Below are 222498 nucleotides of genomic sequence, written 5' to 3'. Positions count from 1 at the left end.
CGCAGCCGGAGGGCAGCCTGCCGGAGCCGGCGCCGGAGTTCGTGGACTTCTTCCGGGCGATGATCGCCGCCCCGCCGCCGGCCGACCGGCGGGAGCGGATCGACGGCATGATCGCCGAGCAGCGCGTGCTGCACGGGACCGCGCTGCCGTTCGACGAGGACGCGGCCCGCCGCCTGCAGGAGCGGATCTACGACCGGGCCCGCGACCTGGACGCCGTGGCCAACCACCGCCTGGCCGCGATGGCGCGGCCCGACTTCGAGCCGGTGGGCGTGCTGCACCTGGTCAAGGCACCCACCCTGGTCATCGAGGGCACCCACGAGCCGGCCAAGCCCGGCCACGGCGCGCTCATCGCGGAGGCGATCCCGGGAGCGCGGCTGATGATGGTCGAGGGCATGGGGCACACGCTGCCGCCGGAGGTGCACGAGGAGCTGGCCGCGGCCGTCCTCGCGCACACCGCCGGCTGACGCCCTTAGAGCAGCTTCTCGATCGCCGAGACGACCGCGGGGTCGTCGGGGGTGGTGCGGGGGCGGAAGCGGGCCACGACCCGGCCCTCGCCGTCCACGAGGAACTTCTCGAAGTTCCACTGGACGTCGCCGGCCGCCCCCTCCCCGTCCGGGGCCTGCGTGAGCTCCGCGTAGAGCGGGTGGCGGCCGGGGCCGTTGACGTCGGCCTTCTCCAGCAGCGGGAAGTCCACGCCGTACGTGGCGGCGCAGAACTGCTGGATCTCTTCGGCCGTGCCGGGCTCCTGGCCGGCGAACTGGTTGCAGGGCATGCCGATCACCGTGAAGCCGCGCGGGCCGTACTGCCGGTGCAGCTCGACCAGCGCGGTGTACTGCGGCGTGAGGCCGCACCGGGAGGCCACGTTGACGATGAGGGCGGGCTTGCCGGCCGCCAGCTCGCCCAGGGTCGTGGGGGCGTCCGTGAGGGTGCGAAGCGGGATGTCGCTGAGGCTCATGTTCCGACCCTACAGAACGAGTCAGGCCAGAATTGTGACGCACCCCTCATTTTTCCGACATATCCCCAGAAGAAGGTATATATCGAGATCTTTACTGACGATCTACCTTTTCATGGTCAATTCGCTGTAAAGGGAACCCATCGGGCAGGGTGGCGCGGTCCACGAACCCCCTCGAAAGGGAACCCGCATGCCCATGCTCCGCCGTACCGGCGTCCTGGTCCTGACCGCCACACTCGTGGCGGCGGGCGGCGCCCCGGCCGCACAGGCGCAGAGCTCCCAGACCAGCGGCAGGAACAAGTCCATCGCCAAGGCCATGGTGGCCCAGCGAGGCTGGGACAAAGCCCACTTCAGGTGCCTGGTCCTGCTCTGGTCAAGAGAGAGCGGCTGGAACCACCGCGCCGGCAACCGCTCGGGCGCCTACGGAATCCCGCAGGCGCTCCCGGGGCACAAGATGGCCTCGTCGGGCCGCGACTGGCGGACCAACCCCCGCACCCAGATCAGGTGGGGCCTCGGCTACATCAAGCAGCGGTACAAGACGCCGTGTCGCGCCTGGGCGCACTTCCAATCCCACCATTGGTACTGAGCCAAACCCCAGGCTTGTCCGCGTTTTCCGGCAAGGCCCGCCCATTTGGGTGGCGGACCGCGCAATACCGGTCCAGCGAACGGACCCTTTATCCGCAACGATCACACAAACACCTGTCCTTCGCGTGTCTTGGTGTATGACCCGCGGTGACCGCGCGTAATAGGAATCGTGCTAGAGGACACGTCGCGGCGCCCTCCGGGCCGCCCAGCACGACCGGGCGGACGCAGGATCCCGGAGGGCCGCGCGGACCCTCCACGTCCGAGCCACGGACGCGGACCGGCAGGGCGCCCGTCGAGGGCGCCCGTCCGCACGCGACCCGACAGCGAGGATCACATTGGACGGCAAACGCGCGATAAGCGGCACCATTATCTCTTTCACCGCGGTCACCGCCTTCGGCGCCACCGCACCGGCCAGGGCCGAGAGCGTCGAGAGCGGACCACCGATCAAGACCCGGATCTGGACCACGTCAGCGCAACCCAAGATGTCGGCCGTGCGGCCGGCCAGCAGGAACAAGAAGATCGCCCTTGACCACGTCGTCCAGCGGGCCTGGAACTACCGGGAATTCCGCTGCCTGGACGCCCTGTGGACCCGGGAGAGCAACTGGAACCACCGGGCCCTCAACCACTCGTCGGGCGCGTACGGCATCCCGCAGGCCCTTCCGGCCGGCAAGATGCGCGGCGCGGGCCACGACTGGAAGTCCAATCCGGAGACGCAGATCCGGTGGGGCCTGGCCTACATCAAGGGGAGGTACGGCAGGCCGTGCGGCGCCTGGGGGCACTGGAGATCGCACAACTGGTACTAGCCGGCTCCGGAGGGCACCCGGGGCAGCTCACCGGGTGCCCTCCCGACGCCCCGCATGGGCCTCGATCGCCGTGATCAGCAACTCCAGCCCGAAGTCGAACTCGGCCTCGTGGTCGCACTCGGCGAGCAGGTCCGCCAGCGAGCTCACTTCGGGGAACAGCGCCGGATCGACCCCGTCGGCCTTGATCGTCCGGGTCTGGACGGGCGCGAACGTGGGCGTCACGCCGACCTCGCGCAGCAGCGAGCCCACGATGTAGGCGATGAACATGCGCAACATCCGCACCGCGTCCGCGCCGTCGAACCCGGCGCTGCGCAGCGTGGCCAGCGCCCGCTCGACGGGCAGCAGGCCGGCGGCCGAGTGGAGCTGGCGGCTGACCACGAGCATCGTGGAGCGCGGGTGGTGGTGGGCGATCTGCCGGAAGGCCCGCGCCTGCATGCGCACCCGGTCGGTCCAGTGCGCGTCGGGGTCGTCGGTGAACTCGATCTTGCTCAGCACCGCCTCGGCCACCCCGTTGAGCAGGGCGTCCTTGTTGGGCACGTGGTTGTAGAGCGACATCACGCCCACCCCGAGCTCGGCCGCGATGCGCCGCATGGAGACCGCGTCGGCGCCCTCCCGCTCGATCAGGTCGATGGCCGTGGCGACGATGCGTCCTCGGGAGAGAGGCTCGGATGGCATAGCTCATTCTATTGACTGACGTACGGCGTACCTGCAAGCTCGAAACACGGACGTACGGTGTACGTAACCCCCCTCGGAGGTCCCATGTCGACCCACGATCTCTACACCATCCCCCCGGAGCTCTCCACCTGGGACGTCGAGATGTCCGGAAGCAGCCGGTTCACCTGGGAGTACGACGACGGCCGGGACCGGATGCTGGCCTTGTACCAGAAGGGCAAGGACAAGCAGTGGGACTCCACCAAGCGCATCGACTGGGACCTGGAGGTGGACCCGTACAACGTGCTCGGGATCCCCGACCAGACCATCGCCATCTACGGCACCCCGCTCTGGGACCGGATGGACGACAAGATGCGCAGGGACGTGCGGCTGCACGGCGCGGCCTGGCAGTTCTCCCAGTTCCTGCACGGAGAGCAGGGCGCGATGATCTGCTCGGCCAAGATCGTTGAGTCGGTGCCCGACCTGGACTCGAAGTTCTACGCGGCCACGCAGACCATGGACGAGGCCCGCCACGCCGAGACCTACGCCCGGTTCCTGCAGGAGAAGGTGGGCCTGGCGTACCCGATCAACGAGCACCTGAAGGCGCTGCTCGACAGCACGCTGAGCGACTCGCGCTGGGACATGCCGTACCTGGGGATGCAGGTCCTCATCGAGGGGCTGGCGCTGGCGGCGTTCGGGGTCATGCGCGACATCACCACCAAGCCGCTGCCCAAGCAGATCCTCGCGTACGTGATGCAGGACGAGGCCAGGCACGTCGCGTTCGGGCGCATGGCGCTGCGCGACTACTACGGGAACCTGTCGGGGAGCGAGCTGCGCGAGCGCGAGGACTTCGTCATCGAGGGCTGCTACCTCATGCGCGACCGCCTGCGCGGCCGGGAGACCTGGGAGCACCTGGGCCTGTCGAAGGCCGAGGTCGCGGAGGCCATGGAGGCCACGGACAGGTCCGAGTACCTGCGGCTGTTCAGGTCGCTGCTGTTCAGCCGGATCGTGCCGTGCGTCAAGGACATCGGGCTGTGGAGCCCGCGGCTGCAGGCGGCGTACGCGGAGATGGGCGTGCTGGAGATGGCCGGGCAGTCGCTGGAGGCGCTGATGCGCCAGGACGAGGACATCGCCGAGCAGCTGGACGCGGCCCGCTTCGCCGAGGAGGAGGCCGAGCGGCACGCGGAGGTGGCCGAGACGATCGCGCTCGGCACCGAATCCTGAACGCGTCGCCGCGATCTTCGGCAGACTGGGTGGGATGCGGCAGATCCTCACCTATCGCGACGCCGTGGTGCTCCTCGGCGGCCCGAGCCGGCTCACGAACGTGCTGGACAAGGCGTCATCCATAGCGCTGTTCGGCACGGGCGGCATCGACCTGTTCGACGCCCGCGCCGAGGCGGTCCGGCTGGGCGACGCCTTCCTCCGCGGGCTGCGCGACAAGGTGAAGGGCCTGAGCCGCCACGACACGACGCAACGGCTGGCGGCGGCGCACACGGTCATCGTGATCGCCGCCTACCTCGAGGTGCTCGCCGAGGTGGACGTGCTGCGCGAGCTCACCCCCGAGGACCAGCGCAGGATCACCGGGATCGACGGTTTCGGGCAACTCCTGACCGTGGCCACCATGCCGATGCCCACCCCCGCGGTTCCGCACGAGAAGGTGCTGGACGAGCTCCTGCGCTCATACAGCGCACTGACCGGTTCGCTGGTCCGTTTCCTGTCCGGGCTCGCCCGCTGGGACGCCTGGGACGAGACCACGCGGGCCCGGCTGTCCGAGGACATACCCCCTCGGGCGGTGCGCCGCTACGAGGAGTCCTTCCGCCGGCTCGTCGCCGAGTTCCCCGAGGTGGCCTGCTGGTCCGACCTCGTCGGTCACCAGGCCACCCGGGAGGAGGTCAGGAGCCTGGCGCGGGGGCTGGCGGGAATCCAGGAGCAGCTGGCCAGGATCCCCCCGACCCGCGGCCCGTCCGACCGGCTGGCGGCGCTGATCCGGTCGAACCGGGCCGCCCTCCGGCGCCCGATCGTCACCTCGGCCAGGACCCCGGCCGGGATGACGATCCCCGTCCTGGACCAGGGCTACGTCAACCCGGGCTTCCGCCTGCTCGAACCTTTCTGGAACCGCCTGGTCACCTCGGAGGAGACCTGGGCGGCACTCCCCCGCCGCCACGACCTGGACGCCTTCCTGGCCGGGCATCTCACGCTCCCGCAGGCCACCGAGGCGCCGCTCCTGGTGCTCGGCCAGCCGGGCGCGGGCAAGTCCGTGCTGACACGCGTGCTCGCGGCCCGGCTGCCCGCGGAGGAGTTCCTCCCGCTCAGGGTCGAGCTGCGCGGCGTCCCCGCCGACGGCGACGTGCTGGCGCAGATCGAGCACGGCATCAGGGCCGCCCTGGACGAGGCGATGTCCTGGCCCGACTTCGTGCACGCGGCCGGGGGCGCGCTGCCGGTGGTCATGCTGGACGGGTTCGACGAGCTCCTCCAGGCGACCGGGGTCAACCAGACCGACTACCTGGAGCGGGTCGCCCAGTTCCAGCACGCCCAGGCGGAGCGGGGGCGGGCTCTGGCGGTCGTCGTCACGTCCAGGACCGTGGTCGCGGACCGGGCGCGGCTGCCCGAGGGCTCGTACGTGGTGCGGCTGGAGCCCTTCGACGACGACCAGGTCCACCTGTGGGTCACCACCTGGAACCACGCCAACTCCGGCTATTTCCGGGAACGCGGCCTGGAGCCGCTGCCGGTGGACCGGGTGCTGGCCGTCCCGGCGCTCGCCGAGCAGCCCCTGCTCCTGCTCATGCTGGCCCTGTACGACGCCGACGCGAACGCGCTGCGGCTCATGCGCGAGGACCTCCACGAGGCGGAACTGTACGAGCGGCTGCTGACCGGGTTCGCCGCCCGCCAGGTCCGCAAGTCCGACGAGCACCTCGCGGACGCGGAGCTGGAGCGCGCGGTGGAGGACGAGCTGCTGCGCCTGTCGATCACCGCGTTCGCGATGTTCAACCGCGGCCGGCAGTGGGTCATGGAGGACGACCTCGAGGCCGACCTCCGCGCGTTGCTGCCCGCGGCGCAGGAGGCCACGCCGCAGGCCCACGGTTTCCGCCGCCCGCTGACCAGGGCGGAAGGCGTCATCGGCGGCTTCTTCTTCGTCCACACGACCCAGGCCCTGCGGGATCAGCAGCGGCTCAAGACCTACGAGTTCCTGCACGCCACGTTCGGCGAGTACCTGGTCGCCCGCCTGGTCGTCAGGGAGCTGGCCGACCTGGCCGAGGAGCTGGCGGCCGCCGAGTCGCGCCGCCGCCCCACCAGGCCGGACGACGCCTACCTGCACGCGCTGCTGTCCTTCGCCGGCCTGACCGTCCGCGCCCCCACCGTGGACTTCCTCGAGTACGGCATCGAGCGCCTCATCCCCGCCGACCGCCGCGCGCTGCTGACGCGGCACCTGTGCGAGCTGTTCTCGCAGTCCCTCATGGCCCGTCCCGGGTCCGCCTACGACGCCTACCAGCCGGCGCGGATCGAGGTGACCGCCCGGTGCGCCGTCCACAGCGCCAACCTGCTGCTGCTGGCCCTGCTGTCGTCGGGCGAGCCGATCCCGGGGACCGAGCTGTTCCGCGTCGAGCAGCCGGAGCCGGCGAACGAGTTGTGGCGCCGGATCGCCCGGCTGTGGCACTCGCAGCTCGTGCGCGCGGAGTGGGACTCGCTCACCCGCGCGGTCAGGGTCCGTCATTTCCTGCGCGACGGGACGCGGATGATGATGATCGAGTTCACCCGGACCCCGGTCATCGACTCGGATGACCTGGTCTTCCACACCTGGCCCTTCGACGCCGCGCCGGAGCAGTTCTACCGCCTGGAATCGGCGAACTCCACCTGGATGCGCGAGATCTCCTTCCGTGACGACACCGCGCTGGGGCATCTCCACGCCGACCTGCTTCCGTACGTGGTGGAGATCGACCACGGACTGGCGGCATACCCGCACAGCCCGGTCGCCGACCTGCTGGCGGTCCTGCTGAGCCCGGCCCCGGCCTACCTCCGATACGAACGGGCTCTGCTCCATGGGCCGAGTTGGGCCTACGTGGACCGGGTGCTGCGGCAGCTGGAGCTGGACGCGCGAGAAATGCCGGGCGAGGACGTGCTGAAGCTGCTGCGCATCGCCTGCCATCGCTGGACCGGGCCGGATCGTCTGATGCGCGTCGTGCGCGTCCTGGAGGACCGCCGGGACCTCGACCCCAGGGTCTCCCAGCAGGCCGCCGAGCTAGTCCTGTGGAAGTCGAAGGATCAGCCGAGTTTCCGGCCCCTCTCCGATGCTGAGATCGCCGCCATGGGAGCGGGCGATGTCGCGGGCGATCGGGAGCCCTAGACCGCTTCCTCCGGCGTCCCTGGAGCGGGTCCGGTTGAGCCGGGTGAACCGCTCGAACACGCACTCCCGCAACTCCTCGGGGATCCCCGGCCCGTCGTCCACCACCTCCAGCACCGCGTCGTCCCCGCGGGCCAGCACGCTGACCCTGATGAAGGAGTCCCCGTACCGGTCGGCGTTGGACAGCAGGTTCCCGAACAGGCGGGCCAGCTGCAGCCGGTTGCCCTGGACGAACACGCGGGGCTCGGCCTCCACCGTCACCGGCAGCCGGCAGGTCCGCCGGGCGACCTCCTCCTCCACCAGCCGCCCCAGGTCGACCCGCTCCGCCGCCACCGGCGCCCCGGCGTCCAGCCGGGCCATCATCAGCAGGTCGTGCACGATGTCGGACAGCCGGCGCGCGTCGTCCAGCGCCGCCCGCCAGTCGGCCTCGGTACGATCCTCCAGCCCCGCCTCCAGCCGTACCATCAGGCCCGTGATCGGGGCGCGCAGCTCGTGGGAGGCGTCGGAGACGAAGCGCCGGTGCCGCTCGACGGCGTCCTCCAGCCGGGACAGCGTGTCGTTGACGGTGGTGGCGAGCTCGGCGACCTCGTCGCGGGTGGCGGGCACCTCGACGCGCCGGCTGAGGTCCTCGGCGCTGATCCGTTCGAGCCCCTGGCGGATGCGCTCCACGGGGGCCAGCACGCGGCCGACGCCGTACCAGGTGCCCCAGGCCATCAGCGCCAGGAGCAGCACCGCCGGGCCGAACAGGAGCGCCGGCAGGAAGGACGACCGCAGCAGGAACGGCTCCCGCACCGCCGCGTAGGCGACGATCGGACCGTACACGGTGGCGCGGTTGCTGGTGCCGACCACGAGCATGCACCCTTCGGGCTGGCAGACCCGGGCGTCGACCCGTGATTCGCCGCCGGTCGGCCGGGCCCTGGTGAGCGGTGGGCTGCCGGTGAGCCCGCGGCTGGCCGCCACGACGTTGCCGCTCGCGTCCACGATCTGCAGGAGCCCGATGCCCTGCTGCGGTGGGATCGGGCCGGGGAAGCGGTAGGTGTCGACGATCGTCGTGAGGCGCCGGCTGGCGGCGGCCGCCTGGTCCAGGAGGTCGGCGCGGGCTCGTGCGGGGTACACCGCCATGGTGATCGCCACTCCGGTCATGAGCAGGACCCCGAACAACGCCACCGTGGCGATCGTCATCCGGGCCCTGATGGAGCGGCAGTGCACCATGGATCGACTTTGCCACGCAGCGTACAAACCGCAGGTCAAACGGGTGTCGGTCGTCAGCCGTGGTAGCGGCGGTGCAGCTCGCGGACCTCCCCGACCAGCTCGGGCACCGGGCCCTCCACGACCACGCCGGGCGCGACCTCGTTGACCGGCAGCGTGCGCACGGGCGGCGCGGGCACGCCCAGCTCGGCCAGCCAGGCGGACAGCTGGGCCGAGGAGGCGACGTAGACGATCCGCCCCAGTCCCACCCACGCGTGCGCGGCCGCGCACATGGGGCAGTGCTCGCCGGAGGTGTAGACGGTGGCCGCGGCCCGCTCCTCGGGCGTCATGTGCTCGGCGGCCCAGCGGGCGAGCGCGAACTCCGGATGTTGCGTGCGGTCCCCGGCCGCGACCCGGTTGTGGTCCTCGGCCAGGACGGCGCCGTCGCCGGAGACCAGCACCGAGCCGAACGGCTCGTCGCCCACCTCCAGGGCCCGCGTGGCGAGCTCGACGCAACGCCGCAGGTGCGGAAGCTCTGCTTGGTCGATCACGGATTCCTCTTCGTCGCAAGGCCGGTTATGGTCTGCCAGAAATGCACGATCTTTCACGTTTCCCCATGTCACGTACAGGAAACCGACCCTGAGGCCACAGAAAATCGGTTGATCCCACGTATTAGCCTAGAAGGGATGCCTCCCGATACGCACACACCTCGCCGTCCCCTGCTGTCCTCCAACTCCTTGTGGCGGATGAAGTCCTACCTCCGCCCGTACGTCGTCAGATTGGTCATCATCTGGCTGTCCGCGATCGTCGGCATTGGCGTCGGCATCGCCCTGCCGCTCATCAGCGGTGAGATCATCGACGGCCCCGTGGCACACGGCGACTCCGACGCGCTGCTCCCGCTCGGGCTGCTCGCGATCGGCGTCGGCGTCCTCGAGGCCCTGCTGATCTTCTTCCGGCGGTGGCTCCAGGTCAAACCGGTGCTCGGCCTGGAGACCGCCATCCGCGACGACCTGTACGAGCACCTGCAGCGCCTGCCCATGGGCTTCCACGGAGACTGGCAGTCCGGGCAGCTGTTATCACGGGCCACGACGGACCTGTCGACGATCCGTCGTTTCCTCGGCTTCGGCATGCTCTTCCTGGTCATGAACATCCTTCAGCTCATCACGGTCACCGTGCTGCTGCTGAACATGTACTGGCCGCTCGGGCTGCTGGTGCTGGCCTCGTCCGTGCCGATCGTGTGGACGTCGCTGCGCTTCGAGAAGCGCTACATCAGGATCTCCCGCCAGGTCCAGGACCAGCAGGGCGACCTCGCCACGCTCGTCGAGGAGTCCGCGCTCGGGATCCGCACGATCAAGGCGTTCGGCCGCCGCCACCACGTCTACGACCGCTACGACGACGCCGCGCTCAAGGTGTACGGCACGTCGATGGACAAGGTGCGGCTGTCCGCCAAGTTCTTCTCCTTCCTGGAGTTCATCCCGAACATCACGCTGGCCCTGGTCCTGCTGCTCGGCGCGCTGGCGGTCGGCTCCGGCGCGCTGACGCTGGGCACCCTGGTGGCCTTCACCACGCTGATGCTGCAGCTCGTCTGGCCCATCGCGAGCCTCGGCTACATCCTGGCCATGGCCCAGGAGGCGATGACCTCCGCCGACCGCCTGATGGAGGTCATGGACACCGTCCCGGCCATCGAGGGCGGCAGCGACACCATCGAGCGGCCGCGCGGCCACCTGCGCTTCGAAGGCGTCGGCTTCGGCTTCGCCGACTCCGAGGAGCCGGTGCTGCGCGACGTCTGGCTGGAGGTCCGGCCGGGCGAGACGGTGGCCATCGTGGGCGCGACCGGGGCGGGCAAGACCACCCTGACCGCGCTGGTGCCCCGGCTGATCGACCCCACCTCGGGCCGGGTCACGATCGACGGGCACGACGTACGCGACCTCGACCTCAGGACGCTGCGCTCGGTGGTGGCGACGGCGTTCGAGGAGCCCACGCTGTTCTCGATGAGCGTGCGCGAGAACCTCACCCTCGGCCGGCTCGACGCCACCGAGGAGGAGCTGGCCGAGGCCATCCAGACGGCGCAGGCCATGTTCGTCTACGACCTGCCGTGGGGCCTCGACACCCGGATCGGCGAGCAGGGCCTGTCCCTGTCGGGCGGCCAGCGGCAGCGCCTCGCCCTGGCCAGGGCCGTGCTGAGCAAGCCGCGGATCCTGGTGCTCGACGACACGCTGTCCGCGCTCGACGTCGAGACCGAGGCCCTGGTGGAAGAGGCGCTGCGGCACGTGCTGCGCGAGGCGACCGGCATCGTGGTCGCCCACCGCGCCTCCACCGTGCTGCTGGCCGACAAGGTGGCGCTGCTGCGCGGCGGCACGATCACCCACGTCGGGCAGCACCAGGAGCTGCTGGCCCAGGTCCCCGAATACCGGGAGCTGCTGGCCCAGGACGCCGACTTCGACGACGCGTCGGAAGGGGCTCTGCGATGACGACCACGGCTCCGGAGACCAAGCCGGACGCGAGGTCCTGGCTCGGCGTCGCCTCCGAGGACCAGGACGAGCTGCCGGCCAAGGTGTCCGTGCTGCTGCGGGCCCGCTCGCGGCAACTGCTCGGCGCGCTGCTGCGCCCGTACCGCAAGAAGATCACGCTGCTCATCCTGATCATCGTGGTCTCCAACGCGGCGGGCCTGTCGATCCCCTTCCTGGTCTCGGTGGGCATCGACGATGGCATCCCGCCGATCACCCGCGGGTCGGGCGCCGGCGTCCTGCTCACCGTGGTCGGGGTGATCCTGGCCGCGGCGGTCACGCAGGCGCTGACCCGGCAGGCGTTCCTGCGGCTGTCGGGCACGATCGGCCAGAGCATCCTGCTGGAGCTGCGCAGGAGGGTGTTCGACCACTTCCAGCGGCTGTCGCTGAACTTCCACGAGAAGTACACCTCCGGGCGCGTCATCTCGCGGCTGACCTCGGACATCGAGGCCATCGCCGAGCTGCTCCAGTCGGGGTTCGACGCGCTGGTCAAGGCCGTGCTGACCATGGTCGGCACGGCGGTGCTGCTGCTGATCCTCGACGTGCACCTGGGCCTGGTGGCGCTGGTCCCGCTGCCCCTGCTGCTGCTGTTCACCAAGTGGTTCCGCCGGCAGTCGGCCATCGTCTACCGGCGTACCCGCGAGACGGTGGCCCTGGTGATCGTGCACTTCGTGGAGTCGATGACCGGCATCCGCGCGGTGCAGGCCTTCCGCAGGGAGCCGCGCAACCAGGAGATCTTCGAGCAGCTCAACGACGACTACCGGGACGCGAACGCGCGCGGCATGCAGCTCGGCGCCACGTTCATGACCGGCATCAAGCTGATCGGCAACCTGACGATCGGCGGGGTGCTGCTCTACGGCGGCTGGCTGGCCCTGCACGGTGACGTCAAGGTCGGCGTGCTGACGGCTTTCCTGCTGTATCTCCGGCAGTTCTACGAGCCGATGCAGGAGGTCAGCCAGTTCTACAACACGCTGCAGTCGGCCGGCGCGGCGCTGGAGAAGCTGTCGGGCGTGCTGGAGGAGGAGCCCGGCGTCCCCGAGCCGCGCGAGCCGGCGGCGCTGCCCGGCGGCCGGGCGCGCGGCAAGGTGCGCTTCGAGGCCGTCGAGTTCTCCTACGTCAAGGAGATGCCGATCCTGCCCCGCCTGGATCTGACGATCCCGGCGGGACAGAGCGTGGCGCTGGTCGGCGCGACGGGTGCGGGCAAGACGACGCTGGCCAAGCTCATCTCCCGCTTCTACGACCCGACCGAGGGCCGCGTGCTGCTCGACGGCGTCGATCTGCGCACGCTCGACGAGCCGACGCTGCGCCAGGCCGTGGTCATGGTGACGCAGGAGAACTTCCTGTTCAGCGGAACGGTCGCGGACAACATCCGGTTCGGCCGGCCCGACGCCACCGACCGGCAGGTACGCGAGGCGGCCAAGGCCATCGGCGCCCACGAGTTCATCGCGGGCCTGCCCGACGGCTACGAGACCGAGGTGGGCAAGCGCGGTGGGCGCATGTCCGCCGGGCAGCGGCAGCTCGTGGCGTTCGCCCGGGCGTTCCTCGCCGACCCGGCCGTGCTGATCCTGGACGAGGCCACCTCCAGCCTCGACGTGCCCAGCGAGCGGCTGGTGCAGCGCGCGCTGCGGACGATCCTCGCGGAGCGGACGGCTCTGATCATCGCGCACCGGTTGTCGACCGTCGAGATCGCCGACCGGGTGCTGGTCATGGAGCGCGGCCGGATCGTCGAGGACGGCCCGCCGGCCCAGCTCATCGCGGCCTCGGGCCGGTTCGCCGGGCTGCACCAGGCCTGGCTGGACAGCCTGAGCTAGTGGAGCGGGCGGGCCGCGGCCACGATGTTCGTGTACAGCTCATATCCCACGAACACGGCCAGCGGCACGCCCAGCGCCACCAGTAACCGGCCGGGCAGGTGTGCCCGCGCGGGAGCGGGCACACCTCTCCGCACCGGCACCGGCGCCGGTCCAGTGGCCGGGACCGGTGCCGGATCCGGCTCGGGCCCGGGAACGAGCTCGGGGTGGCGGGTCAGATACCCGGAGGGGAACCAGGTCACGTCGTATGCGCCGCAGTCGGGGCAACCGGTGCCCGACCAGGGCGGCGGCACGGGAACTCCCGAGCTGAGCCAGATGTCGACCCCGTTGCCGTACGCGTCGGAGAGATGTCTGACGACGAATTCCTCTTCCCACACGTGCAGGCAGCGAAGGCATTCGTAGGGCCACATCTCGCGGGTGTCGAACCCGTCGGTCATCAGGACCACCCCCGGCTGTTCGATCGCCGTTGCGTCCCGAGTGTCCGCCCGGCTCCGATCTCCCTGCAAGACGGGCTTTCTGCCACCGACCGCTACGAATTCCTTACCCACTGTCAGGGTTTGGAGTCAGTAAAGCGGCCTCGGCACCGGGCTGAGCAACGGCGTCGCGTCCGGGACGCCCGGCTCGACCGGTGGGATCAGCTCCGGATGGCGTGACAGGTAGCCGTCCGGGAACGTGGTGGCCTGCTGACAGCCGCACCGCGGGCAGATGGCGCCCGGCGAGGGCGGCGGGACGGGCAGCCCGGCGCGCAGCCAGATCTCGCCCGCGTTGCCGTGGTCGTCTTCGATCCGTCTGACGACGTAGTCTTCCTCCCATACGTGCCAGCAGCGCCGGCACTCGAAGGGCACTTTCCTGTGTTCCTCCTCCATGAGGTCACCCCCTTGGTTCGAGTCTCCGCCTCCTTCCCGAATTCCCGCAACCAGGCTCACCGAACGGTGAACACAAAGGTCAAAGCGCCCGCGACCACGCTCAACGTGCCAAGCCAGGCGAAAAACGCGTCGAGCCCGGCGTCCAGGGGCAGGCCGGCGTGCAGCGCCGCCTGCACCCGCCGGAACCGCAGCCTCGTCCTGATCAGCAGCACCCCGCCGCAGAGCGCGGCCATCGCGAAACCGGCGATCGCGATGGCGGGCAGGCCGCTCCTGGCGGCCACCCCGGCCGCGCCGAGCCCGCCGGTGGACAGCGCCACGGCCGTGCGCACCCAGGCCAGCCGGGTGCGCTCGCTCTGCAGGCCCCGGTCCCAGATCTCCTCTTCCCCCGTCATCTGTCAGGCGCCTGTCAGGCCGACAGGATGATGAGCACGAGGGCGACCACGGCCACGGCGGCGACGCCGTACCCGAAGACGGCCGCGAGGGCGGGCGGCGGCAGCGGCGCCTGCTGACGCAGCGCCCGCTGGATGTTGCGCCAGCGGGGGTAGGCCATGCCCGCCGCCAGCGCGGAGAGGGTGACCAGCACGACGGCCAGCGTCGTACGGATCCACGGCACGAACACGTCCGCGGGCACGGCCGCCATGGCGACCCCACCCGCGCTGAGCGCCAGCGCCGTGCTCAGCCACGTGAGGAAGGTGCGTTCGTTGGCCAAGGTGAAACGCGGGTCGGGTTCCATGGGAAAAACGGTAGTTCGTCCCTATTTCCCCTAGAGAAGCCGGGATTCTCCCTGGCTACTCAGCTGCAGGCCTGCGCGATCTTCTCCACGTAGGCGGCTCCGTCGGCGGTGACCTTCTGTGCCGCGTCCACGGCGTCGTTGACGTCGTTGACGGTGATGCCGGTCAGCGTGGCGGCCAGATCGTCGGAGGCCTCCTTGATCGTGGTGTTGGCGGCCTTGTCGGCCACACCGTTGAGTTTCGCGGCGGCGTCGTCGAGGGCCTTGTCCATGGCCTGCGGGTCGTTGGTCAGCTGGCTGATCTGCGCGCCCAGGTCGGCGATGATCTTCGGCGCCTCCAGGCAGGCCTGGGCCTTGTCGATGGTGCTGTTGACCTCGCTGCAACCGGCGACGAGGACACACGAGGCGAACAGGGCCAGGGGCACGAACCGGCTCTTGAAGTGAGGCATGTCTCGACCCTACCCAAGGGCCCGGCCACGTGCCGTGATCACGCGGCTCGCGGGAGCGAACTCAGCCAGCCGGCCAGCAGGTCGTTGACCTCGTCCGGGCGTTCCTGCTGCACCCAGTGCCCGCAGCCGTCCAGGATGTGGGCGCCGGCCAGGCCGGGCATGGTCTGCGGGAACGCCTCGATGGCGCCGGCCATCCAGGTCGTGCTGGCGTCGAGCGCGCCGCCCACGAACAGCGCCGGCTGCCTGATCGGCGCGCCGTCCCAGGCGGCCAGGTCCGCCCAGTCCCGGTCGACGTTGCGGTAGCGGTTGAGCGCCCCGGTCAGGCCGGTCCGCTCGAACTCGCCCGCGTAGACGTCCAGGTCGGCCTCGGTGAGCCAGGAGGGCAGGACGTCCTTGGGGAAACGGTCGCGCAGCCGGCCGCCCTCGGGCACGAAGTAGGCGCCCTCCCCCTCCGCGGACAGGGCGGCGTAGAAGCCGGCCAGCCAGCCGCGCACGTCGGGCTCGATTTCCGCCTCGGCCCGGCCGGGCTCCTGGAAGTAGCTGACGTAGAACTCCTCCTCCCCGCCGACCGCGGCGAAGCCGTCGGTGGGGCGGTGGGGGCCGCGCGGCGCGTACGGGACGCTCAGCAGGCCGGCCGCCCGGAAGAGGTCGGGCCTGAGCAGGGCGGAGTGGGCCGCGATCGACGAGCCCCAGTCGTGGCCGACGATCACCGCCGACCGCTCGCCGAGGGCCCGCACGACGGCCGCGTTGTCGGCCACGTGCGCCAGCATCCGGTAGTCCGCCGTGCGGGCGGGCTTGGACGAGCGGCCGTAGCCGCGTACGTCGAGGGCCGCCGCCCGGAACCCGGCCGCGGCGATCGCCGGGAGCTGGTGGCGCCACGAATACCACGACTCGGGAAAGCCGTGCACCAGCAGCACCAGCGGGCCGCTGCCCTGCTCCGCCACGTGGATCCGGCCCCCGGGCACCTCGACCAGCCGATGCGTGACACCTTCCGCCATGTCGGCCCCCCTCTTCTCGCTCTCCGGGAACTATGCGCCGCTGGCGTGCCGGAACGCGAACCACGTTGCCGTTCCGGCAAAGTGCGTGCATTCCAAAGGAATCCTTGACATCCTCGGGCTCTTCGCCCGAAGATTCCAAGCATGTCTTTGGAATCCACGCCCGGGCGGCCGCGGCGGGTGCTCGACGACCCGGCGGCGATGCGGGCGTTCGCCCATCCGGTCCGGCTGGCGCTGCACGAGCTGCTGCTGCGCGCGGGCGCGGCGACCGCCGCCGACGCCGCCCGCGAGGTCGGCATCAGCCAGGCGCTGGCCTCCTACCACCTGCGGCAACTCGCCAAATACGGCTTCGTCGAGCAGGCCGAGGCGCGGGACGAGCGGGAGCGGCCGTGGAAGGTGACCGAAACCGTCCAGGACTGGGCCGACGGCGACACCACGGCCGCCCGAGGGCTGCTGGAGCAGGTCCTCGCCGAGCGGGCGCTGTCGCGGCTGGTCGAGTGGCAGCAGCACCGCGCCGACGAGACCGGGGCGTGGCGGGCGGTCGGCGGGGTGGGGAACACCTACCTCTACGCGACGCCGGAGGAGATCGAGGCGATCGGTGCCGACCTGGCGAGCCTGCTGGAGCCGCTGATGGCCCGCGTCGCCGATCCGGCCGCCCGGCCCGAGGGGTCGCGCCCGGTCCTGCTGACCCAGATGCTCGTCCCCCTCCCCCCGACCGCCTCCGGTGACTGAGGTGCGGAGGTCTCCCTCACCGGGTCCGGCCGCCGAGGTCCGGCGGTCCTTGTCGCCGAGTCCGGCGGCCGAGGCGCGGGGGGCTTTCTCGCCGGTTCGGGGTGGCGCCGGTGAGTGAGGCAGGGGGCGGGATCCGGGGGTTGCTGGGCGGGAGCCGGGACTTCCGGCGGCTGCTGGCGGCCGGCCTGGTCTCCCAGACCGGCGACTGGGCGATCGGCACCGGCCTGGCCTTCCACGTCTACCAGCTGACCGGCTCCACGCTGTCCACCGCGATCATGCTGCTGGTCTCGCGGCTGCCCGACGTCGTGCTGGGCCCGCTGGCCGGGATGCTGGCCGACCGCTGGGACCGCCGCCGCCTGCTGGTGACCACGGACCTGCTCCTCGCCGCCGGGCTGCTGCCCCTGCTGGCGGTACGCGAGCCGGCCCAGGTGTGGATCGTCTACGCCGTCGCGCTGTGGACGGGCGTGCTCAGCACGCTGCTCGCCCCCGCCCAGAAGGCGCTCCTCCCCCAGCTCGTGGCCGAGTCGCAGCTCGTCCGGGCCAACGCCCTGCACGGGCAGAGCGGCCAGGCCGCCCGCCTGCTGGGGGCGATGGCCGGCGGGGTCGCGGTCGGCGCGGGCGGGCTGGCGGCCGTCGTGTGGATCGACGTGGCCTGCTTCGTGCTCTCGGCCCTGCTGCTGGCCGGCCTGCGGGCGCCGGGCCGGGCCGCCCCGACGTCGCGCCGGGCCGGCGGGCGGCCGGCGCCGGTGCGGGACGCGGGGGTCCGGCTGCTGGTGGCGTACATGGCGATCACGGGGCTGGGCGAGGGGATCTTCGCGACGCTGGCGGCGCCGTTCGTGGCGGACGTGCTGGGCGGTCGCGGGGAGGCGTACGGGCTGTTCCTGTCGGTGCAGGCCGTCGGCGGGATCGCCGGGGGGCTGGCCGTGGCGGCGTACCCGGGGAACGCCTCGCCCCGGGCGCTGCTGGGCTGGGGGACGGTCGTGTTCGGGGCGGTGGACCTGGCGCTGTTCGCGTACCCGCTGGCGTTACCCGCGCTGTGGCCCGCGCTCGTGCTGATCGTCGTGGCCGGCGTCCCTTCGGCGGCCGCGATGGCGGGATTCACCACCCTGGCCCAGACGCTCACCGGCGATGACCGCCGGGGTGCCGTCTTCGGCCTGCTCGGCAGCGCTCATGCGGCCACGGGGCTGCTGGGCATGGCGCTCGCGGGCGCGCTCGGCGACCGGATCGGCATCGTGGCGACGCTGTGCCTGCATGCCGGCGGGCTGGTCGCCGCGGGGGTGCTGGTCCTTCTACGGCGGCGCTGACCTGCTGTCATATGGGATTCGATATCGAACTTTTCCCGATATCGCTATTAGACATCGGCTGATCGCATCTGCTTTGCTCCTGCCCTCTGACCTGATGACGGACGACAGCAAGGACATGGCATGCGACACCTCCGCGCCCGCCGCTACCCGGCCGCGCTGCGGGCGACCGCTCTGACGATCTCCCTCCTGGCGGGCGGCACGCTGACATCGGGGACGGCCACGGCCGCCCCGGCGGCGAGCGCCGAGCGGTCGGCGCCCGTGGGATTCGCGACCGTCCAGCCCGCACCGGTGGCCGCGGCCCGCGTCAAGAAGGAGCTGCGCGCTCTGGAGGCGTCCTTCAAGGGCCGCATCGGCGCGTACGCCATCGACACCGCCACCGGCAGGACGGTCGCGTACCGGTCGGGCGAGCGGTTCGCGCTGCTGTCCACGTTCAAGGCGATGGCCTGCGCGGCGGCGCTGGACAGGGCCCGCACCTCCGAGCCCGGCCTGATGGACAAGGTCGTCAAGTGGACGGCCGCCGACCTGAAGCCCAACTCGCCGACCACCGAGAAGCACGTCAAGGACGGCCTGACGGTCGCGCAGCTCTGCCAGGCGACCATCACCCTGAGCGACAACACCGCGGGCAACATGGTGCTCAAGCAGATCGGCGGCCCGGCCGGGCTGACCAGGTACTTCCGCACGCTCAAGGACCCGGTCTCCCGCCTGGACCGCTGGGAGACCGAGCTGAACGACTGGACCCCCAAGGACAAGCGCGACACCACCACGCCCGCGGCCATCGCCCGTGACCTGCGCCTGGTCACCGCCGGCAACGCGCTCGACGCCAAGGACCGGGAGCGGCTCAACGCCTGGCTGGTGGCCACCGAGACCGGCGACGCGCGCATCCGCGCCGGCCTGCCCAAGACCTGGACGATCGGCGACAAGACGGGCACGAACTCGGAGATCGGCGCGGCCAACGACATCGCCGTGGCCTGGCCGTCCGGCAGGTCGGGTGCCCCGATCATCCTGGCCGTCTACACCAACCGCGAGGTCGCCGGCCTGCCCGCCGACGACACGGTCATCGCCCGGGCCGCCACGATCCTGGCCCGCGGGCTCGGCAGGCTCTGATGTCACGTCGGGGGACGAAGATCATACGCCTGGGCGCCGCGGGTGCGGCGGCGGGCGTGCTCGTGGCCGCCATCGCGATCCCGGCCGTCGGGGGCGCCGGGTTCGGGTTCGTGACGGCCGCCGGTGAGGTGAACCTCAAGCCCGCCGACCTCGCCGAGCCGCCGCCGGCCGAGGTCACGATCGTGCGGGACGCCAAGGGCGGCGAGATCGCCCGCTTCTACGAGGAGTACCGCGAGGTCGTCGGCTTCGACGAGATCTCCGAGACGATGAAGACGGCCATCGTGTCGATCGAGGACTTCCGGTTCTACGAGCACGGGGCGATCGACATCGAGGGCACGCTGCGGGCGTTCGCGACGAACCTGCAGTCGGGCCGGGTGAGCCAGGGCGGGTCGAGCATCACCCAGCAGTACGTCAAGCAGGTGCTGCTCAACTCGGCCGACACCGAGGCGGAGCGGAACGCGGCCCTGGAGGCGAGCTACGCGCGCAAGCTCAACGAGCTGCGGTACGCGATGGGGATCGAGGAGAAGTACACCAAGGACCAGATTCTCGAGAAATATCTGAACATCGCGTATTTCGGCGCCGGCGCGTACGGGGTGGAGGCGGCGGCCAAGCGCTTCTTCGGCGGGTCCGCGGCCAAGCTGACCCTGCCGCAGGCGGCCACGCTCGCGGGGGCCGTCCAGGACCCGAACGCCACCGACCCCAACCTGGGCAAGCAGCATCGCGAGCGCCTGCTGAAGCGCCGCAACGTGGTCCTGGACCGGATGGCCGAGCTCGGCAAGATCACCACCGCCGAGGCGGCCAAGGCGAAGGCCACCAAGCTCGGGTACAAGGGCACGCAGATCCCCGGCGGCTGCGAGTCCAGCAAGTATCCGTACTTCTGCCTGTATGTCCGGCACGAGATCCTCAGCAACCCCGACTTCGGCCGCACCGCCAAGGCCAGGCTGACGATGCTCAACCGCGGCGGCCTGACGATCAGGACGACGATCGACCCGGCCATGCAGGCCGCCGCCGACCGGGCCATCAAGCGGTACGTGCACGCCTCCGACGAGCCGGTCGCCTCCGAGGCCCTGGTGGAGCCCGGCACGGGGGCGATCAGGGCGATGGCCGCCAGCAGGCGGTACGGGAGGAGCGCGGCCCGGAACGAGATCTCGTACAACGTGGTCGCCGACGCCGCGCACGGGGGCGGCATCGGCTTCCAGCCCGGCTCCACGTTCAAGACGTTCACCCTGATCACGGCGCTGGAGGAGGGCATGAAGCTGGACGACGGCCTCACCGCCGGCGCCGGCTACCGGGCCCCGGCGTACTCGACGTTCAAGAACTGCGCGGACCAGAGCGTCGGCGACCCGACGCACACCGTCACCAACGACGAGGGCTCCCCCGGCTGGAAGACGCTGCGGAGCGGGACGTGGGACTCGGTGAACACGTTCTTCATGGAGCTGGAGGAGCGGGTCGGGCTCTGCGACACGGTCAAGACGGCCAAGTCGCTGGGCATCCGGCGGGCGGACGGGAAGAAGCTGCAGGAGTTCGAGACGTTCACGCTCGGCATCAACGAGGCGGACCCGGTGACGGTGGCGAGCGCGTACGCGGCGATCGCGGCGCGCGGCACGTACTGCGCCCCGATGGTGATCACCCACATCACGGACAGGAACGGCAAGACCACCCGCTACCGCCCGAAGTGCCGCGAGGCCCTGGAACCGGCGATCGCCGACGCGACCGCCGAGGTCCTGTCCGGGGTGTTCACGAAGGGCACGATGAGCGGGGTCGGGGGCATCGGCCGGGACGCCGCCGGCAAGACGGGCACCACGGACGACTACGCGTCGGCCTGGTTCGCCGGCTTCACCCCGGACCTGGCGGCCGCGGTCAGCCTCGGCGACCCCCGGGGATCCCAGCGTCACAAGCTGACGGGCGTGACGATCGGCGGCCGGTACTACGGGGCCGTCCAGGGGGCCAGCATCCCGGGTCCGATCTGGAAGGACACGATGATGTCGGCACTGAGGGGGGTGGAGCCGACGGCCTTCACACCGATCGACGCCGCGCGCTTCGAAGGGTGCGGCGAGGGCTGCCGCCAGGAGAAGCCGGAGGAGCCCGGCGAAGCGACCCCGGAGGTGACCCTCGGCCCGGACGACATCCTGGAATAGGTCTGCCGTCTGGGCGGCGCTCCACCGCCGGAGGCGCGAGCTCAGGCGGCGAAGCTGATGGTGGCGGGCACGCTTCGGCGGGTCATCTTCGCGTACGGGCACAGCGCGCTCGCCTGCGCGAGCAACGGGGCCGCCGTCTCGCGTTCGACTCCGGGCCAGGTCACGACGAGGTCGGCGCTCAGCTCGTAGTCGCCGTCGGCAGGGTCGCGGGCGAAGGCGACGGCTGCTTCCACGCTGATCGTCTCGGGGTCGAGGAGGTGCCGGCGGGCCAGCAGGGCGAGGACGCCGTGGAAGCAGGCGGCGTATCCGGCGGCGAAGAGCTGTTCGGGGTCCGGGCCGAGGTTGTCGTCACCCATCTCCTCGGGCATCCGCAGCTCCAGGGTGAGGCCGCGGTCGGCGGAGTCGGCCCGGGCGGAAGCTCCGGCGGTCACGGTGACACGCGTGGTGTAGAGCGGTCTGAACGTCGAGCCGCTGTAGTCGTGCTCCGGGGACAATGTCGGGTTGTTCATCGGTACACCTTTCAGTGGCACTCTGTTCTTGGGTTCCAGCAAATTAAGACCGGATGGCGCGGCGTGTTGTGACAGGCCGATCCGGCTTTCCGCCTGCGTGAGCGTTCGAACGGGTTGACGATCCCCATGAGGTCGCGCTCACGTGCCGTGAGTGCGACGACGGCGGTCGCGTACGCGTAGCAGGGCCTTGACGACCTCGCCGGTCCACAGGATGGCCGAGCCGACGGCCAAGCAGGTCATCCACTGCCCGAAGGTGAGATCGGTGGTGGTGAAGAAGCCGTGCAGGGCGTCCAGTTCGACGATGAGCAGCAGCAAGGCGACCACCGCCAGGGTGGCGAGCAGCGGGTTGACGTTGTGCAGGGTTTCGCGGTGGAACAGGCTGCGGGTGGGGTGGCGAACGGTGAGCAGGTTGAACGCCTGGAAGAAGACGAACGTGACGAGCGCCATCGTGCCCGCGACACTGGCCTGGCCCACGGCCGGGGCGGGCCCCGGGGCCCAGACGAGCACGGCGGCGGTGCCGGTCGCCATGATGGCGCTGGTCAGCAGGATGCGCATGAGACGCTCACGGGTGAGGATGGCTTCGCGCGCGGGGCGGGGTGGCCGCCTCATCGCGTCCGGGCTGACCGGGTCGACGCCGAGGGACATCGCGGGCGGGCCGTCCATGACGAGGTTGACGAAGAGGATCTGCAGGGCGGTGAACGGGGCGCCGCCGGCGATGCCGGTCAGCGAGGTGATCAGGAACGTCAGGACGAAGCCGAGCGCGGTGGAGAGCTGGAAACGGGTGAACTTGACGATGTTGTCGTAGACGCCGCGCCCCTCGCGTACGGCGCCCACGATGGTGGCGAAGTTGTCGTCGGTCAGGACCATGGTCGCCGCCTCCTTGGTCACCTCCGTCCCGGTCAGGCCCATGGCGACGCCGATGTCCGCCTTGCGTAGCGCGGGGGCGTCGTTGACGCCGTCGCCGGTCATCGCCACCACGTCGCCGCGGGCCTGCAGGGCACCGACGATGCGCAGCTTGTGCTCGGGTGAGACCCGGGCGATCACGCCGATGTCGTCCAGGCGGCGGGCCAGCTCGGTGTCGTCGGAGATCTGGTCGAGCTCGGCGCCGGTGACGGCTTGCCCGGGGATGTCCAGGTCTCGGGCGATGGCCGCGGCCGTCACCGCGTGATCACCGGTGATCATGCGGACCCGGATGCCCGCTTCGTGGCACTGCTCGATGGCCTGCCGTGCCTCCGGGCGGGGCGGGTCGACGATGCCGACCAGGGCGATCAGGACGATGCGGTCCAGCAGCTCCTTCGCGTCGTCGCCGGTGTCGAACCCGTCGGCGGGGAAGTCCTGGCGGCCCACGGCCAGCACCCGGCGGCCCTGTTCGGCGAGGGTCGCGTTCGCCTCGTCGTGGCGTCGCCGGGCCTGCGGGCCGAGCTCGGCGACGCCGTCCGGGCCCAGCTGGTGGGTGGCACGTGCGGCCAGGACGTCCGGCGCGCCTTTGACGAAGCAGCGCACGACCGGCCGGCCGTCGTCGTCCGTCCAGTGGTGGAACGTGGCCATGAACTTGTGATCGGCGTCGAAGGGGATCTCCGCCAGGCGCGGGTGCCGCCGGCGCAGGGCCGTGACGTCGATGTCGCCCTTCTCGGCGAGCACCACCAGGGCGGCTTCGGTGGGGTCGCCGACCACCTCTTCCCCGTCGCGGAGCACGGCGTCGGTACACAGCGCCATCGCGAGTAACGCCTGGTCCAGGGTAGGCGGTGGCGGGAGGCCGTCCGTGGAGCGGATCCGCCCGTCGACGGCGTAGCCGTGACCGGAGACGGTGAAGCGCCGCTGCGCGAGGACGAGCTCGCGGGCGGTCATCTGGTTGAGGGTCAGCGTGCCGGTCTTGTCGGTGCAGATCTGCGAGGTGCTGCCGAGGGTCTCCACCGAGGACAGCCGCTTGACGATGGCTCCGCGGCGGGCGAGCCGGTCGGTGCCCATGGCCAGCGTGAACGCCACCACCGCCGGCAGCCCCTCGGGGATGGCGGCCACCGCCAGCGAGACCGCGGTGACGAACAGCACGCCGAGCTCCTGTCCGCGCACCAGTCCGAGCACGACCACGATGACGACCACGACGGCGGAGATGAGGGCCAGGGTCCGGCTGAGCACGCTGATCTGCCGTTGGAGCGGGGTCGGGACCGGCTTGGCCGTGGCGAGCAGGCCCGCGATCCGGCCGGTCTCGGTCGCCATGCCGGTGGCGGTGACCAGCATCTCGCCCCGCCCGCGGGTGACCGAGGTGTTCATGAACAACGCGTTCGTCCGGTCACCCAGCGGCGCCCCCTCCTCGACCTGGCCGGCGGCGGACTTGGCGACCGGCTGGGCCTCCCCGGTCAGCGCCGCCTCCCGTACCTCCAGCGCGGACGACGACAACAGCCGCCCGTCCGCCGGCACCCGGTCTCCGGCCTCGACGACCACCACGTCACCGGGAACCAGCTCCTTGGCGTTCAGCCGGGCGAGCCGGCCGTCGCGCCGCACGGTGGCGGTGGTGGAGGTCATCCTCCGCAGCGCCTCCAGCGAGGCTTCGGCGCGCGACTCCTGAACGAAGCCGATGGTGGCGTTCAGCAGCACGACCACGGCGATCGCGAGCGGGGTCTCCCAGTCCCGCGAGATCACCAGGCTGACCGCGGCGGCGACCAGCAGGATCAGGATCATCAGGTCCTGGAATTGGCGCAGGAACGCCCGCCAGCGCGGCTCGCGGGCCGCCTCCCGCAGTTGGTTGGGGCCGTACCGCTCGAGCCGGTGTGCCGCTTCGCCGGTCGACAGACCGTCCTCCGGGGCCGCCTGAAGCCGCAAGGCGACATCGCCCGCCGGCAGCGCGTGCCACGGCACCTGATCCGGTTCGATCATGCGGTCATCCTCCGTTGCTGCGTGACCGTCTCCCGGCCGGCACCGCGTCTCCACCCTGGTGAAGTGCCGGAACAGCTGATGGGAACCCGACGACCATCGGCCGTCCCGCGCACCCGCCGGGATGGGGGGAACTCCGCCCCCTGCTATGACCGAACGACCGAGCCGGTTGTGACAGACAGATCCTTCCGTCCGAGTGACGTGCAGGCGCAGGCCGACGCTAGCCGGTCTCCGGGAAGTCGCCCGGCGGTGGCATGTAGATGTGACGGTGCGTGTAGAGCAGCCCGTCATCCGCCTCCCCGGCCACCGCGAACGGATCCACCGGGCAGTTGTGGTACTCGACCGGCATCGCCTCACCGACCTCCAGGAACCAGATCATCCCCGTGATCGGTCGTGCGCCTCGTCCTCGCCCGCGTCGGGCTCGATCGAACGGTACGCCCGCCGTCCCGCCGCGATGATCTCGTCGAAGTCGTCGACCAGGTAGTCGGTGCGGGTCAGGATCGAGAGCACACCACCGGCATCACCATCGGCATCACCATCGGCGCCGTCCTCTTCGACCTCCGAAACATCCGCAGAGGCCGGCGTGATCACGTTCTCGCCGGTGAGGTCGGCGTGAGCCTCGTCGTAGGCGCGCAACGCCTCCTTCAGGGCGTCGCCATCGGCCTCCTCACCTGAGGTCCCCGTCATCGCGGCACCATCCGATGCGCACCAGTCACTCACGTACGGCCAGGACCGTCTTCGGGGGCGCCGTGCGGGACTCCAGGGCCGCGTGGACGTCAGCGACCTGGCTCAACGGCACCACCGCCGGCACCGGTTCGTTCAGCACGCCGCGGTGGAGGAGGCCGATGACCGCCGCGCTCGCCGTGGCCACCGACCGCGGGACGAGATGGGCCACCCCGCCGACGCTCAGGCCGATGACCTGGCGGGAGTTCAGCCAGGCGCCGTCGCCGGGCAGTGCCGTGTCGTCGCCGCTGGCGTCGCCGACGATCAGCAGGCGGCCGAACGGTGCCAGGTGCTCGAACGCCCGGCGCCGCAGGTCCCCGCCCACCGGGTCGACCACCACGTCCACGCCGCGCCCGCCGCTCAGCCGCCTGAGGGCGTCGTCGAGGTCGGCGGCGAGGACGACGTCGGTGCACTCCGCGGGGGCCGCCGGGCGTTTGGCCTCGCTGCCGACGACGCCGATCACCTTGCGGGCCGGGTGGGCCGCGGCCATGCGGCACATGGTGCCTCCCAGGCCGCCGCCGGCGCCCAGCACCACGACGTCCTCGTCCGCCCGCAGGCGTGCCAGGTCGTGCAGCGCCATCCAGGCGGTGACGCCGTTCACCAGGGCGCCCGCGACGCGGGCCCGGTCGGCGGCCTCCGGGAGCGGCACGGCCATGGTGGCGTGCGCGACGGCGACCTCCGCGTACCCGCCGGCACGGGCGGCCCTGCCGAAGTCGTTCAGGCAGGCGCCCACGGGCCGGCCGGGCTCGAAACCGGTCACGCCGGGGCCGACCGAGCGTACGCGGCCGGTGACCTCGATGCCCGGCGTGAACGGGACCGGGAAGTCGAAGGCGCCGGCGCGGAACAGGGTGTCGACGAAGCCGACGCCGGCGTACTCCACGTCGATGGCGATCTCGCCCTCGCCCGGCGTGGGCTCCTGGACCTCCACGATCTCCAGAGCCTCGACAGGGCCGGGTTGCTTGACGACGACGGCGCGCATCATGCCCTCCGTTATCGGGATCGACATTACATTCCGACCCGCCTCAACGTACCAGCAGACGTGATCTTGAAAGGTGGCGGGCCGCCCGGCCGCCTCCCCGCCGCGGCGCCCCTGTTGGCATGATCGAGGCATGAAAGTGATCGTGATCGGAGCGACGGGGACCGTGGGCCGGGCCGTCGTCGGCGCGTTGCGACCGGCCCATCTCGTGGTGCCGGCCTCGCGGCGCGGTGAGGTGCGGGTGGATCTGGAGGACCCCGCCTCGCTCGACGCCCTCTTCGCCGCGGTACCCGACGCCGACGCGGTGGTGTGCTGCGCTGCCGGCGGGCCGCTGATCGACCTGGGTACGGCCAAGGACGAGGAGTTCGCGGCCGGGCTGCGCGGCAAGCTTCTGGGGCAGGTCGCCTTGGCCATGCGTGCCGCGCACCACCTGCGGGACGGTGGCTCGATCACGCTCACCGCGGGCACGTTCGCCGCCCCGCTGGCCGGTGGCTCGCTGGGGGCGCTGGTCAACTCGGGTCTGGAGGGCTTCGTCCGCAACGCGGCCGCCGAGCTTCCGCGCGGGCTGCGGATCAACGTGATCAGCCCGGGTTGGGTTCGGGAGACGCTGGAGGCCATGGGCACGGACGGATCCGCCGGAACGCCTGCCGCCGAGGTCGCGCGGGCGTATGTCGAAGCCGTCGAAGGCTCCGCGCGAGGACAGACGATCATTCCCTGACGGGGGTACGGGACGCCACCGCCCCGGCTCAGTCAGCGGCGATGCGGGCGAGAGCCTGCCGGATCTCGCCCGCGGAGCGGTCAGGCCGTGGCCGCCGCGCCGCCGAGCACCGTGCGGATCTGCTTGCGGGAGGAGATGCCGAGCTTGGCGAAGACCTTGCGCAGGTGCCATTCGACGGTGTGCGGGCTGATGAAGAGCTGCGCGCCGATCTCGGGGTTCGTCAGCCCGTCACCGGCCAGGCGCGCTATCTGCGTTTCCTGGGCGGTGAGCGCGGAGGAGCGCACCTCGGCGGCGCGCTTGCGGACGGTCTCGCCGGTGGCCTGCAGCTCGCGCCGGGCGCGGTCGGCGAACGCCTCGGCGCCCATCTGGCCGAGCATCTCGTAGGCGACGCCGAGTTGCTCGCGCGCGTCGACGCGGCGGTTCTCCCGGCGCAGCCACTCCCCGTAGAGCAGCCGGGTACGGGCGAGCGTCACCCGGACCTCGGTGCTGCCGAGCCGCTCGATCGCCTCGCGGTACAGGGCCTCGGCGGCCGGTCCGGTGCTCGCCTGGGCACGCGCGCTCGCCGACGTGCCGAGGGCCCAGTCGGTGCCACTGGCCTGTGCCAGCTCGTCGATCCGCACGGCGGCCTCGGCCGCCCGGGCCGCCCGACCGCTCCGGGCGGCGGCCTCGACGAGCTCGATCAGCGACCTGATGAACGGGCCTCCGAGTTCCTGCGGGTGCTCGCAGCCTCGCTCCGCCGCGACGTACGCCTCCTCGTAGCGAGCCAGGCCGTTGTACAGCACCGCGCTCGCCCACTGGGTGGCGGCCACCACCATGCCTTCCCGCTGCAGGACCGTGTCCTGCGTGAGCGCTTCGATCGCCTGGCGCGTCGCGGCCTCCCGGCCCTTCCAGGGCTCGAGCACCAGAGCGGCGTACTGGGCGAGGAAGCGGCTGCCCGTCGCCTCACCGATCGCCTCTGCCTCGGCGACCAGCGCGTCGGCGGCGGCGAGCTCGCCGGCGAGGGCCCGGTTCGACACGCGCATGTGGAGGGCCAGCGGCAGCACCGACAGCGTCCCCGTCTCGCGGGCCAGGTCCACCAGCCTGGCCGAGAGCACCGACCAGCTGTCGAAGTCCCAGACGTTGTGGGCCAGGCGGCAGGCGAACGGGAGCCAGCCCAGGCCCTCGTCCCTGGAGACCCCTCCGTCGCGGAAGTCCTCCAGGGCCCGCAGGATCATCGGCACGCCCGCCGGGAACCCCTCGGTGGCCACCACGGCCGCGCCGTCCAGGAGCAGATCGTTGCGCCCTGGTGGCGGACCCGGCGGTGCGGCCAGCACCGCCTTGGCGACGTCCACGACCTGAGCGCCGCTCGGCAGGTGGCCGGCCGTCATGGCCGCGTTCAGCGCGTCGCGGTAGGTCTCGCGGGCCAGACCGGTGTCCAGCGGCTCCAGGCGCTTGCCGGCTTTGAGCAGCAGCGGCAGGGCGGCGCCGGCACTGGTGGAGGCGCACACGATCTGACCGCGCAGCAGGTCGGCCTGGGCCCGTTCGCGCTCGTCCAGGGGGCTGAGCTCGGCCGCGTCCAGCAACTCGAGCGCGGCGTCGTACCCGCCGGCCTGATACTTGGCCCGCGCCGCCGCCAGCGCCCTGGCCCCGCGGCGGGCGGAATCGGGGGTCAGCTCGGCCGCCCGCTCCAGGAACGCGGCCGCCGCCGCGACCCCGCCGCGCGCCTGCGCCCGATCGGCCGAGCGCTCCAGCTCGGCGGCCACCGTCTCATCCGGGCCGGTCATCGAGTTGGCCAGATGCCACGCGCGGCGGTCGGGATCGGTCTGCGGATCGGTCGCGTCGGCCAGCGCGCGGTGCACGTGCTGCCGGTCCTGCGGGGCCGCCACCCGGTAGGCCGCCGAGCGTACGAGGGGATGGCGGAACCGGACGCGGGTTCCGATGGTGATCAGGCCCGCCGCCTCGGCCGGCGACGCGGCGGAGGCGTCGATGCCCAGCGACTCGGCCGCGCGGGTCAGCAGGGTCACATCGCCTATCGGTTCGGCCGCCGCGATGAGCAGAGCAGCAACTGCTGCGTCTCGGCCGGCAGCGACTCGACGCGGCGCAGGAAGCTCTGCTCGATCTGGCCGGCCAGCGGCCGCGCGTCCGGACGCCCGAACCCGCCGGCCAGCTCCGCCGGCGTCAGTCCCCGGGGCAGCTCCAGCAGGGCCAGCGGGTTGCCCTGCGTCTCGGCGACGATCCGGTCCCGGACCCGCTCGTCCAGCCGCCCGGGCGTCACGGAGTCCAGCAGCGCGCGGGCGTCGATGTCGCTCAACCGGCCCACCGCCAGCTGCGGCAGCCCCACCAGCTCGGTCTCGAGGCTGAAGTCGCGCACGGCGAGCACCAGCCCGATCGGCTCGGCGAGCAGCCGCCGCGCGACGAAGGCGAGCGTCTGCGCGGAGACCCGGTCCAGCCACTGGGCGTCGTCGATCAGGCAGACCAGCGGCTCCTTCTCCGACACCTCGGCGAGCAGGCTGAGCACGGCCAGCCCGACCAGGAAGCGGTCCGGCGGATGTCCCGCGCTCAGGCCGAACGCGGTTTGGAGCGCGTCGCGCTGCGGGCCGGGCAGGCGAGCGAGATGGTCCAGGAACGGGGCGCACAGCTGGTGCAGCCCGCCGAAGGCCAGCTCCATCTCCGACTCGACGCCGGCCGCCCGGGCGATGCGGCAGCCGGACGCGCTGCCGCGCGCGAATTCCAGCAGCGCCGTCTTGCCGATGCCGACCTCGCCGCGTACGACCATGACCGCGCTGCGGCCGGCCTGCACGGTCCCCACCAGCCGGTCCAGCGTCTCGCACTCGATCAGCCGGCCACGCAGCTGCGGCCTGGGATCCCTGCCGATCACCAGGACCGCCCGACCGGCACGCCGGCCGCGACAGGGGCGCTGTCGCGGCTCATGTGTTCATCCGTCCCGGTGTATCGCCGCTCGGCCGAGGACTCGGAGGAGATCATGGGCTTCCACATCTGTCAGGGTTCGACAAATCGACGCAGCGCACAGGTCGGTGCGCGAGTGGGAGCCGTGCCGACGACCGGGTCAGGCATCGTTCCCTCGAAAAGGTGCGCACGACAAATGGAAGCAGGCGCGGTGAGCTGCGGTCGAGGCAGAACCACAGGCAGAAGTACGCAACGGCTCCACCCCTCGCCCGGGGACGAGGGAGCGGCGAGGGGTCCGGAGCTATCGGCGGGCTACAGCTTGGTGTAGCAGGGCCCGTCGAACGTGTGCGCCTGCGCCGTGGGCCCCACGAAGAAGTCCTTCACCGTGGTGACCCCCGTGGTCGCCTTGTCGTCCACCTTGTTGATCAGGGTCTGCCGGAACACCGAGGCGCCCGTGGCGTCCGCGTAGTTGCCGGCCTCCGGGGGCAGCATGCCCTCGTAGTCGACCGTCTTCAGCGTCTTGACCGCCGCCAGCAGACCCTTCCGGCTGACGTCCCCGCCGGCCACCATCTGGTCCAGGGCCGCCTTCAGCGGGTACGCCCACGCCCAGCCCGACGTGTAGCCGTCGTTGGGGGTGACGCCGGGCAGCGCGTCGCGCATCGCCTTGTGGCCGGGCGTGTCGGCGTCCCAGGGACGGCCGGGGGCCGACTGCTCGTACAGGGCCTTCAGCGCCGGTGCCGCCGGCGACTGCAGGAGGGCGGGGTTCCAGGTGGGGCCGGTGCCGATGAAGCGGCCCTTGTAGCCGGCCGCGGCCGTCTGGCCGACGATCGTGGCGGCGTCCGCGGGGCCCGTCGTCAGGATGACCAGGTCCGGCTTGTTCTTGGTGATCTCCGTGATGGCCCGGCCCTGCTCGGTCGCGCCCGTCGGGGTCTCGACGCTGGTGAACTTCAGGCCGTTGCGCTCGGCGGCGAACTTGGCGCCGGCCGCGGCGTCGGCGCCGTAGTCGCCCGCCAGGTGGACGGCCATGACCGACTTCGGCTTGTACGTGTCCATCGCGTAGTCCACCGAGTTCATGGCCTCCACGCAGTAGTTGGAGCCGGTCTCGATGATGACGTCCTCGAACTCCCAGGCCGAGGTCCAGGAGGCGGGGGCCGCGACGATGTTGTTGGCCTTGAGGTCGCCGATGATGGCCGCCGTCGTCGGCGAGCCGAGCGTCTGGGCCAGCCCGAGCACCTGGTCCTTGATCTCGTTGTAGACCTGCCGGTGCACCTCCGGGTTGTACTTGTTGTCCTTGACGTACCTGGTGACGTCCACCTCGTACTTGCCGCCGATGCCGCCCGCCTTGTTGACGCGGGCCCAGAACGCCTTCTGGGCGTCGGTGATCGGTACGGCCAGCGCGGCGAAGGGGCCGGAGGTCAGGTCGGAGACCGTGCCGAGGTAGATGCAGCCCTTCTTGGTGTCGACGGCTGAGGGGCAGGGTTCGGCGGTGACGCCTGGAGCCTGCGCGGCGGCGCCCTCACCGCCCTGATCGTCCCCCCGGAAGACACCGCATGCGGACAGCAGGGCCATTATGGCGATAAATCCGGTTGCGGAGCGACTCTTCATCGCAACCCTCCTAGTACGAGAACGGCCAGGACTTCCAGTAGTTGCGAACCCGGATCCACAGGCCGAACAGGCCTCGGGGCTCGAAGATGAGGAACAGCACGATCAGCAGCCCGTACAGGACGGTCTCGACCTGGAACACGTTCGGCGTCTGCGTCGTGTCCCCGCTGATGAACGGCACCAGCGCGGGCAGCGACCGGGTCACCGGCTGCAGGAGCGAGATGAACAGCGCGCCCGCGATCGCCCCGGACACCGTCGCCACCCCGCCGATCAGCACCATCGCGATGAACTGCACCGACAGCAGCAGGTTGAACGACCCGGGCTCCACGTAGCCGGAGATCGTGTACAGCAGTCCGCCCGCGCACCCCGCGTAGAACGACGAGATGCCGAACGCCAGGACCTTGTAGCGCGTCAGCGGCACCCCGATCACCGCGGCCGCGATGTCCCGGTCGCGGATGGCGGCGAAGGCGCGGCCGATGCGGGAGCGGGCCAGGTTGCGGGCGGCCACGGCGAAGACGATGAGCAGCGCCAGCATGAGCGTGTAGAGCAGCTGCTCCTTGGTGCCGAGCGGGCCGTCCTGGTCCAGGCGCACGCCGAACAGCTGCGGGATCGCCGCCTCCCGGCCGACCCCGGGGCCGCCGGTGAGCTCCTGCCACTCCTTGAAGATGTGCTCGCCCAGGAAGACCAGGCCGAGCGTGACGACGGCCAGGTAGAGGCCGCGCAGCCGGGTGGCCAGCGGCGCGACCAGCACCCCGGCCGCCGCCGCGACGAGTCCGGCGGCGGGCAGCCAGATCCACAGCTCGGCGATGCCGTAGCCGAGGTTCTCGCCGTCCACGGGGCCGGACAGCGCGGCGGCCGTGTACGCGCCGATGGCGACGAAGAAGGCGTGCCCGAGCGAGACCTGCCCGGCGTACCCGGTGACGATGTTCAGCCCGATCGCGCCGATGGCCAGCACGTACGCCCCCGCCAGCACCTCCAGCGACCGGTCCTGCAACAGCACCGACAGCCCGAACGCCAGCACCACGAGGACCAGCGTCGACACCCGCTTGGCCCGGGTGTCGAGCAGCGCCATGTCCTGGGCGTAGGAGGTGTAGAGCAGCGGCCGCCCGCGCACCTTTCGTGACCGGCCGACCGGTATGTCGGGCGCGGCGGACGCCGCCGCGGAGCGCGTCTCGGTCATACCCGCTCGACCTCCCGGGTCCCGAACAGCCCGTACGGCCTGACCAGCAGGACGATCAGCATCACCACGTACGGCGACACGACCGCGAAGTTCTGCCCCAGCCACGGCGCGAACTCCCCCTGGTACGACTGGAACAGCGACTCCACCACCCCGACGACCAGCCCGCCCACCACGGCACCCCCGAGCGAGTCGAGCCCGCCCACGATGATCGCCGGCAGCGCCTTCAACGCGATCACCCAGGTCATCTGCTCGATCCCCTGCCCGGTGCCGACGAACATCCCGGCGATCGCCGCCAGGAACCCGGCCAGCCCCCACGACAGCGCGAACACCGCGCCCACCGAGACCCCCTGCGCGAGCGCGATCTCCTGGTCGAAGGCCGCCGCCCGCATGGCCAGGCCGTAGCGGGTGTAGCGGAAGAACGCGAACAGCAGCGCCACCAGCACGGCGGTGACCAGCATCATGGCCAGCCAGCGCGACTGCACGACCAGCGGCCCGAGCGAGACCTGCGTGAACCCCCACGGGTCACCGACCTGGCGCACGTCGCGGCCGATGAAGCCGTTCACCACCACCCGCACGACCACGTCGATGCCGAGCGTGATGATCGCCACGACGAAGACCGGCCGGCCCACCATCGGCCTGATCGCCACCCGCTCGACGACCAGCGCCACGCCGGCGATGAGCAGCGCCGACAGCAGGACGGCCGGGTAGAAGCCGGTCACCGCGGCCAGGTAGCTGACGGCGACCCCGCCGGCCAGCATGAGGGCGGGCTGCGCGAAGCTGATCACCCTCGTGGCCTTGTAGATGATCACGAAGCCGAGCGCGAGCAGCGCGTACACCGAGCCGTTGCCCAGGCCCCTGATCACCGACTCGAGCAGCCCCTTCACCGGCTGTACATCCCTTCGACCAGGTCCTCGAAGAGCTTGGCGATGGCCGAGCGCTTGACCTTCTGGGTGGCGGTCAGCTCGCCGTCCTCGTGGTCGAGCTCCTTCGGCAGGAACGCGAACCGCTTGACCTGCTCGACCCGGGCGAACCGCTCGTTCACCCCGGTCACGATCCCCTGGACGAGCTCGCGCACCTCCGGTTTCTCCGACAGGTCCCGGTAGGTGGTGTACGGCAGGCCGCGCCGCCGCGCCCAGTCCCCCACCGTGTCCAGCTCGATCCCGATCAGCGCCACCAGGTACGGCCGCTGGTCCCCGATCACCACGGCCTCCTTGACGTACGGCGAGGCCTTCAGCGCGTTCTCGATCTCGCTGGGCGCCAGGTTCTTGCCACCGGCCGTGATGATGATGTCCTTCATCCGGTCGGTGATCCGCACGTGCGTGCCCTCGACGAACTCGCCCACGTCGCCGGTGTGCAGCCAGCCGTCCTCGTCCAGGACGTCCTTCGTGGCGCGGGGGTTGCGCCAGTAGCCGGCGAAGTTCCCCGGGTGCCTGGTCATGATCTCGCCGGTGGCCTCGTCGATCTTCAGCTCGATGCCGGGGTGCGGCTCGCCGACCGTGCCCAGGCGGATCCGGCCGGGGCGGTTGGCGGTGGCGATCGCGGTGTTCTCGCTCATGCCGTACACCTCGTGCATGGGCACCCCGATGCCCATGTAGAACTTGAGCACGTCGGGCGCGATCGGCGCGGCCCCGGAGGCGGCGTAGCGCACCCGCCGCATGCCGAGCCGCTCGCGCAGCGAGCGGTAGCAGAACACCCAGCCCAGCGCGTACGCCATCCGCGTGCCGGACGTGTGCCGCCCGCCCGTGCGCACCAGCGTGTCGCCGATCCGGTCGGCCGCCCGCAGCCAGAACCTGGTGACCGCCCGCTTGACCGGCGACGCCGACTCCAGCCTGATGTTGACCTGGGCCAGGACCTTCTCCCAGATCCGCGGCACCCCGAACAGGATCGTCGGCTGCACCTCCCGCAGGTTGGCCTGGACGGTGTCGATGGACTCGGCGAAGTTCACCTGCACCCCGGCCGCCGCGTTGAACCACACCGTGAACGCGCGCTCGGCCACGTGGCACAGCGGCAGGTAGGACAGGGCGAGGTCGCGTTCGGCGGGCGGCGGCGAGGTGAAGCCGCCGCCTTCGACGAGCGTGCGCACGGCGAACTCGACGTTCCCGACGGTGAGCATCACGCCCTTGGGCGGCCCGGTGGTGCCGGAGGTGTAGATGAGCGTCATCACGTCGCCGGGCTCGACCTCGGCCATGCGGCGCTCCACGGTGCCGGGGTGCGCGGCGCGGTGCTCGGCACCCAGGGCGAGCAGCTCGGGCCAGGACATCAGGACGTCGTCGTCGTAGCGGCCGCGGATGCCGCGCGGCTCCAGGTAGACGATATGCCGCAGGTCGGGGCACTCGTCGAGGACGGCCAGGGCCTTGTCCACCTGCTCCTGGTCCTCGGCGATAAGGATCTTCGCGCCGGAGTCGCCCAGCAGGTAGGCGACCTCGGCGGGCGGGTTGGTGGGGTAGAGGCCGACCGTGATGCCGCGCACGGCGACCGTGCCGAGGTCGGCGTAGAGCCATTCGGGCCGGTTCTCCGAGTGCACGGCCACCCGGTCGCCGGGCTCGACGCCGAGCGCGAGCAGGGCGTGCGCGACCAGCTCGACCTGCGTCCAGTACGCGGCCCAGGTGACCTCCTGCCAGATCCCGAGGTCCTTGTGCCGCATCGCGACGGCCTCGGGGGCGGTCCTGGCCCGCTCACGCACCCTCGTGACGATCGTCGCCGTCGTCACGCCCTCGGTCCGCACGCTCATGCCGTCCCTCCCAGGTACGCCTCGATGACCGCCGGATCGCGCTGGACCTCGGCCGGGCTGCCGAGCGCGACCGGGCGTCCGAAGTCGAGCACGAGCACCCGGTCGGCCAGGTCCATGACCAGCGCCATGTCGTGGTCCACGAGCACGACGGGGATGCCCAGCTCGTCGCGGATGTCCATGACGAACCTGGCCATGTCCTCGGTCTCCTCCAGGTTCATGCCGGCCACGGGCTCGTCCAGCAGGAGCAGCCGGGGCTCCATGGCCAGCGCGCGGCCGAGCTCGACCCGCTTCTGCACCCCGTACGGCAGCAGCCGCACGGGATGGCGGCGCCACGCCTCCAGCTCCAGGAAGTCGATGATGTCCTCGACCTTCGCGCGGGCGGCCAGCTCGGCCCGCCTGGCGCGGCCGTACCAGAGCAGCGCGGACAGCGCGCCGTAGCGGAAGTGGTGGTGGCGGCCGAGCATCAGGTTGTCCAGCACCGTCAGGTTGTGGAACAGCTCCACGTTCTGGAACGTCCTGGCCAGGCCCATGGCGGCGATCTCGTGCGGGCGCCTGGTCAGCAGGTCCGCGCCGAGGAACGTGACCCGGCCGCTCTGGGGCCGGTAGACGCCGGACAGGACGTTGAAGATCGAGGTCTTGCCGGCGCCGTTCGGTCCGATGACGGCCAGCAGCTCCGCCTGGCGCACCTCGAAGGAGACTCCGTCGATGGCCTTCACCCCGGCGAAGCTCAAGTGCACGTCGTCAAATGTCAGGAGAGCCATCGTTTTCTCCGCTTGTAGTGCTTGACCTCGCGGAACGAGCGGACGGCCCCCAGGTAGAACTCCTTGATGTCCTCGTCGGCGAGCAGCTCGCGCGCCGGCTTGTCCATCACGATCTTTCCGGTCTCCATGACGTAGCCGTGGGAGGCGATGGACAGGGCCATCGTGGCGTTCTGCTCGACCAGCAGGACCGTGGTGCCCTGCCGGTTGATCTCGACGATGAGGTCGCGGACCTGGCCGACCAGCGACGGCGCCAGGCCCAGGCTGGGCTCGTCCAGCAGCAGGTATTTCGGGTCCGCCATGAGGGCGCGGCCGACGGCCAGCATCTGCTGCTCGCCGCCCGACAGGTAGCCGGACACGCTCCTGCGCCGCTCGCGCAGCACCGGGAACAGGTCGTAGACGCGCTGCAGCTGCGAGTCGCCCGCGGTGTGGCCGCCGACCCTGAGGTTCTCCTCGACGGTCAGCTCCGACAGGATGCGGCGGCCCTCCATCACCTGGCTCACCCCGCGCCGGACGATCTGGGCCGGCCTGAGGTGGTGGATGGGCTTGCCCTCCAGCGTGACGCCGCCCTTGGTGATCTCTCCGTCGTGCACGTCGAGCAGCCCCGACAGCGCCCGCAGCAGGGTCGTCTTGCCCGCGCCGTTCGCACCGAGCAGCGCCACGATCGACCCGGGCGGGACGCTGAGGCTGACGCCGCGCAGCACGAGCATCACGTCGTCGTAGACGACCTCGAGGTTGCGTACCTCAAGCACGCGCGGCTCCTCGGGATGGTGTGGCCTATGTCACTCCCCCGATGAGGCCAATGTCCACGCTTGCCCGGCGCGCCACAAGAGGCCCGGCCGAAATTCGAACGAGACTCTGGTCCTAGGATTTCTGGTATGGCAATTTGTGAGCATCTTTCCACGTCCGACGACCCGACCGCGAAGACTCCGGCCGGCTGCGAGGAGTGCCTGGCCTCCGGCGGCCGCTGGGTGCACCTGCGGCGCTGCCTGGAGTGCGGCCACATCGGCTGCTGCGACTCCTCGCCGTCCAAGCACGCCACCGGCCACTTCCACGCGACGGGCCACCCGGTCGTCCAATCCTTCGAGCCCGGCGAGAGCTGGCGGTGGTGCTTCGTGGACAGCCAGATGGCCTGACGCCGGCGGATCGCCTCATTGGACGAAGGGCCTAACGCTCGAGGATCGCTTCCTCGAAGTCGAGCTGGGCCATCACCTCGCGCAGCACCTCGTCCTCGAGCCGGCGCTCGTCGCGCAGCCGGACGAACACCTGACGCTCGGCCTGCAGCATGTCGCGGCGCAGGCGGCGGTAGAGCGAGCTGGGGGTCTCCGCGCCGCCGGCGCCGGTGCCGCCGCCCAGGCGCTCCCACGCGCTCAGGGAGCGCCGCCACGACTTCTCCTTGAGCTGGTCGACGACCTGTTTCTGGATCTCGTCGGGCTCGCTCCCGAGCTGGGCGACCAGCCGGTCCAGCTCCGCCAGCCCCGCCTCCAGCGCCGCCTGCTGGGCCGCCGCCTCGGCCAGGCGGTCTTCGTACCGCTCCTGCTCGCTCGACACGCGCAACCGCCTGATCAGCGCGGGGAACGTGGTGCCCTGGATGAGCAGCGTGCCGATCACGGTGGTGAACGTCAGGAACAGCAGCATCGCCCGATCGCGCTCGGGCACCTCCGGCGGGATGGCGAACGCGGCGGCCAGCGACACCACGCCCCGCATGCCCGCCCACCCCAGGATCACCGTCTGCGGCACCGTCGGCCGCCGGTCGCCCTTACCCAGCACCTTGATCAGGTAGGTCACCGAGAACACCCACACGAACCTGCTGACGATCGTCACCCCCAGCACCGCCGCCGCGTAGCCGGCGACGTGCCAGGGGCTGTAGCCGGTGATGCCCTCGACCACGGTCACGAGCTGCAGCCCGATCAGCGCGAACACGATCGCTTCGAGGAAGAAGTCGGTGACCCTCCACACCGCGTCGGACACCAGCCGCGTGCCGAACCCCCGCAGGTGCATGCGGTTGCCCAGGTAGAGCCCGACGATCACGACCGAGATGACGCCGGAGGCGTGCACGGACTCCGCCGTGAGGTAGGCGGCGAACGGGATCAGCAGCATCAGCGTGTTCTCGACCAGCGAGTCGCGGGTGCGCTGGAACAGCCAGGCGAAGACGAACGCCAGCGCCAGCCCGATCGCCACCCCGCCGGCGGCGGCGAGCACGAACTCGCCCAGCCCCTCCCACAGGCTCACGGCCCCGCCCACGGCCGCCCCGATGGCCACCCGGTAGAGCGTCAGCGCGGTGGCGTCGTTGAACAGGCTCTCGCCGATCAGGATGGTCAGCGACGTGCGCGGCAGGCCCAGCCGCCGCCCGACCGCCACGGCGGCCACCGCGTCGGGCGGGGCGATGATGGCGCCGAGCGCGAACGCGAGCGCGAGCGGCAGGTCGGGCAGCAGCAGGTGGACGACCAGCCCGACGACGGCCGTGGTGAACACCACCAGCCCGACCGACAGCAGCCCGACGGCCCGCTTGACGTCACGCAGGCGCAGGTAGGAGCTGTCGAGCGCGGCGGAGTAGAGCAGCGGCGGCAGGAAGACGTAGAGCACCAGCTCCGGGTCCAGCGGCACGGCCGGCACCAGCGGCGAGACCAGCAGCCCCGCCGCCACCAGCAGGAGCGGGGCCGGCCAGCCCTTGCGCCGTGCGACGGCCGTCACGCCGATCGCCCCACCGGCCATCAACAGCAGTTGCAGGCCCATGGTCGGATTCACCCACGCTCCTCCCGCCCGAGCCCCGTCCTGTCAGGGGCGATCGATCAGGTCCGGATCGATCGTCCCGCGGTGAGCGTACCGTCCGGGCGGAAGCGCGTGGTCACCACTCCCTGCGGTCGCTTCTCTCGTGGTAGTCGGGCTGCTCGGGGCGCAGGCGCTCGCCCGTGGAGAACATGGGGTCCCCGGCGTACGAACGCGGCAGGTTCGGGTCGGGCTGCTGTTGCTGGTACTGCTCCTGCCGGCCGAGGGCCAGCAGCGGGTCCACCGGGTTGGGCGGGGTCTGGTAGGGGCCGTAGTCGTCGTGGACGGGCTGCGGCGGCTGCTGGGGGGCCGAGCGGCGGCGGCCCGCGCCCGGGATGCCGTGCATGGGCGTGCCCAGGCCCGCCGCGCTCGCCTGCGGCTGGGGCTGGGGCTGAGGCTGGGGTTGCGACTGCGGCTGCGGCTGGTAGGCGTCGGGGCGCCGGCCGCCGTACGGGTCCGAGGGGTAGGGGTCGGGCGGGTACTGGTCGGGCCGCTGCTGGTACGGGTCGGCGGCCTGGGACGGGAAGCCGAGCGGGTCGGTGCTCAGCGGCGCCTGGCGGCGCTGGTCGCCGGGCATCTGGTAGACGGGCTCGCTGTCGACGTACTGGGGGCCGGTGAACGGCTCGGGCGGGGGCGGCTGGGTGTAGTGGGGGCCGCTGAGCGGGTCGGCGGTGTACTGCGGGCCGCTGAAGGGATCGCCGGTGTACTGGGGACCGCTGAAGGGGTCGCCGGTGTACTTCGGCTGGGGGCCGGTCGCGTCCACGTACTGGGGGCCGGTGAAGGGGGTCCGGGGCTCGCCGTACGCGGGGGTGGTGTCCCGGGGGGCCGCGGTCTCGCCGTACGCGGGGGCTGGGTCCCTTGGGGCAGTGGTCTCGCCGTACGAGGCCACCAGCTTGTCCTGGTGGGCGGGGGCGCCCCGGGCCACGAGGACGTCGCTGGGCGACAGGGCCGCCGTGGGCCGCTCGTCCAGCTGCGGCGGGGGCGGTTGCTGGGAGTGCTGGGCCGGCCGGTGATATTGGCCGGTGCCCGGGATGACCTCGGTGCCGGGATCGTGCGCGGGCACGGCGGGCTGCTCGCCCGTGGCCTCCGCGAACCCCTCGTCGAGCGTGTCGAGCAGCCGGCCGACGTCTTCCATCGGCATGCGGAAGCTCGCTGTGCACATCTCGCCGCGCCACAGGCTGAGGACCAGCGTTCCCTCATGCCACGTGACGCGGAGGCACCGCTCCTGACCTCGTGCATCGAAGAAGACTTCGCCGAACGACGGCAACGGGACAACTTCCGACATGGCAGACATACTGCTTTAACCAGCCTTTATTCGTCCACTCAACCCCGGAAAACCCTACTGAACCGGCCTTCCCATTCACACCGGGAACCCCTGCGGTCACGCCCGGTGAGGACAGGTTGGAGTTCCGATCGCCCAGTGTGCCACGCAACCCGCCGAGAGGGTCCGGGAACGCCGGGATGCGTCTGGCCGATCACACCGCGTTCGGCACGACGACCCTGGAATGCGGGTAGCGTTTACTGCCGTGCCGGACTCCCATCTCCCGCCAGTGGACGAACTGCTCAGCATCGCGGTCAACGCTCTCGGAGGGAGCGAACGGCAGGGCCAGGTCACCATGGTCCAGGCCGTGCAGAAGGCCATCGACGACGAGGAGCATCTGGCCGTCCAGGCGGGCACGGGGACCGGCAAGTCGCTGGCGTACCTCGTGCCCTCCATCCGCCACGCGATGGACAGCGACACCCCCGTCGTGATCTCCACGGCCACCATCGCGCTGCAGCGCCAGCTCGTCGACCGCGACCTGCCCCGGCTGTCCGAGGCGCTGGCCAAGGAGCTGCCGCACGAGCCGACGTTCGCGATACTCAAGGGCCGCCGCAACTACCTGTGCCGCTACAAGGCGACGGCGGGCTGGCCCGAGGAGGACGAGCAGGACCAGCTGTTCGACCCGCGCGAGGTGAGCGCGACCGGGCGCATGGTGCAGCGCATCCAGGAGTGGGCCGAGGAGACCGAGACCGGCGACCGCGACGAGCTGGTGCCCGGGGTGAGCGAGCAGGCGTGGCGGCAGTTCTCGGTGAGCGCCCAGGAGTGCCTGGGCGCCACGCGCTGCCCCAGCGGCGCCGAGTGCTTCGCCGAGCTGGCCAGGGCGCGGGCGGGCGAGGTCGACGTGGTGGTGACCAACCACGCGCTGCTGGCCATCGACGCCATGGGCGACCTGCCGGTGCTGCCCGAGCACGAGGTCGTGGTGGTCGACGAGGCCCACGAGCTGGTCGACCGGGTGACGTCGGTGGTGACCAGCGAGCTGTCGGAGGCGTCGGTCATGCTGGCCGTACGCCGGGTCGGCCGGCTGATCGACCAGCCCGTCGCCGACCAGCTCATGGAGGCCGGCGAAGACCTCAAGGCGCTGCTGGCCGCCGCGCCGCCCGGCCGCATCGACGAGCTGCCCCAGGTGCTCGGCCTGACCCTCCAGCTCATCCGCGACACGGCCTGGCGCTGCATCACGGCCATGGGCCCGCGCAACGCGGACAAGGACGACCCGGACAAGGCGGGGCAGCGCAAGGCGGCGTTCACGGCGCTGGACGAGGTGCACGACACGGCGGTGCGCATGCTCGACGCCTACGGGCACGCCTCCGAGGCCGACCGGGCCGAGGTGGTCTGGCTCGACGCGGGCACCGACCGGCGCCCGCCGATGTTGCGGGTGGCGCCGCTGAGCGTGAGCGGCATGCTGCGCGACAAGCTGTTCGGCGAGCGCACGGTGGTGCTCACCTCGGCCACGCTGGCGCTCGGCGGCACGTTCGACGCGCTGGCGGCGCAGTGGGGGCTCGGCGACGGCAAGTGGCAGGGCATCGACGTCGGCTCGCCGTTCGACCACCCGCGCGCCGGCATCCTCTACGTCGCCAAGCACCTGCCCCAGCCGGGGCGCGACGGGCTGCCGCAGCAGTACCTCGACGAGATCGCCGAGCTGATCGAGGCGGCCGGCGGGCGCACGCTGGGGCTGTTCTCCTCGATGCGCGCGGCCAAGGCGGCCACCGAGGCGCTGCGCGACCGGCTCGACGTGCCGCTGCTGTGCCAGGGTGACGACTCCACGATGCTGCTGGTCAAGCAGTTCGCCGAGGACGAGCCGACGTGCCTGTTCGGGACGCTGTCGCTGTGGCAGGGCGTGGACGTGCCGGGGCCGTCGCTGCGGCTGGTCATCATCGACCGGGTGCCGTTCCCGCGCCCGGACGACCCGCTGACCTCGGCCCGGCAACGGCACGTGGCGGCCAAGGGCGGCAACGGGTTCATGGCGATCGCGGCCAACCACGCCGCCCTGCTGCTGGCGCAGGGGGTCGGCCGGTTGCTGCGGTCCCAGGACGACAAGGGCGTGATCGCGGTCCTGGACCCCCGGCTGGCCACGGCCCGCTACAGCGGGTTCCTGCTGGGCTCGCTCCCGCCGTTCTGGCGCACCACGGACCCGGCCGTCCCGCGAGCCGCCCTGAAGCGCCTCGCCACCGACCCCACCTGACCCGCCCCACCGCCTCGACCCGACCGCCCGGGAATCCGCGGATCGGCCTCGCCACCCCGGTTCGACCGGGCACGCGGGCGCCTCCGGCCTGCCCACCGCACACGCGGCAGGCCCGTGCCGCGTCGGCGGCGCCGCGCCTCGCGCCCGCCGCACGGTCACGCCGAGCCCATGCGGGGGCCGGTGCGGCGAGCGCGGGAACGGCGCAGCTCGGCGAACGCGTGCGGCGGCCCTCTGTCACGGCAAGCGGCGCAACCGGCAGCACGGCATGGCGCGAGCGTGCGAGACGGGTTGGGCGGACGCCGGTGACGGGAAAACCCGAGAACCGGCGCAAGCCCCGTAAGCGGAAAGCCCTAAGACCAGGGAGCCAGGTCCGGGCGTTTCGGGGACACCCCGTCGCCCGACGACACCCCGCGCAGGCGGCGGGAGACCCAGGGCACCAGGTATTCGCGCATCCACTGCGCGTCCTCGCGCCGCCGGGCGCGCGGGTCCACCGACCGGTCCGGCCAGTCCTTGCGCCAGTCCTCGAACGGCACCCCCAGCACGTCCAGCACCCGGGCCGCGACCAGCCGGTGGCCGTCCTCGTTCATGTGCAGCCGGTCCGCGCTCCACGCCCGCCAGTCGCGCAGCCCCTGCATGGACCACTGGTCGACGAGGCGGCAGCCGTACAGGTCGGCGATGGAGCGCAGGTGCAGGTAGAAGATGGCGAAGCGGCCGCGCAGGCGGCGCATGAGCGGCGTGTCACGCGGGTCCACCCCCGTGAACAGCAGCACGTCGGCCCCGCCCGCCCGCAGGTCGCGTACGCCCCGCGCGAGCTGCTTGGCCATCACGTCCGGATCGCTGCCCGGCCGCAGCAGGTCGTTGCCTCCGGCGCAGAGGCTGACCAGGTCGGGGGCCATCTCGACGGCCACCGGCACCTGCTCGGCCACGATCTGGTCGAGCAGTTTGCCGCGGACGGCCAGGTTGGCGTAGCGGAAGGCGGGGTCGTCTGCGGCGAGCCGTTCGGCCACCCGGTCGGCCCATCCACGGTAGTGCCCGTCCGGACCGGGATCGTTCAGCCCTTCCGTGAAACTGTCGCCGAGGGCGACGAAGGACTTGTAGTGCCTCATGAGGTGGTGTTCATCTCCGCGATAGCTTGCAGCGCAAGGACGTATGACTGTAGCCCGAAGCCCGCGATGGTTCCCGTCGCCACCCCGGACACGACAGAGGTATGGCGAAACTCTTCCCTGGCCACGGGATTGGAGATGTGCACCTCTACGAGCGGGGCGGTGCGCTGGGCGATGGCGTCGCGCAGGGCGTAGGAGTAATGAGTGAAGGCGGCCGGGTTGAGCACGACCGGGATGCGGCCGTCGCACGCCTCGTGGATCCAGCCGAGCATCTCGGCCTCGTCGTCGGTCTGGCGCACCTCGACGTGGTGGCCGAGCTTTCTGCCGGTGTCGCGGCAGAGGTCGGCGAGGTCCTCGAACGTCTCGGCGCCGTAGACGTCGGGCTCGCGCGTGCCGAGCCGGCGCAGGTTGGGCCCGTTGAGCACGAGGATCATGCGGAGATCTCCTTGTAGGCGGCTTCGAGCAGCTCTTCCGTGGGGGCTTCGAGACGGCCCGGCTTCGCCAAATCGTCGAGGACGACGAAGCGCTGCTTGGCGCCGCGGTTCTTCTTGTCCAGGCGCATGTGGTCGCGCAGGTGCGGCCAGGCGTCGGCGCGGTAGGAGACGGGCAGGCCGACGCCGGTGAGGATGGCGCGGGTGCGGTCGACGACGTCGGCGCGGCCGGAGAGCCTGGACAGCTCGGCGGCGTAGACCATGCCGATGGCGACAGCCTCGCCGTGGCGGATGCCGTAGTGCTCCTCGCGCTCGATGGCGTGGGCGAGCGTGTGGCCGTAGTTGAGGATCTCGCGCAGGCCCGCCTCGCGCAGGTCGGCGCCCACGACGTCGGCCTTCACCCGGATCTTGCGCTCGATGAGCTCGCGGGTGTGGGGCCCGTCGGGACGGGTCGCCGCCTCGGGGTCGGCCTCGATGAGCCTGAGGATCTCCGGGTCGGCGATGAAGCCGCCCTTGATGATCTCGGCCAGGCCCGCCACGTAGTCGGCCCTGGGCATGCCGGCCAGCGTGGACAGCTCGCACAGCACGCCCGCGGGCGGCAGGAAGGTGCCCACGAGGTTTTTGCCCTCGGGGGTGTCGATGCCGTTCTTGCCGCCGACCGCCGCGTCCACCATGGCCAGCAGCGTCGTGGGCACGAGCACGACCTGTACGCCGCGCAGCCACGTGGCCGCCACGAACCCGGCCAGGTCGGTGGTCGCGCCCCCGCCCACGCCGACCACGGCGTCGGAGCGGGTCACGCCGTGGCGGCCGAGCGCGGACCACAGGCCCGCGGCCACCTCGACGGTCTTGGCCCGCTCGCCGTCGGGCACGGGCAGCTCGACCACCTCGTGGCCGGCGGCGGACAGCGCCTCGCGGACCGGCCGGGCGATCTCCGGCAGGGTCTCGGGGCAGATGACCGCGACGGTGCGCACGCCGGGCTTGAGCAGCGTGGTCAGCTCGGCCAGCACGCCGGTGCCGACCACCACGTCGTACGGGCTGTCCCCGCGTACGGTGATCCTCGTCGCCGTCATGCGGGCAGCCCCTTCACGATCTCGTCGGCGAGCTCCTCCGGCTCGCGCTTGTCGGTCACCACCGTCATCACGGCCAGCCGCTCGTAGACCGGCCGCCGCTCCTCCATGAGCTTCTTGAGCCGGCTGCGCGGGTTGAGCACCAGCAGCGGCCTGGCCGAGGCGAGCCCGACCCGCTGGACCGCGTCGGCCAGCCCGACCTCCAGGTAGACGACGTGGTGACCGGCGAGCAGGGCCTGCGTCTCCTCGTGCAGGACGGCGCCGCCGCCCAGGGACAGGATGCCCTCGTGCTCGGCCAGCGCGCGGCGCACGGCCTCGTGCTCCAGCTCGCGGAAGCGGGCCTCGCCGTCCTCGACGAAGATGTCGGCGACGGGCTTGCCCGCCACGGCCTCGATGTCGGCGTCCGTGTCGCGGAACCCGACGCCGAGCCGCTCGGCGAGCAGCCGCCCGAGCGTCGTCTTGCCGGACCCGGGCGGCCCGATGAGCACGGCCTTCGCTGTCATTTGATCACCATGGAAGAGAGGTAGCCGGACAGGTTGCGGGCGACTTCCTCCACGGAGTCGCCGCCGAACTTCTCGATCGCCGCGTCGGCCAGCACCAGCGCGACCATCGCCTCGGCCACGATGCCGGCCGCGGGCACGGCACACACGTCGGAGCGCTCGTGGTGGGCCTTGGCCGCCTCACCGGTCTTGACGTCGATCGTGGCCAGCGCCCTGGGCACCGTGGAGATCGGCTTCATCGCGGCGCTGACCCGCAGGATCTCGCCGTTGGTCATGCCGCCCTCGACCCCGCCGGCGCGGTTGGTGATGCGGCGCACGCCGTCTTCGGTGGTGTATTCGATCTCGTCGTGGGCGCGGGACCCCGGGCGCCTGGCGGTCTCGAAGCCGTCGCCGACCGCCACGCCCTTGATCGCCTGGATGCCCATCAGCGCCGCGGCGAGCCTGGAGTCGAGCCTGCGGTCCCAGTGCGTGTAGCTGCCCAGGCCCGGCGGCAGGCCGTAGGCGAGGACCTCGACGACGCCGCCGAGCGTGTCGCCGTCCTTGTGGGCCTTGTCGATCACGGCGACCATGGCGGCGCTGCCCTCGGCGTCGGAGCACCGGACCAGGTCATCGTCGATCCTGGCCAGGTCGTTCGGGCCGGGCAGGATCTCGGACGGGGTGCGGGCGCCGCCGATCTCGGTCACGTGGCTGAGGATGTCGACGCCGAGCGCCTGCTTGAGGAAGCGCCTGGCGACCTCGCCCAGCGTTACCCGGGCGGCGGTCTCGCGGGCGCTGGCCCGGTCGAGCACGTTGCGGGCGTCGTCGAAGCCGTATTTCTGCATGCCCGCCAGGTCTGCGTGGCCGGGGCGGGGCCGGGACCTGGGCGAGTTGCGGGCCAGGCCCTCCAGCTCGGCCGGGTCGACCGGGTCGGCCGACATGACCTTCTCCCACTTGGGCCACTCGGTGTTGCCCACGCGGATCGCGACCGGGCTGCCCATCGTGCGCCCGTGGCGGACGCCTCCGACGATCGTCACCTGGTCCTGCTCGAACTTCATCCGCGCGCCCCGGCCGTAGCCGAGCCTGCGGCGGCGCAGGGCCTCGTCGATGGCGGCCGTGCTCACCTCCACCCCGGCCGGCAGGCCTTCCAGGATGGCGACGAGTTCGGGCCCGTGGGACTCTCCAGCGGTCAACCAGCGCAACATGCGTACAAGTCTTCCATGTGCGGCCTAGTGAGATGTCCCTCGCTCACCAGGCGAGACAGAGTGTCGTGAGCGCGCCCAGGAGCATGAAGGGGCCGAAGGGGAACTGCGTGTGCCGGTTCCCGCGGCCGGTCAGCAGCAGGGCCACGCCGTAGACGGCGCCGAGGAGCTGGCCGCAGAAGGCCGCCGCCACCAGGGCCGGCCAGCCCAGGGCGGCGCTGGCCATGCCGATGAGCCCGGCCAGCTTGACGTCGCCGAACCCCAGCGCGTCCGGCCTGGCGAACCAGAGCAGGCCGTACACCCCTGCCAGCACCGCCCCGCCGGCCAGCGCCCTGGGCAGCTCTCCCGTCGGCAGCAGCGCCAGCGCCGCGACCGGGTACGCGGGCAGCGTGATCGCGTCGGGGAGCGTACTGGTACGCCAGTCGATGACGGCCAGGGCGACCCCGATCACGGCGAGGCACACGTACGGCGGCCCCACCCGCCAGGCGACCAGCGCGGCCACGGCGGCGGTCGCCAGTTCGACGGCCGCCGGGGGCAGGCCGCCGTCGTGGGAGTGGTAGGAGTCCGCCAGCGCCCTGATGCGGTTCCCGCAGATCAGCCCGATCAGCGCCATGAGTGCGACCACGCCGCAGACCATAGGCCCGCCGTCGCGGGAAGGGAGCTCGAACGCCGGATCCGGTATGGCTGCCCGCCGGCGGCTATTGCGGACAAGGGCTCGATCACGGAAACTGCCCGCGTGGACAGGGACCGGTTCGCCAGGGTCGCGGTGGTCATTGCGACGTTCGTCCTTGCCCCTGTGTTGCTCGAGATGCTCGCCTGGTACATCGAGGGCGAGGACTACAACGTCTCCCGCGCCGTCACCGTGCTGGCCGTGGTCGCCGCGCTCGCGCTGATCGCCGCCGTGGCGGGCCGGGTGCGCGGCAGGCTGCCCGTCATGCTGGTCACCGCCATGACGGTGGCCGCGGCAGGCGGGCTGGTGCTGGGGTTCGCGGCCGGGTTCGGGCCGGTGTTGTGGAACCGCGGCGTGCCCGGCGAGTTGCTCGGCCTGTCCATGATCGGGATTGCCGCGTTCACCGCGCTGACCGGCGGCTACCTGCTGTTCCTCTACCGCCGCGGCCTGTACGTGCCCCATCTGGAGACCACCGCGGGCCCCTCCCCGACCACCACGAAGCGCAAGGTGATCGGCGAGTCGGAGATCCTGATCCGCACCCTCCCCGAGATCAGCCACGCCCTGGAGAAGGCCCTGGGGAGCTGCGTGTCCGTGATCGACCAGGAGGACCTGCACTTCGTGGCGTTCTTCGGCCCGTCCGGCTGCGCCTTCTACACCGACGTGCTCGACGACGCCGATTTGCAGCACTTCTTCCACGAGACGACCCCCGAGGAGCGCCGGATCACCTATCTCAGGCTCGGCAGCCAGCTCCACTGGATCGGCGGCCGCCTGGACACGCACCTGCGCTCGATGGAGAGCGGCACGGTGATCAGGACCGTGCTGGACGTCGAGCGCGGCGCCCTGTTCCACTACTGGGTCGACCACGGCCGCTACATCATCGGCGTCACCCTCGACCAGCGCCGGGTCGGCGTGGCCGACGACAAGATGGCCCGGCTCGTGGACATGATCCGCGGCCACTTCACGCTGCCGCCGATCAACCAGCGGGTCAGGCAGCAGCCGGGCGCCAACGTACGCCCGATCAAGAAGGAGGACGCGTGGCCGGAATCGGGCTCCTGACCGCGGGCTTGGGCGTCCGGGGAGGCCGCCGCTCAGCCGTTGCCTGACCGGCCCCTGGAGAACCAGCGGCGCCTGCGCGGCGCGGGCTCCACCCGGGCCACGGTCACGCCGGTCAGCTCGTTCACAGTGCCGGACTCGACGGCGGCCAGCGCCTCCAGCACCTCCCCCTCGATCACGAACTGCACCGGCCCGGCCACGTCCACCACGACCGCCGCGGCCCGCTCCTGCACGGCGGCCCGGCACACCTGGAGCGCGGTGGCCTGGATCGGCCGGGCGTCGGGCCGCCACCGGGCCAGCGACTGCGTGCCGGTGAACGCGAGCACCGCCTGCCTGCCGTCCTGCCCGACGAGCTTGGGCAGGGCCATCTCGCTCTCCTTCTCCTGCCGCAGCCCGTGCGCGCCGACCTCGGTCTCGGTCAGCAGGGCCACCACGGGGACGAGCAGCCGGGCGCCGGAGAGGGCGTTGAGCACCTCGGCGGGGCCGGCCGTACCCGCCTCGTAGGAGGCCAGGGCGGCGGCCACGGCGGGGGCGGCGGAGCCGTCGTCGTGGGGGTCGAGGGGCTGCGGAATGCTGGGCACAGCCTCCGAGACTACCCGCGCCCCGAGCCCGCCCCCGCCTCCTGCCTCACCCACGCGGCCCGCGCCTTTGTCGGTCCCGGTTGATAGACAGGCCCGGTGAGACCCGCCGACCCTCCACCCGACGACCCTCCGCCCGCCGAGCAGCTCGCCGCCGTGCGGGCCGTGCTCGCCGCCAGCCCCGTCGTCACCTCCGTGCTGCACGGCGCCCGCGCGCTCGATCCGCCCGGCTGGTGGGTCGCGGCCGGCGCGGTCGCCCAGACGATCTGGAACCACGTGACCGGCCGCCACCCCGACCACGGCATCCGGGACTACGACCTGATCTACCACGACCCGTCGGACCTGTCCTGGGAGGCCGAGGACGCGGTGATCAGGGCGGGCCGGGAGGTGTTCGGCGACGTGCCGGTGGAGATCCGCAACGAGGCGCGCGTGCACCTCTGGTACGCGGAGCGCTTCGGCATCCCCTGCCCGCCCTACCGCAGCGCCGAGGACGCGATCGACTCCTTCCCGTCCACGACCTGCGGCCTCGGCGTGCGGATCGAGCCGTCGGGCGAGTGGCGGCTGTACGCCCCCTACGGCGTGTCGGACGCGTTCGACCTGGTCGTGCGGCCCAATCCGCGGCTGGCGCCCCGCCACGTCTACGAGGCCAAGGTGGCCCGCTGGACCGCCACGTGGCCCGAGCTGACCGCGCTTCCCTGGCCGGACGCGTGACGCCCACCGGCGGCGCCCTGCCCGGTGGCGGCTATCCGAGGTCGGCGATCGCCGCCACCGGACCGCCGCCGGAGGGGCCCTGGTGCACGGCGGCGACCGAGACGAACACCGCGGGATCGCCCGTGACCGAGGCCGCCACCCCGCCCACCGCGGCCTTGATCTGCCGGTGCCAGTGCACGTCGGAGTCGTCGAGCATGATGTTGCGCCGCCCGCGCACCCGCCCGGACGGGTCGGCCTCGCACTTCATGAACACGTTGACCAGCCGCCCCCCGAGGTCCGACGGGTGCGGGCGGTCGGGCAGGGCGAGCCCGGAGTCCCTGATGGCCTCCCAGATGCCGTCGGCGTCGAGGGCGTCCTTCATGACGCTGTGGCCGATGCGATAGCGCCCGCCGATCCCGCGCACGTTGCCCACCAGCACGATCTGCGCCCGGTCCAGCTCCACGCCCGACGAGCAGGAGGCCACCGACGAGTACAACGACAGGTCCTTGTGGATCTGGTCGGCGCTGGGCATCTCGATCTCGCCGAGCGCGACGGCGATGCCGAGCGCGGTGGTGGAGTTGGACAGGTCCATGGAGGGACCGGTCTCCTCGATGGCGGTGTCCTGGCCGCGGCTCTTGGCCTCGGTGATGGTGGCCAGGGTGAGCAGCGGCGTCTTGGTCTGTACGTAGTGCACGTCGCGCGGGTCGTCGATGCCGGCGATCTTCATGGCCTCCCGGACCCCGGCGGCGACCTTCTCCACCATGGCCGGGCGGCCGATGTCCTCGGGCAGGATGACCTCGCTCATCGCCACGCCAACCGACAGGCGAGGCTCCTCGGTGGCGGGGGCGTCGGCCGTGGTGGCGAAGATGGTGGCGTGCGGGCTGAGGATCCCGTCGGTGCCACCCGACCACACCAGCGGCACGCTCTCCGGCGCCGGATGCCCGTGCTCGGCCAGGACCTCGCGGAAGGCGCGGTCGGCGAGGATGCGGGTGTAGTCGTTCACGCCGCCGTTGCCCTCGGTCTTGCCGACGACGGCGAGCACCCGCTCCGCCTCGATCACCCCGTCGGCGATGAGCCGTGACAGCCCGGAGGCGTCGGTGACGCTCTCGATCGGCACCTTGCGCACTTCGATCGGGTCCGGCATGCGTTACCCCTCCTCCTGGCGTCATTCCCCGATGACGCTACCGAGCCGGTCAGCGGGGTTCATGGTCAATGTGTGCCCATGAACCCCGCGGGTGATGTCAAGGTGCGCTCAGCGCCGCCATGGGAGACAACCGGGCGGCGCGTGCCACCGGACAGAGCCCGGCCGCCGCCCGGACGAGCAGCATGGCGCTCAACGCGGGATAAGCGTCGTGCCCCGAGGGGGCTAGGGTCGCGAGTGTGATTCGCGAAGCACACGTCAACGGGATCAAGCTCGTCTACCGGGAGGAAGGCGATCCTTCCGCTCCCCCGCTCCTGCTGCTGCACGGCCGTACGGCGAACCACAACGACTGGAACGGCGTCACCCAGCACTTCGCGGCCCGCCACCACGTGTTCGCCCTCGACCTGCGCGGCCACGGGGCCAGCGGGTGGCCGGGCGAGTACCCGGTGCCCGCGATGGCCGAGGACGTCGTCGCGCTGCTCGACCACCTGGGCATCGAACGGGCCACGCTGGTGGGGCACTCGCTCGGCGGCGTGGTCGCCTATCACGCGGCCATGAACCATCCGGATCGGGTGGCGCGCCTGGTGCTGGAGGACCCGCCGCCACCGGTGCCGCTCACCGGCCGATCGCCGATCGTGGAGGACGGGTCCACCGGGTTCGACTGGCGGATGATGCACGACACGGAGCGGCAGATGCTCGACCCGGATCCTGCATGGGCGGAGGGTCTGGGGAAGATCACGGCGCCCACGCTGGTGTTGTCGGGAGGGGCGCAGAGCCCCTTCGACGCCGGGGAGGTGGCGGCCCGGATCCCGGGGGCGAAGCTGGTCACGATCGAGGCCGGGCACCTGATCCACGTCAGCGCCCGCGGGGAGTTCGTGCGGACGGTCGACGCGTTCCTCGACTCCTGACCGCAGCGGGTGGCCGACTCACCGGCAGAACCATCTGATGGCGGGGCCCCATCCGGCGGCCCCATCCGACCGTGCCCGGCCACAGCCGCCGTCCTTCTAGCCCATCGCGGTGGTGGTGGCGTGCATCGGCGTCGGGCTCGGGCAGCGGCCTGCGGCGGGTCGTCGAGCCGGTCGGCGGCGGCGCGGGCCGCGGTGGCGATCCTGGCAGCGGCCTCGCGGCGCGGGTCCGAGCGGCGGGGGCCCGAACGGTGAGGAGTTCTCGGGGCATGGGCACAACACCTGACGAAAAGGACTTAGCTGGGGCAAACGTGACCCCAATGTCATAAAGATCCGCCATCGTGGAAAGGTGCGAACCAGGCTCAGCGATCTCATGAAGGAACGGCTGGGCACGTTCGGCCTGATGGCGCCCTCCATCGCGCAGTGCGCGGTCGGTGCCGCGCTGGCCTGGGTCATCGCCATCGAGCTGCTCGGCCACCCACGCCCCTTCTTCGCCCCCATCTCCGTGCTGATCTGCGTGGGCGTCGGGCTCGGGCAGCGGCTGCGGCGGGTCGTCGAGCTGGTCGTCGGGGTCAGCCTGGGCGTCGGCGTGGGCGACCTGCTGGTGTACCGGATCGGCTCGGGCGCCTGGCAGCTCGCGCTGGTGGTCGGGCTGGCCATGGCGGTGGCGGTGCTGCTGAACAGCGGGGCGCTGTTCGTCGCGCAGGCGGGGTCGTCGGCCGTGCTGGTCGCCACGCTGGTGCCGGGTGAGGGGGCCGGGGGCCTGGATCGGATGGCCGACGCGCTGACGGGAGGCATCGTCGGGATCGCCGCGGTGGCGTTACTGCCCGCGAGCCCGTTCACGATCGCGGCCAAGCACCTGTCCGGGGTGCTCGACGCGCTGTCCACGGTGCTGGAACGGGCGGCGGAGGCGATCGAGAAGCGCGACGTGGACCTGGCGGCCGAGGCCCTGGAGGAGGCGCGTACGACGCAGGCGGCGGTGGAGGAGTTCGAGGCGGCGCTGGAGACCAGCAAGGAGATCACCATGATCTCGCCCCTGCACTGGCACCGGCGCGCCCGCCTGGCCCGCTACGAGACCGCCGCCGTGCCGGTGGACCTGGCGCTGCGCAACGCGCGGGTGCTGAGCAGGCGCACGCTGGCCTCGCTCGGAGAGGCCAGCCCTCCCCCGGCGGCCCTGGCCGAGGCGATGCGCGAGGTCTCGGAGGCGGCGCTGCTGCTGCAGTTGGAGCTCGGGGCCGGCCGGGAGCCGACCCTGGCCCGGCAGGCACTGCTGGCGGTGGCGGCCCGGGAGCGGCCCCAGGGGCTGGGGTTCTCGGCGCACGTCATCATCGCGCAGCTGCGTTCCGTGGTCGTCGATCTGCTGCAGGCCACGGGGATGGAGCACGAGGACGCCACGTCGGCGCTCACCCCGCTGGACGAACCGGCCACCAAGGACGAGCCCACCCGACGGACCTGAGCACCCGCACCGCCAGCCGATCGGCCTACCCCCACCCGGACGGCCACGTGACCGGCCTCCGCCAGCTCGAGCTTCCGGCGACACCTGCCTGGGTGTGGTGCTCCTAGGAAATCCTCGCCGCTTCTCCCCCGCCCGCGACCTGGTCAGACTCGGGAGCACCGCCAGCCGGACGGGGCACGGCCCGCCGGCGTGACCATGGAGGTTCAGCGAACATGATCGGAAGAGTGCTGCTCATCGTCGGCTTCCTCACCACGATGGCCGCCTGCGCCGACGGACGCGGCGGCCGTACGGCGGCGGCCGCCCCGTCGGCCGCACCGTCGGCCTCAGCCTCGACGTCCCCGTCGGCAGCGGCATCGGGGCGCGGGAGTGCCGATCCGCATCCGTACGTCGGCATGTGGGTGACCGCGGACGGGCGTATCCGGCAGGAGCTGCGGGCCGACGGCCGGTACGAGGAGGAGCGTGACGGCCGCCCCCGCGCCTACACCGGCCGGTACACCGTGACGGGCAACCATCTCGACTACTTCGACGACGCCGGGTTCACCGCCACCGGCGACGTCCGTGACGGCGTCCTCTACCACGAGCACCTCGTGCTGTATCGGGAGCGATGACCGCCGCCCCGCCCCACCCTCACGGCGCGCTCAGGGCTCGGCGGTGAGGTCGTCAGAGCGTCCGGCCTCCAGTCGCGACCACTGAGGGATGGGACGTCCGTCGGTGCGGAGCCGTTCGGCGGAGCCTGTCCACCCTTGGGGCCGGCCCGGGGGCGCGTCCTGCCACGGCTCCTGGCGTCCGTACACGGTGAGGTCCATGAGCGCGTAGCTGTAGTCCATGGCCTCCACACCGCGGCGCGTCGTCCAGTACGTCTCGAAGACGCGGTCGCCGTCGCGCAGGTAGCACACCAGGTGCATCATGCCGATGTGCCGCCCGACGAGGAGCTCGCCGAGCGAGGCGGCCGCCGAGTACCACGGCATGTCCCAGCCCATGAAGTCGTGGTAGCGGCGGCTCTCGTCGTAGGGCCCCTGGCAGAAGACCGCGTAGGTGATGTCGCGGGAATGGAGGTAGGACAGCTCCGCCACCGAGGTGGCGCACCACGTGCACCCTTCGCACTGCTCGGCCGCGGGCTGCCCGGGATACCACATGAAGTAGTACGCGATGAGCTGCCGGCGCCCTTCGAACGCGTCGAGCAGGGTGAGCGGTCCGCCGGGCCCGATCAGGGTGAGGCCGGCGTCCATCTCGACCATCGGCAGGCGCCGCCGGGCCGTGGCGATGGCGTCGCCCTCGCGGGTGTGCGCCTTCTCCCGTACCCGCAGCCGGTCCAGCTCGGCCTGGAAGGTGCTCCGGTCCACGGCCTCGGGCAGGCCGGTCGCGCCGGCGGCCCCGCCCGCCGGGCTGCCGAGGTTCGCTGGTTCATCGGTCATGGCTGTCTCCTCTTCCCTGTTGCGGCGGCTCTTCTCGTCGTGGTCGCGTCAGGCGGACCCGAGGACCCGGTCCCCCTCCTGCCCGCCCGTCCGCGTGACGGCCGATCCGGCCGCCGGCGGCTTGAGGAAGCCGGTGGCCCAGGCGACCACGGCCGCGACGACGGCGATGGCCAGGCCGGTGACCACCGTGGCGGAGGCGGTGAAGGCGCCGATCACCATGCCGCCGGCGGCCGAGCCGAACGCGATGCCGAGGTTGGCCGCCGAGACGGGCAGTGACTGAGCCAGCTGGCCGCCCGGCCCGGCCAGGCTCACCACGCGGTACTGCAGCGACGGCACCATCCCCATGCCGAACATGCCCAGCGCGAGCAGGACCGATGCCACGAGGAACGGCACCGCGCCGACCAGGTACAGCACCAGCAGGGAGACCACCACGCCGCTGGTCGCGACGATCAGGGTGCGCGTGGCGTTCCGGTCGGCGAACCGGCCGCCACCGAACGAGCCCACCGCCGTGGCCACGCCGTACGCCAGGAGGAACACGCTGATCAGCGCCCCCGAGACGCCCGTGACGCTCTCCAGGAACGGCACGATGTACGTCACCACGGCGAACAGCGAGGCGAACACCAGGAAGTTCAGGGCGAGCACGGCGAGCACCCGGGGAGCGAACGCGTGCCGGGCCTGGTCGCCGAAGCCGCCGCCGCCGGCGGGCACGGAGGGGATCAGCACCAGGACGGCGACGAGCGCGATCACGGTGAGCACCACGACCGCGGTGAACGACCCCCGCCAGCTCACCGCCTGGCCGGCCAGCGTGCCCACCGGCACACCCAGCGCGGCCGAAACCGTGACGCCGGAGATGACCACCGAGATCGCCCGCCCCATGCGCTCCGGCGGGACGAGCGAGATGCCGGCCGTGAATCCGGCGGCGATGAACAGCCCCTGCGCCGCGCCGGCGAGCGCACGCGCCGCGACGAACAGGCCGTAGTCGGCGGCCAGCACCAGGACCAGGTTGGCGAGGACGAACAGGACGAGTGTGGCGATCAGGACGACCCGCTTGTTCAGCCTGATCGTCAGCGCGGTCAGGATCGGGCCGCCGATGGCCAGGCCCAGCGCGTTCGCGGTCACCAGCGCGCCGGCTGCCGGGACCGGGACGTCCAGGTCGGCGGCGATCAGGTTCAGCACGCCGACCACCATCAGCTCGGCGGTGCCCGTCACGAACGCCCCGAGGAACAACGCGGCCAGGGCGAGATTGGCCCTGCCCTGGCTCAGCACGGCTCGGTGCATGCTCACGGGTGGAACCCTCCTTGTCGTCGCAAGTGCGGCCCGTCCCGTTAGGGAACGATCCCTAACACTCACTCCGGCTATCGTAGGGAACGACCCCTAACATGGCAATGGCGAGGACAGAGATGGCACGAACCGCTGCGGAGACCCGGGCCCAGCTGCTGCAGGTGGCCGGCGAGCTGTTCTACTGGAAGGGCGTCCGGGCCACCGGGGTCGACCTGGTGGCGGCCCAGGCCGGCGTCGCCCCGACCACCCTCTACCGCCTGTTCGGCTCCAAGGACGATCTGGTGGCCGCCTACGTCGAGCACGCCGACCAGGAAGGCCGGGAGCGGTGGGCCACCGCGATCGACGCCGCCGGCCCCGACCCGCGCGACCAGATCCTGGCCCTGTTCGACGCGGGCTTCGCCTACGTCGACTCCGAGCAGTTCCGCGGCTGCCCGATGATGATGACGCTGGCCGAGTTCCCCGACCCGGACCTGCCCGCGCACCGGATGGCCGTCGAGGGCAAGTCCGGGTTCCGCGAGCTCGTCGGCGAGCTCACCGGCCGGCTCGGCGTCGACGATCCGGCCGGCCTGGCCGACCAGCTCATGCTGGTCATGGAGGGCCTGTTCGCCTCCGGCCAGTCACTCGGCCCGGACGGCCCCGCCAAGCAGGCACGGCACCTGGTCGAGATGATCCTGTCGACGGCCACCGCCCGGCGGCGAAGCTCCTGATCGTCGCGCACGGTCACGGCAGCGACCGTGCGCAGCCCTCGCGACCGCCGGCAGAGGGGCGCCTCCCTGCCCACTTGACGGTGACCGGCCGGATCGGCTCCCGCCTGGCGGCGGGGGACGAGGTGGAAGAAGGAGCCGTCCATGGGGCCGAGGTCGACGCGGGAGATCTCGTCCAGCCGGGCCATGGCCCGCTCCGGCAGGTCCAGCTCGAAGGCCACCAGGTTCTCCCGAAACCGCGCCACCGTACGCGGCCCGAGCAGGATCGACGTCACCCCCGCCCGCCGCGCCACCCACGCCAGCGCCACCTCCGACGGCGTGGCGCCGAGTTCGGCGGCGACCTTGACGAGCTCCTCGGCGATGCCCAGGTTGTGCTCGTTGAGCAGCGACTCGGCCCACCGGTTCGCGCGGGGCATCGCGTGGCCGAGCAGCCTCCCCATCCGGCTGTCCGGGTCGGGGGCCGCGCCGGGCCGGTAGCGACCGGTCAGGATGCCGCCGCCGAGGGTGCCGAAGTCCATGGTGCCCAGGCGCCTGGCGGACAGGGCCGGCGAGCTGGCCTCGGCCGCCGACCCGGGGGCCGCCTTCTTCGCGTACTTCACCACGATCGTGGAGGACTCGACGGTCAAGAAGGTGCTGGTGGACGCGCCGGCGACGGCCGGCATCGATGCCAAGGCGGGCACTCCCGACATCAGGGGCGCGATCGAGGCGCTGCTGGTGCGGGCCCAGGAGGCGGGGGCGGTCCGGGCGGACGTGGGCATGGAGGAGCTGCTGGCGCTGCTCAGTGGCACCTGCCTGGCGGCACAGCAGAACAACTGGGACGAAGGACTCCGTACGCGGACCCTGGGGGTCGTCTTCGACGGCCTCCGCCCCAGCGGGCCCGTCAGGAGGACAGGCGCTTCAGGCGCGTGACGGCCTCGTCGATGACCTCTTCCTTCTTGCAGAAGGCGAACCGCACGAAATGCCGCCCCCGCTCGGCGTGGTCGTAGAAGACCTGGGTCGGGATGGCCACCACCCCGGCCAGCTCCGGGAGGCGGCGCGTGAGCTCGAGCCCGTCGGAGAACCCCAGCGGCCGGATGTCCGTCTGCACGAAGTACGTCCCCGAAGGCCGCAGCACCGAGAAGCCGGCCGCCGCCAGCCCCTCCATCAGCCGGTCCCGCTTGTCCTGCAGCCCGGCCCCGAGCGCCGCCACCCACTCCAGCTCGTGCCGCAGCCCGTAGGCCACCGCGAGCTGTTCCACGGCGCGCTCGCCGTGAACGTGAGGAACTGCTTGACCGTCTGCACCGCCGTGACCAGCGCCGGAGGGGCGCACACCCAGCCGGTCTTCCACCCGGTGACCGAGAAGGTCTTGCCCGCGGACGAGATCATCACGGTCCGCTCCCGCATCCCGGGCAGCGTGGCCAGCGGGATGTGCTCGACCCCGTCGAACGTCAGGTGCTCGTACACCTCGTCCGTGACGGCGGTCAGCCCGCGCTCCTGGCAGAGCTCCGCGATGACGGTCAGCTCGTCGCGGGTGAACACGGTGCCGGTCGGGTTGTGCGGCGAGTTGACCAGGATGGCCCGGGTGCGCGGGGTGACGGCGGCGCGCAGCTCGTCGGGGTCGAACGTGAAGCGGCCCTCGACCGGCCGCATCGTCACGGCCACCAGCCTGGCCTGGGCCAGAGCGATGGAGGCGGCGTAGGAGTCGTAGTAGGGCTCGAACGCGATCACCTCGTCGCCCGGTTCGCACAGCGCGAGCACGGCGGCCGTCACGGCCTCGGTGGCGCCCACCGTGACCAGGATCTCGCCCACCGGATCGTACGAGAGCCCGTAGCGCGCGGCCCGGTGCTCCGACACCGCCTGCCGCAGCTCCAGCACCCCCGGCCCCGGCGGGTACTGGTTAGCGCCGGTGCCGATGGCCTGGACGGCGCGGTCGAGCATGGCCGCCGGCCCGTCCGTGTCAGGGAAGCCCTGGCCGAGGTTGATCGATCCGGTCTGCACGGCGAGCGCGCTCATCTCCGCGAAAATCGTCGTGCCGAAGGCGCGCATCCTGGTAACAAGTGGTTCGGTCACGGCTCCACACTATTAGTCTCGTCCCCGTGATCATTCGGGTCGTGCTCGCCCTCGCCCTGTCCGCGCCTCCCGTCATGACCCCGAGCCAGGCCGCTCCCGGGCCCTGCCCGGTCCCCATGCCCGCCCGTACGAGCTGCGGTTTCCTCGAGGTTCCCGAGCGCAGGGACGCCCCGGAGCGGAAGATCAGGGTCGGGTACGCCGTGCGCCTCTCGACCGCCGCCAACCGCAAGCCGGACCCGGTCGTGTACATGAGCGGCGGCCCCGCCTCCGCCTCGATGCAGCTCACCGCGTTCCTGAGCCGGATGTTCCCCGACCGGGACGTGGTGACCGTCGAGCAGCGCGGGAGCAGGTACTCCCAGCCGGCGCTGGCCTGCCCCGAGACCGCCCAGGCCATGCTGGGCCGGTTGCGGCCGCGGCCCGCGGCCCCGGCCGACGGCCTGGCCGCCGCCGCCAACCGGTGCCGCGACCGGCTCCGGGAACAGGGCATCGACCTGCGGGGGTACAACACGAAGGAGATCGCGGCCGACGTGGTCGCCTTACGCGAGAAGCTCGGGTACGCGAAGTGGAACCTGTTCGGCGTCAGCTACTCCACCAGGGTCATGGTGGACGTGGCCGCGGCCGACCCGGAGGGGGTCCGGTCGGTGGTGCTGGACTCCTACCTGCCCGAGAGCGTGGGCTGGTACGACGACTTCGACCGGAACCTGGCCGACGCCATGGCGCGGCTGGGCGTGCGCGAGCCTTTCGAGGCCATGGTCGCGCGGCTGAACCGGACGCCCGCGCGTGTCGCCGTGCTGGATCCGCTGCTCGGCCGGGAGTTCACGGCCCGGATGAGCGGTGACGACGTGGCCACGATCCTGGCGGAGGCGCTGCAGGACGCGGAGGTGACCGCGGTGGCGCCCGCGCTGGTGAGCGCGCTGGCCAGGGGGAACGACGAGCTGCTGCGGCCGCTGGCGGACGCCGCGGGCGAGGGGCTGGCGTCGCACGAGTTCGGGCTGTATCACGCGGTGCAGTGCCAGGACGAGGTCCCGTTCAACACCTTCACCACCAAATCCCGACTTTTCACCATAAATGGGGATAAGGAGGTGTGTGACGCCTGGCAGCTCCCCAAGGCGAAGCCCGTGAACGCCACCACCAAGGCCCCCGTCTACGTGCTCGGCGGCCGGTACGACCCCACCACCCCCCTCAGGACCGCCGAACCGGCCGCCAAGGCCCTCCCGAGTGCCCGCTTCGACCAGTTCCGCACCTCCCACGCCGTCTTCCTGGCCAGTGACTGCGCCCGGCAGAAGATCGCCGCGTTCGTCGCCGATCCCGCCGCCACGTTCATCACCCCCTGCTCGACGAGCACCCTCCCCTCCCCCTTCCGCGCGGCCGACCTGCACGTGACGGCGGCGCCGTACGCGATCTCCCGGTCCCCGTGGCTGGCCGCGCCCTTCGCCCTGTTCGCGCTCGCCTCCCTGGCCCAGCTCGTCACGGCCGCGCTGAGGGGCCGCGCCCTGGCCGCGTACGGCGGGCTGGCCGGCGTGGCGTTCGCCGGCCTGATCGCCGAGTCCGTCAACACGATGGCGAGCCGGAACGAGACCGCCCTGGCCGTCGGCCTCCCGGGCACGACCGGGCTCTACACCTGGCTCGCGGTGGCCTCGGCCGTACTGACCGCCGCGGCGCTCTTCCACGAACGCAGATGGCCGCACATCGCAGCGGCCGTCATCAGCGGCGGATTCCTCGTATGGTGGTTCACCTGGCTCCTTTGACACGCATCCGTGAGCTCGACGCCCTACGCGGCTTCGCGGTGGGCGGCATCATGCTGGTCAACACCTGGCAGCACACCGACAAGGAGCCGCCGGTCGCGCTGGACCTGCCGATCGAGACGCTGTTCCAGAGCCGCTTCTATCCGATCTTCTCGATGCTGTTCGGCATCAGCTTCCTGCTGTTCCTGCGCGGCAACAGCCGCTGGGCGCTGCTGAGCAGGCTGTTCTGGCTGTTCTGCATCGGGAAGGTCCAGCACTCGTTCTACGAGGGTGAGGTGCTGACCGACTACGCCTTCTGGGGGGCGGTGGCGCTGCTGCCCGCCTCGTTCCTGCCCGGGGGCCTGCCGGTGCTGCTGCTGGGCCTGGTGGCGACGGCCTGGGCGCTGCTGCCGCAGGTGGGCGGCGGGGTGATGCTGATCCCCGGGCTGCTCCTCATCGGCATGGGGGTGTGGCGGTTGCGGCCGCCCAGGTCGCTGCTGCTGCCCGGGTTCGCGGTCGCCGCGCTGGCCACCGCGCTGCTGAGCGCCGCCTCGGCCAGCACGGGCAACTGGACCGTCTACAGTGTGGCCGCCCTGGCGGGCGCGGCGGCGTACTCGCTGGGCCTGGTGCTCCTCCTGCGGCCGGGCCTGTCGGCGGTGCTGGAGCCGCTGGGCAAGACGGCGCTGACCAACTACGTCTCCGGCACCGCGGTGATCGTCCTGGTCACCCCGCTGCTGAACGCCGACCCGACCCGGTGGTCCGTGGTCGCGGTGGCGGCGCTCACCCTGCTCGTGCAGTACCTGTTCAGCCGGTGGTGGCTGACGAGATACCGCTACGGTCCCCTTGAGTGGATCTGGCGGTGCCTGACCCGGTTTCGAGCGGTGCCCAACCGGCTAGAGTCGGTCCGTGACCAGAATCGCCCTCTGCCAGATCCCGGTGTCCCCTGACCCCTCGGTGAACCTCAAGAGGGTCAGGGAGGCGCTCGCCGCCTCCGCGGGAGCCGATCTGGCGATCTTCCCGGAGGCCACGCTCACCCGCTACGGCAGGCGCATCACGGGCCTGGCCGAGCCGCTGGACGGGCCGTTCGTGTCCGGGCTGGCCGAGGCCGCCCGCGAGCACGGGACGGCGGTGATCGCCGGGGTGTTCGAGCCCGGCGAGGATCGGGTGCACAACACCGCCGTGGCCATCGACGGTGAGGGCACGCTGAAGGCGGCGTACCGGAAGATCCACCTGTTCGACTCGTTCGGCGCGAAGGAGTCCGACCTGGTCGCGCCCGGCGCGGAGCCCACGGTGGTGGAGCTGGCCGGCGTCCGGGTCGGGCTGGTCACCTGCTACGACATCCGCTTCCCCGAGCTGACGAGGGCGCTGGTCGACAAGGGGGCGGAGCTGTTCGCGGTGATCGCCGCCTGGGGCTCGGGGCCGCTCAAGGAGGACCACTGGGTGACCCTGGTCAGGGCGCGGGCGCTGGAGAACACGATGTGGACCGCCGCCGTGGGCCAGGCGCCCAACCCGGCCGAGTCGTCGGACGGGTTCGGGGTGGGCCGCAGCATGCTGGTCGATCCGCTGGGCGTGGTCCGCAGCGACCTGGGCACCGGCCCCGGCGTGCGGGTCGTGGAGGTCGACGACGAGTGGACCGCCACGGCCAGGGCCACCCTGCCGTGCCTCGAACATCGCGTCCTGTAGTCTCGCACGGTCCATGCCGGGGTCAAGCGATCGTAAAGTAGAACCGTGAGCGGAACGCAGATGCAGAAGGTGGTCCCGCCGCGTCTGCTCGTGCCATACCTGTCGGGCAAGCGCACGGTCATCTCGGGCTACGTCTACCGGGTGCAGGACTGCGTCCGGTTGACCACGCCGGAGGCGCTCTACTACGGGCTCGACCTGTCCTTCGACGGGTCGGAGCTGTTCGCCGAGGTGCCCGAGGTCTACATGATGCGCTGGTATGCCCGTGACGTCGACACCTACGCGGTGCCGTACGGACCCCACATGGGGGGCGACTGGAGCGACGCGCCACCGTTCGCCGGCAACGGGTTCACCACGTCGTCGGAGCACGTCGTGCCGCAGTTCCACACCGTCCCGATGCCGATCCCGGCGGGGGCGGAGATCATCCACGTCACGGCCGACGGCGAGCGGTCCTTCGCCGACTACGACGGGCTGACCTGGCGGCCCGCCGCATGAACGACGAGATCGCGCCGGTCGCCTCCGGCTTCGTCGCCCGCTTCGGCGAGCACACCCTGCCCGCCGCCCTCGGCCCGGACAACGACCAGGTGGTGCTGTTCAGCGAGACGGAGCTGGAGGGGTTCGAGGCCGCCGCCGGCTACTGGCGGCGGATCGTGCCCAGGTCGCAGGTGGAGTGGCTGGTGCTGGTCCGCACGGTGGGCGCGTTCGGCGGCGAGCCGTGCATCGTGCTCGACGAGGACGACGACGGGCTGCACATCGCCTACACCGGCCACAGCGGGATGAAGGCCGAGGCGCTGGGCTACTGGATGGTCGACCACGGCGCCTACGAGGTCGTGGTGCCCCGCGAGGAGGTCTTCTCGATCCGCGTCGAACGGATTCCGGTTCCCTAGTCAACCGCGGGCGCCTCCGCGTGTCTCTAGGGACGTGACCGAAACAGCGACCATGGCGCAGCCGTCGTTCGCCGAGCTGTTCGCGGCCCAGTACCACTCCCTGGTACGCCTGGCCGGACTGCTCGGCGCGGACGACCCCGAGGACATCGCCCAGGAGGCGTTCGCCCGGCTGCACACCAGACGGTTGCGCGACGACGGGTCGGCGCTGGCCTACCTGCGCGCGACCGTCTGCAACCTCACCCGCAACCGCCTGCGCCACCTCAGGCTCGTACGACTGCGCCGCCCCGACCCCCCTGAGCCCGCCCGCAGCAGCGAGCACGCCGTCCTCGTCTCCGAGGAGCACCGCGAGCTGCTGGCGGCCGTGGACCGCCTGCCGCGCCGCCAGCGCGAGGCCCTCGTCCTGCGCTACTGGCTGGACCTGTCGGAACGCGAGATAGCCGAGGCCATGGGCGTCTCGCCCGGCTCGGTGAAGACCCACGCCAGCCGGGCCCTGGCGGCCCTGGGCAAGGCGCTGCAGGAGGAGGACCGGTGAACGACCTGGAAGAGCGCCTGCGGGCCGCGTTCGACGCCCGCGCGAGCACGTTCGAGGCGAGCCCGCACGCCTGGGCCCGCGTACGCGACCGCAGGCCGCGTGGCCGGACGGCCGCCCGCCTGGTGCTGGCCGCGCTGCCGGTGGCGCTGCTGGCCGTGTTCGTTCCCGTCCTGCTCGACGGGGGCCTGGGCCGGAACACCGCGAACGACCCCGACACGATCTACCAGGGGCTCATGCGGGACAGGACCGCCGCCGGCGAGCAGCTGACCGTGGACAACCCGACCGAGGGCAGGCCGCTGCGCCTCTGGTTCGCCAGGGCGCGGCTGGGCTATCCCGAGCTGTGCTTCGTGATGGAGCGGGCGGACGCGGAGTCGTACGGGGGGTGCACTCCCGTCCCGAACGAGCCGAACACCGATGCCTGGTTCACCGGCAGCACGCTGCGGGACGGGGCGGAGACCGCGATGGACTGGGGCGTGGCGGTGCAGGGCATCGGCGGGGTCACCGGCGTCGCGGCCGACGGGCGGACGTTCTCCGGCACGGTGCTGCGGCCGTCCGGGGCCCCGTACCGGATCTGGACCGTGACCTATCCGGCCCGGCACGCCATGTCCAGGATCGAGATCGCGGACGACCGGGGCAGGTCCCTCGGCCGGCGGTCGCGCGACCCGCTGATGCCGCCGGAGCGCAGCAAGGCCGCCGGCGCGGCCCTGGACCTGCCCGCGGGGGTCACCGCGCGACCGCACGCGACGAAGGAGGGCATGGAGGTGTCCTGGACCCGGCACGGCGCGGAGCTCAGCTCGACGCCGGCGGGCGCGCTGCGAGAGCCGGTGGATCTGCGCATGGAGGAGAACGTGATCATGGGGCTCGCCCGGGCGGACGTCGCCAGGATCGAGGTGGCCTTCGACGGCGGGGTCACGGCCGGCATCGAGACGCGGCCCGATCCGTGGGGCCTGGGCGTCGCGCTGTTCGCGGCCGAGCACCCGACCGGCGACCGGCAGGCCCGCCACGACATCGTCGCCTACGACGCCGCGGGCACGCAGGTCTGGCGCCAGGACGACGCGAACCGGGACCGGCTGGAGGACACCCCGCCGATCGGGGAGACGATGACGCTGCCGGGCACCGAGGGCCCCGGCGGCCCGGTGCGGGTCTGGTTCACCAGCTTCGGCGAGGACATGCTCACGCTCTGCCAGAGCGGGGGCGTGACGCCCTGGGGCGGCACGAGCTGCCAGGGCACCTCGGGAGGCTCGCTCTTCCCCCTCAAGGCGATCAGATACCTGCCGGAGCCCGGCTCCGTCACCTACGTCGGGGCGGTCCACGAGAGCTGGGAGTCGGTCGAGGCCGTCCTGTCGGACCGGCGCCGGATCCGGGCCGAGATCCTGCGCGGGACGGGCACCCCGGCCCCGATCTGGCACGTCACGATCCCGACCGGCGACGTGGTGCTCGGGGGCTTCTCCGTGCGGAAGAAGGACGGGCGGATCGAGCGGTTCCCGGAGACGGACAAGGGCTGCGGGCGCAAGGCCGTGACGACCGAGACCGGCCGCCAGGCCCTGCCCGCGGGCGTGACCGCCCTCGTGGTCGAGCCGAGCTGCATGGCCTTCTTCGAGAACGGCGAGCCGTCCGCGTCGCTCCCCGGGCCGCTGCCCGGCGAGCGGCTGAGCGACCTGCTCGGCCCCGACCGGCCGTTGTACTGGGCCCACGGCGCCGGCACCTGGTACGGCTACGCCAGGGCCGGCACGGCCACGATCAAGCTGGTCACCGCGAACGGCCTCACCACGACCGCCGAGGCCGTGCCCGACCAGTGGGGACAGGGCGTGGTGCTGTTCGCGGCCCCGGCGCCCAAGGGCGGCGACTTCTCGGCCGGAATGATCACCACGGGGTACGGCGCCGACGGCGAGAAGCTGTGGCAGGACGGCCCCGTCACGCGGAGGAAATAGACCCGAGGTTGCGGTAGCGGGCCTGGCGGGCCGCGAAACGGTCCGCCGGGCTCACCTCCAGCAGGTTGGCGATCTCGTGCTCCAGCGCGCGCCCCACCCGCTCGCAGAACTGCCTCGGCTCGTAGGCGGCGTCGGGCAGCTCGGGGATGACGCGGTCGACGATGCCGTCGCGCCGCAGGTCGGTGGCGCGGATGCGCTGCGCCTGGGCGATCTCGGGCGCGAAGTCGACCGACCGGTAGAGGATCGCGGAGGCGCCCTCCGGCGGCAGGGGCGACAACCAGGCGTGCTGCGCGCACAACACCCGGTCGGCGGGCAGCAGCGCCAGCGCCGCGCCGCCCGCGCCCTCGCCGAGCAGCAGGCAGACGGTCGGCGCGTCGAGCATGACCAGCTCGGCCAGGCAGCGGGCGATCTCGGCGGCCAGCCCGCCCTCCTCGGCCGCCTTCGACAGGTCCGCCCCGGCCGTGTCGACCACGGTGATCAGGGGCAGGCCGAGCTCGGCGGCCAGCCGCATGCCGCGCCTGGCCACCCGCAGCCCGGCCGGGCCGAGCGGGGAGTTGGTGCGCTGGAGCCGCCGGTCCTGGCCCAGCACCACGGCCGGCGCGGTGCCGAACCTGGCCAGCGCGAGCAGCAGCCCCGGCTCGTTCTCGCCCTCGCCGGTGCCGCTCAGCGGGGTCACGTCGGAGGCGGCGAGCTTGAGCAGCGTGCGTACGCCGGGCCGGTCGTCACGGCGCGAGCGGGTGATCGCCTCCCACGCCTCCACGGGCCGCAGGTCCTCCACGGGCGGCTCCCCGGCCACGATGCCGGACCGGTCGGCGGCCAGCACGGACAGCGCCCTGATCGCGACCTCCCGCGCCTGCTCGGCCGAGACCACCGCGTCGAGCAGGCCCTTGCGGTGCAGGTTCTCCGAGACCTGCACGCCTTCGGGGAAGGCGTAGCCGTGCAGCGACTCGAACACCCGCGGCCCCAGGAACCCGATGAGCGCCTCGGGCTCGGCCGCCGTGACGTGGCCGAGCGACCCCCACGACGCGAACACCCCGCCCGTCGTCGGATGCCGCAGGTAGACCAGGTAGGGCAGGCCGACCGCCCGGTGCGCCTGGATCGCGGCGGTGATCTTCACCATCTGGACGAACGCCAGCGCCCCCTCCTGCATCCGCGTCCCGCCCGACGCCGGCGCGGCCAGCAGCGGCAGCCGCTCGCGGGTGGCCCGCTCGACCGCGGCCACGAACCGCTCGGCCGCCGCGACCCCGATCGAGCCCGCCATGAACGAGAACTCGCACGCCGCGATGGCCACCCTGCGGCCGTCGAGCAGCCCCTCACCGGTGATCACGGCCTCGTCGTAGCCGGACTTGACGCGGGCCGCGGCCAGCTCGTCGGCGTAGGAGGAGCCGGGCTCGGCCGGATCCGCGGGCGGCGCGTCCCACGACTTCCACGACCCCCGGTCGAGGACCGTTTCGATCAGTGTGCGCGCGTCCGGACGGCTCACTATCGCTCCCTAGATGTCTGCCGACGATGCAATGTTGACGCACGAGCGCCCCGGCCGGTGCCACCTGTGAGCGATCATCGTTCGCGCTCCTCCAGCCAGGCGAGCACATCGTCGCCGTCCTGGCCGAGTGCGGGCGGCGCGGTGTGCTCGACCTCGGTGAGGCCGTCGAACCGCAGCGGCGGCCCGGGCAGCTCGATCTTCCCGAGCACCGGGTGCTCCACCTCGACGACCAGGCCCTGCGAGCGGGTCTGGTCCCAGGCGTAGACCTCGTCGAGCGATCTGATCGCGCCCGCGGGCACGCCGGCCTCGCCCAGCCGGGCCAGCCAGTGGGCGCGGTCGTGGGCGCCCAGGGCCTTCTCCATGTCGGCGATCAGCTCGTCGCGGTGGGCGAACCTGTCCCGGTTCGTGGCGTAGCGCGGCTGGCCGGGGTCGATGTCGAGGAGCGCGGCGACCTTGCGCCACTGGCCCTCGTTCGCGGCGGCGATCTGCAGCATGCCGTCGGCGCAGTGGAAGGCGCCGTAGGGGGCGATGGAGGCGTGGTGGTTGCCGCCCGCGGCGGGCACCTTGCCACCGACCGTCCAGGCGGTGCCGTGGTAGGAGTGCACGCCGGTGATCGCGGCCAGCAGCGAGGTGCGCACGACCCGGCCGCGGCCCGTGCGCTCGCGCTCGTAGAGGGCGCCGGCCACGCCGTAGGCGCCGTGGATGCCGGCCAGCAGGTCGGCGATGGAGGCGCCGACGCGGTAGGGCTCGTCGGGCGACGGGCCGGTCAGCGACATCAGGCCGCCCTCGCCCTGGGCGATCTGGTCGTAGCCCGGGCGGCCGCCTTCGGGCCCGTCGTGGCCGAAGCCGGTGATCGACAGGATGACCAGGCGGGGGTTGAGCTCGTGCAGGCGCTCGACGGAGAAGCCCAGGCGGTCGAGCACGCCGGTGCGGAAGTTCTCGATGAGGACGTCGCTCTGGCGTACGAGACGCTCGATGAGCTGCTTGCCCTCGCCGGACTTCAGGTCGACGGCGATGGACTGCTTGTTGCGGTTGGCCGCCAGGAAGTAAGTCGAAATATCGTGATCCGGCCCGACGAACGGCGGTCCCCAGCCGCGCGACTCGTCACCCCCGTCCGGATGCTCGACCTTGATCACCCGAGCACCCAGGTCACCGAGCATCTGAGCGGCGTGCGGCCCCGCCAGGGCCCTGGACAGATCGAGCACGACGATGTCACCGAGGGGTCCGAGCAAGATCCAACCTCCTGCTTGCGTTCGGGGCGAAAGGACATTCTCTCAGGCGTCCACCCTCCGTCATCTACCCTGGGTCCGGTGAATGACCTGCCCGTCCGCATCCGGGATCTGCCGCCGTCGTGCGGCCCGGTGCGGCTGGTGGCCGTGGACGGGCCCGCCGGGTCGGGCAAGACGACGTTCGCGCGGCGGCTGGCGGCGGAGCTGGGCTGCCAGGTGATCCACAGCGACGACTTCCCCGTGCCGTGGGAGGAGGGCCCGGGTGGCTGGTTCCACGCGCTGGAGTCGCAGGTGCTGCGGCCTCTCCAGGCGGGGCGGCCCGGAGGTTTCCGCAGGTACGACTGGGTGCGCGGGACGTACGCCGAGCAGGTGGCCGTGCCGCCGGCGCCGGTCCTGGTCATCGAGGGCGTCGGCACGGCGCGGGCCTCGGCGGCGGGGCTGCTGGCGTACACCGTGTGGGTGGAGGCCGCCGAGCCGGTGCGCCTGCGGCGCGTGCTGGAGCGCGACGGGCCCGAGCTGGCGCCCCGGTGGCGGGAGTGGTTCGCGGCGGAGCGGGCGTGGTTCGCGGCGGACCGCACGCGCGACCGGGCCGACCTGGTCATCACGACGTGAGGTGCGCGACGTCGTTGAACCGTACGAGCTCGAACCCCGCGCCGCCGGTGCGCCAGACGGAGACCGAGGCGTTGAGCACGGGCGCGAAGTCCAGCACGGCGGCCAGCTCCGCGTCCGGGCCGCCGGCGATGACGTGGCGCAGCCCGAGCACCACCGAGTCGTGGGCGACGATCAGCACCCGCCGCCCGTCCGCCCGCCCGTCCAGGTCGCGCAGGAAGTCGCGCAGGCGGGCCACGACGTCCGCGAGCGACTCGCCGCGCGGCGGCCGGTAGGCGTAGGCGCCCTCGGCCTCCCGGCGGGCCAGCTCCTCGGGGAAGCGCTCCGCGATCGCCGCCAGGTTGTGGCGGGCGAACTCGCCCGCCTCCTGGTCCCGCAGGCGCTCGTCCACGGTGACGTGACGGGCAGCGGGTCCACGCCCCACGTCTCGTGGGCGAGCTTCCACGTGTCGAGCGCGCGCAGGTAGGGCGAGCACCACACCAGCTCCGGCGCCTCGTCCCGGGGCAGGGCGGCCAGCAGCCGGCCGAGCGCCGCCGCCTGTGTCCTGCCCAGCTCCGTCAGCGTCACCTCGTCGTCGCCGCGCTCGTAGACGAGCGGGGTCGCGCCGGCCTCCCGGTAGGCGAGGTTGGACTCGCTCTCCCCGTGCCGTACCGCCATGATCCACGCAGGTCCCATGCGCCCATCCTCACACGCGCCCGGCCGCGTGCCCCCTGACGAGATCCTCGACGCGGGCGCGCAGGGCGAGGAACTCCGGGGTCCGCTTGAGCGCGAGCTCCCGGCGGCCGGGCAGCGGCACCGGCAGCTCGGCCGCCACCCGGCCCGGGTGCGAGGCCAGCACGATCACGCGGCGGCCGAGCAGGACCGCCTCCTCCACGTCGTGGGTGACCATGAGCACGGTGGCTCCGGTGTCCTGCCAGACCTGGTGCAGGAACACCTGCATGTCCTCCTTGGTCTGCACGTCGAGGGCGCCGAACGGCTCGTCGAGCAGCAGTACGGACGGCTCGCAGGCCAGGGCGCGGGCGATCGCCACCCGCTGCCGCTGCCCGCCCGACAGCTCCTTGGGCAGGGCGTTCGCGAGCGGCAGCAGGCCCACCTCCGACAGGTACCACTCGACGCGGCGGCGCCGCTCGGCGGCGGGCAGGGGCAGCAGGCGCAGCCCGAACCCGACGTTCTCGGCGACGGAGAGGAACGGGAACAGCGCCCCCGACTGGAACACCAGCCCCCGCTCCGGGCCGGGCCCGGTCACCGGGTCGCCGTCGAGCTCGATCGCTCCGCCGGTGCCCGGCTCCAGGCCGGCGATCAGGTTGAGCAGCGTCGACTTGCCCGAGCCGCTGGCCCCGACGATGCACAGGAAGTCGCCGCGGCCGACCTCCAGGCCGATGCCGTCGAGGACCCGGCGGCCCGCGTACTCCTTGACCACGTCACGCAGCACGAGCGTCACGCCGCCCACCTCCCGACCTTGGCCCTGGCCAGGCGCAGCCCGACGTCGATGGCCAGGCCGATGAGGCCGATCAGGACGAGCACGGCGAAGATGCGGTCGGTCTGGAGGAAGCGCTGGGCGCGGACGATCCGGTAGCCGAGCCCGGACTCGGCGGCGATGAGCTCGGCGACGACCACGAAGTTCCACGCGGCGGCGGCGTTGACGCGCATCGCGTCCAGCATGCCGGGCAGCGCGTACGGCCACACGACCTTCCGCAGCACCTCCCCGCCCGTCGCCCCGAGCGTGGCGGCGGCCTTGCGCAGCTCGCCCGGCACCGCGCGGACGGCGTCGGCGGTCATGAGCGTGTTGAAGAACACGACCCCGATGACCAGAATCGCGATCTTGGACGGCTCGCCGAGGCCCAGCCAGATGATGAGCAACGGGATGAACGCGGACGCCGGAAGGTATCTCAGCATCCCGATCACGGGTTCGAGCAGCGCCAGGGCGACCTGGGACGTGCCCATGGCCATCCCCAGCGGCACCGAGATCGCCACCGCCAGGCCGAACCCGGCAGCCACCCGGCCCAGGCTGGCGGCGGCGTCGGACAGGAGCTGCCCGCTCGCGGCCATCTCGGCGAACGCCCCGGCGACGGCCGCCGGGGACGGCAGGAACGTCGGATCGACGACGCCCAGGGAGCTGACCACCGCCCAGACGGCCAGGGGCACGACGACCGCCACCGCCCGCAACGCCCACCGAGCCCTCCCCGGCAAGTCCTTCCCCCGCCACCGCCCCGGCGCGGCGCCCGCCGAGCGGCGGCGCAGCAGGCGGGCCACCTGGACGGCCGCCTCCAGACGTCCCGGCAGCAGCCCGCCGCCGGAGCCGCCCCTGGAGCCGCCCCCGGAGCCGCCCCTGGAGCCGCCCCCGGAGCCGCCCCCGGAGCCGCCGCCGGCGCTTCCGCCGCGAGGAGCGCGCTTGGGCAGCGGCGGCCACGCCGCGCGCTCCCCGGACGCACCGCCGGGAACCCCGGCCGCAGCCGCGGGCCAGGGCGTGCCCTCCGGCAGGCCGGTCGCCGGTGCCGGGGTGGTGCGCGGGGGTGGGCCCGTCACGAGGACACTCCCTGGACGAAGCGCGGGTCGAGGAGCCCGTCCAGGGACGGCGCCGTGTCCGCCAGGCCCGACTCCGTGAGGAAGGCGGCGATCTCCTTGGCCTGCCGTTCCAGGCTGCCCGAGCCGAACGCCTCCCGGTTGTCCGCCAGCGAGAAGATCGTGGTCCCGGCGTCGTACTCGGCGTAGTCCTGCTCGCTCACCCCCGCCCGCCTGGCCATGATCGTACGAGCCTCGGCCTTGTTCGCGCCGATCCAGGCCACCGTGTCGAACCAGGTCTTCACCAGCCCCTGCACCACCTCGGGCCGCGAGGAGGCGAGCGCGCGCGACACCACGAGGTGGTCGGGGATGGCCCCGGGGAACTCCTTGGAGGTGGCGATCGCCGCGGACCCCGGCAGCTCCAGCGCGGTGGTCGTGAACGGCGCGAACACCCCGACCGCGTCCACCTGCCCCGCCTTGAAGGCGGCCGCCGCCGCGTCCGTGGGCAGCGGCTTGAACGTGACGTCGGCCGGCGTGAGCCCCGCCTCGCGCAGGGCGAGCAGCAGCAGGTAGTGGTCCACGGTGCCCTGCTCGGCCGCGACCGTCCGGCCCTTCAGCTGGGCCACCGACGTGATGCCGGGCCGGGCGATGATCTGGTCGTTTCCGGTGGAGTTGTCGTTCACCAGCACCACGGTCTGCCGCGCGCCACCGGAGACGGAGGCCAGCGTGTCGTTCAGGGTCTGGCTGTTGGCGTCGATGTTGCCGGTGGCCAGGGCGGTGAGGCTGTCGGTGTAGCTGTCGAAGTATTTCAGCTCGACCTGCACCCCGTTCCGGGCGAACAGCCCCTTCTCCTGGGCCACCTGCCACGGGAACCAGCCGGGCCAGGCGGAGAAGCCCAGGGTGACGGCCTTGTCCGAGGGGGCGGCGGAAGGCGTGGACGGCGCTCCGCCGCACGCTGCCGAACAGGTCAGCAGCAGGGCGGCGAGCACGGCGGCGAGCAGGGGCCGGCGGGTCATGAGGTGGCCTCCTTTCCCTTCTTCGGCAGGTGCCCGGAGCGGACCAGGCAGCCGAGCGTGTCGCAGATGACGCGGGTGGCGATGAGCGAGGTGATCTCGGCGTTGTCGTACGGCGGGCTGCACTCGACCACCTCGATCCCGGCCAGCGGCGCGGCGTCGGCGATGAGCTGGATGAACTTGAGCACCTCCCGCGGCAGGAACCCGCCCGGCTCCGGCCACCCCGTGCCCGGCACGAACGCGGCGTCCAGGCAGTCCACGTCGAACGACAGCCACACCGCCTCCGCACCGCGCCAGGCCACCTCCAGGGCCCGCTCGGCGGCGGCCTCGATGCCCATCTCGACGCAGTCGGTGACGGTCATGATCGTGGTGCCGCGCTCGCGCCCTACCCTCACGCCCGGCCTGGGGGCCTGCCAGCCGCCGATGCCGATCTGCACGAGGTTGGCCGGCGGCACGTTCGGCAGGTCGGTGGCGTGGAACCAGGGCGTGGTGTGCATGCGCTCGTCCAGGTCGGTCTCCTGGGTGTCCACGTGCCGGTCGAAGTGGATGATCCCCAGGTTGCCCGACAGGTGCTCGGCGACCCCGCGTACGGTCGGGTAGCCGATCGAGTGGTCGCCGCCGAGCACGACGGGGAAGGCGCCGCTGGCGTACACGTGGGAGACGGCCTTGGAGATCTGGTCGAAGGTCTTCTCGATGTTGGCCGGGATGGTGAAGACGTCGCCGAGGTCGGCGATGGTGATCGACTCGCGCAGATCCACGCCGAGCTCGAAGCTGTAGGGGCCGTACAGGGCGGAGATGCGGCGGATGCCCTGCGGCCCGAACCGGGTGCCCGGGCGGTAGGTGGTGCCGCCGTCGAACGGCGCCCCCAGCACGGCCACGTCGTAGTCGCCGCACGTGCGGACGTCCTCGACGTACGGGGCCTTGAGGAAGGTGTTGATCCCGGCGAAGTGCGGCAGCTCCCCGCGCGAGAAGGTGGGGATGCGCCGGTCCACGATGGAGTCGGCGCCGGGCAGGCCCAGCTCCAGACCCCGGGCCACTTCCCGGTCCCAGCCGGCGGTGGGCAGCTCGGCCTCGCGTTCGACGGCGAAGCGGGCCTCGGGTCCGTAGTCGTCGTGCGGCTTGCGGGGGTGCCAGTGCATTCGAGCTCCGAATGATCCAGGCCCGGCCGGAAGGCAGCCAGGCTGTGGCTGACCTCCCGGGCTTTTGTCCCGCCGTGGAGCGGCCCCGGGGTGGGTGCGGTGGGGCCGCCTGCACCTCTCGGACCAGACCCGTGACCGGCGGAACCCTAGGTGCGCCTCACGCTCTCGGTGAGTCCCCCTCAGTGGACTCCCGCGGTGTTTCCCCGGGGTTAACAGCCTGTTCCAGTCCGCTTACCCCGGCCGCCGCGCCCCGGTCCGGCGCACGTAGGGTCGTCTCATGAGTGCTGTCGCAGTTCTCGGAACCGGGCTCATGGGCGCGCCGATGGCGCGCAACCTCGTCAGGTCCGGCATGCAGGTCAAGGTGTGGAACCGCAGCAGGGACAAGGCCCAGCCCCTGGAGGCGGACGGCGCGGTGGTCGCGGGCTCCCCGGCCGAGGCGGTCGAGGGCGCGGACGTGATCGTCACGATGCTCAGCGACGGCGACGCCGTGCACGACGCGGTCTCCGGCGCCGCCGCCGGGCTACGGCCCGGCCAGGTGTGGGCGCAGATGAGCACGGTCGGCATCGAGGCGGTCGGGCGGCTGGCCGCGCTGGCGGACGATCACGGGCTGACGTTCGTGGACGCCCCGGTGCAGGGCACCCGCCAGCCCGCCGAGCAGGGCAAGCTGGTCATCCTCGCGGCCGGCCCGCAGGCGGCCAGGCAGGCGCTGGAGCCGGTCTTCGGCGCGCTCGGCCAGCGTACGCTCTGGCTCGGCGAGGACGGCGCGGACGGCGCCGGCACCAAGCTCAAGATGGCCACGGTGAGCCTCGGCATCTCGCTGACCGCCGTCGTGGCCGAGGCGCTCTCCCTGGCCCGGGGCCTCGGGCTGGACCCCGACCTGGTGCGGCAGGTGGTCACCGGCGGGCCGATGGACAACGCCTACTTCCAGGCCAAGTCGAAGGCCATCCTGGAGGGCGACTTCACGCCCAGCTTCACCGTGCGCAACGCCGAGAAGGACACCCGGCTGATCACGGCGGCGGCCGAGTCGGCCGGGGTCAGCCTGGACCTGGTGGCCGCCGCAGGTGAGCGCTTCCGCCGCGCCGAGGCCAAGGGCCACGGCGACGAGGACATGGCGGCCACCTATTTCGCGAGCTTCTAGAGCTGGTCGACCTCCGCGAAGGAGCGCCCGCCCGACAGCTTGGCGTAGCCGGGCCCCCGGTCGAAGAAGCGGTCGGCCGGGGGCCGCAGGCGGGCGCGCAGCTCGGCCGTGCCCTGCTCGTCGATGCGGTCCCCGTCGAGGACCACGCCGTAGTCGCCCAGCGCGCCGGCGATCGACACCTTCCCGTCGCGTACGTCGGCCGCCACCGCCCGGGGGTCGCGGTCGTACGGGGAGCCCCAGCCGCCGCCCCCGGTCGTGCGGATCCTGATCACCTCGCCGGCCTGCACCGGGTGGTCGTCCACCAGCCCTTCCATCTCCTTGCCCGCGATCTCGACGCGGAAGGGCCGCCCGGCCAGGCCGCCGTTGACGCCCCAGCAGGACAGGATCGAGCGGTCGGCGATCGACATGTACGACGCGTCGCGCAACATCCGGATGTGCTTGTCGTAGCCGAGCCCGCCCCGGTACATCCCCGGCCCGCCCGAGTCGCAGGCCAGCGCCAGCCGCTCCACCCGGAACGGCCAGCGCGCCTCGGCGAACTCCACCGGGATGTTGCGCGAGTCGGGCACCACGTGGATGGTGTCCTCGCCGTCGGCGTACCAGCGCCCGCCGGAGCCGCCGCCCAGGACCTCGCGCATCAGGTACGGCATCCCGTCGGCGTCGGTGCCGTGGACCCCGGTGTAGCGGATGGTCTCCTGGTCGGCGGGCATGCGGCCGCCGGTGGCCTTGGCCAGGACGCCCGCCAGGACGCCGAGCAGGCGCAGGATGACGAACGTGCGGGCGTTGGTGGGCGCGGGGAAGACCGGGGTGAGCAGGGTGCCCTTCTCCGGGAAGATCATCTTGATCAGCGGCACGACGCCCTCGTTGACGTCCAGCTCCGCCATGCGCTCCGGCGTGTCGGCCAGGTTGCGCAGCACCGGGGCCAGCCACTTCTTCAGGAACACCCCGTCGGAGTAGTCGCCCGCGTGGTTGATCGGCCCCTTGGCCTGCGGCGACGTGCCGGTGAAGTCGATCGTCAGCGGCATGTCCAGGGCGTGGTCCACGGTGAGCGTGATGCGCTGGGCGTGCAACCGGGGCTCGTCCACGCCGTCGTGCTCGGCGTAGTCCTCCCACACGTACGTCCCCTCGGGGATCTTCGCCAGCAGCTCCCTGCGGAACGTCTCGGTCGTCTTGTCGATGATCGCGTCGAAGCACTCCTCGACGGCCTGCTTGCCGTACCGCTCGAACAGCTCGCCCAGCCGCCGCGCCCCCATCAGGCAGGCCGAGCACTCGGCGTCGAGGTCGCCGGCCAGCGAGTCGGGCATGCGGGAGTTGCGGGTCATGATGCGCAGCGCGGCCTCGTTGGGCACGCCCTCGTCCCACAGCTTGATCGGCGGCACCATCAGGCCCTCCTCGAACACCGAGCGGGCGTGCGAGGGCATGGAGCCGGGAACGGCCCCGCCGATGTCGTCGTGGTGGCCGAACGCCTGGACGAAGGCCACCACGGAGCCCTCGTGGAAGACGGGCACGGTGACGCACAGGTCGGGCAGGTGGCCGATGCCGCCCTCCGACAGGTAGACGTCGTTGTGGAAGTAGACGTCGCCGGGCTTCATCGTCTCGACCGGGAAGTCGCGCACGACCGGCTGGACGAGCGCGCTGTAGGAGCGGCCGGTGAGCTTGCGCAGGCGTACGTCGTGGATGCCCGCGCGGAAGTCGTGCGCGTCGCGGATCATCGGCGAGCGGGCCGTGCGGGCGATGGCTGTCTCGACCTCCTTCTCGACGGAGGCCAGCGTCCCTTCGACGATCTCCACCAGGATGGGATCAGTCACGACTTATCTCCACATTTCCGTATTCGTCGACCTTGGCGGTGAAGCCGGGGTGGATGGGGATCGTCGAGCCGTACTCCTCGATCACCGCCGGGCCCTTCACCGTGGCTCCGGGGCCGAGCGCGGCCCGCTGGTGGACCGGCGTGTCGCGGGTCTCGTCGAAGTGCACGGGACGGACCGAGGTGGCGCCCTCCCCCGCCTTCTCCAGCCGCCGGATGGTGGGGCGCTTGATGGGTCCGATGCCGGAGACGCGCAGGTTCACCCATTCGACGCCGTGGCGGGGGTCGTCGCGGTAGGCGTAGCCGTACAGCTTCTCGTGGGCGTCGTGGAAGCGCGAGACCACCTCCGCCTGCCAGTCCTCGTCGATCTCGCCGGCGGGGGCGGAGACGCGGACCTCGTACGCCTGGCCGTAGTAACGCAGGTCGGCGCTGCGCTGGTAGACCGGGTCGTCGAAGCCCTCCCGGTCGAGGGCCTCGCCCGCCTGATGCTCCAGGTCGTGGAAGATCTCGACGGCCTTGCCCAGCGAGAGGTCGCGGGTGACGTACGTACGCACGTAGTCGTTCTTGACGTCCACCGTGAGCAGCCCGAACGCCGAGACGTTGCCCGGGTCGCGCGGGACGACGACGGCCGGCAGGCCGAGGATGTCGATCAGCCGGCACGCCAGCAGCGGCCCCGACCCGCCGAACGTCACCAGCGGGAAGTCCCGCACGTCGAGCCCTCGCTTGACGGTGAGCTGCCGGATCGCGTTGCTCTGGTTGAACGCGCTGATCTCCAGGATCCCGGTCGCCGTGCGCTCCGGGGTGAGGCCGAGCTTGTCGGCCAGCGCCTGGATGCCGGTGCGGGCCGCGTCGGCATCCAGCGGGATCTCCCCGCCGAGCAGGTGCGGCGGGATCCGGCCGAGGAACACGTGCGCGTCCGTCACCGTCACCTCGGTGCCGCCCTTGCCGTAGCAGAGGGGGCCGGGGTCGGCTCCGGCGGACCTGGGCCCGACCTTGAGCGTGCCCTCCGGCGAGATCCACGCGACGGAGCCGCCGCCCGCGCCGACCGTGATGATGTCGATCATCGGGATCTTGCAGGGGTAGCGGCCGATCTCGCCCTCGGTGGTGATGGAGGGCTCGCCCTCGATCACCACCGCCACGTCGGTCGAGGTGCCGCCGCCGTCCAGGGTGATCACCGACCGGTGGCCGGCCGTCGAGGCGATGAGGGCCGCGCCGAGCGCCCCCGCCGCCGGGCCGGACAGGACGGTGGTGATGGGCTGGTTGACCACCTCGCGGGCCGACAGGACGCCGCCGTTGGACTTCATGACGGAGAACGGCATGCCGAGCCGGTTGGTCAGGTTGGCGATGTAGCTGCGCATGGCGGGCTTGACGGCGGCGTCGACCAGGGTGGTGACCGAGCGCTCGTACTCGCGGTATTCGCGCAGCACGTCGCTCGACAGCGAGATCACCGCCTCCGGGTGCTCGCGCCACAGCACCTCGCGCATGCGGCGCTCGTGCTCCGGGTTGGCGTAGGAGTGCAGGAAGCAGACCCCGATCGCGGTGATCCCCTTGGCCCGGAACCAGCGGGCCACCTCCACCGCCTGCTCCTCCGAGAACGGCCGCACCTCCGCGCCCAGGTGGTCGAGCCGCCCTCCGACGGTCTTCACCTGGTGCACGGGCACGATCCTGGGCGGCTTGACCCAGAAGTAGGAGTTGCCGTAGCCGTCGGGCACGCTCTGCCTGGCGATCTCCAGAATGAACTCGAACCCCTCGGTCGTGATGAACCCGAGGTTCTGGATCCGGTCTTCCAGCAGCTGGTTCGTGGCCACCGTGGTGCCGTGCACGATGGAGCCGACGTCGAGCCGGCCCAGCTTCTCGATGCCCGCGAGGAACCCGTCCGCCGGGTTCGCGGGGGTCGAGGGGGTCTTCGTGGTGAGGATCTCACCGGTCTCCTCGTCCACCGCCACGACGTCGGTGAACGTTCCTCCGGTATCCACTCCGATACGGACGCTACGCATGGCTCCTCAACTTCGGCGACGGCCGAGCACTTCGTCGATGACTCGGGGCGCGTTGGTCGTGCCGACGTAAGCGGCCAGCCGCACCACCATCTCCTGCGATCTGGCCAGCTCGGCCTCGACCCTGGCCTTACCCGACTGCCCCGCCTGCACCCCGAAGTAAGCCCCGATAATGGTACCGATCACCCCCGCCACACCGGCGAACAGTGGGGCGAACTCCCCAGTGGCGAACACGGCGGCCCCGAACGCGACCAGCACCGCGACGATGCCCGCCACCACGACGAGAAAGCCGTAGCGCCACTGGGTGGCATCGGCCTGGGCCGCCGTGAGGTCGTCCTGCTTCATCATCGCGTCCAGCGCCGGCGGCGGGGACGTCGGTTTGTCGGTGACCACAGATTCCTCCTGTAACTCCAGGGGAGAAATGTCCCACGAGGTCATGGAACAAGCCAAGCCACTAAGCTGGCCCCCCGTGACCGAACTGTCTGCCTTGTCTGCCGTGCCGTCTGGTGCCAGGGATGCCGTACTGAAGTTCTATTTCGGCCCCATGGATTGCGGGAAGTCCACGCTGGCGCTCCAGATGAACTACAACCACGGACGGCAGGGCCGGCGGGGCCTGGTGCTCACCAAGCACGACCGCTCCGGCGGGCCGAAGATCACCAGCCGGATCGGGCTCGGGCTGGAGGCGATCGAGGTGGTGGACTCCCTCGACCTCGTCCGGCTGGTCACGGCGCACGACCGCATCGACTACCTGATCTGCGACGAGGCCTGCTTCTACACCGTCGAGCAGATCGAGCAGCTCGCCGACCTGGTGGACGAGCACGGCGTGGACGTCTACGCGTTCGGGCTGGCCTCGGACTTCAGGTCGGTCATGTTCCCGGCGGCGCAGCGGCTGTTCGAGCTGGCCGACGAGGTGTGCCGGCTGCAGGTCGAGGTGCTGTGCTGGTGCGGGCGGCCGGGGCAGCTCAACGCCCGGGTCGTGGGCGGGACGATGGCGCGTACGGGCGAGCAGGTGGTGATCGGCGACACCGACGCCGCGCACGTGCGCTATCAGGTGCTCTGCCGCCGCCACCACCGCTCGGGCAGCCTCGGCGAAGGCACGGCCGTCGCCCTGCGGCCGAACCCGTAGCCGAACCTGCAGCCGAACCTGTGACCAGCCCTGCGACCAGCCCTGTGGCCGGCGGCGGGCGTCCTCCAGCTCTAGCCGGCGGGGGCCCGCACCAGGCGCTCCAGGACGTCCTTGAGCAGCCGCGCGTCCTCGTCCGGCAGCACGGCCAGGAACGCCGCCTCGGCCGCGTCCACGGCGCGCGTGGCCTCCGCCAGCGTCTCGCGGCCGCGCCCGGTCGGCTCCACCATGTTCTTGCGCCGGTCGCCGGGGTGCGGCCGGCGCCCCACGAGCCCCTTCCGCTCCAGCGCGTCCACCAGGGCGACCATCGTCGTCCGGTCGATCCCCAGGCGCTGGGCCGCCTCGAGCTGGGACAGCGGCTCGGGCGTGCCCAGCACCGACAGCACCGCGAACTCGCGCCCGTCGATCCCGTACGGCTCCAGCGCCGGGCCCGTCAGGTCTGCCAGGCGCAGGTTGGCGTGCTTGAGCAGGTATCCAAGGCGGCGTTTCGACACCCTGCGATTCTCCCACCGGACCGGGATCAGACCGCGCAGTATCCGTCGTCGTCACACCCGTCCGCCGGGGCGGCGAGCTGGGTGATCGGCGTCTGCCCGGTCCGCTCGGCCACCTCGTCGATGGCGGCGGCGAAGGCGTCCTCCGGCTGCGCCCCCGACACGGCGTATTTCCCCTCGAACAGGAACAGCGGCACCCCGCTGACCCCGAGCGACCGCGCCCTGGCGAGCTGCTCGCGCACCTCCTCGGCGCCCTCTCCGGAGTCCCGCACGCCCACCTCGGCGGCCAGCTCGGCCAGCACCCCGGCGTCGGCCACGTTGCGCCCCTCGGTGAAGTACGCGCGGAACAGCCGCTCGGCCATCTCCAGCCCGAGCCCCTGCCCCGAGGCCACCTCGATGAGGCGGTGCGCCTCGAACGTGCCCGCGTTCACGGCCTTGTCGTAGTCCAGCTTCAGCCCCTCACCGGCGGCGGCGGAGACGACCCGCTCGACCATCTGCCGCGCGTTGGGCCCGAACTTGCGCTCCAGCTCCGGGATCAGCGACCCGCCGCCCTCGGCGGGCGCGTCGGGGTTGAGCTGGAACGGCCGCATCGTCACCTCGATCGTGCCGCCCTTGGCCCGGAACCGGTCGGCGGCCCTGGCGAACCTGGCATGCCCGATGTAGCACCAGGGGCATACGACGTCGGAGAAAATTTCCACCTTCATGTCCGGGGACAACCCATCCCGGCCGGCGGAGATTCCTAGCCGGCCGCCAGTTCCTCCAGCCGGTACGGCAGGTAGGCCGAGTCGTCCACCAACGCGGACGCTCCCCGCCACCACCCGAACCACTCGCCGCTGCGCCACATCCAGTCCACCCGCTCGATGGCGGCCACCACGTCGCCGACCGTCTCCCACCGCTCGCCGAGCTGCTCGCGGGAGGCGCCGTGGCGCATCGCCCACGCCCGCAGGATGCCGACGGCGGCGGACGGGACCTGGCGCGCGTAGGGGTCGGGGTTCTCCCCCGGCAGGCGGTGGGGGCCGAGCCCGGCCGCCACCCCCCAGCTCCACTGCGCCTCGGCGGGCCGCGAGTAGCGCAGGGACTGGAAGTCCAGGTTGGAGCCGAGATCCTCGTCGGGCCGCCGGGTGACGACCGCGTCGAGCCGCCCTCCGGCGTCGAAGTGCACGACGAGCCGCTGCCCGGGCTTGACGCCCGGCGGCAGCTCGAAGCGGTCCTCGGCCTGCCAGGAGTTGAGGTCGACCTGCGCGACGGCCGCGCCCCACAGCTGGTCGGCGGCGTCGTCGGAGATCCAGGCGGCCAGCATCTCCAGCGCGGTCAGGTCGGTCCACGGCTCGATCGCCACGGCCGTGCGCACCACCTCGTCGGGCGGGGGCAGCTTGCCGCCCCTGGACGTGGTCCACCAGCTCTCGCCCAGCTCGCGGGTGCCGACCAGGAGCGCGGCGATGGCGGCCAGCTCCGCCGACCGCCTGGTGAGCGAGGCCCCCAGGGCCAGCTCGAGCGTGCGGTCGGTGCGGTCGTCCCCGAGCACGGGGCGCACGTCGCCGATCAGCATCTCGGCGGTCGGGCGCTCCTCACCCAGGAGGTTGCGTACGACTCGTCTGGCCTCGGTTCGTGCGTCTTCAGCATGTGCCTGCCGCATACCGCCACGCTACGCCCGGAGATCCTTTTCCGCGAGAGTCCGTGCCGCCATCAACCTCAGGCGCTCCGGCGGCGCGACCCCCGCCCGAGCAGCCAGCCCACCGCCGCCCCGGCCAGCGCGACCCCCGCGCCCATGCCGAACGAGGCCAGCATGACCCACGGGCGCGTCTCCGTGGGCCGCTTGGCGGGCCGCTCGAACACCGCCTGGCCCTGCTCCGGGCGGGCCACCGCCGCGCCGGAGGACACGGGGGTCACCTCGGCGGGCGCCCGGAGGTGCTCGTCGACGGCCGAGAAGAACTCCCCCGCCGTCCGCTTGGCCACCGAGCCCAGCATCCGCTGCCCGACCCCGCCGATCATGCCCCCGATGACCGCCTCGGCGTCGTAGTCCACCCGCGTGCCGCCCTCGACCTCGCTCAGCCGCACGAGCACGGTGGCGTCCACGGTCCCCGGCGCGCCCTGTCCGCGCGCCTTGAGCGTGAAGCTCTCCGGCGCCAGCGGGTCCGTCAGCGCCACCTCCCCCTGGTAGACGCCCTTGACGGAGGCCACCCCCGCATTCACCGTCATGCGGTACGTGTCCGGCCCCGTCTCCTCCAGCCGCTCGCACCCGGGGATGGTGCGCACCAGCACCTCCGGATCCCGGAGCGCCGCCCACACCCGATCCCTGTCCACGCCGATCACCGCACTGCCCGCCACGTTCATGCCGACACTCTAGGCAGACGGGACCGGCCGGATAAGGGCAACACCTGCCAGAGGCGGGCGCGGTTCGCGGATCGGGTCCGCCCAACGGCGTACGGACCCATCAGCCCGGCGGGTGACGCGCCGGGCCGCGTTCCCGGGGCATTCTCGACATCCAGCAACCAGCAGCACGGGGATGTGACCAAGCTCGCACCCCATTGCTCTACAGGCTGTAGTACTACTACAGGTAGATGTACTACAGCGTGTAGAGCTGAGGAGTCGACGGGGAAGATGGACGCACTTGACCTTGCGCGGTGGCAGTTCGGGGTGACCACCGTGTACCACTTTCTGTTCGTGCCCTTGACCATCGGTCTCGGGATCTTCGTGGCCGGCCTGCAGACGGCCTGGCACCGCACGGGCAAGGAGCAGTACCTGAAGCTGACGAAGTTCTTCGGGAAGCTGTTCCTGATCAACTTCGCCATGGGCGTGGTCACCGGCATCGTGCAGGAGTTCCAGTTCGGGATGAACTGGAGCGAGTACTCCGTCTTCGTGGGCGACGTCTTCGGGGCGCCGCTGGCCATGGAGGCGCTGCTGGCCTTCTTCATGGAGTCCACGTTCCTGGGCTTGTGGATCTTCGGCTGGGACCGGTTGCCGAAGAAGGCGCACCTGGCGTGCATCTGGGCGGCGGCCATCGGGTCCAATCTGTCGGCCTATTTCATCCTTGCTGCGAACGCCTGGATGAAGCACCCGGTCGGCTACGAGGTCGTGGACGGCAAGGCCAGGATGACCGACCTGTGGGCGGTGCTGACCAACTCCACGGCGCTGGCGCAGGTCCCGCACGTGATCGGGGCCGCGTTCATCGTTGCGGGCGGGTTCGTGCTCGCGGTGTGCGGCTACTGGCTGCTGCGGACCCGCGTCGAGCGGGACCGGGCGATGTGGCGCGGCGCCGCCCGCGCCGCGCTGGTGATGACGGCGATCGCGGGGGCGGTCGTCGCCGGCACCGGCGACATGTCCGCCAAGCTCATGTACGAGCAGCAGCCCATGAAGCTGGCCTCGGCCGAGGGCCTGGAGCGCGACACGGCGGGCGCCCCGTTCAGCGTCGTCCCCGGCATCGAGATCCCGAACGTCCTGAGCTTCCTGTCCACCAACGACCTCAACGCCACCGTCCAGGGCACCGAGGACCTGCAGCGGCGCTTCGAGGAGCAGTTCGGCCCCGGCGACTACCGCCCCGACCAGACGATCGTCTTCTGGTCGTTCCGGGTGATGATCGTGTTCGGGCTGGCCACGGTGGGCCTGTCGGTGCTCGGCCTGTGGCTGACCCGGCGCAGGCGGCCCTTCCCCGCCTGGCTGTCGCGGGCGCTGCTGCTCGCGCTGCCCCTGCCCCTGATGGCGGTGATCGCCGGGTGGCTGCTGAGCGAGATCGGCCGCCAGCCGTGGACGGTCGCGGGCGAGCTGCTGACGGCCTCCAGCGTGTCGCCGGGCGTGAGCCTGGCCGAGGTGGCCACCTCGCTGACGATCTTCACGCTGCTGTACGGCGTGCTCGCCGTGGCCGAGGTCGTGCTGCTGGCCCGGCACGTCCGCAAGGGCGTCGAGGAGCCGGCGCCGGCCCCCGCGGCCGAGCGGCTCGAGCCGTCGCTGATGTACTGAGGAGCAGACAATGATCGAGTTGTGGTTCGCCATCATCGCCTTCCTCTGGACCGGCTACTTCGTCCTCGAGGGCTTCGACTTCGGCGTCGGCCTGCTGGCGCCGCTGGTGAGCAGGAACGCCGCCGAGCAGCGCGCCGGTCTGGAGACCATCGGCCCGGTGTGGGACGGCAACGAGGTGTGGCTGATCACCGCCGTCGGGGCCATGTTCGCCGCGTTCCCGGCCTGGTACGCGGGCGTGTTCAGCGCCTTCTACCTGCCCGTGACGCTGATCCTGGTGGGCCTGATCGTGCGCGGGGTCGGCCTGGAGTGGCGGGGCAAGGTGACCAACCCCGTCTGGTGCGACCTCGGCATCGTGGTGGGCAGCGCGCTCCCGGCGTTCCTGTGGGGCGCGGTCTTCGCCGACCTGCTCCACGACAGCGTGCCCGCGGCCCTGCTCGGCGGCGGGTTCACGCTGGCGGTGTGCATCCTGCACGGCGCGGTCTTCCTGTCGCTGAAGACCACCGGCCCGGTCCGCCGCCGCGCCAGGACCGTGGCCGTGGCGGCCGGCGCCGTGACCATCCCGGTGGCCGTGTTCGCCCTGTCGAGCCTCGGCACGGCCCCCGCGCTGGCCTCCATGGCGGCGCTGGCCGCGGCCACGGCGCTGATCTGGCGGCGCAGGGAGGGCTGGGCGTTCGCGGCCACGGCGGGCGCCATCGTGCTGGCCACGCTGGCGCTCTTCATGGAGCTGCGGGTGCGGCCGCTGTCCGGGCTCACCCTGGCGGAGGCGGCCTCCGGCCCGTACACGCTGACCGTGCTGAGCTGGATCGGGCTCATCGCGCTGCCGTTCGTCCTGGTCTACCAGGGGTGGACGTACTGGGTGTTCAGGAAGCGGGTCAGGGTGGGGGCCGTCAGCTAGCGGGCGCCCCGCCCAGGTAGAGGCGGCCCAGGCGGGGGTCCGCGGCCAGGTCGCGGGCGGGTCCGGAGATGTGCACCCGGCCGAGGTCGAGCACGCAGCCGATGTCGGCCATCTCCAGGGCCCGGCGCGCGTTCTGCTCCACCAGCAGCACCGCGACCCCCGTCCTGCGCATGAGGTCGATCCGGTCGAACACGACCTGCGTGTTGCGCGGGTCGAGCCCCATCGAGGGCTCGTCGAGCAGCACCACGGACGGCTCCAGCATGAGCGCGCGGGCGAACTCGACCTGCTTCTGCTGCCCGCCCGACAGCAGCCCGGCCATGCTCCCCCACCGCTCGGCCACGACCGGGAACAGCTCCTTGACCGCCTCGATCCGGGCGTTCAGCGTGGCCTGGTCGCGGACGGTGTAGCCGCCGAGCCGCACGTTCTCCGCCACCGTCATCTCGCGGAACACGCTGTGCCCCTGCAGCACGTGGGCCAGGCCCAGGCCGAGCAGCCGCTGCGGCGACAGGCCCGCCACGTCCCGCCCGGCCAGCACCACCCGGCCCGACCTGGGCGCGAGCAGGCCGCTGGCGACCTTGAGCGCGGTGGACTTGCCGGCCCCGTTCGGGCCGACGAGGCAGACGACCTCGCCGGCGCGGACGGTGACGCTCAGCCCGCGCAGCACCGGCGCGGCCCTGCCGTACCCGGCGACGACGTCCTCCAGAGACAGTACGACCTCAGACACCGAGATACGCCTCCAGCACCCGCGGATCCTCCCGCACCAGCGACGGCGGACCTTCGGCGATGGGCGCGCCGCGGTCGAAGACGATCACGTGGTCGCACATGCCCATCACCATGTCCATGTTGTGCTCGACGACGAGGAACGTGCGGCCCTCGGCGTTGAGATCGCGGACGAGGCCCACGATCCGGTCGATCAGCGCCGGGTTGACCCCGCCGGCCGGCTCGTCGAGCAGCACCAGGTCCGGCTCGGCCATCAGGACCGCGGCCAGTTCGAGCAGCTTCTGCTGGCCGTAGGACAGGTCGCGGGCCTCGGCCTCCTCCAGGTGCTCGATGCCCATGCGGCGCAGCCAGTGGCGGGCCCGCTCGACCTCGCCCGCGTCGCGCAGCCCGGCCAGCAGCTCGCGCAGCCGGGTACGGCGCACCGCGACCAGCATGTTCTCCAGCACGGTCAGCCGGGGGAAGATCCGGCAGAGCTGGAAGGTGCGGCCGATGCCCGCGTGCGCGATCCGGTGCGGCGAGTGCCGGGTGATCTCGCGGTCGCGGTAGAGCACCCGCCCCGAGTCGGGCCTGATCATGCCGGTGACGATGTTGAAGAACGTGGTCTTGCCCGAGCCGTTCGGCCCGATCAGCCCGTTGATCTTCCCGTCGCGCAGCTCGACGGTGGCGCCGCTCACGGCCAGCACGCCGCCGAACGACTTCGTCAGCCCCTCGGTCCGCAGCGAGCTCCCTGTGACCGTCACCGGGCCACCCCCTGCAGTCGCTGGTCGGCGCTCTCGTCCGGGATGGAGGGGCCCGTCCGTTTCCTGACGAGACGAGCGAGGATGCCGTCCGGCATGAACAGCACGACCAGCACGAGCACCAGGCCGGTCGCGGTCAGGTGGATCTGCGTCTCGCCCAGCGCGATCAGGAAGTACTCCCCCGCCGGCGCCACGATGAGCGCCCCCAGCAGCGGCCCGAACAGGTGCCTGACGCCACCGAGCAGGCTCATGAGCACCATGTACGAGCCGATCAGGATCGAGAAGACGAAGATCGGGTCCAGGCTGCCGAACCAGACCGCGTAGAGCCCGCCGGCCAGCGCCACGAACAGCGCGGACAGGGCGAACGCCGCCACCTTGTACGCCCCCGTGGGCACGCCCAGCGACTCGGCCTTGTCCTCGTCCTCCCTGATGGCCCGCAGGCCCGCGCCGAAGCGGGAGCGGGAGACGTACCACCAGGACAGCAGCGCGACTCCGAGCAGCGCCAGGAACAGGTAGAAGAACACCACGTGCGTCTGACCCCGGTGCAGGTCGGGGAAGGGCGAGGGCACCTGCAGCCCGGTGGAGCCGCCGGTCAGCGAGCGCCAGCCCTGCACGACGAGGTTCATCATGGACACGAGCGCGATGGAGACGATCACGAACGAGGCGCCGCGCACCCGTACCGCGGCGATGCCGACGCCGACCGCGAACAGCGTGACGAGCAGCGCCGAGACGAGCAGGGCCACCACCCACGGGACGCCCAGGCGCACGACGAGCAGGCCGGTGCCGTACGCGCCCAGGCCGAAGAACGCCGAGTGGCCGAGGGAGACGTAGCCGGTGAAACCGCCCAGGAGGTTCCAGGACGTGGACATGGCGGCGTACATGACGGTCAGCGCGCCCGCGTACACCAGGTAGTAGTTGGGCACCAGCCACGGATAGGCGATCGCCAGCGCGGCGACCAGCAGCGGGAGCCCCCTAGAAACGGTGCGCAAGCCGGCCTCCGAAGAGCCCCTGGGGGCGGACGAGCAGGGCCAGGAAGAGGAAGACGTAGAACATCATCGTGGCCCAGGTGGCGTCCACGGTGACCAGCACGACGCCCTCGACCACGCCGAGCAGGACGGCCGCCAGGGCCGCGCCCACCACGCTGCCGAGGCCGCCGACCACGATGATGGCCATGAGCTTGCCGATCCACACCCAGTGGGAGGCGGGGAAGAACGGCGTGATCAGCGCCAGCACCGTCCCGCCCACGGCGGCCGTGGCCAGACCCACGCCGAATCCGTACCCGGCCACGCGCTCGGTCTGGATGCCGACCAGCCGGGCCGCCTCGCGGTGCTGGATCGTGGCCCGCAGCGCCTGCCCGAACCTGCTCCTGATCAGCACCGCGAACAGCACCGCGAGGGTGAGCGCCGCCACCCCGAAAGCGATGATCTTGTCGTACGGGAGGTGCACGCCGCCGACGGTCAGCGACCTGGTGGCGTACTCCATGCTGACCGACTTGTAGGAGCCCGTGTAGAACGTCCCGAGCAGGCCCTCGATGGTGAGCGCGATCCCGAACGTCAGCAGCACCGACATCATTGCCAGGTTCTCCGGCGCGAGCCGGGCGATGAGCAGCCGCTGCACCGCCACGCCCAGCGCGAAGAACAGCGGCACGATCAGCGGCAGCGCCAGGAACGGGTCCACGCCGAGCGTGGCGTGCACGGTGTAGGTGAGATAGGCGGCCAGGAACAGGAACGCCGGGTGCGCCACCATGACCACCCGCATGACGCCGAAGTACAGCGACAGGCCCGAGGCCAGCAGCGCGTAGAGCCCGCCGGTCAGCACGCCCAGGGCCAGCCCCTGCAGGAGCAGGTTCACCATTCCTGCTTGGGATAGACGATGGAGGCGGTCTTGGCCTGCTCCGGCAGGACGATCTCGATCTTGCCCTTGACGTACTGCTGGATCATGTGCGCCTGCTCGGGGCGCCCCTGGTCGTCGAAGGACAGCGGCCCCACGACGGTGTCGAACGTGCCCTGCCTGATATGCGCGGCCAGCTTGTCCTGGCACTCCTTGGTGGGATCCACGCACTTGACCGCGGTCACGGCGGCCTCGACGATCTGGCCGACGGTGTAGCCGTTGGCCGCGTCCTCGTTGGCCTCGCCGCCGAACATCTCCTTGTAGCGCTTGACCATGTCCTGGTTGCCGGTGAACGAGGCGGTGGCCGACCAGCCCACGGGCGAGACGATGTGCTCGACCGCCCCCTTCACCGCGGTGGGGAACTCCGCCAGCGTCGGCCCCGTCGAGAACGCCGCCAGCTTGGGCTGCACCTTCAGCTCCTGCAGCGCGCGCACCAGGCCGACCGAGTCCTCGAACTGCGTGCCGCCCACGACCAGGTCCGGCTCGGCGGCGGCGATCTTGGCGGCGATGGGGGCGAAGTCGGTCGTCTCGGGCGGGTACACCTCGTCCACGACCGTCTTGATCCCGGCTGCGGCCAGCTTGTCCCGCAGCCCGTACGCGGTGCCCTGGGCGAACGGGTCGTCCAGGCTCGCGTACGCCGCCGTCTTGGGCCGCTGGTCGGCCGGCAGCTTGATGAGGTAGTCGGCCAGGTAGTTGTAGTGGTCGCCGGCGATGGCCGGGGCCGCGTAGAACAGCCGCTTGAAGCCCTGCTCGAAGACCTCGGCGGCGGCCCCCGCGGGCTCCACGAACAACATGCCGTACGACTCGGCGACCTTCGCCGCGGGGATCACCAGGCGCGAGGAGAACGGCCCGAAGACCAGGTTGACCTTGTCCTGGGTGATGAGGGACTCGTAGTCGGAGCTGACCCGGTTGGGGTCGGAGGCGTCGTCACGGAAGATCAGCTCGACCTTCCTGCCGAGCAGGCCGCCCTTGGCGTTCACCCGGTCGGCCCAGACCTGGTATCCCTCCTGGATGCCCTTGCCGGGCTCGGAGAAGTCGCCCGTGAGGGGGAGCGAGATGCCGATCTTCACCGGCCCCTGCTGCTGGCCCGGCGACTGCGCCGCGCCGGGTTCGTCGGTCTTCGCACACGCGGTCAGCCCTAAGGCGCAGACGGAGATGATCGCCAGGCTCTTGCGGACTCTTGCCATCGAGGAGACCCCCGTCAGAAGAGGTGGAACGAAAGCGCTTTCGTAAGCGCTTTCGGTTACGATTACACGGGATTCAGCCCCGTACAAGGGGGTGCGCACCGCATGGCAGAGCGACCTTCCCCGCACTCTCCGCCCCGCCTGGTCGACGTGGCCAGGGCCGCCGGCGTCTCGCTGGCCACGGCCTCGCGCGCCATGACGGGCAGCACGGGGGTGAGCGCCCAGGTCGCGGCGCACGTGCAGGCGATCGCGTCCGAGGTGGGCTACGTGCCCAACAGCCACGCGCGGGCGCTGGCCGGCGGGCAGGCGTCCATGGTCGGGCTGATCGTGCACGACGTCGGCGACCCCTATTTCGGGGAGATCGCCAGGGGCGTGCTGCGCGAGACCGAGAGCCGCGGCTACCTGGCGCTGATCAGCCAGACCGAGCGCGACCCGCGGGCCGAGCTGGCCAGGATCCGCGCCCTGCGGGCCCACCGGGTGACCTCGATCGTGCTGGCCGGCTCGGGTTACGTCGAGGCGGCCACCGAGGCCGACATCGCGGCCGAGGTGCGCTCGTTCACCACGGCCGGCGGCCGGGTCGCGGTGATCGGCCGGCACCACCTGCCGGTGGACGCGGTGCTGCCCGACAACGCCGCCGGCGGGGCCACGCTCATGCGCCACCTGCTCGACCTGGGCCACCGCCGCCTGGGCGTGCTCGGCGGCCCGCCCAACCTGACCACGGTGGAGGACCGGCTGGCCGGGCTGCGCACGGCGTTCGGCGCGGCCGGGCTCGACTGGGGGTCGGTCCCGGTGGTGCACGGGGACTTCACCAGGGAGGGCGGCGCGGCGGCGGCCGCCCGGCTGGTGCGGGCGCACCCGGAGCTGACCGCGGTGGTGGCGCTGAACGACCCGATGGCGGTGGGCGCGCTGTCGTGGCTGCTCAACCACGGGCACCGGGTGCCCGGGGAGATCTCGGTGGCCGGCTTCGACGACGTGCCGGTGGCGCGGGACGTCTATCCGGCGCTCACCACGGTCCGGCTGCCCATGGTGGGCATGGGCAGGCAGGCGCTGGAGCTGGTGCTCAAACCGCCCGCCGCGCGCCCGCGCCGCCGGCGTACCGGGCACGAGCTGGTGGTCAGGGCCTCCACCGCCGCGCCACGCCCCTGACCCGGGCCTCCTGACGCGCGCACCGGTTGCGGACGCGGGCCTCTGACGGCGCTCTTGACAGTCCTCCGCGCCGGGTTACGATCCGAAAGTCCCGAAAGCGCTTTCGCCCTCCGGGGCGCCCGCGAGAGGACCCCCCGATGCCCGCCTTTCGCATCCTCGCCGCCGCCCTCCTGACGATCGCGTTGTGCGCGCCCCCGGCCGCCGCCGCGGAGCCGGTCCCGATCGACGACCCCATCCCCGAGCAGCCCACCCCGTCGGCGCTCACGCTGACCCTGGAGGAGTTCGCCTCCTTCCCCAAGACCTGGACGATCCCGGAGCCGACCGACCCCCGGCTGGTGCGCTGGGCCAGGATCAACTACCTGGGCGAGCTGCCCGACGGCTCCCACCGCCGGTACGTCAACGACCTCAACGGCAAGCTCTACCTGCTCGGCCAGGACCGGCGGCCGAAGGAGTACCTGGACGTGGCCGCCGCGTTCGCGCCCGACTTCGTCTCCGGCCGGGGCCTGGGCAGCGGGTTCGGCTTCGCCGCCTTCCATCCCGAGTTCGGGTCGAACGGGCGGTTCTACACCGTCCACACCGAGTGGGGCGCCGCGCTCACCACGAAGACCCCCGACCTGCCGCCCCAGCCGGGCACCAGGTTCCACGGCGTGATCACCGAGTGGACGGCCGCCGACCCGGGCGCCGGCGTCTTCTCCGGCGCCCGCAGGGAGGTGCTCAGGCTCGGCTTCTCCGGCCAGATCCACGGCATCCAGCAGATCGACTTCAACCCGGCGGCCCGCCCGGGCGACCCGGACTACGGCCTGCTCTACGTCGCGGCGGGCGACGGCGGGCGGGGCGCCTCCAGCGACGACCCGCAGAACCTGGCCATCCCGCAGGGCAAGATCCTCAGGATCGACCCCGTCAGCCCCACCGGCAGGTACGGCGTCCCCGCCTCGAACCCGTTCGCCGGGCAGGAGGGCAAGCTGGGCGAGATCTACGCCTACGGCATGCGCGACCCGCACCGCTTCAGCTGGGACCGTGGCCAGCTGCTCCTCGGCCACATCGGCGAGCACGCCATCGAGGCCGTCTACGACGTGGGCCCCGGGGACAACCTGGGGTGGAGCGAGCGCGAGGGCGCCTTTGTCTTCGACAGGGCCGACCGCTGCCACCTCTACCCGCTGCCGGAGGACGACGCCCGGTACGGCTACACGTACCCGGTGGCCGCCTACGACCACGACCCGCCGCCCGGCCACCCCTGCAACGCCGACAGCGGCCACGCCGTCGTCGGCGGGTTCGTCTACCGGGGCGGGCGGCTGCCGCTCCTGTACGGCAAATACCTGTTCGGCGACATCGTGGACGGCCGGATCTTCTACACCGTCGCCGCCCACATGCGCGAGGACGCCGGCCGGGCCACGATCTACCAGCCGCGCCTGGTGGACGCCGCCGGCCAGCCCGTGACCATGCCCGACCTAGCCGGCAGCGCCCGGGTGGACCTGCGTTTCGGCCAGGACCGCGCGGGCGAGCTGTACGTGCTGTCCAAGGCCGACGGCAGGATCTGGAAGGTCACCGGGGCCGCCTACGCACCCTCCGGGGTGCTGCCCTCGTTCCGCCCGAACCTGGTGGCCGCGTACGACTTCGAGCACCCGCTGCCCGGCGACCCCGCCCGCGAGCAGGACCAGGGCCTGTCCGGCACCGCCATCGCCCTGGTCAACGGCGGCGCCGCGATGCGCGTCCCGGACGGCGCGTACCGGGGCAGCACGAACGCCCTGGAGACCCGGCAGGTCGATCCGGCCACGGCGGGCAACGACGACTGGAAGGCCGGCGTCCACACCGAGCCCGGCGTGCCCACCCTGCGCGCCTTCAACGCGGTCCGGGGCGCCACCGTCATGGGCTGGTTCAAGATGCTGGGCGCGGGCCCCGCGCCCAACTCCAACACCCCGGACCCCGCCGACCGCTACAACGCGATCGGCCTGGCGGGGGTGCTCAGCGGCAACTCGCAGGGCCACGACGTGCGGGCGCTGCTGGAGCTCATCACGGTCGAGGGCGAGCTCCGGGTGGTGGCGCTGGCCAGGAGGGTGGACGGGGCCGCCTCCCAGACGTTCGCCGCGAACCGGCCGTGGCAGGAGATCCTGCCGCGCGACCGGTGGGTGTTCCTCGCCGCGACGTTCGACTTCGACACCGGGACGATGCGCCTCTACCGCGACGGCCGCCCGCTCGACGGCTTCCGCACGGTGGCCGGCGACCCGTGGGGGCTGGAAGGCGATCCGGAGCCCGACGTCACCTCGGCGACCGACCCCAGAGGCATCAAGATCGGCGGCAGTTACCCGCAGAACACCAGGGAGCAGAACCCGTGCGACTGCCGCATGGACGGCCTGATGTTCCTGGACCGGGTGGCCACCGCCGGCGAGGTCAGGGCCCAGTACGAGCTCGTCCGCAGCCGATAGCCGGGCCTGCGGGCGTCAGCCGACGACCCGCATCTTCTTGGTCCGGTGGTCGGTGAGGTGCAGGTCGCCGCCGAGCCGCTCCTTGAGCAGATCGAGCACCTTGCGGCTGGACAGGACCGTCCAGAGGCTGCCGACCAGGTGCGGGTTGTACTCGGGGGCGGCGTCCATCCAGGCGTCCTTACCGGCCTGGCTCTGGAACGTCGTGACGAAGAACTCGCCGTCCGGGGTCTTGCAGTACCCGGTACGGAGTTCGGCGGCGTTGACCTGCATGCGTGGCGAGCAGCCGACCTTGGCGGAGAGCTGCTCGACGGTGAGGGGGGTGGGCCCGGCCTGTCCGCCTGCTGCGACGTGGTCGTGGCCGCTCCCGGAGGTGCAGCCGGCGACCAGTCCGGCCAGCAGCGCGAAAGCGGCCAGACGTGGAATTGTCGTCATGTGCGGAGGTACGCAGCACCCCGCGCGGCGGTTCAGACCCAGACCGGCTACTTAGGTGTCGGCGTCTGGGAGACCCGGTGGTCGGTCAGGTGCAGGTCGCCGTTGAGCGGCCCCCTGATCGCCTCCAGCACCTTCAGCGGCCCCAGCACGGTCCAGCGCGGGCCCACGAGGTGCGGGTTGTACTCCGGCGCCCGGTCCATCCACTCGTCCTTGAGCTTCTCGGTCGCGAACGTGTTGACGAAGAACTCGCCGTCCTGGGTCTTGCAGTACGCCGTGCGCACCTCCTCGGCGTCGACCTGCATCTTCGGCTGGCAACCGACCTTGGCGGAGAGCTGCTCGACGGTGAGGGGGGCGGCGTTGGCGGGCTGGGACTTGCCTGCTGCGACGTAGTCGCTCCAGCCGCCCCCGGAGGAGCAGCCGGCGACCAGTCCGGCCAGCAGCGCGAAAGCGGCCAGACGTGGAAATGTCGTCATGTGCGAGGGTACGCAGCCCCACCCGCCCCGGTTCACCGCGAGACCGGGTTCACCTCAGGACGACGCAGCCCCGCGCCGCCAGCCGGCGCAGCACCTCGGGCTCGCCGTCGAGCTTGTTCCACCGCAGATCCAGCTTCTCCAGGCCGGGCAGGGTCTCGGCCAGGCTCTCCGGCAGCTCCCGCAGCCGGTTTTCGCGCAGGTCGAGCTGCCTGAGGCCGGCGGGCAACGTCTCGGGCAGCCGGCGCAGCCGGTTGGCGCGCAGGTCCAGGTGCCGCAGCCCGGCGGGCAGCGTCTCCGGCAGCTCGCGCAGCCGGTTGCCCTGTAGGTGCAGCTCGCGCAGCCGGGTCAGGCCGCCGATCGTCCCCGGCAGCGCCTCCAGCCGGTTGTTGTAGAGCCGCAGCTCCACCAGCGCGGCCATGGAACCGATGGAGTCGGGCAGGCGGGCGATGCGATTGTCGGTCAGGTTGAGGTAGGCCAGCCGGTCCAGCCGCCCGATCGACTCGGGCACCTCGGTGAACAGGTTGTCGCTGAGGTAGAGGTAGTCGGTGAGCGGCAGGTCGCCGAGCTCCGGCGGGATCTCGGTGAGCCGGTTGTGGCCGAGGTCGAGCATGCGCAGCCGGGTCAGCCCGCCGATGGCGGCGGGGATCTCGGTGAGCGCGTTCTGGGCCACGTTGAGCGATTCGAGCCCGGTCAGCTTCCACAGCGAGGCGGGCAGCGCGGTCAGCCCGTTCGCGCCCGCCGCGAGGTGCCGGAGTGTGCCGGGGAGGCGGTCGGGGAGCTCCGCGAGGCGGTTGCCGTACAGGTAGAGGGTTTCCAGGTTCGGCGGGCAGCCGGGGAAGGACGTCAGCGCGTTGCCGTCGAGGTGCAGCGCGCGCAGCGCGGTGAGCCCGGACAGGTCGGGCAGCGCGCGCAGGCCGTTGCCGTCGAGCCGCAGCTCCTCCAGCGCGGCGAGCCCGGCCACCCGGCCGGGCACCTCGGCGATCGCGTTCCAGGCCAGGTCGATCAGCCGGACGTTGTCGGGGACGGCGGGGAAGGCGGTCAGGCCGGAGTCGGGCGCGCGCATGGCCCCATGATCCCACGCGGCCGGTCGCGATCACCGCGTACGGGCTATCCGGAGGTCGAAGAGCTCGGACGGGGAGATGGGCATGCGGTCGATCTCGAAGCCCTCGGCGTCCTCGATGGCGGAGGCGATGACGGCGGAGACGGGGATCACGCCGGCCTCGCCCGCGCCCTTGATGCCGAGCGGGTTGAGCGGCGACGGGGTCTCCAGGTGGCCGGTCTCGATGTGGGGGATCTCGGTGGCGTACGGCATGAGGAAGTCCATGAAGGAGGCGTTCACGAGCTGGCCGTGCTGGTCGTAGACCATGCGCTCGTAGAGGGCGCCGCCGATGCCCTGGGCCACGCCGCCGTGGATCTGACCCTCGACGATCATGGGATTGATCAGCCGGCCGCAGTCGTGCACGACCGCGTACCTGACGACCCTGATCTCGGCGGTGTCCGGGTCGGTCTCGACGATCGCCGCGTGCATGCCCGCCGCGAACGTGGACCTGATCGGCGAGTAGTAGTCCCGCCCCTCCAGCCCGGGCTCCTCGCCCTCGGCGATCGGCGGCCGGTCAGGGGAGGCCGCACCGGAGAACTGGGTGGCCTTGGCCGTCTCCTCGTCGAAGGCGTAGCGCAGCGGGTTGGCCAGCACCGCCACCGTGGACAGCGGGATGGAGGCGGACGGCGAGCCGGCCACGTGCACCAGGCCGTCGGCGATGTCCAGGTCCGCCGGGTTCGCCTCCAGTGCCTCGGCGGCGATGCGCAGGGCCTTCGCGCGCACCTTGCGGCAGGCCAGGGCGATGGCGTTGCCGCTGACGACGGCCGCCCTGGAGGCGAAGGTGCCCACCGCGTAGCCGAACCTGCGGGTGTCGCCGGTGACCACGCTGACCCGCTCGATGGGCACGCCCAGCTCGGTGGCCGCGATCTGCGCGAACGCGGTCTCGTGGCCCTGCCCCTGCGAGGTCAGGCCGGTCGAGACGTGCACCCGGCCGTCGGAGGTGATCTGCACGTGCCCGCCCTCGTACGGCCCCACGCCGGTGCCCTCGACGTAGCACCCGATCCCGATGCCCCGCCCGGGGCGCCGCTCGAAGGAGTCCCAGCCGATGAGCTCCTTGATCATGCGGAGCATCTCCGGGTAGTCCCCGCTGTCGTAGATGAGCGGCCGCCCGTCCTGGAACGTCATGCCCTGGTCGTACGGGAACTCGTCGGGCCGGATGAAGTTGACCTCCCGTACCTCCGTCCGGTCCTTGCCCAGGTAACGGGCGATCTTGTCCATCGTGCGTTCCATGCAGAACACGCCCTGCGGCCGCCCGGCCCCGCGATAGGGGGTGACCTGCACGGTGTTGGTGTAGACGGCGGTGAACTCGACCCGGTAGGAGCCCGGCTTGTACGGCCCCAGGAGCTGCGTGGAGGTGACGATCGGGACGATGATCCCGTAAGGGGTGTAGGCGCCGTGGTCGTGCAGGATCGTGACGTCCATCCCCAGCACGCGCCCGTCGTCGTCGAACCCCACCCGCACGTGCTGCACCTGCCCCCGCTCGTGCGCGGAGGAGATGAAGTGCTCGCGGCGGTCCTCGGCCCACTTGATCTCGCGGCCGAGCGTCATGGCCGCCCACGGGACGAGCACCTCCTCGGGCCACGGGTGCACGATCTTCACCCCGAAGCCGCCGCCCACGTCGGGCGCGATCACCTCGACCTGCGGCAGAGGCAGCCCGAGCGCCGCGGCCACGGCCATGCGGACGCTCGTGGAGGTCTGGGTGCTGGAGTAGACGCGCAGGTCGCGGCCGTCCCAGCGGGCGTACACGCCCCGGCCCTCCAGCGGCATGCTGGCGCTGCGCTCGATGTCGAGCCGGAAGGCGAGCGTGTGGGGGGAGGCCTCGATCGCCTCCCTGGCGCCGCGCCCGTCGGCCGCGGGGACCTCCTGGACGAGGTGGGCGCCGATGTTGCCCGGCACGTCCTCGTGCACCAGCTGGGCCCCCTGGACGGCCTCCTCCAGGCCGACGACGGGCTTGAGCACCTCGTAGTCGACCTCGATGAGCGCGCAAGCGTCCTCGGCGGCGTACCGGTCGGCGGCCACGACCATGACCACCGGCTCGCCGACGTGCCTGACCACCTCCCTGGCCAGCGGGTAGGCGGTGCGGCCGTGCGTGAGTGCCGGGTGCGGGATGAGCAGCGGCAGCGCCCGGCCGACCCGCTCGGGCAGGTCCTCCCAGGTGTAGACGGCGACCAGGCCCTCCACGTCGAGCGCCGCCGCGACGTCGATGTCCCGGATGCGGGCGTGGGCGTGCGGCGAGCGCACGAACGCCGCCGCGAGCGCGTCGCTGCCCAGGTCGTCGAGGTAGCGGCCCTGACCGGTGAGCAGCCGGGGGTCCTCCCGCCGTTGTACGGGCTCGCCGAACAGCCTCGTCGTCATGTCTCCTCCGCCAGCAGCTCGGCGGCCCGGTGGACGGCCTTGACGATGTTCTGGTAGCCGGTGCAGCGGCACAGGTTGCCGGAGATGCCCTCCAGGACCTCCTCCTCCGTGGGGGCCGGGTTCTCCCGCAGCAGGGCGGTCACCGTGCACAGGAAGCCCGGCGTGCAGAACCCGCACTGCAGCCCGTGGCACTCGGCGAACGCCCGCTGCACCGGCGACAGCAGGCCGGCTCCGGGGGCGAGCCCCTCCACGGTGGTGATCTCGGCGCCGTCCACGGTCACGGCGAACGTCAGGCAGGACCGTACCGGCTGCCCGTCGAGCAGCACCGTGCAGCAGCCGCAGACGCCGTGCTCGCAACCCACGTGGGTGCCGGTCAGGCCCAGGTCGTGGCGCAGGCAGTCGGACAGCAGCCGCCGCGCCGGGACGCGCACCCGTCTGGCCGTGCCGTTCACGACGAGCGTGATCTCATGCTCCACGGGCCGCCACCCCTTCCCGCGCCGCGTTCCGCAGCGCCCGCTCGGCCAGCACGCCCACCAGATGCCTGCGGTAGGCGGCTGAGGCGTGGATGTCGCCGTCCGGCTCGGTCGCCTCCCGCACGGCCTGGGCCGCCGCACCCCAGTCGGCCTCTTCCAGCTCCACGACGACGGGAACGGGCCCCACCCCGATGCACGCGAGCCTCGCCGGCCCGCCGGGCGTGACGACGGCGCAGACCCCGGCCAGCGCGTAGTCCCCGTGCCGGCGCGCGACTTCCTCGAACGCGATCCCGTCCCCTTCCCCCAATGCCGGGAAAAATGCTGACACGGCCAGCTCGCCCGGCCCGACCGCCGACTCCATGGGCCCGACGAAGAACTTGGCGGCCGGCACGTCCCGCGTGCGGACGCCGCCACCCGGTCCGGCGCCGTCCCAGCGCGCCACCCGCACGTTCCCGCCCAGCACCGCGAGCACGGCGGGCAGCTCGGCGGCCGGATCGGCGTGCACGAGGCTGCCCACCACGGTCCCCCGGTTGCGGATCACGGGATGGGCGACCAGCTTGAGCGCCCTGGTGAGCAGCGGGTGCGCCCCGGCCCGCTCGGCCTCGGAGTGCCGGACCAGCGCGCCGACCCGGACGCCCGCCGGCGTCACCTCGATCCCGGCCAGCTCGCGGATCCGGTTGATGTCGACGAGGTGCTCGGGCGCGGCCAGCCGCATGTTGAGCATCGGGATGAGGCTCTGCCCGCCGGCCAGCACCTTCCCGCGTACCTCGGCGAGCGTCCGCAGCGCCGCGCCGAGGTCGCGGGGAGCGTGGTACTCGAACGGCGGTGGCTTCACCCGGTCTGGCTCCTGACCTGTTCGGGGCTGCGCCCGGCGATGGCGCGCAGCAGGTGGTATCCGCCCAGCACCACGAGCGTGCCGAGCGCGATGCCCTCAAGGGTGAAGTCGCCGCCGATGAAGTGCTGCACAGGTCCGATGGCCAGGATGATGCCCGCGCCGATCGGAACCATGTTCACGGGATCGGCGAAGTTCACCCGGTTCTCGATCCAGATCTTCGCGCCCAGTAGCCCGATCATGCCGTACAGGATCACCGTCACGCCGCCGAGCACGCCGCCCGGCGTGGCCGCGACCAGCGCCCCGAACTTCGGGCAGAGCCCGAACGCGATCGCGATGACGCCCGCGATGTAGTAGGCGGCCGTCGAGTAGACCTTGGTGGCCGCCATCACCCCGATGTTCTCGGCGTAGGTCGTGGTGGGCGACCCGCCGACGGCGCTGGTGACCACGGTGCCGACGCCGTCGGCGAGCACGGCCCGGCCCACGTACGGGTCCACGTCCGTCCCGGTCATCTCGCCCACGGCCTTGACGTGCCCGATGTTCTCCGCGATCAGCGCGATGACCGCGGGCAGCACCAGCAGCACGGCCGAGGTCCTGAAGTCGGGCGCGTGGAAGCTGGGCAGCCCGAACCAGGGCGCGGAGGCCACCGATTCGAAGTTCACCCGGTCGTGCGGGAAGGCCGTCGCCACGCAGTACGTGCCCTCGACCGGGCAGCTCGCCCCCGCCGCGTCCCGCAGGTTGGCGCTCGGCAGCACGGACGTGATCTGCCCGGCCGTCCGGTCCAGCACCCACGACAGCAGGAACCCGGCGACGAGCCCGATCAGCACCCCGATCCGCCCGATGAACCCCTTGAACGCCACGATCACCACGAACGTGATCAGCATCGTGACGAGCGCCACCCAGTGGTCCTGCGGCCAGTAGACGTCCGCCACCACGAACGCCAGCCCGAACCCGATCAGCATCACGACCGCGCCGGTGACCACGGGCGGGAAGACGCGGTGGATGATGCCCACGCCGAGGAAGTGGATGGCGAGCCCGGCCAGCGCCAGCACGAACCCGGCGACCAGGATGGCGCCGGTCACGACGGCGTCCGCGCCGGCGGTGTCGCCGCCGACGGCCGCCCTGATGGCGAACACGCCGCCCACGAAGGACGCGCTGGTGCCCAGGTAGCTGGGCACCTTCCCCTTCACGATCAGCAGGAACAGGATCGTCGCGACGCCCGACATCATGATGGCGACGTTCGGGTCCAGCCCCATCACCAGGGGGAACACGAACGTCGCCCCGAACATCGCGACCACGTGCTGCGCCCCGAACCCCACCATGCGGGGCCAGGTCAGCCTCTCGTCGGGCCTGACCACCTCACCGGGTGCCAGGTGCTTCCCGTCACCGTGTTTGGTCCATCCCATAACCATGCGAGCCCCTCTTGCACTGGGCGCTGTGCCGGCGACACGTTCCGTTGCGGGCACATTAGGCCCGATGGGACGCTCCTACACGGGCATGATCTGCCAAATCTGCCCCGCCGACCAGAGAGAAGCTCGCGCACACGGGGGTCAGCTCACTTGTGCGGGCGACCTGCGGGTGACGCGCAGCAGGTGATAGCCGAGCAGCAGCACGATGGTGCCGAGCGCGATGCCGCTGAGCGCGAAGGTGCCGGTGATCGGGAACGCGACGGGCCCGATGGCGCAGATGATCCCCGCGCCGGTGGGGACGAGGTTGACCGGGTCGGACAGGTTCACCCGGTTCTCGATCCAGATCTTGGCGCCGAGCAGGCCGATCATGCCGTACAGGATGGTCGTCACCCCGCCCAGCACCCCGCCGGGCGTGGCCGCGATGAGCGCGCCGAACTTGGGGCAGAGCCCGAACAGGATCGCGATGGCCGCGGCGATGTAGTAGGCGGCGGTGGAGTAGACCTTGGTGGCCGCCATGACCCCGATGTTCTCGGCGTACGTGGTGGTGGCGGAGCCGCCCACGGACGTGGCGACCACGGTCCCGACCCCGTCGGCGAGCACGGCGCGGCCCATGTAGGCGTCGACGTCGGTCCCCGTCATCTCGCCCACGGCCTTCACGTGCCCCACGTTCTCGGCGATCAGCGCGATCACCACGGGCAGCACCAGCACGATCGCCGACACCTCGAACACGGGCCCGTGGAAGGAGGGCAGCCCCACCCAGTCGGCCTGCGCGACCGCGTCCAGGTTCACCCGGAAGTGCTCGGTCACCTTCCCGCTGTCGTCCGGCGCCAGGATCTTCCCCCCGACGAGGTCCCACACCCACGACAGCAGGAACCCGAACACCAGCCCCAGCAGCACCCCGATCCGCCCGAGGAACCCGCGGAACAGCCCGATGAAGACGAACGTCGCCGCCATCGTCAGCAGCGCCACCCACGGATCCTTCGGCCAGTAGACGTCCGCCGCCACGTACGCCATCCCGAACCCGATGAGCATCACCACCCCACCGGTCACGATGGGCGGGAACACCCGGTGGATGACGCCGACGCCCAGCCGGTGGATGGCGTACCCGCACAGGGCCAGCACGACCCCGACCACGAGCAGCGCCCCGGTGACGGTCGCGTCACCTCCCCCGGCCGCCCTGATCGCCACCACGGCCCCGACGAAGGAGGCGCTCGACCCCACGTAGCTCGGGATCCTCCCCTTCACGATCAGCAGGAAGAGGATCGTCGCGACCCCGGACATCATCACGGCCAGGTTGGCGTCCAGCCCCATGACGAGCGGGAACACGAACGTGGCGCCGAACATCGCGATGACGTGCTGCGCCCCGATCCCCACCATCCTGGGCCAGCTCAGCCGCTCGTCCGGCTTGACCACCTCACCTGGCGTCAGGCGCTTCCCATCGCCGTGCACCTTCCACCCGAATGCCACGCCCGTACCCTCTATCTCCCGCCTGACCAGCGGGTATGTCTCCTACCTGTGTCGGAGAGCACAATAGAGGGTGCCGATGGGTGCCGGTGCCGCCGGGCGCCGATCAACGGCCTACGCCACGTTGATCGAGAACCCCTCGCCGCTGACCACCTGCCCGGCCCGGATCTTGGCCCGCTTCCTCAGCTCCACCTCACCGTCCACCAGCACCATGCCCTCGGCGATGAGGTGCTTGGCCATGCCTCCCGTCTCCGTGATCCCGCAATATTTCAGCAGGTCACACAGCGGGATGAATTCAGAGCGCAGTTCGAAGTCCACGACCCCACACCTTAGATGCCCCGCATCCGCAGCACGTGCAGGGCCAGCGTCAGGTTGAGCCTCAGGTGGGGGTCGTCGGTGAAGTTGCCGAGCAGCCGCTCCAGCTTCCCGATCCGGTAGCGCAGCGTGTTGTAGTGGAAGTGCAGCCGCCGCGCCGTCTCCGCCACGTTCAGGTTGGTCTCCAGCAGCGCCTGCAGCGTGCGCCGCAGGTCGGCGTTCTCGGCGTCGTCGTCGGTGGCCAGCGGCCCGAGCGTCTCCCGTACGAACGCGTGCAGCTCCTCCGTGTCGTTGACCAGCGACAGCAGCCGGTAGACCCCGAGCTGGTCGAAGTGGGCCACCGCCCCGGGCCCGTGCAGCTGCCGCCCCACCCGCGCCGCCTTCAGCGCCTGCGAGTACGCCTCCGGCAGCGCCTCGGCCCCCGGGCTGGGCCGCGAGGTGCCGGTCGAGAACGTGGCGGGCGGCACGTCGGCGAAGGCCGAGGCGGCGTCCTTGGCCACCCGGGCGGCGTCGATCGAGGCGTCCACCACGGCCACCACCTCGTGCGAGAACCCCGCCACCGCCCCGCGCGGGTCGTGCCGCCTGATCGCCGCGGTCCAGCACGACACCAGCCGGTCCTGCGCGCTGCGCTCGTCGCCGTCCGGGTCGAGCTCGGCCACCAGCACCGTCACGGCACGCGCCAGGTCCCATCCGAACGCCCTGGCCCGTGCGGTGATCCGCTCCGCCGTGCCGGCCCGGCCGGTGAGCACGTCGCGCAGGAAGTCGGCGCGGTATTTGCTCTCGACGGCGTTGACCGCCTCCTGCCGGGTGACGACGAGCGCCGCCACGGTGGCGGCGCGCTCCAGGATGCCGACGTCGCTGTCCCTGATCGCCCCCGACGGGCTGTAGGCCACGATCCGGCCGTGGTGGTGCCCGCCGGCCAGCACGGGAACCGAGGCGAACGACCGGGCCCGGCCCGCGGGCGAGGTGGGCGGCCCCTCGCGGGAGATGGACTCGCGCAGGACCGTCACGTGGTCGTCGGGACCGGCGGTGGCCAGCACGCGGCCCGAGCCGTCCACGGCCGCCACCGACACGTCGAGGAGCTGCGCCACCTCGGCGGCGACCTCGTTGAGCCCGCCCCCGGCCAGCACCACCTGCACCAGCGCCCGGTGCGCCTCCTCGGCGCGGGCGAGCACGGCGGCCTGGCGGTTGAGGATGTCCGTCAGCACCTGGTTGAGAATGTCGTCGAAGCCGACGTCGTTCGGCAGCAGGATGAGCGGGAAGCCGAGCCGGTCGGCCTGCTCGACCATCTCGTCGGGCAGCTCGTCCACGTAGCGGCCGAGCTTGATCGCCAGCGCGGCCAGCCCGCGCTCGTCCAGGTCGGCCACCAGCCGCCCGAGCGACTGCGGCGTGTTGCGCAGCGGGTAGCCGGTGGTGAGCAGCAGCTCGTGCGGCTTGACCCAGGCCAGGATGTCGGGCACTTCCATGACGTTGAGCCGCTGGACGATGCGGCCGAGCCCGCTCTCACCCGCGATCAGCCTGGCCTCCGCGAGGGTGGACACGCCCAGCACCTCTCCGACGGACACGCCGTGGATGATCGTGCCGGTGCTGGCAAGACGGACGGGGGGCTCCATGTGGGAATTGTGACCCCGGAAGCCGTCTGTCAGGAAGAGCCAACCTTCCCGCTGACTGTTGGCAAATTTACCCGTACGGAGGGTTCACCGGCCGTTCTACGGTCAGGTCCAAGGTCGGTTGGGAGGTCCGGTGACGGTCAGTACTCATGCACGGCGCTCTCGCACCCACGTGACGGGCGCGGCCAGCACGGCGGTGCGGCCCGTGCTGGAGTCCCAGCGACGCCCGGCGCGCGTGCTCGCCGCGTTCCCCGAGGGCGTGTACCTGGAGGTCAGGACCGAGCTGGAGCCTTCGGTGATCGCCGTCATCACGGGCGAGGCCACCCGGCTGCCCAACTCGGTGCTGCTGGCGACCCCGCTGCCGAACGTCACGGTGGGTGACGACGCCTCGGTGGGCGACCGCGTGATCGACCTGGGCCCGCTGAGCCTGAGCGTGCGCCGCTGGTGGGATCCGTCCCCGCCGCTGGGCCGGCTCGATCCGGCCCGGCTGGCGCGGGCGGCGGCCCACCTGGGCGAGCCGCCGGGCGCCGGGCTGGCCGGCAACGGCGCCGTGGACATGCTCGCGAGCAGCTGCGCGAAGGGCTGGCTGCTGGGCGCGGTGACGGCGGCGGAGCAGCTCGTGGGGCTGGGGCCGGGGCTGACGCCCAGCGGCGACGACGTGCTGGCGGGGCTGCTCGTGGCGCTGCGGCACCTGGGCGCGGCGGCGGGGGTGGACCGCGCGGTCTGGCTGGCGGACTGGCTGGCGGCGACCGTCACGTTCGACGCGCGCACGCGTACGACGCCCATCTCGGCCACCCTCCTGCACTGCGCGGCCAGGGGCGAGGCCAGCCCGGAGGTGATCGCGGTGCTGCGCGGCGTGGCCGGCCGCCAGGCGCTCGACCCGGCGCTGCGCCGCCTGCACCGCCTCGGCCACACCTCGGGCGCGGACCTGGCCCAAGGCATCGCCATCGGCGTGCGCGCGGTGCACGCCCTGAGCGGGTCGCGATGAGCGGCCTCCCGCAGGCGGTGCTGGTACGGAGGGGTGCTTACCACGACTCCGTCACCCTCATGCGGGTCAGCCGCGCCCTGTCGGAGCTGCCCGGCGTGGAGGCGGCCATGGTCGCCATGGCGACGGAGCTCAACGTCTCGATCCTGCGGGACCTGGGCTTCGGCGTCCCGGAGGCCGACCCGGGCGACCTGCTGATCGCCGTACGCGCCCACGACACCGACGCGGCCGTCGCGGAGGCCGACCGCCGGCTCACCGAGTCGCACCGGACGCAGGCCGCGCCCGAGGACCAGCCGCCGCTGACCACCCGCTCGGCGGCCGCCCGGGCCCACGCGGACCTGGTCCTGATCTCGACGCCCGGCGAGTACGCCTTCTTCGAGGCCCTGGACGCCATCGAGGCCGGCCTGCCGGTCATGATCTTCAGCGACGGCGTCACCGTGGAGCACGAGCGCCGGCTCAAGGAGCTGGCGGAGGCCAAGGACCTCCTGGTCATGGGCCCCGACTGCGGCACCGCCGTGATCGGCGGCACCGGCCTCGGCTTCGCGAACGTCCTGACGCCCGGCCCGGTCGGCGTGGTGGCCGCCTCGGGCACCGGCGCGCAGCAGGTGACGTGCCTGCTCGACTGGGCCGGCACCGGGGTGAGCCACGTGCTGGGCGTCGGCGGCCGGGACCTGTCGGCCGAGGTGGGCGGCCTGTCCACGCGGCGCGCCCTGCGCATGCTGGACGACGACCCGGCCACCGAGCTGATCGTGCTCGTCTCCAAGCCGCCGTCCCCCGAGGTGGCGCGGGCCCTGGAGGCGGAGCCGCTGCGCACGCCGGTGGTGCGCGCCCTGCTGGCGGAGGGGGCCCCGGACCTCACGGAGGCGACCGAGCGCGCGCTGCGCGCCCTCGGCAGGCCCGTTCCCGAGTGGCCCGCCTGGCCGGCCTGGCGCGGCACCCGCCCGGCGGGCAAGCGGATCAGGGGCCTGTACGCGGGCGGCACGCTCAGCGCGGAGGCCGCCCTGGTGGCCGGGCAGGGCGACTTCGTGGACTACGGCGACGACGCCTACACCAGGGGAAGGGCACACCCGATGATCGACCCCACCCTGCGCGTGGAGGCCCTGGCCGGCGCGCGGGAGACGGACGTGGTGCTCATGGACGTCGTCCTGGGCCACGGCGCCGACCCCGACCCGGCCGCCTCGCTGGCCCACCCGGTCGCCCGCACCCCGGCCACCGTCGTGATCGCGCTGATCGGCACCGAGGGCGACCCGCAGGACCTGCACCGTCAGGCCGCCGCCTTCCGCGAGGCGGGCGCGGCCGTGTTCACCTCCAACGCCCAGGCCGCCCGCCACGCCAGGAGCCTGCTGTGACCACCCTGATCGACGCCCCGCCGCGGGTGATCACCGTCGGCGCCGGGCTGCTGGACGAGGCGCTGCGGGCGCAGGCGGTGCCGACGACCCCGGTGTCCTGGCGGCCGCCGCTGCCGGGCACCGCCGAGGCCCTGGCCAGGGTGCTGGCCGATCCGCGCCGGCAGGAGGCCAACGAGCTGGCCGTGGGCCGGCTGACCTCCGCCCGCCCGTACCTGGTGGGCGTGCGCCGGGCGTCGGAGGTCCTCGACGAGGGGACGTTCCTGCACGCGGGGCCGCCCATCTCGTGGGAGCGCGCGTCCGGCCCCATGCGCGGCGCGCTGATCGGCGCGATGTTGCTGGAGGAGCGCGCGGCCGACGAGCGCGACGCCGCCGACCGGCTCGCGGCGGGCGCCGTCGCGCTGCGGCCCTGCCACGAGCACGCCACCGTGGGCCCGATGGCGGGCGTGGTGAGCCCGTCCATGTGGTTGTTCGAGGTACGTGACGACGAGCACGGCGGCACCGCCTACTGCTCGCTGAACGAGGGACTGGGCAAGGTCCTGCGCTACGGCGCGTACGGCCCCGAGGTCCTCGACCGGCTGCGCTGGATGGACCGGGTGCTCGGCCCGGCCCTGGCGGGAGCGCTGGAGCGCACGGGCCCGATCGACCTGCGCTCGATGATGGCGCAGGCCCTGCAGATGGGCGACGAGCTGCACAACCGCAACCGCGCCGCCACCTCGCTCCTGCTGCGCGAGCTGGCCCCGGCCGTGGTCGAGGCGGCCCCCGGCGACGCGGCCGCGGTGCTGCGCTTCATCAACGGCAACGACCACTTCTTCCTCAACGCCGGCATGGCCGCGGCCAAGGTCAGCACGGACGCGGCCCGCGACGTCCCCGGCTCCTCCCTGGTCGTGGCCATGGCCAGGAACGGCACCGACTTCGGCGTCCAGGTGTCGGGGCTGGGCGGGCGCTGGTTCACCGGCCCCGCCGGGGTGCCCGACGGGCTCTACCTCGGCACGTACGGCCCCGCCGACGCCAACCCGGACATCGGCGACTCCACGATCACCGAGACGTCGGGGCTGGGCGGGTTCGCGATGGCGGCGTCACCGGCCATCGTGCGCTTCGTGGGCGGCGAGGTGGCCGACGCGGTGCGGGCCACGCGCTCCATGTACGAGATCACGCTCGCCGAGCACCCCGCCTACCAGATTCCCGGGCTCGGCTTCCGCGGCACTCCAGTGGGCATCGACGTCACGCTCGTGGCCCGAACGGGCCTGCTGCCCGTGGTCAACACCGGCATCGCAGGGCGCGTCCCAGGAACGGGACAAGTCGGTGCGGGCCTGGTCAAGCCACCTGTCGAGGCGTTCACCACGGCATTGCTCGCCTTGGCCGATTCGATTAAGTGATCCATTTGAATGGTGGCATATCCCCACGTCATTGCCGATGTAAGGCAACATCAGCTTCCCTTGGGCATTCCCCGCCGATATCGTAACGATCCTCACAATCTGCAAGTAGCGTTGAAGACGCACGTGACGGATGAGGCGAGATGGGGGCGGGAACATGGCAGCCGACCGCTTGCTCAGCGGGCCCGGCTCGGAGGGAGGAGCCGCAGGGGGCGCTCCGCAGGGCCAGGGTCGCCTGATCGGCAGGCGATACCGACTGATGTCGCCTGTCGGCAGGGGCGGCATGGGTATGGTGTGGCACGCTCACGACGTGCTGCTCGACCGCGACGTGGCGGTCAAGGAGCTGATCCTTCCGTACGGGCTGGACCACGCGGGCAAACAGGTGGCGCACCGGCGCATGTTGCGCGAGGCCAGGTCGGCCGCGCGGCTGACGCACCCCGGCATCGTGACCGTGCACGACGTGGTCGAGGAGGACGGCCGGCCCTGGATCGTGATGGAGCTGGTCCGGGCTTGGTCCCTGGAGCAGGCCGTCCGCCAGAGCGGGCCCCTCCCGGTGATCCAGGCCGCCGAGATCGGCATCCGCGTGCTCGACGCGGTCCGGCACGCCCACGCCGCGGGGATCCTGCACCGCGACATCAAGCCGGGCAACGTGCTGCTGACCTCCGACCGGGTGGTGCTGACCGACTTCGGGATAGCGGCCATCGAGGGCGACGTCACGATCACGCAGACCGGGCTGCTCATGGGGTCGCCCGCGTACATTCCGCCGGAGCGCCTGTCCGGGCAGCCGATCACCCAGGCGGCCGACCTGTGGTCGTTCGGCGCCACCCTGTACGCCGCGGTCGAGGGCCGCCCGCCCTACGAGGGGCCGGACCCGGTCGCGGTGCTCGGCGCGGTGCTCACCCAGGACCCGATCAGGCCGCAGCGGGCCGGCTCGCTGATGCCGGTGATCGAGGGCCTGCTGCGCAAGAACCCGGCCGAGCGGCTGACCTCGACTCAGGTCATCGACATGCTGGAAACGGTGCTGCGCGCGCACGGCGCGCCCAGGCCGCGCACGCCGGAGACGCTGCCCAGCCAGGCCGACCCCACTCCCGCCGGGCTGCTGCCGCCGCTGGAGACCCCGTCGGGGCCGATGCCGTCGCGGATCGTCGAGACGCCCTCCGGCCCGGTGCGCGTGCCGTACGACCCGCTGAACAGCCCGTCGGGCGGCTATTCGATGCCCTACGACGGGCTGACGAGCCCGTCCGGCAGCCACCGCACCGACCAGCTGCCGCCGCTGCCCCGCGCGTACGACTCCATGGCCGGCGCGTACGACTCCCTGGCCAGCCCGTCGGGCCCGCAACCCCGCGGGTACGACTCCCTGGCGAGCCAGTCGGGCCCGCAACCCCGGGGGTACGACTCCCTGGCCGGCCCGTCAGGCCCCCAGCAGCCCTTCGGCGCGCCCCCGGCCCCAGGGTCGGGCGCGACGCCGACGACGACCTCGACCTCGCGTCGGGCCCGCACCCCCAGCCGATCCTGCCGCTCACCACGGACAGCCGCACCTCCTCCGGCGCCACCCCCTGGCCGCTGGCCTCGGCCGACGACCTGCGCGAGCAGTCCCGCGACCTGTCGCGGGACATCGGCCGCAACCGCCTGGCCACCCTGCCCAGCGCCGGCCCGCGCACGGGCAAGAGCCGGCGCCGGCCGGAGGACGACGACGGCCCCTGGATGCGCGACGGGCGGCCCACGCCACTGACGATCATCAGCGCGCTGCTGACGGTGGCCGTCGTGGTGGGCGCCGTGATGATCATCATGACCGGCGGGTCTCCCGAGGTCGCGCCCACCGCCACGACAGCGGCCAGCGAGGGGGCCGGCGAGGAGGCCACGACCGGCCGGCAGGACACCAAGCCGTCCGCCGCGCCCGACGGCTACCAGGAGCACACCGGCTCCGGGTTCGTCGCCGCCGTGCCCGAGGACTGGAAGTTCGCGACCTCCGGCGGCGTGGCCACGTTCAGCGGGCCGAAGGACTCCGGCATGCGGATCCTGGTCGAGCGGGCGACCCCGCAGGCCGACGGCGGGCTGTCGGAGCTGGGCCGCCAGGAGGCCGACGGCGGCCTGGAGAGCTACATCCAGGTGCAGCTGCAGGCCGTGGACTACCGGAGCTGGCAGGCGGCCGACTGGGAGTACACCTACACCACCCCCAACGGCGTCCCGATGCATGCCCTGGCGAGGTACGTCTCCATCGGCGACACCGCGGCCTTCAAGATCACGTTCGACCTGCCCGAGCTGAAGTGGGACGACCAGGCGGACACCCGCAAGGTGTTCCTGGACACGTTCCGGCAGACCACCTGACGTATTGCACTAATCATTCCAAAACGTGTAGCGTGCCTGTCATGGCGCGACCGAGGATGTTCGAGGAGGAGCGGGCGGTCGAGGCGGCCATGCGCGCGTTCTGGACCGCGGGCTACGAGGCCACCTCGACACAGGACCTGTGCGCCGCCACGGGGCTCGGCCGCAGCAGCATCTACAACACCTTCGCGAGCAAGCACGACCTGTTCGAGAAGTCGCTGCGGCACTACATGGACGAGCGCAACGCCACGCTCGCCCGGCTGATGGACGGCGAGCTGCCGATCAAGGAGAAGATCCGGACGGTGCTGTGGTGGGCGGTCGAGCCCGACCCCGGCGACCCGAAGGGCTGCCTGGTGGTCAACACGCTGGTCGAGCTGGGCCCGCGCGACCCCGACATCGCCGAGCTGCTGCGGCGCGACACCGCGAAGCGGGTCGAGACCGTACGGGCCGCGATCGAGGCCGCCCGCGCCCGCGGCGAGATCGAGGTGGACCGCGACCCGCTCGCCCTGGCCAACTTCGTCTCGGCCACGGTCAGCGGCCTGCGCGTGGCGGCCCGCGGCGGGGCCGGCCGGGCCACGCTCGAATCGATCGCGAATGTCGCGCTGGGCGCGTTCTGACTTTTTCGTGCCCGCGTTTTGAACTGATCAATCTAAAACTGTTGAGGAGAGTCGCCATGCCGTTGGCGATCTACATACTGGGACTTTCGATCTTCGCTCAGGGCACCTCCGAGCTCATGCTCGCCGGGCTGCTGCCCGAGATGGCCGCCGACCTGGGCGTCTCCGTGCCGGACGCGGGGCTGCTGATCTCGGCGTTCGCGATCGGGATGCTGGTGGGCGCGCCGGTGCTGGCCGTGGCCACGTTGCGCCTGCCACGCCGTACGGTGCTGCTGGCGTTCACCGCGATCTTCGTCCTGTCGCACGTCGCGGGCGCGCTCACGTCCAGCTACGGCGTGCTGTTCGCGACCCGCGTCGTGGGCGCCTTCGTGTACGCGGGCTTCTGGGCCGTGGCGGCCGGCACCGCGATCGGCCTGGTGCCCGCCAACGCCCGGGCCAGGGCGATGAGCGTGCTGGCCGGCGGGCTCACCGTGGCCACGATCATCGGCCTGTCCGCCGGCACGGTGATCGGCCAGCACCTCGGCTGGCGGGCCGCGTTCTGGGCGGTGGCCGCGCTGTCCGCCCTGGCCGGCCTCGGCGTGCTCGCCACCATCCCCGGCGGCCGCCCGGACACCGCGTCCGCGCCGAGCCTGGCCGCCGAGCTGCGCGCGATGGCCCGGCCCCGGCTCTGGCTCGCCTACGGCACCACCGCCCTGACCACGGGCGCCCTGCTGGCCTCCTTCAGCTACCTGAGCGCCCTGCTGGTCGACACCACCGGCCTGGACTCGGCCTGGGTGCCCGCCGTCCTCGCCCTGTACGGCGTGGGCTCGCTGATCGGCATCACCCTCGGGGGCAGGATCGCCGACGCGCGCCCGTTCCCCCTCCTGTACGCCGGCGTCACCGGCCTCGTCCTGACCTCGGCGGCCCTGGCCATGTCCGCGACCGTCGCCCTGCTCGCCATCCCGCTGATCTTCCTGCTCGGCGCGTTCGGCTTCGGCACCAACCCCGCGCTGAACGCCCGCCCGTTCGCCCTCGCCAAGGGCGCCCCCACGCTGGCCGCCGCGGTGAACGTCGCCGCCTTCAACGCCGGCATCACCACGGGCCCCTGGCTGGGCGGCCTGGCCATCGCCGCCGGGCTCGGCTACGCGTCCGTCGCCTGGATCGGCGCCGCCATCGGCGTGGCCGCCCTGGCCTCGGTGGCGCTCGCCGCCGCCCTGCACCGCACGGATTCCGCCATCAGGGAACCGGCCGGAACGGGTGAGATACGGTCGGCCGTATGAAGCTGGCGAGCATCTCCTTCTACCCCGTCAAGTCCACCGCGGGACATGAGGTCGCCGAAGCCGAAGTGCGACCGTGGGGCCTCGCCGGCGACCGGCGCTACCTCGTCACCGACGAGGACGGCGACGTCCTCACCGCCCGCGCGGAGCCGCGCCTGCTGGCCTGCGTCGCCCGGCTCGACGGCGGCACGCTGACCTTGACCGGCCCGCACGCCGACCCGTTGCCGGTCGTACCCGGCTCCTCGATGTCCGCTGTGACCATCGGGAGCAGCGCCCCCGTGGACGTCACCGACTGCGGCGACCCCGCGGCGGCGTGGCTGACCGGGCTGGTGGGGCGGCCGGTCAGGCTCAAGTGGCTCGACGACCCGACCCGCCGCCCGGTCGATCCCGCGTACGGGCGGCCGGCCGACCGGGTGACCCTGGCCGACGGCTACCCGCTGCTGCTCACCACGACCGCCTCGCTCGCCCGGCTCGACGACTGGATCGTCGAGACCGCCCTCGAACACGGCGAGGAGCGGCCCGAGCCGCTGCCCATGAGCAGGTTCCGGCCCAACGTGGTGGTCGACGGGGTGGCGGAGCCGTTCGCCGAGGACGAGTGGAAGCGCCTGCGCATCGGCGAGGTGGAGTTCCGCGTCGCCAAAGGTTGCGATCGCTGCGTGCTGACCACGGTCGACCCGGCGACCTACGCCAAGGGCAAGGAGCCGATCAGGACGCTGGCCCGCCATCGCAGGCGCGACGGCAAGGTGTGGTTCGGCGTCAACCTGATCCCGGACGCGCCCGGCCGCATCGCGCAGGGCGATCCCGTCATCGTGCTCTGAAAATGATGCTGATAAGGCAACTTGCCCGGTAAAGAACGCTCACCGTCCCCTTTGGGGCGATGTTAGGGGATATGGGAGACTTCGGGGGTGACCAGTGCCCCCACAAAGCCCGCTGTCTCATCCTCTGACCGGATTCGGACCGTCCAGCGCCGCACCTTGGCGGTCCTCTCCGCGGCACAGATCGTGGGAGGCGTGGGGGTCGCCGTCGGGCTGGCGCTCAGCTCGGTCCTCGTGGACGAGCTGTCGGGGTCCACGGTGATCAGCGGCTTCGCCGGCACGGCCACCGTGCTCGGCGCGGCGCTGCTGGCCCTGCCCACCGCCAAGGCGTCGGGCAGCGGCGGGCGGCGGGCGGGCCTGTCCCTGGCGTACGCGGCGGCGCTGGCGGGCTGCGCGATCTCGGTGCTGGCGATCAGCCTGCGTACGTGGCCGCTGCTCCTGGCCGGCCTGGTGCTGGTGGGCGGCGGCAGCGCCGGCGGCCTGGCGGCCCGCTACTCGGCGACCGACCTGTCGCCCAAGGACCGCTCGGCCAGGCATCTGTCGCTGGTCGTCTGGGCCTCCACGATCGGCTCCGTGGCCGGGCCGAACCTGGCCAAGCCCGCCGACCAGATCGGCATGCGGCTCGGGCTGGTGGAGAAGGCGGGGCCGTTCGCGTTCGCGGCGCTGGCGTTCGCCCTGGCGCTGGTGGTCGTCATCGGCTTCCTCCGCCCCGACCCGCTCAAGCTGGCCCGCGAGCTCAACGGCGCGCGGGAGGAGGCCGGCGGCCGCAACCGTACGATCCGCACCGCCTGGCAGACCCTGCGCACGACCCCGATGGCCCGCCGGGCCCTGGTCATGATCGCGATCAGTCACACGGCGATGGTCTCCGTCATGTCGATGACCCCGGTCAAGCTGCACCACGACGGCTCGAGCCTGGACGTCATCGGCCTGGTGATCAGCCTGCACATCGCCGGCATGTACGTGCTGTCGCCGGTCGTCGGCTGGCTGGCCGACAAGGCGGGCAAGGTGCCGGTGCTGGTGCTCGGCATGGCGCTGCTGCTCAGCGCCTCCGCGCTGGCCGGCACGGCGGGGCACCGGGTGTGGCAGGTGACGGCGGCGCTGGTGCTGCTCGGGCTGGGCTGGTCCTGCGGCCTGGTGGCCGGCTCGGCGCTGGTCACGGAGTCGGTGCCGATCGAGCGCCGCCCGGCCGTCCAGGGGCTGTCGGACCTGCTGATGAACGTCTGCGGCGCCACGGGCACGATCGTCGCGGGCGCCATCGTGGGCCTGCTGGGCTATGGCGTGCTCGGCCTGGTCGTGGGGGTCATGGTGGCCGTGGCCGGCCTCTGGCTCGCCGCCGTCTGGCGCCGCGCCGCCCCCGGCTACGGGACCGCCGACCCCGCTCCCGTCACCGCGGGCCCCTGACCGGGGAGCCGCCTCACTTGGCGTCGGCGTAGGAGCCGACCGCCACCGCCTCCATCGGGAAGCGCACCGGAGTCTGCCCGAACAGCAGCCGGCTCGCCTCCGCCGCCGACTCCGTCACGGCCTCGATCACCTCCTGGGCCTGCGCCACCGGGCAGTGCACCATCACCTCGTCGTGCTGGAAGAACACCAGCCGGGCCGGCTCCGGCAGCCGCCCCCGCAGCACGGCCAGCAGCGCCAGCGCCCACTCCGCCGCCGTGCCCTGCACCACGAAGTTCCGGGTGAACCGCCCCCGGTCCCTGGCCGCCCGCGTGCCCTCCGGCCCCGACACCAGCTCCTTCCACCGCGCCGACGGGGGCGGGCTGGTGCGCCCCAGCCAGGACCGCACGATCCGGCCCTCCTCCCCCGCCTTGGCCGCGTCCTCGACGAACTGGTAGGCCTTCGGGAAGCGCTGCCGCATCACGGCCAGCAGCTTGGAGGCGTCGCCGCTGGTGCCGCCGTACATGGCGGACAGCATCGCGATCTTGGCGTTGCCGCGCTCGCCGCCGAACGACTGCGCCAGCGCCGAGTAGAGGTCGATCTCCCCCGCGGCCCTGGCCAGCCCCACGTCACCGGCCATCGCCGCCAGCACCCGCGGCTCCAGCTGCGCCGCGTCGGCGACGACCAGCACCCACCCGTCGTCGGCCATCACCACCCGCCGCATCACCTTGGGGATCTGCAGCGCGCCGCCCCCGTTGGTGGCCCACCGCCCCGACACGACGCCGCCCACCACGTATTCCGGCCGGAACCGCCCGCCGCGCACCCACTGGTCGGCCCACGTCCACCCGTGGGCGCTGAACAGCCGGGCCAGCTCCTTGTAGGCCAGCAGCGGCGCCACCGCCGGATGGTCGATCTGCTTCAGCTCCCACTGCCGGGTCGTCTTCAGCGCCACCCCCGCGCCCTTGAACGCCTTGACCAGCTGCTGCACCGAGTCGGGGTTGACCGCGTGCCCGAACGCCGCCGCCACCTCGTCGGCCAGTGCCTGCAGCTTGGCCGGGCGCATGCCGTGCACGGGCCGCGGCCCGAGCAGCTCGGTCAGCAGCGCGTCGTGCACGTCCCTGCGCCACGGCATGCCCTCGTGGGACATCTCGACCGCCACGAGCGCCCCGGCCGACTCGGCGGCGACCAGCAGCCGGAACCTGCCCGGCTCGGGCAGCGCGGCGATGCGCCGGAGCTGGTCGTCCAGCACCTCGGCGACGGCCTCCGCGCCGAGCGGCTCGGGCTCGAACAGCGTGCCGGGCGCGCTGGGCCGCTCCTCCGGCACCGGCAGGCCGCGCAGCCTGGCGTGCGCGGCCCTGACCGAGCGCGGCTCGCCGTAGCGGCCCGCGTGGGCCAGCAGCAGCCCCTCGGTCAGCGCGAGGTCGTGGCAGCGCGCGACCCGCACCCCCTGCTCCAGCAGCGGAGCGTACGCCTCGCGCGTGTCGGCCCACACCCACCGGGGCCGCTCGGCCGCCTCCAGCTCGCGCACCGCGCCCGCGAGATCGGCGGGACGGCGCGCGGAGCCCCCGACCGGCAGCACCGTCTCCCCTGCGACCACGACGTACACATGGCCAAGGGTGCCAAACGCTCCCGACAGAATCGCCCGTCAGGGTGCCAGGCTGATGCGCACCTCGTCCTCCATCGGAGGTTCCAGCTCCTGCCCCAGGCACCCGGTGGCCGCGAAACACCGCAGGACCAGCTCGCCGGGGGTCACCGTGGCGTGCAGGAACTGCTTGAAGAACGGCGGCGTGTCCCAGTCGGACAGCTCCGACAGGTAGCGGTGGAACACCCTGTCCACCGGCAGCCGCAGCGGCCACGGCCAGGCCCCCAGCAGTCGGGCCGCCCACCGCATCCGCCGGGTGATCGTCACCGGCCCCGTCGGTGTCCTGACCGGCTCGTTCCTGATGTGCTCCGACATGATGCACAGCGCCTCGGAGGGCGTCAGGTAGAGCCACTTCATCCGCAGCCGCCTGGAGTAGAGCTGGCTGTAGAACGACAGCGAGTCACCGCGCAGCGGGTAGCACTTGAAGGCGTCCTCGTGCACCCCCGCCACGTCCACCCGCTGGATGGTGTGCGTCGCGTGCATGAACGCCCCGCCGCCGCCCGACACGATGTACTGGATCACCCGGCCGTCGTCCAGCTCGACCGGATAACGCTGGTAGTTGTGCACGTCGCCGCCGATGGCCGCGACGTACCGGTGTGCCGGGTCGCGCACGATGTCGTCGATCGTCCCGCCGCCCTCCAGCGGCGACGGCTTGTACGTGTTGCCGGTGTAGATCGGCTTGCCGGTCACCAGGATCTTCGGCCGGGGATCGAGCGAGACCCGGCGCAGCCACGCGGTCTGGGCCCGGTCGATCACGTTCCTGATGCCGGTGTCCACGCCCACGACGAGCAGGCTGTCGCTCTCGATCACCCAGTACGGCCCCGGCTGCGTCGCCTGCTGGGACGGCTTGCCCCTGAGCTCCCGCGCCGTCGCCAGCCGAGCCTCGTCGATCGTCTCCGGCTTGCGCCACAGCAGCCCGCGCAGCCCCCGGTCCGGCTTCGGCTTGAGCGGCGGAGCGTCGCAGAAGACCCGCATGAACCCGCCGAGCCCGTCGTACCAGTCATGGTTGCCGGGGATGGCGTAGATCGGGGCGTCGTAGTCCTTGTACGGACGGAAGAACTTGTCCCCGTACTCGTTGCCCGATCCCGTCGGATAGATCACATCGCTCGCGATGATGGCAAAGGCCGTCTGCTCCCCTATTTTCAACAGGCCCGGAACAACGGCGTACTGGGAGGCATCTCCCTCTCCCGTATCGCCGAGCAGAAGGAAACTGAAATTCCCCCCAACAGGGGGCGTGATACGAAATTCCGGATCAATCCCGCGCGCTTCCTGCGCCTTCAGCCACCGCGCCCGGACCTCCCCCGAGGGATCGCCGAACAACCCCGCCAGGATCTCGTTGCGAGAGAGCCAGAGCGTGCGCAAATTCAACCAGCTGAAGCCATGCCCATTAGGTCTGAGCTGCGCGAATGTACCCGTCTGCGAGCAGGCCCACCCCGCCCCCTCCTCCGAGACCCGGGACGAAAGCTGCTTTCCCCGCTCAGCCGCGACATCCACCATGACCACATCTTTACCGCGATCTACCATTTGTGCATCCCGAACGCTCCGTACCGCTGGGAACACAGAAGGTGCGCAATGGTGTAACCTCACCCCCCAAGCAAGCGGTTGGGACCGCCAAGGGGAGGCTCCCATGCACCGTAACGACCCGGACGACGCGACACGCAAGGGGTCCGCCGACGTGGCGGCCATAGAGGGACTGCTCGCGTTCGCCCAGACCCGGCCGCGCTGGAGCGGCGGGGCGGCGCTCAGCAGTGCGAGCGAGGCGATCGCACGCAGCAGGGTGCTGGCCGGGAAGTCGCCGGAGGAGCACACGGAGCTGCTGTCGCGGTGCCTGCGCACGACCGCGAAGCTGCTGCTCAAGCGGGGCAAGGCCACCGAGGCGCTGCCTCTGGCGCAGGAGGCGGTGGCGCTGGACCGCTCGGTCGGCGGGGGACCGCTGGTCGTCTCGCTGATGTGCCTGGCCGGCGTGTTCGAGGCCCTGCACCGCTACAGCGAGGCCGCCGCGACGATGGCCGAGGCCGACCGGATCCCGCCCACCGACTGACCTTTCACCCCTCCGGGACGAGCACCCCAGGGTTGAGTATCCCGGCGGGGTCGAGCTCCGCCTTGACCGCCCGCAGGACGGCCGCGCCCACGGGCCCGATCTCGGCCGCGTAGGCGTCGCGGTGGTCGCGGCCCACGCCGTGGTGGTGGCTGATCGTGCCGCCCGCCTCGACGATGGTCGCGTTCACGGCCGCCTTGGCCCGCTCCCACTGGGCCACGGGGTCGGCGTCCTGCGGGGTCACGACGGTGAAGTAGAGCGAGGCGCCCGTCTCGTACACGTGCGAGACGTGGCACATGACGAGCGGGGAGCCGAGCGCGCCGAGCAGCGCCAGCCGCACGGCGTCGTAGAGCCGGGGCAGGTTCGCCCAGAACCCGGCCGTCTCCAGCGTCTCGACGGTGGCCCCGGCCGCGAGCAGGGAGTCGCGCAGGTAGGGGGCGGAGAAGCGGCCGTGCTCCCACGCCTGGCCCGGCTCCGGCCCGAGCGGCTCGCCGCCCGTCCGGGCCAGCACGGCGGAGGCGGCCGCGTGCCGGTCGCCCACCCTGGCCCCCTCGTAGCCGGCGATCAGCAGGCAGCCGGAGCCGCCGGACCCGCCGGAGCCGCCCGAGCCGATCGCGTCCGGCTTGGCCAGGCCGATCATCGTCTCGGTCTCGTCCGACAGCCTGAGCACGGTCGGCAGCGGCCCTTCCTGGGCGAGCGCTCGCATGGCGGCGGAACCCGCCGCGAACGACGCGAACCGCCACCCTTCGTACCGTCGCTCGGCGGGGGCCCGGCGGACCCGCAGCCGCAGCGAGGTGATGACGCCGAAGGCGCCCTCCGAGCCGAGCACGAGGTGTCGCAGGTCGGGCCCGGCCGCCGACTTGGGGGCGCGGCCGAGCTCCAGGGTGCCCGACGGGGTGACCAGGGTGAGGCCCACGACCATGTCGTCGAAGCGGCCGTAGCCGGCCGAGGCCTGGCCGCTGGAGCGGGCCGCGGCGAAGCCGCCCAGCGTGGCGTACTCGAAGGACTGGGGGAAGTGGCCCAGCGTCAGCCCGTGCGCGGCGAGCAGCCGCTCGGCGTCCGGAGCCCGCACTCCCGGCTCGAACTCGGCCACCATCGACTCGGCGTCCACCGACCGGAGCCGGTCGAGCCGGGCCAGGTCAAGCGCGATCACCCCGGCGAACCCCGCGCGGGCCGCGGCGAGCCCGCCCACCACCGAGGTGCCGCCGCCGAAGGGCACGACCGCGATCCGCTCCCGCGAGCACAGCCGCAGCAGCTCGGCCACCTCGTCGTGCGAGCCGGGCAGCACTACGGCGTCCGGCGCGTCGGAGCCGTCCCCCGCGCGCATGCGCAGCAGGTCGGGGGTGGACTTGCCGCGCGTGTGGCGGACGCGCGCCTCGTGGCCCGTCAGCACGTGCTCCGCGCCGACGACCTCGGCGAGCGCGTCGAGCCGGGGCCCGGACAGGGCGACGGGCGGGAGGCTCACGGACTCCAGCGAGGCGGCGGGGGTGCCGGGCGCGCGGACGCCGAGCAGGTCGCGCAGCAGATCGCGGATCTGCTCGGGCAGCTCGCGGGCCTTGGCGGGGTCGCCCCAGCCCGACCACAGCATGGGTTCTCCAGTCACGCTTACACTGTGACACATGACGTCGATCCGTCACAACGAGGTCGTGCTGGACGCGGCCCGCGACTGCGTGCTGGCCTACGGGGTGCGCAGGACCACGCTCACGGACGTGGCGCGCCGGGCGGGGGTGTCGCGGATGACGCTCTACCGCCGCTGGCCCGACGTGCGCACGCTGGTGGCCGACCTGATGACCAGGGAGTGGGTGCGCGTGGTGGGCGAGCTGGACCTGTCGGACCCGGTGCGCGCGGTGGTGGCCGGCGTCCAGGGGCTGCGCGCGCACCCGTTGTGGCGCAAGATCGTGGAGGCGGATCCCGAGCTGCTCGTGCCGTACCTGCTGGACCGGCGCGGCGCCAGCCACGAGGCCATCCTCGAGGTGCTCGAACGGGTGGTCGGCGATCCGCGCAAGGCCCGGGCGGTGCTGCTGGTCGCCCAGTCGTTCCTCCTGTCCGCTCCGACCATGCTCGACCCCGTGACGCTGGACGAGCTCGACGCCGAGCTCGCCGCCCTGCTGGAGGCCTACCTTGGATAGCTCTCTCAACGCCGCCAGACGATCCCGCGAGCTGCGCCGGGTCGCCGAGGAACGGGTGGACGTGCTGGTGGTGGGGCTGGGCGCGACGGGCGCGGGCGCCGCGCTCGACGCCGCCGCCCGGGGGCTGAGCGTAGCGGCGATCGACGCCCACGACCTGGCTTTCGGGACGTCGAGGTGGAGCTCCAAGATGGTGCACGGCGGCCTGCGCTACCTGGCCAAGGGGCAGGTGGACGTCGCCTACGAGAGCGCGGTCGAGCGCGGGATCCTGCTCAGGAGGACGGCTCCGCACCTGGTGAAGGCGCACCCGTACCTGCTGCCGCTGACCGCGGCCGTCTCGCGGCGGCAGGCGGCGCTGGTGATGACCGGCTACCGGCTCGGCGACGGGCTGCGGGCCGCCGCCCGCACGCCGCGCCGCCTGCTGCCCGGCCCGACGCGTCTGGCCGGGGCCCGCGCCCGCACGCTGGCGCCCGTGCTGCGGCCCGACGGCCTGCGCGGCGCGCTGCTGTCGTGGGACGGCCGGCTGCTCGACGACGCCCGCCTGGTGGTGGCGATCGCCAGGACGGCGGCCGCGCACGGGGCCCGCGTGCTGACCCGCTGCCGCGCGCTGCGGCTCACGGATCAGGGTGCGGCGGTCCGCGACGAGCTGACGGGCGAGGAGTTCACGCTCCGGGCCCGGGTGGTGATCAACGCCACCGGGGTGTGGGCGGGCACGCTGGACCCCGCCGTGAAGCTGCGCCCGTCACGGGGGACCCACCTCGTCCTGCCGCCGGGGACGCTTCCCGGGTTGATCGCGGGCATGCACGTGCCCATCCCCGGCGAGTCCAACCGGTTCGCGCTCGTGCTCCCCCAGCGCGACGGCCGCGTCTACGTGGGCCTCACGGACGAGCCGGTGGACGGTCCGGTGCCGGACGTGCCCGAGGCGCCCGAGGAGGACGTCAGAACGCTCCTGGAGGTGCTGAACGGGGTGCTTGAGGTTCAGGTGACCAGAGAGGCGGTCGCGGGCGCCTACGCGGGCCTCAGGCCGCTCCTGGCGGCAGACGGCCGGACGGCCGACCTCTCCCGGAGGCACGCGGTGCTCACCGAGGGCGGCGTCGTGACCGTGGTGGGGGGCAAGCTGACGACATATCGCCGCATGGCCGAGGACGCGGTGGATCGAGCGGTTTCGTACGCGAACCTCCGGGCAGCCCGTTGCCGTACGCGGCGGATCCCCCTCACCGGCGCGGGTCCGCAGCCCTCCGGGGTGCCGGCGCGCCTGGCGGAGCGGTACGGCTCCGAGGCGGAAGCGGTGCACGAGCTCGTCAAGGCGCACCCGGAGGAGATCGGGCTCGGCCTCACGAAGGGCGAGCTGATCTGGTCGGTCCTGCACGAGGGGGCGCTCGACGAGGGCGACCTGCTGGACCGGCGGACCAGGATCGGCCTGGTCACGCGACAGGGACCGCGCCCTTCCGGCGACACGGGACGTATTGGACCGATACTCCCGCGCCTAAACCCGCCGATCCGTTAGGTTAGTCTTACCTAAGTCGGATCGGGGAAGGGATACGTGCGTTGGCAAGGGTCTGCGAGCATCCGGTCGGGTGCCACACCGGAAAGGTGCCCACGCTGGCCAGCGCCACCGTGGGAGCCAGGATGTGGCTCCTCATCGAATACACCGGAGCCTGGCCCTCGCACCTGGAAAACTTCGAACTTCCCGCAGAAATCTCGGAACTCGTGCGGCGCGCGCTCGAACGCGGTATCAGGCCCCAGCTGATCCGCCGCCCGGGAAAGCGGACCCGCCCACGGGAGCAGGGAATCCGTGTGCTAGTGGCCTACGCGGTGGGCGAGCACCCCTGGCTGGCGCAGGGCGTCATCGCAGGTCCTGACGATCTTGACCTGGACGCGCTGGTGGCCGGAGTGGTCCCGGAGTCCTGCATACTTGAAGACGAGCCGGTATTTCTGGTCTGCACGCACGCCAAGCGCAATGTGTGCTGCGCCCGCATTGGACTACCCCTCGCTCGGTCCCTGGCCGAAAACTCGCCGGACAGAGTGTGGGAAACGTCACACGTTGGCGGCGATCGTTACGCCGCCAACCTCGTGTGCTTGCCACACGGAATTTTCTACGGCAGCATGTCTCAGGCTGCTGCACTGGCAGCGGCTAACGCGTACCGGTCGGGCGAGGTCATCCTCGACCGCTACCGGGGACGCGCAGGCATCCCTGAGCCATTGCAGGCCGTCGAGCACTTCGCCCGAGCCCATACGGGAGAGCGCTCCGTCGGCGCGGTGGCCGTGGAATCCTCCAGGACGGACGGCGACGTCACCGTAGCCATCGTGCGGGTCAACGCGCGGAGCTGCGGAGATGTCCGGCTCCAGGTTGTGATTGAGCCATCGGCGTTCACAGCGCCGTGTGGTACGGCTTGCGCCGAGACGATCACCACCTACCGGCTGGTTTCGCTGGACAGGCTCACGCCTGTGCGGTACGCCACGCCTGCCCTTGCCTGAAGAGGGAACATCACGGCCCTACGTTGCGTTGGAACAGTGACGCCAAAAGCGTCCAATGCGGCTCAATTACCGAAATACCTCTCACGAAGGTGGTTTTCTCATGTCTCAGGTACGTCGGCAGCTCGCCCGCCCGCGCCCCAGCTGGGGTTGGCAGGATGATGCCGCGTGCCGGGGTGAGGACCTCGTGCTCTTCTTCGGCCCCGATGGGGAGCGGCAGCCCGAGCGTGACGTACGTGAGCGGAAGGCCAAGGCGATCTGCGCCCAGTGCCCTGTCCGCAACGAGTGCCTTGACTACGCGCTGTCCCGGCCCGAGAAGTACGGCACGTGGGGCGGTCTCAACGAGGACGAGCGCGCCAGCGAGCGTCGCCGTCGTATGCGCCGCGCGGCCAGCGCCGGCATCTCCGCCGCCTGACACACCCGGCAGCGTCACCAGCATCGCGTGATCACGCAGTTGTCCCGATGAACCGGAGCCTGGCCCTCCATGTCCAGGCCCCGGCGAACCCGGTCGGGGCAACTGCCTGATCAGGCACATACCTCACCCAAGCCCGCAAGCATCGTGGTCGCGGAGATTCCCCCAGAACTCCCGACCCGTCAGACATCCAGCCGACATCGCCCGTTGCCGTCCGTTCGGAATGCCGTCATGTGGCCGCCCTAGGGTGCCCGCCATGAAACGCATCGCCATCCTGATGTGCGCGGGCGCGCTGGCTGTCGGCCTGGCCGCCCCCGCCTCCGCGGATCCCGATCGGGCCGCTTTCGGCCGGGCCACCCTGACCGGCTTCGCCTCCCTGCCCGCCCTGACGTTCGTCCCCGGCAGCGAGGCGTCCGGGTCGCTGCTGGGCACGGCTCCGGTCAACGGCGTCACCCCGCCCTTCACCGGCCAGCCCGTCCAGGGCTTCAGCGGCATCGCCCGCCGCCACGACGGCACGTTCGACGTGCTGTCCGACAACGGCTACGGCAACAAGGCCAACAGCTCGGACTTCCTGCTCCGCGTCCACAGCGTCAAGCCGGACTTCAAGACCAAGACCGTCGAGGTGCTCGGCGGCTTCAACCTGACCGACCCGCGCAAGCTGGTGCCGTTCCCGCTCACCCGGCAGGACCGGACGCTGACCGGCTCCGACTTCGACGTCGAGTCGATCGTGCGCCTGGTGGACGGCACGTACTGGATCGGCGACGAGTTCGGCCCGTTCCTGCTGCACTTCGACCGCAAGGGCCGCCTGATGGACGCCCCGGTCCAGCTGCCCGGCGTCAAGGCCCCCGAGAACCCGTATCTCGACGGCGGCCAGCCGAACCTCGGCGGCAGCAAGGGCTTCGAGGGCATGGCCAGGTCGGTCGACGGCCGCCGCCTCTACCCGCTGCTGGAGGGCACGGTGAGCGGCGACCCGGCGGGCACGCTCCGGATGTACGAGTTCGATCTGCGCAAGAAGGCCTACACCGACCGGCGCTGGACGTACCAGCTCGAAGACCCCTCGCACGCCATCGGCGACGCGATCGCCGTCGACGCCAACCGCTTCCTGATCATCGAGCGGGACAACCTCCAGGGCGACGCCGCGAAGGTCAAGCGCATCTACCTCGCCGACATGCGCGACAGGGACCGCGACGGCAAGCTCGACAAGACCCTGGTCGCCGACCTGCTCGACATCGCCGACCCGCGCGGGCTGGGCGGCGCGGCGGGCACGTTCAGGTTCCCGTTCCAGACGATCGAGGACGTCGTCATCCTGGACGACCGCACGCTCGGCGTGCTCGACGACAACAACTTCCCCTTCTCCAACGGCCGGACCCCCGGCAAGCCGGACGACAACGAGTTCATCACGGTACGGCTGACGCACGGCCTCCAGGCCGACCCCCGCGTCTACCGGTAACGACCACGGAACGCGGGCGAGGCCGCCTCGCCCGCGTTCACAGGTTCTTCAGCGGCGCCGCGAACGGGTCCCACTCGATGACCACGAGCTCGCCCCAGCTCTCGGCGGCCCTGCGGCGCAGACCCTGGTCGACGGTGTCGGTCACCACCACGATCCGGTTCAGCCGGGGATCGGGCCCCCCGCTCATGACATGCTCGTCGTCCACCGGCCACGCCGGCACCCTGTCCAGCACGGCCTGGCCGTTGCGCACCTGCCGCCGCACCTGGGGCACGTCCCTCGCGACCCGCCGACCGGCCAGCTCGCGCCCGCGCCCGGTGACGTAGGGAACGACGAGCGTGCGGGTGTCATAGAGCAGGTAGGGCGGTGCGAGATCGGGATCCACGGGCTGCCAGTAGACCTCCGCCGCGCCGCGGGTCGCGGGCTGCAGGATCACCCGCCACCCGGCCGGGTCGTACTCGAGGCCCGCGGACGTCCCGTACAGGACGAGCAGCACGAAGATCATCTTTGCTCGCACCCGGAGGAGTGCAGCGGCCCCGGCGATAGGGTCCCTTGCCATGTCAGAACATGAACCGTCGCCCGCGGACGACCTCGAGCGGACCGTGCGGCTCGCGGTCGAGACCCTCCGGGACGCGCCCGGGACCGACGCCTGGGAGAGCAAGGCCGGGAGCCTCGACTGGACCTGCTGGGAGACCGCCGAGCACCTGTCCGACGACCTGTTCGCCTATGCCGTGCAGCTCGGCCTCACGACTCCCCCGCTGGACGTCAGCGTCCCCTTCGCCCTGGAGAGCCGCCGGCCGGGCGGGCCGCGGAACTCGGTGCACGCCGACCGCGAGGCGGGGGTCACGGGGCTGCTGCAGGTGCTGCAGACGAGCGGCGCGCTGCTCGTGGCGATGGTACGCACGGCGCCGCCGGACGCCCGCGCGCACCACGTCTTCGGGGCCGCGGACCCGGCCGCCTCCGCCGCGATGGGCCTCGTGGAGACCCTCGTCCACACGTACGACATGTCCCAGGGCCTCGGCCTCGCCTGGGCGCCGCCCGCGGACACGTGCGCGCGGGTGCTGGCCCGGCTCTTCCCCGGCGCCCCGCGCGACACGGATCCCTGGACGACCCTGCTGTGGGCCACCGGGCGGGCCGAGCTCCCCGGCCGCCCGCGCCTGACGACATGGCGCTGGCACAACGAGCCGGTGTCACAGCCCTCGTGACCGAAACCCGTCGCCGGGCAGACCTTAACCCGGCGGCGGGTGGCGGGCCGCCGGATCAGACGATGAGATCGTCGAACTCGCCGTCCTTCGCCCCGAGGACGAACGCGGTGATCTCGGCCTGCGTGTAGACCAGGGCCGGGCCTTCGGGAAACCGGGAGTTACGCATGGCGATCTCCCCCGTGGGCAGGTTCGCGACCTCGACGCAGTTGCCGTTGGGGTTGCTCCGCCTGCTCTTGCGCCAGACGACGGGAAGGCGGCCGGCGGGCGTTCCGTTCCGGAACTCATGCATGGGGGCAGCTCCTCGCGATCTTACGGATGCACGTGCATCCGCGTTTGCGAGCTGACAATACGGCAGCACGAACTGCTCCATATACCGGACGTCCAAAAATCCCGGTATGGAGTGGATCACAGGGATATCAGCGGCTTATGCGGAAATGAGGCGTTCCAGGAAGCGCCGGGTCGCCTTGGGCTCCTCCGCCTGGATGCTGAGCCGATCCATGACCTCCATGTAGTGGTCGGAATCGGCGGGTTTGTCCAGGTAGAGGGCGCTGGTGAGCTGCTCCATGTAGACGACGTCGGGCAGATCGCGCTCGGGGAAGCGCAGGATGCTGAAGGGGCCGCCGGCCGCCGCGTGGCCGCCGCGGTCGAACGGCATGATCTGCACGGTGACGTTGCGCTCGGCCGTGATGTCCAGGAGATGGGCGATCTGCTCGCGCATCGTCTCCGGGCCGCCCAGCGTGCGGCGCACGACGGCCTCGTCGATCACGGCCCAGAGCGTCAGGCCGCTCTCCAGCCGCTTCTGCCGGGTGGTGCGCAGGTCCACCCGCCGGTCGAGCTCGGACCTGGAGGCCTTCTCGTGGGCCAGCTCGATCACCGCCCTGGCGTAGGCGGGGGTCTGGAGGAGCCCGGGGACGAACTGGTTCTCGTAGGTACGGATGCTGGACGCGGCGCCCTCCAGGCCGATGTACACCTCGAACCAGGCGGGCAGCAGGTCGCCGTATTTGTGCCACCAGCCTGGGGCGTTGGCCTGCTTGGCGAGGGCCAGGAGGGGCTCGCGCTCGACCGGGTCGGTGACGCCGTAGAGCGTCAGCAGATCGGCCACGTCGCGCTGCTTGAAGCTGACCTGGCCGAGCTCCAGCCGACTGATCTTGGCATGAGATGCGCGAATCGAGTATCCGGCGTCCTCTCGCGAGATACCCTGCTCCGTACGGAGCCTGCGCAGCTGAGTCCCGAGCAGGATCCGCAGCACCGTCGGGCTCCCCGGCGAATAGCTGAGAAGCTTCGCTTCCGCGCTCTCTGCGCTCACTGCATCGCTCCTAGGTCATCTGCACGTGCAGATGCGATTCGCATCCGTAAACTACGAAAAGTCTTGCATCGGTAAGCACTCCCCGTAAAGATGGGCATTGGATCACCAGACCGCGCTTCGGGGGCCAGAATGACGACTTTCGACGCTCGGCCGCAAGCCGCCATCGGTGCCCGGCCACCAGGATGGCTTTCGTCCATTCTGGTGGAAGGACGCACCGGGGAGTGTGATGCCGTCTTTCCGTTCCATCAACGTACCGCGCTGGAGCCCGCCTGTGTGGCGACGGCCCGGCGGTTCGTCGATCAGACGCTCGGCGCCTGGGGGGCGGTGGAGCTGGCCTTCGACACCCAGCTGGTGGTCTCGGAGCTGGTGACCAACGCGATGCGGCACGGCGGCGGGGCCGCGCAGTTACGCCTGCTGTCGCACGGGGCCGAGCTGGCGTGCGTGGTCACCGACCACAGCCACACCGTGCCGGTGGCGGCCTCGCCGGACGTGTTCTCCGAGTACGGGCGGGGGCTTCGGCTGGTCGACGCCCTCTGCACGGCATGGGGGTGGCTCTCGCCGGGAGGCGCGCGCAAGCTCGTCTGGGCCATCATCGCGACCTGACCGCCCCATCGTCTCCCGCCGGGTCAGTCCTCCCTGTCGAGCAGGTCGAGAACGTCGGCGTCACTGAGCTGGTCGAAGTGCTCGTACCACTGACCGACCGCCCGGAAATCGATGGGCGTCAGCAGCACGACCACCTCGTCGGCCTCCTCCCGGAGCGACTCGACGGTCTCGCGGGCGCCGACCGGAACGGCCAGCGTCACCTTCGCGGGCTTGTGCGTGGCGACGGCTCTGAGCGCGGCCCGCGCGGTGCCGCCGGTGGCCAGCCCGTCGTCGACCACGATCACCTCCCGCCCTTCGAGCGCGGGCAGCGGGCGGTCGCCGCGATAGGCGCGTACGCGGCGGGCCAGCTCGCGCCGCTCCTCCTCCACCACGTCCGCCACGGACTCGGGCGTCATGCCCAGGCGATGCAGCAGCGTCAGGTCGAACACCGGCTCGCCGCCCTCGGCTATCGCGCCGACCCCCAGCTCGGGCGTCGGCGGATAGCCGATCTTCCGGGTCACGAGCACGTCGGGCACGGTGCCGAGGCGGCGCGCGATGGGCACGGCCACCGCCACGCCGCCGCGGGGCAGGGCGAGGATCACGGGGTCGCGCACGTCCTGCAACCGCTCGGCGAGCAGCGCCCCGGCCGCGGCCCGGTCTGCGAAGAGCTCCATGACCTGTGCCTACCCGCTGACGCCGGCTCCTCGCCCTCCTCCCCCAGCCATTCCCTCGGCACCCTGCGCCGGTCCGCAGGGCGCTCGCCGAGGCCACTGACCGTTCGGTTGCCGCTCAAGCCCCGTCTCCAGGGCAGGAGCCGCGGATCAGGGGCGGTTGCGGCCGGAGCGGCGCATCTCCTTGTGGATGATCTTCCACTTGTTCTGCTGCTCCTTGCGCAGCCGCGCGTCCGTCCGGGACGCCATCCAGGCGGCCTCCCGCTGCAGCTTGCGCCAGCTCTCCAGCCGCCGCTCCGGCAGCTCGCCGCTCTCCAGGGCCGCCAGCACCGCGCATCCCGGCTCGCTGGTGTGCCCGCAGTCGCCGAACCGGCAGTGCTCGGCCAGCGCCTCGATGTCGGAGAAGACGAGGTCGACGCCCTCCCCGATGTCGTAGAGGCCCACCCGCCGGATGCCGGGCGTGTCGATGACCAGCCCGCCCCCGGGCAGCAGGATCAGCTCCCTGTGGACGGTGGTGTGGCGGCCGCGGCCGTCCGCCGCGCGTACGTGCTGGGTCTCCATGACCTCCTCCCCGGCCAGCGCGTTGACCAGGGTGGACTTGCCGGCCCCCGACGGGCCGAGGATGACGGCCGTACGGGAGCCCCCGAGGTAGCCGCCGACCAGCTCCACCCCGTCACCGTGCAGCGAGGAGACGGCGTGCACGTCCACGCCGGGAGCGGCGACGCGGACGTCGGCGATCAGGTCGTCCAGGCCGTTCTCGAACAGGTCGGACTTGGTGACGAGCACGACGGGCGTGCCGCCGGACTCCCAGGCGAGGGCCACGAGGCGTTCGATGCGGCCGAGGTCGGCGAAGTCGGTCGAGTGCATGGACGGCTCGGCCACGAAGACGACGTCCACGTTGGCCGCGAGCACCTGGCCCTGGCCGTCGCCCGACAGGCCCCCGACCGAGTCGCGGCTCACGCCGCCCCGGACGAACGCGGACGTGCGCGGAAGGACCTCGTCGAGCTCGTAGCGGCCCTCAGGAAGCCACCTGAGCGCGACCCAGTCGCCGACGCACGGCAGCGACACCGGGTCGGCGGCCGAGGCGCGGCGTACGCGGGCGGAGTATTTGACGTGATGCTGGCCGTCCGCCGCGATCACCTCGGCGGCGCCGCGGTCGACGCGGGCCACCCGGGCGGGGACGGTTTCGGCGGGCAGCTCGGCGGCGCGGAGATCGGTCCAGCCGAGCAGAGCAAGATCGTTGAACAACGGAGTGAGACCTTTGATCGAGAAGGGTGGAACGGGTGGCTCAGCTGAGCCCCCGGAGGTGGACTGACGGCGCGCTGAACAGGGCGACCCGCATAAGTCCTCACCTCCTCGATCAGTCGTCGGAGTGACTCTACGCAGCCTGTCCCCGGCGATGCAATCGGATTATCTTCCGCGATCTGTTGAACCGTGCCAGGGCGCCTGGCCGTACCACCTCCCGACGGACTGAGAAAGGGGAATGATGCGAATCAGCACGTATCCCCCGCCCTCGGCCGAGGGAGCCGCCCCGATGGGCAAGCCGCGCTTACGTCACTGGATCCGGCGCGTACGCCCGGATGACGAGGTGGTCGTGTCCGCGCTCTACCGGGAATACCACAGGCCGCTGCTGGCCTTCGTGATCCGGCTGACCGCGGGCGATCGGCAGTGGGCGGAAGACGTGGTGCAGGAGACCATGATCCGGGCGTGGCGGAGTGCGGAACGGCTCGACCCCGATTCGGTCTCGCTGATGCCCTGGCTCGCCACGGTCGCCAGACGTATCGTGATCGATGACCGGCGGCGAAGGGACGCCCGCCCCCAGGAGTCGGGCGACGGACCGCTGGAGAGCATGCCCGTGCCGGACGAGATGGAGGGACTGCTGCACCAGGTGGTCGTGTCTGAGGCGCTGAAGGCGTTGTCGCCGGCCCACCGCGAGATCCTCAACGAGACGATCCTGCGGGACCGGTCGGTCAACGATGCCGCCGAGGCGCTCGGGATCCCGGTGGGCACCGTGAAGTCCCGGGTTTACTACGCCGTACGCGCGTTGCGGATCGCACTGGAGGAGAGGGGGGTGACGGCGTGACTTCGAGAGTCGAGCACACGGACGTGGGCGCTTACGCGCTCGGACTGCTGGACGAGGACGACAGGCTCGCCTTCGAGGCCCACCTCCTCGGCTGCCCCTCCTGCCGGTACGAACTGTCCGATCTGGCCGGCGTGGCGAGCGTGCTGAACGGGATCGGGCCCGTCGAGGACCCCGACCCCCCTTCCTATGACCGCCCCATCGGGGGCCAGGACGACGTGGTCGACCTGCTCCGGCGCAAGAAGGCGGCCGACAGGCGGACGCGCAGGGGCACGTTCGTGATCGGGATGGCGGCGGCGGTCACGCTGGTGGCGGGGGGTTTGACGATCGGCACGCAGCTCAGCGGGGGCGAGCCGGCCCCGCTGGCGCAGGGGCACGGCGGTCACATGGGCACGCACATGGGCCCGGCCGAGCAGTTCTACGCCGACGGCAAGCCCATCGAGGGCAAGGGCGTGGACGGGGTGACCGGTGGCCTGGTCGTGGAGACGAAGGGGTGGGGCACGCACGCGGCGCTCAAGCTGGCGGGGGTGAAGGGTCCGCTGGAGTGCGAGCTCATCTCGGTGGCCAAGTCGGGTGAGCGCCGGGTGATGACCGGGTGGTCCGTACCTCCAGCCGGGTACGGAGTGCCGGGGTCGCCCGATCCGCTCTACATGCACGGCGGCAGTGCCACGCAACTGAAGGACATCGACCGTTTCGAGGTGGTCACCTCGGCGGGTAAGAAGATACTCACCATCAAGGCCTGACCGGTCCTGGGGAAGCCCTCTCACCGCTGGTGGGAGGGCTTTCTTCATGCCCTCGCCCTTGTGTGGAAATTTACGCGTTCGCGGGTTGAACCGCACCGGGCTCCGGCGCGTACTGCTTGCCGTATCAACCGGAATATCAAGCCCTTTAAGGGGTTTCATTATGTCTATCCGGAAATTCGTATTTTCTAGTGCTTTAGCGGCAAGCGTGCTTGTCGTCCCGGCGGTGCCCGCGTACGCGTCCGGCGACGACGTCTATCTCGCGGCGGGCCTGCGCGGCGCGAACGAGGTGGGCGCCCCGGGCGACGCGGACGGCCGCTCGACCGTGGTGCTCAAAATCAGCGGGACCGAGGTGACGTTCGCGGCCCGGTGGCACGGGATCGGCACACCCACCGCCGGCCACGTGCACGCGGGCGCCAAGGGTGCGAACGGCGACGTCGGGCTCGACTTCTTCACCGAGTCCCTGCCCGGGTCGGTGCTCGGCGTCACCGGCACCGTCAAGGCCGGCGACGACCTCGTCAAGGCGCTCGTCGACAACCCCGGCGGCTTCTACGCCAACCTGCACGACGCCGCCCACCCCAAGGGCGCGGTACGCGGCCAGTTCCACCGGCTGAGCAAGCCCGTCGACCTCAACGGCGTGCTGCACGGCAGCGACCAGGCCACGCTCTCGTCCCAGGCGGACGGCCGGGCCGTGTGGTGGCTGCGTCCGTCAGGCTCGTCCATCGCCTACACCGCCACCTGGTCGGGGCTGGGCCGGGTGACGGCCGGGCACCTGCGCAAGGGGCCTCCGGGCAGGAGCGGGCCGGTGGCGGCGGAGCTGTTCGCGGCCCGGGACGGGCTGCCCGAGAACGTGACCGGCGTCGCGGGGGTGACGCCGGTCGCCGCCAAGGTCGTCAAGCGCGTCGCCGAGAACCCGGGCGCGTACCACTCGAACCTGCGCACCACCGAGTTCGACGGCGGCGCGGTGCGCGGGCAGCTCTCCGGCGAGGCGTTCACCCACCCGCGCGCGCTCACCGCCGACGTGCTGCGCGGCTCGCAGATCTACTCCTGCACGCAGCTTCCCGCCGGCGGCTACGGCTTCACCCAGCTCGGCGTGACGGCCACGCTGCGGCGGGGCATCGACCACTCGTTCGTGACGCCCGCGTCGGGGCCGCCGCAGTGGATCGCCCCGGACGGCAGCGCGGTGCGCGGCGCGGTCGTCAGCCGCACGCCGAACGGCGACAACATCCCCGAGCTGGTCCTCGACGCCACCCAGTCGGGCACGCCCACCGGGCTGCTCGCGCACGCCACGCAGATCCTGCGCCTCAACACCACGGGCGGCCTCGCCCCGGCCGGCTCCTGCGAGCCGGGCTCCGAGACCAGGGTCCCGTACGGCGCGGACTACGTGTTCCTCGGCTGAGGCCGGGCGGGGGACGATTCGGTCCCGTCCCCTGCCAGGCCCTTCCCGGTCGATCCGGCCCGGTCCCCCCGGGCCACCGACCGGCCGCGACGGGGTGCTCCGGCCCGGTCGCGACAAGCGCCCCGCCGCACACGGGAGCCCGTGCGGCGGGGCGCTCCATCATGCGCCCTCTGGCGGCGGGCGGGTACGGAAGACGGTGGCCGCCGCCGGGCGGGGATCGTCGCCGGGGCGGGGTGGAACCACCGTCACGGTCAAGCGTGCGCCGTGACGGCGGCCGGCCACGTGCCGGTCAGCGGGCGTCACCCTGGAGGCCCTCAGCCCCGTGCGGCGGGTGGCGCCCACTTGGCTCCGCCGTAACGGATGGACCTCGGCGACCCCGTGCGGCGGGTGGGACCGACCCGCCGAGAAGAGCCCGCGCGGAGAGGGTCTTTAGAGGCCCGGGGCCGGGAACTGGGCGGTGAGTTCGCTGACCTCGTGGTGGACGCGGGTGATGACGTCCTCGGCGTCCCCCTTGGCCAGGGCGGTGACGACCTCGTCCATCCAGGCGCCGATCTGCCGCATCTCCGCCTCGCCCATGCCGCGCGAGGTGACCGACGGCGTGCCGATGCGGATGCCCGACGGGTCGAACGGCTTGCGCGTGTCGAACGGCACCGTGTTGTAGTTGGTCTCCAGCCCCGCGCGGTCGAGCGCCTGGGCGGCCGGCTTGCCGCCGATGCCCTTGGGCGTGAGGTCGAGCAGGATCAGGTGGTTGTCGGTGCCGCCGGAGACCAGGTCGAACCCGCGCGAGGCCAGCTCGTCGGCCAGGACCTTGGCGTTGGCGACGACCTGGTGGGCGTAGTCGCGGAACGACGGCTGGGCGGCCTCGTGCAGCGCGACCGCGATGGCGGCGGTGGTGTGGTTGTGCGGGCCGCCCTGCAGGCCGGGGAAGACGGCCTTGTTGAGCGCCGTGGCGTGCTCGTCGGCGGTGGCCATGAGCATGGCGCCGCGCGGGCCGCGCAGCGTCTTGTGCGTGGTCGTGGAGATCACGTCGGCGTGGCCCACCGGGGACGGGTGCGCGCCGCCCGCGACCAGGCCCGCGATGTGGGCGATGTCGGCGGCCAGCACGGCCCCGACCTCGCGGGCGATCGAGGCGAAGCCCTCGAAGTCGATGGTGCGCGGGATCGCGGTGCCGCCGCAGAAGATCAGCTTCGGCCGGTGCTCGAGCGCGAGCTGCCGGACCTCGTCGAGGTCGATGCGGCCGGTGTCCTTGCGTACGCCGTAGCGGACCGGGTTGAACCACTTGCCGGTGGCCGAGACCGACCAGCCGTGGGTGAGGTGGCCGCCGAACGGCAGGCCCATGCCCATCACGGTGTCGCCGGGCTGCAGGAACGCCATGTAGACGGCGAGGTTGGCGGGCGAGCCGGAGTAGGGCTGGACGTTGGCGTGGTTGACGCCGAACAGGGCCTTGGCGCGCTCGATGGCCACGGTCTCGATCTGGTCGATGACCTGCTGGCCCTCGTAGTAGCGCTTGCCCGCGTAGCCCTCGGAGTATTTGTTGGTCAGCACGGTGCCGGTGGCCTCGAGCACGGCCTTCGACACGTAGTTCTCCGACGCGATGAGCTTGACGGTGTCGGACTGGCGACGCTCTTCCGCCTTGATGAGCTCGGCGATCTGCGGGTCGACGCTAGCGAGAGAACCCATGACTCTCCTGTCATCATTGACGATTGCGAAGACCCAGGCGCACGGCCTCCGCTCCTTTCGCTCCCCGGTGGTCGATCCCACCCAATGCGCCAGTCGCGTCTCGTCCTAGACGATAGCGGATGTGACAGGGGCTTATTTCGTGGTGATCAGCAGATTCGCGTAGTGTCCGAGGTTCTTGAGGTCCAGGTCGACCGGGCCGGCGGCCTTGGGCACCTTGCGGAAGACGGCGAAGAAACGCCGGGTCTGCCCGGCCTGGATCTGGTCGCCGGGGGTCAGCTCCGAGCAGGCGCACTGGTCGCCCTGGAACATGGGCTTGACGGGCAGCGCCTCGTCGCGGAGGGCCAGCTCGACGTCCTTCAGGCTGTAGGCGTTGGTCTCGGTCAGGCCCCACACGCTGAGCGAGCTCTGCGAGTGGTCGTTGCTGACGGAGAACTCGAGCTTGACGTCGTCGCCCTGCCACCGGAGCGCCTCGATCCGCAGGACGATGGGCACGGTCCGGTAGCCGTCGTTGTACTGGAAGGACCTCGACGCCTGCTTCGTGCCGGGCGTGACGGTCGCGGCGGGGTCGGGCGCGTTCGTGGTGGCCTGGTGCGTGCCCGGCTGCTCCCAGGGGCGCCACAGCGCCAGCGTGCCGCCGGCGGTCAGCGCGGACGCGAGCACGGCGGCGATCACGGGCGGCGCCCAGCGCCCGCCCCCCGCGGGCCGGGGACCTGGAGCGGGGGACGCCTGGGGAGACAGCAGCGGCGTCCAGGCGTCGCTGACCGCGCGGGTCGCGGAGGCCACCGTCGCCCGCTCGCGGCCCATCAGGCGGTCGAGGAGCTGCTGCGCGGTCGGCCGCCGGGCCGGATCCTTCTGCAGCGCCAGTTCCACCAGCACCCGCAGCCGCTCGTCCAGCCCGTCGAGCACCGGTACGTGGTGCGCCACCCGGTACAGCACCTCCGGCACCTGCCCGGTCCCGAACGGCGGCCGCCCCGTCCCCGCGTACGTCACCACGCCGCCCCACGCGAACACGTCGCTGGCGGCCGTGATGGGCGCGCCGCTGGCCTGCTCCGGAGCCATGTACGCGGGCGTGCCCGCGACGACGGCGGACTGGGTGGCGTCCGGCTGGGCGATGCGGGCGATGCCGAAGTCGATGACGCGCGGGCCGACGGCGCTGAGCAGGATGTTCGACGGCTTGAGGTCCAGGTGCACGACCCCCGCCTCGTGGATCGCGGCCAGCGCGGTGGCCACCCCGACGGCCAGGGCCTCCAGGTTGGCGCCTCCCATGGGCCCCTGCGTCTCGATCATGGACGACAGGTCGGGGCCTTCGACGTATTCGGTGACGAGGTAGGCGGTGGCGCCCTCGATCCCGGCGTCGAGCACGGGCGCCGTGCAGAACCTGGCCACGTGCCGGGCCGCCTCGGCCTCCCTGGTGAAGCGGCGCCTGAAGTCCTCGCGACCGGCCAGCTCCGGCCTGAGCACCTTGAGCGCGACCGGGGCGAACGCGGCGTCCTGCGCGAGGTAGACGATGCCCATGCCGCCCTCGCCCAGCTTGCGTACGAGGGTGTAGGGGCCGATTCGCCGGGTCTGATCGATCACGGGATGCATTCTGACCTCATGGCCTGACATTTGGTGGCAGAACGCTGGATCGCGCTATTTCGTGCGGCTCACGCCCGGCCAGAGCCGATCCACCTCGGCGTTCAGGATCGCCCCGATGAGCACCGCCAGCGCGGTGATGTAGAGCCACAGCAGCAGCGCGATGGGCGCGGCCAGCGAGCCGTACACCGAGACGGGCGAGAACCACGCCGCCAGCACCGCGCGCAGCACCGCCGCGCAGACGATCCACAGGAACAGCGCCAGGATGGCGCCCGGCAGCTCGCGGTACCACTTCGTCCGCACCGGCACGCTGACGTGGTAGAGCACGGTGAGGAACAGCACCGAGCCGATGATCACGACCGGCCAGTAGAGCAGGTCGATCAGGATGCCGTAGTCGGCGGGCAGCGCGTCCTTGATCAGCGTCGGGCCGACGACCAGGATCGGCATGACGATGATGCCGATGATCAGGCCGACGATGTAGAGGCCGAACGACATCAGCCGGGTGCGGATGATGCCGCGCTCCTCCCCCAGCCCGTAGGCGACCGAGATGAGGTCCACGTAGACGTAGAGCGCCCTGGAGCCGGACCAGAGCGACAGCAGGAAGCCCAGCGAGATGATCGACACCTTGCCGGCGTCGTCGCTGAGCACGTCGGTGAGGAGCGGGTTGATCACCTTGTTGACCGCGTCGTCGGTGAACAGCAGCCCCGCCTGCTCGATCACCCAGGTCTTCACCTGGGTGACCACGGTGGGCCCGAGCCAGGTGCCGAGCTTGCCCAGCACGCCGATCAGGCCCAGCACGAAGGGCGGCAACGACAGCAGCGCGAAGAACGCCGCCTCGCCGGCCAGGCCGGTGACCCGGTAGGTGACGCCGGCGTTCGTGGCCGCGCGCACGATCGCCCACGACTTGGTGTCGAGCACCCAGTTCAGCCTCGCCCGGGCATTCGAGACGGGCCCGCGCTTGGGCCGGGGAGGCGCATCGGTGGACGTCATGGCACCCAACGCTATTCGCAGTGACTCTTCGGGACAGCTTACGTCCCGCGACTGACCTAGTCGTTGTCCACGATGCGCGCGCCCAGCGGGAGGAGGGAGACGGGGATCATCTTGATGTTCGCGACGCCCATCGGGATGCCGATGACGGAGATGAACAGCGGGATCGAGGTCACGACGTGCCCGATGGCCAGCCAGATGCCGGCGACCACGCACCAGATGATGTTGCCCAGCAACGAGAACACGCCCGCGCCGGGGTCGCGCACCACGGTCCGGCCGAACGGCCACAGCGCGTAGGCGGCGATCCTGAACGAGGCGATGCCGAACGGGATCGTGATGATCAGGATGCAGCAGATGATTCCGGCCAGCGCGTATCCGATGGCCAGCCAGATCCCCGCGAACACCAGCCAGATGACGTTCAGAATTGTGCGCATGCTCACAGGATGTCACTGATCGTGCCCTCGGCGTCATCCGGCAAGACCCTGAACTCACCCTGACTTGGGCGGCCGCCCCTTTCCGGGTGCCCCGGCGAACGCCTGGGCGATCTCCATCCAGGCCCGCGCGGGCGCGCCCGCCGTCTCCAGGCCGGTGTCGGAGAGGTGGATGCGCTGGGTCACGACCAGGCAGAAGTCGAGCGCCGTCCCGCGTACGACGGCGTCCGCGTCGTCGGGTCCGGCCGTCCACGTGGTCCCGTCGGGCATGGCCAGCTCCACGCGTACCGGCTCGCCGGGCACGGGCAGGCCGCGCACCGCGAAGCCGTACGGGCGGGCCCGGTATCCCAGCATGGCCACGTGCCGCAGCCGGGCCGTCGGCGCCCTGGTGACGCCGAGCGCGTCGGCCACGTCCTGGCCGTGCGCCCACGTCTCCATCAGCCGCGCGGTGACGAACGAGGCGGCCGACATCTCCGGCCCGAACCACGGCAGCCGGTCGCGGGCGCCGAGCGTGGCGAACACCTCCAGGCTGCGGGCGCGGGACGTACGGAACCAGTCGTGCAGCTCGCCCGGCGGCATGCCGCGCGCCTCCAGCGCGAGATCGTCGACCGAGCGGGAGTCGGACAGCACCGAGGCGCGGTAGGCGTCCGGATCGGTGGCGGCCCGCACGGCCGCGTCGTCGAACCAGGCCAGATGGCTCACCTGGTCACGGATCGCCCACCCCTCGGCGGGCGTGGGCCGCTCCCAGTCCTCGTCGTTCAAGGGCTGGAGCAGCGCTTCCAAGGACGCGGTCTCGGCACGCAGGTCGCCGAGTAATTCGGCCATGAGGTCCACGCGCGCCAGCCTAACCGGAACAAGGTTCTGGGAGAATAATGCAAGCGTGATCTGCGAGAGCTGCAAGGAGAGGCGCCACGAGGACTGCCGCGGCGGCTCGTGGTGCGACTGCCAGCACCAGGAGGAGGAGCAGCCCAAGGAGTCGGATCTGGACTGGCCGCGCCAAGGATGAACTATCCCACACTCTGGACCCCGTCTTGGACATCCCGGACAGCCAGAGTAATCTCGGAGTATGCCAGCGGACCCCATGCTCGTCGGTCGACGACACGTCGACCTTCAGCGTGTCCGCAGTGCCATCTGTTGCGACGCCCGCTAACCCACATTCTTTTCTACCGCTGAGCGCGTCGCACTCTTCCTCTCCAGCCCTGCCCATCGATGAAGATGGCAGGTGGAACACCGCGCGCGCCCATGATCCGAAGGACGCGCAATGAGCACCCCTGCCAGCCGCACTCCTGCCAGCCGGCACCACAAGCGCCCGCGCGGCGAAGGCCAGTGGGCCCTCGGTTACCGTGAGCCGCTCAACAAGAACGAAGAGAACAAGAAGAACGACGACGGCCTCAACGTCCGCCAGCGCATCATCGACATCTACTCCAAGCGGGGCTTCGACTCGATCGACCCGGCCGACCTGCGTGGCCGCATGCGCTGGTACGGCCTCTACACCCAGCGCAAGCCCGGCATCGACGGCGGCAAGACGGCGATCCTCGAGCCGGAGGAGCTCGACGACAGCTACTTCATGCTGCGGGTGCGCATCGACGGCGGCCAGCTCGACCTGGCCCAGCTCCGTACGATCGCCGACATCTCCAACGAGTACGGCCGCGGCACCGCCGACCTGACCGACCGCCAGAACATCCAGCTGCACTGGATCGAGATCGAGTCGGTGCCGGACATCTGGGAGCGCCTGGAGGCCGTGGGCCTGTCCACGACGGAGGCGTGCGGCGACACCCCGCGCGTGATCCTGGGCTGTCCGCTGGCCGGGATCGACTCCGACGAGGTGCTGGACTCCACGGAGCAGATCCACGAGATCCAGGACCGGATCGTGGGCAACCCGGCGTACTCGAACCTGCCCCGCAAGTTCAAGTCGGCGCTGAGCGGCTGCCCGGCGCACTGCACGGTGCACGAGATCAACGACGTGGCGTTCGTGGGCGTGGTGAACGAGCACGGCGAGACCGGCTACGACCTGTGGGTGGGCGGCGGCCTGTCGACCAACCCGATGCTGGGCAAGCGGCTGGGCGTGTTCGTGCGGCCGGAGCAGGCCGTGGACGTCTACGAGGGCGTGGTCGGGATCTTCCGCGACTACGGCTACCGGCGGCTGCGGCACCGGGCCCGGATCAAGTTCCTGGTCAACGACTGGGGGCCGGAGAAGTTCCGGGAGATCCTCGAGACCGAATACCTCAAGGAGCGGCTGCCCGACGGGCCCGCGCCGGAGCTGCCGCGCGGCAGCCGCCGCGACCACGTCGGCGTCTTCCCGCAGAAGGACGGCAACTTCTACGTCGGGTTCGCGCCCAAGGTGGGCCGGCTCGACGGCGACAAGCTGCACGTGATCGCCGACATCGCCGAGCGGCACGGGTCGAACCGGGTCCGCACGACGGTCGAGCAGAAGATGGTCGTCCTCGACGTCGCCCCCGACCGGGTGGACTCCGTGGTGGCCGAGCTGGAGGCCAACGACCTGCAGGTCAGGCCCTCCACGTTCCGCCGCCAGACGATGGCGTGCACCGGCATCGAATACTGCAAGCTGGCCATCGTCGAGACCAAGGCCGCCGCCATGGACCTGATCGACGAGCTGGAGCGGCGGCTGCCGGACTTCGAGGAGCCGCTGACCATCAACGTCAACGGCTGCCCCAACTCCTGCGCCCGCATCCAGGTCGCCGACATCGGCCTGAAGGGCCAGCTCGTCGTGGACGAGAACGGCGACCAGGTCGAGGGCTTCCAGATCCACCTGGGCGGCTCGCTCGGCGTCAACGCCGGCTTCGGCAGGAAAGTACGCGGGCTCAAGACCACCGCCAAGGCGCTGCCCGACTACGTGGCGCGCGTCGTGTCCAACTACGACAGCCAGAAGAAGGAAGGCGAGTCGTTCGCCGACTGGGTCCAGCGAGCGGACGAGGCCGACCTGAAATGACCACACGAGCGGTTCCCTTCCACTGCCCCTATTGCGGCGACGAGGACCTGGAGCCTTACGAGGGTGATGGCGGCTGGTACTGCCGCGCCTGCGCTCGTGCCTTCAAGCTGAAATTCCTTGGAATCGGAGTGAAGATATGACGCTGGTCGACATCGAGGTCGGTTTGAGAGAGCAACGCGGGGCCCTCGACCTGCAGGACATCGTCGAGTCCGCCGCCACGTTCCTGGAGGGCGCCCCCGCGCGCGAGATCATCCGCTGGGCGGCGGCGACGTTCGGCGACCGGCTGTGCCTGACCTCCTCGATGAGCGACGCCCTCCTCATCGACCTGGTGAGCAGGGTCAAGCCCGGCGTGGACGTGTTGTTCATCGACACCGGTTACCACTTCGCCGAGACGATCGGCACGCGGGACGCCGTCCGGCAGGTCTATGACGTCAACGTGATCGACATCAAGCCGTCGCGGACGGTCGAGGAGCAGGACCGCGACCTCGGCCCCCGCCTGTTCGGCCGCAACCCGGACCTGTGCTGCTACCTGCGCAAGGTGGAGCCGCTGAACCGGGCGCTGGAGCCGTACCTTGCGTGGATCTCCGGCATCCGCCGCGACGAGTCGGCCAGCCGGACGGACACCAAGGTCGTGGAGTGGGACGCCAAGCGGCAGATGGTGAAGGTCAACCCGATCGCCGCCTGGACGCAGGAGGACGTCGACAACTACATCGCCGACAACGGGGTGCTGATCAACCCGTTGCACTACGACAACTACCCCTCGATCGGCTGCGCGCCGTGCACGCGGCAGGTCGCGGAGGGTGAGGATCCGCGCAGCGGACGCTGGGCGGGCCTGGGGAAGGTCGAATGCGGCATTCACCTGTGATCCCCAGCGGGGGACGCGTCCCGTTGGCAGGCGGGACGGCCCCCGGCCGCGTGCCACTGGTGGCGGTGGCGCACGGGTCTCGCGACCCGCGTGCCGCCGCCACCGTGGCCGCGTTGCTCGACCAGGTGCCGCTGGACGTCCGGGTGGCCTACCTCGACCACTGCGCCCCCACGCTCGGGCAGGCGCTGCGCGGTCTGGAGGAGGCCGTGGTGCTGCCGCTGCTCCTCACCGAGGCCTACCACAGCCGGGTGGACCTGCCGGCGGCCCTGAACGAGGCACGCGCCCGCGAGCCGCGCCTGCGCGTCCACTACGGCCACACGCTGGGGCCGCACCCGCTGTTGCGGTCCGCGCTGGAGCGGCGGCTGGCGGAGGCGGGCGTGCCGGCGGGCGACCCGGACACGGCGGTGGTGCTGGTGTCCGCCGGTTCGAGTGACGCCAGGGCCAACGCGGTGATCGCGGAGCTGGCGCGGGGGTGGCGGCGGTCCGGCTGGTGGACCGTGTCGCCCGCGTACGCCTCGGCCGCCGATCCGGCTCCCGCCGCGGCCGTCGCCGCGCTCAGGCGGGCCGGGGCGCCGAGGGTCGTCGTGGCGCCGTACCTGCTGGCGCCGGGCTACTTCGCCGACAAGGTGCGCCGCGACACGCTGGCGGCGGGCGCCGACATCGTGGCGGACGTGCTCGGACCGGCTCCGGAGCTGGTGGACGTGGTGCTGGAGCGTTACCGGGCGGCTCAGCGGCAGCCGGTGTCACTGGCGGGATGAGCAGCTCGGCGTCACTCGCGGGGTGAGCAGCTCGGGATGATCTCGCCGCTTCCCGGGTCGATGCGGATCAGATCGGCCCGGCAGTTCAGCGTGCGGATGTCCAGCACCGTCAGCCGCCACGCCGCGGGATAGGCGGGCGTCGCGGCCAGCAGCCGCTCGGCGCGCTCCTCCGTCATGCGGCCCGAGCCGGCCGATGAGGCGGGGACCAGGGCCGCGGTGAGCTCGTTCACGCCCTCCCGGGCCTTTGCCGGATCGCCCAGCCAGCCGGGCGGCTCGGCGACGGTGGGGCCGCAGGGGCCGCTCGCCACGAACCGGCCGTTGAGCCAGATCAGGGCGTGGCCGTCCGCCGGGCAGCTCATCCCGAACGTCACGCCTGTGGCCGAGGCCCGGAACCGGAACGTCTCCCGCTCCCCGCCCCGCTCGTACCGGTGGTAGAGCGGCAGGGCCGGGACGGAGCGTTCGGGTGCGGGCGCCGCGCCGGGTTGTGCCAGCACGCCGGTCCAGACGTCCTCGGGCATGGGCGCGGCCTCGGTGCGGGGCAGGCTCGCCACCGCCACGACCGCCAGCGCGGCCATCGCGATCGAGCCGGCCGTCCGCCCGCGCCGGCGGCGGATGGCGCGGGCTCGCGCGTCCACGTCCGCGACGGTCACGCCCCTGTGCCCGCCCGTACGCTCGGCGATACCTTCGGCGCTGTCGCTGTCGAGCAGCTCGCGCAGGTCCTGCTCTTGTCTCGTCGTCACGGTCAGCTTCCCGTCTCCATCGCGGCCCTGGCCTCAGGGTCGAGCCGCAGCTTGGCCAGCGCGCGGCTGGCCTGGCTGCGGACGGTGGTCACCGAGCAGCCGACGATGGCGGCGATCTCCTCGTCGGGGAGGTCCTCGAAGTAGCGCAGCACGATCACGGCCCGCTGCTTGGCGGGCAGCGCGGTCAGCGCCGCCCGCAGCGCCTCGCGGGTGCCGAGGCCCGCCTCCGCGTCCCCGGGGCCGGCGCCGTCGGGCAGCTCGCCCGTGGCCACCTCGCCCCGCCACCGCCGCCGCCACCAGGAGGCGTGGGTGTTGGTGAGGATGCGGTAGACGTAGGGGTCGGGGTTCGCGCCGACGCGGCGCCAGGCCAGCCAGGCGCGGGCCAGCGCCGTCTGGACGAGGTCCTCCGCCGTGGCCCAGTCGCGGCACAGCAGGTACGCCGTCCTGAGCAGGCGGGCCGAGCGTTGCTCGACGTAGCGCTCGAAGTCGGCTCGATCCCGCATCGAGGGTCCTCACTGCTCGGTGATGTACACCGAGCACTACGCGCCAGGAGGGCCGGGACGTTGCACGAGCCGGGAAAGGATTTGCGGGTCAGAAGCCCCGGCGCAGGTTGCGGTGCTGGTCGCGGAGCTGCTTGCGCAGCTCGCGGCCGTCCACGCGGACCTGGCGGCCGATCTCCCGCCAGTCCTCGCCGTGCAGCCGCTCCCAGTGCTCCCGCCAGGCGGCGAACCCGCGCTGCAGCGGCTTGACCTGCGAGTCGCCGATCACCTTGATCTCGCCCATCACCGCGTACGCCTTGATCCGCACCACGGGCACGTTCATGCCGGAGGGCGCCTCCTGGACCTTCACCTTCTTCTCGCCCATGATCGCGACGCCCTCGAGGTCCACATTCACGCCGTCGGGCACGATGATCTTGATGTCGCCCATGACGGAGACGGCCAGGATGTCCACCATGTCGGTGCGCACCTCGGCCTCGCGCAGGTCGAGCAGCACCTCACCCATGACGGCCACCGCGCCGAGCTCCTTGTCGATCCGCCAGGTGCCGCGGCGCTTGGACTCGCCCATGACACCGACGAACCACCGTCGTTTCTTCCCCTCGCGCGCGGGGGCGGGCATGTGGGCGGGCGTGGCGCCCGCGGGCAGGTCCTGCGTGAGCAGGGCCAGCTCGGCATGGGTGGTCGCGGTATACGCGGCCTCCGTGCGGTCGGTCAGCTCGGCGAGCGTGAGCCTGCCTTCGACCGAGGCGACACGGAGCTGCTCGACGACGGCCTCGCGCTCGGCGTCCGACGCACGGACCTCACCGGGATCAGTCATACTCGCAACATATCGCGTCTTGGCCGCCGTGAAGCTCCTCCTTTGGTAGGAAACGCGTGATCCATCGAAACATGCACGTTGGGCATGGGCTTTGAACCCGTACGGGGGCGGGGCGCGTACAACGCCATGACACGGGGCCCTGGCTTGGTCCGGGGCGCGGCCGGACCAGGCTAGGGTCCCTGTCATGCATGAGGAACAGCTCTACCGCGCGGCGTTGAACGGTGAGTCCGAGACCGTGGGCAAGCTGCTCGCCAGTGGCGCCGACCCCAACAAGCCGAGCAAGGGCGAGGAAGAGGGGCTGCCGCTGTGCGCGGCGGCCGCCTGGGACCGCACGGAGGTGGCCGAGGCCCTGCTGGCGGCCGGCGCCGACGTCAACGGCAGGGAGGCCGGCGGCTGGACGGCGCTGCTCTGGGCCGCCGCCAACGGCCACGCCGCCGTGGCCCGGGTGCTGATCGAGGCGGGCGCCGAGGTCGACGCGACCAACGACGACGGCGACACCCCGCTCTCGCTGGCCGCCAGGCGCGGCGCGCTGGGCATGGTCCAGACGCTGCTGGAGGCGGGGGCCGACCACCAGAAGTACGACGGCGACGGCGACTCGCCGCTCGACATCGCCGTCGACTGGGTGGGCGTGCACCTGGAGACCGCGCTGCTCGACCAGATCGAGCAGGACGGCTGGGAATACGTCGTGGCCCGCCAGTACGCCAAGGACGGCACCGAACTCGTCACCGTGGCCGGGCGCTCGGCCGACGGCTCCGAGAGCGAGCAGGTGCAGGCGCAGCGCGGCCACGCCGCCGTCGCGACCCTGCTGGAGGACGCGGCGGGCATCCACACGCCGGTGGACCGGCTCGTGGGGCGGGCGCTGGCGCACCGCGACATCGACGAGGACGCCGAGACCTGGTGGATCGTGGCCGACACGCTGGGCAGGCGGGCCGACGAGGAGACGTACGAGGCGCTGGCCAGGCTGTGCGTGAGCGAGGACGCCAGGGAGCGGGAGTTCGGCGTGGACGCGATCGCCCAGTTCGGGTTCGCCGAGGGGGAGAAGCCGTACCTCGAAAGGACGCTGCCGCTCCTGCAGAAGATGGTCACCACGGAGAGCAACCCGCAGGTGCTGCGCTCGGTCCTGGCGGGGCTCGGCCATCAGGGCGACCCGCGGGCGCTGCCGTACGTGCTGGACGTCATCAGCCGCCCCGGGCACAAGCGCACGATGACGGACCCGATCGCGCTGGCCGACGTGCTGCCGCCGGACCACGAGGAGGGGCTGGCCCTCCTCATCGCGATGACCGAGGAGGAGGACTCGGAGATCCGCGACTGGGCCACCTCCGGGCTCGCCGGGCTGGCCGCCGACACGCCCCGCATCAGGGAGGCCCTGGCGGCCCGGCTGTCCGACTCCGACCTGCGCACGGTGGCCGAGGCCACGCGCGGGCTGGCGCTGCGCGGGGACGAGCGGGCCGACGAGGGGCGCCGGCGGGTGCTGGCGGAGAGCGACGACGAGTACGCCAGGGACCTCGTCAGCGAGCCCTCCGACAGCTGATCCGGCGGAAGGCTCAGTCGCCGTTGAGCACGCGGGTCACCCAGTCCAGGGTCCCCGTGCTCAAGGCCTCCTCGGCCAGGCGCTTGCCGGTCGGGGTGGTGATCGCGGCGAGGGAGCTGTCGATCCAGCCCTGGACGTTGTGCTGCCCCTGCTCGCGATATTCCACGGCCTGGATGAGGCACTCCAGCTTGTCGGCGTCACGCGCGCAGACGGCTTCGAGGGTCGCCTTCTCCTCGTATTCGCCCACCGCGCCGCTCACCATCCCGGCCACCTCCGCCGGCAGGCCCCGCACCTGGTCGGCGGTGACGTCCTCGTTGGAGGCCGCCTTGAGGTAGCGCTTGCCGATGTACGGGATGTCGGTGATGCGGGTTTCCTGCGTGTCGTGGAACAGGCTCATGAACGCGGCCCGCTCGGGGTCGGCGCCCTCCAGCCTGGCGATCACGGCGGCGATGACCGCCGCCCGGAACGAATGCTCGGCGATGCTCTCGGGATCGCGCACCCCCGCGACCAGCCAACCGGTCCGCTTGTAGCGCTTGAGCAGCCCGAACTCGTACAGCAACCCCGCGAGACCCGTTACGTCATCCGCCACGGGGACCCCCTCTCGTCATGCGCAGAGCCTAAACGACGACCCCGGTACCGGCGCGGCACCGGCGTCCTTCCCCGGCCCGGGGCGGCGAATGCCGTGGCCGGTCGAGGTGGCCACGGCATTCGTCTCCCGCCGTTCCGGAGACTCCGGCCGTTCCGGAGACGGCCGCTGTTCTGGAGACGCGGAAGTGATCGGCGCCCGGTTCCGGGTTACCGCTCTTCCCCGGCCCAGTCCCCGAAAGACGGCAACTCATCGAAAGCCGGCCATTTGCTCTCGTCGATATCCCACTTGTCCTGCTTTTCCGGCCTTTCCGGCTTCTCCTTCACCGGCGGCTCGACGGGTTCCTCGCGCTCGGGGGCGGGCGCCACGCGCCGGTCCTCGTGGTCGCGGTCGTGGTGGTGGCGGTTGGACTCGTGGTGGTGGTGGTCGAACTCGTGGTGGTGGTGGCGGCGGTGATGGCCGCCGTGGCACCAGCCGCCGCACCAGTGCCGGCCCCACCAGTTGCGGCCGCAGCCCCGGTGCCCGCAGCCGAGCGTCGGCTTCTCACCCGAGACGTACCCGACGCCGGCCTGGAGGCCGGCCACGCCCGCACTCGCGCCGGCGACACCCTGGCCTACGGGAAGGAACATGAGGCCGGCGGCGGCGCCCGCCAGGGCCATCGTCGCGATACGCCTGTGGCGCGACGTTCGCGCTTGTTGGTTATTCGGCTTAACGTGCATTATTTCCGTCCTGGGTAGATCGACCCGGAGTCCGATGCTTCATTTCTTGGAGCACCCGGACATAGGCAGACGTACCCCAGCACAGAATCCCCTTTACCTCCACGAACCCAAACAACCCGTCAAATCGTTTAAGCCTGAGGTGGCGTTGATGCAACGAAGGCGGCCATTCGCCGTATATAGGCAAATGGCCGCGCGAAATTCGTCCCTTTTGTCGGGGTTATGGGCCTGAAAACGCGGGGGCCGCGGTCAGGACGTCCCGGGCCAGCGACAGGTCGCCCGCCAGGTCGGCGGGGAATTCCGTGGGGTCTCCCCTGCCGCCGAGCAGGAAGCAGAATTCCACCACGTCCGCCGTGATGCCGGCATCCGGCTCGCCCGGCTCGGTGTCCTCCACGCCCAGCGGGACCCGCCACTCGCCGCCGCCCTCGCCCGTCAGCGTGAGCCGCAGCGTGCGGCCGGCGCCGTCCAGGCCGGAGAACAGCATCGTCCAGGGCAGCAGGCGGGCGCACAGGTCGGCCGTGGGGTGGATGTGCTGGGGGACGGGGTTCGGGAGGCGGACCCGCGCCGTCTCGGCGGCGTCGTTCGTGTGCACCCAGGTCTCCAGGCCCCTGGCCAGGATGTGGTCGCTGACCACCGTCTCCAGGCCGTCCAGCGTGGCCATGGTCGTGGGCGGCAGCCCGGCCAGGTGGCGGCAGAGCGCGTCCGCCTGGGCCCGCCAGTCCCTTCTGGTCTGCTCGGGGCTGCGGGCCCGCTCGTACGCCTGCACGTCGTTCGTCCGGCCCATCGAGTCGACCGCCCCGATCGGGGGGCCCAGCACGGGGGCGCCGACGGAGGCGGCCAGCAGGCCGTCCTTGGCGGCCAGGTGGGCCACGAGCTCCTGGAGCGTCCAGCCCTCGACGATGACGCGCGACCAGTCGTCGTCCACCGCCGAGGCCAGCAGCGCGTCCATGGCGGCCACGCGGCCGGCGTACGGCTCCACCCAGGCGGCGGTCGGGGCCGCCGGCCTGCGCCTCGCCCGGGCCCCGGCCAGGAGCTGGGGCCGCAACGAGCGGGCCGGCACCGCCGGGTCCTCCATCATCGCGTCCAGGTAGAGACGCTCGACGGGGTCCATCACACCTCTTCCTGCGCATGTACGTCCGCCCGACCAGCGTGCGGCAGCCCGGCGTCCATCACACTTCTTCCTCCGCCAGCGCGTCCGCGAGGCGCCGTAACGCCAGCCGGATGCGCGATTTGGCCGTGCCCTCGGGCACGCCGAGTTCCTCGCCGACCTGCCGGTAGGTCCTGCCACCGAAATAGGCCAGCTCCACCGCCTGCCGCAAGCCGTCGGGTAACGACGTCACCGCCTGCCGCACCCGCGCGGCCTCGTCGGCGGCGAGCACGGTGTCCTCCAGCCTCACGGGCTCGCGCTCGAACAGCCTGGGCCCCAGCGCCGACACCCGCCTGCGCTCCTCGGCCCGCACGTGGTCGACCGCGCGGCGGTGCGCGATCGTGGCCAGCCAGGCGCGCAGCGTGCCGCGCTCCGGATCGTAGGCCAGCGGCCGTTCCCAGAAGATGAGGAACACCTCCTGAGTGATGTCCTCGGCGATCACCCGGTCCCTGGTGACCCGCAGGGAGAGACCGAAGATCAGCGAGGAGAGCCGATCGTAGACCTCCCCCAGCGCGGACTCATCGCCGCCGACCACCCGCTGGTGCAGCAGGCGGTCGTCGTACGGTGCCTCCACTGGCACCACGCTCCCGTTTAATCCGGACCAAGGCGGCAGGGTGCGCCGCGACCCGAGCATGTCACTATTCGCACCAAATGTAGAGCCGGATGACCCGCAGGCAAGACTCTTTGGGGCCGCGATAAGGTCGTAACGATAACCACGGAGGGAGCACACGTCATGGCCACCACTCGCACCGCCACCACTCAGTGGAAGGGCGCCCTGCTCGACGGTTCCGGCACCGTATCGCTCGACACCTCGGGCGTCGGCACATTCGAGGTTTCCTGGCCGTCGAGGGCCGAGGCGGCCAACGGCAAGACCTCCCCTGAGGAGCTCATCGCCGCCGCCCACTCGTCCTGCTTCTCGATGGCGCTCTCCCACGGCCTGGCCGGCGCCGGCACGCCGCCGGAGTCGCTGCAGACCAGCGCAGATGTGACGTTCCAGCCGGGTGAGGGCATCACGGGCATCGTGCTCACGGTGAAGGGCCACGTCCCGGGCATCACGGCCGAGCAGTTCCAGGAGGCCGCGGAGACGGCCAAGGCCAACTGCCCGGTGAGCAAGGCCCTGACCGGCACCACGATCTCGCTCAAGGCCGAGCTCCTCTAGGCTCTCTCCGATTTCCGGAGCCCCGTCCGGGGGCGTGGCGCCCTCCCGCCCAGTCATGTGACGCCTCGTACGGGGCCGTCAGCGGCGTGGGGCGCCGCGTGCCCGGCGTGTGTTCGCGCACGTGGGCGCCCCCGTACGGAGAGCGATCAGGCTATTGAGAGACCAAGAGCGCGTTCGCGTGCGACAATTGGGCCACATGCGTGAGGTCTGGCCGGGCGAGCCCTATCCACTCGGCGGCACCTGGGATGGCGTTGGCACCAGCTTTTCGGTGTTCTCCGAGGTCGCCGACCGAATCGAGCTGTGCCTTTTTCACGACGACGGCTCCGAGGAGCGGGTCGATCTCCCCGAGGTCGACGGGTTCGTCTGGCATGGCTATCTTCCGGGGATCCAGCCGGGGCAGCGTTACGGCTATCGCGTGCACGGGCCCTACGAGCCGTCCCAGGGCCACCGGTGCAACCCGGCCAAGCTGCTGCTCGACCCCTACGCCAAGGCCATCGACGGCGACCTGACGTGGAACCAGGCGCTGTTCCCCTACTACTTCACCGATCCCACCCGGCGCAACACCGAGGACAGCGCGCCGTACATGCCGAAGAACGTGGTGGTCAACCCGTTCTTCGAGTGGGGCAACGACCGGCCGCCGCGCATCCCGTACCACGAGACGGTGATCTACGAGGCGCACGTGCGCGGGCTCACCATGCGGCACCCCGACGTGCCGCCCGACCTGCGCGGCACCTACGCCGCCGTGGGCCATCCGGCGATCATCGAGCACCTGCTGTCGATCGGGGTGACGGCGGTCGAGCTGATGCCGGTGCACCACTACGTGCCCGAGCACTTCCTGGTGGCCCGGGGGCTGACGAACTACTGGGGCTACAACACCATGGCCTACCTGGCGCCCCACGGCGGCTACTCCAGCGCCGGGACGCGGGGGCAGCAGGTGCTGGAGTTCAAGGCCATGGTGCGGGCGCTGCACGAGGCGGGCATCGAGGTCATCCTCGACGTGGTCTACAACCACACGGCCGAGGGCGACCACATGGGTCCCACGCTGGGGTTCAGGGGGATCGACAACAGCGCCTACTACCGGCTGCACGACGGCGACCGGCGCTACTACCTCGACTACACCGGGTGCGGCAACTCGCTCAACGTGCGCTCGCCGCACGCCCTGCAGCTGATCATGGACTCGCTGCGCTACTGGGTGCTGGAGATGCACGTCGACGGGTTCCGGTTCGACCTGGCCTCGGCGCTGGCCAGGGAGCTGCACGACGTCGACCGGCTGAGCGCGTTCTTCGACCTGATCCAGCAGGATCCGGTGATCTCGCAGGTCAAGCTCATCGCCGAGCCGTGGGACGTCGGGCCCGGCGGATACCAGGTCGGGAATTTCCCGCCTTTGTGGACGGAGTGGAACGGCAAATATCGGGACATCGTGCGAGATTTCTGGAGGGGCACCCACTCCGCCCTGCCCGAGTTCGCCTCCCGCCTGACCGGCTCCGCCGACCTCTACGAGTCTTCCGGCCGCCGCCCGGTCGCCTCGATCAACTTCGTCACCTGCCACGACGGGTTCACGCTGACCGACCTGGTCTCGTACGACCACAAGCACAACGAGGACAACGGCGAGGACAACCGCGACGGCACCAACGACAACCGCTCGTGGAACTGCGGCGCGGAGGGCCCGGTCGAGGACCCGCAGATCGTCACGCTCCGCCGCCGCCAGCGCCGCAACTTCCTGGCCACCCTGTTCCTGTCGCAGGGCGTGCCCATGCTCTCCCACGGCGACGAGATCGGCCGCACCCAGCGCGGCAACAACAACGCCTACTGCCAGGACAACGAGCTGGCCTGGGTGGACTGGTCGCTGCTGCACACCGAGCCCGACCTGCTGGGGTTCGTCCGCGCGCTGTCGAAGCTGCGCCGCGAGCACCCGGTCTTCCAGCGCCGCCGCTTCTTCCACGGCCGCCACCCCGACAACGGCAAGCGCGACCTGGTCTGGCTCACCCCCGGCGGCCAGGAGATGACGGCGGGCGACTGGCACATCAGCTACGCCAAGTCGCTGATGGTCTACCTGAACGGCGAGGCGATCACCGAGCCGGGGCCTCGCGGCGAGCGGATCGTGGACGACTCCTTCCTGCTGCTGATCAACGCCCACCACGAGAACATGACGTTCACGCTGCCGGGCGAGGAGTTCGGCACGGGGTGGCACCCGGTGCTCGACACCAACCACGACTCGGTGGAGGACGCGTTCGGCGACGAGCGGTGGCTGGCGGGCGACCTGGTCGCCGTCACGGCGCGCTCGCTGCAGGTGCTGCGGCAGCCCCGGAAGGCCAAGTCCTGAGCTCCTGACCGTGGGGCGAATAGACGGCGTGGGCCGCGCCGGCCCTGAGACGGCCAGGAGGCGTGGGCCGCGCCGGCCGCGGGAGTCAGAAGACGTGGGCCGCGCTGGCCGTGAGGAAGACCAGCGTGAACGCCGTCACCCCGGCCAGCCCGTGCAGCGCCACCGCGAGCACCGGGAACCGGCGCGCGGGCGTGCCGTGCCGGCCCGACCCGAGCCAGCGGGTGAACATCGCGAACCCCAGCAGCACCGCCCCCGCCAGCCCCGCGAACGCCGCCCACACCAGCGCCCGGCTGCCCGTGGCCAGCCCGGCCGCCCAGCAGACCAGTGACGACACCGCGAGCGCCGGGTGGGAGAAGACCACCGCCACCGGGAAGCGGGTGACCTTGGCGCGGCGCAGACCCCCGCCCGCCAGCCAGAGGCAGAGCAGGTACACCCCGGCGAGCGCGGCGATCGTCCACGCCACGGCGGTGGCCAGGCCCATCGCGCCTCCCTGTCAGTCCCATCCCTGTCGTCACGTTAAGCAGATATATGGCGAGAAATCCGCTGATGCACAAAAGCGGATGACTTATTGGGCATGTGCTCAGTCGATGACCGCGGTGGCCTCGATCTCGACCAGGTGCTCGGGTACGTCCAGCGCCGCGACCCCGATCAGCGTGGCCGGCGGGACCGGGGTGACCCCAGCCTCTCGGCCGCCCGCGAGATCCCCGCCAGGAGCTGGGGCATCTTGTCCGGCGTCCAGTCGACGACGTAGACGGTCAGCTTCGCCACGTCGCCGAAGGAGCCGCCGGCCCCGGCCAGGGCGGTGCCGATGTTGAGGTAGCACTGCTCGACCTGCGCGGCGAGGTCGCCCACGCCGATCGTGACGCCCCCGGCGTCCCAGCCGGTACCTCGGTGACATCGAGTCCGCCCGCCGCCGCTTCGAGGCCTTACGGGCGCCCAAAACCCCTGGGGAACGAATGTCGGCGGCGTGTGCCAAGGTAGAGGGGTGCGGCGCATCTATCCCGACATACAGGACAACCCGGACATCGTTCAGGCGTACGCCTACCCCGAGGCCCGGCCGTGGCTGCGGCTCAACATGGTCGCCAGCGCCGACGGCGCGGCCTGGCTGAAGGGCCGCTCGGGCGGGCTGTCGAGCAAGGGTGACAAGCGGATCTTCCAGACCCTGCGCGGGCTGGCCGACGTGGTCGTCGCCGGCGCAGCGACCGTGCGCAAGGAGGGGTACGGCCCGGTCCCGCCGCGCGAGGCGTGGGCGGAGATCCGCGAGGGCCGCCCCGAGGTGCCGCCCATCGCCGTCATCACCCGCAGCCTCGCCCTCGACCTCGACGGCGAGCTGTTCACCGACGCACCCAGCAGGACGATCGTGATCACCTGCGAGGCCGCGCCCCACGAGCGGCGCAAGGAGGCGGCCAGGCGGGCCGACCTGATCGTGGCCGGCGACGAGGGCGTGGACCTGCGGCGGGCCGTGGCGGAGCTGCACGACCGGGGCCTGACCAGGGTCCTGTGCGAGGGCGGCCCCCGGGTCAACGCCCAGCTCTCGGCCTGCGACCTGGTCGACGAGCTGTGCCTGTCGATCAGCCCGATGCTGGTCGGCGGCGGCGCGGCGCGCATCCAGAACGGCGAGCCCGCGCAGGTCGCACTGGACCTCACCCAGGTCCTGGAAGAGGAGAGTGTCCTCTTCTGCAAATACACGAGGGAGCAGAGCGATGACGGATCCGACGACGACGCCGCCTCCTGAGGTCGCCGAAGAAGAGCCGCAGCCGGTGCCCAACCTGCCGGTGCGCCCTCCGGTGCCGCCGATGCTGGCCAAGCCGGTCAAGGCCATGCCGAAGCAGGACGGCACGCTGTTCTACGAGCCGAAGTGGGACGGCTTCCGCTGCATCGTGTTCCGCGACGGCGACGAGGTCTATCTGGGCAGCCGCAACGAGCGGCCGTTCACGCGCTACTTCCCCGAGCTGGTCGAGGCGGTCAGGGCCGAGCTGCCCGACAAGGTCGTGGTGGACGGCGAGATCGTGCTGCCGATGGGCACGCAGCTCGACTTCGACGCGTTGCAGCAGCGCATCCATCCGGCCAAGTCGCGGGTGACGATGTTGTCGGAGCGCACGCCGGCCCAGTTCGTCGCGTTCGACCTGCTGGCGGTGGGCGACGAGTCGCTGATGGAGGCGCCCTTCGCGGAGCGGCGGGCGCGGCTGGAGCGGCTCTTCCCGGAGAAGGGCGGGTCGATCCGGCTGACGCCGGTCACGACCAGCGAGGAGCAGGCCGGCGAGTGGTTCGAGATGTTCGAGGGGGCCGGGCTCGACGGCATCATCGTCAAGCCGGGCGACCAGCCCTACGTGCCCGACAAGCGCACGATGTTCAAGGTCAAGCACGAGCGCACCGCCGACGTGGTGATCTGCGGCTACCGCGAGCACAAGACGGGGCCGATCGTGGGCTCGCTGCTGCTCGGCCTCTACGGCGACGACGGGCGGCTGCACCACGTGGGCGTGGCGGCCTCGTTCCCGATGAAGCGCAGGGCCGAGCTGGTCGAGGAGATCCGGCCGTACCTCGCGGAGCTGAGCGAGCACCCGTGGGGTCACTGGGCCGAGCAGGCGGCGGCCAACATCGGCCAACCGGCCGCCGGGCCGGCGACGGGCGGGCAGCGGGTGCCCGGAGCGGTGTCGCGGTGGAACGCCAAGAAGGACCTTTCGTTCATCCCGCTCCGGCCCGAGCTGGTGATCGAGGTGGCCTACGACCAGATGGAGGGCGACCGGTTCCGGCACACCGCGCAGTTCCGGCGGTGGCGGCCCGACCGCACGCCCGAATCGTGTACTTATGAGCAGTTGGAACGTCCGGTTAGTTACAACCTTGATGACATCCTTGCCCGCTAGCCCTCAAACCCGTTATATCTCGACACATGACTACAGGGGATGAGTTACGGGCCGCCGTGTCCGCACGTCGCGATCTCGGGCCCGATTTCGAGGATGCCGTCGTGGAATCGTTCCTCGACAAGATGGGCAAGGAGATCGACCGGCGGGTGGACGAGCGGCTGGCCGAGGCCGCTCCGAAGGCTCAGGTGGCCCGGAGCGGCACGGCCGAGGCGCAGCGGCTGGCGCTGGCCATCGTCTCGGTGGCCCTGGGGACGGTCGCCACCGTGCTCTTCGTCCTGCTCGGTGAAGATCGCATGGCCGGGCTGATCCCGGTCTGGGCGGGGATCATCATCGTGAACGCGATCTTCAACGGCTCCCGGAAGGGTTAGTCCAGCCAGATGAGCCCGGCGAACCGGCCGCCGGGCTGCTCGCGGCGGTGGGAATAGAGCTCGGCCGACTCGATCGTGCAGCGCGCGTCGTGGCGCACGTCGGTCAGCCCCGCCGCCCTGAGCTGGGCCTCGATCCCGGCGCGCAGGTCGAGCGCCGGGGTCTCCCACGACGTCGTGGACCAGGTCTCCGGCACCTTCGCGGCCACCTGCCCGCGCAGCTCCGCGGGCACCTCGTAGCAGCGGCCGCACGCGCCCGGCCCGATCAGCGCGACCATCCTGCCGGGCTCCGCGCCCTTGGCCGCCATGGCCTCCACCAGGGCGGTGGCGATGCCGGCCTCGGTGCCGGGGCGGCCGGAGTGGGCGGCGCCGACCATCCGGGCCACCGGGTCGGCCACCAGCACGGCCGGGCAGTCGGCGCCCAGCGACGCCAGCGCCAGGCGCGGCTCGGTGGTGAACAAGCCGTCGAGCATGGGCGGGTCGTCGCCGAACGGCTCGCTCACGTAGGCGACGTCGGCGCTGTGGACCTGGCGCATGAACACCACGGCCCGCACGCCCAGCTCGGCCGCCACGCCCGCGCGGTTGGCCCGCACCGCCGCGGGGTCGTCGCCGACCATGCCGCCGAGGTTGCGCGAGGCGTAGGGGCCCGCGCTGACCCCTCCGTTCCGATCGGTGACGGCCACGTGGACACCGGGGGCGAGCTGCATGCCTCCGATCTTAGGGCGAGCCCGGGCCGGGTGGAGGGTGCGCCCCGGCCCGGGAGCGCAGGGATGGGAGCCGGTCAGCGGCCCGGGGGGCCGCTGACCGGCGACCTGCCCGATTCAGTGGCCCTGCCAGGTGACCTGCTCCTTGGCCAGGAAGGCGGGGACGGCGGCGTGGAAGTCGTCGCTGCCGAAGACCGTCGCCACGATGTCGTCGCCGTCCGGCAGGTTCGCCACGCGCAGCCGCCTGACTGCCTCCTTGGCCGCCCACATCGACAGCGGCGCGTGCGACAGCAGCCGCTCCTCCATCTCGGCCCGGCGGGCGGCCAGGTCGTCCGGCTCGCACAGCTCGGCCACGAACCCGGCCGCGTGCGCCTCCTCGGCGGTGAACATGCGGGCCCGCAGCAGCATGTCGAGAGTCCTGGCGGGGCCGAGGTGGTGGACGAGGAGGGAGTAGGTGTTCATGGACAGGCAGTTGCCGAGCGTCCTGGCGATCGGCGCGCCGAACCTCGCTCCCGGTACGGCCAGGCGCAGGTCGCAGGCGGCGGCCACGACCAGCCCCCCGCCCACGCAGTAACCCTCGACGACGGCCAGGGCGGGCACCCTGACGCGTTCGAGGCGGTCGATGATGCGCTGGACCTTGCGCTCGTAGGCGATGCCGTCCTCGCCGCCGGTGAACTCGCCGAACTGGGAGATGTCGGTCCCGGCCACGAACGCCCGGCCGCCGGCCCCCGAGAGCGCCAGGAGCTTGATCTCCGGGTCGGTGTCGGCGCGCTCGCAGGCGTCGTACAGGCCGTCCCACATGGCCCAGGTCAGCGCGTTGTGCTGGGCGGGCCGGTTGAAGACCACCCGCAGCACGGGCCCGTCGGCGGTGACGAGTAGCTCGCTCACACCTTCTCCTTCTCTCTCTTCGGCTCCCTCTTGGGCCCGAGCTTGAGCAGCGACGGCCCGGCCAGCAGCAGCGCCGCCAGCAGGAACACCACCAGCGCGATCGGCCGGGTGAAGATGATCGTCAGGTCGCCGTCACCCATGGCGGACGTCTGCACGAGCGCCTTCTCGAACAGCGCCCCGATCACGAGCCCGAGCACCAGCGGCGCCATCGGCAGGTCGAACTTCTTCATGAAATATCCGACCAGGCCGAAAACGAAGACGATCCACACGCTGAACATGTTGTTGTCGATCGAGTACGCCCCCACGAAGCTGGTGACCAGGATCAGCGGATACATGTACCCGTACGGGATCCGCAGCAGCTGCGCGAACAGCGGCGCCAGCGGCAGGTTCAGCACCAGCAGCAGGACGTTGCCGATGAAGAACGAGGCCAGCAGCCCCCACACCAGTTCCGGCTGCTCCTCGAAGAGCAGCGGCCCCGGCTGGATGCCGTACATCATGAACGCCCCCAGCAGCACGGCCGTGGTGGCGCCGCCGGGGATGCCCAGGGCCAGGGTGGGCACGAAGTTCGCGTTGGCGGCGGCGTTGTTGGCGCTCTCCGGCGAGGCGACGCCCTCGATGGCACCGTGGCCGAACTCGTGCTTGTTGCGCGAGACCCGCTTCTCCACCCCGTACGCCAGGAAGGACGCCAGCGTGGAGCCGGCCCCCGGCAGGCAGCCGAGCAGGTAGCCGATCACGCTGCCCCGGGCGATCGCCCCCTTGGAGCGGGTCAGCTCCTCCCTGGTGATCACCAGGTCCTTGAAGCGGGCCCGGATCGGCTGGGCCGCGCCCTGCCGGATCTGGTAGAGCACCTCCCCCACCGCGAACAGCCCGATCATCACCTGGACGAACGGCAGCCCGGACAGCAGGTCCACGTCGCCGAAGGTGTAGCGGGGCAGGCCGGTGGCCGCGTCCACGCCGACGGTGGCCAGCAGGATGCCCAGCACCGCCATGGCCAGGCCGCGCAGCTTCGCCCCGGTGGAGAAGCTGACGATGGTGGTGAGGCCGAGCACCATGACGGCCAGGTTCTCGGGCGGCCCGAAGCCGATCGCCAGCTTGGCGAACGGCGGGGCCATGGCCACCAGCAGCACCAGCGAGACGATGGCGGCGGCGAACGAGCCGATGGCCGCGATCGACAGCGCCGCCCCGGCCCGGCCCTTGCGGGCCATCTGGTATCCGTCGATGGCGGTGACGACGCTGGCCGCCTCGCCCGGCGTGGAGATCAGCACGGAGGTGATCGTGCCGCCGTACTGGGCGCCGTAGTAGATGCCGGCCAGCATGATGAGGGCGGTCAGCGGCTCGAACGAGAGCGTCAGCGGCAACAGCACGGCCACGCCGGTGGTCGAGCCGAGGCCTGGCAGCAGGCCGATGACGGTGCCGGCGAGCACGCCGACGAAGCACCAGAGCAGGTTCGCGGGCGTGAGCGCGGCCCCGAAGCCCATGACCAGGTTGTCCAGCATCAGCCGTCACCCCCGACGCCGAGCAGCCCGCCCAACAGCCCGCCGGGCAGGGGCACGGCCAGGAACAGCACGAACACCGCGTAGATCACCAGGGTGGCGGCGACCGCGACGACCGCGGCCGAGACGATCCGCCGGCGCTCCACGAAGGCGGAGACGGCGAACACCAGCAGCCCGAACGCCACCAGGAAACCGATCAGCGGCACCAGCAGCAGCGCGACCAGCAGCAGGCCGAAGACGGTCCAGAGGGTCCTGATGCGCCGGGGGTCGACGTCCTCGTCCGGGGCGGCGCGGCGTACGGACTGCAGGAGGCAGGCTGCCGAGAGCAGGGCCAGGGCCAGGCCGCTGACCAGGGGCAGGAAGCCGGGCCCCACCTGGCCGCCGTCCTTGGTGATGCCGTAGCCGAACGAGGCGCCCGCCATGGCGACGGACAGGCAGACCAGCAGCGCCCAGACGGCGGGCTCGCCGCGCAGCAGCGGCCTCATGACGGCTTCTTCAGCACCGGCGCGAGGGCGGTGTCGAGCTGCTCGAGGTACTTGCCGAAGTCGTCGCCGTACAGCTCGGCCTGCTGCAGGTAGTTGTCCTTGAGCCACTTCTGGAACTCGGCCGTCCTGGTGACGCCCTTCGCGGCGTCCTCCCAGTACGCCCGCTCGCGCTCGTCCAGCCCGCCGGGCGCCAGGAAGCCCCTGAACTGGACGTACGAGACGTCGATACCCTGTTCCCCGGCCGTGGGCAGCTCGGCGAACTCCGGGTAGGTGTAGCGCTTGCCGGTGGTGACGCACAGGCCCTTGAGGTCGCCGGACCTGAGCTGGCCGATCACCTCGCCCGGGTTCAGCAGCGCGACCTGGATCTGGCCGCCGAGCACCGCCGGCACCAGCTCGCCGCCCGACTCGAACGGCACCCGCTGGAACTTCACGCCGGTCTTCTGCTCGATCATGGTGAAGATCACGTTGTCCACGCCGAACGCGCCGGACATGCCCACGCTGACGCGGCCGGACTTCGCGGCGTTCACCACGTCGGTGCAGGTCTTGTACGGGGAGTCCGGCTTGACCACGAGGATGCCGCCGTCCTCGGCCAGCTTGGCGACGGGCGTGAAGTCCTTGCGGGAGAACGACACCTGGCCGCTGAGCGGCAGGGACAGGATCGCGTTCTCGGTGGCGATCAGGTAGTTGCCGTTGCCCTTCTTGCCGAGCAGCGTCGAGTAGCCGACCGCGCCGGAGCCGCCGTCGCGGTTCTCCACGGTGACGGTCAGGCCGGGCTGGGCCTTCTCCAGCGCGGTGGCGATGGCGCGGCCGGCCAGGTCGCTGCCGCCGCCGGCGGCGAACGGCACGATCATGCGCACGTCGCCGCGCGGCTTCCACGCGCCGCCCCCTCCCCCGCCCGCGTCGGCGGTCGCGCCGCAGGCCGCCGCCCCGAGCAGCAGGACTGCGGCCATGCCCAGGGCCGGGAGCGCCCTCATGACGCCAGCCCCTCGAGCTTGGCGGCGAACTTGTCCAGATCGATGACGAAGCGCTCGTGCGTGCCCTCGCCGACCGTCCCGTTCCCGTCCTCGGCGACCACGGCGAAGGCGACGCGACGCCGGTCCACCTCGGTCACCGTGGCGGTCGCGGTCACCGTGCCGCCCTTGAGCGTGGGCGCCACGTGCGCGATCTCCACCTTGCTGCCGACGCTGCCCTGGCCCTCGGCCAGGTAGGGGGCCAGCGCCTCGATCGCGGCGTCCTCGATCAGGTGGACCAGGTCGGGGGTGGAGAAGATGTCGTGGTCGCCGCGGCGGGTGCAGTGGCGCTCCGCCACGACCCAGGTGAGGCTGCCGCTCACGCCCGGGGTCAGCTGGTCGCTCATGAGCTCTCCAAGGGGGTGGGGGATTGGGCCGCGGCGCCTTCGGCGAGCAGCCGGTCGATCTCCTGCTCGGTCAGGCCGCACTCGCGCAGCACCTCGACGGTGTCCGCGCCGAGCAGCGGCCCGGCGGGGCCGCGCCTGGTGGGGGTGGCCGAGAAGCGCATGGCCGAACCGAGCTGGCGTACGGGGCCCATCTCGGGATGCTCGGCATCCCAGAAGAACCGCCGCTGGTTCAGGTGGTCGTCGTTGAACACCTGGGAGTAGTCGGAAATGGGGGCACAGGGCACCCCGTGGGCGTCGAGGGTGGCAACGACGTCGGCCGTGGTGCGCCCGGTGGTGACCCGCTCGATGGCGGGGATCAGCTCGTCCCGCAGGCCGTGCCGGTCGTGGGCGTCGGCGTAGCGCTCGTCGTCGAGCAGCTCGGGCAGGCCGAGCGCGGCGCACAGGCCGTGCCAGGTCTTGGGGGTGACGGCGCCGACCGTGCACCAGCCGTCGGAGGTACGGATCGCCTGGTACGGAGCCGTGCTCTGGTGGGCCGAGCCGAGCGGCCTGCCCACCTCGCCGGTGGCGAAATACTTGCCCGCCTCCCAGATGGCGAACGACACGGCCGACTCCAGCAGCGACACGTCCACGTGCTGGCCCCGGCCGGTCAGCGTGCGGGCGTGCAGGGCGGAGACGGCGCCGAGGGCTCCGTACAGGCCGCAGACCAGGTCCGCGATGGGCACGCCGACCTTGACCGGGTCGCCGTCGGGCATGCCGGTGACGCTCATCAGGCCGCCGCGGGCCTGGGCCATGATGTCCAGGCCCGGCCGGTCCGCGAGGGGGCCGTCCTGGCCCCAGCCGGAGGCGGAGACGTACACGAGGCCGGGGTTGAGCTCCTTGAGGTCGTCGAAGCCGAGGCCGAGCTTGCGCATGGCGCCGGGGCGCAGGTTCTCCACCAGGACGTCGGCGTCCTTGATCAGGCTGCGGAAGGCGGCGGCGCCGGACTCGGACTTCAGGTCGAGCGCGACCGATCGTTTGTTCCGGTTGAGCCTGGCGAACGGGGAGCTGTGCCCGGCCGTGAACGGGCCGATCGCGCGCACCTGGTCGCCGCCGGCGGGATTCTCGACCTTGATGACGGTGGCGCCCAGGTCGGCGAGCTGCATCGTCGCGAAGGGGGCGGCCATGAAGGCGCCGACCTCGACGACTCGGACACCGGACAATGGAGTGGTCATATGTTACGAAAACCTCACTTCAGCCGGGGTTGGTCTATTGTCTACAGAAGACAAGTGAGCTAGACAAGGGTTCGGCCGGAAGTTCTTCGGCACTATGGCGACAGACGTTGATCGCCCCCTGATCGCCCCTGATCGCCCCTGATCGCCGACGACAAGAGAGACCACGATGCGCATCGAGGCACCCCCCAGCATGGTCCAGCTCGCCACCGAGGCCCTGATGCGCATGCTGCTCAGCGGCAAGCTGCAGCCCGGCGACCGGGTGGTGGAGAACCAGCTCACCCAGGAGCTCGGCGTCAGCCGGCCGCCGCTGCGCGAGGCGATGCGGGTGCTGGAGCAGCAGGGCCTGATCACCCAGCTCCCGCGCCGGGGCGCGTTCGTCACGCAGCTCACGCTGCACGACATCTACGAGATCGTCACGCTCCGGCGCGAGCTGGAGCGGATGGCGGTGGACCTCGGCGTCCCGGTACGCGAGCCGGCCCGCCTCCAGCGCTGCCACGCCGCGCTCGACCGGCACGGCGCCCGCGCCCGCGCCGGTGACTGGCTGGGGGTGCTGGAGGAGGCCGTCGAGTTCCACAGCTCGGTCATCGGGCTGTCCGGGCACCGGCGGCTGGAGGAGGCCTACCGCTCGATCCAGCTCCAGATGTTGCTCTGCATGGGCATGAACCGGCAGGCCAGGGCGTCGGACGAGTCGCTCGTCGACGACTGGGAGCGGCATCGCCGGCTGCTGGAGGTGATCGAGTCGGGCTCGCCCGACGCCGTGCACCGGGAGCTGGCCGGGCACGGGGACATGGCGTTCCTCGACGGCATCGAGGAGCGGGTCGGCGGCCACTCCCCCGAGTCGCTGGCCTGGTTGAAGCGGGTCAGGGAAGGAGATTCATGATCGAGAAGCTCCAGGAGGCGGTCGGCTGGACCGGCCCAGCGCGCGAGGACGTCGTCGAGCGGCGTCATCTGGACTTCTACCGGCACGCCATCGGGGACCCGGGCCCCGGGGTGCCGCCCACGTACACCGCCTGCTTCCTCGACGAGCCGCCGTCGCTGCCGGCCGCGGAGTCGTACGGGTCGGGGTGGCTGAACGGCGGTGACCGGTTCGAGCACCACGCCCCGCTGCGGGTGGGGGACGTGCTCGTGTCGCGGCCGCGCTTCACCGGGGTGGTGGAGAAGAGCGGGCGGGCGGGGCCGATGGCGCTGCTGACGTTCGAGACGGAGTTCCGCCGGCCGGATGGTGAGCTGGTGGTGAGGCATGTCGGCACCCGGATCCGGAAATAATATGATTCCTCCGCTCACCGAGATCACCTCCCTGCGGCGGCTGGTCGAGTACGCCGGCGCCTCGGGCGACTTCTACGAGATGCACTACGACCTTGACTTCGCCCGCTCGCTCGGCCACCCCGACCTGGCTGTGCACGGGCTGCTCAAGGCGGCTTACCTGGGCCGGCTCGTCACCGGATGGCTGGGCGGGCGCGGCCGGCTGGCCGTGCTCGAGGTCAGCTACCGCGGCATGGACTTCCGCGACCGCGCCCACACGTGCCGGGGGCGGGTGGTGTCCACCACGGGGAACCGGGCAGAGCTGGAGCTGTGGGGCGAGGACGACACCGGCCGGCGCACCACACTCGGCCGCGCCGAAGTGATCTATGACGAGGAGATCCCCTGATGACCAGCCTTGCCGACCTCCACGCCCTGATGGCCCGCCTCGGGCACCCGGTGGTGCAGACCGCCGCCCCCTCCGGCTCCGGGTTCGCGGACGGGGCGCCGTACCGGTTCGAGATCCCCAGCGTCGAGGGGCCCGCCGTGCTGGAGGCGGTGGTCGCGGAGGCCGACCGGCTCGGCGTGCCGGTCACCAGGACCTCGCAGGGCAGCGGCGTGATGATGCTGACCGACGACGAGATCACGCGGATGGCGCGGATCGGGGCCGAGCGGGGCATCGAGATCAACCTGTTCCTCGGGCCGCGGGCCGCGTGGGACACCGGCGGCCAGGCCAAGCTGACCCAGGCCGTGGGGGCCGCCGCGCGCGGCAACGCGATGGTGGCGGCGTGCCTGGCGGACGCGCTGCGGGCCTGCTCGCTCGGCATCCGCAGCCTGCTGGTCGGCGACCTCGGGACGCTGGAGGCGCTGCGCGAGCTGAAGGCGGACGGCACGTTGCCCTCCGACCTGGTGCTGAAGACGTCCGTGCTGATGCCGCTCACGAACGGGCCGACCGCCGCGATCTACGAGCGGCTCGGGGCCACGACCGTGAACGTCGGGACGGACCTGACCGTGCCGCACCTGGCCGAGATCCGCGCGGCCACCGGGTTGCCGATCGACCTCTATCTGGAGGTGCCGGATGATCAGGGTGGGTTCGTACGCTTCTACGAGGCGGTCGAGATCGTACGGGCCGCGGCGCCCGTCTACCTGAAGATGGGGCTGCGCAACGCGCCCAACATCTACCCGTCCGGGGGGCACCTCGGGGTGGTGCCGAAGGAGCTGGGGCGGGAGCGGGTGCGGCGGGCGGCGCTGGTGCAGCGGCTGATCGAGCAACTCGACCCTGCGCTCGCCAAGCCGTCCCAGACCTCCGACCTCGGCGTCCCGCAACCGTAACCCCGTCCCTGCCCCACCGCACTTCGGTGGGGTCCCTTGGGGGAAGGGTCGGGGGCACGGCGGTCGTCGCCCAGCAGGGCGCGCGGGACTCGGTCGGCGGGACTCGAGCGTGCGGGCGGCTGGAGCGTCGGCGCCCGGGGCGAGCGGCCGCGCGAGCGCGCGGGACTCACGCCTGGGCGTCGGGCGGGCGGGCGGCCCGCCGGGCGCGGCCGCCCAGGGGCGGGCCGCGCCACTCCAGCGGTCAGGCGTGGAGGCGGTGGACGGTGAGGGGGCCGCCGCCCCAGCGGCCGATGGCCTCCTCGTCGGCGAAGGCCAGCACGCGCATCATGTTGCCCCCGTCGCTCAGATCCACGTTGCGGCGCAGCCGGGCGGCCAGGTCGGCGGGCAGGTTCGTGGTGCCGGCCTCGATCGTGTCCCCGTAGTGGGGGGCGAAGGCGACCCCCGCGAACCCGGTACGGCCCAGCAGCGTGCGCACGGTCTCCGAGGAGTAGAACATCAGGTGGTTCTTGGTGAAGCCGCTCCATTTGGACCCGTACGCCTTGAGCAGCAGCGACCGGGCGTTCACGGTCAGGATGAGCAGCACCCCGCCGGGCGCCAGCAGGCTCCTGAACCGCGCGAAGTCCTCCAGCGGCCTGGGCAGGTGCGCGAGCACCGACCAGAGCGTGATCACGTCGAAGCCGCCCGCGGCGATCTCCGGCACGTCCTCGGGCGCCCCGAAGTAGGTGCGCGCCCGGCTCAGCCGCTCGTTGGCCTGGGCGACGGACTCCGGCGACAGGTCCACCCCGTAGGCGTCGAACCCGCGCTGCTCGGCCAGCTCCAGGAACAGCCCGACCCCAGAGCCGAAGTCGAGCAGCCGCCGCTCCTTGCCCTCGTCGAACACCGGCGAGAACGCCTGCATGGTCAGGTCGTAGCGGCGCTGCCGGTTGGCCGCGTACTTGCCGGTCAGGAAGTTGCTGTAGCCGGTCGCGTACAGGTCGCCCAGCCGCTCGGGCCGGACGTTGGGATTGCGGTAGAGGAAGCCGCAGGACGGGCAGCGTACGACGTGGTAACGCCACCCATTGCCGCCGGTCGGCTCGAACAGCGGCTGCTGGCGGGACTCCCCGCACATCATGCAGCTCAGGAACTCCTCGATCTCGCCCAGCGGCCTGAGCCGTTCGTAGTCGGCCAGCGTCATGACGGGCGCTCGCCTGGTGAGCAGCCGCCACTGCGCCTCACGGATCAGTCGCTCCCCCGGCCGTACGTAGACCCGCTGTCCCCACGGGACCCGGTCGTAACGGGAGCCATAAGCCAGTTTTCCTAGCAATCTGTATGCCATCGCCACCACCCTGCGAGCCGTTGTGCCCTACCAGTTGCCGACTATGCGTCCGTCTTCGGGCGCTTTACGTGATCTTTGGGCACTGGCCGGGCTACTTGAGCAAGCATATGCTTGGTAACGTGCCTGACTATCGCAATCTCATCGGCGGCGAGCTGGTGCCCGCCGCGCGCATGATGGACACGGTCAACCCGGCCACCGGAGAGGTGTGGGCCCGGATCCCCGCGAGCGGCGCCGCCGAGGCCGAAGCGGCCGTCGAGGCGGCCGGCCGCGCCTTCCCCGCCTGGTCGGCGCTGCCCGCGGTCGCCAGGGCGCACTTCCTGCGCAAGGTGTCGGAGTTGTTCGGCCGGCACGCCGAGGAGCTGGCCAGGCTGGAGACGCGCGACAACGGCAGGATCCTGCGCGACACGCTCAAGAGGGACCTGCCGGGCATGGCGTACCTGTGGCAGCTGGCCGCCGGGCAGTGCCTCGACGCGGTCAAGGGCGACACGGTCGTGCTCGGGCCGGACACGCTGGGGCTGACGCGGCGGGAGCCGTACGGGGTGGCGGTGTGCATCATCCCGTGGAACTCGCCCATCTCGACGTTCTCGGCCAAGGCCGCGTACGCGCTGGCCGCCGGGAACACGGTGATCGTCAAACCGGCCGAGCAGGCGAGCGCGTCGGTGCTGCGGCTGGGCGAGCTGCTGGCGGAGGTGTTCCCGCCCGGCGTGCTGAACATCGTCAGCGGCATGGGCGAGGAGGTCGGCGACGCCCTGGTCCGCCACCGCGGGGTCGCCAAGATCAGCCTCACCGGCTCGACCGCCACCGGCCAGGCCATCACGCGGGCCTCGGCCGACGCGCTGAAGCCGATGACGTTCGAGCTGGGCGGCAAGTCCCCCAACATCGTCTTCCCCGACGCCGACCTGGACGCCGCCACCCAGGGCGTCACCGTGAACTCCGTCTACACCGGCAACGCCGGGCAGGTGTGCGTGGCGGGCTCGCGCATCCTCGTCCACCGCTCGATCTGGGACGAGATGCTCGGCCGCATCGAGCGGGCCTGCGCCGGGCTGGTCCTGGGCGATCCGCTGGACCTGGCGACGACGATGGGGCCGATCGTGTCCGCCGGGCAGTACGAGCGCGTGACGTCGTACCTGGAGCTGGCCGAGAAGGAGGGCGCGCGGCTGCTCTTCGGCGGCCGGACCGGCGCGGACGTGGTGCCCGCCCTGCCCGGCGGCTGCTACTGGGTGGCGCCCACGCTCTACACGACCGAGGACAACTCGCTGCGCGTGTGCCAGGAGGAGATCTTCGGGCCGGTGGCGGTGGCCATCCCGTTCTCGACGGAGGAGGAGGCGCTGGCGATCGCGAACGACTCCCCGTACGGCCTGGCGGCCGGCGTGTGGACGCGTGACCTGGGGCGGGCCCACCGGTTCGTCCGGGATCTGCGCAGCGGCACGGTCTGGGTGAACACGTTCCGCCAGATGCCGCCGGGGCTGCCGTTCGGCGGGGTCAAGGACAGCGGGTACGGGCACGACGCGGTGCTCGAATACACGCGGGAAAAGGCGGCAATCATCCAGATCTAGTCGGATAGATTTACCCCTCATGAGCGAGGGGATCAAGGACCATCCCGGGCTGTCCGATGCGGCCACCCAGTCCCGGGCCTCGGTGCTGCGCAGCCGCGCCGAATCGTACATCGCCCTGTCGCGGCACGACGCCGCGATCGCGGACCTGACGGAGTCGATCGCGCTGGTGCCGGACAACGCCCGCGCCTGGCGGCTGCGCGGCGAGTGCCATCGCGTGATCGAGCGGTACGAGACCGCCCTCGACGACTTCGGCGAGGCGCTGAAGCTGGAGCCGGACAGCGCGTACGCCCTCGGCTCGCGCGGCCAGACCTACGCCTCGATGGGCCGCCTGGAGGAGGCCATGGACGACTTCGAGCATGCGCTCACCCTCTCCCCCGACTCGCTCTGGATCCTGGAGGCGAAGGCGGACGCCCTGGTGGACCTGGACCGGCTGGACGAGGCCCTGGCCGAGCACACCAAGATCATCAAACTGAACGACGAGCTGGCGTACTCCTGGGTGGCCCGCGGCGACCTCTACCAGCGGATGGAGCTCTACGCCGAGGCGATCGACGACTACACCAAGGCCCTGGAGGCCGAGCCGGACCACGTACGGGCGCTGAGCAGGAGAGGCGAGGCGCTGCGCATGGCCGACCGCTACGAGGAGGCCCTCACTGACCTGAACCGGGCCCTGGAGCTGGACCCCGGCAACGACCGCGCGCTCGGCAGCCGGGGCGCGGTGCTGAGCGAGCTGGGCGACAACGAGGCGGCGCTGCGGGACCTGGACGCCGCCATCGAGCTGGACCCCGAGTACACCTGGGCCTACCAGGTGCGCGGCGAGATCCTCCAGGAGCTGGACCGGCACGAGGCCGCGGTCGCCGACTTCACCCGGGTGCTGCACCTGTTCGGCGAGTGAGCCACTCCAGGGCGGCCGCGCCCTCGCGCAGCACGGAGATGTGGCCGTCGTCCGGGAAAAGGCGCAGCTCGGCCGTGCGGCAGCGGCCGGCCAGCCAGGCGCCGTGCGCGGCCGGCACGACGCGGTCGCGGCCGCCGTGCAGGAGCAGGACCGGGGCGGTCGCCCGGGCGGGGTCGCAGCCCCACGGGGTGACGTAGGCGAGGTCGTCGTCGATCAGGCCGCCCGGCCCGGCCGCCGTCGCCGGGCCCACCACGTCGCCGAACCACGACCAGTCGCCGGCCAGCGCCGCGTGGTCCTCCGGGGTGAACATCTCGGGGTCGTATTCGGCCGACGCCTCGTGGCGTTCCTTGGCCTCGCGTCCACCGGCGGCGGCGCGCAGGGAGGCCACGCCCGAGGGTGACATGCCCGCGTACCAGTCGAGGCCGCGCGCACCGTACGGTGCCAGGCCCGCCACGCTCACCGCGGCCAGGACCCGGTCGGGCAGCAGGGCGGCGCAGGCCAGGGCGTGCGAGCCGCCGCCCGAGTGGCCCATCACGGCGAACCGGGCGATTCCCAGCTCGTCGGCGACCCGCCGGGTGAGGCCGGCCGCGGAGGCGATGTCCCGGCCGGGCGACGGGGTGGAGCCGCCGTAGCCGGGGCGGTCGTAGGACAGCCAGCGCAGGCCGAGGCGGCCGGCGGCCTCGAAGAGGGGTGCAGGGGGCGCGCCGATGTTGGGGGTGCCGTGGTGCCAGATGACCGGCAGGAGGTCGTCCGCGCCGGGGGCCGTGTCGTAGACGTGGAGGGTGCGGTCGTTGCCGAGCGGGAGTTCGAATTCCTTCCCCATAGCGGGAGCTTAGCCCCTTCCAGAGGCCGCGCGACCCTGACCGGTGTTCTCCTGATCCCTGCCGGAGCCGCGCGGCCCTGAGCGGCGCCTGATCCCTGCCGGGACCAGCGGTCCCGGCAGGGGCGTGATCCCGGCCGGGACCGCGGGTGCGGCCCCGGCCGGGTCACAGGGACAGCAGGGCGCTGACCGGGAGGCGGGTGTCCGACAGCGGGCGGATGGCGATGCGCAGCAGCGCCAGCGCGTTGTCGTCGCCCGCGATGCGGTTGGCGCTCAGCCCGCCGCACGACTGGCAGCTGTGGATGATCAGCCACTCCCCGTCCCCCCGGACGGTGACGCTCAGGGCCGCCATCCGGCCCCGGCAGGCCGCCCGCCGATCGCCCGGGAGCCGGTGATCGACGTGCAGGCTCGTCAGGCAGTGCGGGCAGTGGTTGCGGTGGGCGGTGCCCGGCGCGATCATCGGCACGTCCAGCCGGCACCCGACGCAGCGGAACGCGTCGCCGGGCTCCCCGTGGTGTGTTCTCTTGCGGCGTTGCGGCCGTTCCCGGCCAGGGTTCCTCCTGGGCATGTCACAGGTCGCCGAACGCCTCTAGGGGGAACGGCGGCTGCGCCAGCGGCCGTACGGCCATGCGCATGAGGATGAGCTGGTTGTCGTCCCCGCAGATGGGGTTCGACGTCAGCTCGCCGCACCGGGTGCAGCGGTGGATGATCATCCATTCGCCGGTGCGCAGGACGGCGATCGAGATGGGGATCATCCGCGACCCGCAACCGTCGAGCAGGTGCTGCGAGTGCAGGCAGCTCGGGCAGTGGTTGCGGCGGGTTCCGTCCGGCGCGGTCGCGGTGACCGTGAGGCCGCAGCGGATGCACTCGAACGTGCTCAGGATGGGACTGGGTTTGCCGTTGGTGGACAACCTGGGTACTCCTTGCCGGAATGGGTCACTGAAAGCAGCAAGGAAGCGCCGAGCGGGCCTCGCGGGCACGCTGATGGGGCAGGCGGTCGGTCCGGCCTGTCAGGAATGAAGCCGATTCAGAGGCAGGATCCGCCGGTGGCACAGCGAGGCGCGCTGGGCGCGGTGCCGGGCATAAATCCCCTCCCCCTCCGGGCATGACGGCCCGACTGTTCCACTGAACGGACGACAGCGAGCGTAACCGGACAGCTCCGGCCATCGCCAACCATTTTCCGGTGGGTGGTGGGCGACCGAATATCGTTCTAGATTCGAGGCATGGGAATCGGGCTGACGGGGGAACACCTGGAGCTGGCGGCCTCCGTACACGGGCTGGCCGGGCGGAACGCCGATCACGCCGCTCTGGCGGAGCAGGGGCTGCTGGGGTTGCATCTGGCCGAGGAGTGCGGCGGGCAGGGGTACGGGCTGCTGGAGCTGTGCGTGGCGCTGGAGGCGCTGGGCGAGCGGCGCGTCCTGGGGCCGTACCTGCCGTCGGTCCTGGCGTCGGCGGTGCTCTCCTGGTCCGGCTGCGCGCCGGAGCTGATCGCCGGGCTCGCCGGCGGCTCGCTCACCGCCGCCGTCGCGCTCCTCCCGGACAGCGGGCCGTCCGCCCTCGCGCTCGGATCGGCGAAGGCGGACGTCTTCGTGGTCCCGGTCGGTGGTGCGTGGGCCGTGCTCGATCGCGGGGACGTCGCCGCCGAGCCCGTCCCGGGGGTCGACCTGGACCGGGCGCTCTGCTCCGTGACCGTGCGGACGGTGCCCGCCGGACGGATGCTCAGGGAGGTCCCGGTACGTGAGCTCGCCGCCGTGCTGCTGGGCGCGGACGCGTGCGGGGTGGCGGCGTGGGCCGTGGCCACGGCGGCCGCCCATGCCAAGGTGCGCGAGCAGTTCGGGCGGCCGATCGGGCAGTTCCAGGGGGTCAAGCACCGGGTGGCCGGGGCGCTGGTGGCGCTGGAGCAGGCCCGGGCCGCCGTCTGGGACGCCGCCAGATCCCTCGACGAGACCAGCCACCCCCGGGAGGGTGGCGCGGGGCTGCCCGACGAGAGCCGGCTGGCGGTGGCCGTGGCGGCGGTGCTGGCGGCGGACGCGGCCGTGCGGTGCGCGGCGGACGCCGTCCAGGTGCTCGGCGGCATCGGCTACACCTTCGAGCACGACGCCCACCGCTACTACCGCCGCGCCCTGTCCGACCGGATGCTGACCGGGGATCCGGGGCCGTGGGCCGGGGAGGTGACCCGGCTGGCGGTGGCGGGCGTGCGGCGGCGGATGGAGCCGGACCTGCCGGAGGAGGCCGCCGCCGTCCGGGACGCCGTCAGGGCGGAGGCCGCGTCGCTGCGTGCCGAGGAGCCGGCGGCCCGGCTGGGCAGGCTGGCGCGGGAGGGCTGGATGATGCCGCACCTCCCCCGGCCCTGGGGACGGGGCGCCTCGCCGCTCGAGCAGGTGATCATCCACCAGGAGTTCCGCGACCTCGGCCGCCCGAACCTGGGCATCGCGGCCTGGGCGGTGCCGTCCATCGTCCGCTACGGCACCCGCGAGCAGCAGGAACGTTTCCTGCCCGGGACGCTGACCGGCGAGATCGTGTGGTGCCAGCTGTTCAGCGAGCCGGGCGCGGGCTCGGACCTGGCCGGGCTCTCGACGAAGGCCGTACGGGTGGAGGGCGGCTGGTCGCTCACCGGGCAGAAGATCTGGACGTCCCTCGCGCAGTACGCCCATTGGGGCATCTGCCTGGCCCGGACCTCCCCGGAGAAGCCCAAGCATGACGGCATCTCGTACTTCCTGGTGGACATGTCGTCCCCTGGCGTCACCGTGAGGCCGCTCAAGGAGATCAACGGGGACGAGATCTTCAACGAGGTCTTCCTGGACGACGTGTTCGTACCGGACGACCTGGTCGTCGGCGCGGTGGACGGGGGCTGGCGGGTGGCCCGCGACACGCTCTCGCACGAACGCGTCGCGCTCGGCGACTCCTGGGGGCCGGGGTCGCGGCACACCGACATGGTGAAGCTCATCGCCCGGCTGCCGCCGCTCCGGGAGGCGCAGCTCGAGCAGGCGGGCTGCCTGTGGGCGGAGGGCCAGGCCGGCTCGGCGCTCGGGCTGCGCGCGACCCTCTCCCAGCTCTCCGGGTCCGGAGCGGGCACCGACTCCAGCGTGCGCAAGCTGCTCGGCATGCGGCACGCGCAGGCGATCTCGGAGTTCTGCTGGTCGCTCGCCCCGGCCGACCGCTACTGGAACCGCATGATCCTGACCACCCGCGCGTTCACGATCGGCGGCGGGACGACGGAGGTGCAGCTCAACATCGTCGCCGAACGCGCGCTCGGCCTGCCCAAGGATCCGTGATCAGCGTCCGGGGTAGTACGGGGCCGCGAGATGGGCGTAGACGATCGTGTTGTCCTCGTAGCTGTGCGCCCGCCGGTCGAACGTCCCGCCGCAGGTCACCAGCCGCAGCCCCGGATAGGCGAGCTTGGCGTAGACCTTCTTGGCGGGGAAGCGGCGTTTCGGGGTGTGCTCGACCTTGTCGACGACGAAGACGGCCACCGAGCGGTCGGCGCGCAGCACCTGCACCTGGTCGCCGCGCTTGACGTCCTTGAGCCGGGCGAAGACGGCGGGGCCGGTCCTGGTGTCCAGGTGGCCGGTGATCACGGCGGCGCCGCGCTGGCCGGGCACGGGGCCGTAGCGGTACCAGCCGGCCAGGTTCGGAGGGTCGAACGGCGGGTTCTGGATGGCGCCGTTCGCGTCCAGGCCCAGCTCCATCAGAGGCGCGGCGACGCCGATGGAGGGGATGTAGACGGCGGCGGGCCGGGCGGGCCGCATGGGGGCGGCCACCCCGGACAGCGGCACGCCGGTGATCGGGGCGGCGGACACGGGCAGGGGTGACGGCGCCGGCTCCGGCGAGGCAGCGGGGCCGCCGCCGAGCACGCCGCCGATCCCGAGCCCGATCAGCAGCACCCCGGCCAGCGACACGACCGCCGCCCCGGCCACGATCAGCCGATGCCCGCCCGCCGGGTTCGGGGTCGGGGTCGGGCTGGGGTTCGGGGTTTCGGGCAAGCTAGACGACGCCCTTGCGGCGGCGTACCGCGAACCCGGTCAGGCCGGCCCCGGTCAGCAGCGCCGCCCCGCCCACCGCGAACGGCCACACCGGCCCGTCCGCCGTCAGCCCGCCCCCGCCCGTCTCCGGATGACCCCTGGGCACCTTGTGCTCCTCCTCGCCCGCCGGCCGCCACGGAGGCTCGGACCCGGGCGGACCCGACCAGGAATCCTGCGGTGCGGGGCCGCTCGACCAGGAATCCTCCGGTACGGGCTTGTCCGACCAGGAGTCGTCGTGCCCGGGAGCACCCGGCCGGGATTCGCCGGGTTCGTGGCCGCCCGACCAGGAATCGTCGGGCTGTTCCTCGCACAGGATCGGTAGCGGGAGGAGGCAGGTGGACACCGCGCCGGGCACCTGCGGACCGGCGGAAGCGGCGGCGGAGGCGGTGCCCAGGCCCGTCGCCAGGCTCACGCCCGCGACCGCGAAGGCGGTCACCGCTCCAGCCGCTGCGAGACGTCGCGCTCTTGCCATGAGAAGGCTCCAGGATCGGTTGACGCCCCCCGATACACAAGAGAGCCTTGCGAATTATTAGACCGACAGTCAAGTAATGTGACCGAAGTGAAACCGGCCGGACACGGAGGGTTTGGCGACGGCCTGCCGTGGTAGGGGATTCCCCGCAAAGGGGGACAAAAGCCATGATTAATTCGCAACGACCCAAATTGCCGCGGTCGGCGCATCCGAGGTGAGCCGAAGTGAAGGGAAGCCTGCAGTTCATCGGGAACGCGACCACGCTGATCCGCTACAACGGCTTCACGCTGCTGACGGATCCCAACTTCCTGCACCGCGGGCAGCGGGCGTACCTGGGGTACGGCCTGACCTCGCGCCGCCTCACCGACCCGGCCGTGGAGATGGAGGACCTGCCGCCGCTGGACGCGGTGGTGCTGTCCCACATGCACGGTGACCACTGGGACCGGGTGACGCGCAGGGGCCTGGACAGGGACACGCCGGTCATCACGACCACGACGGCGGCCCGCCGGCTGCGCCGCCGCGGTTTCCGCCAGAGCGTGGGCCTGGAGGAGTGGCACCAGCACGAGCTGCACGGCCCGGGCGGCACCGTCCGAATCACCGCCCTGCCCGCCAAGCACGCCCCCGGCCCGGCGGAGGCGCTGCTGCCGCCCGTGATCGGCACGATGCTGGAGTTCTGCAACCAGGACGAGCGGGTCGAGCTGTGCATGCACATCAGCGGTGACACGCTGCTCGACCGCCGCCTGGACTCGATCCCGCGCCGCTTCCCCGACATCGACCTGGCCATCGTGCACCTGGGCGGCACCAGGCTGCTCGGCACCCTCCTGGTGACCATGGACGGCGAGCAGGGCGCCGCGTGGGTGGACCTGATCAACCCGCACGCGGTCGTACCGGTGCACTTCGACGACTACACCGTCTTCAGCTCACCCCTGGACGACTTCCGCCACCACATCGAGCAGGCGGGGCTGGCCGACCGGGTCGTCTACCTGGAGAAGGGCGAGACGCGCGAGCTCGCCCCGCACCACCTCGTCCGCCGCTGAGACCCGCCACTGAGACCGCCGCAGGCCCCGACGTTGACGCTGCGCCTCGAATATAGTTAAACTCAATAACGTTATGAAAAATAACGATATTGCGTCTGAGGTCGACGAGACCGAAGGGCCTCCCAGCGAACTGGCGCGCTCAACCGGCTTCCTGCTGTCGTGGGTGGCGGCCAGAGCCGGTGAGCAGTATGAGGAGGCGCTGTCCGAGATGGGGCTCAAGGCGCTCCACCTCGGCGTCCTGACGCAACTCCAGAGCGGCCCGCTGGTCCAGTCACGGCTCAGCGAACGGCTGAGCGTGTTCAAGCCCGTGATGGTCACCCTGGTCAACGAGCTGGAGGCCATGGGCCTGGCGGAGCGGCGCCCCCACCCGCGCGACCGGCGTGCGGTGGAGGTGCACCTCCTGCCGGCCGGCGTGCGGAAGATCCGGCATGCCGAGCAGGTCAGCGAACGCATCTCGGGCGAGTTCTTCGGCCCGCTGACGCCCCAGGAGCGGCAGACCCTGCACGCTCTGCTCGCCAAGCTCGCCGGCGGCGCGCCGGCCGGCAGCCGGAGGGAACCCTGATGAACGCCTCGACCAACGCCCACCACCCCGAGATCGCCTCAGCCCGCTCGCGTTTCTGGCCGGTCGGGCTCCTCTTCGTCCTCGTGCCCGTGCTGGTCGGGCAGATCCCGGGCGCACTCGCCTTCACGCTCAACCCCGGCGTCGCCACCGATCTGGGGATGACCAGGATCCCCATACCCGTGTGGGTCTTCATCGTGGTCTGGCTCGTGATCAAGACCGGCATGGGGCTCGCGGCATGGCAGCTCTGGCGCCGGGCACCCCGCGGAAGCGACGTCACCGTACCCCTGACCGTGCTGATCGCCGGCTACCTGCAGACCAACCTCTTCTGGCTGGCCGACGGCCTGCGCTCCATCGCCGTCACCGATGCCACCGGCCTGCTGCTCGCCGTTGCCACGGTGGTGGTGTTCTCGCGCTACTCACCCGCCGCGGCCCGCTGGCTGCTGCCCTGGCTGATCTGGATGCCGATCACCCTGGCCGTCAAGATCGCGGCCATCGTCGGAGCCTTCCCCGCATGACACTCCAGCGGTCCGACCGATCCGCCAGACGCCTCCCGCCCGCGTCGGATGCGGGCGAATCGGCGCGACCCCGGAACCGGGTCAGGACCGTGCGCATCGCCGGCTCAGCTTGACCCGTCTTCCGTCGTCACGGCCCTGGCCTTACTCGGCTGGACCCGCTTGGGCTCGCCGGGCATCTTCGGGTAGTTGGGCGGATAGGGCATGTCGCCCCTGCCGTCCTCGGCGTACAGCTCCAGGAGCGGCTCGATCGAGTAGGCCCGGTCGTCGATGGCGGCGTGCACGTCGCCCACCTTCGCGAAGCGGGCGGGCACCGTGCGGATGTCGAAGTCGCGCGGGTCGGCGTCCTCCAGCTCGTCCCAGGTCAGCGGGGTTGAGACGGGCGCCTCGGGCCGGGCCCTGATCGAGTACGCGCTGGCGACCGTGCGGTCCCTGGCGTTCTGGTTGAAGTCGATGAACACCCGGTCCCCGCGCTCCTCCTTCCACCAGGCCGTGGTGACCAGGCCGGGATCGCGTTCCTCGACGGCCCTGGCCAGGGCGATGCCGGCGTGGCGTACTTGGATGAAGTCCCAGCGCGGCTCGATGCGCACGGCGATGTGCACGCCGCGGTTGCCCGAGGTCTTCACGAAGCCGGTCATGCCCAGCTCGCCGAGCACGTCCCTGGTCAGGAACGCGGCCCGGCGCGCGGTGTCGAACTCCAGGCCGGGCTGCGGGTCGAGGTCGACGCGCAGCTCGTCGGGGTGCTCGACGTCGGCCGCCCGCACCTGCCAGGGGTGGAAGTCGATGGTGCCGAGGTTGGCGCAGTAGGCGATGGCCGCCACCTCGGTGACGCGCAGGGACTGCGCCGTACGGCCGCTGGGGAAGGTGACGGTGACGGACTCGAGCCAGTCGGGGTGCCGGGGCGGCATCCGCTTCTGGTAGATCGCCTCGGTCTGCACGCCGTCGGGGTGGCGCTTGATGTTGGTCGGCCGGTCCTTGAGCGCCCGCAGGGCCCCCTCGCCGACGCTCACGTAGTATTCGACCAGTTCCCGCTTGGTAGCCCCGATCCCAGGAAAGTAGACCTTGTCGGGATTGGTGACCTTGACGGTCCTCTCCCCCACCTCGAGCTCTATGTACGGCGATGCCATGCACTCGAACCTACTCCAAGCGGGGTGGGCCCGTCCCGGAGCCGCCTCGGTGGCGGGACCGGGGGCTCGACGGGACGGGCCGCCAGACCATCCGTCGCCGTTCCGGGCGCTGGCGCGCCACCCGGCCGGCCGTCGCGATCCCCAGCGGCGCCAGCACGGGCGTGGGCTGTGCCGCTCGGCGGGATCTGCGGATGATCTCACCCCTTGGCAGGAGGCGATGACACCCCCATGCCTACAAAGACGCGAATTCGCCCCAGAACGGATGCTTCCCCCTGCGAAGATCTCTTTTTGCCTGATCTCGTATTCTGAACGCATGGACAAGGTGGTCAAGAGCGAGGCCGAATGGCGGGCCCAGCTGTCGCCCGAGGAGTTCCACGTCCTCAGGGAGGCCGGGACCGAGCGCCCGTTCACGGGGGAGTACGTCGACACCAAGGCCGAGGGGGTCTACTCGTGCCGCGCCTGCGGGGCCGAGTTGTTCCGATCGGACACGAAGTTCGAGTCGCACTGCGGCTGGCCGAGCTTCTTCGAACCGTCAGATTCAGACGCGGTGAAGCTGATCGAGGATCACAGCCACGGGATGGTGCGCACCGAGGTGCGCTGCGCCCGGTGCGACTCGCACCTCGGGCACGTGTTCCACGGCGAGGGGTACGCGACGCCGACCGACGATCGTTACTGCATCAACTCGGTGTCACTGCGGCTCGAACCCATGGGGTGATCACGCGGCGACGCGGCGTATCGATCGTGTCCTACGGGTACGAGTGCCGCGTGCGCTTTGTACACCTTCGCCACCGATGGGTGACGATCGAGACCATCGGGCGCGTCGTAACCCAACGGTGCGAAGTGTGCTCGAGGACGCGGGTCCGGGTCCGGTGACCCGGAGTCTGCCTCGATGGCCGGATCAGTTCGGGGCGGGATGGGTGACGCGGCAGCTGCGATCACCGGGGCCGAGGATGTTGGCCAGCACCGGGTTCCCGTTCCCCCCGAACTTGGAGTGCACGAACACCACCGGATTCGGCACTCCCCTGCTGTGGAGGTAGGCCAGGCCGCGCTCGCAGAGCGTGACGGCGGTGAGCGAATTATCCGCACTGTCCGGCAAATCCGTATAAATGCGCAAATATCCGCCGACTGTGCGGATGTCTTTGAGGCGCTTCAGCGCCTTGTCGTCCGGGCCCCATTGCGTACGGAAATACTCCGCCGCCTGCTGATCCGTATGCCGGGAGGGGCCGTCGGCCCGGTAGTCGTCGCCGTCCCCGGGGGCGGGGCCGTCCGCCAGCACGTCCTCCGCCGCCGTGGACGGCGCCGTGGACGGGGCCGTGGACGGGGCCGTGGTGCCCGCCACCATCCCCGGCTCCGCGGCGCCCGCTTCCTCCGGAGCGGCCGCCGGTCTCGGTGACTCGGACCTCTGCAGTTCCCTGGTCTCGACCCCGGTGGTCACCTCGGCGCCGGCCCCGGTGGCCGCCCCAGGCTTCCCCGTACCCTTCCCGGGCTGCGCGCCCGACCCGCGCGAACCGGCGTCCGGCTCGGCCGGCCCGCGCTCCTGCACGGTGCCGGACTGGCGGGCGGCGCCGGAGCCCGCCGACGCCCCGAAGGGCCAGCCGTTCACGCCGAGCAGCACGACGGCCCCGCCCGTCAGCGCCAGCACCCCCGCCACCAGCCGGCCCCGCGCCCCACGGCGCCGCGCGCGCCGGGACCGGCCCGCCGCATGGCGGCCGGCCGGACGCCGTCGCCTTCCGGTCTCTCCCACCCCGCCCTCCCGTCACCCTTGGAACGTGCCACCCCGCGAACGCCCAACGAACAAGAGATTTCCCCTGATTGTGACAAAGGGGATAGATCAATTCAGTGGATCGCCCACTTAGGTCTTGCTCTTCCTTGATCCGGACCAGCACACTGCGAGGGTGGCCCAGGACGAGATCCTGAAATGTCAGAATTTACGAAAGACGTTCGGCGACCTCGTGGCGGTCGACGACGTCAGCTTCACCATCGAAGCCGGCGAAACCTACGGCCTCCTCGGCCCCAACGGCGCGGGAAAGACCACGACGATCTCGATGATCGCCGGCATCCTCGACCGCGACGGCGGCGACGTGCTCATCTCGGGCCGCCCCCACGGCACCACCAGCACGTGGGGCAAGAAGCAGATCGGCTACGTCCCCCAGGACCTGGCCCTCTACCCCGACCTCAGCGCCCGCGAGAACCTGCGCTTCTTCGCCCGCCTGTACGGCCTGGGCCGCACCGAGGCCCGCACCCGGATCGACGCGGTACTCGACGTCATCGGCCTGACCGACCGGGCCAAGGATCCGGTCAAGGAGTATTCGGGCGGCATGAAACGCCGGCTCAACATCGGCGTGGGCCTCCTGCACCGCCCTCCCCTGCTGATCCTCGACGAGCCCACCGTCGGCGTCGACCCGCAGAGCCGCAACGCGATCCTGGAGAGCGTCTCCGCCCTGGCCGGCGAGGGCGTCGCCATCCTCTACACCACGCACTACATGGAGGAGGCCGAACGCCTCTGCGACCGCATCGGCATCATCGACCTGGGTCTGATCAGGGCCGAGGGCACCCGGAGGGAGCTGGTCGGCCTGGTGGGCGAGCTGGACCGCGTCTCGCTGACGACCGACGGCGGTCAGGCCGTACCGGAGCTCGAGGCGCTGCCCGAGGTGCGCAAGACCAGCAGCCATGAGGGGCACGTCGAGGTGATGGTGGAGGACGCGCGCGCGGCCCTGCCCCGGATCCTGGCGACGGCCACCGAGGCGGGCGTGGTCGTACGCACGGTGGAGGTGCACGAGCCGAACCTCGAGTCGGTCTTCCTGCACCTCACCGGCAAGGCGCTACGGGACTGACATGCGCGCGATGTGGCTCATCACCGCCAAGGACCTGCGCCAGCGGGTCCGGGACAAGTCGGTGTTCCTGCTGGCGATCGTGGTGCCGTTCGGGCTGGCGGCCATCTTCAGCCTGGTCTTCAAGGGCATCGACACCCAGGAGGCGCCCACGTTCGCGGTGGCCGACCAGGACCGGGGACAGATCGCGACGGCCTTCACCGAGCAGGTGCTCGGCACGCTGGAGCGGGAGGGCGTCATCCGGCTCAGGACGGTCGGCACCGAGCAGGAGGCGCTGGCCCTGCTCGAACGGGGCGAGGCGGACGCCGCGTACGTCATCCCCGGCGGCTTCAGCCAGGCCGTGCTGGGCGGGCACGCCACCTCCATGCGGCTGATCGGGGACGCGGACGCGGCGATCAGCTCCTTCGTGGCCCGCTCGGTGGCCGAGTCGTTCGTGGCCGACGTCCGATATGTGCGGGTGGCGCTGGCGACCAAGGGCGGCGGCACGCCCGAGGAGGCCCTGCGGGTGCCCGTACCGGTCACCGTCGAGGACCTCGCGGCGGAGCGGCGGCAGCTGTCGCTGGCGGAGAGCTTCTCGGCCGGGATGGCGGTGTTCTTCCTGTTCTTCACCGTGCAGTTCGGCTTCAGCTCGATCCTGGACGAGCGCCGTGACGGCACGCTGGCCAGGCTGCTGGCCGCACCCGTCTCCCGCTACACGATCGTCCTCGGCAAACTGCTGGGCGGGATCGTGGTCGGCGTGGTGAGCATGGCGGTGCTCGTCGTCGCCTCCACCCTGCTGCTGGGCGCGCAGTGGGGCGAGCCTCTCGGCGTGGGGGTGCTCGTGGTGGCGGGCGTGCTGGCGGCCACCGGGGTGATGGCCCTGGTGGCGACCGTGGCCACCACCGCCGAGCAGGCCGGGAACGTCCAGGCGGTGGTCGCGGTGCTGCTCGGCGTGCTGGGCGGCGTGTTCATCCCGGTCCAGCAGATGGGCGGCGCGTTCGCGGTGCTGAGCATGATCACCCCGCACCGCTGGTTCCTGGAGGGGCTGGCCGACCTGCACGGGGCGAACCCACCGGTCCTGGCCGCCGTGCCGACTCTGGCGCTGCTGGGCTTCGCCGCCGTCACGACCGGGATCGCGCTGCTGCGGGCGGGAAGGATGTTGCGGCCATGACGGCGATCGCCTGGGTCAACCTGATCCGGCTCTTCCGCGACCGGAGCAACTTCTTCTTCGTGATCATCTTCCCGATCGTGCTGATCATGGTGTTCGGCCTGTCGTTCGGCTCCGGCTTCACCCCGCGGCTGGGCGTCACCGACGTGCCGACCCTGGAGGCCGCCAGGCTGGTGGCGGCCCTGGAGGCGACGGGGCGGATGGAGGTGGTCCGGGTCGGCAGCGAGGCCGAGGCCCGCGACGGGGTGGAGCGCGGGCGGCTCGCCGCGGCGCTGCTCATCCCCGCGGGCTACGACCGCGCCCTGGCCTCCTACACCCCGGTCAAACTGCGCTTCGTGAGCCGCGACGACCCCGACGCGCTGCAGCTCGGCACCGCCGTCAGGTCCGTGGTGTCCGAGGCCACGATGCCCGCCAGGGCCGCGGCGTACGTACGCGAGGGCTCCTACGAGGAGCTCGCGCGCCGGGCGGAGCTCGTCAGCGTGCCCGGCATCACCGTCTCGTTCACCACGACCGGCAACGCCGCCGTACCGCAGAACGTCTCCAGCTTCGACATCGCCGCGACCTCGCAGCTCCTGCTGTTCACGTTCCTCACCTCGCTGACCGGCGCGGCAGCACTGATCGAGACCCGGCGGTTCGGGCTGTCGCGCAGGATGTACGCAACGCCGGTGTCGAGCGGCACGATCCTGCTGGGCGAGGCGGCCGGACGGGTGGCGGTGGCGCTGGCGCAGGGGCTGATCATCATGCTCGGATCGGGGCTGCTGTTCGGCGTGCGATGGGGGGACCCGCTCGGCGCGGGCGCGTTGCTGCTGGCGTTCTCGCTGGTGGGCGGCGGGGCGGCGATGTTCCTCGGCGCCGCGCTGCGTACCGAGCAGCAGGCGGTCTCCCTCGGCCTGCTGCTCGGCCTGGGTCTGGGCGCGATCGGCGGCGCCATGGTGCCCATCGACTTCTTCCCCGACACGATGCGGCAGGTCGCGCACGTCACCCCGCACGCGTGGGCTCTGGACGGCTTCGCCGAGCTGCTGCGCAGGAACGGCACGATCACCGACATCCTGCCGCAGCTCGGCGTCCTGGCCTGCTTCGCCGCGGCCTTCTTCGCCCTGGGCACCTGGCGCCTGCGCGCCGCCCTGACCCGCTAGGCGTTGTACCCGGCCCACGACCTCACCACGGAAGCTCCCGTGAATGGCCTGGTGACTGCCATGGCCACCTGCAAAACCGGTCATATTAGGACAAATATTCGCATGTAACTGGAAACCGGCGGATACCGTGACCGTATGGCCTTCGTGGGGGGTGCACAACGCCGGCCACGACCACCTTGACCACATGATCGACCGCCACCCCTTGGCGGTCACCGATCCGCAGCTTGAGCTCGCAGCAGGCGGCAGACCATCGGCTCCAGAACCACTCTCTGATTCTCACCCCGGGGCATCGCTCTTCCGACAGGCCATGCAGGCAGATCTCGACGTGCTGCGGGTCGCGGAGAAGGAGGGCAGCATGTGGCCGAAGGCCATCAGGCAGCGCCGGTCGTACCCGCGCTCCATCCGGGTGCGCTACGCCCTCGCCGTGGGAGCGCTGTTCCTGATGGTCCTCACGGCGGTCGGTGCTCTCATCTCCCTCAAGATCCGCACCAGCGTGGCGGAGGAGATCGCCGAGGACCTGCGCCTGGCCATCGTCGACTGGACCAGCGAGATGCGGCCCGGCTACATCCCGCCGCCCAGGCCGAGCATCCGCGCCAGATACCTCCAGCTCGTCGACTCCCGGGGGCGGGTGGTGGCGGCCAACCCGGCCGCGGCGGACAAGCCGCCGCTGACCATGGTCCACCCTCCCCCCGGTGACCGGCTACAGGACGTCACGATGTGCCCCTCGTGGGCCAGGGGCGGTTGCATTCTGGTCACGGCCCTGCGGTTCGACGCCGGCGCCGCCCGCCTGCTCTTCAACAGCCAGCCGCACTACATCTACGCCGGTGCGGAAGAGCCTCCCGCCCTGGCCATGCACTATCTGGAGGCCGGCATCACGACCGCGATCCTGTTCGCCTCCGCGACGGCAGCCTGGAGCACCTGGGTGGTGGTGGGCCGGACCCTGCAGCCGGTGCGGGCGATCAGCACGAAGATGCGCGAGGCCGCGGAGACGGACCTGAGCCTGCGGGTGCCGACGCCGCCGGGCAACGACGAGATCGCCGAGTTCGCCCATACCTCGAACATCTACCTCGATCGGCTGGAGAAGGCGGTGAAGGCGCAGCGCCGGTTCGCCTCCCTGGCCTCCCACGAGCTGAGGTCCCCGGTCGCCGCGCAGCACATCCAGCTGGAGGAGGCGCTGCTGTATCCGGACGAGGTGGACACGCGCGCGGCCCTGCAGCGTACGCTGCGCAGCACGGAACGCCTTGAGGCGATCATCGACGATCTGCTGGCCTACACGCGGGTCAAGGACGCCTGCCCCACGGCGTACCAGCCGCTCGACCTCGCCGACCTGGTGGAGGAAGAGGTGGCCGGTCTGCCCTCCGGCGGCACCCGGATCCGGCTGCAGGTGAGCGCCCGCCCGACCGTGCTGTGCTCGCGGGTGCAACTGGGCCGGGTGCTGACCAATCTGCTGGCCAACGCGCGACGGCACGCCCGGTCCCACATCGAGGTCACCGTCGAAGAGGTGGCCGGGCAGGCCGTGGTGAGCGTGCAGGACGACGGGGCCGGTGTCGCGCCCGAGGATCGCGAGCGCGTCTTCGACGCCTTCGTCCGGCTGCGGGAGGGGCAGCGCCTGGATCCGGGGGGCAGCGGGCTCGGGCTGGCCATCAGCCGGGAGACGGCCCTGGCCCACGGCGGGTCCCTCACCGTGGAGGACTCCCCGGTCGGAGCACGGTTCGTGCTACGGCTACCGGCGCGGGACCTGCCCGCCGGCCAGGAGGCCGGGGACCGGTCCGGCGACTGACAGCACACCCGGCAGGCCCGGCCGACACCTTTGCGGTGAAATGACGTGAATCAAAGGTCCAGGTGAGGTATCGGCGTCAATCATGCCGTCAATCGAGTCGTGCGTTTGGCCTTCCGCTACGGCGCGTGTGCTCGACTGGGCGCATGAAGGCTCGGCAAGATTGGTCGATCACCACCCGCATCACGGTTTTCGCCGGCGCGGTGGCGGTGCTGCTGTCGGCGATGCTGGGCGCGGCGGTGATGCTGGCGATCCACCGGTACGTGACGGCGGACCGCATGAGCGAGATCGCCGCGGACGGTGGCCGAGTGGCTCACGAGGTGGAGCACAACGACGTCAGTGTCCCCCTGGTCGAGCATTCCGACCGGAACATACAGGTTGTCGACCCCGCGGGCACGGTCGTCGCCGCGTCACCGCGGCTGCGCGGCAAACCGGTGATGGCCGGTTTCACCGCCGACGGCAGGACCATGTCCAGCCGCATCGTCTGCGGCGGGGGCTTGCCCGGCCACGACTGCAACATCGTGGTCGCGCAGTCGGCCTACCGGGCGGGACAGGACTGGACCGTCTACAGCTCGGGTCCCACGATCCCGCCCTACGTCACCCCGTGGCTGGCCGCGACCGTGCTCGGCGCCGCGGCGCTGATGGCCGCGGCGATCACCGCCCTTGGCCACCGGATCGTCACCGCCGCCCTCAAACCGGTGGCCGCCATCCGCAACGAGCTCGACCTGATCAGCGAGATCTGCCCGGACCGGCGGGTCCCCCATCCGCCGAGCCGCGACGAGATCCACGACCTGGCCGACAGCGTGAACCGTACCCTGGCGCGCCTGCACGCCGCGATGAGCCAGCAGCGCCATTTCACCTCGAACGCCTCGCACGAGCTGCGCACCCCCATCGCGGCGATCCGCGCCGAGGTCGAGGACGCCCTGTACGCGCCCGAGGAGACCACCGTGTCCAGGCTGGGCACCACCGTGCTGGGCAGCGTGGACCGGATCGAGGCGATCGTGGGCGACCTGTTGACCATGGCCCGGATGGAGGCGAGGCAGGCCCTGGACTCCGAGCCGATCGACCTGGCCGCGTTCGTGAGCGCAGAGTTCAGGAGCCGGCACGACACGCACAAGGAGTACGTCCACGCCCTGGAGCCCGGCGTGGTGGTGGCCGGCGACAGGGCGCAGCTCTCCCGCCTGCTCGCCAACCTCCTCGACAACGCCGAGCGGCACGCCGCCTCCACCGTCACCGTCCGCGTGTGCCGCGAGCACGGAGCCAAGCCGAACACCTTGCGGTTCCCCCATGGCGTCGCCCGGCTGGAGGTGCTCGACGACGGGGCCGGCATCGACGTGGACAAGCGTGAACTGGTCTTCCAGCGCTTCGCCCGCCTGGACACCGCCCGCGACAGAGGTGCCGGCGGGACCGGCCTGGGGCTGCCGATCGCCCGCCAGATCGCCCAGGCGCACGGCGGCACTCTCCAGATCGAGGACAGTTTCACCGGCGCGCGGTTCGTCCTGTGCCTCCCCCTGGCCGCCATGCCGCAGGCCGCGGACGGGAAGGCGGCGAGCCGCCCCGAAGGATCGGCCGCCCAGGACGCATAGGACGCCTGCCGAGGTGTCCACCGGCACTCTCGTCCGGGCATGCCGCATGCGGCTCATGAGTTCTCATTCGCCTCGACGCGCGGAGGACGGGCCCGGGGCTGTTCGCGCGCCTTGTCGAGGCGGCTCCGCAGCGTGGCGGCCAGGTCGCCGGCCGCGGTGATCTGGTCGGGGGACAGCGCGTCGACGAAGAGCTCGCGGATGGCGCGAAGGTGCGGGATGGAGGCCTTGCGGAAGGCGTCGGCGCCTTCGGTGGTGAGGACGATCTCCGCCCCCCGGCTGTCCGTGGCGCAGTTCTCGCGCCGCACCAGCCCGCGCCGTTCCATGCGTCCGAGGTGGTGGGACAGGCGGCTGCGCTCCCAGCCGATCGTCGCGGCGAGTTCGGAGGAGCGCAGCCCGCGTCCGTCCGCGTCGCTCAGCGCGAGCAGGACGGCGTAGTCGCCCGGCGACATGGACGACTCGCTCTGGAGACGTGCGGCCAGCTCCGCGCGCAGGGACTCGGTGGTCTCGATGAAGTCCCGCCAGATCCGTAGCTCCTCGCTCGTCGGCAACTGTCGCCTGCGCTGCGTCACGGCCGTCCCCTCCATTCACGAGTAATTGACATGTCAACGACTTCCGCAACATAATTGACATGTCAATCATCTCCGATCGGGTGACGGGACGCAACGTCCGCGGTCGGAACAGGAGGAATCGTGACCGTCGCCAGGATCGAACCCACCCGCTTCGAGGTGGGGCTCAACTCGTTCGGGAGCCCGGCGGCCACGCCACCCCGGTGCTCCTCGCCGACCTGCGGCTGAGCCGATTCGACGAGCCGGTCCGAGCCTGACACCCGACAACTCACGCACCCTCGAAAGAGACCCCCATGACCGACATCACCTTCGGGCTGGACACCTTCGGCGACGTGCCGGAGGACGACGCCGGAGTCCCCGTTTCCCACGCCGCGGCGATCCGCCAGGTCCTCGACGAGGCGCTGATCGCCGACGAGCTCGGCGTCGACGTGATCGCCCTGGGCGAGCACCACCGCCCCGAATATTCGGTCTCCACCCCGGAGACCGTGCTCGCCGGCATCGCGACGCGCACCTCCCGCATCCGCCTCGCCTCCGGCGTGACGGTGCTGAGCTCGGACGACCCGGTCCGGGTGTTCCAGCGCTTCGCGACCGTCGACGCGCTCTCGCGCGGCCGCGCCGAGGTGATCCTCGGACGCGGCTCCTTCACGGAGTCGTTCCCGCTGTTCGGCTACGATCTCGCGGACTACGACGTGTTGTTCGAGGAGAAGATCGAGCTCTTCGTCAAGCTGCTCGACGAGCGGCCCGTCACCTGGAGCGGCACCGTACGCGCCCCGCTCGAGAACGCCGACGTCTTCCCCAAGACCGAGTCGGGGCGCCTGAGCACGTGGGTCGGCGTCGGCGGTTCGCCCCAGTCGGTCGTCCGCACCGCCCGCTACGGGCTGCCGCTCATGTTGGCGATCATCGGCGGCGCCCCTGACCGGTTCGCCCCGCACATGGACCTCTACCGGCGGGCCGCGGACCAGTTCGGCACGACGGCGTACCCCGTCGGGATGCACTCACCGGGCTTCGTCGCGGACACCGACGAGGAGGCCAAGGAGAGGTTCTGGCCGGGGTTCAAGCTGATCCGCGACCGGATCGGCGCGTTGCGCGGCTGGCCGCCGGTACGCCGCGCCGAGTTCGAGGCCGAGATCGAGCACGGCTCCCTGTACATCGGCGCGCCCGAGACCGTCGCCCGCAAGATGGCGCGCGCGATCCGCCGCCTCGGCGTCGGGCGGTTCGACCTCATCTACAGCGCCGGCCCGCAGTCGACCGGCGCCCGGCTGAAGGCCGTCGAGCTGTACGGCGGCAAGGTGATCCCGATGGTCCGCGACATGCTCGCCGAGGGCCGGTGACGAGAATGCGGTACACCAGCACCCTGGAGCGGTCATGAACACCGGCGACGTCCGTACCATCGGCATCCTCGGCGCCGGCAAGGTCGGCACCGTCCTGGCCCGCCTGGCTCTCGCGGCCGGCTACCGCGTGCTCGTCGCGGGCTCCGGCGCCCCCGCGCGGATCGCCCTCATCGTCGAGGTCGTCACGCCGGGCGCGATCCCGGTGACCGCGGCGGAGGCCGCGGCCCAGGCGGACGTGGCCGTGCTCGCCCTGCCGCTCGGCAAGCACCGCGACGTCCCGGCGGAGGCGCTGCGGGGCAAGCTCGTGATCGACGCGATGAACTACTGGTGGGAGGTCGACGGCGTGCGCGACGACCTCACCGATCCGCGCGTGTCCTCCAGCGAGATCGTCCAGGAGTTCCTGTCCGGAGCCCGGGTCGTCAAGGCTTTCAACCACATGGGCTACCACGACCTCGAGGACGGCGCCCGGCCCGCGGGCACCCCCGGCCGCCGCGCGATCGCCGTCGCCGGCGACGACCCCGGCGACGTGGCGACCGTCGCCTCGATCGTGGACGCGCTCGGCTTCGACCCGGTGACCGCCGGGCCGCTCGCCGAGGGCGTGCGCATGGAGCCGGGCACCGAGCCGTTCGGCGCGAACGTCGACGCCGCCGAGCTGCGCGCCATGCTCGCCCGCTTCCCCGAGTCACCGCGCGGCCGCGCGGTGCTCCAGGCGCGCGGCGGGGCCCTGTCGTGAGGGTCGCCACCGGGCCGCGGCCGGACGAAGGCTACGGCAGGGCGGCGACCAGCTCCTGAACGGGCTTGCGGGCCCCGGTGTAGAACGGGATCTCCACCCGGGTGTGCCGCCGGGCCTGCGCCCCCCGGAGCGTACGCATGAGGTCGACGATCCGGTGCAGCTCGTCTGCCTCGAACGCCAGCATCCACTCGTAGTCGTTGAGCGAGAAGCAGGCCACGGTGTTGGCCCGCACGTCGGGATAGTCGCGCGCCATCCGACCGTGCTCGGCCAGCATCGCCCGCCGCTCGGAGTCCTCCAGCAGGTACCACTCAAGGGAGCGGACGAACGGGTAGACGCTCACGTAGGCCCGCGGCTCCTCCTCGGCGAGGAAGGCCGGGACGTGCGACTTGTTGAACTCGGCCGGCCGGTGCAGCGCCATCGCCGACCAGACGGGCCTGGTGTGCCGCCCCAGCTCGGTGCGCCGGAACCTGGCATAGACGTCCTGGAGGTCCTCCGGCGTGGGAGCGTGCCACCAGAACATCAGGTCGGCGTCGGCCCGGAACCCGGCGACGTCGTAGACCCCCCTGGTCACGACGTCCTTCCCGGCCGCCTGGTCGAGCAGCTCCTGGACCTCCGCCGCCAGGTCGTCGCGGTTGCCCGGGCACGGCTCGGTCACCTGGAAGACCGACCACATCGTGTAACGGATCACCTGGTTGAGATCGCGGGCCTTCGGCCGCGCTGCGCCCTCTGTCATGCTGCTCATTCTCCTCTCAGAGCCAGGTGGTCCAGAATCCGGGCGGCGGCCGTGCGGGCCGTGCCGATGCACGCGGGGATCCCGATGCCGTCGTAGGCCGCGCCGCACACGGCCAGCCCCGGCTGCACGGCCACGGCGGCGCGCACCCTGGCCACCCGGTCGAGGTGGCCCACGTTGTACTGCGGCAACCCTCCGCCCCAGCGGGTGACCCGGCTGTCGACCGGCAGGCCGCGCGCGACCATCACGTCGGCCATCTCGGCCATGGCCAGCGAGACCAGCTCGGCGTCCTCGCGCTGGAGCAGGTGCTCCTCGCCCAGCCGGCCGATCGAGCAGCGCAGGATCACCAGCTCCTTGGTCAGGTGGGGCCACTTCACCGAGCTGAACGTGACCGCCTTGACCGGCCGCCGCTCCACCGGCGGCACCAGGTAGCCGCTGGTGGCCGGCGGCTCGGGGAAGGCGTCGAGCGGGTACGCCAGCGTGACGACGGCCATGCTCGCGTACTGGATCCGGGCCAGCTCGCTCGCCGCCTTGGGCGCCTCGGCCTTGAGCAGCCTGGCGGAGGCGGCCCCGGGCGTGGCCACGATCACCGCGTCCGCCTCGATGACCTCGGGCTTCGGCACGGGCCCGGCGACCAGCCGCCAGCCGGCCTCGGTGCGGTGCAGCTCGCGTACGGTGACGCCGGTCCTGACGTCCGCTCCCGACGCCTTGGCGACCGCCTCGGGCAGGCCGCCGACGCCGCTCTTCGGCGCCGTGAAGAGCGGCCCGGCGTCCTTCGGGGTCTCCTCGACGAGGTGCCTGGCCGCGCTCAGCAGCGAGCGCTCGGAGCGTGCCACCGCCGCCACGCGCGGCATCGTGGCCTCCAGCGACAGCATGTCGGCCCGGCCCGCGTAGACGCCGCCGAGCAGCGGCTCGACCAGCCGGTCCACGATCTCGGCGCCCATCCTGGCGCGGATGTAGGCGGCCACGGACACGTCGGTGCGCACGAGCGTCGGCGGCAGGATCTGGTCGAGCGGCACGCGCAGCAGGCCGCCGGGCGAGATGATCCCCGACTTCGCCAGCTCGGTCAGGTCGGAGGGCACGCCCATGACCTGCCCCTTCGGCAGGTGGCGCAGCGCGCCCCTGGTGTAGACGGCCGAGCGCGCGGTGCCGGGGAAGACCAGGTCGTCGCCGAGCCCGACCGCCCTGGCCAGGTCTTTGCCCTCGGGCCGCCTGGCCAGCATGGCCTCGGCGCCCGCGTCGACGCTCACCCCGGCGACCTCCGAGGTGTACAGCTTGCCGCCGATGCGCGGCGAGCCCTCGAGGACCGTCACCTTGACCCGCTCGCCCGCGCCCTGGCGGAGATACCACGCGGCGGCGAGGCCGGAGATCCCCGCGCCGACGACGACCACGTGCGCCCGTTTCCCTTCCACGCCTCCTGACGCTACCGCCTCAGCGGGTCGGGCAGCAGTTCGGGGCATGTGACCGGACCGTGATTCATCCCATCAAACCGGCACGATCCTGAGGCCGTCATATGGACATGACCAGATTCCGGTACGGCATCGCGCTCTCGGGGGCCTGCGCGGCCTTGTTACTCACCGGCTGCGGCGGGGGCGGGTCCCTCAACTCCAGCACCTCCGATTCGGCCGGCGCACCGGCCGCCGAGTCCGGCGGCGCCGCCCGTGAGGAGAGCGTCCAGAGGGAGCAGCTGTCGCGGGGCAAGGACGGCATCGTCGCGAACGTCAAGGTCACCCAGCAGGAGCGGCAGGTCATCTACACCGGGACCATGACCGTACGCGCCAAGCAGGTGAGCACGGCCGTGCAGCAGGCCAAGCAGATCGTCACCGCGGCCGGCGGCTACCTGTCGCGGGAGGAGACCAACTCGGCCAGCGACACCCGGGACACCGCCACGCTGGTCTTCAAGATCCCGCCCCCGAAATACTCGGAGATGCTGGGGCGGCTCGGCAAGGATCTGGGCAAGCAGCTGTCGATGAACCAGGGCACCCAGGACGTCACCCTGAAGGTGGCCGACGTGGAGAGCCGGCTGAGGTCGGCGCAGCAGTCCCTGGAGTCGCTGCGCGCGCTGCTGAAGAAGGCCGACACGATCGGGCAGGTGCTGGAGGTCGAGCGGGAGATCTCGGCCCGGGAGTCCGATCTGGAGTCGTTGCAGGCGCAGCAGAAGGAGCTGGCCACGCAGGTCGCCATGGCCACGCTGACGCTGCGGCTGGTGGGGCCCGTCGCCGTGGTCGAGGACCCGGCCGAGGAGCCGGCCGGTTTCTTCGGCGGCCTGAAGTCCGGCTGGCAGGCTTTGGTCACGTTCACGAAGGTGGCGCTCACCGTGATCGGGGCGCTGCTGCCGTGGCTGGTCTTCTCCTCGCCGCTGATCGTGCTGTTCGTCTGGCTCGTACGGCGGAACCGCCGCAGGCGCCCGCCCCGTCCGACGCAGCCCCCTCCGCCCGGTCCGACGCCGCACGGTCCGCCTCCGGCGCAGCCCGGCACGCAACCGGCCACGACCGCCTAGTCGCGCGGCCGCTCAGCTCGCGCGGCCGTGCTCGTGGACCAGGTCGGTCAGGCGCTTGAGCTGGTCGGGGTCCGTCGAGGGGAGCACGCCGTGCCCCAGGTTGAACACGTGACCCTCGGCCGCCTCGCCCCGGCGCAGCACCTCGCGGGCCTTGCGCTCGACGACCTCCCACGGCGCCAGCAGGATCGCCGGGTCCAGGTTGCCCTGCAGCGCCCTGCCCGGGCCGACCCGGCGGGCCGCCTCGTCGAGCGGGACCCGCCAGTCCACGCCCACCACGTCGGCGCCGGCCTCGCCGAGCACCCCGAGCAGCTCGCCGGTGCCCACGCCGAAGTGGATGCGGGGCACGCCCGCGACGGCCTCGAAGATGCGGCGGGTGTGGGGCAGGATGAACTCCCGGTAGTCGTCCGGCGCCACCGCCCCCACCCACGAGTCGAAGAGCTGCACCGCCGAGGCCCCGGCCGCGATCTGGATGCGCAGGTGCTCAAGGACGATGTCCGACAGCCGCTCCATCAGCGAGTGCCACAGCTCGGGGGCGCCGTACATCATGGCCTTGGTGCGGTCGTGGTTCTTCGACGGGCCGCCCTCGATCAGATAGGAGCCGAGCGTGAACGGCGCCCCGGCGAAGCCGATCAGCGGGATGCCGCCGAGCTCGCCGGTCAGCGCCCTGATGGACTCGGTGACGTAGGGCACGTCGCCGGGCTCCAGCGGGCGCAGCGCGTCGAGGCCCTTGGCGTCGCGGATGGGGTCGGCCACGACCGGGCCGACGCCCGGCTTGATGTCGAGGTCGATGCCGATGGCCTTGAGCGGGACCACGATGTCACTGAAGAAGACGGCCGCGTCGACGCCGTAGCGGCGGACCGGCTGCATGGTGATCTCGACGATCAGGTCGGGCGTCGCGCACGCGGTGAGCATCGGCACACCCTCGCGGACCTTCAGGTATTCCGGCAGTGACCGCCCGGCCTGTCGCATGTACCAGACAGGGGTGTGCGGGACGGGCTGGCGGCGGCAGGCACGCAGGAACGCTGAGTCGGCGAGGTTCACCACACCAGGGTGCCATGCAGGGGGGCCGGTCATGACACCGGTGCGAGGTGTCGGAAAAAGATGCATTGGATACCCCAAATCATGATCAGATAGCCAGATGAAGGTTTACCGGTCTGCTCGGCATCGGCAGCGCACACGGGTCGAACACACCCCATGCCCGCCCAGAGAGCCGGTCTCGACTGGGCCAAATGTTCCCCAAGCCACCGCGCGGCATCGATTCAGCGACCACTTTCGGGACACGCCGAGCGCGTTGCGGGGAATTGTCAGCGGCTCGTGCCAACGTCGGAGCCACGACCCGAAGAAAGGCCCCGGTTCGATGACTCGTGCGATGACCGCGTTGTGGAGTTCCCCAGAGCGCCGCAGTGAGCACTGCCCTTCCTGCGCCGGTGAGCGGCCGTTCGAGCAGCCGCCGTGCCTCGACGGTCACGAACCGGGCGAGTGCCCCGAGTGGGCCTGCGCCGACTGCGGCCACGCGATCCTGCTCGGCGCCGCGGAGTCCACCCGCCCGGTTCGCCAGCTGGTTACGGCAGCGGCTTGATCACGAAGGATGAGCACCCCCGTGGTCCCCTTCCGCCCGTCTTCGACCTACGCTTCGGCTATGACACTCGGTGACCAGCCACCGCCGCCCGCCGCGTTCACCCGCGCGGCGGAGAGCCTGCGGCGGACCGAGGTCAGGCCGGAGATCGAGCTCGAGGACCTGCCCGCGCCGCAGCGGCTGGCCCCCTACGCGGCCGCCATCGGCGCGTCGGTCTACCGCGACGACGACGAGCTCGCGGTCGGCCGGCTGATCCTGCTCTACGACCCCGAGGGCCAGCGGGGTTGGGAGGGCCCGTTCCGGCTGGTGGCCTACGTCCGGGCCGACATGGAGCCGGAGATCACCTCCGACCCGCTGCTCGGGCCCGTCGCCTGGAGCTGGCTGACCGAGGCTCTGGAGGCGCATCAGGCCGACTACTCCGCCGCTGGCGGTACGGTGACAAGAGCCGTGTCCGAGGGCTTCGGCAACAAGGCCGACGACCCGGTCACGACCGAGCTCGAACTGCGGGCCTCATGGTCACCCGCGCAGGAGGATCTCTCCGGCCATGTCGCCGCCTGGTGCGACCTGATGTGCCTGGCGGCGGGCATGCCGCCGCTCCCGCCCGACGTGGCCGCCCTGCCCCGCAGACGTGATGATCCGGAGAGTGACCGAACGAAGTGAGGGCACCAGTCAAGACAGCACCAGCGTCATGAGGTCGGTGAACTCATGACAGAAGAACGCACTGTGGAGCCGCTGCTCGAGCCACGCGAGGGCATCCCTCCGGTCGTCGCCGACGCCGCAGGTCTGGCCGAGGTGGTGGACAGGTTCGCCGCGGGCAGCGGCCCCGTCGCGGTGGACGCCGAGCGCGCGTCCGGCTACCGCTATGGCAACCGCGCCTACCTCGTGCAGCTGCGCCGGGCGGGGGCGGGCACCGCGCTGATCGACCCGATCGGGTGCCCCGACCTGTCCGGGCTCGACCGGGCCGTGTCCGGGGCGGAGATCGTGCTGCACGCGGCCTCCCAGGATCTGCCGTGCCTGATGGAGGTCGGGTTCAAGCCGCGCGAGATGTTCGACACCGAGCTGGCCGGCCGGCTGCTCGGCTACGAGCGGGTGGGGCTCGGCACGATGGTCGAGACCGTGCTCGGGCTGCGGCTGGAGAAGGGCCACTCGGCGGCCGACTGGTCCACCAGGCCGCTGCCGGAAGACTGGCTGCGCTACGCCGCGCTCGACGTGGAGGTCCTGGTCGAGCTGCGTGACGTGCTCCACCAGGAGCTGACCGACAGCGGGAAGCTGGAGTGGGCGCGCGAGGAGTTCGCGGCCGTGCTCAACACGCCGCCGCCCGCGCCCAGGTCCGACCCCTGGCGGCGCACCTCGGGCATCCACAAAGTACGCAACGTGCGCGCCCTGGCCATCGTGCGCGAGCTGTGGACCATGCGCGACCGGATCGCCCGCGAGGCCGACCTCGCGCCCGGCCGGGTGCTGCCCGACGCGGCGATCGTCACCGCCGCGCTGGAGGGACCCCGCACCAAGAAGGCATTGACCGAAATTTCGGCATTCACTGGCAGAAGTGCGCGCAGGCACATGAGCGACTGGCTCGCTGCGGTGGCCAAGGCCCGTGGCCTGCCCGACGGCCAGCTGCCCCAGCCCAGCACGCCCGGCGACGGCCCGCCGCCGCCCAACCGCTGGGCCGACCGCGATCCGGCCGCCGCCAAGCGCCTGGCCGCGGCCCGCGCCGTGGTGGCCGCGCTGGCCGACGAGCACCACATGCCGACGGAGAACCTGCTGCAGCCCGACGCCGTACGCAGGCTCACCTGGGAGCCGCCCGCGGAGATCACCGACGAGAGCGTGACCGCCCGGCTGCGCGAGCTCGGGGCCCGCGAGTGGCAGCTCTCCCTGGCCGCCCATCCCATCGCCAAGGCCCTGGCCAGGCTGGAGATGCGCGGCGAGCTCTAGGCTCGCACCGGGTGCACTCACCCGCGGTCGAGGCCCACCTGAGGTTCGCGCTACTTGACGCCCTCGGTGGCCCGGCCGTACGGTTCGGGAAAGCGCTTTCCCCATGTTTTGCCTGAAGGGATCCTCATGAGCGTGCGCACCATCGGCGTCGTGATGAACGGCGTCACCGGACGGATGGGCTACCGCCAGCATCTGGTCCGTTCCGTCCTGGCCATCAACGAGCAGGGCGGTGTGACGCTCTCGGACGGCTCCAGGATCAACCTCAAGCCAGTGCTGGTCGGACGCAATGCCGACAAACTTGCAGATATCGCCGCTAAGCATGGAATTTCGGATTTCACCACGGACCTCGACGCGGCCCTCGCCGACGACGACAACCTGATCTACTTCGACGCCCAGGTCACCAGCGCCCGGGTGAAGGCCGTGCTGAAGGCCATCGAGGCCGGCAAGCACATCTACGCCGAGAAGCCGACGGCCGAGTCGACGCAGGAGGCCATCGCGCTGGCCGAGGCCGCCACGGCCAAGGGCGTCAAGAACGGCGTCGTGCAGGACAAGCTCTTCCTCCCCGGCCTGCTCAAGCTGAAGCGGCTGATCGACGGCGGCTTCTTCGGCCGGATCCTGTCGGTGCGCGGCGAGTTCGGCTACTGGGTGTTCGAGGGCGACTGGCAGGAGGCGCAGCGCCCGTCCTGGAACTACCGGGCCGAGGACGGCGGCGGCATCGTGCTCGACATGTTCCCGCACTGGCACTACGTGATGGAGAACTTGTTCGGCCGGGTCCAGTCCGTCTACGCCCAGGCTGTGACGCACATTCCGGCACGCGTCGACGAGCAGGGGAACACGTACCAGGCCACCGCCGACGACGCCGCGTACGGGATCTTCGAGCTGGAGGGCGGCATCGTCGCCCAGATCAACTCCTCCTGGACCGTCCGCGTGAACCGGGACGAGCTGGTGGAGTTCCAGGTGGACGGCACCCACGGCAGCGCCGTGGCGGGCCTGCGCAACTGCCGCGTCCAGCACCGCTCGGCCACCCCCAAGCCCGTCTGGAACCCGGACCTGCCCGCCACGGCGCGCTTCCGCGACGGCTGGCAGGAGGTGCCGGACAACGCGGAGTTCGACAACGGGTTCAAGATCCAGTGGGAGGCGTTCATCCGGCACGTGGTGGAGGACGCACCCTTCCCGAACGACTTCGCCTCGGGCGCGCGCGGCGTCCAGCTCGCCGAGCTGGGGCTGCGCTCGAACGCCGAGGGCCGCAGGATCGAGGTGCCCGGGCTGTGAGGATCGACCTTCCCGGCATCGGCGCCTACACCCTGAGCGAGCCGACGACCTGGCCGGTCGTCGGGACGCCGGCGTCGAGCCGCATCGTGTACGCCGCCGCCCACGTCGTGGCCGACCCGCTGGGCGACAACACGCCCGGCTCCCCCGCCGCCGTCGACTGGGACGCCACGCTGCGCTTCCGCCACCACCTGTGGTCGCACGGCCTGCGCGTCGCCGACGCCATGGACACCGCCCAGCGCAACATGGGCCTGGACTGGGCGGCCACCAAGGAGCTCATCCGGCGCAGCGCCGCGGAGGCCCGCTCGTACGGCGACCCGGCGACGCTGGTGGCCTGCGGCGCGGGCACCGACCACGCGCCCGGGGCCGGCGACCTGAACACGATCACCGCCGCGTACGCCGAGCAGATCGAGACCGTGCAGTCCGCCGGCGCCGGCGTGATCGTCATGGCCTCCCGCCAGCTCGCCCGGGTGGCCACGGGCCCCGCCGACTACCACCAGGTGTACGGCAAACTGTTCGGCCTGGCCGACCGCCCGGTCATCCTGCACTGGCTGGGCGAGATGTTCGACCCGAACCTGGCCGGCTACTGGGGCTCGCGCGACGTGGCGGCGGCCACGGAGTCGTTCCTGGAGCTGATCCACGCCCACGCCGCGATGGTGGACGGCGTGAAGGTGTCGCTGCTGGACGAGGAGCACGAGATCGGGCTGCGCGCGGCGCTGCCCGAGGGCGTCAGGCTGTACACGGGCGACGACTTCAACTACCCGTCGCTGATCAGGTCGGGCTCGCACGCGCTGCTGGGCATCTTCGACGCCATCGCCCCGGCGGCCGCGGCGGCGCTCCAGGTGCTGGACGCGGCCGAGGCGGCACGTGACGAGGCGGACCGGGAACGGCTGCTGGCCTCGTACGACGAGATCCTCGCCCCGACCGTGCCGCTGTCGCGCAAGATCTTCGAGACGCCCACGTACAACTACAAGACCGGCATCGTCTTCCTGGCCTGGCTGAACGGTCACCAGGACGCGTTCGCCATGGTGAACGGCGCCCAGTCGGCCCGCTCGCTGCTCCACCTGTCGGAGGTGTTCCGCCTGGCCGACCGGGCCGGGCTGCTGGCCGACCAGGAGCTGGCCGTGCGCCGCATGAAGTCCCTGCTGGCGGTGAACGGGCTGTGAGCGAGGGAACCACGGGACGCGGCAGCCTCTCGCTGAACCAGTGGACGACCCGGCGCTGGTCGCTGGCCGAGGCCGTGGACGGGTGCGTGCGGCACGGCCTGGAGTCGATCGGGCTGTGGCGGGAGAAGGTCGCCGAGCAGGGGCTCGCCGAGAGCGTCAAGCTGGTGCGGTCGGCCGGGCTGCGGGTGTCGTCGCTGTGCCGGGGCGGCTTCCTGACGGCGGGCGGGCTGCCCGGCGAGGAGGGCCGTACGGCCTTCGCCAGGGCGCTGGAGGACAACCGGCGGGCCATCGACGAGGCGGCCGAGCTGGCGGCGGCCTGCCTGGTGATGGTGGTGGGCGGCCTGCCCGGCGTGCGGCCGGGAGAGGCGCTGCCCGCCGCGGGGCCGGCCGGCGGCTTCACGCGCGACCTGGCCGGGGCCCGGGAGCGGGTGGCCGAGGCGCTGGCGGAGCTGGCGCCCTATGCCGGTGAGCGGGGGGTGAAGCTGGCCCTGGAGCCGCTGCACCCGATCTACTGCCCGGACCGCGCGGTGCTGTCCACGCTGGCGCAGGCGCTGGAGCTGAGCCTGGCCCACCCGGAGGAGCAGGTCGGCGTGGTGGTCGACACGTTCCACGTGTGGTGGGACCCGCGGTTGTTCGAGGACATCGCGCGGGCCGGGAGCCGGATCGCCGGCTACCAGGTGTGCGACTACCTGCACCCGCTGCCGGAGGACGTGCTGCTGGGGCGGGGCATGATGGGCGACGGCGTGATCGACTTCCGGCCGATCACGCGGGCGGTCCAGGCGGCCGGGTACACCGGTGACGTCGAGGTGGAGATCTTCAACGCCGACGTCTGGGCCGCCGACCCCGACGAGGTCGTGGCCACGATGAAAGCCCGCTACGAGGACGTGGTGCTGCCCGCGTGACCCCGGACGGAGCGGCGTGCGATCGCGCCGCCGCTCCCTCCCGCACGCGAGCCCGCCGCTCCCTTCCCTCACCCTCACTGGTCCGGCCGGTCCCAGACCAGCAGGTAGCGGCGCAGCAGCAGGCGGCGGTAGCGGCAGCCGGGCAGCTCCTCGCGGGCCAGCCGCCCGGTCTCGGCCCACGACAGGACGGGCGGCGTGCCGGGCACGGCCTGGCCCGGCCCGCTCTTGGGGCCGTGCCGCAGTTGCAGCAGGCGGGAGACGACCTGGGCGGTGCCGCTGATGACCCAGTCGCTGGGCGAGCGGTTCAACGCCAGGCCGATGACCACCAGCCGCCCGCCCGGCGCCAGCAGCCGGGCCAGGGCCCGCGCGGACTGCCGGAACTCGGCGTGGTGGGTGACGGCGACGGCGCTGATGAAGTCGTACTTGCCCTCGGGGAGCAGGCCGTGCGGGTCGTCGAGGTAGTCCGCCGTCACGAAGGAGACGTTGTCCAGGTGACCGTGGCGCTCGCAGGCCAGGGCGACCGCCTCCGGTGACCGGTCGGCGGCGGTCACGTCCGGTACGCGGGCGGCCAGCTTGCTCGCCAGCAGCCCGTCGCCGCAACCGATGTCGAGCGCCCGCCCGCAGCCCCGGGGCACGAGCTTCATGACCAGGCTCTGGTAGTGAACGTTGTGGTTCCAGTAGGGCTCGGACATTCGATCACCATAGCGCCGGCGGCGTTGCGCTATGACGGGATCGTCACCGTTCCGGCCGCGCCGTTCACCGTGATCTCCTGGCCCGAGGAGATGCGGTCGACGGCGTGGGGCACGCCGACGACTGCCGGGATGCCGTACTCCCTGGCCACCACCGCGCCGTGCGACATCGCGCCGCCCATCTCCATCACCAGCCCGCCGGCGGTCAGGAACAGCGGCGTCCAGCCGGGGTCGGTCGAGGGGCAGACGAGGATCTCGCCCGGTTCCAGGTGCGCGCCGACGGGGTCGAGCACGACCCGGGCGATGCCCGTGACCGTGCCGGCCGAGGCCGCCGTGCCCGTCAGGGCGCCGTCCGCGGCCGGCTGCGCGAGGGCCTCGGGCTCGGTGCCGTCGGAGAGCAGCACCCGGGGCACGTGCCTGCGGCGCCGCTCCTGCTCGTACGCCGCCCGCCGCCCGGCCACCAGCTCCCGCAGGTCTCCCCCGCCCAGCGCGGCCCGGGTCTCCCGCAGGTCCAGGAAGAACACGTCCCCGGCCGAGTCCAGCACGCCGAGGCCCACCAGGTGCTCGCCGACCGCGAGCAGGCTGCGCCGGACCGCCGCGATCGTCTTGACCAGGTAGAACTTGGGCAGCTCGCGCAGCCCGGCGTACCGGCGCGTACGCCCGAGCCCGAAGCGCACGACGGCGGCCCGCCACCGTCCCCTCCCCCGCGCCCTCGACGCCACGCGGGCGATCGCGGTGCGCGCCTCCCGCGCGCCCCTGGCGAACAGCGCGTCGGGCGCGAGGTCGGCCGCGCCGTCCATGCGCAGGTAGTTGGCCAGCACGCCGAGGATGTGCGCGGGCTCCTCCGACCACCTCGGCACGCCGACGTCGATCTCGGCGACGCCACGGTGGCCGTACTTGTCCAGGAACGCGGTGATCTCGCGCTGGGCGACCGGCGGGAGCCCGCCCTCCTGGTAGAGGCGCACCAGCTCGGCCACCGTCCGCTCCTTGAACGGCGCCGGCTCGACGCGGGTGGCCAGCTCCCACAGCTCCAGGTCCATCTCCGTGGTCGGGTTGTGCGGCACGCTGCGCAGGACGTCGCTCATCTCGTTCACCGGCACGCCGGAGAGCTTCGACGCCAGCGCGAACAGCGCGTAGCCGGTGACCGCGGTCGGCATGATCGAGATGATCAGCGGGAATGTGCCGGCGAGCACGCGTTCGGCGTGGTCGAGGCGCTGTGCCGGGGTGGCGGTGGCGGGCACCCGCAGCCGCCGGTCGAGCTCCTCGCCGAGCCGGACGGTGTCCGCGACCGCCTTGGCCGGCCTGGTCAGGGCCGTCAGGACGCGGGCGGGAACGCGGACGCGGCGGGCGAAGCGCCCGAGGCCGCGCAGGAAGGGGCGCAGGGAGGTGTGCGCCAGCGTGAGGCGCGGGTCCTCGAACAGCCCCTCCATGATGGTCACGGCCCGCGCCTCGCCGAGCGTCAGCATGCGCGGGAGGATGGCGCGGCCGGGACGGCTGCGTACGACGGTCGTGAGGTCGAGCCAGATTCGCTCCCCCGAGGCGGTGAGGAAGGGCGCGCCGTCGAGGGGGTCGGCGGGGGCATGCCCGGCCAGGCCCGCCCCGCCCGCGCTGATCACCCGGAACACCGACTGCCCCATCGGCGTGAGCGGCCCCATGACGCCCTGCACGACGTTGACCGAGAAGTACACCCGCAGCCCCGGCCTGGGCCGCTCGGGCAGCGGGTAGAGCGTGGTGATCGGCCTGGACTGGGTGAGCCAGAGGGTGCCGTCGCGGTCGACGGCCCACTCGGTGTCCTGCGGGGCGCCGTAATGGTCCTCGACGCGGGCGCCCAGCGCGGCCAGCCGGCGCACCTCGTCGTCGGTCAGGCAGAGACCGTCGTGGGAGGTCTCTACGCGTTCGGTGCCGCCGCCGGGCAGGGAGCGGATGGCCAGCAGCTTGTCGCCGGCGTGCCGTTCGAGGATCTCCCCGTCGAAGACGCGGAAGCGGTCGGGGTTCACGGCGCCGGAGACGACGGCCTCGCCGAGCCCGGGGCTGGCGTCGATCACGGCCTCGCGCCGCCGCCCGGTCACCGGGTTGGCGGTGAACATCACGCCCGCCACCTGCGCCTCCACCATCTCCTGGACGACCACCGCCAGCCGCACCGAGGCGTGGTCGATGCCGTTGGACTCGCGGTAGGCCACGGCCCGGTCGGTCCAGAGCGAGGCCCAGCAGCGGCGTACGGCCTCCACCACCGCCTGCGCGCCCACCACGTTGAGGAAGGTGTCCTGCTGGCCGGCGAAGCTGGCGAACGGCAGGTCCTCCGCCGTGGCGGAGGACCTGACCGCGACGGGCACGTCGTCGCCGAGCGCGGCGTACGACTTCACGATCTCCTCCCGCACGGCCTCCGGCACCGGAGCCTGCAGTAAGTGCCGCCTGGCCCGCTCGGCCAGCCCCTCGCCGCCGGTCTCCAGGCCCTGCGCGACCTGGCGGTACGCCTCCGTGGTGAGCACCCAGCCGGGCGGCACGGGCAGCCCGGCCCGGGTCAGCTCGCCGAGGTTGGCGGCCTTGCCACCCACCTCGGCCAGCATGCCCGCGTCGATCTCGGTGAAGTCCAGGGCCGTCTTCATCGAATGCACTCCTGCCGTTCAGCGTCCTGTCACCAGTTTCACGCTTCCCGGGCAGAAATTCAACACTTGATGAATCAAGGTTCCAGGGGAACGCCGTCCAGGTCCCACGCGGGGTCGAGGGCGACGCCCAGCACGGCCAGGGCCGTCGGTCCCACGTCCACCAGCCGGGGGGCGCCGAGCGAGCGGCCGCCCAGGTCCTCGCCGAGCCGGTTCACGATCACGAACACCGTGCGCTCCTCGTCCGTGGTGCCGCCGTGCCCGCCCTCGTCCACGTGGCCGTGGTCGGTCGTGACCAGCACGGTCCAGCGCTCCCCGGGGTACGCGGGCCGGGCGCGGATCGCGTCGAGCAGGCGGCCCAGGTAGGCGTCCTGGGCCTTGAGGGCGGCGGCGTACTCGGGGCAGTGGGGGCCGAGGTCGTGGGCCACCTCGTCGGTGTCGCCCAGGTAGACGAACACGGCGTCCGGGTCGTCCTCGGACAGGTGGCGCTCGGCGGCGTCGGCGACCTGGGCGTCGGCCTCGGCCCAGCCGACGGCGTACCCGTCGAGGACGAACCTGCGGTCGATCGACGGGCCGAAGGCGCCATGCTCGGCGAGGGCCGCCCACGAGAAGAACGCCGAGGTGGTCAGGTGGGGGCGAGCGGTCTTGGCCCGAGTCAAGAAGTCCGGATATTTCGCGAACTGGGCGCTCGCGAAGCCGTTGTCGACGACGCCGTGCTTGTCGGGCCAGGCGCCGGTGGCGATGGAGGACCAGCCGGGGCCCGAGTCGGTACGCGACCTGATCACCCGGCCGCCGTCGCCGGGCTCGGGGGTCTTGGGGACGACCTCTCCAGGGGATTCCGTGCGCGGGGTGCCGGCCTCGCCGTAGGGGAGCTTGCTGGTGCCGTACGCACCGGAGGACATCAACCCGGCCAGCACGGGGGCGTCCAGGGCGATCAACCGGTCGAACCGCAGGCCGTCCATGCCGATGACGAGCACCTTGCTGCTAAATGCGGACATCCCCCCATCTAAGCGGTTAAGGGGCGAAACGCCGCACCCACTCCCCCGCACCCGGCAGGATCTCCTCGACCGGTGCCACCTGCGGATACCACGTACGCTCCCACTCCAGCGACACCCAGCCGTCGTAACCCGCGCCGCGCAGCAGCTCCCCCGCCTCGTCCAGCGGCACCGACCCCGTCCACATGGGCACCGGCGTGGTGTCCTGAGCCGAGACGGCGTCCTTGATCTGCACGTAGGACAGGTGAGGGCCCAGCGCGGCCAGCGAGCGCGCCGGCGGCTCGCCGTGGCGCCACGGGTGCAGCAGGTCCCAGATCGCGCCGGTGGTCTCGGGGCAGCCCGCCGCGTCGAGCAGCGCGGCCACGGCGGCGCAGGTCGCCATGCTGTCGTGCGTCTCGACGAGCACGCGGCGGCCGAGGTCGCCGGCCGTACCGGAGACCGCCTTGAGCCTGCGGGCGCCCACGGTCACGTCGTCGCCGCGCGGGAACACCCGCACGCCGGGCGCGCCGAGGTCGGCGGCGAGCCGCAGGTCGGCGAGGAGCGCCTCGACGACCGGCCCGTCCGGCCCCGGCTCGCAGATGCCGACATATCCGGCGAGAGCCGCGATCTCCAGCCCCGCGCTCTCGACCCGCTCCCGCACGGCCCGCCGCTCTGCCGCGCCGAGCCCGGCGTGCACGCCGGTGTCCGGATGCAGGCGCAGCTCCAGCCCCTGGCAGCCCTGCTCCACCGCGATCTCGATCGTCCTGTCCAGGCCCTCGCCGGGCATCCCCAGCGTGCTGACCGCCAGCTTCACGCCATCCTCCGCACGCTCTCCCGCAGGACGACCTCGCCGGCGACCTGCTCGACCACCACGGGCTCGTCCTCGTTCAGCGCCAGCTCCAGCGCCCGCGCCCCCATGTCCTTCAACGGCAGCCGCACGGTCGTCAGCGCGGGCACGTGATCACGCAGAGTGACGATGTCGTCGAACCCGGCCACCGACACGTCCTCGGGCACCCTGATCCCGCGCTCGCGGCAGGCCGCCAGCGCCCCCACCGCCATCACGTCGTTGACCGCGAACACGCACGTCGCGTCCCCGACCTGCTGGGCCGCGGCATAACCACCGTCGCGGTCGAACGGCCCGTGGATCACCTGCGGGGCCGGCAGCCCCAGCTCGTCGAGCGCGCCGGCGAAACCGGCGCACCGGTCGGCCGCCGTCACCAGGTGCGGCGGCCCGGCCAGCACCGCGAAGCGCGTGTGCCCCAGCCCGGCCAGCGCCCGGGCCAGCTCCGCCGCCCCTTCCCTGTTGGCCGGCGCGACGGTGTCCACGCCGAGGAGATCCTGCCCCACGCAGGCCGCCCGGCCGCCGCCCGCCTGGTATCGGGCCAGCTCGTCGCGCAGGCGGCCGGTGACGGCCGGGTCGGCGACCCGCGAGCCGACCAGCAGCACGGCCCGGACGCGCTGGGCGTTCAGGGTGGCGACGTAAGCGATCTCCTGCTCGGGGTCGCGATGCGTGGTGCCCACCATGACCAGCAGCCCCTCGGTCGCCGCCGCCCGCATCGCCCCGTCGGCCAGGGCCGCGAAGTAGGGGTCGGTCAGGTCGTGCACGACGATGCCGATGACGTTGCTCGCCCCGCGGGCCAGCGTCTGGGCGGCGATGTTGGCACGGTAGCCGAGCTCGTCCGCGGCCTGCTCGACGCGTGCCCGCAGGGCCGCGCCCACCTGGCGGGTGCTGCCGTTGAGCACCCGCGAGGCGGTCGCGAGCGAGACGCCCGCCTGCTTGGCGACGTCTTCCAGCGTGACCACGTTGACCTCCCCGGAAAGCGGTTTCCCAGTCTGCCAGACCGGCACCTGGATCCGCATCCTGCCACGCCCGGCCTCAGGCCGCACGCTCACCGGGCCCGGCCCCGGGGAAGGCCGGACGACGCCCCCGCCACCCCGCCCGGGCCGGAAGCCTCCCCTGGACGGGGACGCCTCCCGCCGGGAGCCGGGGTGCGGGGGCCGGGCGGTCAGGCCCAGGGGTGGGTCAGACCCGGGAGCGGGTCAGGCCCAGGGCGGGCAAGGCCCGGGGCCGGAGGTCAGGACCAGGGGAACAGGATGTCGAGCAGGCCCTTGCGCTGCTCCTGCGTCGGCGTCGGGGCGGGCGCCTGGGTCGTGGCCGGCGGCTGCGTGGTGGGGCTCTGGTTGTTCGACTCCGGCTGCTTGGTCGCCGGCGCGTCGTCGTTGTCCTGCCCCGTGGTGTCCGCGGTGTCGTCCATCGTGTCGTTCTGCGGCGCCCGGGTCGGCCTGCTGGTGGTCTTCGAGGTCGGCTCCCCGGCGCGGGTGGGCGTCGGGCGGGCCGAGGGCTCGCGCGTCGGCCGGGCCCGCTGCTGCGTGGGCGTCGGCATTACGGTCTCGGACTCGGTCGGCTCGCCGGTGGCCGAATCGGTGGGTTCGGGGCTGACCTCCTCCTCGACCGGCGTCTCCTCTGGCACGGCGGAGTCGGAGGGCGAGGTCACCTCACCCGCGCTGGCGCACCGGGCGCCCGCGCAGGGGTCGTCGGAGGACGTACCGGTGAGCATCCAGCCGGCGCCCACGCCGACGAGCACCACCGCGACGGCCGCCACCAGCAGCACCCTGGTACGGCGGCGCACCTCGCCCTCGCCCCCCGAGCCCCCCGAGCCCCCGTCATGGGAGTCGTCGGTCCACCCCGAGCCGAGGAACCCGCGCCTGGGCGGGTCGTCGTCGCGGTCGTCGTCCCGCGCCGGGTCGTAGCCGCGGTCCAGCGGGAGGTAGGGGCTGTCGTCCTCCACGGGGTGCGGCCCGCTGGCGCCGCCGAAGTCGTGCGGCCCGCTGGCGCCCCCGAAGTCGTGCGGCCCGCTCAGACCGCCCAGGTCGTGGGGTCCGCTGGGACCGCCCAGGTCATGCGACCCGGCCGCCCCGCCCAGCACGTCGTGCGGGCCCCCGAGCACGTCGTGCGAATCGGCGGCCAGGAGACCGCGTGGGGCGGGGTCCAGCACGTCATGCACGCCCTCGCCGAGCGGCGGCTCACCGGCAGGCGTGCCCTTGTCGAGCGGGAGGATGTAGGTCTCGTTGCCGACGACCTGGATGGCGGGTTGCTCGTCGGTGTCCTCGGTGCTCCACCGCGGGGACAGCACATCACCCGTCAACTCCGGGTTTAACGACCTACCCTGCCCATCCTCGTATGGCCTGTCGTTCTCGTCGCGCGCCACGATGGAACCTCTCTAGTACGAATTCGGACCGCGCCCCTTCCTACCATCTCTTGTCGGAAAATTTCACATGTTTCGCTAAAACTACTCTCTGTAACATATGTCCCAATGCTATCGTCTCGTCACACCCCGGGTACAGTCCTGAAGATCAATCGCCGGTGATCCCGGAGAGCAGTTCGTCGAGCGCCGCCTTCACCCGCTCGACCCCCACCCCGCCATCCCTGAGCCGGTGGACGAGCAGTGGCGCGGCGAGCGGCGCCAGGAGGGCGTCGGCCAGGCAGTAGGCGTCGGCCTCCGGGCGCAACCGGCCGATCAGCATGGCGAGGTGCCCGTGATAGGCCTCGTACGCGCCGCCGAAGCGGGCCAGCGGCCCCGCCGTCTCCGCCATGAGCAGAAGATCGAGCTGCTCGACCGTCCGGTCCGTGAGCGCCCGCAGGAACGCCCTGGCCCGCTCCCCCGGCTCCGCACCGGGCCCCAGCGGCGGCGGACCCTCGATGAACGCCGCCTGGAACTCCCGCTCCCGCGCGTCGATCAGCGCGTACGCCAGCCCCGAGCGGTCCCCGAAACGCCGGTAGAGCGTGCCGACGCCGACCCCCGCCGCCGCGGCCACGTCCGCCATGGACAGGCCCTGCACCCCCTGCGTGGCGACGATGCCCTCGGCCGCGGCGAGGATCTTGGCCCGGTTGCGGGCGGCGTCGGTGCGCTCCCGCCGCCCCGCCCCCTTGGTCGTCGCGGTCTCCGGCTCGGTGGGCTCGCGTCTCACGAGTCCCATCCTCGCACCGCTTGCATCCGGAATGGGCTCCGATTACAGTCGAAAGCGGAATTAATTCCGGATAAGGAGGCGCTCATGGCACGGAGAGTCGCCCTGGTGACAGGGGGCAGCAGGGGGATCGGCGCGGCCGTCGCGCGGCGGCTGGCGGGTGACGGGTTCGACGTGGCGATCACGTACCGGAGCGCGGGCGGGCGGGCCGCCACCGTGGTCAAGGAGATCGAGGCGGCCGGCGGGCGCGCGCTCGGCCTGCGCGCCGAGGCCGCCGACCCGCGGGCGCTGGTGGAGGCGGTGGAGCGGACGGCCGGCGAGCTGGGCCGCCTTGACGTGCTGGTGAGCAATGCGGGCATCGCGCCGTACGGGGCGCTGGAGGAGGTGACCGTCGATCAGGTGGACGAGCTGCTCGCCGTGCACGCGCGGGCGTCGTTCGTGCTGGCGCAGGCGGCGGCGCGGCACATGAGCGCGGGCGCCGCCATCGTGCTCGTCGGCAGCAGCCTGGCCGAGCGGGTGCCGTACGCGGGCTGGACGGCGTACGCGATGAGCAAGTCCGCGCTGATCGGCCTGACCAAGGGGCTGGCCAGGGACCTGGGCCCGCGCGGCATCACCGCGAACCTGGTCAGCCCCGGCTCCACCGACACCGAGATGAACCCGGCCGACAGCCCGGAGGCCGACGAGGAGCGGCGCCACACCGCGCTGGGCCGCTACTGCTCGCCCGAGGACATCGCCGCCGCCGTGGCCTATCTCGCCGGGGAGGGCGGGCGCGCCGTCACGGGCGCGACGATCCCCGTGGACGCCGGCGTGACGGCCTGACCCGAGCTACAGGCACGGGTCGGTGCTGCTGTCGACGACCTTGTCCTTGAGCGAGTCCGGGATCGCCGAGGCGACCCGCACGCCGGGCCAGTCCTTCCCGATGACGAGCTGGATGACCGGCCCGTCGGGGGCCTTGGCGGGCTTCCCGGCGCTCTTCGACTCGTACGGCTGGGAGACCAGGGCCTTGACCTTGCCTTCCACGGGCGTGCGCTTGTCCTTCGACAGCCGCGCGGCCAGCGCGTCACCGTAGGCGGGGCCGTCCTGGGCGTCCTTCCTGGCGTACCGGATCGTGGTGGTGTCCGCCGGGGCGGCGTTGCCGACCTGCGTGACCACGAAGCCCTGGGCGGCCAGCGCGTCGGCCACCTGGATGGCCTTGCCGTCCTGGCCGCTGGCGTTGAGCACCTGCAGGCGCACCTGGCCGTGCTCGATCTTGGGGGCGGCGGACTTGCCCGGCGTGGGAGAGGTGGTGACCTCGACGTCGTTGCGCACGCTCTCGAAGAAGTCGCGCGCGGCCGGCTCGGCGAACTGCACCCGGTCCGTGTCCGCCGGGTACGGCTCGATGGGCACCGTGATGCCCTTGAGCTCCTTGGCGGTCAGACCCCTGACGCTGTTGCCGATCTCCACCATCCGATCGAGGGAGAGCTTGTCGTCCACGGTGACGGCCTGGACGGCCGCCTGCAGGAAGCCGTTCAGCTTGATGGGGTCGGTGAGCAGGCCGCCGTCGGTGACCTTCTCCAGCACCGCGGTGAGGAAGACCTGCTGGCGCTGGATCCGGCTGAGGTCACTGCCGTCGCCCAGGGCGTACCTGGTGCGGACGTAGCCGAGCGCCTGCTCGCCGTTCACCACGTGCTTGCCCGCGCCCAGCACGAGCTTGGCCTGGGGGTCGTTGACCGGCTTGGGCAGGCAGATCTCGATGCCGCCGATGGCGTCGATGATGGCCTTGAATCCGGTGAAGTCGACCTTCACGAAGTGGTTGATCTTGATGTTGGTGAGGGACTCGAGGGTCCTGATCGTGCAGTTGATGCCGCCGTCGTTGAAGGCGGAGTTGATCTGGCGGAGCCCGGCGGGCAGCACGGCGCCGTTCCTGCCCTTGCACTGCGGGATCATGACCATGGAGTCGCGCGGAAAGCTGATCATGGTGGCGTTGTCCCGGTTCGGGGCGATGTGCAGGAGCATGATGGTGTCCGTGCGCTCCCCCGTGCCCTGGGACTTGGCGCCGTACTTCTTGTTGTCGCCGTCGCGGGAGTCGGAGCCGACGAGCAGCACGTTGAGCGCGCCGGTGTCCGGCGGGCGGCTCGGGCCCACATCGATGGGCGCGGTCACCAGGCCGCCGAAGAGGTAGCGGTAGTAGGCGTAGCCGCCGAGGGAGCCGGCCACCAGCAGGATCGTCAGCGCCACGCTCACCCAGCCGAGCGGCGTCAGCGGGTTCCGCCGCGGCTCGGATCGGCGCTTCCGCCGGCCCGGCTGCGGAGGTGGTGGCGGGGCGACGCGACGCCCCAGAACCGCTTCTTCCTGCCGATTTCCCACGCGGTTCACCCCTTGCGCCATGATCGCGAAGCTTAGTCACAAACAGGAACTCAGGAGGACATGTCCGTTCATCTCGGCTTGTTCGCCTTCCCATCATCGGTCAGACGGTGGCCCTGCGGATACTCCTCAATCACCGCGATCGAGGGCTCCATCCAAAGCATGCGAAAACGCGGCGTCACGACGCACGGTGACGCCATCATGACGGTCATGCTGTTGACCGAGATGGCCCCACCCCCCGGCGCGCAGGAGGTGGCCGGACTGCGCGCCAGGGTCAGAACCGCCCGGCGCGGCGCGCTCGTGGCGCTCTCCGCCTCGATCGCGCTGCTGGCCACCGCGCAGTTGCTCGCCGACCGGGCCGCGACCAGGGAACACGCGCTCCCGCTGGCCGTCCTGTCCCTGGCCGTCTTCGCCGCCGCCCTCCCCGCCCTCGCGATCACCCAGTACGCCTGGGGCGCGCGGGCCCGCCTGGTCCGGCAGAGGGAGCGGGAGCTGTACGCCGCCGCCCGCTCCGGCCGGGCCCACCCCCTGACCCGGCTGGCCGTCGCCTGCGGCTGGGCGGTGACCCTCCTGCTCGGCTGGACCGTGCCGCGCTTCTTCCGCGAGGCCGCCATGTACGCCTTCGCCGACGCGCTGACCTGGGCCGTAGAGGCGCTGTCGGTGATCAGCGTGGCCGCCGGGGTGTTGTTCCTGCTCTGGTGGGCACGGGACGCGTTGGGGATACTGGCGCGCGCCCTGCGATCGGGCGGATCACCTGGCGATCCATGGGACCCCGGCCACGGCGCGCGTCCGCGAGAGGGCGCGGCGCTCTGGACGGGCGCGGCCGTTGCGGTCGCGGCCCTGCTCGGGGCCCGCGCCCACCTCTGGGAGCCGGCCACCGGCGTGATCTACGCGCTGCTCACCGCCGCCCTCGTCTGCGGGGTTGTTACCGACGAGTAGCATAGGCACGGAACCCCATCCACAAGCGAGGAGCGAATCCGTGCCTTCCTCTCGTGACGTCGTGTTCGTCGACGGCGTGCGCACGCCCTTCGGCAGGTCAGGGCCGAAGGGGCTGTACGCGGAGACCCGCGCCGACGACCTGGTCGTCCGCGTCATCCGCGAGCTCATCAGGCGTAACCCCAACCTGCCACCCGAGCGCGTGGACGAGGTCGCCATCGCCGCGACCACGCAGATCGGCGACCAGGGCCTGACCATCGGGCGCTCGGCGGCGGTGCTGGCCGGCCTGCCGAAGACCGTGCCCGGCTACGCCATCGACCGCATGTGCGCGGGCGCGATGACGGCGGTCACCACGGTCGCGGGCGGCATCGCGTTCGGCGCGTACGACGTCGCCATCGCCGGCGGCGTCGAGCACATGGGCCGCCACCCCATGGGCGAGGGCGTCGACCCGAACCCGCGCTTCCTGTCGGAGAAGCTGGTCGACCCCAGCGCGCTGGTCATGGGCATGACGGCGGAGAACCTGCACGACCGCTACCCGGCGATCACCAAGGAGCGCGCGGACGCGTACGCGGTGCTGTCGCAGGAGAAGGCGGCCAAGGCGTACGCCGACGGCAAGATCCAGCCCGACCTGGTGCCGACCGCGATCAGGACGGCGGAGAAGGGCTGGGGCCTGGCCGTCGAGGACGAGGCGCCGCGGCCGGGCACGACGATGGAGGGGCTGGGCGGGCTCAAGACGCCGTTCCGGCCGCACGGCCACGTCACGGCGGGCAACTCCTCCGGCATCAACGACGGCGCCACCGGCTGCGTGGTGGCCGCCGCGGACGTCGCGGCCGAGCTGGGGCTGACGCCGAAGATGCGGCTGGTGTCGTACGCGTTCGCGGGTGTGGATCCCGAGGTCATGGGCGTGGGGCCGATCCCGTCCACGGAGCGGGCGCTTCGCCTGGCGAATCTCGATATTTCGGATATCGGGCTGTTCGAGATCAACGAGGCGTTCGCCGTACAGGTGCTGGCCTTCCTCGACCACTTCGGGATCGCCGACGACGACCCCCGCGTCAACGCCTACGGCGGCGCGATCGCCTACGGCCACCCGCTCGCCTCCTCGGGCGTGCGGCTGATGACGCAGCTCGCTCGGCAGTTCGGCGAGCGTCCCGACGTGCGTTACGGCATCACCACGATGTGCGTCGGCATGGGCATGGGCGGCACCGTGATCTGGGAGAACCTGGCATGACCAACATCGACACCTGGCGGGCGCTGCTGAGCGAGCGCAACACCGACGAAGTCGTCACCAAGGCGCTCGTGCGCGACGTGCAGCTGCCCTACGGCGCCGGCACGATGGCGCTGATCACCCTGGACAACGGCTTCGACCACACCAAGCCCAACACGTTCGGCCCGCACGGCCTGTTCGCGCTGAACGGGGCGCTGTCGGAGATCGCCCAGCGCACCGACCTGGCCGCGGTGGGCGTGACGGGCAAGCCGTTCATCTTCGCCGTCGGCGCCGATCTCAAGGGCGCGGCCTCCGTGGCCTCTCGTGAGGAGGCGCTGGCCATCGGCGCGCTCGGCCACCACGTCTTCCGCCGGCTGGGCGAGCTGGCGATCCCGTCGTTCGCGTTCGTGAACGGCGCGGCCATGGGCGGCGGCCTGGAGATCGCGCTGCACTGCACGTACCGGACGATCTCGGCGGGCGTGCCCGCGGTGGCGCTGCCGGAGTGCTTCCTCGGCCTGGTGCCGGGCTGGGGCGGCACGCAGCTGCTGCCCCGTCTCGTCGGCCCGGCGAACGCGATCAAGCTGATCATCGAGAACCCGCTGGCGAACAACCGCATGATCAAGGGTGCGGACGCGTTCGGGCTGGGTGTGGCCGACGCGATGTTCGAGCCCGCGGACTTCCTGGAGGAGTCGCTGCGCTGGGCCGCCAAGGTGGTCAACGGCGACGTGGCGGTGGAGCGGCCGGCTCACGGGGAGGGCTGGGAGAAGGCCGTCAACGACGCCCGGTTCCTGGTGGACATGAAGCTGCGGGGCGCCTCGCCGGCGCCGTACCGGGCGCTCGACCTGATCGCGCGGGCCGAGACCGCGGGCCGGGACGAGGGCTTCGCCGCCGAGGACGACGCGCTGGCCGACCTGCTCATGAGCGACGAGCTGCGGGCCGGGCTCTACTCCTTCGACCTCGTGCAGCGCCGCGCCAAGCGGCCGGCGGGCACGCCGGACGCGTCGCAGGCCCGCAAGGTGACCAAGGTCGGCGTGGTGGGCGCGGGCCTGATGGCCTCGCAGATGGCGCTGCTGTTCGCCCGCCGCCTGGAGGTGCCCGTCGTGCTGACCGACCTCGACCAGGCCCGGCTGGACAAGGGCGTCGGCTACGTGCACGCCGAGGTGGACAAGCTGCTGTCCAAGGGCCGCGTGTCGCCGGACCAGGCCAACCGGCTCAAGGCCCTGGTGACCGGCTCGCTGACCAAGGACGCCTTCGCCGACGCCGACTTCGTGATCGAGGCCGTGTTCGAGGACATGGCGGTCAAGAAGCAGGTGTTCGCCGAGGTCGAGGCCGTGGTCTCGGCGGAGTGCGTGCTGGCCACGAACACCTCCTCGCTGTCGCTCACCGAGATGGGCGCCGGGCTGGCGCACCCGGAGCGGCTGGTCGGGTTCCACTTCTTCAACCCGGTCGCGGTCATGCCGCTGCTGGAGATCATCAGGGGCGCCGCGACGGACGACGCCACGCTGGCCACGGCGTTCGCGGTGGGCAGGTCGCTGAGGAAGTCGTCGGTGCTGGTCAAGGACGCCCCGGCGTTCGTGGTCAACCGGTTGCTGACCTGCTTCATGGGCGAGGTCGTCGCCGCCGTGGACGAGGGCACGCCGCTGGAGACGGCCGAGCACGCGCTCGACGGGCTCGGGCTGCCGATGACGCCGTTCGCGCTGCTGCAGCTCGTCGGCCCGGCGGTCGGCCTGCACGTGGCCGAGACGCTGCACGAGGCGTTCCCCGACCGCTTCGGCGTCTCGGAGAACATGGCCAAGCTGGTCGCCTCGGGCAAGCCGGGCGTCTACCGGCCGGACTTCACGCTCGACCCGGAGGCGGTGGCCCTGTTCGCGGGCGGCTCCGCACCGTCCACGGCCGAGCAGGTGCGCGAGCGCGTGCTGCGGGCCCTGGCCAAGGAGATCCGCATCATGCTGGACGAGGGCGTCGTGGCCGCCGCGCAGGACATCGACCTGTGCATGATCCTCGGCGCCGGCTGGCCGTTCCATCTGGGCGGGATCACCCCGTACCTGGACAGGAGCGGCATCGCCCGGCCGCGGTTCCTCGAACCCGGGGTGGCCTCGCTGCCCGCCTGATTTTGGGGAGGCCCGTACGGCGGGCCTCCTTAACTCCCTCCGGCCTCCGTCGTAGCGTTTGGTGCCGTCCTACGAACGGAGAGTAACCATGATGAGAGCAGCCGCCGCCATCGCGCTCTGCGGGACCTTCCTGATCGGCGGGTCGTCGCCCGCGACGGCCGCGCCCGATCCGAAGCCCGGGGTGCAGCTCAAGATCGTCAACGCGGTCAAGGGCGGGCAGACGAAGACCGTCTGGCTCCACTGCGCGCCCGTCGGGGGCACCCATCCCAACCCGCGGGCCGCCTGCCGCCTGCTGGAGCAGGTGAACGGCAAGCCGGCCCAGCTCGCCGTGGCGCCCAACACGGCGTGCACCCGGGAGTTCGAGCCGCACGCCGTCGTGGTCGTGGGCCGCTGGCACCGCCAGGTGGTCAAGTGGGCCAAGGTCTTCCCGAACTCCTGCGAGGTGCGGGCCGCGACGGGGGCCGTCGCGTCACTCTGAGACGTACGCGGCGGGGGGTGGGCGACGCGCTCATCCCCCCTCGCGCTCGGCGGCCCTCTTCTGCCACGGGGTCGCGGTGCGGCTGTGCCAGTAGCCGTAGCCGAAGTAGAGCACCACGCCGATGGCCATCCAGACCAGGAACCTCAGCCACGTCTGCACCGGCAGGTTGAGCATCAGGTAGAGGCAGGCCAGCACGGACACGATCGGCAGCACCGGCACGAACGGCGCCCGGAACACCCGGGGCAGGTCCGGCCGCGTCCTCCTGAGGATGATCACGCCGATCGACACGACCACGAACGCGAACAGCGTGCCGATGTTCACCAGCTCGGCCAGCTCCCCGAACGACACGAACCCGGCCAGCGCCATCGTGACCAGCCCGATGATCACCGTCAGCCGGGCCGGGGTGCCGTAGCGCGGGTGGACCGTGGCCAGCGAGCGCGGCAGCAGCCCGTCGCGGCACATCGCGAACAACACCCGGGTCTGGCCCAGCATCAGCACGAGCACCACGGTCGTCAGGCCGGCGATCGCGCCCACGCTGATGATGGTGGCCAGCCAGGCATGGCCGACCGCGGTGAAGGCGTCCGAGAGCGGCGCGGCCGTGCTCAGCTCGCTGTAGTGCTGCATGCCGACGACGACGAGCGAGACGGCGACGTACAGGACCGTGCAGATGGCCAGGGAGCCGAGGATGCCGCGTGGCACGTCGTGCTGCGGCCTGATGGTCTCCTCGGCGGCGGTGGCCACGATGTCGAAGCCGATGAAGGCGAAGAACACGATCGCCGCGGCGGAGAAGATGCCGATCACGCCGAACGCGACCGGCGTGATGCCGAACAGCACCTGGATGAGCGGCGCCTGGAGCCCTTCCACGCGCGCCGTGGACACCGCCTCGGGGATGAACGGCGTGTAGTTGGCGGCCTTGACGAAGAACAGCCCTGCCACGATCACCAGCAGCACGACCGCGATCTTGGTGATCACCAGGATCAGGTTGACCCGCGAGGACAGCTTGATCCCGGCCACCAGGATCGCGGTGAGGAGCAGCACGATGAGGATGGCCGGCACGTTGACCACCGGATCCTCGCCGGCGATGGCGGCGGGCAGCTCGAGGCCGACGGAGGCCAGCATCGAGGCGAAATAGCCCGACCAGCCGACCGCCACCACGGCGGCGGCCAGCGCCAGCTCCAGGATCAGGTCCCAGCCGATCACCCAGGCGGGGAACTCGCCCAGGGTGGCGAAGGAGAAGGTGTAGGCCGACCCGGCGACCGGGATCGTGGAGGCGAACTCGGCGTAGCACAGAGCCGCCAGCCCGCAGACGATCGCGGCGACGACGAACGACAGCGCCACCGCGGGACCCGCCAGCTCCTTGGCGACCTGCCCGGTGAGCACGAAGATCCCGGTGCCGACGATCACGCCGATGCCGAAGACGGTGAGGTCGGTGGCCGTCAGGCGCTTGCGCAGCTGATGCTCCGGGTCCTCGGTGTCGCGGATCGACTGCTCGACAGTCTTCGTCCGAAAGATGTCCACGATCAGCCATCCTTCCCATACCCCCGGTGATCATTCCGATGTCAGGGTCGGATCGGGGAGGATCCCGATGGAATCTCACGATCCGGGTAGCAGGCTGTGACTATGGTCAACGATCTGCTCGATGCCCTGGCCGGGCAGGACCTCGGCGTGGTGCTGCCACTGCTGCTGGTCTTCCTGACCCTGGACGCCTCGGTGGGGGTCGGCCTGATCACTCCTGGCGACGGGCTGCTGCTGGTCGCGGGCGCCACCGCCGACAGCGCGGGCGAGGCGCTGGCGCTGATCGTGGCGGGTGTGCTGGCGTGCTTCGCGGGCGCCTCCGGGGGCCACTTCCTCGGCCGGCGCTACGGCTCCCGGCTGCGGCACGGCAGGCTGGGGCGGCGCATCGGGGAGCCGCGGTGGGTCCGCGCGGAGCGGCTGTTCGAGCGGAGCGGGTGGGCGCTGGCGCTGGCGTATTTCCTGCCGGTGCTGCACGCGCTGACCCCGGCCGTGGCGGGCACGGTGGGCATGTCGTACCGCAGGTTCATGCCGTGGGCGATGCTGGGCAGCACCGCCTGGGTGAGCACGTACGTGACGCTCGGCGCGGTGGCCGGCGGCGTGGTGCGGCAGCACGCGCAGTGGCTGCTGCCGGTGGCGGCCGCGGCGGTGGTCGTGGTGCTGGGGATCACCGCCGCGGTCCGCAGGATGCTCAGCGGCGGGCCGGCTCCACGTGGGAGGTCCGCTTCGCGACCGCCTCGGTGATCTGCCGGGCGAGGTCCTGCCCGGTCAGGCCGATCTGGCCGAGGATCGCGGCCCGCTTGGCGTGGTCGAGGAAGCGCTGCGGGATGCCGAAGGTGCGTACGGGCACGTCGACGTCGGCGTCGCGCAGCAGGCGGGCCACGGCGTCGCCCACGCCGCCCACGCGCCCGTTGTCCTCGACGACCGCCACCAGCTTGTGCGCGCCGGCGGCCAGCACGAGCGCCTCGTCCAGCGGCTTGACCCAGCGCGGGTCGACCACGGTGGCCGAGATGCCCTGGGCGTCGAGCAGGACCGCGGCGTCCATGCAGGCCTGGGCCATCGGGCCCACACCCACGAGCAGCACGTCGGGCTCGCCCGCGCCGTCTCCTTCCGGTGCCCGGAGGAGGTCCATCTCGCCCAGCTTGCCCACCGGATCGAGCGCCTCGGCGACCGGGCCCTTGGGGAAGCGCAGCACGGTGGGGCCGTCGGTGACCTCGACGGCCTCGCGCAGCAGCTCGGTCAGGCGGTCGCCGTCGCGCGGCACGGCGATCCGGAGCCCGGGCACGACCTGGAGGATCGACAGGTCCCACATGCCGTTGTGGCTGGCGCCGTCGTCGCCGGTCACGCCCGCCCGGTCGAGCACCACCGTGACCGGCAGCCGGTGCAGGGCGACGTCCATGAGGAGCTGGTCGAAGGCCCGGTTGAGGAACGTGGCGTAGACGGCCACCACCGGGTGCATGCCGCCCAGCGCGAGCCCGGCGGCGCTGGTCAGCGCGTGCTGCTCGGCGATGCCGACGTCGTAGATGCGGTCGGGGTAGGCCTCGGCGAAGGCGTTGAGGCCCGTCGGGTGGAGCATGGCGGCGGTGATCGCCACCAGGTCCTCGCGCTCCTTGCCGAGCCTGACGAGCTCCTCGCTGAAGACGTTGGTCCAGATGCGGCCCTTGGGCTTCTCCGCGCCGGTGGCCCGGTCGAAGGCGCCGGGCGAGTGGAACTGGTCCTCGTCGTGGTTCTCGGCCGGGGTGTAGCCGCGGCCCTTCTGGGTGAGGGCATGGACGATGACGGGGCCGCGGAAGTCGCGGGCCTTGCGCAGGGCCGCCTCCATGGCCTGCTCGTCGTGGCCGTCGATGGGGCCGACGTATTTGAGGCCGAGGTCCTCGAACATCACCTGCGGCGCCAGGACGTCCTTGACGCCCTTCTTGAAGCCGTGCAGGGCGTCGTAGAGGACGGGAACGTTCCCCAGCTTGTCCTTGAAGTATTCGAGCATGTCCTCGTAGCGGCGGTTGACGCGCAGGGAGGACAGGTGTGAGGCCAGGCCGCCGATCGTGGGCGAGTAGGAGCGCCCGTTGTCGTTGACCACGATCACGACGGGCAGGTCCTTGACGGCGGCGATGTTGTTGAGCGCCTCCCAGGCCATGCCGCCGGTCAGGGCGCCGTCGCCGATCACCGCGACGACCGTGCGGTCGGCCTGGCGGCGCAGCTTGAACGCCTTGGCCAGGCCGTCGGCGTAGGACAGCGCGGTGGAGGCGTGGGAGTTCTCCACGAAGTCGTGCTCGGACTCGGCCTGGCTGGGATAGCCCGACAGGCCGCCCTCCTGCTTGAGCGCCTCGAAGCCGGCGGCCCGGCCGGTGAGCACCTTGTGCACGTAGGCCTGGTGACCGGTGTCCCAGACGATGGGGTCGTTCGGCGAGTCGAAGACACGGTGGAGCGCGATGGTGAGCTCCACCACACCGAGGTTGGGGCCGAGGTGACCGCCGAACCTCGCGCAGGAGTCGACGAGAACGTCACGAATCTCCCCCGCGAGCCGCGGCAACTCCTCGGCAGCGAGCCGTTTGACGTCCTGCGGTCCCTTGATCGAGCCCAGCAACCCGCTCACGGATGCGACTCCCCTCTGCTCTTGTACGCCGATCCCCAGAGTCTAGTTCGCGGACGCCTCACTGACTCCATCGAGTCAAATCCACCCACATATGTCCGATCTTGACCTACTCTTTCGGTACCTATGAACTCCGTCCCCAAAAGCAGACTCGCGACACTTGTGGCGGCCGCGCTGGCACTTGCCCTGGCAGCGGCCGCTTTGGTGCTCGTGCTGGCGGATGTGGCCACCACGTCGACGGACCCCGTCAACGAGGGCCAGCAGCTGTCGTCCCCGCCGGCGAAGGTGTCCAGCGAGAAGCAAGGGGCCGGGGCCCCCGGCAGGACGCTGGCGACCGCGAACCCCCTCTACAGGACCGGGCGGCTCACGGACGTGAACTGCTCGCCCGGCACCCTCCCGGCCGGGAGCATGGTGGCGTACCGGCGCTTCCTGACCCGTGTGACGGCCTGCCTGAACAGGGCGTGGGCCGCGCAGTTCCGCAAGGCGGAGATGCCCTTCGCCAAACCGCGGCTGCGCATCATCACCAGCAAGGTCAAGACGCCCTGCGGCGCGTGGAACACCGGCGCCGACGGCGTCTACTGCTCCACCGACCGCACGATGTACCTGATGATCAGCAGGGACCAGCTGCGCAACCCGTTCCCGCTCGGGATCACCCGGCTGATCGCCCACGAATACGGCCACCACGTGCAGCAGGTCTCCGGCATCTGGAATTACTACTGGTCCGCCAGGGCGACCGCCGGCAAGGCCAAGCGGCTGCAGTTGTCGCGCAATTCCGAGTTGCAGGCGGAGTGTTTCTCCTCGGTCTTCATGAGCACCATGAAGGGCACGCCACTGGTCACCGACGCCGACTGGGCGTACACGGTGGGCTGGTTCAGGAAGAACGGCGCCAAGGGCTGGCCCCAGAACGACCACGGCAAGGGGCCGACGCAGGCGGCGTGGATGACCCGCGGTTTCAATCGCGGCACCCCGGGCTCGTGCAACACCTGGGCGGCAAATCCCCGTAACACCACCTGAACACCCTTTAACGCTGCTTTACCTGGGACTCCCTCTTTAATAGGGTGCCTTCTCATGCGTATCCCCCGATTGGCGCTCATGGCGGGCGTCCTGGCGAGCATGTTGTTCGCCGGCACCGCCCATGCGGCCACCGCGTCCGCGCCGGCGTACAAGCCGGTCTTAGTGAAGAGCCCGATCTACAAGACGGGCAAGCTCGGCTACGAGACCTGCGAGGAGCCGCGCGTCCAGGGCGGGAGTCTGGACGAGGTGAAGGGCTATCTCGACGCCGTGCTCGACTGTCTCAACGAGGCCTGGGAGCCCAAGGTCAAGCAGGCCGGCTTCAAGTTCAGCAAGCCCGGCATGCAGGTGATCACCAAGCTCGGCGCCAAGACCGGCTGCGGCGGGTTCCCCGCCGGCGCCCAGGCGCTCTACTGCTCGCTGAACAACAAGATCACGTTCCTGGTCAGCCCGAACCTGGTCGAAGAGCCGAACGACCTCATGCTGATGCTGGTCCTGGCCCACGAGTACGGCCACCACATCCAGCAGCTCACCGGCATGTTCAAGGCCCTGCAGTCCTACGACGGCAAGAGCGAGGCCGTGCTGCTCGACGTGATCCGCCGCTTCGAGCTCCAGGCCGAGTGCCTGTCGGGGACGTTCATCGGCAGCGTGTGGCACTCGCTCGGCCGCCCGGAGACCGACTTCACCTACATCGTGAAGCACGGCGGCAGCGGCCTCGACCTGTCCGCCATCGGCGTGAAGCAGAAGAGCTGGGGCGAGCAGACGCACGGCAGCGCCAAGAACGCCGGGCTCTGGCTCAAGCGGGGCTTCGACACCGAGTCGGCCGGCGGCTGCAACACCTGGAAGGCGCCGAAGTCTCAGGTGTCCTAAATCACGCCTTTATCACTAAGATCCGCGATCGTGCGCATAACCCTCATAGCGCTGGCCACGTGCATGGTCGCGGGTCTCCTCGCCCCGGCCCCGGCCCGGGCGGCGCCCGGGGTCGCGCGGCCCGGGCTGCTGGACGAGATGGGCGGCGACGTCGTCCCGCTGTCGTGCTCGATCCCCCGGATCCGGCTGGGGAGCGTGGCCTCCCTCAGGTCCTTCCACCGGGCGATGGCCGGGTGCGCCGACCGCTTCTGGTCCGCCAGGTTCGCCGCCGCCGGCCTCCCCTACAGCCCGCCCGAGGTCACGATCACCACGGGCGACGACTCGGTCTGCGGGTCGATCACCGGGAGCGGCGCGCAGTACTGTCCCGACCACCGCACGATCGTCATCCGCATCATGGAGCACGACCTGCGGGACCCGTTCCGGATGAACATCGCGCACTCCGTCGCCCACGAGTGGGGGCACCACGTGCAGCAGCTCATCGGGGTGCTGGACGCGCAGGCCGCGCTGTACGAGCCCGCCTCGGACGGCGCGCGCAGGCTGCTGAGCCACCGGCTGGAGATGCAGGCCGAGTGCTTCGCCGGGGTCTTCTACAGCGCCACGCTGAAGTCGATCAAGCCCGGGATCTCCTGGGAGGACTGGATCTCGGCGGTGCGGATGGCGGACGAGAGCGACATCCACGGCAAGCCCCGCAACCTGGCGCTGTGGCAGGACCGGGGGTACAAGGGCGGGGCCACGGGGTTCTGCAACACGTGGACGGCCGCCAAGGGCAAGGTCACCTGAGGCTCTCAGGCGTTGGCGCGGGCCAGCACCTCCAGGGGGTCGGCCAGGACGTGGGCGAAGGCCAGCTCGGCCGCGCCCACCAGGGTGGCCGCGTCGCCCAGCGCCGACGTGCGCAGCCGCAGCCGCTCCCGCTGCGGCGCCATGGCGTGCAGGGTGAGCTGCGAACGCACCTGCGCCGCCGAGCCCAGGTAGATCTCCCGCAGCATCCCCCCGAAGATCACCATTTCCGGGTTGAAGATGTTCACCAGGTTCGCCACGCCCAGCCCGAGCCAGTCGCCCACCCGGCTGAGCGCCTCCTGGGCCACGATGTCGCCCCGGTCGGCCGCGTCCACCACGGCCCGCACCGCGTCCCGGCCCTGCCGCCCCGACGAGACCCGGCCCGCCGACTCCAGCAGCGCCCGCTCCCCCACCTCCGCCTCCAGGCAGCCGTGCGAGCCGCAGCCGCAGGCGCGGCCGCCCGGGTTGACGACCATGTGGCCGACCTCGCCCCCGTAGCCGTCGTGGCCGCCGAGCAGGTGGCCGCCGGCGATGATGCCGCCGCCGATGCCGACGTCGCCGTGCAGGTAGATGAGGTCCCGGACGGCGGCTCCGACGCCGCGGCTGTGCTCGGCGAGCGCGCCCAGGTTGGCGTCGTTGCCGACGCTGACCGGCAGCCCCAGGCCGAGCCGGCGGCCCAGCTCCTCGCCGAACGGCACCTCCTCGGCCTTCAGGTTGGGCCCGAACCGCACCACGCCGTCGCCCTTGCGCACGCCGCCCGACACGGCCGCCGCCGCGCCCACGCAGACGGTGTCGGCCCTGGTCTTGCGGCGCATCTGGCGGGCGAACCCGGCCAGCACGCCCACCACCTCGTCCAGCTCGAACGTGCCGCGGTCGCGTACGGCCTCCCGGCGGTCGAGGATCACCCCGCCCAGCCCGACGCGGGCGACGGCCAGCCGGTCGGGGCCGACGTCGAAGGCGAACACGTAGACCCGCGCCGACTCCGGGCGCACCACGAGCGAGGGCCGGCCCGCGCGCCCGGTCTCGCGCGGCAGCTCCTCGCGGACGAGCCCGGCCGCCGTGAGATCGGAGGTCAGGGCCATGATCGTGCTGCGGTTGAGCCCCATCTTCGAGGTCAGCTCGGCGCGGGAGATCGGCCCGCCCAGGTGGACATGGCGGAGCAGCGCGCCGAGATTGTGGCGCCTGATGTCCTCTTGGGAGGGACCGGCACGCATGGTCTGGGGTTCCTTCAGGGGCTGAGAGTCGCTGATCACCTTAGACCAGCGGCAGCCGCCCGCTTGCGCGCCAGGGCGTCCACACCTGCGGCGAGCAGCAGGACAGACCCTGTGACCAGGTATTTCACGCTCGCGCCGTAGCCCATCAGGCCCATGCCGTTCTCGATCACGGCCACCACGGCGCCGCCGAGCACGGCGTCGAGCACCCGGCCCTTGCCGCCGAACAGGCTCGTGCCGCCGATGACCGCCGCGCCGACCGCGTACAGCAGGACGGAGCTGCCGCCCGTGTTCGGGTCCACGGAGCTGGCCCGCGACGCGGCCACGATGCCGCCGATGGCGGCCATCGAGGAGCAGATCACGAACGCGCTGATCTTGATCCGGTCGACCGGGATGCCCGCCCGGCGGGCGGCCTCGGTGTTGCCGCCGACGGCGTAGAGGTGCCGCCCGAACGCGGTACGGCGCAGCACCAGCGTCCACACGACCAGCAGCGCCAGGATGACCGGCACCACGATCGGCACGCCGGTGAGCGAGACCAGCGCGGGGTTGCGGCTGCGCTCCAGGTTGAGCGCGAAGACCGCGAGACCGGCGAAGAGCGCCAGCATGCCGACGCGGAAGGCGATCAGGGTGAGCGGGTCGGCCACCAGGCCGCGCTTGGACCGGCTCCTGGCCCGCCTGAGCTGCACCCCGGCGAAGATCGCCACGCACGCCGCGTACAGGGCCCAGCCGAGCCAGGGCGGCAGGTTCCGGTTGGCGATGGCGACGACCACGCTGTCGCGGATGGAGATGTTCGTGCCCTCGTCGACCAGCACCAGGACCAGGCCCTGGAAGGCGAGGAAGGCGGCCAGCGTGACCACGAACGACGGTATGCCCACCTTCGCGACCAGCGTGCCCAGCACGGTGCCGATGATCACGCCGGTGAGGACGGCGGCCAGCATGGCCACGTACCAGGGCAGGCCGGCGCTGGTGAGCGTGACGGCCAGGACCGCCGCGCAGACGCCGCTGGCGAAGCCGGCCGACAGGTCGATCTCGCCGAGCAGCAGCACGAACACCAGGCCCATGGCGATGAGCGTGATGGCCGCGCCCTGCGTGAACAGGTTGGCGAAGTTGATCGCGGTGATGAAGGAGGGGCGGGCGACGGCGAAGACCGCGCAGAGCACGACCAGGCCCAGCACGGCGGGCAGCGCGCCCATGTCGCCGCCGCGCACCCGCTGCGCGTACGCGAGGAAGCTGTTTTTGATCGACGGGGCCTGCGCAGCCGCGACGATGGCCTCCCCCGGGAGTTCCTTGACCTTGTTCATGGGGTGACCCCGTTCTTGAGGCCCAGATCGCCGCTGCGGCCTGAAGTGATCAGTTCGACGACCTGTGCGTGCGTCACGTCGGCGGTCTTGACCTGGGCGGCCATCCTGCCGAGATAGAGCGCCGCGATCCGGTCAGAGACGGCGAACACGTCGTTCATGTTGTGCGAGATGAGCACCACGGCCAGGCCGGTGTCGGCCAGCCGGCGCACCAGCTCCAGCACCTGCGCGGTCTGGGCCACGCCCAGCGCCGCGGTGGGCTCGTCGAGGATGACGACCTTGCTGTTCCACAGCACGGCCTTGGCGATGGCCACGGTCTGCCGCTGCCCGCCGGACAGGCTGGAGACCTGCTGCCTGATGGACTTCACCGTGCGCACGGAAAGGCCGCTGAGGGTCTTCTCGGCCAGTTCCTCCATGCTGTCCTCGTCGAGCAGGAGGCCGTTCTTGCGCTCCCGGCCGAGGAACATGTTCTGGACGATGTCGAGGTTGTCGCACAGGGCGAGGTCCTGGTAGACGATCTCGATGCCCAGCTCGCCCGCGTCGCGGGGGCTGTGCACGGTGACCTCGCGGCCGTCGAAGAGGACCTGGCCCGCGTCGATCGGGTAGATGCCGCCGATGCACTTGACCAGCGTGGACTTGCCCGCGCCGTTGTCGCCGACGAGCGCGGTGACCTCGCCGGGGAACGCGGAGAGCTCGACATTGTGCAGGACCTTCACCGGGCCGAAGCTCTTGTCGATCCCGCGCACTTCAAGGAGGGGGGTCATGTGGCTCCCTAAACAGGGGTACGGCCGCGCTGGTGGCGCGGACCGTACCCCGCGGTGTTATTGAATTCCTGCCTCGGTGCACTTCTCGGCGAAGTCACCCGTGCACAGTTCCTCCTTGGTGACGTAACCGTCGGCCACCACGTCCTTGACGTTCTCCGCGTAGATGGCCTGCGGGTCCATCAGCTCGGCGGGGACGTCCTGACCCGTCTCGGGGTCCTTGACGCTGCCGCTCGCCGTGGGCTTCTCGCCCTTGGCCAGCGCGACCGCGAGCTTGGCGGCGGCGTCCGCCTCCTTCTTGACCGCCTTGTAGACGGTCATGCACTGGTCGCCGGCCAGGATGTTCTGCAGGCCCTGGACAGTGGCGTCCTGGCCCGTGACCGGCACCTTGCCGTTGAGGTTGTTCTTCTTCAGCACGGTGATGGCCGCGTTGCCGAGGCCGTCGTTGGCGGCCAGCACGCCGGCGATCTTCGGCTGCTCGGTCAGCATCTGCTCGAAGATCGTGCCGGCCTGGGTGTTGTCCCAGTCGGGCACGGCCTGGTCGGGGCCCTTGACGTACTCACCGGCGTCGAACTTGGGCTTGAGCACCCCGTCGTAGCCACTCTTGAACAGCGTGGCGTTGTTGTCCGTCGGCGAGCCGTTCAGGTAGGCCACGATGGGCTTCTCGGCCTTCTTGTCGGTCAGGCACTTGCTCAGGCCCTCGCCCTGAAGCGTGCCGACCTTGGTGTTGTCGAAGCTGACGTAGTAGGCGGCACCGCCGCCGAGCGTCAGCCGGTCATAGTCGATGGTGGCCACGCCCTGGGACTTGGCCTTCTCGATGACCGTCTTGCCGGTGCCGCTGTCCAGATTCACGATCATCAGAACGGTGGCGCCGTTGGTGATCATCTGGTCGGCAATGGTTTGGAACGCCGTCTTGTCGTTCTGGGCGTTCTGGATGTCGTACTGGACGCCGGCGGCCTTGAACGCCTCTTCCAGGTACTTGCGGTCCGCCGTCTCCCACCTTGCCGAGGACTTGCTGTCCGGCAGGATGACGCCGATCTTGCCTGCCTTGGCCGCGGAGGCGGTGGCGGACGAGGTCGACGTGGTGGTCTGACCGCTATCGCCCCCGCAGGCGGTGAGACCGAGGGCGAGCGCTGCTGCCGCGGCGGTCAGGCTGAGGATCCCCTTGCGCATGGTGCAGGGTCCTTTCTTCCGGAGGGGCCCGGATGAATGTTGTTTGCGGCAACGTATTCCGGGACGGACCGGTTTGGAAGGGGGTGGCGGCGGCTAGTTTGTTGTTTCGGGTAACAATCCAGAAACGTCGCCTCAACCTTCCCGACTCCTGCCGTTGCCGTTCGGGACTGTCCTGTCGCACTGAAGTTGGCCGATTCTCACTGGATCTTGCGCTCGTCTCACGGCACACCGCCCTGATGCCACCTTCGGTGACTTGACAGTTACGTTATGCATCCCTTGAGGTGATTCAGTTCTC

217 protein-coding genes, 4 pseudogenes and 2 riboswitches (1 of these 223 only partly in view) are annotated in these 222498 nt (G+C 71.7%); of the genes and pseudogenes, 99 read left to right on the top strand and 122 right to left on the bottom strand.

Translation table 11 applies throughout. From position 1 onward, the window contains the following. On the top strand, positions 1-464 hold the 3' portion of the coding sequence (locus ACTWPW_RS08950) for an alpha/beta fold hydrolase (RefSeq protein WP_443168400.1). Its footprint begins 412 nt before the window's first position; the window shows 464 of its 876 coding nt (coding positions 413-876); its start codon lies off the left edge, out of view; its stop codon occupies positions 462-464. Positions 465-469: 5 nt separating this feature from the next. Here the strand turns inward: ACTWPW_RS08950 and ACTWPW_RS08945 are convergent, their stop codons facing one another. Further along, on the bottom strand, positions 470-955 hold the full coding sequence (locus ACTWPW_RS08945; protein WP_364117422.1) for a glutathione peroxidase: 486 nt from the start codon (positions 953-955) through the stop codon (positions 470-472). Between the two features lie 187 nt (positions 956-1142). Between ACTWPW_RS08945 and ACTWPW_RS08940 the strand changes: the two genes are divergently transcribed. Both ACTWPW_RS08940 and ACTWPW_RS08935 read left to right on the top strand, forming a co-directional pair. Next, positions 1143-1538 (top strand): transglycosylase SLT domain-containing protein, encoded by a 396-nt coding sequence (locus ACTWPW_RS08940; protein ID WP_375115416.1) that lies wholly within the window; start codon positions 1143-1145, stop codon positions 1536-1538. A gap of 334 nt (positions 1539-1872) precedes the next feature. Continuing rightward, entirely contained in the window at positions 1873-2340 is a 468-nt protein-coding gene (locus ACTWPW_RS08935; RefSeq protein WP_375115417.1) for a transglycosylase SLT domain-containing protein, read from the top strand. A gap of 27 nt (positions 2341-2367) precedes the next feature. On the opposite strand, the gene ACTWPW_RS08930 is transcribed toward ACTWPW_RS08935, so the two are convergent. Further along, the gene (locus ACTWPW_RS08930; RefSeq protein ID WP_364117416.1) at positions 2368-3015 is read right to left on the bottom strand and encodes a TetR/AcrR family transcriptional regulator; all 648 of its coding nucleotides are present in this window, start codon (positions 3013-3015) and stop codon (positions 2368-2370) included. A gap of 84 nt (positions 3016-3099) precedes the next feature. Between ACTWPW_RS08930 and ACTWPW_RS08925 the strand changes: the two genes are divergently transcribed. After that, positions 3100-4215 (top strand): ferritin-like domain-containing protein, encoded by a 1116-nt coding sequence (locus ACTWPW_RS08925; protein WP_364117415.1) that lies wholly within the window; start codon positions 3100-3102, stop codon positions 4213-4215. A 34-nt stretch (positions 4216-4249) separates the two neighbouring features. Continuing rightward, the gene (locus ACTWPW_RS08920; protein WP_443168399.1) at positions 4250-7333 is read left to right on the top strand and encodes an NACHT domain-containing protein; all 3084 of its coding nucleotides are present in this window, start codon (positions 4250-4252) and stop codon (positions 7331-7333) included. Here the strand turns inward: ACTWPW_RS08920 and ACTWPW_RS08915 are convergent. Together ACTWPW_RS08915 and ACTWPW_RS08910 are read right to left on the bottom strand one after the other, a co-directional pair. Continuing rightward, positions 7229-8542 carry a sensor histidine kinase gene (locus ACTWPW_RS08915; RefSeq protein WP_375115420.1) on the bottom strand — a complete coding sequence of 438 codons (1314 nt, stop codon included), beginning with the start codon at positions 8540-8542 and terminating at the stop codon, positions 7229-7231. The genes ACTWPW_RS08920 and ACTWPW_RS08915 overlap by 105 nt on opposite strands. Before the next feature lie 53 nt (positions 8543-8595). Beyond that, positions 8596-9069 carry a nucleoside deaminase gene (locus ACTWPW_RS08910; protein WP_375115421.1) on the bottom strand — a complete coding sequence of 158 codons (474 nt, stop codon included), beginning with the start codon at positions 9067-9069 and terminating at the stop codon, positions 8596-8598. A gap of 135 nt (positions 9070-9204) precedes the next feature. Here ACTWPW_RS08910 and ACTWPW_RS08905 point away from each other — a divergent pair, with 135 nt between their 5' ends. After that, positions 9205-10989 carry an ABC transporter ATP-binding protein gene (locus ACTWPW_RS08905; RefSeq protein ID WP_443168398.1) on the top strand — a complete coding sequence of 595 codons (1785 nt, stop codon included), beginning with the start codon at positions 9205-9207 and terminating at the stop codon, positions 10987-10989. Continuing rightward, positions 10986-12836, top strand: coding sequence for an ABC transporter ATP-binding protein (locus ACTWPW_RS08900; RefSeq protein WP_375115423.1), 1851 nt, complete (start codon positions 10986-10988; stop codon positions 12834-12836). Before ACTWPW_RS08905 ends, ACTWPW_RS08900 begins: the two co-directional genes overlap by 4 nt. Here the strand turns inward: ACTWPW_RS08900 and ACTWPW_RS08895 are convergent. From ACTWPW_RS08895 to ACTWPW_RS08870, 6 genes are all read right to left on the bottom strand, one after another. Then, positions 12833-13270, bottom strand: a complete 438-nt coding sequence (locus ACTWPW_RS08895) for a hypothetical protein (RefSeq protein WP_375115424.1) — start codon at positions 13268-13270, stop codon at positions 12833-12835. The genes ACTWPW_RS08900 and ACTWPW_RS08895 overlap by 4 nt on opposite strands. 126 nt (positions 13271-13396) lie before the next feature. Continuing rightward, a complete protein-coding gene (locus tag ACTWPW_RS08890) occupies positions 13397-13699 on the bottom strand; it encodes a hypothetical protein (protein ID WP_375115425.1) in 303 nt (100 codons plus the stop codon). Positions 13700-13755: 56 nt separating this feature from the next. Then, positions 13756-14091, bottom strand: a complete 336-nt coding sequence (locus ACTWPW_RS08885; protein ID WP_375115426.1) for a DUF202 domain-containing protein — start codon at positions 14089-14091, stop codon at positions 13756-13758. Positions 14092-14105: 14 nt separating this feature from the next. Continuing rightward, positions 14106-14432 carry a YidH family protein gene (locus ACTWPW_RS08880; protein ID WP_364138601.1) on the bottom strand — a complete coding sequence of 109 codons (327 nt, stop codon included), beginning with the start codon at positions 14430-14432 and terminating at the stop codon, positions 14106-14108. 59 nt (positions 14433-14491) lie between these two features. Next, positions 14492-14878 carry a hypothetical protein gene (locus ACTWPW_RS08875; RefSeq protein WP_364138598.1) on the bottom strand — a complete coding sequence of 129 codons (387 nt, stop codon included), beginning with the start codon at positions 14876-14878 and terminating at the stop codon, positions 14492-14494. 38 nt (positions 14879-14916) lie between these two features. Next, entirely contained in the window at positions 14917-15876 is a 960-nt protein-coding gene (locus ACTWPW_RS08870; RefSeq protein ID WP_443168397.1) for an alpha/beta fold hydrolase, read from the bottom strand. A 141-nt stretch (positions 15877-16017) separates the two neighbouring features. Between ACTWPW_RS08870 and ACTWPW_RS08865 the strand changes: the two genes are divergently transcribed. From ACTWPW_RS08865 to ACTWPW_RS08850, 4 genes are all read left to right on the top strand, one after another. After that, entirely contained in the window at positions 16018-16605 is a 588-nt protein-coding gene (locus ACTWPW_RS08865) for a winged helix-turn-helix domain-containing protein (protein ID WP_443168396.1), read from the top strand. Between the two features lie 110 nt (positions 16606-16715). Next, a complete protein-coding gene (locus ACTWPW_RS08860) occupies positions 16716-17909 on the top strand; it encodes an MFS transporter (protein ID WP_443168395.1) in 1194 nt (397 codons plus the stop codon). A gap of 120 nt (positions 17910-18029) precedes the next feature. Then, positions 18030-19013, top strand: coding sequence for a class A beta-lactamase (gene bla / locus ACTWPW_RS08855; RefSeq protein ID WP_443168394.1), 984 nt, complete (start codon positions 18030-18032; stop codon positions 19011-19013). Beyond that, positions 19013-21151 (top strand): transglycosylase domain-containing protein, encoded by a 2139-nt coding sequence (locus ACTWPW_RS08850; RefSeq protein ID WP_443168393.1) that lies wholly within the window; start codon positions 19013-19015, stop codon positions 21149-21151. Before bla ends, ACTWPW_RS08850 begins: the two co-directional genes overlap by 1 nt. 41 nt (positions 21152-21192) lie before the next feature. Here the strand turns inward: ACTWPW_RS08850 and ACTWPW_RS08845 are convergent, their stop codons facing one another. The 5 genes from ACTWPW_RS08845 to ACTWPW_RS08825 all read right to left on the bottom strand — a co-directional run bounded on the left by ACTWPW_RS08845 (position 21193) and on the right by ACTWPW_RS08825 (position 26236). Continuing rightward, positions 21193-21660, bottom strand: coding sequence for an Ohr family peroxiredoxin (locus tag ACTWPW_RS08845; RefSeq protein ID WP_375115432.1), 468 nt, complete (start codon positions 21658-21660; stop codon positions 21193-21195). A gap of 138 nt (positions 21661-21798) precedes the next feature. Continuing rightward, positions 21799-24534, bottom strand: coding sequence for a cation-translocating P-type ATPase (locus ACTWPW_RS08840; RefSeq protein WP_443168392.1), 2736 nt, complete (start codon positions 24532-24534; stop codon positions 21799-21801). A gap of 217 nt (positions 24535-24751) precedes the next feature. Further along, entirely contained in the window at positions 24752-24910 is a 159-nt protein-coding gene (locus tag ACTWPW_RS08835) for a hypothetical protein (protein WP_375115434.1), read from the bottom strand. Then, a complete protein-coding gene (locus tag ACTWPW_RS08830; RefSeq protein ID WP_443168391.1) occupies positions 24907-25251 on the bottom strand; it encodes a hypothetical protein in 345 nt (114 codons plus the stop codon). The genes ACTWPW_RS08835 and ACTWPW_RS08830 overlap by 4 nt, the downstream gene beginning before the upstream one ends. Continuing rightward, entirely contained in the window at positions 25244-26236 is a 993-nt protein-coding gene (locus ACTWPW_RS08825; protein ID WP_375115437.1) for a quinone oxidoreductase family protein, read from the bottom strand. Before ACTWPW_RS08825 ends, ACTWPW_RS08830 begins: the two co-directional genes overlap by 8 nt. A gap of 127 nt (positions 26237-26363) precedes the next feature. Between ACTWPW_RS08825 and ACTWPW_RS08820 the strand changes: the two genes are divergently transcribed. Next, complete coding sequence (locus ACTWPW_RS08820; protein ID WP_443168390.1) at positions 26364-26948, top strand: short chain dehydrogenase; 585 nt, start codon at positions 26364-26366, stop codon at positions 26946-26948. An 80-nt stretch (positions 26949-27028) separates the two neighbouring features. Here ACTWPW_RS08820 and ACTWPW_RS08815 read toward each other — a convergent pair whose 3' ends face one another. The 8 genes from ACTWPW_RS08815 to ACTWPW_RS08780 form a co-directional block, all read right to left on the bottom strand. Beyond that, positions 27029-28951, bottom strand: a complete 1923-nt coding sequence (locus tag ACTWPW_RS08815) for a LuxR C-terminal-related transcriptional regulator (RefSeq protein WP_443168389.1) — start codon at positions 28949-28951, stop codon at positions 27029-27031. A 5-nt stretch (positions 28952-28956) separates the two neighbouring features. After that, the gene (locus ACTWPW_RS08810; RefSeq protein ID WP_443168388.1) at positions 28957-29805 is read right to left on the bottom strand and encodes an AAA family ATPase; all 849 of its coding nucleotides are present in this window, start codon (positions 29803-29805) and stop codon (positions 28957-28959) included. Positions 29806-30146: 341 nt separating this feature from the next. Beyond that, complete coding sequence (locus ACTWPW_RS08805) at positions 30147-31439, bottom strand: ABC transporter substrate-binding protein (RefSeq protein ID WP_375115440.1); 1293 nt, start codon at positions 31437-31439, stop codon at positions 30147-30149. Positions 31440-31449: 10 nt separating this feature from the next. After that, positions 31450-32616, bottom strand: coding sequence for a branched-chain amino acid ABC transporter permease (locus ACTWPW_RS08800; protein ID WP_443168387.1), 1167 nt, complete (start codon positions 32614-32616; stop codon positions 31450-31452). After that, the gene (locus ACTWPW_RS08795; RefSeq protein ID WP_364132415.1) at positions 32613-33500 is read right to left on the bottom strand and encodes a branched-chain amino acid ABC transporter permease; all 888 of its coding nucleotides are present in this window, start codon (positions 33498-33500) and stop codon (positions 32613-32615) included. The genes ACTWPW_RS08800 and ACTWPW_RS08795 overlap by 4 nt, the downstream gene beginning before the upstream one ends. Continuing rightward, positions 33497-35347, bottom strand: coding sequence for an AMP-dependent synthetase/ligase (locus tag ACTWPW_RS08790; protein ID WP_375115442.1), 1851 nt, complete (start codon positions 35345-35347; stop codon positions 33497-33499). The genes ACTWPW_RS08795 and ACTWPW_RS08790 overlap by 4 nt, the downstream gene beginning before the upstream one ends. Next, entirely contained in the window at positions 35344-36108 is a 765-nt protein-coding gene (locus ACTWPW_RS08785; protein WP_443168386.1) for an ABC transporter ATP-binding protein, read from the bottom strand. Before ACTWPW_RS08785 ends, ACTWPW_RS08790 begins: the two co-directional genes overlap by 4 nt. Continuing rightward, entirely contained in the window at positions 36096-36857 is a 762-nt protein-coding gene (locus ACTWPW_RS08780; RefSeq protein ID WP_443168385.1) for an ABC transporter ATP-binding protein, read from the bottom strand. The genes ACTWPW_RS08785 and ACTWPW_RS08780 overlap by 13 nt, the downstream gene beginning before the upstream one ends. 126 nt (positions 36858-36983) lie before the next feature. Here ACTWPW_RS08780 and ACTWPW_RS08775 point away from each other — a divergent pair, with 126 nt between their 5' ends. Continuing rightward, a complete protein-coding gene (locus ACTWPW_RS08775; RefSeq protein WP_375115444.1) occupies positions 36984-37241 on the top strand; it encodes a UBP-type zinc finger domain-containing protein in 258 nt (85 codons plus the stop codon). 31 nt (positions 37242-37272) lie between these two features. Here ACTWPW_RS08775 and ACTWPW_RS08770 read toward each other — a convergent pair whose 3' ends face one another. Both ACTWPW_RS08770 and ACTWPW_RS08765 read right to left on the bottom strand, forming a co-directional pair. Beyond that, positions 37273-38853: a Na+/H+ antiporter gene (locus ACTWPW_RS08770; RefSeq protein ID WP_375115445.1), complete on the bottom strand. Its 1581-nt coding sequence runs from the start codon at positions 38851-38853 to the stop codon at positions 37273-37275. Positions 38854-38953: 100 nt separating this feature from the next. Further along, the gene (locus ACTWPW_RS08765; protein WP_443168384.1) at positions 38954-40015 is read right to left on the bottom strand and encodes a hypothetical protein; all 1062 of its coding nucleotides are present in this window, start codon (positions 40013-40015) and stop codon (positions 38954-38956) included. 364 nt (positions 40016-40379) lie between these two features. On the opposite strand from ACTWPW_RS08765, the gene ACTWPW_RS08760 reads away from it, so the two are divergent. Continuing rightward, positions 40380-42374, top strand: coding sequence for an ATP-dependent DNA helicase (locus tag ACTWPW_RS08760; protein ID WP_375115447.1), 1995 nt, complete (start codon positions 40380-40382; stop codon positions 42372-42374). A 350-nt stretch (positions 42375-42724) separates the two neighbouring features. On the opposite strand, the gene ACTWPW_RS08755 is transcribed toward ACTWPW_RS08760, so the two are convergent. The 6 genes from ACTWPW_RS08755 to ACTWPW_RS08730 are packed head-to-tail and all read right to left on the bottom strand — an operon-like array spanning position 42725 to position 47278. After that, on the bottom strand, positions 42725-43480 hold the full coding sequence (locus ACTWPW_RS08755; protein ID WP_375115448.1) for an SGNH/GDSL hydrolase family protein: 756 nt from the start codon (positions 43478-43480) through the stop codon (positions 42725-42727). After that, a complete protein-coding gene (gene aroQ / locus ACTWPW_RS08750) occupies positions 43477-43911 on the bottom strand; it encodes a type II 3-dehydroquinate dehydratase (RefSeq protein ID WP_364132431.1) in 435 nt (144 codons plus the stop codon). Before aroQ ends, ACTWPW_RS08755 begins: the two co-directional genes overlap by 4 nt. Continuing rightward, on the bottom strand, positions 43908-44978 hold the full coding sequence (gene aroB / locus ACTWPW_RS08745; RefSeq protein WP_443168383.1) for a 3-dehydroquinate synthase: 1071 nt from the start codon (positions 44976-44978) through the stop codon (positions 43908-43910). Before aroB ends, aroQ begins: the two co-directional genes overlap by 4 nt. Beyond that, positions 44975-45478: a shikimate kinase gene (locus ACTWPW_RS08740; RefSeq protein ID WP_364132435.1), complete on the bottom strand. Its 504-nt coding sequence runs from the start codon at positions 45476-45478 to the stop codon at positions 44975-44977. The genes aroB and ACTWPW_RS08740 overlap by 4 nt, the downstream gene beginning before the upstream one ends. After that, positions 45475-46656 carry a chorismate synthase gene (gene aroC / locus ACTWPW_RS08735; RefSeq protein ID WP_443168382.1) on the bottom strand — a complete coding sequence of 394 codons (1182 nt, stop codon included), beginning with the start codon at positions 46654-46656 and terminating at the stop codon, positions 45475-45477. The genes ACTWPW_RS08740 and aroC overlap by 4 nt, the downstream gene beginning before the upstream one ends. A gap of 43 nt (positions 46657-46699) precedes the next feature. After that, positions 46700-47278, bottom strand: coding sequence for a prepilin peptidase (locus tag ACTWPW_RS08730; protein ID WP_443168381.1), 579 nt, complete (start codon positions 47276-47278; stop codon positions 46700-46702). A 111-nt stretch (positions 47279-47389) separates the two neighbouring features. Between ACTWPW_RS08730 and ACTWPW_RS08725 the strand changes: the two genes are divergently transcribed. Continuing rightward, positions 47390-48379, top strand: coding sequence for a hypothetical protein (locus ACTWPW_RS08725; RefSeq protein WP_375115453.1), 990 nt, complete (start codon positions 47390-47392; stop codon positions 48377-48379). 32 nt (positions 48380-48411) lie between these two features. Here ACTWPW_RS08725 and ACTWPW_RS08720 read toward each other — a convergent pair whose 3' ends face one another. Next, positions 48412-48957 carry an SseB family protein gene (locus ACTWPW_RS08720; protein ID WP_375115454.1) on the bottom strand — a complete coding sequence of 182 codons (546 nt, stop codon included), beginning with the start codon at positions 48955-48957 and terminating at the stop codon, positions 48412-48414. A 96-nt stretch (positions 48958-49053) separates the two neighbouring features. Between ACTWPW_RS08720 and ACTWPW_RS08715 the strand changes: the two genes are divergently transcribed. Further along, entirely contained in the window at positions 49054-49665 is a 612-nt protein-coding gene (locus tag ACTWPW_RS08715) for a nucleotidyltransferase family protein (protein ID WP_375115455.1), read from the top strand. A gap of 31 nt (positions 49666-49696) precedes the next feature. On the opposite strand, the gene ACTWPW_RS08710 is transcribed toward ACTWPW_RS08715, so the two are convergent. Further along, a complete protein-coding gene (locus ACTWPW_RS08710; protein WP_375115456.1) occupies positions 49697-50788 on the bottom strand; it encodes a ring-opening amidohydrolase in 1092 nt (363 codons plus the stop codon). A 236-nt stretch (positions 50789-51024) separates the two neighbouring features. Between ACTWPW_RS08710 and ACTWPW_RS08705 the strand changes: the two genes are divergently transcribed. The 3 genes from ACTWPW_RS08705 to ACTWPW_RS08695 all read left to right on the top strand — a co-directional run bounded on the left by ACTWPW_RS08705 (position 51025) and on the right by ACTWPW_RS08695 (position 53754). Then, positions 51025-51693: an alpha/beta fold hydrolase gene (locus tag ACTWPW_RS08705; RefSeq protein ID WP_375115458.1), complete on the top strand. Its 669-nt coding sequence runs from the start codon at positions 51025-51027 to the stop codon at positions 51691-51693. Between the two features lie 346 nt (positions 51694-52039). Next, positions 52040-53146: an FUSC family protein gene (locus ACTWPW_RS08700; RefSeq protein WP_443168380.1), complete on the top strand. Its 1107-nt coding sequence runs from the start codon at positions 52040-52042 to the stop codon at positions 53144-53146. Positions 53147-53358: 212 nt separating this feature from the next. Then, a complete protein-coding gene (locus ACTWPW_RS08695) occupies positions 53359-53754 on the top strand; it encodes an Atu4866 domain-containing protein (RefSeq protein ID WP_375115460.1) in 396 nt (131 codons plus the stop codon). 30 nt (positions 53755-53784) lie between these two features. On the opposite strand, the gene ACTWPW_RS08690 is transcribed toward ACTWPW_RS08695, so the two are convergent. Together ACTWPW_RS08690 and ACTWPW_RS08685 are read right to left on the bottom strand one after the other, a co-directional pair. Further along, positions 53785-54561 (bottom strand): DUF899 family protein, encoded by a 777-nt coding sequence (locus ACTWPW_RS08690; protein WP_443168379.1) that lies wholly within the window; start codon positions 54559-54561, stop codon positions 53785-53787. Between the two features lie 48 nt (positions 54562-54609). Continuing rightward, positions 54610-55839, bottom strand: coding sequence for an MFS transporter (locus tag ACTWPW_RS08685; RefSeq protein WP_443168438.1), 1230 nt, complete (start codon positions 55837-55839; stop codon positions 54610-54612). Positions 55840-55961: 122 nt separating this feature from the next. On the opposite strand from ACTWPW_RS08685, the gene ACTWPW_RS08680 reads away from it, so the two are divergent. Further along, the gene (locus ACTWPW_RS08680; RefSeq protein WP_443168378.1) at positions 55962-56549 is read left to right on the top strand and encodes a TetR/AcrR family transcriptional regulator; all 588 of its coding nucleotides are present in this window, start codon (positions 55962-55964) and stop codon (positions 56547-56549) included. A 221-nt stretch (positions 56550-56770) separates the two neighbouring features. Here ACTWPW_RS08680 and ACTWPW_RS08675 read toward each other — a convergent pair. Next, positions 56771-57064: pseudogene (locus ACTWPW_RS08675) on the bottom strand (aldo/keto reductase); the annotation flags it as partial. Between ACTWPW_RS08675 and ACTWPW_RS08670 the strand changes: the two are divergent. After that, positions 57063-57455: an SbtR family transcriptional regulator gene (locus tag ACTWPW_RS08670; RefSeq protein ID WP_375115465.1), complete on the top strand. Its 393-nt coding sequence runs from the start codon at positions 57063-57065 to the stop codon at positions 57453-57455. The pseudogene ACTWPW_RS08675 and the gene ACTWPW_RS08670 sit on opposite strands and share 2 nt — an antisense overlap. Here the strand turns inward: ACTWPW_RS08670 and ACTWPW_RS08665 are convergent. Continuing rightward, positions 57427-58571, bottom strand: a pseudogene (locus ACTWPW_RS08665) (pyridoxal phosphate-dependent aminotransferase). The gene ACTWPW_RS08670 and the pseudogene ACTWPW_RS08665 sit on opposite strands and share 29 nt — an antisense overlap. Before the next feature lie 50 nt (positions 58572-58621). On the opposite strand from ACTWPW_RS08665, the gene ACTWPW_RS08660 reads away from it, so the two are divergent. Genes ACTWPW_RS08660 through ACTWPW_RS08630 form a run of 7 tightly spaced genes read left to right on the top strand, consistent with a single transcriptional unit; the run spans position 58622 to position 65349 of the window. After that, positions 58622-60343, top strand: coding sequence for an alpha/beta hydrolase (locus ACTWPW_RS08660; protein WP_443168377.1), 1722 nt, complete (start codon positions 58622-58624; stop codon positions 60341-60343). After that, complete coding sequence (locus tag ACTWPW_RS08655) at positions 60340-61266, top strand: DUF418 domain-containing protein (RefSeq protein WP_375115468.1); 927 nt, start codon at positions 60340-60342, stop codon at positions 61264-61266. The genes ACTWPW_RS08660 and ACTWPW_RS08655 overlap by 4 nt, the downstream gene beginning before the upstream one ends. Further along, the gene (locus tag ACTWPW_RS08650; protein ID WP_443168376.1) at positions 61226-62002 is read left to right on the top strand and encodes a carbon-nitrogen hydrolase family protein; all 777 of its coding nucleotides are present in this window, start codon (positions 61226-61228) and stop codon (positions 62000-62002) included. The genes ACTWPW_RS08655 and ACTWPW_RS08650 overlap by 41 nt, the downstream gene beginning before the upstream one ends. A 45-nt stretch (positions 62003-62047) precedes the next feature. Next, a complete protein-coding gene (locus ACTWPW_RS08645; RefSeq protein ID WP_364132465.1) occupies positions 62048-62494 on the top strand; it encodes a hypothetical protein in 447 nt (148 codons plus the stop codon). Further along, a complete protein-coding gene (locus ACTWPW_RS08640) occupies positions 62491-62886 on the top strand; it encodes a hypothetical protein (protein WP_375115470.1) in 396 nt (131 codons plus the stop codon). Before ACTWPW_RS08645 ends, ACTWPW_RS08640 begins: the two co-directional genes overlap by 4 nt. Before the next feature lie 34 nt (positions 62887-62920). After that, positions 62921-63418 (top strand): sigma-70 family RNA polymerase sigma factor, encoded by a 498-nt coding sequence (locus ACTWPW_RS08635; RefSeq protein ID WP_375115471.1) that lies wholly within the window; start codon positions 62921-62923, stop codon positions 63416-63418. Continuing rightward, positions 63415-65349 (top strand): hypothetical protein, encoded by a 1935-nt coding sequence (locus ACTWPW_RS08630; RefSeq protein ID WP_443168375.1) that lies wholly within the window; start codon positions 63415-63417, stop codon positions 65347-65349. The genes ACTWPW_RS08635 and ACTWPW_RS08630 overlap by 4 nt, the downstream gene beginning before the upstream one ends. Here ACTWPW_RS08630 and ACTWPW_RS08625 read toward each other — a convergent pair. Both ACTWPW_RS08625 and ACTWPW_RS08620 read right to left on the bottom strand, forming a co-directional pair. After that, on the bottom strand, positions 65333-66832 hold the full coding sequence (locus ACTWPW_RS08625) for a carboxyl transferase domain-containing protein (RefSeq protein WP_443168374.1): 1500 nt from the start codon (positions 66830-66832) through the stop codon (positions 65333-65335). The two genes, ACTWPW_RS08630 and ACTWPW_RS08625, sit on opposite strands and share 17 nt — an antisense overlap. A gap of 74 nt (positions 66833-66906) precedes the next feature. Next, positions 66907-68064, bottom strand: a complete 1158-nt coding sequence (locus ACTWPW_RS08620; protein WP_443168373.1) for a CaiB/BaiF CoA transferase family protein — start codon at positions 68062-68064, stop codon at positions 66907-66909. Positions 68065-68142: 78 nt separating this feature from the next. Here ACTWPW_RS08620 and ACTWPW_RS08615 point away from each other — a divergent pair, with 78 nt between their 5' ends. Next, complete coding sequence (locus ACTWPW_RS08615; RefSeq protein ID WP_375115475.1) at positions 68143-68673, top strand: uridine kinase family protein; 531 nt, start codon at positions 68143-68145, stop codon at positions 68671-68673. On the opposite strand, the gene ACTWPW_RS08610 is transcribed toward ACTWPW_RS08615, so the two are convergent. The 6 genes and pseudogenes from ACTWPW_RS08610 to ACTWPW_RS08585 form a co-directional block, all read right to left on the bottom strand. Further along, positions 68663-69061, bottom strand: a complete 399-nt coding sequence (locus ACTWPW_RS08610; protein WP_443168372.1) for a histidine phosphatase family protein — start codon at positions 69059-69061, stop codon at positions 68663-68665. The two genes, ACTWPW_RS08615 and ACTWPW_RS08610, sit on opposite strands and share 11 nt — an antisense overlap. A 38-nt stretch (positions 69062-69099) precedes the next feature. After that, a pseudogene (locus ACTWPW_RS08605) lies at positions 69100-69327 on the bottom strand (histidine phosphatase family protein); the annotation flags it as partial. Positions 69328-69355: 28 nt separating this feature from the next. Then, positions 69356-70111: an ABC transporter ATP-binding protein gene (locus tag ACTWPW_RS08600; protein ID WP_375115477.1), complete on the bottom strand. Its 756-nt coding sequence runs from the start codon at positions 70109-70111 to the stop codon at positions 69356-69358. Then, complete coding sequence (locus ACTWPW_RS08595) at positions 70108-71196, bottom strand: ABC transporter permease (RefSeq protein ID WP_443168371.1); 1089 nt, start codon at positions 71194-71196, stop codon at positions 70108-70110. The genes ACTWPW_RS08600 and ACTWPW_RS08595 overlap by 4 nt, the downstream gene beginning before the upstream one ends. Further along, on the bottom strand, positions 71193-72188 hold the full coding sequence (locus tag ACTWPW_RS08590) for an ABC transporter substrate-binding protein (RefSeq protein WP_443168370.1): 996 nt from the start codon (positions 72186-72188) through the stop codon (positions 71193-71195). Before ACTWPW_RS08590 ends, ACTWPW_RS08595 begins: the two co-directional genes overlap by 4 nt. Next, on the bottom strand, positions 72185-73324 hold the full coding sequence (locus ACTWPW_RS08585; RefSeq protein WP_443168369.1) for an agmatinase family protein: 1140 nt from the start codon (positions 73322-73324) through the stop codon (positions 72185-72187). Before ACTWPW_RS08585 ends, ACTWPW_RS08590 begins: the two co-directional genes overlap by 4 nt. Positions 73325-73375: 51 nt before the next feature. Further along, positions 73376-73485: riboswitch (guanidine-I (ykkC/yxkD leader) on the bottom strand. Positions 73486-73601: 116 nt separating this feature from the next. Here ACTWPW_RS08585 and ACTWPW_RS08580 point away from each other — a divergent pair. After that, positions 73602-74462, top strand: a complete 861-nt coding sequence (locus ACTWPW_RS08580) for an NAD(P)-dependent oxidoreductase (protein WP_443168368.1) — start codon at positions 73602-73604, stop codon at positions 74460-74462. On the opposite strand, the gene ACTWPW_RS08575 is transcribed toward ACTWPW_RS08580, so the two are convergent. From ACTWPW_RS08575 to ACTWPW_RS08565, 3 genes are read right to left on the bottom strand one after another with little or no spacing between them, the layout of a single operon-like run. Beyond that, positions 74459-76267 (bottom strand): hydantoinase B/oxoprolinase family protein, encoded by a 1809-nt coding sequence (locus ACTWPW_RS08575; RefSeq protein WP_364132481.1) that lies wholly within the window; start codon positions 76265-76267, stop codon positions 74459-74461. The genes ACTWPW_RS08580 and ACTWPW_RS08575 overlap by 4 nt on opposite strands. Further along, positions 76260-78260 carry a hydantoinase/oxoprolinase family protein gene (locus ACTWPW_RS08570; protein WP_443168367.1) on the bottom strand — a complete coding sequence of 667 codons (2001 nt, stop codon included), beginning with the start codon at positions 78258-78260 and terminating at the stop codon, positions 76260-76262. The genes ACTWPW_RS08575 and ACTWPW_RS08570 overlap by 8 nt, the downstream gene beginning before the upstream one ends. A gap of 6 nt (positions 78261-78266) precedes the next feature. After that, entirely contained in the window at positions 78267-78695 is a 429-nt protein-coding gene (locus ACTWPW_RS08565; protein WP_364132484.1) for a hypothetical protein, read from the bottom strand. A gap of 31 nt (positions 78696-78726) precedes the next feature. Between ACTWPW_RS08565 and ACTWPW_RS08560 the strand changes: the two genes are divergently transcribed. Beyond that, on the top strand, positions 78727-79383 hold the full coding sequence (locus ACTWPW_RS08560) for a thymidine kinase (RefSeq protein WP_375115484.1): 657 nt from the start codon (positions 78727-78729) through the stop codon (positions 79381-79383). Positions 79384-79454: 71 nt separating this feature from the next. Here ACTWPW_RS08560 and ACTWPW_RS08555 read toward each other — a convergent pair whose 3' ends face one another. From ACTWPW_RS08555 to ACTWPW_RS08540, 4 genes are read right to left on the bottom strand one after another with little or no spacing between them, the layout of a single operon-like run. Continuing rightward, positions 79455-79874, bottom strand: coding sequence for a MarR family winged helix-turn-helix transcriptional regulator (locus ACTWPW_RS08555; RefSeq protein ID WP_443168366.1), 420 nt, complete (start codon positions 79872-79874; stop codon positions 79455-79457). 26 nt (positions 79875-79900) lie between these two features. Further along, the gene (locus tag ACTWPW_RS08550) at positions 79901-80575 is read right to left on the bottom strand and encodes a DsbA family oxidoreductase (RefSeq protein ID WP_375115486.1); all 675 of its coding nucleotides are present in this window, start codon (positions 80573-80575) and stop codon (positions 79901-79903) included. Positions 80576-80610: 35 nt separating this feature from the next. Continuing rightward, positions 80611-81507, bottom strand: coding sequence for a hypothetical protein (locus ACTWPW_RS08545; RefSeq protein ID WP_443168365.1), 897 nt, complete (start codon positions 81505-81507; stop codon positions 80611-80613). 56 nt (positions 81508-81563) lie between these two features. Continuing rightward, positions 81564-82205 (bottom strand): SRPBCC family protein, encoded by a 642-nt coding sequence (locus ACTWPW_RS08540; protein WP_375115488.1) that lies wholly within the window; start codon positions 82203-82205, stop codon positions 81564-81566. 267 nt (positions 82206-82472) lie between these two features. On the opposite strand from ACTWPW_RS08540, the gene ACTWPW_RS08535 reads away from it, so the two are divergent. Both ACTWPW_RS08535 and cydB read left to right on the top strand, forming a co-directional pair. Continuing rightward, positions 82473-83828, top strand: coding sequence for a cytochrome ubiquinol oxidase subunit I (locus ACTWPW_RS08535; RefSeq protein WP_375115489.1), 1356 nt, complete (start codon positions 82473-82475; stop codon positions 83826-83828). A gap of 10 nt (positions 83829-83838) precedes the next feature. Then, positions 83839-84723 (top strand): cytochrome d ubiquinol oxidase subunit II, encoded by an 885-nt coding sequence (gene cydB, locus ACTWPW_RS08530; protein ID WP_443168364.1) that lies wholly within the window; start codon positions 83839-83841, stop codon positions 84721-84723. Here cydB and ACTWPW_RS08525 read toward each other — a convergent pair. Genes ACTWPW_RS08525 through ACTWPW_RS08505 form a run of 5 tightly spaced genes read right to left on the bottom strand, consistent with a single transcriptional unit; the run spans position 84716 to position 89257 of the window. After that, positions 84716-85447 (bottom strand): ABC transporter ATP-binding protein, encoded by a 732-nt coding sequence (locus tag ACTWPW_RS08525; protein WP_375115491.1) that lies wholly within the window; start codon positions 85445-85447, stop codon positions 84716-84718. The two genes, cydB and ACTWPW_RS08525, sit on opposite strands and share 8 nt — an antisense overlap. Beyond that, entirely contained in the window at positions 85440-86183 is a 744-nt protein-coding gene (locus ACTWPW_RS08520; RefSeq protein WP_375115492.1) for an ABC transporter ATP-binding protein, read from the bottom strand. Before ACTWPW_RS08520 ends, ACTWPW_RS08525 begins: the two co-directional genes overlap by 8 nt. After that, complete coding sequence (locus ACTWPW_RS08515; protein WP_375115493.1) at positions 86180-87169, bottom strand: branched-chain amino acid ABC transporter permease; 990 nt, start codon at positions 87167-87169, stop codon at positions 86180-86182. The genes ACTWPW_RS08520 and ACTWPW_RS08515 overlap by 4 nt, the downstream gene beginning before the upstream one ends. Beyond that, on the bottom strand, positions 87153-88034 hold the full coding sequence (locus tag ACTWPW_RS08510; RefSeq protein ID WP_443168363.1) for a branched-chain amino acid ABC transporter permease: 882 nt from the start codon (positions 88032-88034) through the stop codon (positions 87153-87155). Before ACTWPW_RS08510 ends, ACTWPW_RS08515 begins: the two co-directional genes overlap by 17 nt. Continuing rightward, a complete protein-coding gene (locus tag ACTWPW_RS08505; RefSeq protein ID WP_443168362.1) occupies positions 88028-89257 on the bottom strand; it encodes an amino acid ABC transporter substrate-binding protein in 1230 nt (409 codons plus the stop codon). The genes ACTWPW_RS08510 and ACTWPW_RS08505 overlap by 7 nt, the downstream gene beginning before the upstream one ends. 102 nt (positions 89258-89359) lie before the next feature. Here ACTWPW_RS08505 and ACTWPW_RS08500 point away from each other — a divergent pair, with 102 nt between their 5' ends. Then, the gene (locus ACTWPW_RS08500; RefSeq protein ID WP_375115496.1) at positions 89360-90400 is read left to right on the top strand and encodes a LacI family DNA-binding transcriptional regulator; all 1041 of its coding nucleotides are present in this window, start codon (positions 89360-89362) and stop codon (positions 90398-90400) included. Between the two features lie 137 nt (positions 90401-90537). Then, positions 90538-92823 carry a PQQ-dependent sugar dehydrogenase gene (locus tag ACTWPW_RS08495; protein WP_443168361.1) on the top strand — a complete coding sequence of 762 codons (2286 nt, stop codon included), beginning with the start codon at positions 90538-90540 and terminating at the stop codon, positions 92821-92823. Positions 92824-92838: 15 nt separating this feature from the next. Here ACTWPW_RS08495 and ACTWPW_RS08490 read toward each other — a convergent pair whose 3' ends face one another. The 10 genes from ACTWPW_RS08490 to ACTWPW_RS08445 all read right to left on the bottom strand — a co-directional run bounded on the left by ACTWPW_RS08490 (position 92839) and on the right by ACTWPW_RS08445 (position 103288). Further along, complete coding sequence (locus tag ACTWPW_RS08490; protein WP_375115498.1) at positions 92839-93255, bottom strand: hypothetical protein; 417 nt, start codon at positions 93253-93255, stop codon at positions 92839-92841. Positions 93256-93302: 47 nt separating this feature from the next. Beyond that, complete coding sequence (locus tag ACTWPW_RS08485) at positions 93303-93728, bottom strand: hypothetical protein (protein ID WP_375115499.1); 426 nt, start codon at positions 93726-93728, stop codon at positions 93303-93305. Positions 93729-93777: 49 nt separating this feature from the next. Further along, positions 93778-94791: a leucine-rich repeat domain-containing protein gene (locus ACTWPW_RS08480; protein ID WP_443168360.1), complete on the bottom strand. Its 1014-nt coding sequence runs from the start codon at positions 94789-94791 to the stop codon at positions 93778-93780. A 30-nt stretch (positions 94792-94821) separates the two neighbouring features. After that, positions 94822-97182 (bottom strand): aerobic carbon-monoxide dehydrogenase large subunit, encoded by a 2361-nt coding sequence (gene cutA, locus ACTWPW_RS08475; protein WP_375115501.1) that lies wholly within the window; start codon positions 97180-97182, stop codon positions 94822-94824. Next, positions 97179-97658, bottom strand: coding sequence for a (2Fe-2S)-binding protein (locus ACTWPW_RS08470; RefSeq protein WP_375115502.1), 480 nt, complete (start codon positions 97656-97658; stop codon positions 97179-97181). Before ACTWPW_RS08470 ends, cutA begins: the two co-directional genes overlap by 4 nt. Further along, positions 97648-98490: an FAD binding domain-containing protein gene (locus ACTWPW_RS08465; RefSeq protein WP_443168359.1), complete on the bottom strand. Its 843-nt coding sequence runs from the start codon at positions 98488-98490 to the stop codon at positions 97648-97650. Before ACTWPW_RS08465 ends, ACTWPW_RS08470 begins: the two co-directional genes overlap by 11 nt. Continuing rightward, a complete protein-coding gene (locus tag ACTWPW_RS08460; protein WP_375115504.1) occupies positions 98487-99899 on the bottom strand; it encodes a uracil-xanthine permease family protein in 1413 nt (470 codons plus the stop codon). The genes ACTWPW_RS08465 and ACTWPW_RS08460 overlap by 4 nt, the downstream gene beginning before the upstream one ends. A 138-nt stretch (positions 99900-100037) precedes the next feature. Then, positions 100038-101363 (bottom strand): uracil-xanthine permease family protein, encoded by a 1326-nt coding sequence (locus ACTWPW_RS08455; RefSeq protein ID WP_375115505.1) that lies wholly within the window; start codon positions 101361-101363, stop codon positions 100038-100040. A gap of 111 nt (positions 101364-101474) precedes the next feature. Further along, complete coding sequence (locus ACTWPW_RS08450) at positions 101475-101678, bottom strand: RNA-binding S4 domain-containing protein (protein ID WP_375115506.1); 204 nt, start codon at positions 101676-101678, stop codon at positions 101475-101477. A gap of 11 nt (positions 101679-101689) precedes the next feature. Beyond that, positions 101690-103288, bottom strand: a complete 1599-nt coding sequence (locus tag ACTWPW_RS08445) for a PucR family transcriptional regulator ligand-binding domain-containing protein (protein ID WP_375115507.1) — start codon at positions 103286-103288, stop codon at positions 101690-101692. Positions 103289-103418: 130 nt separating this feature from the next. Between ACTWPW_RS08445 and ACTWPW_RS08440 the strand changes: the two genes are divergently transcribed. The 9 genes from ACTWPW_RS08440 (at position 103419) to ACTWPW_RS08400 (ending at position 113403) form a co-directional block, all read left to right on the top strand. Further along, the gene (locus tag ACTWPW_RS08440) at positions 103419-104273 is read left to right on the top strand and encodes a DUF2877 domain-containing protein (protein ID WP_375115508.1); all 855 of its coding nucleotides are present in this window, start codon (positions 103419-103421) and stop codon (positions 104271-104273) included. Beyond that, complete coding sequence (locus ACTWPW_RS08435) at positions 104270-105619, top strand: FdrA family protein (RefSeq protein WP_443168358.1); 1350 nt, start codon at positions 104270-104272, stop codon at positions 105617-105619. The genes ACTWPW_RS08440 and ACTWPW_RS08435 overlap by 4 nt, the downstream gene beginning before the upstream one ends. Then, positions 105616-106995 carry a DUF1116 domain-containing protein gene (locus tag ACTWPW_RS08430; RefSeq protein WP_443168357.1) on the top strand — a complete coding sequence of 460 codons (1380 nt, stop codon included), beginning with the start codon at positions 105616-105618 and terminating at the stop codon, positions 106993-106995. The genes ACTWPW_RS08435 and ACTWPW_RS08430 overlap by 4 nt, the downstream gene beginning before the upstream one ends. A 130-nt stretch (positions 106996-107125) precedes the next feature. Continuing rightward, positions 107126-108724 (top strand): protein kinase domain-containing protein, encoded by a 1599-nt coding sequence (locus ACTWPW_RS08425; RefSeq protein ID WP_443168356.1) that lies wholly within the window; start codon positions 107126-107128, stop codon positions 108722-108724. Continuing rightward, a complete protein-coding gene (locus tag ACTWPW_RS08420) occupies positions 108697-109320 on the top strand; it encodes a hypothetical protein (RefSeq protein ID WP_443168355.1) in 624 nt (207 codons plus the stop codon). The genes ACTWPW_RS08425 and ACTWPW_RS08420 overlap by 28 nt, the downstream gene beginning before the upstream one ends. Before the next feature lie 41 nt (positions 109321-109361). Then, on the top strand, positions 109362-109934 hold the full coding sequence (locus tag ACTWPW_RS08415) for a TetR/AcrR family transcriptional regulator (RefSeq protein WP_375115512.1): 573 nt from the start codon (positions 109362-109364) through the stop codon (positions 109932-109934). Positions 109935-109990: 56 nt separating this feature from the next. Further along, the gene (locus ACTWPW_RS08410; protein ID WP_443168354.1) at positions 109991-111190 is read left to right on the top strand and encodes a Cmx/CmrA family chloramphenicol efflux MFS transporter; all 1200 of its coding nucleotides are present in this window, start codon (positions 109991-109993) and stop codon (positions 111188-111190) included. Continuing rightward, the gene (locus ACTWPW_RS08405) at positions 111187-112005 is read left to right on the top strand and encodes an MOSC domain-containing protein (RefSeq protein ID WP_443168353.1); all 819 of its coding nucleotides are present in this window, start codon (positions 111187-111189) and stop codon (positions 112003-112005) included. Before ACTWPW_RS08410 ends, ACTWPW_RS08405 begins: the two co-directional genes overlap by 4 nt. A gap of 192 nt (positions 112006-112197) precedes the next feature. Further along, positions 112198-113403 (top strand): MFS transporter, encoded by a 1206-nt coding sequence (locus tag ACTWPW_RS08400; RefSeq protein ID WP_443168352.1) that lies wholly within the window; start codon positions 112198-112200, stop codon positions 113401-113403. Between the two features lie 13 nt (positions 113404-113416). Here ACTWPW_RS08400 and ACTWPW_RS08395 read toward each other — a convergent pair whose 3' ends face one another. Together ACTWPW_RS08395 and ACTWPW_RS08390 are read right to left on the bottom strand one after the other, a co-directional pair. Then, positions 113417-114985 (bottom strand): bifunctional 3'-5' exonuclease/DNA polymerase, encoded by a 1569-nt coding sequence (locus ACTWPW_RS08395; RefSeq protein WP_443168351.1) that lies wholly within the window; start codon positions 114983-114985, stop codon positions 113417-113419. Between the two features lie 39 nt (positions 114986-115024). Beyond that, a complete protein-coding gene (locus ACTWPW_RS08390) occupies positions 115025-116224 on the bottom strand; it encodes a metallophosphoesterase family protein (RefSeq protein WP_443168437.1) in 1200 nt (399 codons plus the stop codon). 424 nt (positions 116225-116648) lie between these two features. On the opposite strand from ACTWPW_RS08390, the gene ACTWPW_RS08385 reads away from it, so the two are divergent. Beyond that, a complete protein-coding gene (locus ACTWPW_RS08385; RefSeq protein ID WP_375115517.1) occupies positions 116649-117062 on the top strand; it encodes a hypothetical protein in 414 nt (137 codons plus the stop codon). Positions 117063-117066: 4 nt separating this feature from the next. On the opposite strand, the gene ACTWPW_RS08380 is transcribed toward ACTWPW_RS08385, so the two are convergent. Beyond that, positions 117067-118647 carry an FAD-binding oxidoreductase gene (locus ACTWPW_RS08380; protein WP_443168436.1) on the bottom strand — a complete coding sequence of 527 codons (1581 nt, stop codon included), beginning with the start codon at positions 118645-118647 and terminating at the stop codon, positions 117067-117069. Between the two features lie 31 nt (positions 118648-118678). Here ACTWPW_RS08380 and ACTWPW_RS08375 point away from each other — a divergent pair, with 31 nt between their 5' ends. From ACTWPW_RS08375 to ACTWPW_RS08355, 5 genes and pseudogenes are all read left to right on the top strand, one after another. Further along, positions 118679-119188 (top strand): TetR/AcrR family transcriptional regulator, encoded by a 510-nt coding sequence (locus tag ACTWPW_RS08375; protein WP_443168350.1) that lies wholly within the window; start codon positions 118679-118681, stop codon positions 119186-119188. Beyond that, positions 119181-120675, top strand: a pseudogene (locus tag ACTWPW_RS08370) (glycerol-3-phosphate dehydrogenase/oxidase). Before ACTWPW_RS08375 ends, ACTWPW_RS08370 begins: the two are co-directional and overlap by 8 nt. 139 nt (positions 120676-120814) lie before the next feature. Then, the gene (locus tag ACTWPW_RS08365) at positions 120815-121663 is read left to right on the top strand and encodes a sucrase ferredoxin (protein ID WP_443168349.1); all 849 of its coding nucleotides are present in this window, start codon (positions 120815-120817) and stop codon (positions 121661-121663) included. Between the two features lie 100 nt (positions 121664-121763). Next, positions 121764-122075, top strand: coding sequence for a WhiB family transcriptional regulator (locus ACTWPW_RS08360; protein ID WP_080036407.1), 312 nt, complete (start codon positions 121764-121766; stop codon positions 122073-122075). 253 nt (positions 122076-122328) lie between these two features. After that, entirely contained in the window at positions 122329-123522 is a 1194-nt protein-coding gene (locus ACTWPW_RS08355; RefSeq protein ID WP_443168348.1) for an esterase-like activity of phytase family protein, read from the top strand. Between the two features lie 37 nt (positions 123523-123559). On the opposite strand, the gene ACTWPW_RS08350 is transcribed toward ACTWPW_RS08355, so the two are convergent. After that, positions 123560-124036 (bottom strand): hypothetical protein, encoded by a 477-nt coding sequence (locus tag ACTWPW_RS08350; RefSeq protein WP_443168347.1) that lies wholly within the window; start codon positions 124034-124036, stop codon positions 123560-123562. A 40-nt stretch (positions 124037-124076) separates the two neighbouring features. Here ACTWPW_RS08350 and ACTWPW_RS08345 point away from each other — a divergent pair, with 40 nt between their 5' ends. Continuing rightward, positions 124077-124724 (top strand): hypothetical protein, encoded by a 648-nt coding sequence (locus ACTWPW_RS08345; protein WP_443168346.1) that lies wholly within the window; start codon positions 124077-124079, stop codon positions 124722-124724. Positions 124725-124779: 55 nt separating this feature from the next. Here the strand turns inward: ACTWPW_RS08345 and ACTWPW_RS08340 are convergent, their stop codons facing one another. After that, positions 124780-125013 (bottom strand): DUF397 domain-containing protein, encoded by a 234-nt coding sequence (locus ACTWPW_RS08340; RefSeq protein ID WP_364115096.1) that lies wholly within the window; start codon positions 125011-125013, stop codon positions 124780-124782. Positions 125014-125148: 135 nt separating this feature from the next. Continuing rightward, positions 125149-126030, bottom strand: a complete 882-nt coding sequence (locus ACTWPW_RS08335; RefSeq protein WP_443168345.1) for a helix-turn-helix domain-containing protein — start codon at positions 126028-126030, stop codon at positions 125149-125151. Positions 126031-126120: 90 nt separating this feature from the next. Between ACTWPW_RS08335 and ACTWPW_RS08330 the strand changes: the two genes are divergently transcribed. Further along, positions 126121-126633 (top strand): ATP-binding protein, encoded by a 513-nt coding sequence (locus tag ACTWPW_RS08330; RefSeq protein WP_443168344.1) that lies wholly within the window; start codon positions 126121-126123, stop codon positions 126631-126633. Between the two features lie 23 nt (positions 126634-126656). On the opposite strand, the gene ACTWPW_RS08325 is transcribed toward ACTWPW_RS08330, so the two are convergent. Then, positions 126657-127286 carry a phosphoribosyltransferase gene (locus ACTWPW_RS08325; protein ID WP_443168343.1) on the bottom strand — a complete coding sequence of 210 codons (630 nt, stop codon included), beginning with the start codon at positions 127284-127286 and terminating at the stop codon, positions 126657-126659. A 147-nt stretch (positions 127287-127433) separates the two neighbouring features. Further along, entirely contained in the window at positions 127434-128531 is a 1098-nt protein-coding gene (gene rsgA, locus ACTWPW_RS08320) for a ribosome small subunit-dependent GTPase A (protein ID WP_375115525.1), read from the bottom strand. A gap of 286 nt (positions 128532-128817) precedes the next feature. Here rsgA and ACTWPW_RS08315 point away from each other — a divergent pair, with 286 nt between their 5' ends. From ACTWPW_RS08315 to ACTWPW_RS08305, 3 genes are all read left to right on the top strand, one after another. Further along, positions 128818-129366, top strand: a complete 549-nt coding sequence (locus ACTWPW_RS08315) for a sigma-70 family RNA polymerase sigma factor (RefSeq protein ID WP_364115086.1) — start codon at positions 128818-128820, stop codon at positions 129364-129366. After that, entirely contained in the window at positions 129363-130106 is a 744-nt protein-coding gene (locus ACTWPW_RS08310; protein WP_375115526.1) for an anti-sigma factor family protein, read from the top strand. Before ACTWPW_RS08315 ends, ACTWPW_RS08310 begins: the two co-directional genes overlap by 4 nt. A 205-nt stretch (positions 130107-130311) precedes the next feature. Then, complete coding sequence (locus ACTWPW_RS08305; protein WP_443168342.1) at positions 130312-131502, top strand: CHRD domain-containing protein; 1191 nt, start codon at positions 130312-130314, stop codon at positions 131500-131502. 429 nt (positions 131503-131931) lie between these two features. On the opposite strand, the gene glyA is transcribed toward ACTWPW_RS08305, so the two are convergent. The 5 genes from glyA to ACTWPW_RS08280 all read right to left on the bottom strand — a co-directional run bounded on the left by glyA (position 131932) and on the right by ACTWPW_RS08280 (position 137000). Further along, on the bottom strand, positions 131932-133182 hold the full coding sequence (gene glyA, locus ACTWPW_RS08300; RefSeq protein WP_443168341.1) for a serine hydroxymethyltransferase: 1251 nt from the start codon (positions 133180-133182) through the stop codon (positions 131932-131934). Between the two features lie 24 nt (positions 133183-133206). Continuing rightward, positions 133207-133289: riboswitch (ZMP/ZTP riboswitch) on the bottom strand. Between the two features lie 25 nt (positions 133290-133314). Continuing rightward, the gene (locus ACTWPW_RS08295; RefSeq protein WP_443168340.1) at positions 133315-134760 is read right to left on the bottom strand and encodes a serine/threonine-protein kinase; all 1446 of its coding nucleotides are present in this window, start codon (positions 134758-134760) and stop codon (positions 133315-133317) included. Between the two features lie 54 nt (positions 134761-134814). Further along, positions 134815-135747 carry a YihY/virulence factor BrkB family protein gene (locus ACTWPW_RS08290; RefSeq protein ID WP_375115530.1) on the bottom strand — a complete coding sequence of 311 codons (933 nt, stop codon included), beginning with the start codon at positions 135745-135747 and terminating at the stop codon, positions 134815-134817. Between the two features lie 56 nt (positions 135748-135803). After that, positions 135804-136178, bottom strand: a complete 375-nt coding sequence (locus ACTWPW_RS08285; protein ID WP_375115531.1) for a YccF domain-containing protein — start codon at positions 136176-136178, stop codon at positions 135804-135806. 54 nt (positions 136179-136232) lie between these two features. Beyond that, positions 136233-137000 carry a TIGR03084 family metal-binding protein gene (locus tag ACTWPW_RS08280; protein ID WP_443168435.1) on the bottom strand — a complete coding sequence of 256 codons (768 nt, stop codon included), beginning with the start codon at positions 136998-137000 and terminating at the stop codon, positions 136233-136235. 55 nt (positions 137001-137055) lie between these two features. Here ACTWPW_RS08280 and ACTWPW_RS08275 point away from each other — a divergent pair, with 55 nt between their 5' ends. From ACTWPW_RS08275 to ACTWPW_RS08255, 5 genes are all read left to right on the top strand, one after another. Then, complete coding sequence (locus ACTWPW_RS08275; RefSeq protein ID WP_443168339.1) at positions 137056-137181, top strand: hypothetical protein; 126 nt, start codon at positions 137056-137058, stop codon at positions 137179-137181. Between the two features lie 60 nt (positions 137182-137241). Continuing rightward, positions 137242-137325 (top strand): putative leader peptide, encoded by an 84-nt coding sequence (locus ACTWPW_RS08270; protein WP_311132608.1) that lies wholly within the window; start codon positions 137242-137244, stop codon positions 137323-137325. A 111-nt stretch (positions 137326-137436) separates the two neighbouring features. Beyond that, a complete protein-coding gene (locus ACTWPW_RS08265) occupies positions 137437-139125 on the top strand; it encodes a nitrite/sulfite reductase (RefSeq protein ID WP_375115533.1) in 1689 nt (562 codons plus the stop codon). Positions 139126-139261: 136 nt separating this feature from the next. Next, positions 139262-139990, top strand: a complete 729-nt coding sequence (locus ACTWPW_RS08260) for a phosphoadenylyl-sulfate reductase (RefSeq protein WP_375115534.1) — start codon at positions 139262-139264, stop codon at positions 139988-139990. Further along, entirely contained in the window at positions 139972-140748 is a 777-nt protein-coding gene (locus ACTWPW_RS08255; RefSeq protein WP_375115535.1) for a sirohydrochlorin chelatase, read from the top strand. The genes ACTWPW_RS08260 and ACTWPW_RS08255 overlap by 19 nt, the downstream gene beginning before the upstream one ends. Before the next feature lie 11 nt (positions 140749-140759). On the opposite strand, the gene ACTWPW_RS08250 is transcribed toward ACTWPW_RS08255, so the two are convergent. The 3 genes from ACTWPW_RS08250 to ACTWPW_RS08240 form a co-directional block, all read right to left on the bottom strand. Further along, the gene (locus ACTWPW_RS08250) at positions 140760-141488 is read right to left on the bottom strand and encodes a hypothetical protein (protein ID WP_443168338.1); all 729 of its coding nucleotides are present in this window, start codon (positions 141486-141488) and stop codon (positions 140760-140762) included. 2 nt (positions 141489-141490) lie between these two features. Beyond that, positions 141491-141991, bottom strand: a complete 501-nt coding sequence (locus tag ACTWPW_RS08245; RefSeq protein WP_364115063.1) for a SigE family RNA polymerase sigma factor — start codon at positions 141989-141991, stop codon at positions 141491-141493. A gap of 88 nt (positions 141992-142079) precedes the next feature. Then, the gene (locus tag ACTWPW_RS08240) at positions 142080-142802 is read right to left on the bottom strand and encodes a DUF1707 SHOCT-like domain-containing protein (protein ID WP_375115537.1); all 723 of its coding nucleotides are present in this window, start codon (positions 142800-142802) and stop codon (positions 142080-142082) included. A 184-nt stretch (positions 142803-142986) separates the two neighbouring features. Here ACTWPW_RS08240 and ACTWPW_RS08235 point away from each other — a divergent pair, with 184 nt between their 5' ends. Continuing rightward, positions 142987-144333, top strand: coding sequence for an ankyrin repeat domain-containing protein (locus ACTWPW_RS08235; RefSeq protein WP_375115538.1), 1347 nt, complete (start codon positions 142987-142989; stop codon positions 144331-144333). Between the two features lie 13 nt (positions 144334-144346). On the opposite strand, the gene ACTWPW_RS08230 is transcribed toward ACTWPW_RS08235, so the two are convergent. The 4 genes from ACTWPW_RS08230 to ACTWPW_RS08215 form a co-directional block, all read right to left on the bottom strand. Beyond that, on the bottom strand, positions 144347-144922 hold the full coding sequence (locus ACTWPW_RS08230; protein WP_375115539.1) for an HD domain-containing protein: 576 nt from the start codon (positions 144920-144922) through the stop codon (positions 144347-144349). A gap of 206 nt (positions 144923-145128) precedes the next feature. After that, entirely contained in the window at positions 145129-145578 is a 450-nt protein-coding gene (locus tag ACTWPW_RS08225; protein WP_443168337.1) for a hypothetical protein, read from the bottom strand. Between the two features lie 277 nt (positions 145579-145855). Next, positions 145856-146746, bottom strand: a complete 891-nt coding sequence (locus ACTWPW_RS08220) for a maleylpyruvate isomerase family mycothiol-dependent enzyme (RefSeq protein ID WP_375115541.1) — start codon at positions 146744-146746, stop codon at positions 145856-145858. 58 nt (positions 146747-146804) lie between these two features. Continuing rightward, on the bottom strand, positions 146805-147356 hold the full coding sequence (locus tag ACTWPW_RS08215; protein ID WP_443168336.1) for a sigma-70 family RNA polymerase sigma factor: 552 nt from the start codon (positions 147354-147356) through the stop codon (positions 146805-146807). Between the two features lie 159 nt (positions 147357-147515). On the opposite strand from ACTWPW_RS08215, the gene ACTWPW_RS08210 reads away from it, so the two are divergent. Then, positions 147516-147941 (top strand): OsmC family protein, encoded by a 426-nt coding sequence (locus ACTWPW_RS08210; protein ID WP_327590568.1) that lies wholly within the window; start codon positions 147516-147518, stop codon positions 147939-147941. A 196-nt stretch (positions 147942-148137) separates the two neighbouring features. Continuing rightward, positions 148138-150264: a glycogen debranching protein GlgX gene (gene glgX, locus ACTWPW_RS08205; protein WP_375115543.1), complete on the top strand. Its 2127-nt coding sequence runs from the start codon at positions 148138-148140 to the stop codon at positions 150262-150264. A gap of 85 nt (positions 150265-150349) precedes the next feature. Here glgX and ACTWPW_RS08200 read toward each other — a convergent pair whose 3' ends face one another. After that, positions 150350-150745, bottom strand: coding sequence for a hypothetical protein (locus tag ACTWPW_RS08200; protein ID WP_375115544.1), 396 nt, complete (start codon positions 150743-150745; stop codon positions 150350-150352). A 167-nt stretch (positions 150746-150912) separates the two neighbouring features. Then, positions 150913-151116 (bottom strand): RidA family protein, encoded by a 204-nt coding sequence (locus tag ACTWPW_RS08195; protein WP_443168335.1) that lies wholly within the window; start codon positions 151114-151116, stop codon positions 150913-150915. Positions 151117-151249: 133 nt separating this feature from the next. Between ACTWPW_RS08195 and ACTWPW_RS08190 the strand changes: the two genes are divergently transcribed. The 3 genes from ACTWPW_RS08190 (at position 151250) to ACTWPW_RS08180 (ending at position 153496) form a co-directional block, all read left to right on the top strand. Continuing rightward, positions 151250-151999 carry a pyrimidine reductase family protein gene (locus ACTWPW_RS08190; protein WP_443168334.1) on the top strand — a complete coding sequence of 250 codons (750 nt, stop codon included), beginning with the start codon at positions 151250-151252 and terminating at the stop codon, positions 151997-151999. Further along, positions 151968-153128, top strand: coding sequence for an ATP-dependent DNA ligase (locus tag ACTWPW_RS08185; RefSeq protein WP_364115040.1), 1161 nt, complete (start codon positions 151968-151970; stop codon positions 153126-153128). Before ACTWPW_RS08190 ends, ACTWPW_RS08185 begins: the two co-directional genes overlap by 32 nt. A 101-nt stretch (positions 153129-153229) precedes the next feature. Further along, positions 153230-153496 carry a hypothetical protein gene (locus ACTWPW_RS08180; protein WP_375115545.1) on the top strand — a complete coding sequence of 89 codons (267 nt, stop codon included), beginning with the start codon at positions 153230-153232 and terminating at the stop codon, positions 153494-153496. On the opposite strand, the gene pgeF is transcribed toward ACTWPW_RS08180, so the two are convergent. The 7 genes from pgeF to ACTWPW_RS08145 form a co-directional block, all read right to left on the bottom strand. Then, the gene (gene pgeF / locus ACTWPW_RS08175) at positions 153493-154200 is read right to left on the bottom strand and encodes a peptidoglycan editing factor PgeF (RefSeq protein ID WP_443168333.1); all 708 of its coding nucleotides are present in this window, start codon (positions 154198-154200) and stop codon (positions 153493-153495) included. The two genes, ACTWPW_RS08180 and pgeF, sit on opposite strands and share 4 nt — an antisense overlap. 114 nt (positions 154201-154314) lie before the next feature. Further along, positions 154315-155085: an enoyl-CoA hydratase/isomerase family protein gene (locus ACTWPW_RS08170; RefSeq protein WP_443168332.1), complete on the bottom strand. Its 771-nt coding sequence runs from the start codon at positions 155083-155085 to the stop codon at positions 154315-154317. After that, the gene (locus tag ACTWPW_RS08165; RefSeq protein WP_443168331.1) at positions 155082-156581 is read right to left on the bottom strand and encodes a tripartite tricarboxylate transporter permease; all 1500 of its coding nucleotides are present in this window, start codon (positions 156579-156581) and stop codon (positions 155082-155084) included. The genes ACTWPW_RS08170 and ACTWPW_RS08165 overlap by 4 nt, the downstream gene beginning before the upstream one ends. Then, entirely contained in the window at positions 156581-157063 is a 483-nt protein-coding gene (locus tag ACTWPW_RS08160) for a tripartite tricarboxylate transporter TctB family protein (RefSeq protein WP_443168330.1), read from the bottom strand. Before ACTWPW_RS08160 ends, ACTWPW_RS08165 begins: the two co-directional genes overlap by 1 nt. Further along, positions 157060-158037, bottom strand: a complete 978-nt coding sequence (locus ACTWPW_RS08155) for a tripartite tricarboxylate transporter substrate binding protein (RefSeq protein WP_443168329.1) — start codon at positions 158035-158037, stop codon at positions 157060-157062. Before ACTWPW_RS08155 ends, ACTWPW_RS08160 begins: the two co-directional genes overlap by 4 nt. After that, a complete protein-coding gene (locus ACTWPW_RS08150) occupies positions 158034-158420 on the bottom strand; it encodes a thioesterase family protein (RefSeq protein ID WP_375115551.1) in 387 nt (128 codons plus the stop codon). The genes ACTWPW_RS08155 and ACTWPW_RS08150 overlap by 4 nt, the downstream gene beginning before the upstream one ends. Beyond that, on the bottom strand, positions 158417-159619 hold the full coding sequence (locus ACTWPW_RS08145) for a CaiB/BaiF CoA transferase family protein (RefSeq protein WP_443168328.1): 1203 nt from the start codon (positions 159617-159619) through the stop codon (positions 158417-158419). Before ACTWPW_RS08145 ends, ACTWPW_RS08150 begins: the two co-directional genes overlap by 4 nt. 178 nt (positions 159620-159797) lie before the next feature. Between ACTWPW_RS08145 and ACTWPW_RS08140 the strand changes: the two genes are divergently transcribed. From ACTWPW_RS08140 to ACTWPW_RS08125, 4 genes are read left to right on the top strand one after another with little or no spacing between them, the layout of a single operon-like run. Next, positions 159798-160511 (top strand): GntR family transcriptional regulator, encoded by a 714-nt coding sequence (locus tag ACTWPW_RS08140; RefSeq protein WP_375115553.1) that lies wholly within the window; start codon positions 159798-159800, stop codon positions 160509-160511. Continuing rightward, entirely contained in the window at positions 160508-160897 is a 390-nt protein-coding gene (locus ACTWPW_RS08135; protein ID WP_375115554.1) for an FAS1-like dehydratase domain-containing protein, read from the top strand. The genes ACTWPW_RS08140 and ACTWPW_RS08135 overlap by 4 nt, the downstream gene beginning before the upstream one ends. 1 nt (position 160898) lies before the next feature. Beyond that, entirely contained in the window at positions 160899-161279 is a 381-nt protein-coding gene (locus ACTWPW_RS08130) for a MaoC/PaaZ C-terminal domain-containing protein (protein WP_364115018.1), read from the top strand. After that, entirely contained in the window at positions 161279-162202 is a 924-nt protein-coding gene (locus ACTWPW_RS08125) for a hypothetical protein (RefSeq protein WP_443168327.1), read from the top strand. Before ACTWPW_RS08130 ends, ACTWPW_RS08125 begins: the two co-directional genes overlap by 1 nt. Before the next feature lie 241 nt (positions 162203-162443). Here ACTWPW_RS08125 and ACTWPW_RS08120 read toward each other — a convergent pair whose 3' ends face one another. Then, complete coding sequence (locus ACTWPW_RS08120; protein WP_443168326.1) at positions 162444-163517, bottom strand: class I SAM-dependent methyltransferase; 1074 nt, start codon at positions 163515-163517, stop codon at positions 162444-162446. Between the two features lie 119 nt (positions 163518-163636). Between ACTWPW_RS08120 and ACTWPW_RS08115 the strand changes: the two genes are divergently transcribed. Then, positions 163637-165073, top strand: coding sequence for an aldehyde dehydrogenase family protein (locus ACTWPW_RS08115; protein ID WP_443168325.1), 1437 nt, complete (start codon positions 163637-163639; stop codon positions 165071-165073). A gap of 19 nt (positions 165074-165092) precedes the next feature. Further along, positions 165093-165965, top strand: coding sequence for a tetratricopeptide repeat protein (locus ACTWPW_RS08110; RefSeq protein ID WP_375115559.1), 873 nt, complete (start codon positions 165093-165095; stop codon positions 165963-165965). On the opposite strand, the gene ACTWPW_RS08105 is transcribed toward ACTWPW_RS08110, so the two are convergent. The 3 genes from ACTWPW_RS08105 to ACTWPW_RS08095 all read right to left on the bottom strand — a co-directional run bounded on the left by ACTWPW_RS08105 (position 165934) and on the right by ACTWPW_RS08095 (position 167696). Continuing rightward, positions 165934-166788 carry an alpha/beta fold hydrolase gene (locus ACTWPW_RS08105; protein ID WP_443168324.1) on the bottom strand — a complete coding sequence of 285 codons (855 nt, stop codon included), beginning with the start codon at positions 166786-166788 and terminating at the stop codon, positions 165934-165936. The genes ACTWPW_RS08110 and ACTWPW_RS08105 overlap by 32 nt on opposite strands. A gap of 163 nt (positions 166789-166951) precedes the next feature. Further along, entirely contained in the window at positions 166952-167353 is a 402-nt protein-coding gene (locus ACTWPW_RS08100) for an RNHCP domain-containing protein (protein WP_375115561.1), read from the bottom strand. Position 167354: 1 nt separating this feature from the next. After that, on the bottom strand, positions 167355-167696 hold the full coding sequence (locus ACTWPW_RS08095; protein WP_364115004.1) for an RNHCP domain-containing protein: 342 nt from the start codon (positions 167694-167696) through the stop codon (positions 167355-167357). Positions 167697-168008: 312 nt separating this feature from the next. Between ACTWPW_RS08095 and ACTWPW_RS08090 the strand changes: the two genes are divergently transcribed. Next, positions 168009-170060 carry an acyl-CoA dehydrogenase family protein gene (locus ACTWPW_RS08090; RefSeq protein WP_443168323.1) on the top strand — a complete coding sequence of 684 codons (2052 nt, stop codon included), beginning with the start codon at positions 168009-168011 and terminating at the stop codon, positions 170058-170060. Here ACTWPW_RS08090 and ACTWPW_RS08085 read toward each other — a convergent pair whose 3' ends face one another. Further along, positions 170061-170768 carry a class F sortase gene (locus ACTWPW_RS08085; RefSeq protein WP_375115563.1) on the bottom strand — a complete coding sequence of 236 codons (708 nt, stop codon included), beginning with the start codon at positions 170766-170768 and terminating at the stop codon, positions 170061-170063. A gap of 1 nt (position 170769) precedes the next feature. After that, a complete protein-coding gene (locus tag ACTWPW_RS08080) occupies positions 170770-171243 on the bottom strand; it encodes a hypothetical protein (RefSeq protein WP_375115564.1) in 474 nt (157 codons plus the stop codon). 257 nt (positions 171244-171500) lie between these two features. On the opposite strand from ACTWPW_RS08080, the gene ACTWPW_RS08075 reads away from it, so the two are divergent. The 3 genes from ACTWPW_RS08075 to ACTWPW_RS08065 all read left to right on the top strand — a co-directional run bounded on the left by ACTWPW_RS08075 (position 171501) and on the right by ACTWPW_RS08065 (position 173390). Beyond that, a complete protein-coding gene (locus ACTWPW_RS08075; RefSeq protein WP_375115565.1) occupies positions 171501-172313 on the top strand; it encodes an MBL fold metallo-hydrolase in 813 nt (270 codons plus the stop codon). Positions 172314-172386: 73 nt separating this feature from the next. After that, on the top strand, positions 172387-172875 hold the full coding sequence (locus ACTWPW_RS08070; RefSeq protein ID WP_375115566.1) for a MarR family winged helix-turn-helix transcriptional regulator: 489 nt from the start codon (positions 172387-172389) through the stop codon (positions 172873-172875). Further along, complete coding sequence (locus ACTWPW_RS08065; protein ID WP_375115567.1) at positions 172875-173390, top strand: tryptophan-rich sensory protein; 516 nt, start codon at positions 172875-172877, stop codon at positions 173388-173390. The genes ACTWPW_RS08070 and ACTWPW_RS08065 overlap by 1 nt, the downstream gene beginning before the upstream one ends. Positions 173391-173494: 104 nt before the next feature. On the opposite strand, the gene ligD is transcribed toward ACTWPW_RS08065, so the two are convergent. After that, positions 173495-174514: a non-homologous end-joining DNA ligase gene (gene ligD / locus ACTWPW_RS08060; protein ID WP_375115568.1), complete on the bottom strand. Its 1020-nt coding sequence runs from the start codon at positions 174512-174514 to the stop codon at positions 173495-173497. A gap of 313 nt (positions 174515-174827) precedes the next feature. On the opposite strand from ligD, the gene msrB reads away from it, so the two are divergent. After that, positions 174828-175229: a peptide-methionine (R)-S-oxide reductase MsrB gene (gene msrB, locus ACTWPW_RS08055; protein ID WP_364114988.1), complete on the top strand. Its 402-nt coding sequence runs from the start codon at positions 174828-174830 to the stop codon at positions 175227-175229. Between the two features lie 183 nt (positions 175230-175412). On the opposite strand, the gene ACTWPW_RS08050 is transcribed toward msrB, so the two are convergent. Further along, the gene (locus ACTWPW_RS08050) at positions 175413-176258 is read right to left on the bottom strand and encodes a hypothetical protein (protein WP_443168322.1); all 846 of its coding nucleotides are present in this window, start codon (positions 176256-176258) and stop codon (positions 175413-175415) included. A 151-nt stretch (positions 176259-176409) separates the two neighbouring features. Here ACTWPW_RS08050 and ACTWPW_RS08045 point away from each other — a divergent pair, with 151 nt between their 5' ends. From ACTWPW_RS08045 to ACTWPW_RS08025, 5 genes are all read left to right on the top strand, one after another. After that, complete coding sequence (locus tag ACTWPW_RS08045) at positions 176410-177348, top strand: ATP-binding cassette domain-containing protein (RefSeq protein ID WP_443168321.1); 939 nt, start codon at positions 176410-176412, stop codon at positions 177346-177348. A gap of 1 nt (position 177349) precedes the next feature. After that, a complete protein-coding gene (locus tag ACTWPW_RS08040) occupies positions 177350-178495 on the top strand; it encodes an ABC transporter permease (RefSeq protein WP_443168320.1) in 1146 nt (381 codons plus the stop codon). Beyond that, positions 178492-179628 carry an ABC transporter permease gene (locus tag ACTWPW_RS08035; protein WP_443168319.1) on the top strand — a complete coding sequence of 379 codons (1137 nt, stop codon included), beginning with the start codon at positions 178492-178494 and terminating at the stop codon, positions 179626-179628. Before ACTWPW_RS08040 ends, ACTWPW_RS08035 begins: the two co-directional genes overlap by 4 nt. A gap of 307 nt (positions 179629-179935) precedes the next feature. Beyond that, the gene (locus ACTWPW_RS08030; protein WP_443168318.1) at positions 179936-181408 is read left to right on the top strand and encodes a sensor histidine kinase; all 1473 of its coding nucleotides are present in this window, start codon (positions 179936-179938) and stop codon (positions 181406-181408) included. Between the two features lie 143 nt (positions 181409-181551). Then, positions 181552-182991, top strand: coding sequence for a sensor histidine kinase (locus tag ACTWPW_RS08025; protein WP_443168317.1), 1440 nt, complete (start codon positions 181552-181554; stop codon positions 182989-182991). Positions 182992-183044: 53 nt separating this feature from the next. Here the strand turns inward: ACTWPW_RS08025 and ACTWPW_RS08020 are convergent, their stop codons facing one another. After that, positions 183045-183560: a MarR family winged helix-turn-helix transcriptional regulator gene (locus ACTWPW_RS08020; protein WP_443168316.1), complete on the bottom strand. Its 516-nt coding sequence runs from the start codon at positions 183558-183560 to the stop codon at positions 183045-183047. A gap of 290 nt (positions 183561-183850) precedes the next feature. On the opposite strand from ACTWPW_RS08020, the gene ACTWPW_RS08015 reads away from it, so the two are divergent. Next, positions 183851-184888, top strand: a complete 1038-nt coding sequence (locus ACTWPW_RS08015; protein WP_443168315.1) for an LLM class flavin-dependent oxidoreductase — start codon at positions 183851-183853, stop codon at positions 184886-184888. A 34-nt stretch (positions 184889-184922) separates the two neighbouring features. Then, the gene (locus ACTWPW_RS08010) at positions 184923-185621 is read left to right on the top strand and encodes an NADPH-dependent F420 reductase (RefSeq protein ID WP_443168314.1); all 699 of its coding nucleotides are present in this window, start codon (positions 184923-184925) and stop codon (positions 185619-185621) included. Between the two features lie 31 nt (positions 185622-185652). Here ACTWPW_RS08010 and hemQ read toward each other — a convergent pair whose 3' ends face one another. After that, positions 185653-186354, bottom strand: a complete 702-nt coding sequence (gene hemQ / locus ACTWPW_RS08005) for a hydrogen peroxide-dependent heme synthase (RefSeq protein WP_375115578.1) — start codon at positions 186352-186354, stop codon at positions 185653-185655. A 5-nt stretch (positions 186355-186359) separates the two neighbouring features. Further along, the gene (gene hemG / locus ACTWPW_RS08000; RefSeq protein ID WP_443168313.1) at positions 186360-187763 is read right to left on the bottom strand and encodes a protoporphyrinogen oxidase; all 1404 of its coding nucleotides are present in this window, start codon (positions 187761-187763) and stop codon (positions 186360-186362) included. 107 nt (positions 187764-187870) lie between these two features. Here hemG and ACTWPW_RS07995 point away from each other — a divergent pair, with 107 nt between their 5' ends. After that, entirely contained in the window at positions 187871-188851 is a 981-nt protein-coding gene (locus ACTWPW_RS07995; RefSeq protein ID WP_443168312.1) for a DUF4349 domain-containing protein, read from the top strand. A gap of 12 nt (positions 188852-188863) precedes the next feature. Here the strand turns inward: ACTWPW_RS07995 and hemE are convergent, their stop codons facing one another. Further along, complete coding sequence (gene hemE, locus ACTWPW_RS07990) at positions 188864-189925, bottom strand: uroporphyrinogen decarboxylase (RefSeq protein ID WP_443168311.1); 1062 nt, start codon at positions 189923-189925, stop codon at positions 188864-188866. A 565-nt stretch (positions 189926-190490) separates the two neighbouring features. Here hemE and ACTWPW_RS07985 point away from each other — a divergent pair. The 5 genes from ACTWPW_RS07985 to ACTWPW_RS07965 all read left to right on the top strand — a co-directional run bounded on the left by ACTWPW_RS07985 (position 190491) and on the right by ACTWPW_RS07965 (position 195696). Next, positions 190491-191087, top strand: coding sequence for a DUF3000 domain-containing protein (locus ACTWPW_RS07985; RefSeq protein ID WP_375115582.1), 597 nt, complete (start codon positions 190491-190493; stop codon positions 191085-191087). A 45-nt stretch (positions 191088-191132) separates the two neighbouring features. Continuing rightward, entirely contained in the window at positions 191133-192359 is a 1227-nt protein-coding gene (locus ACTWPW_RS07980) for an HRDC domain-containing protein (RefSeq protein WP_375115583.1), read from the top strand. A gap of 126 nt (positions 192360-192485) precedes the next feature. Further along, positions 192486-193631 (top strand): Gfo/Idh/MocA family protein, encoded by a 1146-nt coding sequence (locus tag ACTWPW_RS07975; RefSeq protein ID WP_364114954.1) that lies wholly within the window; start codon positions 192486-192488, stop codon positions 193629-193631. Next, the gene (locus tag ACTWPW_RS07970; protein ID WP_443168310.1) at positions 193628-194794 is read left to right on the top strand and encodes a dihydrodipicolinate synthase family protein; all 1167 of its coding nucleotides are present in this window, start codon (positions 193628-193630) and stop codon (positions 194792-194794) included. Before ACTWPW_RS07975 ends, ACTWPW_RS07970 begins: the two co-directional genes overlap by 4 nt. Then, positions 194791-195696, top strand: a complete 906-nt coding sequence (locus ACTWPW_RS07965; RefSeq protein WP_375115585.1) for a sugar phosphate isomerase/epimerase family protein — start codon at positions 194791-194793, stop codon at positions 195694-195696. The genes ACTWPW_RS07970 and ACTWPW_RS07965 overlap by 4 nt, the downstream gene beginning before the upstream one ends. A gap of 74 nt (positions 195697-195770) precedes the next feature. Here the strand turns inward: ACTWPW_RS07965 and ACTWPW_RS07960 are convergent, their stop codons facing one another. The 7 genes from ACTWPW_RS07960 to ACTWPW_RS07930 all read right to left on the bottom strand — a co-directional run bounded on the left by ACTWPW_RS07960 (position 195771) and on the right by ACTWPW_RS07930 (position 203931). Beyond that, entirely contained in the window at positions 195771-196388 is a 618-nt protein-coding gene (locus tag ACTWPW_RS07960; RefSeq protein WP_443168309.1) for a class I SAM-dependent methyltransferase, read from the bottom strand. 29 nt (positions 196389-196417) lie between these two features. Further along, positions 196418-198991, bottom strand: a complete 2574-nt coding sequence (locus ACTWPW_RS07955; RefSeq protein WP_375115587.1) for a PEP/pyruvate-binding domain-containing protein — start codon at positions 198989-198991, stop codon at positions 196418-196420. Positions 198992-199065: 74 nt separating this feature from the next. Then, on the bottom strand, positions 199066-199986 hold the full coding sequence (locus ACTWPW_RS07950) for an alkaline phosphatase family protein (RefSeq protein WP_443168308.1): 921 nt from the start codon (positions 199984-199986) through the stop codon (positions 199066-199068). A gap of 16 nt (positions 199987-200002) precedes the next feature. Next, positions 200003-200776, bottom strand: a complete 774-nt coding sequence (locus tag ACTWPW_RS07945) for a sugar phosphate isomerase/epimerase family protein (protein WP_443168307.1) — start codon at positions 200774-200776, stop codon at positions 200003-200005. Continuing rightward, the gene (locus tag ACTWPW_RS07940; protein ID WP_364114940.1) at positions 200773-201765 is read right to left on the bottom strand and encodes a LacI family DNA-binding transcriptional regulator; all 993 of its coding nucleotides are present in this window, start codon (positions 201763-201765) and stop codon (positions 200773-200775) included. The genes ACTWPW_RS07945 and ACTWPW_RS07940 overlap by 4 nt, the downstream gene beginning before the upstream one ends. Before the next feature lie 272 nt (positions 201766-202037). Further along, on the bottom strand, positions 202038-203108 hold the full coding sequence (locus tag ACTWPW_RS07935) for a hypothetical protein (RefSeq protein WP_375115590.1): 1071 nt from the start codon (positions 203106-203108) through the stop codon (positions 202038-202040). Positions 203109-203316: 208 nt separating this feature from the next. Further along, positions 203317-203931: a TetR/AcrR family transcriptional regulator gene (locus ACTWPW_RS07930; protein ID WP_443168306.1), complete on the bottom strand. Its 615-nt coding sequence runs from the start codon at positions 203929-203931 to the stop codon at positions 203317-203319. Positions 203932-204015: 84 nt separating this feature from the next. Here ACTWPW_RS07930 and ACTWPW_RS07925 point away from each other — a divergent pair, with 84 nt between their 5' ends. Then, entirely contained in the window at positions 204016-204747 is a 732-nt protein-coding gene (locus ACTWPW_RS07925; RefSeq protein ID WP_443168305.1) for an SDR family NAD(P)-dependent oxidoreductase, read from the top strand. Positions 204748-204753: 6 nt separating this feature from the next. Here ACTWPW_RS07925 and ACTWPW_RS07920 read toward each other — a convergent pair whose 3' ends face one another. Continuing rightward, entirely contained in the window at positions 204754-206151 is a 1398-nt protein-coding gene (locus tag ACTWPW_RS07920; RefSeq protein WP_443168304.1) for an LCP family protein, read from the bottom strand. Positions 206152-206481: 330 nt separating this feature from the next. Between ACTWPW_RS07920 and ACTWPW_RS07915 the strand changes: the two genes are divergently transcribed. The 4 genes from ACTWPW_RS07915 to ACTWPW_RS07900 all read left to right on the top strand — a co-directional run bounded on the left by ACTWPW_RS07915 (position 206482) and on the right by ACTWPW_RS07900 (position 211000). Further along, the gene (locus tag ACTWPW_RS07915; RefSeq protein WP_443168303.1) at positions 206482-207210 is read left to right on the top strand and encodes a hypothetical protein; all 729 of its coding nucleotides are present in this window, start codon (positions 206482-206484) and stop codon (positions 207208-207210) included. A 61-nt stretch (positions 207211-207271) separates the two neighbouring features. Beyond that, complete coding sequence (locus ACTWPW_RS07910) at positions 207272-208435, top strand: thiolase family protein (protein WP_364115158.1); 1164 nt, start codon at positions 207272-207274, stop codon at positions 208433-208435. Beyond that, complete coding sequence (locus tag ACTWPW_RS07905; RefSeq protein ID WP_443168302.1) at positions 208432-210522, top strand: 3-hydroxyacyl-CoA dehydrogenase NAD-binding domain-containing protein; 2091 nt, start codon at positions 208432-208434, stop codon at positions 210520-210522. Before ACTWPW_RS07910 ends, ACTWPW_RS07905 begins: the two co-directional genes overlap by 4 nt. A gap of 88 nt (positions 210523-210610) precedes the next feature. Beyond that, on the top strand, positions 210611-211000 hold the full coding sequence (locus tag ACTWPW_RS07900) for an SSI family serine proteinase inhibitor (protein ID WP_375115597.1): 390 nt from the start codon (positions 210611-210613) through the stop codon (positions 210998-211000). Between the two features lie 30 nt (positions 211001-211030). On the opposite strand, the gene ACTWPW_RS07895 is transcribed toward ACTWPW_RS07900, so the two are convergent. Further along, complete coding sequence (locus tag ACTWPW_RS07895; RefSeq protein WP_443168301.1) at positions 211031-212518, bottom strand: amino acid permease; 1488 nt, start codon at positions 212516-212518, stop codon at positions 211031-211033. 102 nt (positions 212519-212620) lie between these two features. On the opposite strand from ACTWPW_RS07895, the gene ACTWPW_RS07890 reads away from it, so the two are divergent. Beyond that, the gene (locus ACTWPW_RS07890; RefSeq protein ID WP_375115599.1) at positions 212621-213256 is read left to right on the top strand and encodes a DedA family protein; all 636 of its coding nucleotides are present in this window, start codon (positions 212621-212623) and stop codon (positions 213254-213256) included. Here the strand turns inward: ACTWPW_RS07890 and dxs are convergent. Then, entirely contained in the window at positions 213204-215096 is a 1893-nt protein-coding gene (dxs, locus tag ACTWPW_RS07885) for a 1-deoxy-D-xylulose-5-phosphate synthase (protein ID WP_375115671.1), read from the bottom strand. The two genes, ACTWPW_RS07890 and dxs, sit on opposite strands and share 53 nt — an antisense overlap. Before the next feature lie 132 nt (positions 215097-215228). Between dxs and ACTWPW_RS07880 the strand changes: the two genes are divergently transcribed. Genes ACTWPW_RS07880 through ACTWPW_RS07870 form a run of 3 tightly spaced genes read left to right on the top strand, consistent with a single transcriptional unit; the run spans position 215229 to position 217763 of the window. Beyond that, positions 215229-216116, top strand: coding sequence for a neutral zinc metallopeptidase (locus ACTWPW_RS07880; protein ID WP_443168300.1), 888 nt, complete (start codon positions 215229-215231; stop codon positions 216114-216116). Positions 216117-216170: 54 nt separating this feature from the next. Continuing rightward, positions 216171-216983, top strand: coding sequence for a neutral zinc metallopeptidase (locus ACTWPW_RS07875; protein ID WP_364114918.1), 813 nt, complete (start codon positions 216171-216173; stop codon positions 216981-216983). 30 nt (positions 216984-217013) lie between these two features. Continuing rightward, positions 217014-217763: a neutral zinc metallopeptidase gene (locus ACTWPW_RS07870; protein WP_375115601.1), complete on the top strand. Its 750-nt coding sequence runs from the start codon at positions 217014-217016 to the stop codon at positions 217761-217763. 5 nt (positions 217764-217768) lie between these two features. On the opposite strand, the gene ACTWPW_RS07865 is transcribed toward ACTWPW_RS07870, so the two are convergent. The 4 genes from ACTWPW_RS07865 to ACTWPW_RS07850 are packed head-to-tail and all read right to left on the bottom strand — an operon-like array spanning position 217769 to position 222203. Continuing rightward, a complete protein-coding gene (locus ACTWPW_RS07865; protein WP_375115602.1) occupies positions 217769-218974 on the bottom strand; it encodes an ROK family transcriptional regulator in 1206 nt (401 codons plus the stop codon). Positions 218975-219009: 35 nt separating this feature from the next. Beyond that, entirely contained in the window at positions 219010-220272 is a 1263-nt protein-coding gene (locus tag ACTWPW_RS07860; protein ID WP_443168299.1) for a sugar ABC transporter permease, read from the bottom strand. Continuing rightward, complete coding sequence (locus tag ACTWPW_RS07855; RefSeq protein ID WP_375115604.1) at positions 220269-221033, bottom strand: ATP-binding cassette domain-containing protein; 765 nt, start codon at positions 221031-221033, stop codon at positions 220269-220271. Before ACTWPW_RS07855 ends, ACTWPW_RS07860 begins: the two co-directional genes overlap by 4 nt. 57 nt (positions 221034-221090) lie before the next feature. Beyond that, on the bottom strand, positions 221091-222203 hold the full coding sequence (locus tag ACTWPW_RS07850) for a sugar ABC transporter substrate-binding protein (RefSeq protein ID WP_364114908.1): 1113 nt from the start codon (positions 222201-222203) through the stop codon (positions 221091-221093). Between the last annotated feature and the right edge of the window lie 295 nt (positions 222204-222498).

The organism is Nonomuraea sp. KM90, from assembly GCF_052246675.1.
GTDB lineage: Bacteria > Actinomycetota > Actinomycetes > Streptosporangiales > Streptosporangiaceae > Nonomuraea.
The sequence above is the reverse complement of the archived record's forward strand: the minus strand, read 5'-3'. Positions and strand labels throughout refer to the sequence as shown.

Excerpts from the sequence above, each read along its gene's own strand:
- ACTWPW_RS08945 (WP_364117422.1), bottom strand. The coding sequence starts at position 955 with ATGAGCCTCAGCGACATCCCGCTTCGCACCCTCACGGACGCCCCCACG.
- ACTWPW_RS08940 (WP_375115416.1), top strand. The coding sequence starts at position 1,143 with ATGCCCATGCTCCGCCGTACCGGCGTCCTGGTCCTGACCGCCACACTC.
- ACTWPW_RS08930 (WP_364117416.1), bottom strand. The coding sequence starts at position 3,015 with ATGCCATCCGAGCCTCTCTCCCGAGGACGCATCGTCGCCACGGCCATC.
- ACTWPW_RS08925 (WP_364117415.1), top strand. The coding sequence starts at position 3,100 with ATGTCGACCCACGATCTCTACACCATCCCCCCGGAGCTCTCCACCTGG.
- ACTWPW_RS08920 (WP_443168399.1), top strand. The coding sequence starts at position 4,250 with ATGCGGCAGATCCTCACCTATCGCGACGCCGTGGTGCTCCTCGGCGGC.
- ACTWPW_RS08915 (WP_375115420.1), bottom strand. The coding sequence starts at position 8,542 with ATGGTGCACTGCCGCTCCATCAGGGCCCGGATGACGATCGCCACGGTG.
- ACTWPW_RS08905 (WP_443168398.1), top strand. The coding sequence starts at position 9,205 with ATGCCTCCCGATACGCACACACCTCGCCGTCCCCTGCTGTCCTCCAAC.
- ACTWPW_RS08900 (WP_375115423.1), top strand. The coding sequence starts at position 10,986 with ATGACGACCACGGCTCCGGAGACCAAGCCGGACGCGAGGTCCTGGCTC.
- ACTWPW_RS08895 (WP_375115424.1), bottom strand. The coding sequence starts at position 13,270 with ATGACCGACGGGTTCGACACCCGCGAGATGTGGCCCTACGAATGCCTT.
- ACTWPW_RS08890 (WP_375115425.1), bottom strand. The coding sequence starts at position 13,699 with ATGGAGGAGGAACACAGGAAAGTGCCCTTCGAGTGCCGGCGCTGCTGG.
- ACTWPW_RS08885 (WP_375115426.1), bottom strand. The coding sequence starts at position 14,091 with ATGACGGGGGAAGAGGAGATCTGGGACCGGGGCCTGCAGAGCGAGCGC.
- ACTWPW_RS08880 (WP_364138601.1), bottom strand. The coding sequence starts at position 14,432 with ATGGAACCCGACCCGCGTTTCACCTTGGCCAACGAACGCACCTTCCTC.
- ACTWPW_RS08875 (WP_364138598.1), bottom strand. The coding sequence starts at position 14,878 with ATGCCTCACTTCAAGAGCCGGTTCGTGCCCCTGGCCCTGTTCGCCTCG.
- ACTWPW_RS08870 (WP_443168397.1), bottom strand. The coding sequence starts at position 15,876 with ATGGCGGAAGGTGTCACGCATCGGCTGGTCGAGGTGCCCGGGGGCCGG.
- ACTWPW_RS08865 (WP_443168396.1), top strand. The coding sequence starts at position 16,018 with ATGTCTTTGGAATCCACGCCCGGGCGGCCGCGGCGGGTGCTCGACGAC.
- bla (WP_443168394.1), top strand. The coding sequence starts at position 18,030 with ATGCGACACCTCCGCGCCCGCCGCTACCCGGCCGCGCTGCGGGCGACC.
- ACTWPW_RS08850 (WP_443168393.1), top strand. The coding sequence starts at position 19,013 with ATGTCACGTCGGGGGACGAAGATCATACGCCTGGGCGCCGCGGGTGCG.
- ACTWPW_RS08845 (WP_375115432.1), bottom strand. The coding sequence starts at position 21,660 with ATGAACAACCCGACATTGTCCCCGGAGCACGACTACAGCGGCTCGACG.
- ACTWPW_RS08840 (WP_443168392.1), bottom strand. The coding sequence starts at position 24,534 with ATGATCGAACCGGATCAGGTGCCGTGGCACGCGCTGCCGGCGGGCGAT.
- ACTWPW_RS08835 (WP_375115434.1), bottom strand. The coding sequence starts at position 24,910 with ATGATCTGGTTCCTGGAGGTCGGTGAGGCGATGCCGGTCGAGTACCAC.
- ACTWPW_RS08825 (WP_375115437.1), bottom strand. The coding sequence starts at position 26,236 with ATGATGCGCGCCGTCGTCGTCAAGCAACCCGGCCCTGTCGAGGCTCTG.
- ACTWPW_RS08820 (WP_443168390.1), top strand. The coding sequence starts at position 26,364 with ATGAAAGTGATCGTGATCGGAGCGACGGGGACCGTGGGCCGGGCCGTC.
- ACTWPW_RS08805 (WP_375115440.1), bottom strand. The coding sequence starts at position 31,439 with ATGAAGAGTCGCTCCGCAACCGGATTTATCGCCATAATGGCCCTGCTG.
- ACTWPW_RS08800 (WP_443168387.1), bottom strand. The coding sequence starts at position 32,616 with ATGACCGAGACGCGCTCCGCGGCGGCGTCCGCCGCGCCCGACATACCG.
- ACTWPW_RS08790 (WP_375115442.1), bottom strand. The coding sequence starts at position 35,347 with ATGAGCGTGCGGACCGAGGGCGTGACGACGGCGACGATCGTCACGAGG.
- ACTWPW_RS08785 (WP_443168386.1), bottom strand. The coding sequence starts at position 36,108 with ATGGCTCTCCTGACATTTGACGACGTGCACTTGAGCTTCGCCGGGGTG.
- ACTWPW_RS08775 (WP_375115444.1), top strand. The coding sequence starts at position 36,984 with ATGGCAATTTGTGAGCATCTTTCCACGTCCGACGACCCGACCGCGAAG.
- ACTWPW_RS08765 (WP_443168384.1), bottom strand. The coding sequence starts at position 40,015 with ATGCCGATGGAAGACGTCGGCCGGCTGCTCGACACGCTCGACGAGGGG.
- ACTWPW_RS08760 (WP_375115447.1), top strand. The coding sequence starts at position 40,380 with ATGCGGGTAGCGTTTACTGCCGTGCCGGACTCCCATCTCCCGCCAGTG.
- ACTWPW_RS08755 (WP_375115448.1), bottom strand. The coding sequence starts at position 43,480 with ATGAGGCACTACAAGTCCTTCGTCGCCCTCGGCGACAGTTTCACGGAA.
- aroQ (WP_364132431.1), bottom strand. The coding sequence starts at position 43,911 with ATGATCCTCGTGCTCAACGGGCCCAACCTGCGCCGGCTCGGCACGCGC.
- aroB (WP_443168383.1), bottom strand. The coding sequence starts at position 44,978 with ATGACGGCGACGAGGATCACCGTACGCGGGGACAGCCCGTACGACGTG.
- ACTWPW_RS08740 (WP_364132435.1), bottom strand. The coding sequence starts at position 45,478 with ATGACAGCGAAGGCCGTGCTCATCGGGCCGCCCGGGTCCGGCAAGACG.
- aroC (WP_443168382.1), bottom strand. The coding sequence starts at position 46,656 with ATGTTGCGCTGGTTGACCGCTGGAGAGTCCCACGGGCCCGAACTCGTC.
- ACTWPW_RS08710 (WP_375115456.1), bottom strand. The coding sequence starts at position 50,788 with ATGCCGGACCCGATCGAAGTGCGCAAGGTGCCGATCGAGAGCGTCACC.
- ACTWPW_RS08695 (WP_375115460.1), top strand. The coding sequence starts at position 53,359 with ATGATCGGAAGAGTGCTGCTCATCGTCGGCTTCCTCACCACGATGGCC.
- ACTWPW_RS08690 (WP_443168379.1), bottom strand. The coding sequence starts at position 54,561 with ATGACCGATGAACCAGCGAACCTCGGCAGCCCGGCGGGCGGGGCCGCC.
- ACTWPW_RS08685 (WP_443168438.1), bottom strand. The coding sequence starts at position 55,839 with ATGCACCGAGCCGTGCTGAGCCAGGGCAGGGCCAATCTCGCCCTGGCC.
- ACTWPW_RS08680 (WP_443168378.1), top strand. The coding sequence starts at position 55,962 with ATGGCACGAACCGCTGCGGAGACCCGGGCCCAGCTGCTGCAGGTGGCC.
- ACTWPW_RS08670 (WP_375115465.1), top strand. The coding sequence starts at position 57,063 with ATGGTGCCCAGGCGCCTGGCGGACAGGGCCGGCGAGCTGGCCTCGGCC.
- ACTWPW_RS08640 (WP_375115470.1), top strand. The coding sequence starts at position 62,491 with ATGAACGACGAGATCGCGCCGGTCGCCTCCGGCTTCGTCGCCCGCTTC.
- ACTWPW_RS08590 (WP_443168370.1), bottom strand. The coding sequence starts at position 72,188 with ATGACCCGCCGGCCCCTGCTCGCCGCCGTGCTCGCCGCCCTGCTGCTG.
- ACTWPW_RS08585 (WP_443168369.1), bottom strand. The coding sequence starts at position 73,324 with ATGCACTGGCACCCCCGCAAGCCGCACGACGACTACGGACCCGAGGCC.
- ACTWPW_RS08580 (WP_443168368.1), top strand. The coding sequence starts at position 73,602 with ATGAGTGCTGTCGCAGTTCTCGGAACCGGGCTCATGGGCGCGCCGATG.
- ACTWPW_RS08570 (WP_443168367.1), bottom strand. The coding sequence starts at position 78,260 with ATGCGTAGCGTCCGTATCGGAGTGGATACCGGAGGAACGTTCACCGAC.
- ACTWPW_RS08565 (WP_364132484.1), bottom strand. The coding sequence starts at position 78,695 with ATGACCTCGTGGGACATTTCTCCCCTGGAGTTACAGGAGGAATCTGTG.
- ACTWPW_RS08550 (WP_375115486.1), bottom strand. The coding sequence starts at position 80,575 with ATGAAGGTGGAAATTTTCTCCGACGTCGTATGCCCCTGGTGCTACATC.
- ACTWPW_RS08545 (WP_443168365.1), bottom strand. The coding sequence starts at position 81,507 with ATGCGGCAGGCACATGCTGAAGACGCACGAACCGAGGCCAGACGAGTC.
- ACTWPW_RS08540 (WP_375115488.1), bottom strand. The coding sequence starts at position 82,205 with ATGAACGTGGCGGGCAGTGCGGTGATCGGCGTGGACAGGGATCGGGTG.
- ACTWPW_RS08535 (WP_375115489.1), top strand. The coding sequence starts at position 82,473 with ATGGACGCACTTGACCTTGCGCGGTGGCAGTTCGGGGTGACCACCGTG.
- cydB (WP_443168364.1), top strand. The coding sequence starts at position 83,839 with ATGATCGAGTTGTGGTTCGCCATCATCGCCTTCCTCTGGACCGGCTAC.
- ACTWPW_RS08510 (WP_443168363.1), bottom strand. The coding sequence starts at position 88,034 with ATGGTGAACCTGCTCCTGCAGGGGCTGGCCCTGGGCGTGCTGACCGGC.
- ACTWPW_RS08505 (WP_443168362.1), bottom strand. The coding sequence starts at position 89,257 with ATGGCAAGAGTCCGCAAGAGCCTGGCGATCATCTCCGTCTGCGCCTTA.
- ACTWPW_RS08500 (WP_375115496.1), top strand. The coding sequence starts at position 89,360 with ATGGCAGAGCGACCTTCCCCGCACTCTCCGCCCCGCCTGGTCGACGTG.
- ACTWPW_RS08495 (WP_443168361.1), top strand. The coding sequence starts at position 90,538 with ATGCCCGCCTTTCGCATCCTCGCCGCCGCCCTCCTGACGATCGCGTTG.
- ACTWPW_RS08490 (WP_375115498.1), bottom strand. The coding sequence starts at position 93,255 with ATGACGACAATTCCACGTCTGGCCGCTTTCGCGCTGCTGGCCGGACTG.
- ACTWPW_RS08485 (WP_375115499.1), bottom strand. The coding sequence starts at position 93,728 with ATGACGACATTTCCACGTCTGGCCGCTTTCGCGCTGCTGGCCGGACTG.
- ACTWPW_RS08480 (WP_443168360.1), bottom strand. The coding sequence starts at position 94,791 with ATGCGCGCGCCCGACTCCGGCCTGACCGCCTTCCCCGCCGTCCCCGAC.
- cutA (WP_375115501.1), bottom strand. The coding sequence starts at position 97,182 with ATGACGACGAGGCTGTTCGGCGAGCCCGTACAACGGCGGGAGGACCCC.
- ACTWPW_RS08460 (WP_375115504.1), bottom strand. The coding sequence starts at position 99,899 with ATGGTTATGGGATGGACCAAACACGGTGACGGGAAGCACCTGGCACCC.
- ACTWPW_RS08445 (WP_375115507.1), bottom strand. The coding sequence starts at position 103,288 with ATGGAGCCCCCCGTCCGTCTTGCCAGCACCGGCACGATCATCCACGGC.
- ACTWPW_RS08435 (WP_443168358.1), top strand. The coding sequence starts at position 104,270 with ATGAGCGGCCTCCCGCAGGCGGTGCTGGTACGGAGGGGTGCTTACCAC.
- ACTWPW_RS08425 (WP_443168356.1), top strand. The coding sequence starts at position 107,126 with ATGAGGCGAGATGGGGGCGGGAACATGGCAGCCGACCGCTTGCTCAGC.
- ACTWPW_RS08420 (WP_443168355.1), top strand. The coding sequence starts at position 108,697 with ATGCGCGACGGGCGGCCCACGCCACTGACGATCATCAGCGCGCTGCTG.
- ACTWPW_RS08415 (WP_375115512.1), top strand. The coding sequence starts at position 109,362 with ATGGCGCGACCGAGGATGTTCGAGGAGGAGCGGGCGGTCGAGGCGGCC.
- ACTWPW_RS08410 (WP_443168354.1), top strand. The coding sequence starts at position 109,991 with ATGCCGTTGGCGATCTACATACTGGGACTTTCGATCTTCGCTCAGGGC.
- ACTWPW_RS08405 (WP_443168353.1), top strand. The coding sequence starts at position 111,187 with ATGAAGCTGGCGAGCATCTCCTTCTACCCCGTCAAGTCCACCGCGGGA.
- ACTWPW_RS08385 (WP_375115517.1), top strand. The coding sequence starts at position 116,649 with ATGCACCGTAACGACCCGGACGACGCGACACGCAAGGGGTCCGCCGAC.
- ACTWPW_RS08380 (WP_443168436.1), bottom strand. The coding sequence starts at position 118,647 with ATGCTGTGGTCGGGCTGGGGCGACCCCGCCAAGGCCCGCGAGCTGCCC.
- ACTWPW_RS08375 (WP_443168350.1), top strand. The coding sequence starts at position 118,679 with ATGACGTCGATCCGTCACAACGAGGTCGTGCTGGACGCGGCCCGCGAC.
- ACTWPW_RS08365 (WP_443168349.1), top strand. The coding sequence starts at position 120,815 with ATGTGGCTCCTCATCGAATACACCGGAGCCTGGCCCTCGCACCTGGAA.
- ACTWPW_RS08360 (WP_080036407.1), top strand. The coding sequence starts at position 121,764 with ATGTCTCAGGTACGTCGGCAGCTCGCCCGCCCGCGCCCCAGCTGGGGT.
- ACTWPW_RS08355 (WP_443168348.1), top strand. The coding sequence starts at position 122,329 with ATGAAACGCATCGCCATCCTGATGTGCGCGGGCGCGCTGGCTGTCGGC.
- ACTWPW_RS08345 (WP_443168346.1), top strand. The coding sequence starts at position 124,077 with ATGTCAGAACATGAACCGTCGCCCGCGGACGACCTCGAGCGGACCGTG.
- ACTWPW_RS08340 (WP_364115096.1), bottom strand. The coding sequence starts at position 125,013 with ATGCATGAGTTCCGGAACGGAACGCCCGCCGGCCGCCTTCCCGTCGTC.
- ACTWPW_RS08330 (WP_443168344.1), top strand. The coding sequence starts at position 126,121 with ATGGGCATTGGATCACCAGACCGCGCTTCGGGGGCCAGAATGACGACT.
- ACTWPW_RS08325 (WP_443168343.1), bottom strand. The coding sequence starts at position 127,286 with ATGGAGCTCTTCGCAGACCGGGCCGCGGCCGGGGCGCTGCTCGCCGAG.
- ACTWPW_RS08315 (WP_364115086.1), top strand. The coding sequence starts at position 128,818 with ATGGGCAAGCCGCGCTTACGTCACTGGATCCGGCGCGTACGCCCGGAT.
- glyA (WP_443168341.1), bottom strand. The coding sequence starts at position 133,182 with ATGGGTTCTCTCGCTAGCGTCGACCCGCAGATCGCCGAGCTCATCAAG.
- ACTWPW_RS08290 (WP_375115530.1), bottom strand. The coding sequence starts at position 135,747 with ATGACGTCCACCGATGCGCCTCCCCGGCCCAAGCGCGGGCCCGTCTCG.
- ACTWPW_RS08285 (WP_375115531.1), bottom strand. The coding sequence starts at position 136,178 with ATGCGCACAATTCTGAACGTCATCTGGCTGGTGTTCGCGGGGATCTGG.
- ACTWPW_RS08280 (WP_443168435.1), bottom strand. The coding sequence starts at position 137,000 with ATGGCCGAATTACTCGGCGACCTGCGTGCCGAGACCGCGTCCTTGGAA.
- ACTWPW_RS08270 (WP_311132608.1), top strand. The coding sequence starts at position 137,242 with ATGCCAGCGGACCCCATGCTCGTCGGTCGACGACACGTCGACCTTCAG.
- ACTWPW_RS08265 (WP_375115533.1), top strand. The coding sequence starts at position 137,437 with ATGAGCACCCCTGCCAGCCGCACTCCTGCCAGCCGGCACCACAAGCGC.
- ACTWPW_RS08260 (WP_375115534.1), top strand. The coding sequence starts at position 139,262 with ATGACGCTGGTCGACATCGAGGTCGGTTTGAGAGAGCAACGCGGGGCC.
- ACTWPW_RS08255 (WP_375115535.1), top strand. The coding sequence starts at position 139,972 with ATGCGGCATTCACCTGTGATCCCCAGCGGGGGACGCGTCCCGTTGGCA.
- ACTWPW_RS08245 (WP_364115063.1), bottom strand. The coding sequence starts at position 141,991 with ATGCGGGATCGAGCCGACTTCGAGCGCTACGTCGAGCAACGCTCGGCC.
- ACTWPW_RS08240 (WP_375115537.1), bottom strand. The coding sequence starts at position 142,802 with ATGACTGATCCCGGTGAGGTCCGTGCGTCGGACGCCGAGCGCGAGGCC.
- ACTWPW_RS08235 (WP_375115538.1), top strand. The coding sequence starts at position 142,987 with ATGCATGAGGAACAGCTCTACCGCGCGGCGTTGAACGGTGAGTCCGAG.
- ACTWPW_RS08225 (WP_443168337.1), bottom strand. The coding sequence starts at position 145,578 with ATGGCCCTGGCGGGCGCCGCCGCCGGCCTCATGTTCCTTCCCGTAGGC.
- ACTWPW_RS08220 (WP_375115541.1), bottom strand. The coding sequence starts at position 146,746 with ATGGACCCCGTCGAGCGTCTCTACCTGGACGCGATGATGGAGGACCCG.
- ACTWPW_RS08210 (WP_327590568.1), top strand. The coding sequence starts at position 147,516 with ATGGCCACCACTCGCACCGCCACCACTCAGTGGAAGGGCGCCCTGCTC.
- glgX (WP_375115543.1), top strand. The coding sequence starts at position 148,138 with ATGCGTGAGGTCTGGCCGGGCGAGCCCTATCCACTCGGCGGCACCTGG.
- ACTWPW_RS08200 (WP_375115544.1), bottom strand. The coding sequence starts at position 150,745 with ATGGGCCTGGCCACCGCCGTGGCGTGGACGATCGCCGCGCTCGCCGGG.
- ACTWPW_RS08185 (WP_364115040.1), top strand. The coding sequence starts at position 151,968 with ATGACGGATCCGACGACGACGCCGCCTCCTGAGGTCGCCGAAGAAGAG.
- pgeF (WP_443168333.1), bottom strand. The coding sequence starts at position 154,200 with ATGCAGCTCGCCCCCGGTGTCCACGTGGCCGTCACCGATCGGAACGGA.
- ACTWPW_RS08165 (WP_443168331.1), bottom strand. The coding sequence starts at position 156,581 with ATGCTGGACAACCTGGTCATGGGCTTCGGGGCCGCGCTCACGCCCGCG.
- ACTWPW_RS08160 (WP_443168330.1), bottom strand. The coding sequence starts at position 157,063 with ATGAGGCCGCTGCTGCGCGGCGAGCCCGCCGTCTGGGCGCTGCTGGTC.
- ACTWPW_RS08155 (WP_443168329.1), bottom strand. The coding sequence starts at position 158,037 with ATGAGGGCGCTCCCGGCCCTGGGCATGGCCGCAGTCCTGCTGCTCGGG.
- ACTWPW_RS08150 (WP_375115551.1), bottom strand. The coding sequence starts at position 158,420 with ATGAGCGACCAGCTGACCCCGGGCGTGAGCGGCAGCCTCACCTGGGTC.
- ACTWPW_RS08140 (WP_375115553.1), top strand. The coding sequence starts at position 159,798 with ATGCGCATCGAGGCACCCCCCAGCATGGTCCAGCTCGCCACCGAGGCC.
- ACTWPW_RS08135 (WP_375115554.1), top strand. The coding sequence starts at position 160,508 with ATGATCGAGAAGCTCCAGGAGGCGGTCGGCTGGACCGGCCCAGCGCGC.
- ACTWPW_RS08130 (WP_364115018.1), top strand. The coding sequence starts at position 160,899 with ATGATTCCTCCGCTCACCGAGATCACCTCCCTGCGGCGGCTGGTCGAG.
- ACTWPW_RS08125 (WP_443168327.1), top strand. The coding sequence starts at position 161,279 with ATGACCAGCCTTGCCGACCTCCACGCCCTGATGGCCCGCCTCGGGCAC.
- ACTWPW_RS08120 (WP_443168326.1), bottom strand. The coding sequence starts at position 163,517 with ATGGCATACAGATTGCTAGGAAAACTGGCTTATGGCTCCCGTTACGAC.
- ACTWPW_RS08110 (WP_375115559.1), top strand. The coding sequence starts at position 165,093 with ATGAGCGAGGGGATCAAGGACCATCCCGGGCTGTCCGATGCGGCCACC.
- ACTWPW_RS08105 (WP_443168324.1), bottom strand. The coding sequence starts at position 166,788 with ATGGGGAAGGAATTCGAACTCCCGCTCGGCAACGACCGCACCCTCCAC.
- ACTWPW_RS08100 (WP_375115561.1), bottom strand. The coding sequence starts at position 167,353 with ATGCCCAGGAGGAACCCTGGCCGGGAACGGCCGCAACGCCGCAAGAGA.
- ACTWPW_RS08090 (WP_443168323.1), top strand. The coding sequence starts at position 168,009 with ATGGGAATCGGGCTGACGGGGGAACACCTGGAGCTGGCGGCCTCCGTA.
- ACTWPW_RS08070 (WP_375115566.1), top strand. The coding sequence starts at position 172,387 with ATGAAAAATAACGATATTGCGTCTGAGGTCGACGAGACCGAAGGGCCT.
- ACTWPW_RS08065 (WP_375115567.1), top strand. The coding sequence starts at position 172,875 with ATGAACGCCTCGACCAACGCCCACCACCCCGAGATCGCCTCAGCCCGC.
- ligD (WP_375115568.1), bottom strand. The coding sequence starts at position 174,514 with ATGGCATCGCCGTACATAGAGCTCGAGGTGGGGGAGAGGACCGTCAAG.
- msrB (WP_364114988.1), top strand. The coding sequence starts at position 174,828 with ATGGACAAGGTGGTCAAGAGCGAGGCCGAATGGCGGGCCCAGCTGTCG.
- ACTWPW_RS08040 (WP_443168320.1), top strand. The coding sequence starts at position 177,350 with ATGCGCGCGATGTGGCTCATCACCGCCAAGGACCTGCGCCAGCGGGTC.
- ACTWPW_RS08035 (WP_443168319.1), top strand. The coding sequence starts at position 178,492 with ATGACGGCGATCGCCTGGGTCAACCTGATCCGGCTCTTCCGCGACCGG.
- ACTWPW_RS08030 (WP_443168318.1), top strand. The coding sequence starts at position 179,936 with ATGCAGGCAGATCTCGACGTGCTGCGGGTCGCGGAGAAGGAGGGCAGC.
- ACTWPW_RS08025 (WP_443168317.1), top strand. The coding sequence starts at position 181,552 with ATGAAGGCTCGGCAAGATTGGTCGATCACCACCCGCATCACGGTTTTC.
- ACTWPW_RS08015 (WP_443168315.1), top strand. The coding sequence starts at position 183,851 with ATGACCGACATCACCTTCGGGCTGGACACCTTCGGCGACGTGCCGGAG.
- ACTWPW_RS08010 (WP_443168314.1), top strand. The coding sequence starts at position 184,923 with ATGAACACCGGCGACGTCCGTACCATCGGCATCCTCGGCGCCGGCAAG.
- hemQ (WP_375115578.1), bottom strand. The coding sequence starts at position 186,354 with ATGACAGAGGGCGCAGCGCGGCCGAAGGCCCGCGATCTCAACCAGGTG.
- ACTWPW_RS07995 (WP_443168312.1), top strand. The coding sequence starts at position 187,871 with ATGACCAGATTCCGGTACGGCATCGCGCTCTCGGGGGCCTGCGCGGCC.
- hemE (WP_443168311.1), bottom strand. The coding sequence starts at position 189,925 with ATGACCGGCCCCCCTGCATGGCACCCTGGTGTGGTGAACCTCGCCGAC.
- ACTWPW_RS07985 (WP_375115582.1), top strand. The coding sequence starts at position 190,491 with ATGACACTCGGTGACCAGCCACCGCCGCCCGCCGCGTTCACCCGCGCG.
- ACTWPW_RS07980 (WP_375115583.1), top strand. The coding sequence starts at position 191,133 with ATGACAGAAGAACGCACTGTGGAGCCGCTGCTCGAGCCACGCGAGGGC.
- ACTWPW_RS07975 (WP_364114954.1), top strand. The coding sequence starts at position 192,486 with ATGAGCGTGCGCACCATCGGCGTCGTGATGAACGGCGTCACCGGACGG.
- ACTWPW_RS07960 (WP_443168309.1), bottom strand. The coding sequence starts at position 196,388 with ATGTCCGAGCCCTACTGGAACCACAACGTTCACTACCAGAGCCTGGTC.
- ACTWPW_RS07955 (WP_375115587.1), bottom strand. The coding sequence starts at position 198,991 with ATGAAGACGGCCCTGGACTTCACCGAGATCGACGCGGGCATGCTGGCC.
- ACTWPW_RS07950 (WP_443168308.1), bottom strand. The coding sequence starts at position 199,986 with ATGTCCGCATTTAGCAGCAAGGTGCTCGTCATCGGCATGGACGGCCTG.
- ACTWPW_RS07925 (WP_443168305.1), top strand. The coding sequence starts at position 204,016 with ATGGCACGGAGAGTCGCCCTGGTGACAGGGGGCAGCAGGGGGATCGGC.
- ACTWPW_RS07915 (WP_443168303.1), top strand. The coding sequence starts at position 206,482 with ATGCTGTTGACCGAGATGGCCCCACCCCCCGGCGCGCAGGAGGTGGCC.
- ACTWPW_RS07905 (WP_443168302.1), top strand. The coding sequence starts at position 208,432 with ATGACCAACATCGACACCTGGCGGGCGCTGCTGAGCGAGCGCAACACC.
- ACTWPW_RS07900 (WP_375115597.1), top strand. The coding sequence starts at position 210,611 with ATGATGAGAGCAGCCGCCGCCATCGCGCTCTGCGGGACCTTCCTGATC.
- ACTWPW_RS07890 (WP_375115599.1), top strand. The coding sequence starts at position 212,621 with ATGGTCAACGATCTGCTCGATGCCCTGGCCGGGCAGGACCTCGGCGTG.
- ACTWPW_RS07880 (WP_443168300.1), top strand. The coding sequence starts at position 215,229 with ATGAACTCCGTCCCCAAAAGCAGACTCGCGACACTTGTGGCGGCCGCG.
- ACTWPW_RS07875 (WP_364114918.1), top strand. The coding sequence starts at position 216,171 with ATGCGTATCCCCCGATTGGCGCTCATGGCGGGCGTCCTGGCGAGCATG.
- ACTWPW_RS07865 (WP_375115602.1), bottom strand. The coding sequence starts at position 218,974 with ATGCGTGCCGGTCCCTCCCAAGAGGACATCAGGCGCCACAATCTCGGC.
- ACTWPW_RS07860 (WP_443168299.1), bottom strand. The coding sequence starts at position 220,272 with ATGAACAAGGTCAAGGAACTCCCGGGGGAGGCCATCGTCGCGGCTGCG.
- ACTWPW_RS07855 (WP_375115604.1), bottom strand. The coding sequence starts at position 221,033 with ATGACCCCCCTCCTTGAAGTGCGCGGGATCGACAAGAGCTTCGGCCCG.
- ACTWPW_RS07850 (WP_364114908.1), bottom strand. The coding sequence starts at position 222,203 with ATGCGCAAGGGGATCCTCAGCCTGACCGCCGCGGCAGCAGCGCTCGCC.